We start from the raw sequence: 226,632 nt of genomic DNA, 5'->3' as shown, positions 1-226,632 counted from the left end.
ACTAATTTTCAGGGGAACCCTGAACCCTTCAGTCGGGATGGGGCGTTTTTTTAATTTGATACTGCCCCATTTTTACCACGCCAATATGGTCTGCCATCAGCTGTGCTTCGTGTTCGCTGTGGGTAACCAGCAGTGCCGTTTGCCCGGCAGCGCGCAAAATATCCCGCACCTCGTTGCCAAGACGCTCACGCGTGCGCTTATCAAGGCTGGAGAAAGGTTCATCGAGCAACAGAATTTCTGGATGCGGAGCCAGCGCCCGTGCCAGCGCGATACGCTGTTGCTGCCCGCCAGAAAGCTCATGAGGGTAATGGTTAGCATGACTGTGCAATTCCACCATTTTCAACAGCTCCGTCACTCTGGCCTGTTGCGCTTCACGCGGCATACGTCGTAAACCGAAGGCAACGTTTTGTTGTGCTGTCAGATGGGGAAATAAGGCGTATTCCTGAAAAACCATGCCGACATGACGTTTTTCCGGTGGCAGATGAACGCCGGGGCCAGCGATACGCCGCTCTGAGACATAGATCTCTCCACACTGCAGTCGTTCAAAACCGGCAACTGCACGCAGCACCGTTGTTTTCCCACAGCCTGAAGCGCCAAGCAGACAGGCAATTTCCCCTTTGCGTACCGACATTGAGAATCCGCTCAGGACCGGTTGCTGGCTGTTGCCGTAGGCAACGTGCACGTCCTGGAGTCGTAATGCGATTTCTGACATTGTTGCTCTCTTAACCACGGCGAGTCATCTGGTGACGCACCAACAATATAACGGGCAATGTACCTGCTAAAACAATCAGGAGCGCGGCGATCGCACCTTCTTCATAGGTTCCACGGGCAGCTTCTGCATACAGCAGAGTGGCAAGCGTTTCGAAATTTACCGGGCGCAACAGCAGCGTGGTTGGCAGTTCTTTCATCGCATCGGCAAAAACCAGCAATGCGCTGCTCACTAATGCCGGACGCAGTAACGGAAAGTGAACGCGGGCAAACGTTCCGGCACCGTTTTCGCCGAGCAAGCGTGAAGCCTGTTCGAGTGACGGCGGGATGCGGCCCAGACCGGAGTCCAGCGCGCCGATGGCAATTGCCTGGAAACGCATCGCGCAGCAAATGACCAATAAAATACCGGCAGACATCAGCGGTAACCCGCGAATATCCAGTAAGTCGGCCAGCCAACGATCGACAGCCATCGCCGGGGGCAAAAAACCAATCGCCAGAATCGTTCCGGGCACCGCATAACCGAGGGAGGCCAGACGCATCACACCGCGGCGAAAGCCTGGCATCGCGTTGTCTGCAGCGCTATGGCGTGCGCTCCAGGCTACCAGCAAGCTGACGCAAATCACCACCAGCGTGGTGCCTGCTGCCAGCAAGAGCGTATTTTGTAATGCTGAAAGCAACGAGGCGGACAGTGGGCTCGTGTCCCCTAAGCGTTTGGCGCTTTCCCACATCAAAAAGAGAACCGGGGCCACAAAGCCCAATATAACGGGTAGCGAAATGACAGCGCCAAGTAGCCAGCCGCGCCAGCCGTGCACGCGAGTGGGTTGGATTTCCCGCAGGCTGCGGCTGCTGAATCCTTGCTTTCTGCGTCCGTAAAATTCCAGCGTCAGAATGAAGAAGATAAACATCAGCATCATGCAGGCGATTTGTGCGGCGGCGGATAAATCAGAGCGAGAGATCCACGTGGTGTAGACGGTAACGGTTAACGTTTGTACGCCGAGGAACTCCGATGCACCAATATCGTTGAGCGTTTCCAGCAGTGCCAGGCTGATGCCGACAGCCAGTGCCGGGCGCGCCATTGGCAGGGCGACCCGGAAGAACGTCCCGGCAGCGCTGCATCCCAGCGTGCGGGCAGCCTCCAGTAAATGAGCCGGTTGACTGATAAAGGTGGCACGGGTTGTTAGATAGACGTAAGGATAGAGCACTAAACCGAGCAAAATAATCGCGCCGGAAAGCGAACGCAAATCCGGTAGCCGGAACTGTCGTGGACTGTCAAAGCCCAGCAGGAAGCGGATAAAGGTTTGCAGAGGGCCGATCGGATGCAGCAGATCGAGCCAGGCAAAGGCGACGATGTAAGTTGGCATCGCCAGCGGCAGCAGCAACGCCCAACTGAGGATCTTACGTCCAGGAAAGTCCCATGCTGTGACGGCCCAGGCGCTGCCTACGCCAATCACGCCAACCAACATGGCAACACCGGCTAACAGCAGCACGGTATTTTTTAATGCTGCAGGTAGCACAAACGTAATAAGATTGTCCCAGTGCGATAAATCCGACTGGGTAGCTTGCCAGATAAGCGCAATGATGGGAGTCAGAACGCCAAGCGCAATGCAAAGCGCCCCAAGGTGTAACGGCGTTAATAATGACTGCGGCCCGGAAACCAGGCCGCGTAAAGTCGGAAACTGCAGAAGTTTATTGATCGAATCCAACTTTATCTACCAACAGACTTGCTTGTTTACGGTATTTCACGATTTCGGTTAACGGAATTTTATCGACATCAATCTCACCAATTGTGGCGTTGATCACTGGATCGAGTGTGACACCTTTCAGTACCGGGTATTCGAAGTTCGCTTTCGCGTACTGCTGCTGGGCAGGTGCGGAAACCAGATATTCCATTAGCTTAACGGCATCGGCTTTATTGGGGGCATAGCGTGCTACTGCAGCGCCGCTGATATTGACGTGCGTACCGCCATTTTCAAAGGTTGGCTTGACGACTTTAATTGCATCGCCCCACTGACGTGCATCGCTGCCTTCTTTGGCGTTTTTCATATGGCCGACGTAATAGGAGTTCGCCAGGCCAATATCGCAAATACCCCCGAGGATATCGCGGGCAACGTCACGGTCGCCGCCAGTCGCCTTACGTGCCAGATTCGCTTTCACGCCACGCAGCCATTCTTCCGTTTTGGCTTCGCCGTGATGTGCGATCATGGCGGCAATCAATGCAGTGTTATACGGGTGTTGTCCGGCACGGATACAGACTTTACCTTTGTACTCAGGGTTGGCGAGTTGCTCGTAATGCCAGTTATCGATTGACATTGACTTCTCGGCGTACAACACACGCGCACGCATTGACAGCGCAAACCACTGGTTATCTGCGCCGCGGAGATTGGCCGGAATAGCCGCTTTCAGTGCTTCTGATTCTACGGGTTGTGTCACACCCGCTTCGACTAAATCGATAAGGTTCCCGGCGTCAACGGTCATCAGCAGGTCGGCAGGGGAGTTTTTACCTTCCGCTTTAACACGCTCAAGCATGCCGTCCTTGATATAGACCGTGCTGACTTTTATACCGCTGGTTTTCGTCCAGCTATCAAGCAGGGGCTGAATCAGGCCCGGTTCACGGGTGGTATACAGCGTTAACGCATCCTGGGCGAAAGCCGGCAGGCTGACAGAGAGAACCAGAGCAGAAGCAAGCGTGATACGGCGCAGTCCAGTGCGAGGCAGAGCATTCATCGTTTATATCCCAGCGTAATTGGAACGTACAGTGACCCGAGCAGGGGCTCATTTTTTTGCCTGCGTACAATAAATGATAATCACTAGCAATTACAATCATTGCAAAGTGTAAATAATTTACATTTACATAACTTTAATCAATGGTGTGAAGTGGCCTGTCCCTGTAATGGATAAGAAATTTAGCATCCATGAATACACTGGGTTGCCGGTTGCCTGGCGTTACCAGACGCAATCACTTAAGCCCGCGTAATAAACGAGACAAAGTGATTAAGCACCCGGCTGACCTCGCGGCTTTTTAGCCATATCATCATGGTGTTCACTTTACCTATCTGTGGCGTAATCGTATGACTGCGGATAGGGAAGTTATTCTCATACTGTCTGACAACGTTCTCCGGCAACAGCGCAATCCCCATCCCGGCACTCACACAGCCAAGGATCGCCTGAAAAGAGCCAAATTCCAGAGGATCGGCGCAATCGACCCCCTGTAGGCACAGCCATTCTCCCAGGCGGGAGCGATAGTTGCACCCTTTAACAAAGACCAGCGGCCTTGTCACCTGGAGGTCAGCGCCAGTAATGACATTCTGGTGCTCTGCCGTCGTTACCAGTACCAGCGTTTCCTGACATAACACGTGTGATTGCAGGGGCGAATTTTCCATATGCAGTCCCGGATGATCGGCAACGAATGCGATTTCCAGTTCATTGTTCAGAATGTGTTGCACCAGCGTCTCAGTAGGGGCGGTTTTCAGGTTTAACTCAATGGAAGGCATTTCGCGGTGGAAATTCGCCAGTATCGAAGGGAGGCGTACCGCTGCGGTCGTTTCCATTGCACCAATACGCAATGGCCCCGCCACTTTTGTGCCCAGCATCGACAATTCCGCTTCCTCTAACAACGCCAGAATTTTGTTGGCGTAGCGCAGAAGCAGCTCGCCCTCAGGGGTAATGTAGAGTCGATTTTTCTCGCGCACAAACAGAGAGACATCAAGGCTGGCTTCCAGCTGTTTAAGGCGGGTTGTGACATTCGAAGAAACGCAGTGCAGACTACGTGCAGCAGCGGATATGGAGCCCGTTTCCGCCACCGTTTTAAACAAGTTCAGAGAGGTACTGTTCATAGAAGCATTACTCAAAGTGAATGTTTTCGTCATTTTTATTAACTTTTTATCATCATTTTCTTGTGTAAGATAACAATCAAACCTAATTCGTCTTCTGAGGCCAAAATATGGATCTCGATCACAGTGCTGTTGGCCTCCGTCCGTTGCGTACTGCTGTATTTGGTATGATCGTCTTGACCTTAGGAATGGGCATTGGGCGCTTTTTATATACACCTATGCTCCCGCTTATGCTTCATGAAGGACTGTTTACCTTTTCACAATTATCGATAATTGCCAGTGCCAACTACGCAGGTTACCTTGTTGGCAGCCTCCTTTTCTCTTTTGGTATTTTTAGCGCGGTCAATAAGTTAAGAGTGTCGCTGCTGGCCTCAGCACTACTTACCGTCATGCTGATTTTTTTGATGGCAAAAGTGACTCAGCCAGAAATTATTTTGTTAATCAGGTTCCTTGCAGGTGTGGCAAGCGCGGGAATGATGATATTTGGTTCAATGCTGGTCCTTCAGCATACCCATAACCCTTTTGTTATCGCCTCTTTGTTTTCGGGCGTAGGAATGGGTATTTTTATCGGCAATGAATATGTCATTGCTGGTGTATCCTACGCCTTAAATTCACATGTGTTGTGGATTGGCGCAGCCATCATTTCAGCGATACTTTTCGTCATACTGACGATGCTATTGCCGAAAGATAAACATATGATCTCCCCAGTAAAAGCTGTCGCAGGCGCGGAGTCGGATATCCAGTGGTGGAATTTAGCCTTACTGTATGGCCTGGCGGGGTTCGGTTATATCATTGTCGCCACGTATTTGCCGTTAATGGCCACTGGGGTTGGCAATACTTTTTTAGCCGACCATATCTGGTCTATTGTCGGTCTTGCCGTTATTCCTGGATGCTATGGCTGGCTCTGGGCTGCCCGCAAATGGAATATATTATCCTGCCTGAGCGTTAACTTAATTGTGCAAGCAAGCTGCGTAGTCATGGCCATATTTATTAACTCGCCACTGCTGCTAACCATTAGCTGTATTGGATTTGGTGGCACATTTATGGGTACCAGCTCGTTAGTCATGCCGCTGGCCAGAAAAATAAGCGCGCCCCAAAAGATTAATCTCCTTGGTCTCGTTACGCTGACATATGGGGTGGGGCAGATCCTTGGCCCATTAGTCGTCAGTGTCTTCCAGAGTAATAAAAATGGAATGACCTATTCCATATTGTTGGGTGCAGTCTCGTTATTTATCGCAGCAGCGATTAGTTATTTGCAATACAATAAAGTTAAATATTCTGGTTATTCTGGAAAACAATGATAATAGTCTGTTTCAGCTAATAACATTAATAGTTATTGCGGCAGAACCCGTTTTCAAAAGCACTATGACTCTGTTCTGCTGCTTAACGGGTTTGCGCTCTTCTGGCTGTGCGCATTTCCCATAATTATCTGGTTTACAGGAGTTTCTATGCCCTATGTAAATCCCCCTGAGACCGATCCCGCCTATTCTGCTACTATTATTATGTCTTAGTAATGTGATCCACTCGTCTGATTGCCTGCTCAATTACACCCATGTTTATCTCGAGTTCAGGTTAATTAATATGGAAAATATATTGAATGCGGTTAGAAAGTGTATTGGTATCCGATGGTGCATTCGTGTTATAAACGATTAATGTGTTTGATATTTATTTAATCCATAAAACGTATGCTCTGTTGGAACAATAGATCACACCATAAAATACTATCATTTTCTATTGATAAGTTCAGGCTGTTTAGCCATATATTTGGCAAAAAAACGGAGTGCATACGAATATATGAGAATTCTGAGTGCTGTTCAGAGTCAACCTGCTGAATAAGAGAATCCAATCTTCTTGATATAATGTTTTGAATTTATAAATGGAAATTATATGAATATAAAACTACAGTTAAAGGTAATGTCGTTCCTGCAATTCTTTTTGTGGGGAAGCTGGTTGAATACTTTTGGTTCTTATTTATTTATTACACTGGGGTTTAAAGGTGAAGATATTGGTGCGGTTTATAGTACACTTGGTATTGCCGCACTGATAACATCCCCTCTGTTGGGGATCGTTGCGGATAAATGGATCAGTGCTAAATGGATTTATGCAGCTTGTCATTTTTTTGGCGCGGTGACGTTATTTATTGCCGCATCTGTTGATACCCCTTCTTCCATGTTTATTGTCATTTTGTTGAACTCGCTGGTTTACATGCCGACGCTGGGGCTGAGTAACACGATTTCCTACTATCGCATTCAGAATGCGGGTATGGATATTGTGGCGGATTTCCCCCCGATCCGTATCTGGGGAACCATTGGCTTTATTGTTGCCATGTGGGCTGTAAGCCTGGCGGGTTTTGAACTGAGCCACATTCAGTTATATATCGGTGCTGTGGCTTCACTGGCCTTGAGCCTGTTCACGCTTACACTGCCGCTGGTTCCTGTCGCTAAGTCTAACAAGGCGTACGGATTGGTTGATATGTTGGGGCTGCGCGCATTTGCTCTTTTCAAAAATAAGAGAATGGCCATTTTCTTTATTTTTTCCATGTTGCTTGGTGCGGAATTACAGATTACCGGCATGTTTGGTAATACATACCTGCACAGTTTTGAGAAAATCCCAGAATTTGCCAGCAGCTTTGTGGTAACTCATGCGTCTATTCTGTTGTCCATTTCACAAATTTCGGAAGTGTGCTTCATCCTGGCCATTCCTTTTTTCCTGAAACGCTTTGGGATTAAAAATGTCATGTTAATGAGCATGATTGCGTGGATGCTGCGCTTCGGTTTATTTGCTTATGGCGATCCCTCCGTGGGCGGAACAATTCTATTAATTCTTTCTATGGTTGTTTACGGATGTGCATTCGATTTTTTCAATATTTCTGGCTCTGTGTTTGTTGAAAAAGAGGTTGATGCTTCCATTCGCAATAGTGCTCAGGGGGTATTCTTGATGATGGCTAATGGATTCGGTTGTATTATTGGCGGATTTGTAAGTGGTAAAGTGGTCGATCATCTGACCGTCGCGGGTAGTCCTGAATGGTCAACTATCTGGCTGGTATTTGCAGGATATTCACTGGTTCTCGCGGTCGTGTTTATGATGATATTCAAGTATAAACACAATAATTCCAGTACGGCGACAGATAGCTATGCATGATGATATCTTTATCGGCTTCAAGTTGCAGGGTAATTAACTACACCGCTGTTCGGCTCCTTCAGAGTCAGAATAAGCGTGATTTAAAAATGCCTGCGGTGTTTTATCCCGCAACTTGAAATATGCCGGGAATATAACGCAAAATTAATTATTCATATAAAAAGAGGGTATTATGGCGAATCAATTATATAATCAGTGCAGAGTATATTGCGCGCCCTGGCGACTGGACGCATTAAATTTAAATGACACTATTGATCGATGGATTGACGATGGTCTGCTCCCACCACTGGCGCATACGCTTCTGCCATACAGAGATGATGCCGGTTCATCAAGTGAAGAAGAAATCTTTGTCCGTGATGTAGCCAATATGGACAACTGCGTTGGTATGATAGGGTATTTTGATGGTGGTACCTATGATTCAGGTTGTGCCTGGGAGGTGGGTTATGCATGGGCCCTGGGATTGCCCGTTCACCTGATTACGACTGACTTTCTTCTGTGGGCAGCGGGTGATTCCGAAGAGTTTTATCCCATAAGCAAACTGATGAATTATGTCGCTAAAGTTGTTTCAGTATTCGACACAGACACAAGTATCACAAATTACCGTGAGCAAACAACTGATATCCTTAATCGTGCGTTACATACTTTCCAGCATAATTTAATTGCGGATTTTGGGGGCGAAATTCCTCCAGCACTACCATTAACACCGTTGCCGATTGAGTATGATTATTATCTTGACCCCAATTTTATGTATACAGAACCTTCGCGAGGGTTGCTGGAGAATATTAAAAATGCAATTACCACCGCAGGGAAAACATATATTATCGGCGATAATATAAATGATATTGCTGCAGATATTGATAATTTAAGAAAAAGCAGGCAGGCTGTTTTTTATTCTGATGTCTTTGAGCCAGACGTAGATTCAGGCATTATGAATGGCATTGCTTACGCACTAAAAAAACAATCTATCATTTACTGTAGTAAACAGCAGCGCTACCATTCAGGGCTGGGCACTGATTATCTGAATCTGATGGTTACCTATTCAGCAACAATGACGCATTCATTTGCAGAACTTGAATCGTTGATTAAAAGTGGTGCAATAGTTTAATTATTATATTTAACATGAAATTTGGTTGAACCGTCATCAATATCATCATTTTTGAACAGGTCATGTTGATTGACGGTTTATTCTCTCCGAGCAGTACGACTGCCCACAAGTTAAAAACACGACCTGACATTGCAGAATGATGATGCCCGGATGGGCAAACGATAGCAATGCTCTTAGCGCTAAACTGGATGGCGCTGCTGAGGATGCCGGACTGAGTAATAATTATCCCATCATACAGTATCTGCTCCGAATTATGATTTATTCAACAGTACTGGTTATCTAACCAGGAAACTCATGAATGAATCTACCAAATTGATAAAGTCAAAATGAGAAAATGAATGAATAATCAATCTCGCGCAAAATCTCATCAACTCAGTCGTGATGAATTACAGAACATATTAGCCGTTGCCCGCGGAGATGCGCCAGCAGATTATATGATTGATAACGTTACGGTTCTCGACCTGATTAACGGCGGAATGCTCCCCGGCCCGATAGTCATCAGCGGCAAGAGCATTGCAGGCATCGGCCCTGCCTATCAGGACGCCCCTGCTCGTCAGCGTATCGATGCCGGGCATGCCGTGGCGGTTCCCGGTTTCATTGATGCCCATCTGCACATTGAATCCAGCATGATGACGCCCGTGACCTTTGAAACCGCCACGCTGCCGCGCGGCCTGACCACCCTGATTTGCGATCCGCATGAAATAGTCAACGTGATGGGTGAGGAGGGGCTGCGTTGGTTTATCCGCTGTGCAGAACAGGCGCGGCAAAACCAGTTTATTCAGGTTAGTTCCTGCGTGCCGGCGCTGGCGGGCAGCGATATCAACGGCGCGGAATTTCCGCTGGCGCAAATGCTACCCTGGCGTGACCACCCGCTGGTAACGGGGCTGGCGGAGATGATGGATTTCCCCGGCGTGGTGCGTGGCGACGACGCAATTCTCGATAAGCTGGATGCCTTCCGCCATTTGACGCTGGACGGCCACTGCCCATCGCTTTCCGGCAAGGCGCTGAACGCCTATATCGCCGCCGGTGTCGAAAACTGCCACGAGACGCACACCTTCGCTGAAGGGCGGGAAAAACTGAGCGCGGGAATGGCGCTGATGATCCGTGAAGGTTCCGCCGCCCGTAACCTCGACGCGCTGGCTCCGCTAATCAACGAACTGAACAGCCCGCAGTGTATGCTCTGCACGGATGATCGCAATCCGTGGGAGATCGCCCATGAAGGCCACATTGACGCGCTGATCCGCCGCCTGATCAATCAGCATCATCTGCCGGTGCATCTGGCCTATCGTGTCGCCACCTGGTCACCTGCGCGCCACTTTGGCTTAAAACATCTGGGGCTGATCGCCCCCGGCAAGCAGGCGGATATTGTGCTGTTAAGCGACCTAAACCAGGTGGAAGTCCGCCAGGTGCTGGTGAAAGGCCTGCCGGTCAACGCTGCCGAACTGGCCGCCGGAGAGGCCGAACGCCAGCGCCGTAGCCTGCCGCCAGAGGGTAACACTATTCGCCGCCAGCCAGTCAGCGCCGCCGATTTGACGATACCGCTGGAGACCGACGCCCGCTACCGGACTATCGAAATCATCCCTAATGAGTTGATTACCCACAAGCGGGAGAGCGTCTGGCTCGGTGATCGCTTCGATAGCGACGATATCTGCTTTATCGCCGTACTGGAGCGTTACGGGCAGCAGACGTCGCCAGCGCTGGGACTGCTCGCTGGTTTTGGCCTGCGTAAAGGCGCGCTGGCGGCCACCGTCAGCCATGACAGCCACAACATTGTGGTCATCGGCCACGATGCACGGGAGATGGCTCGTGCAGTCAATCAGGTGATCGCCAACGGTGGCGGCCTGTGCGTGGCGCTGGACGGTCAGGTCGCCGCACATCTGCCGTTGCCCATCTGCGGGCTGATGAGCCAGACGCCCGCTGCCGAACTGGCGCAGCAAATAGACGTGTTAAAAGCCGCCTGCCGACGCTGCGGCGTGATGCTGGACGAACCCTTTATTCAGATGGCGTTTCTTTCGCTGCCGGTCATCCCGGCACTGAAACTCACCAGCAAAGGCTTGTTTGACGGTGATGCGTTTACCTTCACCGATATACAGGTAAAAGTGCCTTCCTGAAGCAAAACCGGACGGTGCAATGCCGCCCGGTTTTGCTACCGAAGTGCACTCACTGGTATTCGTTCATTTTGTCAGATCGTAACCGGATATTTTCTGCCAACTGATATCCGCGTTCCTTCTATGGTAGAACAGACCAGGGCGCTGCAAGGTTCGCCACTTACCCTGAGACCAGCCCCGTCCGTTCCGCTATTATTGTGTTAGTAGTAAGAACCAACCAGCCTGATAGCCAGCTCAACGTTAGCAGGCATGGAGGCATCGTAACCGTACATATGACCATATTGCGGGCGCAGTGCTTCGGTGACGCGATTGATGATTGCATCACGCTGTGCGCGAGCAAATTCAGCGTGGTTGTTAGCAGTTTTATTCATGAATTTTCCGAATGCTTCTTCTTTTCGTGCTTTAAGGGTTGCTGCGCGTAAATCACTCAGAAAGCGATGCTGAAACTGGAAATCGTCGCGCGAGCCTACATTGCCATGTCCTCCGACAAAATAGTTCCAGTCGAGCGCTTCCACCTGCCGTAAGTTGGCATCGTGATAAACCGCGGTATCCGATACAGCAAAGCCCATCATTGGTAATTGATCGGGGTTAAGCAGATCTGGGCTGTGAACGACTTTTTCTTCTTTTAGCAACCATGCTGAATGATCGTCAGTGTGCGCAGCCTTTAAGAAACGGTGTAGTTCAACCGTCAGGTTTTCAAATGTGAATCGATCATCCGCGTTTTTCAGTACCCGATTTGCCACTGGTAATCGACTGTCCATAAAACGCATTTTTTCAGTGGTGGCCTCGCTGGCAACGATCTGCAATTTCACTCCTGTCTTTTGCGCTTCCTCAACCCAGAATGGACTGTCACCGATATGATCAACGTGGTAATGCGAGTAAATCAGCGTCGTCACTGGCAGCGTTGTAACATCGCGGATAGCCTGAAGTAGGAACTTCCCCCGTCCCTCCGGGGCATCGAACAGCAATACCCCCTTATCGCCAACATAAAAGGTGGTGGAATAGAAATAGCGCTGAACGTAATACGTCCGCTCGCCTATTTTCTGCAATATATAAGGCTGTTCCATATTTCTCTGATGGAGGTTATCAATCTTATTTCCGACGGGCAGCGTAATGTTAGCGGAGGGAGTCATGTAATGTGCATTAACGGTAGAGACCGCGGGGGTAGGGGCCTGTGCCAGTACACTGGCAGATGTTAGCGCTGTCACGATGAAAAATACCGGGCGAATTGTATTCATATTAAATCCTTTTTAATTTTCATGTTTTCATTTTTTGTAGTGATGTTTGCTGTAACTGGTAAATAATAGATGAGAGGCGAGTGGATATTAATGAAAATAAATTGAATAATTGCTTCAAAAATGCTGATTTTTATTGGGTGGATTTATATCTTCAGATACCCCATACTCTTTTATGGAGTTTTCAATAATGTCATTTATTCACATTAATTATATATAAAAGGAATGTTTTATATGGAAAATGTATTTGTGGTTTATTATTCAGGTTATGGTCACACCCAGTTAGTCGCGGAAAAAGTGGCTGAGGGTGCAAAGGCTGGGTTGATTGCCGTTGATTCTGAGGGGAATATTACCGAGCAGGATTGGGAAAAGCTTGATGCTGCAGATGCGATCATTTTAGGCTCACCAACTTACATGGGCGGCGCACCGTGGCAGTTCAAAAAGTTCGCTGATGCCAGTTCAAAAGCCTGGTTCACCCGTAAATGGCAGGATAAAGTTTTTGGTGGATTCACTAACAGCGCCAGCCTGAATGGTGACAAGCAGGTCACTCTGATTTATTTACAAACGCTTGCTTCACAGCACGGTGGCATCTGGGTGAGCCTGGGCCAGGCTCCGGCAAATGCGTTGGCTTCCACCCGTGATGATATCAATAATCTTGGTGGATCTGTTGGCCTGCTGGTGCAGTCACCTTCCGACGCTGGTGCAGATAAAATCCCGGCAGGCGATTTGCAAACGGCTTATCATTACGGTGAACGTGTGGCTGCGATTGCCGCGCGCATGAAGTAAAGTTTTTATCTTAGCCGGTGGTAGCTTATTAAAAATTACTCAGGCTAAATATTTAAGACATGGTATTCGTTTTAATAGTCAGTGCTAAAGGGTTCAAATTTTTGTGAACCCTTTTCATATTAGAATGCTGGACTTCGTTCTCCGCCTCCCACAAAACTCATAATATGTAATCAAGTACTGACCAGGGTTAAAAAGGGGTATCACTGCCGATATAGCAGGCCATTTTTTCGGGTAAAGAACTGTTCGAGCTCTGACAGCAGTGCATCCATCAAAGGTTGCCAGTTTTGTGCCGGGTAGGTTTTGCCCAGTGGTTGCCACTTTGAGACCCACAGCCGATGAAAGATTACATTTTCTCGTATTCAGTTCGGGCAATGACTTCATCCTGAATTGGCTTGCCAATTTCACATCAGTACTGCGCGTCGCGCAGCGTTCTGGAATCCACAATGTTGTACTGAATATAACCCGCAGTAATGCGGTGAAATGCTGTGTTTTCAGCGTGGTGACGGGCAGATGACCGATGGCCGGAAAGATATGATTTTCCATGCTGGTGAGAATACGCGCGGCATAATCAGCCGACTACTTTTTGTTGATTTTATGCCAGCCCCGCGCGACAGCTTTAAAACACTTTTCCGTTGACGCGGCGGCTTTTCAGTCAAGCGCTGTTGTGCAGGATTGATATTCTGCGCCAGTAATTTGCGGATATCGTCACGTTTCTGTTTTGCCTCAGCAAGCGAGATGAGCGGATAAGCGCCGAGACTGACGCGGGATTCTTTGCCACTGAAACGATATTTGAGATACCAGATACGCGAGCTGCCCGGATTGACCAGCAGATACAGACCGTGTGAATCGGAGAGCTTTACAGGACGAGACGAGGGTTTTAAGTTGCGGATTTTAGAATCGTTTAAAGACGTTTGGAGGTCACTCCAGAGTCGAACCAATCTGACTCCAAATCTGACCACCAAATTAACCGTATGCGGAGGGAAAACTAAAAACGCATCGGGAAAGATTTTCACGCTAACTTATTGAAACCTAATCATACAGGTATTTATAAGCACGCCTGAAAACAGGAATTTGGCTCCTCTGACTGGACTCGAACCAGTGACATACGGATTAACAGTCCGCCGTTCTACCGACTGAACTACAGAGGAATCGTGTGAACGGGGCGAATATTAGCGATGCCTGTCTGTATTGTCAAAGCCTGAATGGATATTTGCGATCGTTTGCTGAAATATTCTTCATTTCGTCGCTTATTCAGACGCAGACGATTGTTTTATATACTTTTCACGTTCAGGACGTGGATATTTCCACAGCCAACGACCTGTGACCATTCGCCAGTAAAATAACGCGGCCCGTACTGCCCAGTCGAAGAACATCCCCATCCAGACGCCAACGACACCCCATCCTAATACGATCCCGAGGGTGTAGCCGGCAACAACACGACAGCCCCACATCCCCAACATGGAGACCCACATAGCGAAACGGGCGTCACGTGCACCTTTAAATCCAGCAGGAAGAACCCATGATGCTGCCCATATCGGCATAAATGCCGCGTTCAGCCAAATCAGGATGACAATGACCTCTTTTACATCCTGATCGTGGGTATAAAACGAAGCCATCACGCCTGCAAACGGGGCGGTTAGCCAGGCGATGGCGGTTAATCCGATTGTGGAGAGCCAGAATACATGCCGCAACTGGATTTCCGCCTGAGCAATCTGTCCATTTCCCAGACGTCTGCCGGTAATGATGGTAGACGCGGAACCTAAAGCGTTTCCCGGCAGGTTGATCAGTGCCGCTATCGAAAAGGCAATGAAGTTACCGGCAATTACGCTGGTACCCATACCTGAAACAAACATCTGCGTAAGTAACTTGCCACCGTTAAACAGGACTGACTCTATACTGGCAGGAATACCAATCCCCATGACTTCCCAGATGATGGCAAGATTCAGCGGTTTAAAATAGCTCTTCAGGGGAATGCGCAGCGCTGGGTTAAATCCAATCATCAGCACCCATATAATGGCGATGGCACCAATGTAACGTGAAATCGTCAACCCCAGACCTGCGCCGACGAATCCCAGCCCTTGCCAGGAAAAAATGCCGTAGATCAGGATGCTACTGATGATAATGTTCAGGATGTTCATACCACCGTTAATCAATAACGGTATTTTGGTATTTCCGGCACCGCGCAGTGCGCCGCTGCCAATTAACGCAATTGCTGCAGCGGGGTAGCTGAGCACTGTTAATTCCAGATAGGTTAGCGCCAGCGCTTTTACATCAGGGGTGGCTTCTCCTGCAACGACATCAATAATCTGCTCACCGAAATAGTGAATCACCGCCGCCAGTACGACAGCAAATATTGTCATGATCACCAGTGATTGTCTGGCTGCGGCTCTGGCGCGTCGACGATCGCGCTTTCCGAGACTAAAAGCAACCACCACCGTCGTGCCAAGGTCGATGGCGGCGAAAAATGCCATGATGACCATGTTGAAGCTGTCGGCAAGCCCGACGCCTGCCATAGCTTCTTTACCCAACCAGCTCACCAGGAAGGTGCTCAGTACTCCCATCAAGAGTACACAGGTGTTTTCCAGAAAAATGGGGACAGCAAGCGGGGTAATTTCGCGCCAAAAGAGAACTTTATAACGCTTGCGTTTGGCATACCAGGGCGTGCGGGATGCGACCTGGCGTAAGGCTGCGGAGACGTTCAAAGTGGACCTTAATGAAAAAAGTTGAAACCTCATTTCAAATGATGAGGGAGAATCAAAAAAGCTGCAAAGTTTTTTCCATTTAAAATGTCTGTAAATGCAACAAACTGTCGAGAGAAGCACCAATTGATCCCCAATGTAGGAATTGGGGTTTGACAAATGTTTTTTCGCCGCTAAGATAAGCCTCCACAACGATTCCTCTGTAGTTCAGTCGGTAGAACGGCGGACTGTTAATCCGTATGTCACTGGTTCGAGTCCAGTCAGAGGAGCCAAATTTAGAGAAGCCCGCTTAAGGAAACTTAAGCGGGCTTTTTGCTTTTTAGCTTTTCGGTAAATCCACCTGACATGCAGGTGGATGCTTTACAGACTGGGTATTATCAGAACTGGTAGCTGGCGGTGAGGCTGACGTTACGCGGCTCACCATAGACGATAGAACCGTCGATATTGGTGTCGTAGGTTTTATCGAACAGGTTATTGAGGTTACCCTGCACAGAGAAGTTTTTCGTCACCTGATAGCGGGTGAACAGATCTACAAGGGCGTAGCTTCCCTGTTCCGCGCGGAATGTGCCATAAGGCGTGACCGTATCACTATACACTCGATTCTGCCAGTTAACTCCGCCCCCCACGGTCAGTGCCGGCAGGGCAGGCAGGTTATAACGGGTGAACAGTTTTACTGTAGTACGCGGCAGGTTCGGATTGACGGCATTGCCGTCGTTGTCATCCGCAACGTACCGCGTTGCGCCGAAAGTCATCTGCCAGTTATCCGTGATCGCACCGTTCACTTCGAATTCAACGCCTTTGCTGACCGTTCCATCCATCGCTTTAAAGGCCGTATCCCCATTGCTACCGGCGATTGGTACGCCGGTTGATTGCGCCACGTTATCCTGCTCAATGCGGAATACGGCGAGGGTGGTGGTTAAACGGCTGTTCATCCAGTCTGATTTCAGACCAACTTCGTAGTTGTTGCCGGTAATAGGGGAGAGATATTTACCGGAACTGTCGCGTTTGTTCTGCGGCTGGAAGATAGAGGTATAGCTGGCGTAAGTGGACCAGTTATCATCGATGTCATACACCAGACCCGCATAGGGCGTGGTGTGGTTTTGTTCCATGCTGTAGGCCAGGGTGTCGATACGCCAGTTGGTATAGCGCGCGCCGACGATCAAATGCAATGGGTCGGCGAGCGAAATACGCGTTGCGGCGTAGAGTGATTTCATGTGCGTGGTGTCGTCCTGGGCCAATGACTGTGGGCTCCAGTTGGTTTCCGGGAAGTTACCGTCGTAGGTATAGAAGCTACCTATTTCGTTGGGGAAGACGTTTGCCCACGAGCTCTCATAACGGTTATTTTGCTTGCTGTAACTGCCACCCAGCATCAGGTTATGCTGACGACCAAACAGGTCGTAGCCACCATCGGCAAAAAGATCGACGGCATCGATTTTACGCTTGCCGCTGTTCCAGCCTGTTCCACCAACGTAATCATAGCCCGGTCCATAGTTGCCATAGGGACCAATCAGTGTGCCGTCATCTTTATTAACGTAAGCGTCGACGTACATCATCTTACTGTCGAACTTGACCTCGGAGTGGGTGGCATTCAGGGTTGTTTGCCAGGTATCCGCGAAACGCTGCTTGAGTGTCACGAAGACTTTGTTGATGTCTTTGTCATTGTAGGTCCAGTCCGGCGCGGTGCTGCGCGAGCGGTCGTAGCTGTTTTTGCTGCCATCGGTATTCCAGCGCGGCAACCCGCCCCAGGTTGGACTGTTGATATCAATACGCTGGTATTCGTAACCTGCCGACAGGCTGGTGGTGTCGCCCAGATCGGCATCGACAATCCCCGAGAAAAACATTTTTTCATTGTTATAACGGTCAAGCCAGGAATCGTTATTTTGATAACCCGCCACGATGCGGGCGCGCACGTTACCGTCTGCCGTCAATGGGCTTTGCAAATCGGTCACATAGCGCTGTTTATTCCAACTACCGTATTCCGCAGATACATTCCCGGTGAACTCGCGGCTGGTGGCATGCTTACGGATCATGTTAATAGATGCCGAAGGATTCCCCGTGCCGGTCATTAACCCGTTTGCACCACGAACCACTTCTACACGTTCAAACAAGGCCGTGTCAGAAAGGGCATCGCCGAGGTTCCAACGGGATTCAAAATAGGTCGGGATCCCATCGACCATGTAGTTATCGATCTGGAATCCGCGAGAGAAATAGCTGCTGCGGTCAGAGTCCGCCTGGCTTTTGCTGATCCCCAGTGTGTTGTCCATCACATCACCCAGTGTCTGGAGTTGCTGATCTTCCATACGCTGTTGGCTGACGATGCTGACCGATTGCGGGATATCTCGCTGTGTCATCTGCATTTTTGTACCTGCAGATGTCGATTTAACGTTGTAATCCTGCTCATCACTGGATGTGGCGGAGGCTGAACCATCAACGATCACGGTCTCTTCTGCGGAGGCGGCGAGGCTGGTACAAGGCAATAGCGCAGCCGTAATACAGGCTGCCAGGAGGGATGGGACAATGGCAGAACGATGCTGTTCGTCCCTGTCGTGTGTTGTGAAAGACATCAGAAAGTCCTTGATAATTATTAATATTAAGTTCGAATCACGTGAGTGCGTAATGAACCCTTTGGCTGTTAATTATTTTTTCTTCATGAGAATGCAAATGCGAAATATACGCATTCATATTCAATGTGTAAACAAATGCTACGCATAAATGAAATATTGTTTCAGTACTATGTCTGAGCGATAGCGCCGGGAAATGGTTATAAGAACAGCACTGGCAGGGCTTTTTGCTTAAAAAATCGAGGGTTAAAGTTGAAAGAGCGTGAGTAACTCGCTCATACTCTATACTCGCAGAGTCACCCGGCGTAGCATGGCACAACGCATGGGCTCTTAATGAAAAAGGAAAACGTCGTGGCAGAAGAAACTATATTCAGCAAAATTATTCGTCGTGAAATTCCGTCGGACATCGTATACCAGGATGAGCTGGTCACTGCGTTTCGTGATATTTCACCTCAGGCGCCAACGCATATTCTGATCATCCCGAACGTTTTAATCCCAACCGTCAACGATGTGACGGCAGAGCATGAGCAGGCGCTGGGACGTATGATCACAGTGGCGGCGAAAATCGCTGAGCAGGAAGGCATTGCCGAAGATGGATACCGTTTGATTATGAATACCAACCGTCACGGTGGTCAGGAGGTGTATCACATTCATATGCATCTGCTGGGTGGACGTGCGCTTGGTCCAATGCTCGCGCATAAAGGTCTTTAATAATGACCAGAGGATGCATTGCGCTTACGTTGGGTCTGCTGTTGCTGGCTGGCTGCCGTTCACACCCGGAAATTCCGGTCAGTGATGAACAGTCTCTGGTGATGGAATCAACAGTACTGGCGGCGGGTATCACTGCAGAGCCGCCTGAGTTAACAACGTCTGATATTCAGGCCTCAGCATCCTCGCGACTCTACAACGAAAGACAAGAACCTGTCACCGTTCATTATCGGTTTTACTGGTATGACGCCAGAGGGCTGGAGATGCATCCTCTGGAAGCGCCGCGCAGCGTGACTATCCCGGCTCGTTCGTCGGTAACGCTGTACGGCAGCGCCAATTATCTGGGGGCGCACAAGGTTAGGCTTTATCTTTATCTGTAAGGGGTGAATCTTGAAGATCAAAATGAATCGCTACGCACTGATTGCCGCGCTGGCGATGTTTCTCTCTGGTTGTGTGGCTCAACGTGAGCCAGCGCCGGTAGAGGAAGTGAAGCCGGTGCCGGAACAACCCGTGCAGCCGCAACAGCCAGTTCCGGTTGTACCCACAGTGCCAACCATACCGCAGCAGCCGGGGCCGATTGAACACGAGGACCAAACGGCGCAGCCAACCCCACGTCAGCGTCATTATGACTGGAACGGGGCAATGCAGCCGATGGTCGGCAAAATGCTGCAAGCTGAGGGGGTGAAAGCTGGGGGCGTACTGCTGGTTGATAGCGTGAATAACCGTACCAACGGCTCGTTAAACGCGGGTGATGCCACCGAGACTTTGCGAAATGCACTGGCGAATAATGGTAAATTTACCCTGGTTTCTGCGCAGCAGTTGGCAGTAGCCAAGCAGCAGTTGGGCCTGTCGCCGAACGATAGCCTGGGAACACGCAGTAAAGCGATTGGTATTGCCCGTAACGTTGGCGCTCAGTATGTGCTCTATTCCAGCGCTTCCGGTAACGTCAATTCACCTGCGCTGCAAATGCAATTAATGCTGGTACAAACTGGCGAGATAATCTGGTCAGGTAAAGGTGCCGTTCAGCAACAATAACAGGCTGACGCGCGATGAAGTTTTGTCGCGCTATTTCTCGCAGTATCATCCCGTCGTCTCCAGCCAAAGTGGTTTGAGCGGCGGGAGCTGCATCATCGAACATCAAGCCCACCGTTTAGTGCTGCGCTGTCATCACGATCCCTACGCGCCAGAATCGCATTTCTTACGCCACTATCATGCGTTAAAGCACTTGCCAGAAAGTCTTGCGCCGCGTCCTCGCTTTTATACGCGCGGATGGATGGCCGTCGACTTTTTTCACGGTAAGGTAGAATCCAGATTACCGGACGCCGACGAACTCGCTGGCTTATTGTATCATCTGCACCAGCAGCCCCGATTCGGCTGGCGAATCAGCCTGCTGCCGCTACTCGAGCAGTACTGGCAGTGTAGCGATCCGGCGCGTCGTACGCCGTGCTGGTTGCGCGCCCTGAAGCGGCTTAGAAAAAGCGGTGAGCCTCGACCTTTGCGCCAGGGGCCGCTGCATATGGATATCCACGGCGACAACATCGTACGTACAGACTCAGGGCTGCGGCTGATTGACTGGGAATATGCCGGCGACGGTGATATCGCGCTGGAGCTGGCGGCGGTATGGGTCAGCGATGAGTCCCAGCACCAACGGCTGATTAGCGCCTACGCCCAACGCGCGCATATTGAGCAAGACGCGCTCTGGCGACAGGTCAGGCGATGGCAACCCTGGATAATGATGCTGAAGGCGGGGTGGTTTGAGTATCGCTGGCAACAAACCGGCGACCGACAATTTATCAGGCTGGCCGATGAAACCTGGCGGCAGCTAACAATGAAAGGATAAGGAGAGCAGTGTGGGCCCAGTAATGTTGGATGTCGAAGGGTATGAGCTGGACGCTGAAGAGCGTGAGATTCTGGCACATCCACTGGTAGGCGGGTTGATCCTCTTTACCCGAAATTATCATGACCCGGAACAGTTGCGTGAATTAGTGCGTCAGATCCGCGCGGCATCGCGTAATCATCTGGTGGTGGCGGTAGATCAGGAAGGCGGCAGGGTGCAGCGTTTTCGCGAAGGTTTTACCCGTCTGCCTGCGGCGCAATCTTTTGCTGCACTGCATGGGCTGGAAGAGGGAGGCAAGCTGGCAGAGGACGCCGGATGGCTGATGGCCAGTGAAATGATCGCGATGGATATTGATATTAGCTTCGCGCCCGTTCTGGATGTGGGACATATCAGTGCTGCGATTGGTGAACGTTCTTATCATGCCGAACCCGCGCAAGCGTTGGCGATGGCAACCCGCTTTATTGATGGCATGCATGCGGCCGGAATGAAAACTACCGGTAAACACTTCCCCGGACATGGTGCAGTGACGGCGGATTCGCATAAAGAAACGCCAACCGATCCGCGTCCGGAAGCCGAGATCCGCGCGAAAGATATGTCGGTATTCCAGACGTTAATCACTGAAAACAAACTGGATGCCATTATGCCGGCGCACGTCATTTACAGCGATGTAGACCCGCGACCCGCGAGCGGCTCACCCCACTGGCTGAAAACAGTACTGCGCCAGGAGCTCGGTTTCGATGGCGTGATTTTCTCCGACGATTTGTCGATGGAAGGCGCAGCAATTATGGGGAGCTACGCAGAGCGCGGACAGGCATCGCTGGATGCAGGTTGCGATATGATCCTGGTCTGCAATAATCGTAAGGGTGCGGTCAGTGTTTTAGATAATCTGTCGCCGATCAATGCAGAACGTGTTACACGTTTGTATCATAAAGGTTCATTTTCACGTCAGGAACTGATGGACTCGGCTCGCTGGAAGACAGTAAGCGCCCAGCTCAACCAGCTTCATGAGCGTTGGCAGGAAGAGAAAGCAGGTCATTAACGCAAGTTTGGCGAGGATGCGATGATTATCTATTTACACGGTTTTGACTCTAACAGTCCGGGCAACCACGAGAAAGTATTGCAACTGCAATTTATTGACCCGGATGTCAGGCTGATTAGCTACAGTACGCGGCATCCTAAACATGATATGCAGCATCTGCTGAAAGAAGTGGACAAAATGTTGCAGCTTAATGTGGATGATCGACCGTTGATTTGCGGCGTTGGGCTGGGGGGGTATTGGGCTGAACGGATTGGTTTCCTGTGTGATATTCGTCAGGTGGTGTTTAACCCTAACCTGTTCCCGTATGAGAATATGGACGGGAAAATCGACAGGCCGGAAGAGTATGCTGATATCGCCACAAAATGTGTGACCAACTTCCGCGAGAAAAATCGCGATCGCTGCCTGGTTATTCTGTCACGCCATGATGAAGCCTTGAATAGCCAGCGTTCGTCGGAGGAGCTGCATCATTACTATGAAATTGTATGGGATGAAGAACAAACGCATAAATTCAAAAACATCTCCCCGCATTTGCAGCGAATCAAAGCGTTCAAGATGTTAGGTTAATCTTTACTGAGCGTTTAAAAAGCCAGCCTCCGGGCTGGTTTTTTTATTCTTAAAGTCTGGGTTGTCTATCTTTTCAGCATCAAAACTTGATACACATCAATTTTGGTATGACCAATGCACCGTTCGTGTTATTCTCACTCTCGAGGAACATTTTCATTATCGTAACTTGTTGTTAATTAAAGGCTATATGCATAACTTTTAATTAACAATTGGTTAATAAATTTGAGGGGGTCACGTTGACTACACCATTGAAAAGGATCGTGATTGTCGGCGGCGGTGCTGGCGGACTGGAAATGGCGACGCAGTTGGGTAAAAAACTGGGTCGTAAGAAAAAGGCAAAAATCACGCTGGTAGACAGAAACCACAGCCACCTGTGGAAACCGTTGCTGCACGAAGTGGCAACAGGATCGCTGGATGAAGGTGTTGATGCGCTGAGCTATCTGGCGCATGCCCGAAACCACGGATTCCAGTTCCAGCTGGGTTCGGTGATGGATATCGATCGTGAAGCGAAAACCATCACGATTGCTGAGCTGCGAGACGAGAAAGGCGATCTGCTGGTCCCTGAGCGTAAAGTGCCATATGACACGCTGGTGATGGCACTGGGCAGTACGTCCAACGATTTCAACACGCCGGGCGTCAAAGAGAACTGTATTTTCCTCGATAACCCGCACCAGGCGCGTCGCTTCCACCAGGAAATGCTGAATCTGTTCCTGAAATATTCCGCAAACCTGGGCGCGAATGGCAAAGTGAATATCGCTATCGTCGGCGGCGGTGCGACGGGGGTTGAACTCTCCGCTGAGCTGCACAATGCGGTAAAACAGTTGCACAGCTATGGTTATAAAGGGCTGACCAACGAAGCGCTGAACGTCACATTGGTGGAAGCTGGTGAGCGTATTCTGCCTGCGTTGCCGCCGCGTATTTCCAGCGCCGCGCATAACGAGTTAACCAAACTGGGCGTACGTGTACTGACTCAGACGATGGTAACCAGCGCTGACGAAGGTGGGTTGCATACCAAAGATGGCGAGTACATCAAAGCTGATCTGATGGTGTGGGCAGCAGGTATCAAAGCGCCAGACTTTATGAAAGAGATTGGTGGTCTGGAAACCAACCGTATCAACCAGCTGGTGGTTGAACCAACCCTGCAGACGTCGCGTGATCCGGACATCTATGCGATTGGTGACTGTGCTTCCTGCGCGCGTCCGGAAGGGGGGGTTGTGCCGCCGCGTGCCCAGGCTGCGCACCAGATGGCATCCTGCGCGATGAACAACATTCTGGCACAGATGAACGGTAAACCGCTAAAAGCGTATCAGTATAAAGATCACGGTTCTCTGGTTTCTCTCTCCAACTTCTCTACCGTGGGCAGTCTGATGGGGAACCTGACGCGTGGCTCAATGATGGTGGAAGGGCGTATTGCGCGCTTTGTCTACATTTCACTGTACCGTATGCACCAGATTGCGCTGCATGGTTACTTCAAAACCGGCCTGATGATGTTGGTTGGCAGCATTAACCGCGTGATTCGTCCGCGTCTTAAACTGCACTAATACTGGCCTATAATGCCGGATGGAATGCTTCATCCGGCACTTTCTTTCAGAGTTCTCTGAATCATGCTGCTTTACTCCTTCTCTCCGCGATTTTCATCCGTAATCTGATTGGCATTATTTACCTCCTGTTGCAAAGTTGTTGCTAATAGCAAAAAAGGAGGAAGTCCCGTGAATAAATCAATGTTGGCGGGTATAGGGATTGGCGTAGCTGCTGCGCTGGGTGTGGCAGCGGTGGCCAGTCTAAACGTTTTTGAGCGTGGCCCACAGTTTGCACAAGTCGTCTCTGCAACACCGATTAAAGAAACGGTAAAAACACCGCGCCAGAAATGTCGTAACGTGACGGTTACTCACCGTAAACCCGTACAGGATGAAAACCGTATTGCCGGTTCCGTGCTGGGTGCGGTTGCCGGGGGCGTAATTGGTCATCAGTTTGGTGGTGGGCGCGGCAAAGACATTGCGACCGTTGCCGGTGCGTTAGGTGGCGGTTATGCCGGTAACCAGATTCAGGGGTCAATGCAGGAAAATGATACGTACACCACCACACAACAACGTTGTAAAACGGTCTATGACAAATCAGAAAAAATGCTGGGCTACGACGTAACGTATAAAATTGGCGATCAGCAGGGCAAAATCCGTATGGATAAAGATCCCGGTACGCAAATTCCGCTGGATAACAACGGCCAGTTGGTTCTGAATAACAAGGCGTAAAATAGCGTTATCCTGAACATTAGCCCCCCATCGCTCAGGCTGGGGGGCTTTTTTTATTAGAAGGTTAAGGCATAGTTCAAACCAAAGGTGCGACCCCGACCTTTGTATTCATACAAGGATGGACTGCCATAAGTCGGGCTGTAGAGTAACGGTGCACGCTGTCCCCAAAGGGTGGTGTACTCTTCATTCAGCAGGTTCTCAACGCTAAAGGTCAGTTTACCCAGCGGGAGCTGATAGCTGCCGATAAAGTCCATCGTATTGTACCCATCCAGCTTGTTGCCACTGGCGTCGCTCAGGTCAAATGTCTGTTGACTCTGTACTCGCAGCGACCACGGTTCCGGCGCCCAGCCAACCCATGCTGTTGCTTTAGACGGCGAAGCCAGAGTGACATCCCATTTTTGCCATTTACCGTTTTGCTTCACTTCCGATTTAATGATGTTGAAGTTACTTCCCAGGCTCCAGTCCGTATCAGCAATGAAATAATCCACCGCGCCTTCAAGGCCATAAATCCGGCGATCGTCGGGCTGTACGTTAATGGTCATATCGTTGCGGTTAACGACGATCGATTTATCAGATATGGAATAGTAAGCGGCGAGCTGTGTACGCAGGTTATCGCCGGTGTAGCGCCACCCCAGTTCGTAAGAGTTAACTTTAATGCCTTCCAGACGTGAATCCGCTACGTTAACACTGCGCTGGAGCTGATAATGATCGCCAACCAGCGAGTAGGTACCGTTGCCGTAGTATTTTCCAGGGTCGGGAAGTTCCACACCTTGAGAGAAGTTGAACCAGGTCTGCTGGCGATCGGTCAGGTGTGCGAGGATGCCCGCGTTAAACAGGAAGTTATCATAGTCTGTTTTGCCACCCGGGATACTATCAGCAGAGTTCGCCAGACCCGTTGCGATGCCTTGTTGCTGCGTATAGCCGACAAAATCATCAACGCGGTTTTCAGTCCACTGGTAGCGGATACCGCCGCTGAGCGTAAAGATGTCATTAATGTCGTAGCTGTTTTGCAGGAAAGGCGCAAAGTTGGTGATGCTGTAACCGGGATAGCGCCCGGTGGTGTAGGCCGTTCGGTTATCCATACCGCCAGAGGGGAGGGAATAAGCCAGATCGAAGAATTCTTGATTGGAATCGAATGTTTCGTGATCGGCGTCGATACCCCATGTCAGTTCCCAGTTTTCCATCAGCTGGCTGTTGAGGGTGATTTTGGCACCAAACTGGTCAGTATCCTGTTGTGATGCGGAGAAACTGGTGACCTTACCTTTGCTCAGCGTAGGGAAGGGATAGAATTTAAGTGATTCGTCACGGTAATAGATCTGGCTGACCAGATTCTGGCCGAAGAAATTAGCATCGGAATATTGCAGGCTGATCAGATGCCGTTCCGTGCCGGGGATACGGTCGGAATTGAGACCGCTGCTGGTATTAGCGTTGCCGGTTCCCGTCACGGCAGACATGTTCTTGCCGAGATCCAGTCCGTAGTCGTCATCGCCCTGGCTTTTGTAGTACTGCGTAACCAGCTGCAGCTGGCGGTTGTCATCAAGCTCAATCGTCCCGGTACCCATCAGATCCAGACGATCGGAATGCTGCAGACCGGTTTGGGTATTATCGAGCATTAAGGCGTCGTGGTTGGCATCATACCACCCCCCAAACCGTTGATAAGCGACAGACATGCGTCCGGATGCGCGGTCGGTTCCTCCGCTAACTGCGGCGGCAACACGTTCGTCATGATCGTTACTGTTGTTGAACCCGCTTTTGCTGCCCAGCTCGAGTTCGACTTCACGCTCAGGCTGACCTTTTTTGGTGACGATGTTGATCAAACCACCGGTACTTCCGCCGCCATACAGCGATGTTGCCCCGGAGATAACTTCAATGTGTGCAATATTAAACGGATCAATGGAGTCGAGCTGGCGGCTGTCGGTGCGGGAAGAGTTGAGACGAACACCGTCAATAAGCACCACGATGGCACGACCACGCATGTTCATCCCGTAGTTGGTTCGTCCCTGGCTGCTGACGTCGATTCCGGGGATCAACTGAGCAAGAACATCCTTAAACTCTTTCCCCCCCTGAACCTGCTGTTCAATCTCGCTTCCTTCGATAACCCAGGTCGTTTGCGCCATCTCTGCCACGGTGCGTTGGCTCCGGTTTGCGCTGACAATGAGATTATCTTCCTCAGCTGCAATAGCCGGCAGAGTTAAAGATAACAGGAGAGGATTGAGCACCCAGAGACGCTTATGCATTTGTGTTCCTTTTAAAAAAGTCGGTCTGTTTTTGTTAGGGCGGTAGAGAAACCGATGGTTACATTGTGTAACAGGCGTTAAAACAAATGCGAATATTGATGATAATAATTTTTGTTATCAACATATTTTACAAAAAATGATCGGATAAGATGATGAAAACAATGAAAAATGTGTGGGTAATGTGCGGAAATTCTACCGGGAGCAGCATAAGCTCCCGGTGATGACATTAAGACGTGAGTCGTGTGGAAAGGGTTAATCTTTAATCAGTTCAGGCCACAATCGTAACGTGGTGTGCGCGATCTGCATCAATTTTTCGAATGTGGCTCCTTCGCGGGCGCTGATCGACATACCCTGCAAAACACAGTTCAGATATTCAGCCAACTTTTGTACATCGCAGTGTGCCGGTATTTCACCCTTTTCCTGTCGTTGATGCAGAAACTGAGCCAGCGTCTGCTCCTGCATGGCGTGACGGGATTTAACCGTGTGCGCAATGTCCCGGGAGGAGGCGGCCAGCGTAGCGGATGTGTTAATCATAAAACATCCCGCAGGCGTGTCTTTACTGGTGAAGCAGGTCGCTATTGCGGTGAAATAGTCCCCGAGTGCAGATTCGAGGCTTTTTTCTTCACAAAAAAGTTGGGCTTCGTGTTTTGCCGCGAATCGACTGATATAGCGGTCCAGCACGGCACGAAACAGTCCTTCCTTATTGGTGAACTCCGCATACAGCGTAGGCGCTTTTGCCCCGGTTGCTTCTACGAGATCGGCGAGCGATGTCGCTTCATATCCGTGCTGCCAGAAGAGTGTCATGGCCTTATCAAGCGCGGCTTCCCTGTCGAACACTTTTGGTCGGCCACGGCTTTTTTTTACACAACTTGTCGTTTCAGTTGTCATGGTGCCGTTGTACCTGGTTGGGTTTATTGAATAACCATTATAAAAATAATCGCGCAGACACTCCAGTGCATTCACCCTAAAAATAATTTAATGCTATTAATATGAAAAATAAGGCCTTTGTGCTTTAAATAACAATCGTTATAAAAAAAATATTGACGTGTGACCTGGATCACATCTATGATTTACCTATCGATCGTTAAGTTAATCGCTTACGGCACACATTCATCTGCTAAAGGTAACTATCATGAAAAACGTAAAAACTCTTTTTGTCGCTGCTGTCCTGAGCTCACTTTCATTTGCAAGCTTTGCCGCTGTTGAAGTTCAGGCTACACCGGCAGGCCAACAGAAAGTCGGTATTATCTCTGCCAACGCCGGGACTAACTTAGGTTCTCTGGAAGATCAACTGGCGCAAAAAGCGGATGAGATGGGTGCGAAGTCATTCCGTATTACTTCTGTTACCGGTCCTAACACTCTTCACGGGACGGCAGTTATCTACAAATAAGTTGTAAACCCTCGCTATGCCACTGCGAATTCAATAAAAAATCCCCGCGGGAACAAACCGGCGGGGGTTTTTTTATGACCTGAATTTACAGCGTTTGTTCAGGAACATCGTGGTGGCGTGTCACGTCTACAGGCATACCTGAACGTAGCTCCATTGCATGCTCCATCACAACTGCGTCTGTTTGTGCCGCATTTTTAAAGTTCTGCATTGATGAATTCAACACGATTGGCAGTAACTGCGGGTCGTCATTAATCTTTACTGACAGCGGTTGGTGTACTTCAACCAGGCGCATACCGTTAGGTTCAACGGAGGCTTTAATCGGCGTGTTGATGATGTTCACTTTGGTTCCCGGCGTAACCTGACGGAATAAGGTTTCAATATCACCGTCACGCAGGCGAATACACCCGGAACTGACACGCATACCGATGCCAAAATCCGCGTTGGTTCCATGCAGCAAATACACACCGCCGTAAGCAGCTAAGCGGATAGCATGATGCCCCATCGGGTTATCCGGCCCGGCAGGTACTACGGCAGGGAGGTCGATACCATTGGCTTTATACCGTGCGCGGATATTCGCCGTTGGTGTCCAGGTCGGGTTGGCACGCTTATCAGAGATGGTGGTGACCATTGTTGGCGTCAGGGTGTCGCCGCCTAACTGGCCAATGCCAATGGGATACACGGTCACCGATTTTGTCCCTGGCTGGTAATAGTAAAGACGCAGTTCGGCGAGGTTAATGACAATCCCTTCGCGTGGGGCATCTGGCAGCAGAGTTTGCAATGGGATGGTTAAAACACTGCCCGGGCGAGGTACGTATGGATCGACGCCGGGGTTAGCCTGCAGCAGCGCTAAAAAGCCGACGTTGTATTTTTTCGCAATGGCTTCCAGCGATCCGCCGTTGTTTTCGACAACGTGAGTGGCATTTTCACCCACCAGTTTGCTGCCAGGCGGCGGGAGCGGCCAGGTATTCGCTTGAGCCGGAAGCGCTAACGCGACGGTCGCCGCGAGTGTAAAAAGCGTTAGCCAGCGAGAGAGTTGTTTCTTGTTTAACATCACCATAAATCCATTGTTTTTACGTGGTTTTTATAATGTAAAAGTAAACAGGAATTATGGCGGTTTGCTGTGTCGGGAAGTGCAGGGAAGTGCAAAGAGTTTGTAAATTCATCGGCCGGGCAAGCACCGTGCTCACCCGGCCGGAACGCTACGCTACGGCGTTTTCTTCAAGTTGACGCATAAACTGACGTACCCAGTCGATACGGGTTTTACGCTCGCTCAAATCTTGCATGAACTTCAGCCGGGTTGGGCCATCCAGACGGAAGTGTTGGGGTTGCTTTTGCAGTAAGCCAATCAGCCACACCGGGTTGACGTGGTTCTTCTCGGCAAACTCAATCGTCCCGCCTTTTTCATTGCCTTCGAGTTTTCTGATGCCCAGTTTTTGCGCTTGCTGGCGCAAACGGGCAATATCCAGCAGCGTACGGGCCGGGTCAGGCAACAAACCAAAACGGTCTATCAGCTCGACCTTAATTTCTTCCAGCTCGTTTTCGCCTTTCGCACTGGCAATCCGCTTGTAGAACGACAGTCGCGTATTCACATCGGGGATGTAGTCATCTGGCAGTAGCGAAGGCATCCGCAGCTCGACTTCAGTTTGCTGGTTGGTGAGATCTTCTAGCGACGGTTCGCGTCCCTCTTTTAGCGCATCAACCGCGTTCTCCAGCAGTTCCATGTACAGTGAGAAGCCGATGGTTTCCATCGAACCGCTCTGATCTTCACCCAGCAGTTCCCCCGCGCCGCGAATCTCGAGGTCGTGAGTGGCCAGCGCAAAACCTGCCCCCAAATCTTCCAGTGATGCAATTGCCTCAAGGCGTTTTTGTGCATCGGTGGTCATTGCTTTCGGATGCGGCGTCAACAGCCACGCATAGGCCTGATGGTGCGAACGTCCCACGCGGCCGCGTAGCTGGTGTAATTGCGCCAAACCGAAGTGGTCGGCACGTTCAATGATGATGGTGTTCGCGGTGGGAATGTCGATCCCGGTTTCGATGATGGTGGTACACACCAGCACGTTGAAGCGCTGATGGTGGAAATCGTTCATCACGCGTTCCAGCTCGCGTTCGCGCATTTGCCCGTGTCCAATCCCGATACGCGCTTCCGGTACCAGCTCTGCCAGCCTGTCAGCGGTTTTCTGGATGTTTTCAACATCGTTGAACAGATAGTAGACCTGCCCGCCGCGCAGCACTTCACGCAGGATAGCCTCGCGAACCACCAAATTGTCATACTCGCGCACAAAGGTTTTGACGGCCAGACGACGCGCTGGCGGTGTGGCGATAATTGACAGATCGCGCATGCCACTCATCGCCATATTGAGCGTGCGCGGGATCGGGGTTGCGGTCAGCGTCAGAATATCGACATCGGCGCGCATTGCTTTAATTCGCTCTTTGTGACGGACACCGAAGCGGTGCTCTTCATCGACGATTAGCAGCCCCAGGTCTTTTAGCTTCACATCGCTTTGCAGCAGTTTGTGCGTGCCGATGAGAATATCGATTTTACCTTCGGCAACCTGCTCCAGAATCTGCGCTTGCTCTTTGGCGCTACGAAAACGGGACAGCATCTCAATGCGTACCGGCCAGTTGGCAAAGCGGTCACGGAAGTTGTCGAAGTGCTGCTGGGCGAGCAGGGTGGTCGGCACTAAAACGGCCACCTGTTTGTGGTTCTCGACGGCGAGAAATGCGGCGCGCATCGCCACTTCGGTTTTGCCGAAGCCGACGTCACCACACACCAGACGGTCCATGGCCAGCGGCTGACACATATCGCTGAGCACCGCGTTGATCGCCTGTGCCTGGTCGGGCGTGGTTTCAAACGGGAAGCTGTCGCAAAATAGCTGGTACTGCTCACGGTCATGCTTAAAGGCAAAACCTTCTTTCGCCGCGCGCTGGGCATAAATATCCAGCAACTCCGCCGCGACATCACGCACCTTCTCGGCGGCTTTCTGCCGGGCGCGTGACCAGGCATCGCCGCCAAGTTTATGCAGCGGCGCATTCTCTTCCGCGCCACCGGCGTAGCGGCTGATCAGATGCAACGACGACACCGGCACATACAGTTTGGCGTCGTTGGCGTAGGTGAGCATCAGGTATTCACCGGTGATGCCGCCGGCTTCCAGCGTGGTCATCCCGGCATAGCGACCCACGCCGTGCTCAAGGTGCACAACGGGCTGCCCCGGATGCAGCTCCGCGAGGTTTCGGATCAATGTATCCGGGTTAATCGTGCGGCGGGAATCCTGGCGGCGGCGAGCCACACGTTCACCAAGGAGATCGCTTTCGCAAATCAGTGCCAGGTTGCGTTTGGTATCAATGAAACCATGTTCTGCCGCACCAATCATCAGATAACGACCGCTGTCGGCGGCTTCATCAAGGCGTAAAATACGTTTAGGCGCGACTTTGATGCGAGCCAGAAGCTCGCCGAGTGCTTCACGGCGACCTTCACTCTCTACCGAGAAAATGACCGGGCCGCTGAAGGTTTCCAGGAATTTACGCAGCGCATCCAGCGGCGATTTCTGTTGCGCTTGTACGGCGATGTCCGGCAGCTTCTGGAATCCCAGATTAGTGTTTGCCGCTTTGTTTGCCAGACTTTCGGTTTTGAGCTGGACGCGAGGCCAATGTTTAAGCTCGGAAAACAGTTCGTCAACCCGCAGCCACAGCGATTCTGGCGGCAGCAGTGGGCGCATCGGATCGACACCCCGGTTCTCAAAACGTGACAGTGTATCCGCCTGGAAACGCTCTGCGCTGGTTTCAATATCACCGGTATTCACTAACAGCGTATTGGCAGGGAAGTAACTGAACAGCGGTGGCAGCGGCTCACTGAAAAACAGCGGTTGCCAGTATTCAATCCCGGCAGGTAACGTGCCTTTACTGACCTGCTGATAAATATGTTCGGCGTCGCGTTTAACTTCAAAGGTGTCGCGCCACTGACTGCGGAACAGCTCAATGGCTGTTTTATCGGTTGGAAATTCGTGGGCAGGCAGCAAATTAATGGCATCGACTTCTTCCAGCGTGCGCTGAGTGTCAGTATCAAACAGGCGCAGGCTGTCGATTTCATCATCAAAGAAATCCAGGCGATAAGGCAATTCGCTGCCCATCGGAAACAGATCCAACAACGCGCCACGCGTGGCGTATTCACCGTGTTCCATGACCTGATCAACATGGCGATAACCGGCGCTGTCCAGTTGCTCACGCAGGGCATCACGCGACAGGCGCTGACCCTTTTTCATCACCAGTGCATGGCCGTGTAGATAGCTGTGCGGACAGACGCGCTGCATCAACGTGTTGACCGGTACGATCAGCACACCGCGTTGCATCGCAGGCAGTTGATACAACGTGGAGAGTCGCGAGGAGATAATTTCCTGATGTGGGGAAAAACTGTCATAGGGCAGCGTTTCCCAGTCAGCCAGATTCATCACCATCTGGTCGGTAAACTGACGAATTTCATCATGCAGACGCAAGGCATTTTGCATGTCCGGCGCGATAAGCACCACTGGTCCCGGATGGTGTTCGGCGATTTCTGCGACCAGCGTCGCGCAGGCGGCACCGGTAAGTTCACCCAACTGGCGCTGATCGCCAGCTTTTGCTGGAAGCGTGTAACGATGTTGTTCAGGCATTCGGTTGTCAGGATCTCGTTTGGATATACGTCTGATAAGCAATGTTCTTTATTATCCGTGATCGTTTCTCATAAGCAAATTGATTCGCCCCCGGATGGGGGCAAAAAGCGCGTAAGGTTTAGCGGGGAACGGTGGAGAAAGACGGCGGGGAGAAGAGCAGGTCGGCAACGGTTTTTTGTGAAATTTTTCGAACCATTAGTCCGACCAGCGTACACAACAGTAAGCAGGCGAACGGATACACCAGTAGCAGGGCCAGCTCTACGTTTGCGGACCAGGCGGTATGATTGAGTTTGGGAAGCAGCATTAAACTTATCAGTTCCACCAGAATTCGGTGGGTAGTGTAGATGGCGATGGTATTGGCACCAATCACGCTTAACGGACTGGACGTGCGCATACCAAAGCGGAGCTCAAATTGATAAAACAGCTTCATGATCAGCACAATGGAAAGAAGAGAAAGCAATAGTGAGACATTTGCCAGCCACGCGACGGCGGCGACGATTGTGCTAACCAGAAAAAGCACAGAATGGCGGCGCAGGGGAACATCTTTGATCCACATCATCAGCGTTGTGCCAAACCAAGCGCCGAGGCTGTAGTATGGCAGATTACGTATTACGCTGTTCAGCCCCCACCATGGGGTCGGGAAAAAGTTGATTGCCACACTCAGGAATGCAAACAGCACCAGTAGCGGCAAGGCCCAGCGGCTGAAGATCTTACACAGGACAAAATAGACAATCAGCGCATACAGATACCACAGACTGGTACTGGCGGTCAGCATCCCGTGGGTAAAACCTGCGATCGAACCAGCATAAGCGGCGTTGGCAGCATGGCTCAGATCGCGCTGTGGGGCCAGCCAGTTATTGAGCGTCACTAACGCCAGCCATTGCACCACACCCCAGAGTATCAGCACCCAGGCAATACTCCAGATCCGTTTATCCACGCAGGTGGTCCACGGGACGCTATCAATGTAGCGACGGATCAGATATCCCGAAATAAAGAAAAATACCGGCATGCGAAACGGCGCCAGGTACAAATTGAGGTAAATCCAGCATTTGCTCAGCAGCTCTGAAAGCGGATGCTGAAAGGTAGTGAGATGGGGATAAAAGGTAATGACTGAGTGGTAAATGACCACCAGACAGATACATAACCCTTTGATTTGATTAATCCATAACTCTTTTTTATTCATTGCAGTGGCGTATCCATATTGTGTGAGATAGCTTGCCATCCTGCAAAACCCTGCGTTCACTGTAATGCGTAACCGTCTGCTTTTTATTTTTTTAAGATAAAGATCAGGAAAATGGATGAGGGCAAAGTGGAAACTTTAGCGAATTGATTTGGTTATACTTTTCAGAACAATGCTGACGAACACTTACGGTTCAGTCATTTACCCATCCCGCTTTCGCTTATATACTCGTGACTTTGCTAACAGCAACCAGACGGATTTCATGTACCAACCTGTCGCTCTATTCATTGGCCTGCGTTATATGCGTGGGCGTGCAGCAGATCGCTTCGGTCGTTTCGTTTCCTGGCTCTCTACCATTGGCATTACTCTTGGGGTAATGGCGCTGGTCACAGTATTGTCGGTGATGAACGGTTTCGAACGCGAGCTGCAAAATAACATCCTTGGTCTGATGCCTCAGGCTATTCTCTCGGCTGAGCAAGGCTCTCTTAACCCGCAGCAGTTGCCGGAAAAAGCCGTGGTATTGAACGGCGTCAACCGTGTTGCGCCGCTAACAACGGGCGATGTGGTCCTGCAGAGCGCGCGTAGCGTGGCGGTAGGGGTGATGCTGGGCATCGACCCGGCGCAAAAAGATCCGTTAACGCCGTATCTGGTCAATGTGAAGCAAACAGATCTCGAACCGGGTAAGTATAATGTCATCCTCGGTGAGCAGCTTGCCGGACAGTTAGGTGTGAACCGCGGCGATCAAATTCGCGTGATGGTGCCTTCTGCCAGTCAGTTTACGCCAATGGGACGCTTACCGAGCCAGCGTCTGTTTACGGTGATTGGCACTTTTGCCGCCAATAGTGAAGTTGATGGTTATCAGATGTTGACCAACATCCAGGATGCGTCACGTCTGATGCGTTATCCGGCAGGCAATATCACCGGCTGGCGTCTGTGGCTAAATGAACCGCTCAAGGTTGATTCGCTGAGTCAACAAACGTTGCCGCAAGGCACCAAATGGCAGGACTGGCGCGAGCGTAAAGGTGAGCTGTTCCAGGCTGTGCGGATGGAAAAAAACATGATGGGGCTGTTGCTGAGCCTGATCGTAGCGGTAGCGGCGTTTAATATTATTACCTCGCTGGGTTTGATGGTAATGGAGAAGCAAGGGGAAGTGGCGATTTTACAAACGCAGGGGCTCACGCCGCGGCAAATAATGATGGTGTTTATGGTTCAGGGGGCCAGTGCCGGAATTATCGGCGCGCTGCTGGGCGCTGTGCTGGGCGCGTTGCTTGCCAGCCAACTGAACAACCTGATGCCGATTATCGGCGTGCTGCTGGACGGTGCCGCGTTGCCTGTCGCTATTGAGCCGTTGCAGGTGATCGTCATTGCACTGGTGGCAATGGCCATCGCGCTGCTGTCTACGCTTTATCCTTCCTGGCGCGCTGCCGCCACTCAACCCGCTGAGGCTTTACGTTATGAATAAGATCCTGTTGCAATGCGACAACCTGTGCAAACGCTATCAGGAAGGCACGGTGCAGACTGATGTTCTGCACGATGTCAGTTTTTGCGTCGGCGAGGGTGAGATGATGGCGATTGTCGGCAGCTCAGGCTCCGGCAAAAGTACATTGCTTCATCTGCTCGGCGGGCTGGATACACCGACTTCCGGCGATGTCATTTTTAGCGGTCAGCCGATGAGCAAACTCTCGTCAGCGGCGAAAGCGGAACTGCGTAATCAGAAGCTCGGATTCATTTACCAGTTCCACCATTTGTTGCCAGACTTTACCGCGCTGGAAAACGTGGCGATGCCGCTACTGATTGGTAAGAAGAAGCCGGCTGAAATTACCGAGCGCGCACGTGACATGCTGAAAGCGGTTGGGCTGGATCACCGTGCCAGCCACCGTCCGTCCGAACTGTCAGGCGGCGAGCGTCAACGTGTGGCGATTGCCCGTGCGCTGGTGAATAACCCGCGTCTGGTGTTGGCAGATGAGCCAACAGGTAATCTTGATGCGCGTAACGCGGACAGTATTTTTGAGTTACTGGGTGAGCTGAACCGTTCTCAGGGCACAGCATTTCTGGTTGTGACGCACGATCTGCAACTGGCGAAGCGCATGAGCCGCCAGCTTGAAATGCGCGATGGTCGCCTGACGGCCGAACTGAGCCTGATGGGAGCAGAGTAATGGCTTCGCCTTTATCGTTATTGATTGGGTTACGTTTTAGCCGTGGTCGGCGGCGCGGCGGCATGGTGTCGCTGATTTCCGTGATTTCTACCGTCGGCATTGCGTTGGGCGTGGCGGTGTTGATCGTCGGTCTAAGCGCGATGAACGGATTTGAGCGAGAGCTGAACAACCGTATTCTGGCCGTGGTTCCGCACGGTGAGATTGAAGCCGTAAATCAGCCGTGGAACAACTGGCAGGAAGCACTCGATAAAGTTCAGAAAGTGCCTGGTATTGCCGCTGCGGCGCCTTATATCAACTTTACCGGGCTGGTGGAGAGTGGGGCGAATCTACGTGCAGTACAGGTGAAGGGCGTTGATCCGCAGCAGGAACAACGCTTGAGCGCGTTGCCATCCTTCGTGCAGAACCATGCCTGGGATAATTTCAAAGCCGGTGAGCAGCAGATAATCATTGGCAAGGGTATTGCCGACGCGCTGAAGGTGAAGCAGGGGGATTGGGTGTCAATTATGATCCCTAACGCCAGTGCGGATCATAAGTTACAGCAGCCTAAACGCGTGCGTTTGCACGTTACCGGTATTCTGCAACTGAGCGGTCAGCTCGATCACAGCTTTGCCATGATCCCAATGGAAGATGCGCAGCAGTACCTGGATATGGGCTCCAGCGTTTCCGGGATTGCCCTGAAGGTCAACGATGTCTTTAACGCCAATAAGTTGGTCAGAGACGCTGGTGAAGTGACCAACAACTATGTCTATATTAAGAGCTGGATCGGTACTTACGGCTATATGTATCGCGATATCCAGATGATTCGCGCCATTATGTATCTGGCGATGGTGCTGGTGATTGGTGTGGCCTGCTTTAATATCGTTTCCACGTTAGTGATGGCGGTAAAAGACAAAAGCGGCGATATTGCGGTATTAAGGACGCTGGGGGCGAAAGACGGGCTGATCCGCGCCATCTTCGTCTGGTATGGACTGCTGGCGGGTCTGTTCGGTAGCCTGATAGGTGTGGTTATTGGCGTTGTTGTTTCTCTGCAGCTCACACCGATCATCAATGGTATTGAGGCGCTTATCGGCCATCAGTTCCTCTCGGGCGATATTTATTTTATTGACTTCCTGCCATCTGAATTGCACTGGCTGGATGTGATTTACGTGTTGGTGACAGCATTGTTGCTGAGTCTTTTGGCTAGTTGGTATCCGGCGCGTCGCGCCAGCAATATTGACCCTGCAAGAGTACTTAGCGGCCAATAACAACAAGATATACACCAGGCATTCATGCTGTCCCAAGGCGGCAAGCCCGATAATCACCAGACGCATAAACAACGATGTGACTGGGCGTGAGGGTGCAACCAACGCAGAGGCAGCATGAAGGAAGACGTGTATCAAGGAGCGGTGATGTATTACGGGTTTGACATTGGCGGGACAAAAATTGCGTTAGGCGTCTTCGATAATCACCGTCGTTTGCAGTGGGAGAAACGTGTCCCTACGCCGCGTGACAGTTATGACGCTTTCCTTGATGCTGTGTGCGCTCTGGTGACGGAGGCGGACCAGCGCTTTGGCGTTAAGGGTTCAGTAGGGATTGGTATTCCTGGCATGCCTGAGACCGAAGACGGCACGCTGTACGCGGCTAACGTTCCTGCTGCCAGTGGCAAACCGCTGCGGGCCGATCTCAGCGCACGACTGGATCGTGATGTGCGTCTGGATAATGATGCCAACTGTTTTGCACTCTCCGAAGCCTGGGACGATGGGTTCACCCAGTATCCGTTAGTGATGGGCTTAATCCTCGGCACCGGTGTCGGTGGTGGCCTGGTGCTTAACGGAAAGTCTATCACCGGACGTAGCTATATTACCGGCGAGTTCGGTCATATCCGTTTGCCTGTTGATGCGTTGACGTTGATGGGATTTGATTTCCCACTGCGTCGTTGCGGATGTGGTCAACTGGGCTGCATCGAAAGCTATCTTTCCGGTGGCGGATTTGCATGGTTGTACCAGCATTACTACCATCAACCTCTGGATGCCCGTGAAATTATCGCCCTCTGGGAGCAAGGCGATGAGCATGCGCGTGCACATGTAGAGCGTTATCTGGATTTGCTGGCCGTTTGCCTGGGGAATATCCTGACTATCGTCGATCCAGATTTAGTGGTGATTGGCGGTGGCTTGTCGAACTTTACCGCTATTACGACGCAGTTGGCGGGCAGGCTGCCACGTCATTTGCTGCCCGTTGCCCGTGTGCCGCGTATTGAGCAGGCACGACACGGTGATGCGGGTGGGATGCGCGGAGCCGCTTTCCTACATCTTACCGATTAATACAAAGAGGTTGTTATGCTGTCGCGTCGGGGTCATCGATTAAGCCGTTTTCGTAAAAATAAACGCCATTTGCGCGATCGCCTGCGTCAACGGATCTTTTTCAGAGACAGAGTGGTGCCTGAGTTGGTGGAAAAACCAAGGGTGTTAGTTCTGACTGGCGCGGGGATTTCCGCTGAGTCAGGGATTCGTACCTTCCGTGCTGCGGATGGTCTTTGGGAAGAACATCGGGTTGAGGATGTGGCAACGCCGGAAGGATTTAGCCGTAATCCTGGGCTGGTTCAGTCATTTTATAACGCCCGCCGCCACCAGTTACAGCAACCCGAAATTCAACCAAATGCGGCGCATATTGCGTTAGCAAAACTCGAAGCCGAGTTGGGTGATCGCTTTCTACTGGTAACGCAAAATATCGATAATCTGCACGAACGTGCGGGAAGTCAGAACGTTATCCACATGCACGGCGAGCTTCTTAAGGTTCGCTGTTCGCAAAGCGGGCAGATTTTAGACTGGACAGGGGACGTCACGCCAGAAGACAAATGCCATTGCTGCCAGTTCCCAGCCCCTCTGCGACCGCACGTTGTCTGGTTTGGCGAAATGCCTCTGGGAATGGATGAAATTTATATGGCACTGGCGATGGCAGATGTTTTCATTGCCATTGGCACGTCAGGGCATGTTTATCCGGCCGCGGGTTTTGTCCACGAAGCGCGTCTGCATGGGGCGCATACGGTGGAGTTAAATCTTGAGCCAAGCCAGGTGGGTAGCGAGTTTGAAGAAAAGTATTACGGTCCGGCAAGCCAGGTGGTGCCTGAGTTTGTAGAGAAGTTATTGAAAGGTCTGTGAGCACGGATGGCGTAGGCCCGATAAGCGCAGCGCCATCGGGCAGTGATGATGCGCCGGATGCGACGCTGGCGCGTCTTATCCGGCCTACGAGGAAGGCAATTAACGTCCTGCTTTTAGCTTCTGATAATACTCTTCATAGATGGCGCTGGCGGAACCGACATCGTTCTGCCATTCCCCTTTGTTGATGGTTTCTGCATCCGGATACAGGGTTTTATCGTTAGCCACTTCCGGACTTAAAAGCTTACGTGCCGCCAGGTTTGGCGTCGGGTAACCGATGGTTTCCGCGACTTCTTTCGCGACATCCGGGCGCAGCAGGAAGTTAATTAGCTTCAGCGCACCTTCTTTGTTTTTGGCATTTGCCGGAATAGACAGGCTATCCATCCAGAAAATACCCCCTTCTTTCGGCCAGACGACTTCCAGCGGTGTACCCGCCTGACGCGCCACGAATGCAGAGCCGTTCCACACCATCCCCAGATTAACTTCGCCTTCCATATACGGATTAGCCGGGTTATCGGAGTTGAAGGCTGCAACGTTAGGCATTAGCTTCTTGAGTTCGTTATACGCGGCTTCAATCTCTTTCGGGTCGGTGGTATTCCCGGAGTATCCCAGCTTGCGTAGCGCCATCTGGAATACTTCGCGGGCATCATCCGTTAACAGCAGGCTGCCTTTGTATTCCGGTTTCCACAGGTCAGCCCAGCTGGTCACGGTTTTTGGATCAATAGCGTCACTGTTAATACCAATGGCCGTCGCACCCCAGATATAAGGAATTGAGTAGTCGTTGTTCGGGTCAAACGGTTTATTGAGCATTTCCGGATCGAGGTTGTGGAAGTTGGTTAACTTCGACTTATCGATCTTTTGGATCATGCCTTCCTTGCGCATTTTGTCGACGTAATAGGTGGAAGGCACCACCAGATCGTACGCACCGTCTTTGTAGGTTTTGAGCTTGGCGTACATGGTCTCATTCGACTCGTAGGTCGAATAGATAACCTTGATCCCGGTCTCTTTAGTGAACTGTTCCAGTAGCCCTGGCGGAACGTATTCGGTCCAGTTATAGAAATAAAGCGTGTTGTTATCATCAGCGTGAGCGGCGCTCATGCCCAGTGCCAGAGCACCCGCCGCGAGCAGGTGGCGTGACCATTTTTTCATTTAACGTCCCCTGAATGAAAGGCCTCAACGGCCCTTGGTTTTATCACGTGCAATAAGCTGGCTGGCGATCACCATAACCAGCGACAGAACCAACAAAATGGTTGCCAGTGCGTTCACTTCTGGTGATACACCGACTTTAACCATTGAGTAGATTTTTAATGGCAAAATTTCATAGCCCGGCCCGGTAACGAAGGACGAAACGACAACATCATCCATCGACAGCGTAAAGCTCAGTAACCAACCGGCAGCCACCGCAGGCATGGCCAGTGGCAGAATGATTTTGCGTAGAATAGTCACTTCACTGGCACCCAGGTCTTTTGCTGCTTCAAGCATACGTACGTCAAAGCCTTTCAAACGTGAGTAGACCGTTACTACCACAAAAGGCAGGCAGAACGTGATATGTGAAAACAGCAGCGACCAGAAGCCCAACTGAATGCCAATCAGCATAAACAGCACCAGCAGCGAAATTGCCATCACGATATCCGGCGACATCATCACCACGAACAGCATGCCACTGACGAACGGTTTACCGCGAAAACGGTAGCGATATAAGGCGACCGCAGTCAGTGAACCGATCAGTGTGGCAAAGGTCGCGGAGAGCACGGCCATCGTCAGTGAGTGCTGTGCCGCCTGAAGCAAACTGTCGTTGTTCATCAGCAGGCCGTACCATTTGGTGGTAAAGCCTTGCCAGTTAATGCCGAAGCGCGAGCTGTTAAAGGAGTTCACAATCAAAATGATGATTGGAATATACAGGTACGCGTAGATAGCGGTCATAAAACCGCCGCGAAGCAGTCGACCGATCATTCGAGTTCCACCTTCTTGTTCAGAAGGCAGGATGCTTTCAGAGCATTGAAAATAATCAACTTTTTCTCTTCTCCAAAATCTCTCCAAAACTTCCCACCAAAACAGACAACCAAAAATAAGCGGCCATCACTAAGGCCGCGAATTTTACAACAATTTTCCAGGTGATCGGGAAAAAATGCCCATTTAAATGACCAGCCTTACCCATTCCTGACCGCGAGTGTCGTTATAGCGATCTGTTGTTGCCTACACTTGATGGCCTGGTAGTGTTTTGGTATCAATGCCTTGTGCGCGATATAGTCGCTCGGATACAGGCAATGTTCAGTTTCCACATGCTTTTGTTGGCACACCATATCTGGTTGTACCGTCAGATATTTCTTCAGGTACTGAAGGGGTGAATACTGTCGGGTGGGAGTTATCAAATAGCACGGCAGCAGGAGCCAGAATTCTTTCTGCAGACTCTAAATCTTCGGTGATCGCTACCACCCTTTCTTGTATCGCAATTGGTAAGGGGGTTGTATGAAGTATTGCGCGTTGAATGACGGATTTTATGGCGACAACACTCCCGATGACAAAATCCCGGGGAGTTTTGTGCATATCAGCGATGACGAAGGCCAGAGAATTTTAGACAGCCAAATTAATGGTCGGATTCAGTCCGATGATAATGGTTTTCCTGTTCTGGTGCCGTACCCGGAATTAACAAAAGATGAGCAACAGGAACGCGCCGGGCAGAAACGACAGACACTGAAATCAGTCGCTGATACAGAAATTTCATAGCGGCAGGATGCCGTTGATACGGGTTGATACGACAAAACCTGTCTGGCCCGCGACTCCAGAAAAATAGTACAGACGAATTAAGAGGTGTCGACTCACATAAAATCACGGGTTTTATTCATTTACCAACCAAAACTCAGCCTCTCCAAACATTTCCTGGACTGTCCGGCTTATCTGACCTTTCTCATGCTTGCTGGCGTCAGTGTTGATCGCTGGTGGTATTCAGCATAGATACTAAAAATGGCGCTGTATATGCGCCATTTTACTATCTCATTGATGGTATCAGCGGGTTGTCCCCAAAGGGATTTCCGGATCCGGTTGGTGAGTAATCCTGTTACGTAGATCTCGTCGAATAATTTCGATGGACCAGAACCAGATTAAATGACCAAAAATTTCGGATACATTCTCATACCATGGAAGGTCAGCGAGAGGAGGGGTCAGTCCCATGAGAGGGAAGGAAATCATATGTACGAAAAGCTGGGCTAATGCACCAGCCAACAACCCCTGCCAGAGTTTAATTTTGGGAAAAACTTCTGCAACTACACAGTAGCCTACGGCGAACACAATAGAAAAAATGATGTGTGTTACACCAACCCAGTTAAACACATGCCCGGCAAAGGTGTAGACCGCTGCGTTAGGATCTGCAAGTCCCATCCAGTCTCGCAGAAAAATATATGGAGGGTTCAGAAAATTGCGGGAGCAATCAATTTGTCCCGCCGCTCGGATTAATGATTCCGGAACACATGCGGTAGTAAACATATCAGACGGGCTACGGGGCGGCAAAGGTACTTCAGCCCCCCATTTAACGAATGCTGATACGATACCGGCGATTAACCCGATAAAAGCAGCCAGGCCATAACGTCTGCGGTTAGGTGGGGTTTGTTCAAATATATTCATATTTCATCCATTGAATTTCATTACATTAACGTAATCACTAAGTAGTATTCATAAAAAACAATGAATGTAAAGAATTGTATGTGGCTGTATGTTCTGCTCATGAGTTAGTAACAGGGATCCCTAAAATGATTGGAAGCTATCAGGTTACTTTCTCCTTATTTTGCAGGGTGATATCATCCTAATACCTTCCTTCTATAAGGATTATAGGATGAGTATCATTTATGTTGTTGTTTTAACTTATGTAAAGCCGCTAGAGGAAGTTGACGCTCAAATTCCAGCGCATGTTGAGTGGCTTAAGAAAGGCTATGCAGATGGTGTCTTTTTGGCATCAGGAAGAAGAGTTCCTCGTAATGGAGGGGTCATACTTGCGAAATGCGACAGCCTTGAATCATTAGAAGAGCGCCTCAGCCAGGATCCATTCCAAAAGTTGAATATCGCTAAAGTCGACATAATTCCCTTCGAGGCCAGTATGAAAGCTCAGTTTTTGGAAAATATGCTCTGACAGAATCGTTCTTCAGTTCGCTGAAAAAAGAACGTATCAGAAAACGCATCTATAAAGCCTGGGCGCTGGCCCGGGCGGATATCTTCGATCACGTTGAACTGTTCAATAATCGATCGCGGCGCCACAGCTATCTCGGCGGTGTCAGTCCATGATATCCGATGATGGCTTTATCTCAGGGAGCAATTTTTGAAGATCAGCAAGGTGGTATTAGCGAGTGTAGTGATGTTAACAGGCTGTGTGGTCGCTGATATGGATTCCTCAAATTACGACTATGTCCCCTGGGTCCAGGTATTCCAGAAACCGGAGGCATCTGGCTTAACCAATGTTACACAGCGTAAAGTTGATCTGTATAGCTGCGGTGTTAACCCAAGGGCAAACCTTGACGGCAATAACTGGAGTCTGAATGGCATAGAGCCTGGAGAGACAATTGAGAGTTTTAATGCCCGGAGCAATCACATCCTGAGTTGCATGGAGGGAAAGGGATATAAAGTGTATGGATTTGCTGAGTGCGGCCCGAAAAAGTCCCCGACAGGGCTTTGTCCTAATTAACCTGAACAGGGATGCTGAGTTGACACATTTTTACTAAACCTAAATATTGGGGTTGGCATGCAGTTTACTTGAGGGTAAAAAGCATGCCAAAAAGTATGTTATCTTATTGAATAATATTAATTAACTGTCTATGTCGCTAACCTTCTTGTTCAACAAGCGGGAAGCGCGCCAGTAGATCAGCAGCATCAGCCCCATGACGATGGTCAGGGTAATACTGGTGGCGGCTCCAAACGGCCAGTCGCGGATGTTCAGGAATTGCACTTTAATCACATTACCAATCAGCAGGTTTTTCGCGCCGCCCATTAGGTCGGATACGTAAAACAACCCCATGGCTGGCAGCATCACCAGCAAACATCCGGCAATAATTCCCGGCATTGTCAGCGGAATAATAATGCGGGTGAAGGTCTGAAGTTTGCTGGCACCCAAATCGCGCGCAGCTTCGAGTAACGGTTTATCCAGTTTCTCAATACTGGAGTAGAGCGGCATCACCATAAATGGCAGCAGGATATACACCAGGCCAATAATGACCGCGCTGGGGGTAAACATAATGCGAATGGGCGTATCAATCACGCCGAGCCACAACAGAAACTCGTTGAGATAGCCTTTGGTACTGAGGAAAATTTTGAGACCGTAGATGCGAATAAGCGAGTTGGTCCAGAACGGAACAATCAGCAGGAACAGCAGCAGTGGACGCACTTTCTCCGGCAGTTTGACTAAAAACCAGGCAAACGGATAGCCGAGTACCAGGCAGGCGAGTGTGGCAATCAGCGCCATATTGAGGGAGTGAACCAGCACCTCAAAATAGAGCGGATCGAGCAGGCGAGCATAGTTTTCCAGCGTAAAGACCATTTTGACGAAATTAGCGTCGTCGCGGGTCAAAAAGCTGGTGCCGATGATCATCAGGTTGGGCAGAAAGACAAACAACACAAGCCAACCGACAATGGTGACGATCACCACACTCTGGAATTTACTTGTGTTCTTCATCAGCCAGTACGACCTCCCAGCTTTCTACCCAGTTAATCGCCATTTTCTGGTCGAGCGAGTGGTCAAAGTCAGGATCGTCTTCGTTGAAGAATTCGCTGACCATTACCATCTTGCCATTTTCCAGTTCCACAACCGACTCCAGCGTCATGCCTTTATAGTTACGTTCACGCACGTAACCGATAAGTCCTTCAATATGATTATCGTCGTTGATTTCATCCACGCGCAGATCTTCCGGGCGTAACAGAACGTGCAGTTTCTGCCCGGGAACTACCGCGAAGTTGACGTAAATATTGCACTCGCGGCCTTCAACGTTAGCACGAACACGCTGTTCGTCCAGACGTTCAATGACCGTCGCGTTAAACATATTGATCTCGCCGATGAATCCGGCGACGAACAGATTCTTCGGTTCTTCGTAGATTTCTCGCGGTGTGCCATCCTGCTCAATTTTGCCATCACGCATGACCACAATGCGGTCTGACATTGTCAGTGCTTCTTCCTGATCGTGGGTGACAAAAACAAAAGTGATACCGAGTTTACGCTGTAACGCTTTCAGTTCGTTCTGCATCTGCTTACGCAGTTTATAGTCCAGCGCAGAGAGAGACTCATCCAGCAGAAGCAAACGCGGTTTATTGACCACCGCACGGGCAATCGCCACGCGCTGCTGTTGGCCACCGGAGAGTTGATGTGGTTTTCGCTGAGCGAACTCTTCCAGTTGCACCATGCGCAGGGCTTCAGTAACGCGAGGAGGAATATCGGCTGCAGGGGTTTTCTGCATGCGTAAACCAAAGGCCACATTCTCAAACACGGTCATGTGGGGGAATAACGCATAGCTTTGGAAGACGGTGTTCACGTAGCGGTTTTCCGCAGGAACGTGAGTGATGTCCTGGTTGTCCAACATAATATGACCGGAATCAACCGTTTCCAGACCGGCAATCAGGCGAAGAACGGTTGTTTTACCGCAGCCAGAGGGGCCAAGCAGCGTGAGAAATTCGCCATTGTTGATGGTCAAATCCAGGCTGGAAATCACCTCTTTGCCATCGAAACTCTTGCGAATTCCCGCTAATTGCACCAGTGGAGAAAGCGAACGCGGTTGTTTATTCAATTTTTTACTCTGTCCCATGTAAACGCAACGGATGGCTGACCGATGCGGGGTTTGTGGTTAACCACCTTGATGACTCTTAATGAGGGCGGTTATTCTACGGCAAACCATTGTAATCGCCAATCCTTGTTGCGAATTACTGACTTAACCCTATAGTCAGAGGGGATGTCAGGGAGAAATATTCTCACTTGCGGGGATAAAAGTGACCTGACGCAATATTTGTCTTTTGTTGCTTATTGATAATGTTGTCACAAAAAGTGAGGGTGACTGCATGGATAAACTACTTGAGCGTTTTTTACACTACGTGTCGCTGGACACCCAATCAAAATCGGGCGTGCGGCAGGTACCCAGCACCGAAGGACAATGGAAGTTATTACAACTGCTCAAACAACAGCTCGAAGAGATGGGGCTGGTTAACATTTCACTGAGCGAAAAGGGGACGCTGATGGCAACGTTGCCCGCTAACGTTGCAGGCAATATTCCCGCGATCGGCTTTATTTCCCATGTGGATACCTCACCGGATTTCAGCGGTAAAAACGTTAATCCACAAATCGTTGAAAACTACCGCGGCGGCGATATTGCGTTAGGCATTGGTGATGAAGTTCTGTCGCCGGTGATGTTCCCGGTGCTGCATCAACTTCTGGGTCAAACGTTGATCACCACAGACGGTAAAACGCTGCTGGGCGCGGATGATAAAGCCGGTGTGGCGGAAATTATGACCGCGCTGGCTGTGCTTATTCAAAAAGACATTCCGCACGGTGATATCCGCGTGGCCTTCACGCCGGACGAAGAAGTCGGTAAAGGCGCAAAGCACTTCGACGTTGCAGCATTCGATGCGCAGTGGGCCTACACCGTTGACGGCGGTGGCGTAGGTGAGCTGGAGTTTGAAAACTTCAACGCCGCATCGGTCAATATCAAAATTGTCGGCAACAATGTGCATCCCGGTACTGCAAAAGGAGTGATGGTGAATGCGCTGTCGCTGGCTGCCCGTATTCATGCGGAGGTTCCGGCAGATGAAAGCCCCGAAGCGACGGAAGGCTACGAAGGTTTTTACCATCTGGCAAGCATGAAAGGTACGGTCGATCGGGCTGATATGCACTACATTATCCGCGATTTTGACCGTAAGCAGTTTGAAGCGCGTAAACGCAAAATTATGGATATCGCCAAAAAGGTCGGCAAAGGGTTACATCCGGACTGCTATATCGAGCTGGTGATTGAAGACAGCTACTACAATATGCGTGAAAAAGTGATCGAGCATCCGCATGTGCTGGATATCGCTCAGCAGGCAATGCGTGATTGTGACATTGAGCCGGATCTTAAACCCATTCGTGGTGGCACCGACGGCGCGCAACTGTCGTTCATGGGATTACCTTGCCCGAATCTGTTCACCGGTGGCTATAACTATCATGGCAAACATGAGTTTGTAACCCTGGAGGGAATGGAAAAAGCGGTGCAGGTGATTGTGCGTATTGCGGAATTGACGGCGAAACAGTAGCCGCTTTTGCCGGTAGATGCCGGATGGCGCTTCGCTTATCCGGCCTACAAATATCGTATCCCGTAGGCCGGATAAGCGAAGCGCCATCCGGCGCACTCTCAATAGGTTACCCTTCGAAGAACCAGTATCCGCTATTCACCAGTGCGGCAAGCATGGCGAGGAAAGACGGGTCTTCCAGCGCATCCTCAAAGTTTTCCGCCGTCAGCACAATATGGCTGGCCAGCGCATCCAGCGCCGGACGGTGCGGGGAGTCAATTTTCTCACCATTTACATAAACGTCATCGCCAATGCGCAGTACGCGCAACCCACCCAGACGGACCAGGACATCGCCTTGCTTCAGGGCATCATAGATTTCGTCAGGCTGATAAGGCGGCTCAGGCGGAGCAACGTCCAGTTCATGACGCGACTGAGAGATAAACTCGCCAAACCACTGTTTAAAATGCTCCGGCTGGTTAATGAGCCCCAGCATCATTTCGCGCAGCTTGTCCATTTCCTGTGGCAGCACGTCTGCTGGATGGTCGCGTGGCGGTAGATCTGGATCGCTGTAGTACGTGCTACCCAGTTCGCGTTGCAGAACGTAATCAGCAAATCCGCTGATCAACTCCCGGGTATTCGGTGCGCGGAAACCTACCGAGTAATTCATTGCGTTTTCCAACGCGTAGCCTTCGTGCGGGAATCCAGGTGGAATATACAAAATATCGCCGGGTTCCAGCTCTTCATCGATAATGGCTTCAAACGGGTCGACCTGAAGGAGGTCCGGGTGAGGACAGTGTTGTTTCAACTGCAGTTTTTCACCTACGCGCCAGCGACGGCGACCGGTTCCCTGTATGATGAACACATCATACTGATCCAGATGTGGGCCAACACCGCCGCCGGGGACGGAGAAGGAGATCATCAGATCGTCGATACGCCAGTCCGGCAGTTCGCGGAATGGGCGCATCAGCGCGGCGGTTGGCTCGTGCCAGTGATTGACCGCCTGCACAAGAAGCGACCAGTTGTTCTCGCCGAGATGGTCATAGCTTTCAAAGGGACCGTGGCTAACCTGCCATTTACCATCCTGGTGGCTGACGAGTCGGCTGTCGACTTCGCTTTCCATTGCCAGTCCAGCCAGTTCGTCAGGAGAGAGTGGGTCAATAAAATTGTTAAACCCGCGTTTTAAGACCACCGGGCGCTTCTGCCAGTGGCGTTCAAGAAAATCGGGCCAGTTAAGTGTGAGTTGGTATTCCATAATGAGCATCCCGCAGGCTGGTATCTGCAACCGATTATAACGGATACTTAACCTCAAGCGTGAAGTCAGTACATATTTATTACATATAAAGATTACTCGTCTTTTTGTCCCGGATGTTGGCGGGCGAAAACAACTTCCATGCGCGCTCCGCCCAGCAGACTGTCGCCAGCGATAATCTGCCCGTCATATTGCTCGGTGATCTCACGTGCGACGGCCAGGCCCACACCTTGCCCGGGGCGTAAGGTATCCACGCGCTGACCGCGGTCGAACACCACTTCACGTTTACTGTGTGGAATACCGGGGCCGTCATCTTCTACCACAATGTGCAGATGATCTTCTGTTAATTGCGCTGAGATCTCGACAAATTCCAGGCAATATTTACAGGCGTTATCCAGGACGTTACCCAGCACTTCGACGAAATCGTTCTGTTCACCCACAAAGCTTATCTCAGGCGAAATGTCGAGATTAATGTTAACCCCTTTACGCTGGTACACCTTGTTTAATGCAGAGGTCAGTTTATCCAGCAACGGTGCAACCGGATGCAATTCCCGGCTGAGAAGGGCGCTACTGCCGCGCATGCTGGCACGATGCAGATAATAGCCAATTTGCTGTGAAATACGGCTAATTTGCTCCAGCATGACGGGTTCAGCATCGCTTACGCTCATTTTCTCATTACGCATTGAGCGTAGCGTGCTTTGCAATACGGCCAACGGTGTCTTCAGGCTGTGGGTGAGATCCGTTAACGTGGTGCGGTATTTATCGTAGCGCTCACGTTCGCTCTTTAATAAGCGGTTGAGGTTGCGCACCAGACTGGTGAGTTCACGCGTGGTGGCAGGATTAAGCATCTCGCGATGATGTTCTTCAAGCTCACGGACTTCGCGCGCCAGTGATTCGATAGGTCGCAGGCTCCACCAGGCCGCCACCCATAACAGCGGAATGACCAGCAACAGATTGGCGACCAGCACATATATAAACCAGCTCCAGACCATATATGAGCGTTTGAGCTCAATAGGAATGGTATCAACAACCACAATGGTCAGTTGTGGCATCCTGGCGGTGGCAGGGTAGATGTTCACCGCCACGGAGTGGGTCATTTCAGCGTTATCGTCATCTTCTCTGACTTCTCTTAGCTTCTGTTGCGCCGAATGATCTTCGCGCAGCAATGTGCTGGTGGCGTCGACATTGGCTTCAATCTCATGAAAACCATTTGTCTTTAGCCAGTCTGGGTGAATACGTTGTACCAGCCAGGGAACGTCGCGTTGGGCCCAGAGCAGTTTACCGTTTTCATTATAAATCAGCGACATTGTAGGGCTTTGCATATCGAGATTTTCAGGTAGCTCGACATTGATTTTGCCGTTTTCCCATTTGGCTAGTGTATAGAACAGATTACTTTCGCCACGCAGCAGACGAAATGTTGTTTTATCAAAGCTGACGCTATAGCCAACCAAAGCCACCATGCCATAAGCCAGAGAGAGGACCAGTACAACGCCTGCGGTTGCCAGCAAAAAGCGCAGCCGCAGCGATAACGGGAAAAAATGACGCAGTAATTTATTCATTAGCGCAGTTCAAAAAGATAACCCTGCCCACGTACGGTGGTGATCACTTCATGCGGATATTGCGCCTGAATTTTTTTACGCAGACGTCCCATCAGGACATCAATGGTGTGACTTTCACGCAGTTCGGCATCCGGGTAGAGCTGTAACATAAGCGAATCTTTACTAACGACTTTGCCGCTATTACGGATCAGCGTTTCCATAATGGTGTATTCGAAAGCCGTAAGTTTGATCACTTCATCGTTCACGGACAGTTCGCGGCGAGAAAGGTCCACCTGAAATGGCGGAAGCGAGATTATCTGCGAGGCCAGGCCACTATTGCGGCGCATCAATGCCTGCATTCTTGCAACCACTTCTTCAATGTGAAACGGTTTGGTGACGTAATCATCTGCACCGGCACTGAGCACTTCCACTTTGTCCTGCCAGCCTTCACGGGCAGTTAATACCAGAATGGGCAATGAAACGTCATTACTGCGCCAGCGGCGGATCAGTGATAGTCCGTCTTCATCGGGGAGCCCTAAATCGACGATCGCAATATCCGGCAGGTGTTCATTAAGAAAATAGTCTGCTTCCTTTGCATCTTCTGCATCATCCACCTGGTGGCCTAAATCCTGGAGCTGAACCTTAAGGTGGTGGCGTAATAATGCATTATCCTCAACAACCAGCACGCGCATCATTGTTTCTCCCTAAATTCATGGTACGAATAGTTTAACGCTGATTATGTAGATTGAAAGCAGCGCTATGAAATTAAATAACTTTTTTCATGCTCCCTCGCCCGTGGGGGCGTCCTGGGGGCAGTGCTGTTGGCATCTGATTGTTCAGCATGTTGACCTGATCCTGGTTCATGTCGCCAATCCACTTGGAGTAAACCTCGTACACCATTCGCGCATCTTCATGCCCCATCTGACTCGCTATGAATGACGGGTTAGCTCCGGCCATCAACGTCCAGCAGGCATAGGTATGCCGTGACTGATAAGGATTCCTTTCGCGGATATTGGCAAGTTTAGTTCCTCGCTTCCAGCCATAGGCAATCGAGTTCTTGGAAAAGTAACTGCCTTTCTTTGACGAATATGCTGTCGGTGAAAAAACGAAGCGAAGAGATTGCTGCTCAGTTTTACCGATCTCGCGATGGTGAAATCGAATTTCTTGCTTCGGATTAGCGCCGGTGATTTCGTATTGTTCCTTCAGTGCATCCAGAACAGGCCTAAGCAACGTTATTGTCCTTATTCCGGCATCTGTCTTAGGAGGTACAAATACTCGCTTATTCGTCAAACTTCTGGATACGTGGATTTCACCTTTTACCAAATCAATATCTTCCCATGCCAGGGCGCATATCTCGCCCGGCCTCATCCCCGTATGTACGGCAACAATGATGATTAATGCCTGGCTACGGGGAAGGGCGGCTATCAGTGCCTGGTACTCATGAAGTAAAAGTGGGTCGGGATCATTTTTAGATAACTTGAGCCGCGACACTCCTTCATAAGGAGCATGCAATATAAACTGGCTTCGGTTTGCGAGCTTAAGCATTTCTGATAAAACTGCCATCTGTTTATTGACTGTTGAGGGCGCGCGGCCTTGCCGGGCCAGATTCGGCATCGCCGGGTTAATAATTGTCCCGGTCAATAACTCCTTTCGGTAATGCAAAATATCGGCATGCTCAATATCTACCAGACGGGTATTTTCTCCGATTACACGCTGTAACGTATTTACGACCGAAGTAAGCGATAGCAGCGTTGCACCAGATACCTCTAAGGCTTTGGTGTCTGTAAAAAAATCACTCAACTCTTTAAACGTGGTGATTTTTTTGGTTGTGATGAACTTATTAAGCGCTTTGGATTCCGGGAAGCGTTCCGCATAGTCGAACTTACCGAGCTGTATTTCGCTTGTGATGAGTGCGCGAAGATTTCCAGCTTTTTTGATGTTGCTGCTGGTCACCGTCCAGCCCCGAAGGACTTCGCGGCAACGTTTGCCGCGATAGGTAAATGTGATCCGTATTTTTCCATTATGCAGCTCGACGCCGGTTGGAAAGTCCATCATGCTTCCTGTACTAATTGGTTAATCTTTGGATAGTTGTACCAAAGCAGACCTTTAGAATTGTCAGTTTCCCCGAGAGCTGTCAGATGTTTGAAATGCACGCCTTCGATCCACAAATTCAATCGATAACTTTTAATTTGTCTCTCGGTTAGCCCCGTTCTTTCACTAAGACGAGTTTCAACTATCCACTCTTCATTAAAAATTAGCTGCGCCATGCTTACCTCACAGGCCGCAAGCCGAGTATAAACAGGCCTGCCGCCTTACACTGATAATTCAATATCAACTCACCTGTCCAGGCAGCGCGCGCAATCTACGCATACCTGTCATTGCTGTGGCCACGTAGCTCGCCTTACGGTTAACCACCTCAACCCATACCTTCACGCCTTCAACTCTCACCGTGTATGTCTCCTTCATCTTGCTGCGCCCGTAGTCACCATAGCGTTCGTGATGAGTGGCCAGCGCGATGTCGCATGCCTGACGCGCTAACGGGGATTGCTGATTGCCTCGGTTAATTAGTCGCATGGTCGCCCCCATCGATACGCTTAAACTCAATAACCCAGACCCAAGGGTTAGCATTCCAGCTTTCTTCGCCGTAGATGGATGCCCACAGCCAGGAAAATACTTCGCGAGCATCATGGCTTGCATCACCGAAATATTGATCCCCCTGATTTATGCAATACCGGCCAGTGGCAGGTAGCTTAACCAGTCCTTCACGCGCAGCATCGTTCGGGCTGATTGACTGGAGGCGCTGCACTCCAACGTTAGTAATCTCCAGCAGAATGCGGCTGGCCCAACGCGGCATATGGATCGACGGCCGCCAACCGTGACGGAGATTATCGTCAAGATCACAGTATTCAGGTTTGGCACCGCCATCAGCGGAATATTCGCAGTATTGCGGCGTTTCGAACTTTTCAGGATGGGCTCGGTATTCTTCGAATAACTCCTCAGGAACAAGCGGCCCCTGGAACGTCTCTCGCACCCAGATGCGATCGCCAACTTCTCCATAAGGACAACCGAACACTTTTGAGCGGGCCTTCAGGCCGCACGCATCGGACTGCGACCAAAAATACTTCCCGTTATCTCTGCCATTTTTGGAGTCAATCACTCGGCGTAATCCCAGCTCTGAATGCTCTGGCTGAATCGCCATGATCCGACGCGTCTGCGTCTTCCGGCCGTCGAGAATGGCGCGCACCATCTCCCCGTTAAAAATCATGCCGCGCTCAATCATTCCAGGCCTCCAGCTCGTTCTCGATCTCTTCGTCTATCTCTTCGTTGTTGGCTTCTTCGTCCAGGTAGTCACGCGCTTCTTTGAGGTACTGCTCCCGGCGTTCGTCATACCAGGCTGAGAACTCAGGCGACCAGCCAATAGTCGTGCCGTCATAGTCAAATTTGGCGTTGTTCTCAGCCATGCTCTCAACCATGTTGTAAGCAGTGGTGAGCGCCGCTTCGCGGATATACCCGCGCAGATCACGCTTGCGCCAGTACGGATTCACCTTTGAATCGCAGAGAGGTTTAAACTCGACTTCCCAACGGCGGATGCAACGTGCATTTAATGATTTACTCATCTCGTTACCGGGAGGGCGAACCCTCCCGCCTCCCTTAGCCCACGTATTCCGGTTTCATATCTGCCATGGTGATGCTGAACTGATCGTGCAGTTCATCGCCCAGGTGACGTTTCGCAGTTGCAAGAACTCGCTCAACTTCCCCGAAACGCGCTGCTGCATCGGGGTCATCCGGAGACGGTAGGGAGTTGATTGCGGCCTCAACCTTGTTGCGTGAATCAACCAGGTAATAACGTTTCACCGCTTTGTTCTTCAGCTCAGTGAACAGGGCTGAACCGAGTGTGGCCTTCGCGCTTTCGATATCAGCACGCAGTACTTTGGCGCTATCAACATCCTGAGCAGCATCGATGCGTTCGCGAAAATCATCGGCAAGAGACCCAATATTTACCGACGATTCCTGTGCGCTTTGCGTGGTTGTGACGGTGTCACCAGAAATATCAGCCAGGTTAACGTGCTTCGGTGCCGGGTTAATCTCTTTCTCAGTACGCGGCTCAACTTCATCTGGGCTGTAGACGCCGAGGATGACTTCAGGGCAGTACAAGCGTGCCCAATACTTGACTGCCAGATAAGCGATCTGCTGTTTTGGCGCTGTTTTCCACAATGGAGAGTTACGTGTGGTGATATCTGCCAGGTAGATTGGCTCGCCCCAGGTGATTTCTTCTTCTCCGCGCAGTACGGCGCCAACCCGGATAAACAGACCTAATTCATCACGACCGTCTTTTTTCCCGGCGATCTTCTCCCAGTCACCGCCGTACTCGTAATGGAAGCGGCCAATAATGGCGCTGGAACTGGAAATCACTGCGTTAACCAGTTGCGCTTCGTAACCCAGAACGCCATTCACCAGGTGCGTTTTCTGGGCAACCGCATATGGGTTCATTCCCCACTGCATGGCCTGCATGACGATAGCCATACAGTCGGCGGGCTTCCCCGCCAGGTGTTTGGGGACGGTGACGGCAGACTGCGCCATCAATTCAGCGAAAGAGGTAAGCTGGCCGAGCGCCTGCACGTTGAATACAGCGTTGCTGGCGGAAATGGTGTTAGGAGCCTGCTCAGTCGTAATGATGTTGGTATTTTGCATGGTCAAATCCTCCCTTAAGCCAGACGCAGCGCTTCAAGGCGGCGCAGGTCGAAATCGTTCAGTTCGTCGGTGTAATCAGCGGTGATTGGTGCTGGCCACTCGCCAGTGTCAAAACCGGTAGCGATAGCGCGCATCGCCTTGCGGTACTCGAGCATGCCCAGCTCCAGCAGTTCGGCGGATGCCTCGATGATGGCGATCCAGTGGTAGTTCTCGTCCTTGTTGACGAAAATCCAGAAGAACTGGTCCAGCGCTGCGGTCTCGCAATACATGGCCGCGCTCAGGTGGTAGTCACGGTCGATGATTTCGCGGTGCAGTTTGGCGCGCAGGCCTTCCTGCTTAATGTTCCACATGCTGATGGTTTTCAGGTCGGCACCGATGCGCACCCCGTCCAGGTCGATTTCCAGATCTGGGCGCACACGGACTTCCAGCCCGGTTTCGTCGTCGAACCCGAAATAACTCACCTCAACAGCGCGACTCGGGTGCTGGAGCAGCATCCCGGCGGTTGGGTGCTGGAGCAGGGCTTTTTGAATGGCCAGTGCAGTGCTCAGTTGCTGGCGGGTGACCAGTACTTTTCCTTGAGGATTCTCGCGCCACGCATCCAACAGTTCGTCGGCGAAGACGGCATCAGGATTAACAGACTTAACGGTCTGAATCAGATCTGCTTTGGTACCGGAAACTTTCAGGGGTTGAGGCTTCTGCACTTCCTTTGCAACCAGATCAGGATTAATCACCGCCAGTTGCTCGAGCAGTGCGTCACGACTACCGCTGGTTCTCACCTGTGGTGGCAGGGTGGCGTTGTACTCTTTGATGCAGGCTTTCATCGCCGCTGCGGTCTGTTTCTGGTCTGCTTCGATACGCTGGAACCCAACAGGCAGCGACATGTAACTCTGACCTGTTTCTTCCAGCGATGCGCCGAGCGGCACCTGCTGCGGCAGGGCGGCGTTGTGTTTTTCCAGCAACACTTTGATATCGTCGGCTGACAGCTGCGCCGGCAGGCTGGCGTTATACTCATCGATAAACGTGCGGATCGTTGCCGTTGTGGTGAATGCACCTTCTGGAATAACCGGTTCAACGCTGAATTCTGCGTCTAATTGTTCGGGTTGTAGCGCCAGCGCATGCACCAGGTTGCCCATATCCAGAACCGGAGAGCGATCTTTCGTGATGGTCTTCTCGACGTGGCGCGCATTGAAGTACATCAGCGACACACGTGCGTCTTTCACCTGGGTAGAGCTGATACCGTTGGCTGCGTGATAAACATCGTTCGGAATACCTTCGTAGCGGCCGGGCTCGAAGTAATCGGGGTACACAACAGCTGGTTCGTCAGATTGCGCTTCTGGCTCGGTTTGGTTTACAGAATCGCTATTTTGGGCGACAGAATCCGTATTCTGGTTTACATCGGCTTGCTGGTCGGTATGTGGCTCTTCACCAGTTTCCAGACTGCTTTCGCCTGACTGCACTTCATCACCAGCCTGTTTTTCATCACTGACAGTTTCTTCCATCTGCACATCGCGGGTGGTTTCCTCTTTAACTGGTGAGCGGTCATCTGTATATGTTTGTTGATCACCTATCAGGCCTTCAATGGAGAATACGCCGTTGCCCATGTTGGCGATTTGTGGTTGTTCCGCAGCTGTTTTCTGCTCTGCTACGACCTGCTCATTAATCTCATTTTCCCAGCTGACGTCCGGCGCATGACCAGCATCAGCCAGCGTTTCTTCAGTTGGGTACTGGTGGTCGGCTTCAGTCAGGTTCTTATTGATGTAACGGCTCAGCAGTTCCGGGAAATGGTGAGTATTTTCTTCTGCACTGCGAATAAGCGCGAAAATAGCGGCACGGGAATAATCCAGGATGCCAGCGCGTTTGCGTAGGGCGGCGGACCATTCTCTGAACGGACTTTCTTTCTTGCTGACAATCTCTTTAGCGCGACGGTAGACCCCACCAGGAATATCGTAGATATTGAAATCCATTGGCAGGGTGGCCAGCGCAATTTCAACATCCAAAGTATCCAGAGTGTGGACGTAGTCGTTATTGCGATCGGTTTTATTTCCACCGCCAGCATTGGTTTTGACGTCAGTGCGTTGAATCTGCGCAACGCGGTTGCCTTTCTGCCATTCTTTGACCAGCAGGCCGCGATCGATGTAATCAGTGTTGAACCAGATCCTGATGAACCGCATAACAAGAGACAGTTCAGTCCGTTTCCCTTCGACCGGGAAGACGGTTTTCAGAGCGGCTACAACCCGAGAGATGTCAATCTCAGCAGCATTCTTGAAAAACTCCACGTTTTCAGCAGCAAGCAGCAGATTCTGGACGTAGCTGTTATCCACATCCAGCTCGAGTCCCTGAATAATTTTCTTTTGCTCAGCATCGATGTGATAAGCGTATTCATCGGAGATGAACTGAGCCAAGATACGCTGGCGCAAGGATAAGGTGGCGACAGTGATCAACTGCGGCTGCTCTGCCTGCAGGGATTGTTCTTTGGTACCGACTTCACCATCAACGATGCCATCTTTGGCCTGGCCGTTCTCGTCAATCTGGCTGACATCATCAACAGTGAGATCTTGACCCGTTGTAATGTCAGCATTGCTGCTGGTTTCAGTTTTGAGCAACTGCAACTTACCACTGCGCCAGTCTTCTACCAGTTGATTGCGGTCACCGGCATCGGTGTTCACCCAGTCAGACATGAATGCAGCGATCAATCTTGGTTCGTGCTCTTCGTCTGGAGCGAAAATGTCCTGAACCGCCTGAATCATTTTCCACTCAGCATTCAGGCTGAGTTTGGCCGTTTCGGGGGCATCGTTCTTTGCCACAAGCAGGTTCTGGAGATAGGTATTGCTTTCGTCCAGTGACATTTCGCTGGCAGCCAGCTGCTGCTCTTTAGTGATATGAGTCTGGTATTTATCGTTCATCAGATGGACGGCAAAGCGGACGGCTGAGGTGCGGTTTTCTAACGATACATTCTCGTCAGAAGTCGCTACTTCATCGGTAGTTTTCACATCGGTAGGGATAGTGGTGTCAACGTCGCCAGCGGCTTTTGGCAGCCAGGTGTGCCCATCGTCCTGAAGTTCGTAACGATCACACCAGGTGAAATCAACTTCACCTTCTTCCGGCAGGCCGTCAACAACCGGAAAATCAGTGCGAATCGGCCTAGCGTAGTCCTTACCACGGCCCGTTTCGATGCCTGCATCTTCCAGAGCAACATCCAGCTGCAGGTTAGCGCGAGCCTCGGTTTTGGCAGTGAACCAGACCACTGCATCTTGCTTTCCGGATTTCTGAGTGGCTTTAACCACATAAAAGAATTCCATGTGAGATCCTCATTTTTGGGTGTTAGAATCCCCGGACCATTGATAGCGCCCATTGGGTTAACTTTGGTTTTAATGTTGTTTCCGGTGTAACTTTGGTCGGTGGCACCGGACGTAGATCCCGCCTTGCGCGGGTTTTACGTTAGCCTTCGTGAGCCATCTGGTCGTGCGAAGCGCAACGTCTTGAGCAATACACTTTCTCTTTGCGCGCCAGCAGTGAGCCGTTGCGATAGAGAAGGGTGCTTTTGATTACTTCTTCCGGTTTAACTGGCTTGCCGCAATAACCGCATTTGGTTGAGTTACACATCAGGATTTCCCTTCTGCGCAAGCAGGTAACAGAAACGACGAATATTCACTTCTACCCAGTTCAGTTTTACGGCCCGCTGCCGGGTTGGCCTTCTGGCAAAATCAATCATATTGATCTCCTTGTTATGCCTGTCTTTTATCCACTTCAGGCTCGGTGGTATGCTGGTAGTTCTCACACAGCCAGCAAGGAATAACTATGAAATCAATAACTAAGCCATGTCCTATTTGTGGTGAAGATGCTTTGTCTTTTAACCAGACAAATCAGTTGGTTAACATCAAAGTAAAACCACCAACTATTCGTGAAGTTCCATCAGTGGTTTACGTTTGCGATACACACGGATGGTTTTCACTTTCAGAGCAGATAAACAGCCTCGTTACATCAAATGACGACCCGGCGGCTAAACAAAAATTGTCAGTTATCGTTAAAGAGCGATATGTGCCGGAGCAGGATCAGCCGTTAGCCCTGAAACCTATTGAGTCGCTCGCATAAAATCCTTTCGACTCTCACTGCGATACCCCAGGCGGTACATTTTCGCGTAGGCTTTGCCGCGTGGAATTCCGCCTGTTTTGTTGAATCGCTGCTGTGCGCGGCGATGGTGTTTTGCTTCTGGGCTGTTTGGTCCTTTCCCGCCATTCAACCGCGAACTTGGGAGTTGCATTAGCTTTTGGCGTGAATCGAATTTACGTGCCCAGCACGCCCCAAATCCGTACATCCCCGTTTTCTTCGTATTACCTTTCATCTCAATCCCCTTGTTTGCCCTTGTCGCCAGGCCAGCGGAACATTTCAAACCTACTGCGCGTTAATCTCACCACCTCATTCCGGTCTTCGTATGCCCCGGATGGCTACTTCGTGGGCGTCCTGCCTGGGTGGTTGTGTTAATGGAGTAATTAAACACAATGTTTATTTGCGTGTCAACATAATGAGTGTTTTTGTATAAACAAAAAGTTTAGTTGGTTGCACGCGTTGGCACGAGTAGTATGTTTTGTGGTCTATTTTGTGGTTGTAAAAACATCAATAAGGGTGGGCTATGGAAAAATTCTACGTGGGTTACAACGATGTATGTCAGGCGGTAGGTAGAGCGACGCTGAATCTGATATCACATGGAGACGCGCCAACTACTGAGGCGATCATTTCAATGCTTGAGTCGCTGGGGGATATTGAGCAGAACGATTTTTGGCGACAGGTGTTCAGGTTTGCTGCTGAGGAAGTGCGAAAAGGGTAGGCAATAAAAAACCCGGCGCAGTGGCCGGATTATTTACTATTCTGAGGTGCAGGTGCAGGTGCAGGTGCAGGTGCAGGTGCAGGTTGTATTATCTCGACAGGTTTTAGATAAGATTGCACTTGGGGCAACGCGAGAATTACGGCAAGCAATGCTAAAATGGCACCAACCATCCACTGAAGAGTGGCTGATGTCGTCTTTAAACCATCGATCTGCCCTTTTAATCCTTCGATTTGTCCTTTTAGGCCAGTAAACTCACCATTAACCCCTGAAATCTGAGCTTTAATTTCCGACATAGAGGTATTCATTGCAGAAAACTGCTGCGCTTGAAAGGCCCTAAATTCAGCCATTTCACGCCGCATCTCGGCGGCCACTACATCCACCTCTGCTTTGTTCTGAGCAAACTTGGCGTCAAGTTCTTCCCTTGAGATACCCACAGCATCTACCTCAGCATCTTCGCCTTTAACAATGGTTTGACTTTTAGATAATGGATTCGTTCTACTTTTCCCCATTTTTGTTAAAATCGGGTTTTTCGGTCGAATATTTACCACATCCGCTTTTTCATGATATGCGGGCATGTGAAATGCGTCAACTTTGACGTCAGGCGACGAGGTTTTGCGAATTGAGGCTCCATCCACTTAAATTAATCCTGCTTTTTAAGTTCGCGCTCAAAGGGTTCAATGAGGCCCGGATCCATAACAGGAGCATTAAGTATTGCTTGAGCCATGTTTTTTGCCATAGACATTGGTAGAGTGACTGAACTAGTAGCCTCAAGAAACATATTCACCCCAGCTTCAGTATTCGTTTCATCAGGAATGTTCAAGTTGTCGACTACATGTCTACAAAAAGTAATGTGGCAATAGGCATTATCTCCGACATTCATTCCAGTAGTTATAAAAACATCCGCAAATCCAGCGTTGTAGTCTTTAGATTTTTTGATTTCTGGCATATCTCACTGCTCCTTCATTTTAAGATGAAATTGTCTTGCATTATTCCATATCACCCTTAATCCGCCGTCCCATATACTTGGCGTACAGTTCATCGAGTTCTTTCAATCGTAGAGATACGATCCGCAACATGTTCTGTTGTTCTTCTTCGTTTGGGAGTTGATTATAGAGCTCCAACAGTCTCCGTTCGTCGTGTCTCAAACCGTCCTTAGCATCCACGTCCTGACCTAGAACCCACTCAAGACTTACGCCTAGCGCATCGGCAAGTTTTATTGCTGAGCTTTTTCCTATCGCTCCTCTGACAAACCAGTTGTTGACTGATTGTGCGCTCACACCACAGATTCTCGCTATATCCGCTTTGGATATGCGCTTCTTCTCGATGATTTCATTTAACCGCCGAACCTGCGGGTTATCTGTTTGGTGTGTGTTTTTTCTCATATATCAAGATTCTAAACTAAAAGTTTATCGCCTCAACATTCATAATGTTGACTTGAGTATAAACATAATGTTTAATTTGGTTCGTTATTACTTGGAGCCAAATATGAAAGCACTTGATAAAGCAATATGCATCGTAGGGGGTGCAACCCGTTTAGCAGAAAAGCTCAATGTATCCCCAATGACAGTCAGTCACTGGCGTCACCGTGATAATGGATTCGTACCGGCTAACCGTGTCATTCCTATTTTCAATGCTACAGGTGTAACTCCACATGAGTTACGCCCTGATTTGTACCTCAACCCTACGGATGGGTTACCAGTTCAGGAAGCGAGGGCATAACCATGCAGTCACTATCACTTCATCAAAATACCGGATATCAACCGGCTGCGATGATAAATCGCAATCAACCTGTCTCGGTAGATAAACATGACCAGATCCGCGATGCCGTTCGTGCGTGGGCGGGTGTCGATGGTCAGGATGTCGTTTCTGCTCTGATCGTCGAAGAGTACCAGGCGCAAGGGGGAGACGAGATCACTTTCCCTGATGACCTCAGCCGACAGCGTCAGAAGCTTTTCCGCTTCCTGGACAACCATTTCAACAGTGAAAGATACCGCGAGAATGTCCGCCAACTGACTCCGGCAATTCTTGCTGTTCTGCCGCTCAAGTACCGCAACCGTCTGCTACCAGAAGACAACGTTATGGCCCGCCTGGCAAGGCTGGAGAAAGAAACCAGCGAAGCGAAGATTGCTGTCGCAATGGATGCGCCACGTCATCAGAAGCTGAAAGAGTTGAGCGAGGGGATCGTGGAGATGTATCGCGTTGACCCTGGGTTAACCGGTCCGCTGATGGAGATGGTGCAGATGATGCTGGGGGCTATATGACGGGTTCAAAAAAAGGTAAAGGCCGGACCGCGCCAACGGAACCGACCTTCAGTGTAACTCCAGGCAGAATTACGAGGTCATTATGACAAACGCATGTACAAAACACCAGGCGAAAGGAGCATAGCTATGTCGAATGTTGCTTACGCCGATTTTGCGGCGCGTACCGCCGTCAGGAGCAACCGGATGGAGAACCAGAAGACCGGATTCATCCCGTTGTACCGGAGTGTACTGAAGAAGCCCTGGGCTAAAGATGTCTTCCTGCGCACGCTATGGGAGAACCTTCTGTTGGGCGCCGCCCGCCAGCCCTACACGGCAAACTTTAAAGGCCGGCAGTGGCCATTACAAACCGGACAACTGGTGACCACGTCGGCAGATCTCGGGCTGAAATTATGCGACCGAAATGGGGAGCCAACCAGCCGTCATGCAGTGGATCGAATGCTGTCTCTTTTCGTGAAAGAAGGGATGATTTCAACCGCTGGCGAGAAGAGAAAAGGCACTGTAATTACCATCACAAATTTCGCGTATTACGCTCAAAAAATGGACTACTTACCCGCGCATAACGCCGCGCATAACAGCGAGCATAACCCCGCGCATAACGAACCCAGCAACGGCGAGGCTTCGGGAGTGGATGCCGAGCATAACCCCGAGCATAAGGGCGCGCTTAAGCCCGAGAATCATGAACAAGAAGTAATATTAAATACTAACGTATTTAATGTACGTCAGAGAATTTCAAAAGTTGTTCCTGATGCAGCTGTCCAGACTCCGAAAGGTGATAAGTGGGGGACATCTGACGATCTCCGTTGTGCAGAGTGGATGCTGGCGCTGCGCGACATCACCAAACCATCCCTGAAAAAACCGAATATGGCTGGCTGGGCGAATGATATACGCCTGATGCGCCAACTGGACGGACGCACCCACAAAGAGATTTGTGAGCTGTTCCGATGGGCCTGTAAAGACTCGTTCTGGTACAAAAATATTCTCTCCCCCGCAAAGCTCCGCGCCAAGTGGGACACGTTAACCCTTCACAGCGAAGACACTACCCGTAAGCCACGCACAGATGTCAGCGCAAACAAATCCGAAACTGGCCCGCACTGGAACAGTCCTGAAGCATGGGAGAAATTTTTATGACCCCGGATCTTTATCGTGCAATTCAGAATCGCGACAGCGAAATGCTATCACGCATGGCTGGAGATTCTTACGACGGACGCAAGGTTGTTAACGCTGACGCTGAAAAGCTGGTGGATATGCTTTTTGAAAACCTCATGCAGGTATTCCCGGCATCCACTCAGACGAACCTACGTACTGACGCTGATATTCGCGTTGCAAAGCAGCAATGGATCGCGGCTTTTGCTGAGTCAGGCATCACCTCCCGTGAGCAACTTTCCGCCGGGATGCAGAAAGCCCGATCCAGCCAGTCACCGTTCTGGCCGTCGCCGGGTCAGTTTATTTCGTGGTGCCGTGAGGGGAGTGGTGCGCTGGGGGTCAGTGTGGACGACATCATGAGCGAATACTGGCGCTGGCGGAAACTTGTTTTTCGCTATCCGACCAGTGAGCAGTTCCCATGGAAGGATAAAAACCCGCTGTATTACCACGTCTGCCTGGAACTGCGCCGTCGTGGAACAGAGGGACAGCTCAGCGAGAAGGAACTTATCCGAGCAGCTGGTGACATCCTGCATGACTGGGAAAAGCGAGCGTTGTCCGGTAAGCCGGTACCGCCAATCCGTCGCGCACTTGCCGCGCCGAAAGCAGCTACTGGCCCAACGCCTGCAGAGATGCTGATGGCTCAGTACAAACAACGCAAAAACGCCGGTCTGGTCTAATGGGGGAAATCACTATGGCAAGCAAATCACTGTGGGCAATTGTCGATTTTCTTCGGGTTAACCACAGCATCACGCCGCGTCAGGTTCAGAACCTGCTGGGATGCGACTGCAAGAAGGCACACAACCTGCTGCTTCACCTGGCACGCAGAGCTGTAGTAATCCGCACTGGCGAGCCGCATCACCCGGTCTATTCGCTGCAACCCGGCGGGGAGCTGAATATCAAGCAGCTCAAATCGAGCGTGCGAAAAAACATGGTCACATCAGTATGCCGCACAAGTCCGGCTATGCAGCGTGTACTGGCGTTTTACGGGAGGGTATCAGCATGAAACCAACCTACGAAGAACTGACAGTACAGCTCGCTAATGCCGAGAGCAAGTGCAGGGAGCTGGCGGCGGAGAATGTGGAGTTGAAGTCCGATCGCGACACCTTAGCTCGGTACTGGATTGAAGACGGTGGGGATGAAGAGTGCGCGATGTCTTATTGCGAACAAACCCCAGCGACCGACGCTTTCCTGGCTGAAGTGCGGGCGCATGGTGTGGAGCGTTACGCAGAGCAACTGAAATCAGAGGCTGACCGTGCAGAAGAAACCGGTTGGGAAGATGCTGCGAAATTTCTGCGCTCAGAATCTGAAAAAGTATTGGCGTTCGCCGCCCAACTTCGCAAAGGAGCCGCGCTATGAGCACTGGAATCCAATCACTGATTGATGCAGGCGCGTTGTTCGTCTCTAACCATTCGGGCGGAAAAGACAGCCAGGCGATGTTGATCAAGTTGCTTGATGTTATCCCCGCGCGCCAGCTCGTCGTTGTGCATGCATCGCTTGGCACAGTTGAATGGCCCGGTGCGTTCGAGTTGGCACGCGACCAGGCGAAGGCCGCATGTCTGCCGTTCATCGTTGCGCGGGCCAGCAAAACCTTGTTCGAGATGGTAGAGCGTCGCTTCGAAAACCGCCCAGAAGTTCCAAGCTGGCCGTCTGCCAGCACCCGACAATGCACCAGTGACCTGAAGCGTGGACCCATCCAACGCGAGGTTCGCAGGTATGCAAAGGCCAATGGATTTAAAACTATCGTTAACTGCCTCGGCCTGCGCGCCCAGGAATCAACCGGGCGAGCTAAGCGCAAGGCATTGAGCAAGATGGGGATAAGCAATTCGGTGAATACCTGGTTCGAATGGTTGCCGATACATGAACTCTTAACCGGAGAGGTGTTCGCCACGATTCGCAATGCGGGGCAGCATCCGCACTATGCCTATGCGCTGGGGAATGAACGGCTGAGCTGTGTTTTTTGCATTATGGCGAGTCGTAACGATCTGCAGAACGGTGCCAGGAACCATCCTGAACTGCTTGAGAAATACGCGGCTCTTGAGAAACGGACTGGCTACACAATGCATATGAATCGCATACCTATTCGCGAGTTGGCCGCTGATGATGAAAAACAGGAGCGTGCAGCATGACAACTAACAAACTACCTGAATGGCGCAAGGCGCTAAACGAGGCAGTAGAAAACTATCAATCCACACGCGCCTGGTATGAAGAAAATCAGGACAGCCCATCAGCCGAGCAGGATATGGACGCGGCGGCGGGTGAGATTGAAAAGTTGATAAAACAGTATGGGGTGCTCATCGTCTTAAATTTGCTGGATGAGATAGACGAGCTACAGGAACGCCGCAAGGCTGATAGCGAGCCAGTGGGGTGGACTGACGAAGAAGAGCTGCGTGACGTTGAAAAGGACGGTTGCGGCTACTTGTTTAAAGCTAACCCCATCTCACCAAATTCTGACCCTCGGCGCGTAATTAAGTTATATCGCCACGCGCAGCCAGTACAGGAACGCGAACAAATACGCCGTGAGCATGCAGTATGGTCACAGGCTACTTTCGGCGATGTCGGTCCAGTTGGTCCGCTGAAGCACCTTTCCAAAGAAGCGCTCGAGGCTGCTGCTGAACCAGGCGACCTTAGCGAATGGGCTGACATGCAATTCCTGTTATGGGATGCGCAACGTCATGCTGGTATCAGTGACAAGCAGATTACCCTGGCGATGGAAGAAAAGTTGGCGGTGAATATGGCGCGCCATTGGCCGGAGCCGAAAGACGGAGAACCACGGCTGCACATCAAAGCGGATCAACAGCAGGAGCACAAGTGATGGGTCAGCTACTGCAATAGGCCACCAACAGAGTTATCGAGATGGAAAACCTCCCGCTGGCTGATGTTCCTGAAACCGTCAGGCCAGCGGAAGTCAGCATATGTTTAAGCTATTAAGCTTCAATACAACGTGATGGCAGCAATATTCGCTATGTAATTGCAAATATTTCGAAAGTGATTCTTGTTCTTCCACTCCAATAGCACATAATCCTACACCATCCAGATAATAAGAATACTTATCGTTCCTATTCAGTTTTTTGTGACACTCAAAGATTAAATCAGATACACTTTCGGCAGATAAATTAATAGCTGGAAACATTTTGCAAGGGCGCATACGAACTAATCACATAGCCGCATGGCTGGCGCTGATTGCTGTCGCCATGCTGTTCGTTGCACCGGCCATCTCCAGAACGATAGCCCACCGGACAGGTTGTCAGCACATCACGCATGCTATGCCAGGGACCATGTCAGGGATACACCATGACATGGCGATGTCTGCGGTCTGTGAACCGTCTTCGCTGATGGATCAGCAGATGATGTCTGGTAAGGCAATGTCTCCGATGGAAGAGATTGCCTGTGGTTATTGTCAGCTACTTGTACAACTGCCGTTTATCCAGTTTGCGCTTGTAGTTTTGTTGTGGTTACTCCTGCTTTTTGTCCTTCGCTTCTCATTAATTCCGCTTAACTGCGTCACGCTCTTTCAACCCTGGGCACCACAGCGTGCTCGTGCCCCGCCTGCTGTATTTCAGTCTTCGTTTTAAACAACAAAACAGTAAGTCAGTAACGTCATGCTCATTTTTTAAGGGCAGATTTTGTTACGCCTGAAAAACAGTAAGGTACTTTATGAAACCCCATTATTTTGTACGTACGCCACTTGCTTCTCTTGTCCTGCTGGCGTTGATGTCAGACGCTACTTTTGCAGAAGAAAAGCACGACCATTCTCAGATTGAGAATGATTCTGTGATGATTGTAACTGCGCCAGTTTCCACTCCGCTCGAAATTGTTACCTCGCCCAAAATACCCCGTCAGCCAGTTCCGGCAAGCGACGGCTCGGATTATCTGAAAACTATTCCTGGGTTCTCACAGATACGTAACGGTGGAACCAACGGTGATCCTGTGTTTCGTGGCATGTTTGGCTCTCGTCTGAGAATTCTGACTGATAATGGTGAAATGCTTGGTGCTTGTCCGGCACGCATGGATGCACCAAGCTCCTATATTTCTCCTGAAAGCTTTGATGTATTAACTCTGATAAAAGGCCCACAAACGGTGCTCTGGGGGCCTGGAAACTCGGCGGGAACTATCCGTTTTGATCGTGAACAACCACGCTTTGAAAAGGCGGGGGGGCAGGGTACTGCCAGTCTTCTTGCTGCGTCAAACAATCGCTGGGATGAAAATGCTGATGTCAGTCTGGGCGGTGAGGAGGGATATCTTCGCCTCATTGGCAATAAGTCACGTTCGGATGACTACAAGGATGGAAATGGAGACCGCGTGCCCTCCAGATGGGATAAGTGGAATGGCGATATGGCTATAGGCTGGACACCAGACAAAGACACACTTCTCGAGCTTACTGCAGGTAAAGGCGATGGTGAAGCACGCTATGCTGGTCGCGGTATGGATGGTTCGCAGTTTAAGAGGGAAAGCTTAGGAATGCGCTTTGAAAAATCCGGTATTGGCGAGGTATTCGATAAGTTTGAGGCGAATGTATATTACAACTATGCAGATCATATTATGGATAACTATTCCCTGCGCTCTCCGGGCAGTAGTATGTCGGGGGGGATGTCAGGTGATGAGATGGGAGATGCTATGGGTTCCTCAATGGACTCAGCAATGGACTCAGACTCTTCGATGAATATGAGTATGCCAATGGCGATGGAGGTTGACCGTCGCACTGTTGGTGGAAGAATGATGGGAACCTTCCTTTTCTCAGATTTTGAGCTTCGCAGTGGTGCAGATACACAACTTAGTACACACCGTAATAAAATTGATGATCGCTGGAATAAAGACGCCCGTTTCCACGATTACGGTCTTTTCAGCGAACTGACCTGGAGTGTAACAGAGCAGAACAAGGTGAAGGGGGGCGCACGTCTCGATCGCGTTCTGGTTGATAATTACACTGATGTGGGTTCAGCAAAACGGACTGATACATTACCGGCCGGTTTTGTTCGCTTCGAACATAATATGGCTGACATACCGGTTATGTTTTATGCAGGTATAGGCTACACGGAGCGTTTCCCCGACTACTGGGAGCTTTTTTCGCCGACTTATGGGCCTGGAGGTTCTGGTGATGCCTTCGATAAACTCAAAACGGAAAAAACAACTCAGATTGATATAGGCGCTCAGTACAACGGTGAACGTATAAACACTTGGATATCCGCTTATATTGGTCGTGTAAATGATTTTATTCTGTTCCGCTATGATCCTGATAATGCATCTATCAGCCAGGTTGATAACGTCAATGCAACCATTATGGGGGGAGAGGCAGGTATTGCGTATAAATGGTCAGACTCATGGAAAACGGATGCCAGCCTTGCTTATTCCTGGGGCGAAAATACATCCAACCATCAGCCTTTACCACAGATGCCACCGCTTGAAGTCCGTCTGGGGCTGACCTGGGAGCAGGGCGACTGGAGCAGTGCTGGCCTTTTGCGTCTTGTTAGCAGTCAGAACCGTGTTGCTATTAACGAAGGAAACGTCGTTGGTAAAGATTTTAATAGTAGTCCTGGTTTTGCTGTGTTTTCGGCGAATGCTGCATACAAAGTTAATAAGTACGTTAAAATTAGCGCCGGCGTTGATAACTTGTTTGACAAAACGTACAGCGAACACCTGAATCTTGCTGGAAACAGTAGTTTCGGTTATTCAGCAAACACATCAGTTAATGAATCCGGCAGAACCTTTTGGGGTAAAATTAATATCACTTTTTAATGACATTTTTGCATGGCAGTAAAAGTGCAACTTATTTTTTTGCTTGATAACTATATGTACTGCTCCAGCGTTTATCGGAGCAGTATAGTATTGACTAGGACTTCCGTAGTGTGAAGTATGCGAAAGACTAGTCGGTAGCCTGTTGCGGTATAGTGGTTTCGCCGCTCTTTGCTGAAGCTCTGGTGCGTGCTAATTTGCCGGAGCTTTGTCAGCAGAAACAAATAGCGGCTTAATAAAACATTGCTAATTCAAACTGCTACGGCGAGTTTTCTTTTTTGCTTCATCAATCCCTGCTACGATCTCCTATCTTTTACTGATGGGGATAGGGATATGAAGAAAGTTCTTGTTGTTTTATTGGTGTCACTTTTCTCACTGACAGCAACGGCAGCAAACAAGCCATGCTCAGGTAAGAAAGGCGGAATATCGCATTGCTCGGGTGAAAAGTTTGTTTGTAATGATGGCTCTATCAGCAAGTCTAAGAAGGTTTGTCAGAAATAGTTGCCTAAAAATGGCACTCACCATCAAAATTAAACCCGCTATTGCGGGTTTTTCACTCTCTAACGGATACGTTATTTTTATGCATTAAGAGCGATTAGTAGGATGCTGCTGGGGAGAACATGGATTCAAAAAACGACGACGAAGAACGCATAGAATTTGAAAAATTCATCATTGAAAGGTTTGGTGATACAGTTGATCTTCGCAGGGCGAAACATGGCAACAACGGATATATTTCATGGGAAGCGGCGGTTGCTTGGGTTGTCTGGCAGGAGCGCTCATAGCACCATGAAACAACGTCTACCTCTAGCGGGCGCTGATTTATTATGGCGCTGCCCGGAGCGTCCCGTCATTCACTATGGACTCCCACTTGGCAACGTCGTTTTAGAATTTGATTTTGGTCCGCTATGAGCGAAAAGCAGCCCTTGGGGATTACCCCGCAGCGTAAACCAACCACTAATTTCTTTATCTAAAGGTCCATTCGCATCCCCAACTTTCGTTCAGATTTTACTATTCTCATATACTGGACTATGTACTTTCCTGTATCCGGGACATATTGACATTAAACATACCTACCGGTATGTTTCATGAATGACTATTAATAATAAACGTAAAAAACAGCCCGAAATCGTAAGGGCAACCTTGCTCAGATGTGCGAAAACTCTGGCAGTCAGAAGCGGTCTGTCCGCTATCAGCGTACAGGCGGTATGCGATCAGGCTGGTGTAACAAAAGGGGCTTTTTTCCATCATTTTGAGAATAAGGACGCGCTGCTGAAGTGCGTCTTTGAACAGATGATCACAGATTATTCAGGAGAAATTGACCGGCTTATATCTGCCGACCCCTGTGAGAAAGGTGCATTTACTCGAGCCTATCTGGAGCAGGGGTTCGCAACCCTGAAAAATGCCGGTCTTATGACCTTATGGAAATCAGCCATGGATGATGAATACATCCGTTTCCGCTGGCGTGATTGGTATCAGGGAATGCTTGAAAAACGCGGCGACCTCGACGACAACCCACAACTTACCCTGGTGAGACTGGCCGCTGATGGTTTATGCCTTAGCCTTAGCATGCAGATAGCGCAAGGAGATCCGGATAATCTCATTGCTAAGCTGCGCCAGATGGCGTCCTTACCCTAGAACCAACTTTATTCAATCCAGGAGCAACATATGACCCATCCATTTCTTATTATCGGGGGATACGGCAAAGTGGGTTCCCATCTTGTGTCTATACTCAACCAGTTTCTGCCGGAACTGCCTGTTGTGATCGCTGGACGAAATGCGCATAAAGCCAGTGAAGCGGCATCCCGCTTCAGCAATGCGACCGGCATCGCCGTTGATACACAACGTGCTGACCTGGGGTTAGATTCACAGGCTCAGTTCAGCGGTATTGCCTTGTTGACCAATGATTTATCCACTCACCCTGCAGAATACGCTATTAGTCAGGGCATACCGTACACTAGCATTGCCACTCAACTGAACCACATCGCACCAAAACTTGCATTGTACCTGAATCACCTTTCGACCTGTCGCGTTCTCATTCAGGATACCAGCTTTGCCGGGGCGCTAATTTCTGCAGGAATTTTCTGCACTAAAGATTTCAGGTCCGTGGAACAAATCAGGGTGGGCGTGTTGATGGATGAAAATGACCTTGGTGGCCCTGCCAGCATGGCTGATTTTGATGATTTTTCCCAGAAAGAGGCGGGTCTGGTGCTGGAACGCTCGCAGTGGAAGGTACCCCGTAACGGCGATGAGCAGCGGAAATATATCCTGAATGATGGTTCAAGTTTTATTGCTTCAAGCCTGCCAGGATTTGATGCCGCAGAATTGGCTCAGATGACGAAAGCACATTCCGTCAGGGTCGATCTGGTTGTCGGTCAGTCTCCTGGAAGCCTGAAGGGTGATAATCCGTCGGTAGAAATCCTGTATGAGATTGACGGTATCCTTGTCAACGGCCAACATGAGAGCATGTCATTTCAATTGACCCATCCGAAGGGCCAGTCTTATCTGACGGCAGTCGGAGTAGCCGCAGGTATTGAGTCAATGCTGATGAATGCCGAAAAGACAGGGCTGTATCTGACTTCGCAAAAGATCAATCCAGAACTGATGATTGAACGGCTTGAACGAACCGGGGCAAGACTACAGCCAAGGGTATAGCTTCTTTTCGCTAAAATTCATGCTATCGGAAACTAAAGCTGCAGGTTCATTTCAATAACATCCCCTGTAAGTCTCCGCTCATCACAGGGGTAATATCGACTGGAACGTCCGCTTCTGGCACCATGGGGACCTTCGCAAACAGGACACCCTCGATTTCACCAAAACGGTCAAGCTTCACCTCTTTAATAGAAATATGGGGCTACTACCCATCGTGTTGCTCCCTGGCTCATTAATAAATCAACATTATAGGTCCGCAGAAGTCATGGAATGACCGGTGTTACTGGGATATTTACACATACACCGTTACCCCAACCCTATGATAGTCAGAGCTGTTAATACCTGTTAAGGCATAATGGATACACTCGCGGATAATCCTGCCACTAACTCAATGCCTGCAGGCATGGTATCTAACTGGATGCGCACCGGTACGCGTTGAGCCAGCCGAACCCAGCTAAAGGTGGGATTGACATCCGGCAGCCCAAGTCCGCCTGTCTCATCGTTGCTGTCACCAATTCCCCGCCCGATACTCTCCACATGGCCTATGAGCAGCGAATCAAAACCCATCAGTGAAATCTGCGCGGTTTTCCCGACGCGGATATGACGCAGTTTAGTCTCTTCAAAATAGCCCACCACCCAGAAACTGTGCGCATCGACAATGGCGACTTTTGTCTCTCCCGCGGTGGCATAGTCACCGGGCCGAAGACGGAGATGTGTGACATAGCCGTCCACCGGTGATCTCACGGTGGCATGCGCTAAATTAAGCTGCGCCAGTTCCAGCGCGGTCAGTGCGCCCTGATAATTGGCCGCCGCGATGCTTGCCGCACTGCCTGTTTGCTGGATGTCCTCACTGGATATCACCCCTTTGATCAGCGCCCGTCGCCTTGCCGCATCCTGCCGCATGAGCATCTCATGACGTTTTGCCTCAACGTCAGCCTGTGAACTCAGCACGGCCAGCTTCAGCCAGTGGGGATCGATGGCATAGAGAATATCTCCACGGTTAACCCACTGGTTATCGCGGACCGCCACGCGACTCACCGGCCCGGAAACATCCGGTGCAATCTGCACCACATCCGCACGCACCCGCCCGTCGCGTGTCCAGGGTGTTTGCGCATACTGTTTCCAGAAAATAAATGCCACGAGTATCGCCACCGCAACGGCACTTAACGTCAGTGCATAGCGACCCAATAAAGAGAGTAAAGATTTCATGCAAATAACTCCAGAGTGGTCAGGCCCTGCAAAAGCAGGAAACAACTAATGATAAAAGTCGAAAAATCAATCAACGGGCGAAAGGGCAAACGTCGGTAAAGCCTGCTGAAAGAGAAAATTAATAAGAGTGATAGCGTACAGATCAGCGCGATGAGCACAGTCATCAGCAGACCGGGGAAAAAAACACCCCCGATATTGATGTCATTTATCATTTGTGGATTCCTCGTCCTGCGTTCGTAACGCGCAGTGCAAATCAACCAGTTTGTCGACTAACTGGCGCGATGGTTTATCAGTGGCGGGTAAGTATTGAACGGTTATCTCCGCAATGCGCTCGCGCAAGGCTTCAGTCTCCGTAGAGCGGGTAAGGTCATAAAGGATGGCGTTGATGCCACAGCCTGAGGGCATGTCGCAGCGGCGAAGATGCATCACACCGAGGCCAATGCGCAGAAAGTGCATCAGGTGAACAAGTGCCCGAGCGGATGATGGCCTGCTACGCGGTATGCGTGGCAGCAGCAAGGCAGCTCGATCAATCATCAGATTGGTCCAGTGCGTTTCATCTCCTTTAAATACGCCGTTCACGCTCCGGCGGATATCACGCTGACAAAGTTTCAGCAGGCGGTTTATCGCCGCGTCGGCTTGCACGGTTTGCAGCAGGCTCATGCTAAAGACCGCAAAACCGGTCGCGAAAAATAGCGCGATGGCGGTGTTAGCCGCATCGGCGAAGTTGCCGCTGTAATGCGCACCCAACTCGCACAATACAGGTAGCGTCAACGTTATTCCCATCGCCATAAACGTGGTGGGCGGCCGTGCCTGGAGTGACCCGGCAAGCAGGTAGACCGGAGCAAGCACGGCAACCAGTACGGGAAAATCGCTGACCTGGGGAAGCAGGGCAAAACTATAGATGAGACTTATCAATACGCCCCAGAAGGAGCCGATAATGTATTTCACAATATGGGGTGCAGGCGTGTCGAAACTTCCAAACAGCGTGCAACAAACCCCAAGAATGGAAACCGCTGTACCGCCATCTGACCATGCTGAGTCGATCCATATCAGACAGCCGCTCAGGATGATGGCAAACGCGCCCAGTGCCGTCCGGATTGCACTCAGGGGATCGCGATGAAAAATATATCCTTTCGCCGCGCTATCTTCCGCCCGTATGGTCTCGGGTTCCGCGTGAAATATAGCCTGCGAAAGGCGCTCACACTGGTGAATAAGACTAATCAACTCCGCTATGTAGCCTAAGAAGTTCACCCCCAGCGCGTCCTCAAAGGTCAGTGATTGCACCGCACGCTTCTGTAGTAACCGGATGCTACGTTTTTGTAGGGCTTCAGCAGTGCTTTTGTGTTTCCCGACATTGTCGCAGGTGAGCCAGGCCTGAACATCATTCAGCAGCGTCTGTATATCGGCGGGCATATCAGCGATCACCTGCAAGCGATCGCGTAATTCGCCGTTCACGATGGCTAATCGCGCCAGCCTGTCATGGAGTGCTTTTCTGGCCTGTCGGGCCGGAACTGAAAGGGCAAAATCATACGGGATGTGGTGGCTGATGCCCTGCAGGAATTGCAGTGCAAGCGCGAGTTGCAAGGGGGCTGAAACCTTATCAGACTTGCCCGCCAGAGTATCGGCAGCATGCTGTCGTGCCGCGTGTAGCGTCTGCGTCAATTTGCTGTTGAACAGGCCTGATATCCGACTTGGCAGAATGTACCGGTGGATCAGCGCGGCGCAGACGATACCGATCGTTATCTCCTGCAACCGGATGATAGCAATGTTAAACACCGAGCCTGGGTCGGATACGGCGGGAAAGCCAATCAGGCTTGCGGTGTAACCGGCCAGTACAAAGGCATAGGCGCGGGGAGTACGGTCAAGCAGGGATAACCAGAGGCAGAAGGCTATCCAGCCTGTCAGCATCACGCTGCATAAAATCGGCATATTCACAAACGTAGGCACGATCAATACCGTTGCCCCTGCGCCCGCCACGGTGCCGACCAGGCGATAGAGACACCGGCTCAGCGAAGCGCCCACCGAGGTTTGCGAAACAATATAGACGGTGATGATGGCCCAGGAGGGCCGTTCTAGGCCAATCGATAGGGCGATATAATAGGCGAGCATCGCAGCGGCAAAACTCCTGAGGGAATAGAGCAGGGCATGGGCGTCACTCAGTAGCATGGGAGTGATTATGCTGCCTGACCAGCGGCGTATCGCGTGCCAAAAAGGGACGTGTTGGGGGATGATTGTATTCATGCCGAGAATTATTCCCGGTTTGCAAACGTCACTAAATACTCTATTCTGTCAAAAAATACCTAAATGTTGCCAATAACATGACATCCCGACTTGCCAATACCTTGTTTGATCCCGACAGCACGTCGAGCCCGGCAGTCGCTCGTCATATCGATTTCGTCGATTACGCAGCCGAAGTGCCGGTTCATACGCACCGTAAAGGGCAGTTGATTATTGCACTGTATGGGGCGGTAATTTGTCGTGCGGAAAACGATATCTGGATTGTGCCACCCGATTGCGCGGTGTGGATCCCCGGCGGCGTTCCTCATAGCGCCAAAGCGACCTGGAATGCGCACCTTAACTATCTGTTTATTGAACCAGGCACTGCCGCATTGCCGGAAAAATGCTGCACGCTGGCCATTTCACCGCTGATTAAAGAGTTAGTTGATCGTTTAACGAATGAAGGCGTTGATTACGCGCCACAGAGTCATGTTGGCAGGCTAACCAGAGTGACACTTGATGAACTCGTGACCATGCCACAGCAGAAATTGAGCCTGCCGGTCTCTGCGAACCCTAAAATTCGTGCTATGGCCGATGCGTTAGTCAGCAATCCAGACGACCGGAGCACATTCAAAGTCTGGGCAAAACGACTGGCACTCAGCGAACGCTCGTTAGCGCGCTTAATGCTGCGTGAAACCGGTCTGACCTTCGGTCGCTGGCGTCAGCAACTGCACTTGATTATTGCCCTGCGGGAGCTGGCAAGTGGGGTGTCAGTACAAAATGTGGCAGCAAACCTGGGGTATGAGTCGGTTAACGCATTTATCACCATGTTCAGAAAAACCATGGGCAGTACGCCAGCGCACTATTTTTCTGTTCGCAAAACGGCGGATTCATAGACTTGATAAAGTGTGAGGCTCTTGATTTACGCGTGGGCAAGATGCGGGCAAGCTTACTGAGTTGAACGTCTGCTATGAGCGAAGAGCGGATGTTCACAATTAGATCGCCATTGACATAGCTAACTTGCTGCGTGTTAATCAGCGGGGAAGTGGGTTAGTTGAAAAAACGCACGTCTATCCATCAAACAATGCAGTTGCCTTTCATGAGAGAATAGTCATTATATTCCTCCAAGTAAGAAGGTTTTCTTTATGACTGATTCTGAATGCACATCAATTGGGCTGCTCCTTTTTCCGTCTCTAACTCAGCTTGACCTTACCGGCCCTTATGAAGTATTCGTAAGAGCGCCAAACACAAAAGTTCATCTCATCTGGAAAAGCTTGGATCTGGTTGTTTCTGAGCGTGGTATGGCTATACAGCCCACAACCACATTCGAAACATGCCCCGAACTGGATATAATTTGTGTGCCTGGTGGGCCTGGTCAAATAAATCTGATGGATGACGAAGAAGTCCTCTCATTTATCCGCACTCAAAGTAAACAAGCAAAGTTGGTGACTTCGGTCTGTACTGGGTCGCTTGTTCTGGGCGCGGCAGGGCTTCTGGAGGGTTATAAAGCAACAACACACTGGGCATCTCTAGAGCAGCTCGCATTATTAGGTGCGGAACCGATAAATGAACGCGTAGTTCGTGACCGCAACCGTATAACCGGCGCAGGCGTGACTTCAGGTATAGATTTTGCTCTCAACGTCGTGTCAGAAATGTATGGAAGTGATATCGCTCAGAATATTCAGCTGCATATGGAATATGACCCCGCGCCTCCCTTCACATGTGGCTCCCCCCGCACAGCTTCTGAAGAGCAGTTAAAAAAAGTAAAAGAACAGGCTGCACCATTAATTGAAAAGAGACTGCAAGCTACTTTAAAAGCAGCAGCCAGATTTCAGAAATAAGTGCATAGCGGAAATTCTCTCTTCACACTATCAACGTCCGCTCCTGGCACAGAGCGGACGATATCACTGAGCTGAAGGTCCGCTGAGAGCGAGAAGCGGACACTCATGATTTTGACTTATATATATTTTCCTACATTGATTTTTTAGGAAAACAATTATTTAGTTAGTCACACTCCGCCAGTCAATTCTGCGATTAGTGGTTCATAAGGTGCGCCAGCTTGTAGCGCATTCCAGATTTCTAAAATTTTATCACGATTTCTCCCCAACCAACTCGAAACATCGCTATCATATTTCTTAGGTAAATCACCCTCTATGCGGTCTCCTGATTGTATGGCATAGCTGGCAGCATGTGATTGTTTTCCATAGTCAATATGAATATGGGGAAGTTGATGTCCTTTTTCTTGATATATTTTTATCTTCATGTTCTGTCTCTTCACCAAGAGAATTTCCATGAATCCGCCGCCACTAGAGCGCCTTTTCTCAGTCAGTAGATCCTTCTGAGCAAAGAGTCTTTGTAATTCGTAAAATTCTTCATCTAAATTCATATATCACCCATTAAATTTCAGTTAGTAGTTATTAAACTTAACTCTTTATTGCTAGGCTTTTCCTAGTCCGCTATTGGCACTAACCAGTCCTTTGCTGATTGAAAAAGACGAATGAAAGCTGGATAACGCTTTACCTCATGGGGGCACTGTTGCTCATTGATGAGGCGTTAGTGAGGGCGAATCTTACAGGATTGTGCCGCGGAAAGAATAAAACAGTGCTAATTCAACCCGCTACGGCGGGTTTTCTTTTTTTACTACTGACAGAAATTTAACAATTTGTGCTCTTAAGCCGTTGATCATTTTCGTGCGTAGGTATACTGTATAAAAACACAGTATATGCAGTGGAGGCCATTATGAAAGTTGAATTAACCATTGATCGCATGAAAGAACTTCCTAAAGGCGCGGTACCAGCACTGGAGAAAGAATTGCTTAAGCGCCTGAATGATCACTATGACAATTGCAGGCTCACAATCCGCCGTGCCGGGTCAGATGGGTTAAGTGTTTTAGGCGGTGACAAGGACGATAAAAAGAAAATTGAATCAATCCTCCAGGATACCTGGGAAAGCGCTGACGACTGGTTTTACTGAACTTGGGTTAGCCGGCGCGCAGATAACAGAATACCGAAAATGTGTATCCCTTTGATGCTGTTGCCGACAATTTTTAACCGCGTCTGTGTCGATTGAAGGGAGAAAAATAAGTGAATAATTCAGCATTGCAGGCATCAGATGATCATTGGTACGACCTTGTCAGACGCTCTGATGGTTGTGTTATGTTTAGCTTTCCTTCATCTGGCAGGCATCTGATTTATCGCGTTAATGGGATGGTATCAATGCGGCCTTTGCTCGATGATGAAGAAGTCTTTACTCCCAATGGTTTTGTGCAATTTATCCGCCGCCTCGGCTACCGGGTAACTCCACCTTCTGATAATATGAAATCAACGGTCTGAACAACCGTAACCTACTGCGCCACGGAGAGAAACCATGGCGCACGAACTACAACTCATCAAGCAGTCATCAGGAATTCTGATCCCCGCTACGCCGGAGACCAGTGATATTCTGCAATCAAAAATAAAACTCGGTGCCGTGCTGGTAGCCGAATTTCGTCAGGTGAGGAATCCCGCATTCCATCGCCGTTTCTTTGCGCTCCTGAATCTCGGGTTTGAATACTGGGAACCTACTGGAGGGGCGATATCTTCCAACGAACGTAAATTGGTGACCGGGTACGCTAAATTCCTCGCTTCGTTCGGGGGAAGTGAGGCCGCTCTTTTGGATGCTGCAGAACAGTATCTGGACCGTATCGCCGATAAGCGAGCAGGTAGCATTAGCATCTGCAAATCCTATGATGCTTATCGCGCCTGGGTGATCGTCGAGTCTGGTCACTATGACGCTATTCAGCTTCCTGACGAAACACTTCGCAAACATCCCCGCAGCATTGCCTTCGCCAACATGGACGAAACCGAGTTCCAGCAACTGTACAAAGCCGCGCTTGATGTTCTGTGGCGCTGGGTATTGTCCCGGGCATTCAAGACTCAGCGAGAAGCGGAAAACGCCGCATCGCAGCTTATGAGCTTTGCGGGGTGATGGCGATGAAATATTCCTGGTTCCACCATCACGAATGCACAACCGAGCAGGCCGACGAACTGGTGGCAAGTTACCGCCGTCGTGGCGCCACGGTAGAGCGCAGCCTGAATCGCGACAATATCACCTGGACTATCAGCGTGCAGTTGCCGGAAAGCGAGAAAGCGCCACGCCCAAGTAAGGTCTGGCAAAACAGGGCGTGGGGGTGAGTATGGCTAAGCTACCTCGTCGCAAGTGTGCCAACAAAGAATGCCGGAAGTGGTTCCACCCGGTGCGCGACACGCAGACTGTCTGCGGTTATGAGTGCGCCAGCGCGGTTGGAAAAGAGCAGACCAGAAAGGTCAGGGAGGCGGCACAACGCAAGGAGTCTGCCAAACAGCGTGCTGCCGAGAAAAAAGAGCGCGCAGCCTGGCGCCAGCGCAAAGCAGCAGTTAAACCGCTGAAGCACTGGGTTGACCTGACGCAGCGCGCTGTAAACGACATTTGCCGCGAGACCGAGTTGGCGGAGGGGCGGGGCTGTATTTCCTGCGGAACTAAAACGGCGTTCGCCTGGCATGCTGGCCATTATCGGACTACGGCCGCCGCCGGGCATCTGCGCTTCACTCGCTTCAACATCCATCTTCAGTGTGACGTCTGCAACGTCCACAAATCCGGGAATATCGAAGCATACCGGGCTGCGCTGGTGGAGCGTTATGGTGAAGAGCCGGTACTGGCGCTCGAGAATAATAACACCCCGCATCGCTGGACCGTCGAAGAACTGAAGGAAATCAGACTAACCGCGCTGGCCGACTTACGCGCACTGAAAAAGCAGGAGGCAGCGTGACATACGACCTTATCTACTGTGATCCACCGTGGGAATACGGAAACAGAATCAGCAACGGTGCGGCCTGTAATCATTACAACACCATGAGCATGGAAGAACTTAAACGCCTTCCTGTCTGGTCACTTACTGCTGAAAACGCTGTTCTTGCGATGTGGTACACCGGAACCCATAACCGCGAGGCTGTAGAACTGGCTGAATCATGGGGATTCCGGGTAAGAACGATGAAGGGCTTTACGTGGGTGAAGTTGAATCAGAACGCTGCTGATCGCTTCAATAAGGCTTTGAGCACTGGAGAGCTGGTGGACTTCAACGATCTGCTTGAAATGCTGGACCGTGAAACCCGCATGAACGGTGGCAACCATATCCGCAGCAACACCGAGGATGTGCTGATTGCTACCAGAGGAACTGGCTTACAACGCGCCAGCGCAGCAGTAAAACAGGTTGTGCATACCTGCCTTGGCGAACACAGCGCAAAGCCGTGGGAAGTCAGGAACCGACTGGAACAATTATACGGTGATGTGAAAAGAATCGAAATATTCGCTCGGGAAGAGTGGAACGGATGGGACCGCTGGGGAAACGAATGCAACAACAGCATTGAAATGATTACGGGCCAGATAAAAGAGGTGAACCATGCAGCGTAATATTCAAATGGTAATGGAGCGCTGGGGCGCTTGGGCAGCAAATAACAGTGAAGACGTTACATGGGCTCATATTGCGGCTGGCTTTAAAGGGCTCATACCTGCAAAGACTAAATCCCGTGTTCAATGTTGTGATGATGATGCAATGGTTATCTGTGGTTGTATGGCCCGACTGAACAAAGGCAATAGCGAGCTTCATGATTTGCTGGTGGATTACTATCTTTTCGGGATGACATTTATGTCGCTGGCAAAAAAACATAACTGCTCTGATGGTCATATAGGGAAAAAACTACAGAAAGGTGAGGGAATAATTGAAGGCATGTTAATGATGCTCGAAGTGAAGCTTGAAATGGATATTGACGTGACATTTATCCCCGAAGGAAAAATTGTTGCGGCTGCATAAAAATAGTTTACGTACGTAAAAATATGAATAAGCTGTTAAGAGTGGTCACTTCGACACACAGCTTAACAATGGAAGCCCTGCCAGAAATGGCGGGGTTTTTGCTTTGCTACTGTTGTTCGGAATACACTTCCCCCAGAACAGGTAAGTAATAAAAACACCTCTTTGTGAGTTGTCGCAAGTAACGCGGCCGTATTAACTGCCAGAATTGCGGAGGTTTGAACTCACACGGAGGTAAAATGAAAAAATTAATGCTTTTTCTGATCATCCTGTCCACTCTGATTCTCCAGACACGATTTTCTTATGCGGAGCAAGTATCCTGCGATTCTGCCATTCATGATGCAAATCGCGAATTGTCATTGAAAAATATGGGAACCATCCAGGACGTTAAATCTCTGGTTACTCTCCTGAGAGATATTAATAGATATACTATCCCTAATAATTACGTGACTCGTGATATGGCCATCAAACAGGGTTGGAGCGGGAATCCGAATGACTCTTTGTGGGCTGTATGGACATTAAATAAAAAATACCTTCTAGATGAGGTGCACAATGGGAAGCTCAAACCTGAGGGGCGATGGTTTGCTGCGAATCTGGATGCTATCAGAGGATACCCGTCCACCAAATATCTCATATATAACCCTCAATCCAGCGCCCGTTATGTGTCTACAGATGGACTTAAAACCCTCATTGAATTAAGCCCTTGTAGGGACTAACGACGACTGAACACCAGCAGTCTCACCTAAACTCAATTGCGATAAAGCCTCGTATCTCACGGGGCTTTTTTATTTCAGGCTCACGGGAATCATCCGCTACGTGCTTTGTTGATAAATCCAGCCCGTGAAGTCTGACCCTTTCAAACACAGCCTCCGAAAAACGCGAGGTAAGAGACCATGAGAATGAACGATCACTCAGGGAACATTTTCACGCAGTTTTTTGCGTGGGTTGGAACCCTCGCGGCAGCATTGGGTTTTACCACACAGGATATGGTTTACATGTTCTTTGGCGCTGTCGGTTTGCTTATTTCTCTGATTTCTTATGTGAATGGACGAATTGATGCCCGGCGTAAACGCAAAGAAGACGAAAAGCGCACAGCCATGATCCGCGATTACCTGGATGGCATCAGTGATAAACCCATTGCTGAACGTCCGGCGGCTGTAAGTGTTGTTGCCGACGCGCTTACCAAGGCTGGTGAATGATGAATACTGCATTAAGAAAATATGTGTGGTCCGCAGTAGGTGGTGGGGCAATTGCAATATCTTCTGCGCTGATTACTGGCCCAACTGGCAATGATGGTCTTGAAGGTGTGAGCTATCAGCCTTATCGCGATGTAGTCGGCGTCTGGACTGTATGCTGGGGCCATACGGGAAAGGATATTGTTCTCGGCAAGACCTACACCAAAGCTGAGTGCCAGGCGCTGCTTGATAAAGACCTGAATATTGTCGCCCGACAGATTAACCCATATATCAACGCTCCGATCCCAGAAACGATGAGAGGTGCGCTGTACTCATTTGCGTATAACGTAGGCGCGGGAAACTTTAAGACTTCAACGCTCCTGTACAAAATCAACCAGGGCGATATCAAAGGTGCATGCGAACAGTTAAGGCGCTGGACATATGCCGGTGGTAAGCAGTGGAAAGGATTAATCACCCGGCGTGAGATTGAGCGTGAGGTTTGCCTGTGGGGCGAAAAACCAATAAAGCTGGATGATGGATTTGGACCGCTTAACCCTGGCATTCCGGTGTCAGTGCCGGGGGTATTCTGATGAGCCTGCGCTCTCAACTTATTGTCGTTGCATTGCTGGTGGTCGCCGCATTCATCGCCGGTAGCGTATGGAGCAGCCGCGGTTGGGAAAAAAAGTGGGCGGAACGTGACAGCGCGGAATCATCGCAAACAGCGAACGCGCAGACCGCAGCCCGCATGATTGAACAAGGGCGCATAATTGCCCGTGATGAGGCTGTGAAAGATGCACAAGCGAAAGCCGCTAAATCTGCTGCCACTGCTGCTGGCTTGTCTGCCACTGTTAGCCAGTTGCGCACCGAAGCAACTAAACTCGCTACCCGCCTGGACGCCGCAAAGCACACCGCAGATCTTGCCGCTACCGTCAGAAGCAAAACAGCCGGAGCCGACGCCAGAATGCTCGCCGACATGCTCGGAAGCCTTGCGGAAGAAGCTCGATATTATGCTGAACGATCTGACGAAAGCTACCGCGCCGGAATGACGTGTGAGCGGATTTACGAATCAGTGAGACTGTCGAATAACCAATAGGTGATTCATGCTGCTAGTTTTCATCCTCTTGTCGATATGGCTCTGTCGGCAACTTGAGGAACGCCGCTGGCCTTCGGTCGGCTTTAATGTCTCATCGCAGATGCTCGAAACTGAGCATCCGGCACGCAGTAAAGGGCTGCGTTGAGATAAGAGCCTAATCATTACAGAAGCTCTTCGCTGAGGGGCTTCGATAATGCTTTTAGTAAGGTTTATGCTGACTTACACTTCAGTGTTTATAACTGTTGATAAGGATGCTTATGTTGTATTTTCTCGTTTGGGAGATTTACTCCGCTGACTGGATTTTGGTGAATAAAGGCAATCACTTCCTTCGATTAGAAGAAGGACAGGATATAGACTCTCAGGTTCTATTAACTGAGATGGACATTGCGGAAGCAAACAATGTCAGTCGTCGCCAATGTGTTGTCACTTCAATCCAGGCGATTCAAAAATTAGAGGTGTAACTTTACCCTCATTAAGCCACTGGCAAGCGCTGGTGGCTGTTTTATTGCCATCAGCATGGAAAGCGTAATGGCGGAATCAAATCACTTATCGATAGAGCCGGCCAATTGCCTTGATGGCTGCGATTTTAATCTCCAGATCATCACTTTGACTTAGTTTATGTAGTTCTTGTGAAATGTTATCCGCCTGGCACCTACCTTCGCCTAACGCATAGATTGCAGCAAGTTTGATGTCCTTAGACGGGGTCATCATCTGAAACAGTAACATGTTAGCTATCGGGTGTGGCATGCCCATAATTTTTCCTTTTCATGAAATAACAATGATACCCACCGACAAGCCGGAAATGTGCAGCCGCAAGTACCCCATCGGTTCAACTTACTAATATCCTGCAATTCAAAGGCAAAAACTAGAGGACGTTATGGCAAAACCGGACTGGGAGGCTATCGAGATACGGTGCGCGTACCCTGCGAGGGAAGGCCTCCAACGAATTTGAATCAATTATATGATCCCAAGTTGTGGTTAAGGTAAAGAGAGAATGACACTTGAGTATTCAAAGTGTCACTGTTCTGTATCAACGGTCGTCAAACACCGAGAATGGCTACAACTGCTGGTAGTAGTGTTAATACTGCGCCAATGATGATTTTGGGACGGGTGGTTATTTTAAGGTTGGATGCTCCAGCCTGCAAAGATGTAATTGCTAACGCTAAAAGAACAATAGATAACTGAGGGTTGCTGTCTACAGCTATACATGAAAACACTATCGCTACGAGATAAATAATGAATGACACAACGAATACAAACACCCGAAGCCCATAGTGCTCAGGTAGAAAGTCATCTCTAAAATTCATATTTTTTCACCATCACGGATATGCATATGGCACTCACCGACAAACAAGAAATGTTCTGTCGCGAGTACCTCATCGATTTGAATGCCACACAAGCGGCTATTCGGGCGGGGTACAGCGTTAAAACCGCCCGTAAGACTGGCAGTGAAAACCTCACAAAACCAGACATTCAGGATCGCATTGGCGAGCTGAAGTCACAACGCTGTGAATTGGTAGGTATCGACGCTGCATATGTGCTCCGTCGCTTAGTTGAGATCGACCAGATGGACGTTCTGGACATTCTAAACGACGACGGTAGCCTGAGGCCGATCAGTTCGTGGCCAAAAGCCTGGCGAACGTCGCTAACCGGCCTGGACATCAGCACCACGATTCAGAACTTTGACGAGGAAACGGCGGAGACCATTCTCAAAAAGGTTAAGTGGCCGGATAAGGTCAAGAACCTTGAACTGCTCGGCAAGCACATTAAGGTGCAGGCATTCAAAGAACAGGTTGAGCAGAAGGTCTCGGCAACCCACAGCATCATGCCGGTCCCGTCCTGCGATAACGTAGATGACTGGGAAAAGGCAGCACAGAAACAGCAAGGTGAGGTATTAGGTGGATGAATTACAAAGCCGTCTGGAAACCTCTGCCGGGATCGCAATCGCTCTCCCTGAGTTGCCCGTGTAACGAAATCCTCTATGAAGGTACGCGTGGTCCGGGTAAAACTGCTGCGCAGCTGGCGCGCTTTCGTCGCCTGGTTGGCTTGGGCTATGGCTCGTTCTGGCGTGGCGTCATTTTTGATACCGAGTATAAAAACCTCACCGACATCATTACCCAGTCAAAGCGTATGTATCGCCTGTTTAACGACGGTGCACGCTATCTGGCGTCAGCATCTGAACTGCGCTGGGTATGGCCGACCGGCGAAGAACTGCTCTTTCGATTCGGGAAAGAAGAGAGTGACTACTGGGACTACCACGGTCAGGAGTTCCCGTTCATCGGATTCAACGAGCTGACCAAGCAGCAGTCGGCAGAGTTTTACGAAATGATGTTCTCCTGCCGACGCTCATCGTTCCGGCCAGAGAACTACCCGTTGGCTGGTGGCAACCTGTTGAAGCCGATACCCCTGGAAACATTCAGCACGACTAACCCGTTCGGCATCGGCCACACATGGGTGAAGAAGCGCTTCATTGAGCCAGCGCCCCGCGGCACCATCATTCGTGAAACGCAGAAGGTGTTTAACCCGCAAACAGAGCGCGAAGAGGATGTGACGCTTACCCGCGTGGCGATACACGGTTCGTTCAAAGAAAACCCGTATCTGGATCCGCAGTACATCGCAACGCTGATGGCGATTAAAGACCCGAACCGGCGAAAAGCATGGGTTGAGGGTTCCTGGGACGTTACCAGCGGCGGGCGCTTTGACCACCTGTGGAATGCGTCACTGCACGTTATCAAGCCGTTCCGTATACCGGATAGCTGGACCGTTGACCGTTCACATGACTGGGGTGAATCAAAGCCGTTCTCTAATCTCTGGTGGGCTCGCACGGATGGCGCTGTCGCGACGCTGCCTGATGGACGTCAATTCTGCCCGCCCGCCGGGTCTCTGATTCTGATTGGCGAGTGGTACGGTTGCCCGCCTGACGAACTGAATAAAGGGCTGAACATGTCATCTACCAACGTCGCAAAAGGCGTCGCGTGGATTGATAAGCGGCTAACAGGCCAGGAAGTTGACGAACCTGACGAGATAAAACTCGATGGTGTCACTCAGGGACAACTCAATATTATGCCGGGTATCTGCAAAAAGGTTGTACCCGGCCCGGCCGATAGCGCGATCTACAATACTGGCGATGATGAACTCTCTATCGCTCAGAAAATGGAAGTGCAGGGCGTCAAATGGGTTGAGGCCAACAAAAAACCCGGTTCTCGCGTTAATGGTGTCGCGTTGTTCGCCGACATGCTGGAGGCGGTTGTTGAAGGCAAAAAACTGGAATCCGGGATACCAGAAAAACCCGCGTTTTATGTTTTTGATTACTGCCGTGGCTGGATAAGCCGTATTCCTGTGCTCGTCCGCGACAGCAAAAATCCTGATGACGTTGACACGCAGCAGGAAGATCACGACTGGGACGGAACTCGTTATGAAGTTCTGCATTCACCGCCGAAGAAAGTCGGCAAAGTCACCAAACTTCGGATGTAAACCATGCCAGATATTTCGACACCCAACCTCGACTATAACGACATGGTTGAGGCGTGGGACATTAACGATGCTCTGATGGGCGGCACGCTGGAAATGCGCCGGCAGGGCGAAGCCTACCTACCTCGCTGGCCGCGCGAGGATAAAGAGGACTATAAGAAACGCCTGTCTGTTGCGACGCTGCTCCCGGCCTACGAAGAAAGCATTAAGCAAAATACCGGGCGTGTATTTGCTGAGCCAACCGTGTTAAGCGAAAAAACGCCGGAAAAAATCAAAAATTATGCCGAAAACATCGATATGGAAGGCAGTCGCCTTGATGTCTGGGCGCAGCAATTCTTCAGCCTGGCATTTCAGTACGGTCTTGCCCATGCGCTGGTGGATTATCCACGTACCAACGCTGAAGAAATTCGCACAAAAGCAGATGAACAGGCTGCTGGTGGTCGCCCATATGTAACGATGCTGAACCCTCGCCAGGTGATTGGGTGGAAATCAAAGGTTGTCAGCGGAAAGGTTGTGCTCACTGAGTTGCGCGTAAAAGAAGTCATTGTTGTGGATGGTGACGACTTCGGGCAAACCAAAGTTGAGCAGATCCGCCACATCATGCCGCGTAAAGTGGAAATCTGGCGCCGTAACAAAGGTGATGGTGGGGAATCCACATGGACTCTTTACGAAGATTGGGAAACCAGCCGTGACGACATTACCCTTGTAACGCTCTACACCAAAAAAACCGGGTTTATGCGCGGTTCTCCACCACTGCTGAATCTGGCATTGCTGAACATCAAGCACTGGCAAAGCCAGAGTGAGCAGGACAACATTCTTCATGTTGTGCGTGTGCCGCTTCTGTCTGTTTTTGGCCTGGAAGACGATCAGGAACTGGTCATTGGCTCATCCAGCGCTACTAAATTCAGTGACCGCGCAAAACAGGGTATGGAATACACCGAGCATACCGGCGCCGCCATCGAGTCAGGTGAAACATCACTGGAAAATCTGGAAAACCAGATGCGCCAGGCGGGCGCGAAGCTGCTGCGTGCAGAAAACACATCAACAAAATCTGACGACCAGACGCATGAAGAGCATATGCAGGAAAACTCGCCGCTGTACACCATGGCGAGTTCGCTGGAGGATGCACTTGATAACATTCTGCAAATCATGGCCGAGTGGATTGGTGAAAGTGATGGCGGCAATGTTGATGTGCGTACAGAGCTGGATGTTTCTGCTCAGACGTTCGATTCATCTGCTGCTATGGCCGTTCAGTCCCTGCGACAGGGTGGTGACATTCGCCAGGTTGATGCTGTTCGCGTGCTCCAGGCGCTTAAATTCATCGACCCTGACGCGAAGCCGGATGATGTGATCGACGAGCTGAAAAACCAGCAGGTAACACTGATGGGTGGTAACGATGGCAACGGTTAACGATCAACTGCGTGACGAGTCCATAGCACACGCTATCTGGATTAGTCGTTACAGTACCGGCGTTGCCAGTCGAATGGTGAAACTGCTCAACGAAAGTGATGCTGAACTGACGGCGCGCCTGCTGGTGGCGATGGATGGCATAGAGCTGAATAGCTTTACTGTCACACGTCTTGAAGCACTGCTGGCGAGTGTGCGGGAAATTAACCGCACTGCGATAAACGGCATGTTTTCCAGCCTGTCTACTGAACTGAATGACCTGGCACAACATGAGGCTGGGTATCAGTTGAGTCTCTTTGATGCGCTGTTGCCGGAGTTCGTGACCGACGTTCATCCGTTGGTTGGTATTTCTCCAGACGCTGTTTATGCTGCGGCGTTGGCACAGCCATTTCAGGGTCGATTGCTTAGCGAGTGGGCATCAAACCTCGAAGCGGATCGCCTCAACCGCATCAGTAACGCAGTGCGACAGGGCTTTTTGCTGGGAGATACAAACGAGCAGATAGCGCGCAAGGTTCGCGGCCACGCCAATCGTGGCTATCAGGATGGCGCATTGCAACTGAGTCGCGCCAATGCCGCCAGTATCGCGAAAACGGCGGTGGGGCATCTTGCGGCGACGGCGCGTAACAGCTTTGCTGACGCCAATAATGACCTGATGAAGGGTAAGCAGTGGCTTTCCACCCTGGACAACCGAACGACGCAGATGTGCAGGATTCGTGACCGCCTTAAGTACACGCTGGATAACAAGCCGATTGGTCACAAAATCCCGTATCTACAAGGGCCTGGAAAAATTCATTTCTGCTGCCGTTCCACTGAAACCTTCATCCTCAAATCAGCGAAAGAGTTGGGTATCGATGTGCGCGATATCCCGCCAGCGGAACGCGCCAGCATGGATGGTGTTGTGCCCGGCGATACCAACTATCAGGAATGGTTCTCGCGTCAGTCGTTCGATCGCCAGAAGCAAATCGTTGGCGAGAAGCGCGCCCGGTTGATTCGTGATGGTGGCATGTCTCCTGATGAGTTCTACACCGACAAAGGCGAATGGCTGACGTTGGCGCAGTTGCGTGAACGTGACGCGCAGGCGTTCAGGGATGCAGGGCTTTAATCTTCAATAAATCACAACAGGCTGCCTCCGGGCGGCCTTTTTTATGGCCGCAATCCGGATGGTGAGCGGTGCAACGGTCGGATGACCAAATCAAAGGTAACAACATGAAACTGAAGACAGTAGAAGTAAACGGTAAGCACTACGCAGAAGTCGATGCTAACGGTCTGCCGGTTTACGTGCATGACGACGGGAAAGAAATTGGCTTCGATGCTGCTCAGGCTGTCAGCAAAATCTCGTCGCTGAATGGCGAGGCTAAATCCCATCGCGAAGCCAAAGAAACTGCCGAAGCCAGCCTGGCTAAATTTGCCAAAATTGGTGACCCGACGAAGGCACTCGAAGCGCTGGATATGATGACCAAAATTGACCAGAAAAAACTGATCGACGCGGGTGCCGTTGACCAGGTGAAAGCGGATATCACCAAAGCGTTTCAGACTCAGCTCGATGAAGCCACTCTGCGCGCGACCACCCTCGAAGGCCAGCTCTATCAGGAAATGATCGGCGGCCGGTTCTCTGGCTCAAAATTCATCGCAGACAAAGTCGCAATCCCGTCCGACATGCTCCAGGCCCGCTTTGGTCAGTCGTTCAAAGTTGAGGATGGCAAAGTTGTTGCGTATGACGGCTCTGGCAACAAAATTTACTCCCGCTCTAAGCCGGGTGAGCTGGCGGCCTTTGATGAGGCGCTGGAATTTCTGGTGGAGCAGTACCCGCAAAAAGACCACATCCTGAAGGCCAGCGGTAATCAGGGTACTGGTTCGCGCCAAACACAGCATGCTTCCGGGCAGAAGACAATGAAACGTGACTCGTTCACCAGTCTGAGTCCGGCAGATCAGCAATCCACCCTCAAAGACGGTATCACCATCGTCGATTAATTTTTTGCCAGTCGTCGGATGGCGGCTGGTGCCAGAGCTGGATAGCTCAACCAACCCTATATTTAAATCTCCAAGGAATCCATACACATGGCTAACACACTTACCGGGTTGATCCCGACTATCTTTACGGCTCTGGATACCGTTTCTCGCGAGCAGGTCGGTCTTATTCCTGCCGTATCGCGCAATGCAAAAGCTGATGCGGCGGCGAAAGGGCAAACTGTCAGTGCGCCGGTGGCACCGCCAGCGGAAACGGTTGATATCGAACCTGGCGCTACTGCGCCGAATGACGGTGATCAGACAATCGGCAACGTTGATGTCAAAATCACCAAATCCAAAATGGCCCCGGTTAAATGGAATGGAGAAGAGCAACTGGCACTGGGGCCAGCTGGCACCTACAACACTATTCTGGCGGATCAGTTCACCCAAGCCTTTCGTGCGCTGGCAAATGAGATGGATGCAGATCTCGCAGCTTTGTATTACGCCTCATCGCGGGCAGTTGGTACTGCTGGAACAGCGCCATTCGGTATTGCATCCGATCTGTCTGATGCAGCGAATGCACGCCAGGTACTGTCAGACAATGGCGCCCCGACCACTAATTTACAAATGGTGCTGGGTTCTTCTGCTGTTGCTAATCTCCGCGGTAAACAGGCCGTGCTGTTCAAGGTAAACGAGTCCGGCACTGATGCGCTTCTGCGTGAAGGTGTGATTGGTCGCCTGGAAGGTTTCAACATCCACGAATCAGCGCATGTTAAGAAACGCGCTGCATCTCCGGCTACGGGGTACCTAGTGAATGGAGCTAAAGCTGAAGGCGATATCCTGATTGCGATTGATACCGGTACAGGCGCTTTCGCAGCAGGTGACATTGTGACGTTCGACGAGGATAGCAATAAATACCTGGTTGCTGCCGCGACTGCCACGACTATCACCCTGGCCGCTCCGGGATTACGTCAGACGCTGGCCGATAATACCGCTATTACTGCTGGTGGCTCCTACACCGCGAATATGGCATTTGATCGCAACGCCTTCCTTCTGGCATCCCGAACCCCGGCAATGCCGAAGGGCGGCGACACCGCGGATGACGTGATGAACGCTACCGACCCGGTATCTGGTATTACTTACCAGGTCGCGCTGTACCGTCAGTACCGACAGGTGCGTTACGAAGTCGGTTTGTCCTGGGGCGTCGCAGCAATTAAACCAGAACATTCTGTTGTGTTGCTGGGTTAACCACCATGGGGCTTCGGCCCCTTTCTTAATGGAGGACAAATGGCCGGATTAACTAAAGAGCAGCGCGTTCAGCGTGCTGCAGAAAAGCTTACCGCTAAACGGACTACGCAAAACAATTCTGAGCAGCAGGAGCAGGGTGTTCAGTTGGTTGCTATGTTCACTGACTTCCCGGCATTCCCCGGCGCGCCTACCACCGCAGATGTGCATCCTGACGAAGTAGAAAACTGGAAGGCGGCAGGCTGGCGCGTAGAGGAGTGATTCATGATCACCTACATCACAGTGGCGGACGTTGATCAGATACTCGGTGCCGACTGGACTAATCCCAGTAAAAAATCAAAATCGGTACTGATGGCTAACACCTGGATGAATGGCCTCAACCTGAAAATGCCCTGCGATAACAGGACTCACGAAGTCATTATTCCTGATGATGTTAAGCAGGCTGGCGCATATGCGGCGCAGGCGGCAGCAAATGGCGGGCTGTATCAGCAGAAAACAAACTCTGGTTCTTTGCTGAGCAATTCCGTTGATGCCGACGGCGTGAGCGTATCAAAGACATTCGCTGAACTTGCGGTTAATAGCACTGCGCTTCTTGATTCCGATCTGCAACTGGCGCTGGCGATGCTCAAGCCATATGGCGTCAATCAGTCCCAAATAAGGCTGGTGAGGGGGTAACGTGAGAAACATCATCAATCCTGGCATCCATTATGCCGGTGATGGCCGTGGGCGTCGCGATGTGTTCGTGAACGGGCACCAGATAAACCATGTCGTTTATGCGAATAAGAGAAAGGGGATTGTCGAATTCGCTCCGCATCCACTCCGGGCAAAACGAAATGGCGAGGTGTATACGCGAAAATTACGTGGTGTAGTCACTGTTGAGTTCCGGCAATGCAATGGTGTCCATCATGGGCATTCGTGACGAGCTTCAGACCGAAATCGCCGCAGCGTTCGATGACGATCTTGCCGACGCCGTTAACAACTTTACCGGCTCTTACGTCATCCAAACCGGATGGGACCCGGTAACGGAAACAGGCGGTGAAACCACCGTGACCTATACCGGGCGCGGTGTGCTGTTGCGGTACAAACTAAACCGTATCGATGGCGTCAATATCCTGCACGGCGACCTGAAATTAACCGCGCTGACAAATGAAGTTACCGACGAACCGAAAGTCGATCACATCATCACTGCACCAGACCTGATTACCGGCGAACAGCAGCGCTACAAGGTCATTACGGCAGGAACCGATCCGGCGAAAGCAACATATTCCATTCAGTTGCGGAGGGCGTGACATGGCTAAGGCCTGGAGTCTTGACCCAGCATTATTCGCTGACAAGGTGGAAGAGGATGTCGGAAAACTGCAACGTGTTATAGCCATTCAGTTGCTCAATGAGATCGTTATTCGGTCACCGGTCGGTAACCCTGAAATATGGGCTATCAATAGCATGCAGGTTCAGCAGCGCGACCGGGTTAATGATATCAATGAAGCCCTTCGGAGCAGTGACCGGTTCGGGACCACTGACAAAAACGGTAACCGTCGGATTAAACGAGGCAATAAAGTCAGTCTAGCCGATGCTGAGTACAGCAGTAATGCTGGGAAATTCGGCCCCCAGCGCGTACGCAAGCTAAGGCGCGGACAGGGGGAAATTTATCGACCACTAGGCTATCGCGCGGGGACTTTCCGGGCATCGCATTTTGTTAGCATTGGCTCTCCAAGCAATTACGTGCCAAGCGAGCCAGATCCGAATGGTGCAAACACTATAAATAACGGGACGTCGACAATTCTTGCGGCGCCAAGTTATTCGGTCATCTACATCCAGTCAAACCTTCCTTATTCCGTACCGCTTGAAAACGGGCACTCAAAGCAGGCACCGGCAGGCGTTTATGCGGTTTCATTTAATGGTGTAACACAGGCCTACAAATGACCCTCACAGAAATTCGTAACGCTGTCATCACCCGAATGACGGCGCAGACGGCTATTGCCTCTGATGCTGTGGATTATCCCAACGGACCCGTATTTGACCCAAGTGGTCGTGATATCTGGGCTCGCTTTACCAATATTTCCGGACTGGCCGGCGCGAATGAAATCGGTGCTGGCCCCGTCGTTCAGCGCACCGGGGTGCTGATTATTCAGATCTTCGTCCCTGTTGGCTCTGGCACCATCCTCATCACTCAAACAGCAGACAAACTCCGTGAGCTTTTTGAATTTCAGGATGATGGAAAACTCAGTTATTTCGCCGTATCCGCTGTTCCCGCTGGCGAAACGGATGGCTGGTCTCAGTTCAATCTACAAATCCCTTACCGCGCTCTGTAGCGCTTAACTTCGATGGAGGTGACCGCATGTCGAGCGGCGCTAAGGTACTCTCGGCCTTTATCCGGGAGACGACTCCAGGAATTACGCCTGCAGGCGTCTGGAATCTTTTCAAACGTACAAGCTGGGGCGTTGGTCCATCCCAGAATACCAACGACAACGACGAGATCGGCGGCACCCGAATGGCGCAGGGTGCTACGCTGGGAACGGTCGATGTTGGCGGCGATGTCGGGGCAAAATTCCGCTACGGCCAGCATGATGACTTTCTGGCTTCGTGTTTTGGCGCGGAGTGGGCGGGCAACGTGCTGACGATGGGGAATGACCGTATCTCTTTCTCACTTGCGACATACGCTTCGGATGTTGGTATTGCCTCTATCGTTCGTGGCGCGCAAGTAAGTGTGTTCCAGTTGGAAGTTCCTAACGACGGTGACGTTACCGCGACAGTCACATTCGCGGGGCTGGGTTGGGACTCAAAAGCAGATGATACGAGTTACATCAGCGGCACTCCTGCGGATAATGCTGGCGAACTGCGTTACTCGTTCAAAGAGGTCACAGCAATCAACCTGAACGGGATCGACGGTGGTGATGGTTTCTGTATCGATACCTTCAACATCCAGTTCGACAATAACGTCCAGACGCAGCGCTGTATCGGCACCGGTTCACCGTTTGCCGGGGCCAATATCCCGACCACCTTTACGCCTTCAGGTTCGATCACTTTGTCGTGGTCAAAAGCCGCGTGGGAGGTCTGGAGCAAAACGCTTACCGGCGCAACCGTGCCATTCAGTTTCACGCTGGCGAATGACGAAGGTCAGTACAGTTTCACTTTCCCGAAAGTGCAGGTCGCTGGCGACTGGCCGGATGGCGGTAATACCGACATTATCCAGGTTCAACTGGATATCACTGCGGCCGACGAGTCACCGACCATTACCCGCGCTGTTACCGTCCCAGCCACGGCAATCAGCGTAACGCCAGCAACTTCATCAGGTGATGTCGGTACTTCCGTCACGCTGACAGCGAACCTTACCCCGGCTGGTGCGACTGATGCTGTGCAGTGGGAGTCATCAGATCCGACGGTTGCAACGGTGGTATCGACAGGCCAAAAAACCTGCCAAGTAGACAGAGTCGGCGACGGCACCGCAACGATAACCGGAAAAGTGCGAGGCTTCACCGCCACCGCTGAGATTACCGTTACTGAGCCATAAAATTTTCCTTGCCCGTTCCGCTCTGCATGGCGGCGCGGGCATTTTTATGCAGGAGTTTTTAATGATCATCTTAACCCCACGAATTGATATTGGCGGCGAGCGCTGGTTTACACCGCTGAAAGATCTGAAACCCATTGAAGGGCTGAAATTGCTCGTCAGCAGCATTGATAACGACCAGTATCGCTCGCGTAATGCGCTTATACGCCGTCACATTGAAAAAATGGATGCCAGTTACCAGGTGGGAACCAGTGAATTTAACCTTTCAGCTGTCGGGGAAATTGACTCTGCAGACGATCTGCTGATCGACAACTGCGCGCGATACCTGCTGAAAGACTGGAAGGGCGTCGGTGAGCGTGTAGATGGCGAAGAGGTTCCGATTGAATACACGCCGGAACGCGGTGCCGCACTTCTGAAACAGGAACCGGCGATTTACTGGCAAATTCTGGCTGAAGCCGCCAGCATCGCCCAGGGCAAAGAGCAGCAAAAGCAGGAAACCGTAAAAAAGCCTTAGAGGCCCAGAAGTGGATTAATGAATTTGGGGGAGAGCAGGGCGAAAAAGCCAAATGGCGAAGGAAAAAATTAAAACTCCCGCCAGTTCCAGAGCCTGAAATTGACGGAGTAACGGTGGAAATCCTCAACGGTTACGCCATGATATCGCGTGGCAGGCAATATGCTGGCATGGCTGGCGTCCCGCTTCCGTTTTCCCTGGGTGATATTGAGCGCTATCTGGACTCTCGTTCTATTGTGATTGATCGCACTGAGTTTGAAGCCGCCATACTTGCCCTCGATGATGCCTGGCGGGATGAGTGGGTTGCGGAACGGAAGCGGAAGGAAAACGCCAAATAGCTGTGTCGTTGCCTCTTTCTCCCCCTGTGCTAACCTGTGTGCAAATGTTAATGATGGGGATAGGGATGTGAAAAAAATTTTGGTAGTCGGGCTTAGTTTAATGTCATTGATGGGCTGTGATGACAAGTTTCAACTATCAAAGTTAGCTCCACCTAAAGATCCACCTTCTATTGCTGAGATGATAGACACAGGGAAAGAAGAAATGGCGTCAGAATGTAAAAAAGGCGATGTTTCTTTTAACTGCGAATTCCTCACTGGCGATCTGACCGGGACAGGTAAGTGGCATCACACTAAGCTGTATCTCCATAAAAGCGGGCGTGTAGATATGATTGTTGACGGTAATGCCTATTATCAAAGCGATATCAGCAATAGCAGCTTTGCCGGTCAGGAGACTACTTCTTTCACGATGAAAGGCGCTAGTGGAGATCGCGGCGAAGTAAGTCTCGTGAGATCCAATGAAGGAAAATCCTTAAATTTTGAGGCCTATAACAAAGATAATAAACGATTTGTTATGGGTGGGGTTAAGTTGCAGTAGCCCACTCAGGTGGGCTAGGGGTTGGGTTGGTCGAAATCTGAGCTCACCATTCAGAGGGCGCGAGATATTACAGCAATTTATGGTGTAGTGCATTGTAATCAGGATATGTTTTTTGTGCAAAAAGTGCTATTTGTGCGCATTGGTACAGATTGAAACGCATTGGAACGTATTGCGACTTTGTACGAACATGTTGTGATTCTATGATTACCTTAGAGGTAATTTCGGCAAAAATGCCGCTAACTTGCAAACTGGTCATTGCGAACATCGTCGAACGTGGGGCTATCTTGACCAAATGAAGATTGCTTAAAAGTTATAGCTGGCTATAGAATCAGTGTAGATTTCCGCTTTGATTAATGATTTAGAGGTTCAACTATGTTCTGCGAAGAAAGAGTAGCTCAGATAGCTGCCTATCTACTTTCGAAAGAAGGTGGACGCATGGCATATCTGAAGCTCATGAAATTAATGTACCTATCTGATCGTGTTTCAATGGACCGCTTCGGTGAACCATTAACAGGTGATCTGATGGTGGCTATGCCTCATGGGCCTGTCTTGTCACGTTCCTTGGACTTGATGAAAGGAGCTGCTAGAGGAGATGAAGGCTGGAACAACTGGATCACAGATGCTGATCATTACGATCTTCAATTGCAGGAACGCGAAATTCAGCGTGATGATCTTGATGAGCTTAGTGATGCAGACCTTTCTGTTTTAGACTGCGTTTATCAAGATTTCGGGCACATGGGAAAATGGCAAATTCGAGATTATACCCATGATCATTGTGCCGAATGGTGTGACCCGAAAGGCGGTGCCTTTACAATTAATCCTGAAAGTGTGTTTCGTGCGCTAGGAAAGCCGGAGGAACAGGTTAGACATTTAGCGGACAGAATGAGAGAATTCTCAGAACTTGATAGGATAGCCAGTGGGTTGAAATGACAGTGGATTTTTCCCCAGTTCAAAAAGGTACAATACTCCTTCTTTCTGGCTCGAAGGAGCATATCTTTTTTATCTGTAACGATCCGGTCTACTACCCCAAGATGGTGAAAGAAACTTTTCTTGCTGTAAATCTTACTTCAATCACTGATGCTTTTGAGACTGACCCTTCCTGTGTTCTGGATGTAGGCGACCACCCATTTATAAGACATCCCAGCTATGTTTTTTATCGACGAGCTGAGATTTTTGGTGCTGAAACCGTAATTCATGGCGTAACTTCTGGGGATATTCGAGTACATCAGCCGTGTGAAGTAAGTACCTTCCAGCGCATCCTGACTGGATTCGAAATATCTCCACATGTAAAACCAGTGATAAAAAATTACTATCAGAAATATTGTGTTCCCTCTGCGGCAAATGATGCTGCATAATCTGTCTCTGACACGATCACCCTTAATATATTGCTATTAATCAATACATTAATAATTTTGATGAACCCGCTTAACTGCGGGTTTTTTATTACCTGATGCCGAAAGGCGGGAGACAGTTATGGATTTAGAACAACGAGTTGAGGCTCTTGAGCTTAATGTAAAAGAATTGGAAAGCCGGGTAAGCAATAAAGATAAGCAACTTTCCCGACTTGAACAAATTCTACGAAATCGAATTGATGAGTTTAGTGCCTATATTGATACTACTGCTCTAAGCGCTCGTGAAACTTCGCGATAGCTACCTTTTCGAGTTCCTCAATGGTTGCCTTTCTGATATCCAGTTCACCTGGGTCAAAGGAAATTTGTACAAACCCTACTGGCGTATTGAGACCAACCGTTACATTGCAATTTCCTGGCCTTCCAGGGTCTGATTGCCAGTCAATATCTCTGATAGATGTGATGGAAAATTTTCCCATTAGTAATTTCCTTTTTCAGAGGTAATCAGCCATCCCTCCTTACCAGAGTTCGTCAGAGTCCCATCGCTGACGGGCTGAGCTTACACATTAACCAGGGTTATCAGTTAGCAACATCCTGATATTCAAACAGTAGCCGCCACCGTGCGGTTTTTTTTGCCCGGAGATCTCAATGTCAGAACAGACATCCCGCCTCGCCATCATTATCGACAGTACCGGCGCTGAGAAAAACGCAGAAAATCTGACGACAGCCCTCAGTGGTCTGACTGAATGGGGCATGAAAGCTGCGGCCAGTGCAGGGAAGGTGAAAAAAACCACAGAGGAAGAATCAGCAGCATTGTCGGAACTGCTTGACCGCATTGACCCGGTTAATGCTGCGCTGAATAAGTTGGATAAACAGCAGCAACAACTCGCAAAATTCAAGTCGAAAGATATGCTGGACGATGAGGACTTTGATGTCTATTCGAAAAAAATCGATGAGGCACGTAACCGTCTCACCGGATTTTCAGACCAGTTGAAAAATACTGGGATGTCAGCAAAGCAGACGGCTTTTGCCATGCGACTTGTCCCGATGCAAATGACCGATATCGTCACAAGCTTAGCTGCAGGGCAACCACCATTGATGGTTCTGTTACAACAAGGGGGCCAGCTTAAGGATATGTTTGGCGGTATTATTCCTGCACTAAAAGGCGTTAGCACTTACGTCATGGGGTTGGTAAACCCATTCACAGTGGCTGCCGCGTCGGTTGGCTTGCTCACTTACGCTATCTATCAGAACCGACAAGAAATCGATGCTGCGACAAAAATCGCAACAACGTCCCTCGGAGCTAACGGCGATGCTGCCGAACGACTTGCCCTCAACATGGTTGCAATCTCCGACAAGACCGGTCAGGCGATTGATGAAGTCGGCAGCATGTTTATTACGACCAACGATGGCGCTAGTGAGGCAATTAATAAATTAATCGATGTTGGTTACAGTTATGACTCTGCCAGAAAAGAGGTAGACAAATATAAGGAATCTGGGAATTTCACTGCGCTTAACGCAGAAATTGACAGGCATCGTCGTGAGATACTCAAAATAGGCGACGCATGGACTGATGCAGCCATCAAAGAAAAACACAGATACACAGGTGCTAACTTGGGCCGTCAAAATCCCGCCCTTGGTGGTGCTATTGACTACGGTTTGAAGTTCATCGAGCAAGGCATTGACCTGCAAAAGACGATGAACCAGTTAAGGATTGAAGGCAATGAACATGTCCGCGCCACCATAGAGAACATCAACAAAGAATACCTTTCTGTTGATCGTGTGGCCTCTGCTGAAAAACGACTCTCAGATGCCAGAACGATGGCAAAGGAAATCTCTGCATCTGGTGATGCTGAAGCAATTTCCAACTCTAACAAGTTGATCGCTGCTCGTGAAAAGGAATTAAAACAGGCTAAAGAGCAGGCATCTAAAACCCCAAAAACACCAAAAGGTAAAGCCGTTACTGAAGATGCAGGGCAACGTATGATTGATCAGCTCAACCAGCAAAACGCCCTGCTGGTTACTCAGGCTGAAGCAACAAACAAACTGTCTTCTTCTGAACAGGAACTCATCAAATGGCGTCAACAGCTTTCCACTCTGGAAACACGATCACCATCCCAATTAACTACCGCACAAAAATCGCTACTGCTTCGTAAAGACGAAATTACTTCATTGATGGAGCGCAATGCCCAACAGGAGAAAAACAACCGGCTGATGAAGGAGGCGACGGAGCTTGCATCATACCGCAGTACGTTAGAGCGAGGTCTGGAAAACTTGCGGGCCAGCTATGCCGTTCAGGATTCAGGCTTCGGTATGGGCGAGAAGGAACAGAAGCGGATGCAGGATCTGCTTCAACTGGACCAGAAGTATAACGCTCAGCGCCAGCAGCTTGACCGTGACTATGCAGACAAATCCAAAGGGATGAGCGAGGAAACATACAACGCTAAAGCCCTGATGCTTACTGATGCCCTGAATCGTGAAAAGGAAATTATGCTGCAACATTATGCCAGTCTCGATGCAATGAATAATGACTGGCAGGGAGGAATTGAGCAGGGTTTCAGGAACTGGATGGATACTGCGTCCACCTATTCAACACAGATGTCTGGCGTTGTTCAGGGAGCGATGAGTGGTCTTGTCGATACGATGGCCGACGGGTTGAGCGGTAGTAAAGCGGACTGGAATGAGTGGTCTATGAGTGTTCTGAAGTCCCTTCAAAAAGTGTTACTGAACGCGATGATCGTAAACGGTATCAAATCAATGCAAGGCGCAGGTATTTGGGGCTCGTTATTTGGTTCAGCGAACAGCGGTGGCTCAACTCCTTCCGGAGCCTATGGCAGTGCATCAAGTGGGCTGGATTTCTTCAAACAAAATGCTAAAGGTGGGGTTTATAACTCTCCATCACTTAGCGCATATTCTGGCGGTGTATTTGATTCACCAAAGCTTTTTGCCTTCGCTAAAGGCGCTGGTGTATTTGGTGAAGCTGGACCGGAAGCAATCATGCCTCTTGCCAGAACGCCTGACGGGAATCTGGGGGTCAGGATGATGGGAGAGCAGGGGGGCGGTTTCTCTGGCGACATAATCGTTCAGCAAACGATTCATGTTTCAGGAAATGGCGACGCTGCATTGAATCGTGCAATGGAAGAAGCTGCCAGAAAAGGGGCCAATGACGGTGCCAGACAGGCCCGACAGGAAATGCTTCAGGATTTTCAGAGCCGTGGGCAGGGGCGGAGATTACTAGGAGTTTAACAAATGGCTGATGTATTAGAGTGGCCAGGTCCACGCCCTTCATCCCTCAACTGGTATCTCGAGTCTAATACCAAAACATTCAGATCTCCATTCAATGGCTCATCTCAGGTGGCGCGCTTTCCGGGGGCCCGGTGGAAATGTACTGTCGGCTATGACGTTCTGGATGACGCTCAGTCCAGAAAAATTGAGGCAGTGCTGGCATCACTGGACGGAGAATATGGGCGTGTAAAAATTCGCGACTGGGGGCGTGATGGTGGCTCTACTGCCGCTACAGTGTTAGTGGCGGATGCAAATCAAACAGGAAACACCCTTTCAACTAAAGGCTGGACGGCTAATGCAATGGTGATGAGAGCCGGCGACTATCTGACCGTGAATTCTGAACTGAAAAAAGTTACTCAGGATGTATTCAGCAATTCAAGCGGTGTCGCTGTCATTCCAATTGCTCCAATGCTGCGGTCATCTCCAGCGGCAAATAGTACGGTAGAAGTGCGAGAACCCTGGGGGGTTTTCAAGCTTTCAGATAACCAGCAAGGTGCATTTGACCGTAAACCGGGTGGAATAACATCAATGACAATTGAGTTTGAGGAGGCATTTTAATGCTGTATTCCCCGTTTTCTGACTCGATGGTGGACTGGTTATCCCGTGACAGGGTGACGGTTGCAATCGCTGCCAATATTCAGTTTGAATCCGGCACCGTCTATGTGCATTCCGGTACCGGGACGCTGGTTCTCGGCGGCTATGTTTATTACGGCATGGGCCGCATGGGCTCCGTTGATGATGCCAGTGAAACCAGCACAACCAGCCCGACGCAGGTCAAAATGACCCTTTCCGGTCTGGATATGGCTCTCTTTGCCACCACGCTGAATGAGCGCTGTGTGGGCAGAAATGCCGAAATCTATCTGGTGGCTATGGATGATAACGGCGTTGTCCAGGTTGCTGATCTCCTGTTCAAAGGGCGGGTATCCAGTACGGGGGCGACCGCTGGCGGGACAAACGCCCTGCAGTACACCCTCAGTAATATTTTTGAAGACTGGCAGCGGCCTTTCCCCGATCGCTATACCGATGAATCGCAGCAGGCCGCTTATCCCGGCGACCGCATATTCCGGTATGTGGCACAGATGTCTGAACGTTCGATTTACTGGGGCAGTAAAAAAGATGCGCCAGGATTTACCTATAAGTGAGGCAACATGAAGCATCCGGACTGGCATAACAGATTAATCACCGTAATAAGGGCCGCTGAAAAGCGGCCTTTTTTATGGGGTAGTCATGACTGCTGCCTGTTCGCGGCGGACTGCGCTCAGGCCATGTGCGGCGAGGATTTAGCGGCGGGCTGGCGCGGAGCCTACGACAGCGAACATGGGGCAAAAAAGGCGATATTGCGCGGTGGCGGTTCGCTTGAAAAGGTGCTGGCCCGGTATCTCGATGAAGTACCGGTGAAGCTGGCGCAGCGTGGGGATATTGCCGTTGTTGAAAATGCGGGATCGCGGTGTGCCGGGGTGGTGTATTCCGGCGTTGTATGGGTACCTGGTGAAAATGGTCTTGTCAGTCTGCGGGTTAAGCCGCTGAGTGTCTGGAGGGTGCGTTAATGCCTGCTGCTATTCCTATTATTGCGACCGTTGCTGCAGGTGCCGCCGCCTCATATCAGTATTACGGGATCGCAATGGCTATCACCGTGGCCGCCCAGGTGGCAACTCAGGCGCTGACCAAAAAGCCATCACTGGATTCCTACCGTGACACATCGGAACGTAAACAGGTCCTTCGTGCCGCCGCCAGTGCCAAAACGGTTGTTTATGGTCACACCACGACAGCGGGAACATTGTTCTTTTCTGAAGAGCAGGCTGGTGAACAGGATGATGGCGAAATGCTGCATCTGGCCATTGCGCTGGCGGGTCACTCATTATCCAGCACTGGAACCGTCTGGCTGGGTGACGAACCGATCAGCAGTTTTCCGGAGCATGCATCTTTTGAGCTGCACACCAATCGGCAGACCGTAGATCCATATATGCTGGCAAACTGTCCGTCATGGAAAGAAGACATGATCGGAAAGGGGATCACGTGGCTGCGCGTGTCCCTCAAATTCAGTGCAGAAAAATTCCCGTCAGGTATCCCGAATATCAAGGTCGAAAAGTACGGGCGTGCCGTTTATGACCCGCGTACCGGGTTGACGGGTTACAGCAACAATGCGGCGCTGGTTATCCTGGATTATTACCGCAATTACCTGAAAGTGCCTGACGCCGATATTCTCTGGGAACAGTTTCAGGAAGCAGCGAACATCTGTGATGAGGATGTGATTACTGGCAGTAATACCGTTGAGAAGCGTTACACGATTAACGGAGAGTTCGATCTCAGTGAAAACAAAGTCAGTATTCTGGAAGGAATGCTGGCGGCATGCGCTGGGGATGTAACGTATACCGCGGGCAAACATGGTCTTCTGGTCGGGGCTTATTACGGACCCGCTACCGAAGTGATCACTGAAAGCCAGCTGGCCGGTGATATCGAAATCATGCCAGAGGTCTCTCAGGCGGAACGCGTTAACACTATCAAGGGGACATTCGTCGATCCGCAGCAGGGCTATACCGAAGCGGATTTCCCCTCTGTGTCTGTCAGTGAATGGGTGACAGAAGACGGGGTGGAAATATCGCAGGATATGAAGCTGCGATTTGTGACTTCAGAATTTCAGGCCCAGCGCCTCGCTGATGTGAAGTTAAAGCGTACCCGCATCGCCAGGACGATGAACGTAACGTTAAATCTGAGCGGATACCGTTACCGGCCGGGAATGTATGTGAAGGTGAATTTTCCGTCTATCGGCATCGTGAACGTTGAGATGCGGGTAACGGACAGGAAGTTCGGCGTTCAGAACGGCGTGCAACTGACACTGAAGCAGGAAACAGCGGATGTATGGGGCGATGCCATCGGTAAACCGATTGAGCGACCGCCGTTTACTCAGTTGCCATCCGGCGGCGTGGCGCAGCCGCAGAGTCTGAAATATACCGTGGAGGAAATCGGGCAGGTCGTACAGGGCATTCTGTCCTGGCAGAACATTGGGCAGGTGGTCTACAACAAAGTGATCATTCGCCGTAATGGTCAGATGGTCATGTCCGTCCAGGTTCCGGGAACGTTCACGCGTCTTACCGGATTACCGAAAAATACCTACACAGCACACGTTATTGCTGTAAACCAGATGGGGGCTGAATCCCCGGAGGCCTATCTGGAATTCAGTATAGAAGCCCCGCCACCACCTTCTCATGTTGATATTGAGCAGGGCTTCTTTGCCATCACGCTGATCCCGCGTCTGGCGGCGATCACTAATGTTTCCACGCAGTTCGATTTCTGGACATCGGGCGAAACTCAATTGCCTGGGACGTCAACTGAAATAGTTGAAGGTAACGCCAGTCGCGAGGGAATGGGAACCACCTGGACCAGCAGTCAGCTACAGGTGGGGCATACCTATTACTGGTACATCAGGACAATTAACGCCTTTGGTGCATCAGGCTTTATCGAAGTGCCGGCGCTGTGCTCTATGGACACCGGTAGTCTCATTGATCTCATTGACGATTCTGTCCAGAAATCAGAGGCCTTCCAGAATATTAAAGAGGGGGTGGATACAAACCTTGAAGGCATAATGGAAAACGCCCTCGCCAATCACGGCACGGTACAGCGTCAGTTTGAGCAGTACGGTGAAGTCAAAGCCGAAGTCATGACGGTGACCACCACGGTTGCAAATCTGGATGGTGCATTCGCTGAACTGGCCGATTATGTTCAGGCGCAGATCGGTCCTGAAGGTGAGCTGATGGCTGCTGTTAACCAGAAGATGACAGCCGAGGTTAAAAGCGATGGCACTGCGAAAGCATCATACACCCTGAACCTTGGCATTGTCAGAAACGGTGTGAAATATAACACCGGGTTTGGCATGTCCATTGAGCCATCAGGGAGCAGTTATAAATCCACGGTGGTTTTTGCTGCTGACCAGTTCGGTATTTACTCCGGAAGTGATCCGGGAAATTACACTGCTGCGTTCTTTGTCTATAACGGACAGGTATTTATCCGTGATGCTTTAATTCAGGATGGCAGTATCACCAATGCAAAGATTGGCAATTATATCAGGTCCACCTCTTTCGTTTCAGGTCCTTCAGGGGCCGGGTGGAATATCGATAAAAATGGTAACTGTGAATTTCATGGTCAGTTTTATGCGAACAGTGGTCAGTTTGCATTTAACGGTACGAATAACACCGTCGTTATCAACGGTAATGGACTAACCGTCAATTTGTCTGGCGGTGGACGGGTTGTCGTCGGGAGGTGGTCATAATGCCGGAAGGTATTCTGATTGATTACAACGATGGCCGTCCGGTGATGGCAATTACTGCGGGGCTGCGGGCCCCCAGTTTTTGCACATCGTTCTCGGGCTGGTCATCCCAGCCAATGCAGTACCCGGTATACACGCCACTGGTTCCAGGCTCTCAGGTTATTGTGATACCCACCAATCCTGTCTACACCTACTCATTTGCTGAATTTGATGTCGCCATTATGACGGGGGTCACCCGGAACGGGGACTCCGGGGTCATCATTGGCGCAGAGACAATCGGGGGTAAATCCCTTACTCCGGACTGGTCCGGCTACGTTATGGAACTGCTGCCTGCAGCGACTTATAACGAAGGGTTACTGGTTGCGAACTCTACCGATTTCACCGCCATATCTAATCAGGCTGCGCTGATGACCTGCGCCTGGTCCGGGCGCATCACGGTTAACGGCAGTGCTGCGCTTCCGGTGAGCGGCATTCCCTTTGGGAAATGGGATAACCCGAATGTATCGGTGGGGTTTGATGGCGGCAATATTATCGTTCGCGACATCTCGTACACAGGGCGGGACGACGTGGCCGGAACGGCGACCATAGACCTGGTGATATTCAATCAGACTGCACCTGTCGGCGGTGATGGCATCACGATGACCAACGCCGCAGGTCAGGTCACGTTCTCCACGCTGAAACGCCCCTTTGTATATGACCGACAAATCCAGATAACCGATGCATTCCAGGATATTGGCGGCGGGTTCTGCCAGATAGTTTATACCGGCGCACAGGTCCGTATGGACGGCGGTTACGGGAACCTTCGTATAAAAGGTGTTGTGATGTCGGGCGGCAGCGTCAGGTCTGCCTATAACCGGGTTTTTGGTAATTACTTCAGCAATGGATGGGATATGACCCGTAACAGAAATATCACCATGCCCATTCTCGTTATCCCGAACATGTACTGAGGAAAATCTATGTCAGCAGGAACACTCACCCTGACGAATAATTCTGCCCAGGTATCAGGGGCGGGGACTTCATTTACTACCGAATTGGCAGCCGGCGATTTTGTTGTTGCCACTGTAGGCGGCATTCCGTATACGCTCCCGGTCAAAACAATCGAAAGCAATACAGGACTGACGCTGGTCAGTAACTATACCGGACCTAATCAGTCGGGAGCTGCATGGTCAGCGGTTCCTCGGGTGGCGCTGAATATGGTGACCGCCGCGCTGGTGACACAGAGTGCTGAGGCGCTTCGCGGCCTGAATTACGACAAGCTGAACTGGCAGCAGGTATTCAGCGGTACCGGAACAATTACCGTCAGATTACCTGACGGTACCAGCTTTTCCGGACCAGCCTGGAACAGCATCGCGGGCCTGGTGGATAAGAAAGCTGACAAAACGGACCTGGATAAAAAGGCAGATAAGACGGCTCTTGATGATTACGCTAAAAAAGGTGCTAACAGTGACATCACCAGCCTCAGCGGGTTAACAACGCCTTTAAGTGTCACTCAGGGTGGTACGGGGGGCAACAGTCCCGAGTCAGCCCGCCAGAGTCTGTCTGCCACGACAAACCGACAGTTAACAGACGGTAGCGGCGGTAGCTGGTATGCCGCGTTTACATCCAGACGAGACTTTGCCATGTTCAGCTGGGGAGATACGAGCAACATCGGTCCCTGGGATGCGCCGGCAAAGTACAGTACCGTCAATTTCTTCCCGTCAACAGCAGACAATATTGGAACAGCGCTGGCCAGTAGCTGGGGTTCAGATAATGAATATTATCTGAACTCAAAGCGATCCGATAAAACGTCTTATGAGCAGTGGAAAGGCTGGTCAAGACTATGGCATTCAAGAAACACAACCGTAGATTCTAACGGCTTCATCAAGCGATCATCCCCGGTAGTTAAGGTTTTCTCAGATGGACAATATGAAACCAATGAGGAATCAGAAGGGTGTGTTGTTACACGCCTGTCTGCAGGGGAATACCTGATAAGTGGGTGTACAGGTCTGAATGCTGATGCGGCGTGGGGCGGGGTTGATGGTGGTTTTGAAATACCTGTTGATCGCAATAAGCAGCCACGTATCTGGCTGGATTACACGGTTAATGCTGACGGAACGGTGCTGATAAAAACCTATCACCGGGTTCACGCATCATCGCCATCATTTGCTCAGAACAGAATAGGAAACACAGATGAACACGGTGTGTTTACAGAAACGGTGACCGATGGCGAGCCAGTAGACATACCGACAGATGCGTTTGTCTCAGTGCGTGTGCAGATGCCATCAGACAGTATCTGGAACAGGAGTAATGACGATGCGATGACGGCAATGAAAAAAAACTGAACTGGAGCTTGAGCAAATTCAGCAGGAGCCTCAGCAATAGGTAGTTGCCGCAGCGCGTCGTATGCAATGACGTCACTGCGGCATATTGTCCCTTAATCTGACACCAGCCACATATCAGCCTCTTCAAACATTTCCTGAACAGTCCAGCTTATCCGTTCTTTCTCATGCTTGCTGGCGTCAGTGTTGATCGCCGGCAGCGTCATCATCGGTTTAACCCGGACATCAGCATCGGGGAAAATCCGGTGAACCCTCTTGCTAAGTTCGTCCAGAATGATGTCTTTTGCACCCTTCAGCCCATCAAAATTAAATTATAAGGCTCAAAAAATAAGTGTATTATTATCTATAAAGGCTAAAGAACTGATAAAATTATCATGATGGATGATTTTTCTAAGTGGGAAATTAAGAATTCTCAAACCATTCATTAAATGGATGTCACATTTTTGCATTGCTGTGTCAATGATTATTTGTTCAATATTACTTAATGCATAATTACGACATTTCTCTCTATTTATTTTGTTGTCTAGCTCCATGCTGGCAACCATTTCACCAGTAGTATTTCCTCCTCTGGACTTGAGGGTCCTTAATCTCAACTCGCCATCACGTAATTCTTTACTTAGGAGTCTGACTCTATTTGATAATTCCATGACATCCGGAGCTATCTGAAGTGCGTCAAGAAGGTGATTAATCTTTATATGGATATCAACCAAATAGTGCTCAAGTTGTTTGATTGCATTCTTACCTGAAAAACTATCCTGCAAAAAATCCATATTTGCTAACAATACACCGACAAGAACCTGGTCAGTAAAGTCTCGCCTAATTGGAGGCGTGCTGCAACGATGGAGTCTCCTCATTGGACAGACGTAATATCCCATTCCTTTGTTATCTATCCCTGTCATGATTATCGAACACCCACACGAACTGCAACGAAGAATAGAACGAAATAAATTAATTAAATAAGGATTGTCATATGTTTTATCACGTCCAAATGGAGTTAATCTAATTTCTTGCACATCTTGAAATATTTTATATGAGATAATGCGCGGGTAATAATTATCTATATTTTTCACGCCTTTAGACATTGTTCTGTATGATGGGCAATATGTACCAGTTACAGCTTTGTTTCCAAGGATTTTTTCTATCGTCGATGGATTCCATACTCCTGGGTTTCCTGTCAGAGTTTGAGTTTTCTTATCATTAAGAATTTTTGTAATTCCATTAAGTGAATGGCCTTTTAAACGCAGTTTAAAAATATATTTAATAGTCTTGGCATGTTGAGGCAAAACTTCAAAACCCCCTCCATCTTCTGTTGCTTTTAACCATCGGGGACATGATCGTGTTAAAAGCTTTCCATTCTTTTCCGCATCCTCTCTTTTTTTCTGCCAGACAGACCGCATACGCTTAGACTTTATCTCACTCTCCTCGTTAGCTCGTTGTGCAATCAAAATAGCTTTAATTAGAACATAAGGATCATCCAGTGATTCCTCATTGTAATGCATCCGATCCGATAAGGTTACAACTTCAACTCCCGCTTTTAAAATATGCCGTAGCCGTTCAGTAGAGTCACCTATTTTTTCTCTTGATAGTCGGTCAAGACTCTCAACCAGCAAAACAGTACCTTTTTTGATGAAACCATGTTCGATTGCATCAAGAAAGTCTGATAGAGCGCCACGAAGAGCATTTATTCCATTAAAAGCGCTGAGCCCCAAGTCTTGGTAAGTCAGATTATCTAACTCATATTCAGGGTTTTGGGCTATCCATTCATCAATTAGCTGATTCTGACGTCGGAGAGAATCACCATATTGCTGAATTGGCGCGGAGAATCGAATATATGCAATGGCTTCTTTTTCATATCATAGCTCCTCTGGAATCTGAAAAGATACTCTCACTCCATAGACGTGAGTAATGTGAGCGCGCTCAATTTTTGAACACTATGATAAACTGCAAAGCGCATGGATGTAGAAGCGTAGTAGTGTTATAGCTTGTAGGGAAAATAGATAATTTCATGTTTCTATGAATGTTAGTGACAAAATTTCCGCAGCTCGCGTCCAGCAGGTATTCTCTCACTGTCGCTTCGCGCATCAACGTATAGTTTCTATTAACTACGGTCCTTGATTCCCAGCATTCCCAACGGCACGCGTCACGGCATGCCATATAAATTTATTAGCCGGTACAGCACCGTCGGATGCAATTTTCGATGCTTCTTTCCCTCCAACATCCTGCCTCATCCATTCACGAGCTGCATCTGGCGATAGTACCAGCGGTCGCCTGTCGTGAATATCTACCAGCCCTTTGTCGGCCGCAGCTGTCACTATAAGGAAACCTTCTGCTTCATCTCCACGTTCGAAAGGTGTGCTACCGATCGCTGCCATAAATATTGGCTGACCGTCTGCTCGGTGAATAAAGTATGGTTGTTTCTTGTCGCCTTCCATTTTCCACTCAAACCATCCATCTGCAAAGCAAATTGCGCGGCCATGCCGCCAGAGTGGTTTAAACATTCTGCTGGTGGCCGCAGTTTCAGACCGTGCATTAATGAGAGGCAGTTTATCCCACCAACCGGGGGCGTACCCCCAGATGACTGGATCAAGATGCAACTGCTCATCACGTTCGCTAAGAAGCAGAACTTTTGTTCCTGGCGCTACGTTGAATCTTCCGATGGGTTCTGGATCGTATGGAATGTCGCATTCTGATTCATCAGCGAGAAAGGTGAGGTAGTCTTCATGTGAAAAGCGTCCACACATAGAAACTTCCCGTTAACTGTCAGACTGAAAGTATAGGATATTGGTTAGTACGAGAGGATTTGAACCTCCACACTACGAATATTCCATTATGCCTTGCTACCTTTTTGAGGCTGCTAAATGGTCGATAGACCACTACCTATCGTTACTTTTTTGGGGGCAAATTTGGGGGCAAAAATCAGTTAGGGGCATGATTTGGGGCGATGAAATGACTCATATTGCCCGTGATTGTCTAAATTCATTTTTTATTAACTGATTGATTTTATGATAATTAACTGTATTTACTGAATTTTCAAAATCAATTTTATAGTCTAACGCTGATTATGTGGTAGTGGGGATAAACATTTAATAAACCGGGGGAAGGGATGTTAATGTGGCGATAAAAAGCCGGAATCGCTTACGCTTATCCGGCTTCTGTTCAGCATCTGGCGGAGTGCTGATTACTTCAGTTCATCAACCATGGTGATGGCGCGACCAATGTAGTTGGCCGGTGTCATCGCTTTCAGGCGGGTTTTCTCGTCTTCCGGCAGGGCCAGACCGTCGATAAACTGCTTCATGCCTTCAGCGTCAACGCGCTTGCCACGGGTCAGTTCTTTCAGTTTCTCGTACGGTTTTTCAATGCCATAGCGACGCATTACGGTTTGAATCGGCTCAGCCAGAACTTCCCAGTTGTGATCCAGTTCATCCAGCAGGTGATCGCGGTTTACTTCCAGTTTGCTAACCCCCTTCAACGTAGACTGATAGGCGATCAGCGCATAGCCGATACCCACACCCAGGTTACGCAGAACGGTTGAGTCTGTCAGGTCACGCTGCCAGCGGGAAACCGGCAGTTTGCTCGCCAGGTGCTGCAGAACCGCATTGGACAGACCCAGATTACCTTCGGAGTTTTCGAAGTCGATCGGGTTAACTTTATGCGGCATGGTCGAAGAACCGATTTCACCCGCGACAGTTTTCTGCTTGAAGTGACCCAATGCAATGTAACCCCAGACGTCGCGATCGAAATCGATCAGAATGGTGTTAAAGCGGGCGATGCAATCAAACAGCTCGGCAATGTAGTCGTGCGGCTCAATCTGCGTGGTGTAGGGGTTCCACTGGATGCCCAGCGAGGTGACGAACTCTTCGCTAAACTGATGCCAGTCAACTTCCGGGTAAGCAGCGATGTGGGCGTTATAGTTACCCACTGCACCGTTGATTTTACCGAGGATTTCAACCTGGTTGAGCTGGCGATACTGACGTTCCATGCGGTACGCCACGTTTGCCATCTCTTTGCCCATTGTTGATGGGGTGGCAGGTTGGCCGTGAGTACGGGAGAGCAGAGGAATATCGCGATATTCAACTGAAAGCGCGGTGATGCCATCAATCAGTTGACGCCAGTACGGCAGTACCACTTCGTCACGTGCGGTTTTCAGCATCAGCGCGTGAGACAGGTTGTTGATGTCTTCTGAGGTGCATGCGAAGTGGATAAACTCGGAAACGGCGTGCAGTTCCGGGATATCCGCCACTTTTTCTTTCAGGAAATACTCAACTGCCTTCACGTCATGGTTGGTCGTACGCTCAATGGTTTTGATACGCGCAGCATCTTCTTCATTGAAGTTAGCGACGATCGCATCAAGGTAACCGATTGCGTCGGCAGCAAAAGCAGGAACTTCCTTGATCGCTGCGTGCGCGGCCAGTTTTTGCAGCCAGCGTACTTCAACCTGTACACGGAATTTCAGCAAACCGTATTCGCTGAAAATCCCGCGCAGCGCGCTGACTTTATCGCCGTAGCGTCCATCGACAGGGGAAACGGCGGTCAGTGAGGATAATTCCATAGATCACAACTCCGGGGTTAAATGAGCAAGAATTTGTTTTGCCTGAGTCGTCAGGCGATTACGAGAAAACATGAGTTGCAGACGGCCTCCACCAACCTGATGCCAGAGCACGGCAGCGCGAATGCCAGCCAGCAGCGAAGCGCGAACCTTAGCCTGAACCTGCGGGCTCTGGAGAATGGCCGGAGAACCCGTAACCTGAATACGCGGGCCGAGTGGGCTGATGACGTCAACATAAATGCCTGCCATCGCACTCATCAGCGTTTCTGACTGCAAATCAAAATGGTCCAGTTGGCGCTGCAAGCCGTTGATACGGTCTCCCAGCGTGTCCATAGCGCCTTTGGCGGCTGAAAGCTTACGCTCCAGCACCATCAGGCTTAATGTATAGCGGGTAAGTTCCGCGTTCAGCCCCTGACGACTGCTGGCGTTGAGCACGCCGAGCAGTGTTTCCAGGCCGAGACGCAGGTTGGCCTCGCTGCCGCCAAACACACCCAGCGTAGAGCTGGGATTCATGTCAATGACGCTGTTCAGTGAAACGTGTAATGCATCGGCATCACAATGCCCCTGGTGCGCCAGTTCTTGCACCAGGCGTGCCGACTGACAAATGCCTGCCAGGGCGAGGGTGATGTCATAATAATTCTTTGCCACGTTCACTGCTTCCTTGTATCAAATGTGTAAATAATTATACCGGCAGAGGCAGACGCTGCTCGATAATGCCGCCGCCGAGGCACACTTCACCGTTGTAAAAGACCGCCGACTGACCCGGTGTTACCGCCGCGACGGGTTCGTCAAAACTCACTTCAATACGTTCAGCATCCAGCGCTTTAACGGTGCACGGAATGTCGGTTTGACGATAGCGGGTTTTCACTGTGCAGCGCATGGTGCCGGTGAACGGTTGACGGTCGACCCAATGTAATTGCTGTGCAATCAGGCCAACGGACATCAGGCGCGGGTGTTCATGACCCTGAGCCACAACCAGAATGTTGTTCTCGACGTCTTTATCCACGACATACCATGGATCTTCGGTACCTTCTTTTGTTCCGCCAATACCCAGACCTTTACGCTGACCCAGGGTGTGATACATCAGCCCCTGATGCTGGCCAATTTCTTCACCGTCAACGGTAATGATCTTGCCGGGTTGTGCCGGCAGGTAACGACCGAGGAACTCGCGGAATTTACGTTCGCCGATAAAGCAAATACCGGTGGAGTCTTTTTTCTTCGCAGTAACCAGACCCAGATCTTCGGCAATTTTACGGACCTGTGGTTTTTCCAGTTCACCTACCGGAAACAGGCTTTGTGCGATCTGCTCATGACCGAGGGTATAGAGGAAGTAGCTCTGGTCTTTGTTACCATCGAGTCCCCGCAGCAGGCGGCTTTTGCCGTCCACATCCGCGCGACGCACGTAGTGGCCAGTAGCAATGTAATCGGCACCTAAATCTTCAGCGGCAAATTCGAGGAAGGCTTTAAACTTAATTTCTTTGTTGCACAGAATATCCGGGTTCGGCGTACGACCCGCTTTGTACTCTTCAAGGAACAGTTCAAAGACGTTGTCCCAGTATTCTGCGGCAAAGTTGACGGTATGTAGCTCAATGCCGAGTTTGTCACAGACAGCCTGCGCATCCGCAAGGTCGGCGGCCGCTGTGCAATATTCCTCGCCATCGTCCTCTTCCCAGTTCTTCATGAACAGGCCTTCTACCTGATAACCCTGTTGTTGCAACAGCCAGGCAGAAACGGAGGAATCGACACCGCCGGACATGCCGACGATCACTTTTTTTGGGCTTTCAGACATAGGAATACTCACGACATTGAACTTCAAGGCGGCATATTCTAGCACGCAGCCCCTTACTTGACACCCTCTGTAAACGGCCAGTTAAATTCACCGATCATCGCCAGCGGGTAGCGTTGTCCGCTCTGATAGCAGCGAATACTCTCGGCAACCAACGGTGAGCGCAGGTTTGGCGCGCAGAGAACCTCTTCTGCGCTGACCCAGCGACAGCAGTCTATATCGCTGTCATGAGGTTCGGTAGCGCACATATTGGCAAGCTCGATAGAAAACAGAAAACGTAAAAAGGGCGTTTTGTCTGGGGCAATCCATTGATGCATTCGAATGAAATGCTGTGGCTGCGCGTGGATACCTGTCTCTTCCCATAGCTCGCGAGCGGCGGCCTGCACCAGGGTTTCATCGGCTTCCAGGTGCCCGGCGGGTTGATTCCACAACGCTTTGCCGTTGATGGTTTCCTCAACGACTAAAAACTTATCTTCTGCATGCACAATGCAGGCAACGGTGACGTGCGGTTTAAACATACCTGTTCCTTATACAGTTGCATCCCGCCATTGACCATTAGCGAGATTGTCCAGCGTGTAATTCCCCATCGCATAACGAATTAACCGCAGTGTAGGAAAGCCGACGTGTGCTGTCATGCGACGTACCTGACGATTGCGGCCTTCATATAAGGTGACTTTCAGCCAGGTGGTAGGGATATTTTTCCGCTCCCGAATAGGTGGGTTTCTCGGCCACAGCCATGCGGGTTCCTCTGTTACTTCAATACCTGCGGGCAGTGTGGGGCCGTCGTTCAGCGTTACGCCGGTGCGCAGAGCGTCCAGCGCTTCGGGTGTTGGCTCGCCTTCCACCTGAACATAATAGATTTTCCCCGTACGTTTGCCGGGTTGCGTCAAGCGGGCCTGCAGCGCACCGTCATTGGTCAGCACTAAAAGCCCTTCACTGTCGCGGTCAAGTCGGCCCGCAGCATAGATTCCCGGCACGGGAATAAAATCTTTTAACGTTTTGCGTCCTGCTTCGTCAGTAAATTGTGGCAAAACATCGTAGGGTTTATTGAACAAAACCACGCGTTTTGGCTGGTTTTCTTTACGCTGCCTGGTGACTTGTCGTGAGCTGAATCGCTCAACCCGGTGATTTCTAAAAGAAGTTTTTTGCATGGTATTTTCAGATTATATCAATTGCCGCATTATAGCCTAAGAACGAGTGTCTTTCATGGCGGCGAACATTAGGGTAGTATTGACATGCTCATTACAAAACATTAACAAAAAGTTGCTCTAACGCATTCGTGCAGCAGGACGCAAACGCACATGCAGCGCGATGACAGACGAGCAGAACCAGAAGCGCTCGAAGGAGAGGTGAATGGAAAGCAAAGTAGTTGTTCCGGCGGAAGGTAAGAAGATCACCCTGCAAAACGGCAAACTCAACGTTCCTGAAAATCCGATTATCCCGTTCATTGAAGGCGACGGTATCGGCGTTGATGTAACCCCACCGATGATCAAAGTTGTCGATGCTGCTGTCGAGAAAGCCTATAAAGGCGAGCGTAAAATCTCCTGGATGGAAATCTACACCGGTGAGAAATCCACCCAGGTTTATGGCCAGGACGTCTGGCTGCCTGCTGAAACCCTTGATCTTATTCGTGAATATCGTGTTGCCATCAAAGGCCCACTGACCACCCCAGTTGGCGGCGGTATTCGCTCTCTGAACGTTGCACTGCGTCAGGAACTTGATCTGTACGTTTGCCTGCGTCCGGTTCGTTATTACCAGGGCTCCCCAAGCCCGGTTAAACATCCTGAACTGACCGATATGGTCATCTTCCGTGAAAACTCAGAAGACATCTATGCGGGTATTGAGTGGAAAGCTGACTCCGCTGATGCTGAGAAAGTGATTAAATTCCTGCGCGAAGAGATGGGCGTGAAGAAAATCCGCTTCCCGGAACATTGCGGTATCGGTATCAAGCCGTGTTCCGAAGAAGGGACCAAGCGTCTGGTTCGTGCAGCGATTGAGTACGCCATCGCTAACGATCGTGATTCTGTTACCCTGGTTCATAAAGGTAACATTATGAAATTCACCGAAGGCGCGTTCAAAGACTGGGGTTACCAGTTGGCGCGTGAAGAATTCGGTGGTGAACTGATCGATGGCGGTCCGTGGGTTAAAATCAAGAACCCGAAAACCGGTAAAGAGATCGTGGTTAAGGACGTTATCGCCGATGCGTTCCTGCAACAGATCCTGCTGCGTCCCGCTGAGTACGACGTTATCGCTTGTATGAACCTGAACGGTGACTACATTTCTGATGCTCTGGCAGCACAGGTTGGTGGTATTGGTATCGCACCGGGTGCCAACATCGGTGACGAATGTGCGCTGTTCGAAGCAACCCACGGTACTGCACCGAAGTACGCAGGCCAGGATAAAGTGAACCCAGGTTCCATCATTCTGTCTGCAGAAATGATGCTGCGCCACATGGGTTGGGTAGAAGCGGCTGACCTGATCGTTAAAGGTATGAGCGGTGCGATCAACGCGAAAACCGTAACCTATGACTTTGAACGTCTGATGGACGGCGCTAAGCTGCTGAAATGTTCAGAGTTTGGTGACGCGATCATCGAAAACATGTAATCCAGATTCTGGGTTGTGTGAGAACGGGAGCCGGGTGGTTCCCGTTTTTTTTAATGAAATTCGATGGCGATTAATACAGCTATAAACCTGCCGCGGCTCGAAGCGAATATAGGGTTTACCACCCCAGATTTGTATTTTATACCCTCATGGTATTTGTGATTAGTGTTGGCGAACACAAATTGATATTTACGCCTGGCCTGTGCTGTAAGTTCAATGGGGCGGTTCTTGCCAGGATATCTCTACCCAGCAAGCAATCATATTTTTTATGGATGAGCAGAAAAAACAGATCCTGGTGATTCATTGCGCGGCACACATTCGATGAGGGGGCGAAGCCTCGGTTGGAAAAATAATATCCTGCCGTTGCTCGAAAAAATAGACCTTTATATTTATGTGTGTTTATTTTTACCGCCTGAACAGGCGGCTTATTTTTTGTACGGTAGTAGCGAAATTTACTGTGTCTCAAATAACAGTAATGGCCTTTTTTAAACAATACCAAAAAATAAAATTATGTTAACTCTTTGATTTTAATGAATTAAAAGATGAGTGAGCTTGCATTATCAATAATCGCTGGGCTGCATGTGTAAATAGCATAATAACTAAATTATAATTCTCTTACATTCGATAGATTGGTGAGGTTAGAATGCGGTTAACTGTCATGCTGTTAAGCTTTGTCGTCACTACCCAGGTCTGGGCTGGTGAACTTTCCAAGCCTGTCGGTAAAGTCCTTTTAACAGTGTCCGGTAATATAGAAAATACCAATGAAGACGGGAAAGCTGTTTTTGATATCACCAGTCTCGAGAATCTGGGCGCGATAAGTTTCCAGACCTCCTCACCCTGGTATAATGGACGCACTACCTTTACGGGTATCTCACTGCAAAAGCTCATGGATTATGTCGGGGCAAAAGGTTCTGTTGTTAAGGTCACTGCGCTCAATGACTACACCACCGTTATCCCGCTCAGTGATTTCAAGAAATATAATGTTATTCTTGCTCTAAAAATCAACGGAGAATATATGCGCATCCGTGATAAAGGCCCACTATTCATCGTGTATCCCTATGACAGCATTCCTGAACTGAATAATCAGATTTTTTATTCAAGGTCAGCATGGCAGGTCAGCTCAATGAAAATTGAGTAGGGGTTCAGAGGACCATCATGAACAGAATACTGGCTGGCATTATATTTTTCCTTTTTATATCTACCGGATATATATCTTTCCTTGTGCACGAAAGACAACAAGAGTTACAGAAACTGACGCACTACACCGACTCATGGTCTGCTGTTCAAATGGTATCAGAATATTACCGATTTGAATCGTGGCTTGGTCTCTACATTAGTGATGATACGATAACGCTTGATGCTGTGCGCCTGCGTCTCGATATTATGCTCAGCCAGAGCGGTTTAATAAAGGAAGGTGATTTAGGACATTATATAGAGAGCAATCAAGCGCATTATGAACTGGCTATACAGTTTCAAAAAATGCTTAATTATCTGGATGTTCATCTTGAGAAAATGAACCGTTCAGAACTCAAGGCATATTTGAAAGAAATGCATACGCTTGATGCACCGCTAGCCCGTCTTTCATCCGGTGCGTTAGATAAAGATGTTAGCTCGGTTAATAATACTAATACTAATATTCAAACCCTGTACTATATTTATTCAGCTACTTCAGTATTGCTTATAATATTGAGTGCGATACTGGGGATTCTGATTTTTTTTCAGAACAGAAACATTTTGAGAGCACATCTCCAGGTTAAGTGCCTTGCTGAGGAACTTCAGGAATCTAAAGAAAAACTGCAGATCCAGAATGCAAAACTGGAGTATGACGTCTATCACGACTCTCTCACCGAGATGAATAATCGCCAGTTATTCTGGGGGGATTTAAATAAAATCATCGAGATGGCAGAGAAAAACAATGACTCTGTGACGGTGATGTTGTTTGATTTAGATCGATTCAAAGAGGTAAATGATACGTATGGTCATGATGCCGGTGATATGTTATTACGCCAGATATCCCATCGTTTGATTTCTATGAGCCAGGGTTCAGACACGCTATATCGTTTAGGCGGCGATGAGTTTGCGTTTCTTTCGAGCGGTCTGACAGAGAGTCGTGCCGTTTCCCGAGCCCAAAAAATATGTGATTTTATCAACCAACCCTACACTATTTATAACGCAATTATAAATATAACAACGTGTGTTGGTATTGTTATCTCAGAAACTGAACGTCGTTCCGACTATCTTTATAAATTTGCCGATCTGGCGCTTTATGAAGCGAAAAATGAAGGCTCGGGTAAAATAAAAGTCTTCCGGCAGCGGATGTTAGAAAAGCTGCAAGAAAGCAGAACGCTTGAGCATGATATGGCAATGGCCATAGTGAATAAAGAGTTCGTGGTTTATTATCAGCCTATTGTCGATTCTTTCAGCCAGGAAATTTACAGCTATGAAGCCCTTATTCGTTGGATACATCCGCTAAAAGGACTTCTGTCGCCGGATAGTTTTATTCCTGTTGCTGAAAAAACAGGAATGATTAACGAGATGGGAAAATCAGTGCTTGAAATTGCTTGCAGGGAAGCGGCTTCCTGGGCGGTACCGGTTAAAATTTCAGTCAATGTTTCACCTGTCCAGCTAAGCAGCAAGGCCTTTGCCGGAATCGTGCTGTCCATTCTGAAAGAAACCGGACTTCCGGCAGACCGTCTCGAGCTGGAAGTGACGGAATCCTCTCTCTTTACGGAGAGCAATACGCCGATGAATACGCTTAACAAGCTCAGAGCCCTGGGAGTAAAAATCTCCATCGATGATTTTGGTACCGGATACTCTTCTCTTTCGCGACTAAGTCGGCTTGCCTTCGATAAAATCAAAATAGATAAGTCCTTTGTGCATTCGATATCTACACAGGAAGACGCCCTTAATATCATCAGGCTTATCACTGGTATGGCGAAATCGCTGAACATGAAAGCTGTTGCAGAAGGTGTCGAAACAGAGGAACAGCTGGCGAGCCTTCAGGCTCTGGGCTGCGACTTCGCGCAAGGGTATCTGTTTGGTAAACCGCAGCCGGGTATCAATGGGAAAATCAGAAACGGTTAAATAACGCCCGTTCCTCGTGCCCTGGTGATACGCTAAATCAGCGTAACGACAACGCACTTGCCAGCGCTAAGACGTTGGCAATTGCCGCTTTCGCTTGCGGACTGTTTTTCCAGCATGTCGAGCCGACCATTGACGCCGCTTGCTGGGTAATATCGTCGACAGTAGAGTTTTTAAGATCGGCAAGCGAGTGGAAACCAAGTTGCTCAAGCCGCTCGATGACTTTGGGGCCAACGCCTTTTAATGACAGAAGTGCCTGACGCTCAGTGGTTGAAAAGGGCATTGTCTCTCCTTACGTATGCGCAATACTGACAATCCGCTTACGAATACATGCTGATAGCGGCCAGGCTATCAGTTATAGCCTGGCCAACAGAGGTAAGCAAAACTAGAACTGGTAGTTTAAGGATACCCAGTAGTTACGGCCCGGGTTGACGTATCCGGTCGTGGATTGTGCAGTCTGATAGTAGTCGCCCGCATAAGTACTATTGCGGCCGACCTGATACAGCGTGACGTCACTAAAGTCTTTATCCAGCACGTTGTTCACCGCCGTATTCAGCGTCAGTTCTTTGGTCAGTTTATAAGACATCCCCATGTCCAGAACGGTCCAGGCTTTTAAATTTGCACCTTTGTCGTCATACACCGCCTTTTGGACGGCGCTGAGGTTGTCGTAATTCTCCGTATAGCGTGGAGCCTTACCGCGGTAGCGAGCGCTCAGCCAGGCGTTCATATCTTCCGTTGCCTGCCAGTTCAGACGGGCGTTCGCCATGTGTTTCGGGGTATAACTCAGTGGCGCGCCTTTATTCTCGCCATCTTTTTGCTTGCTCTGGGTATAGGTGTAATTGAGAGATAAACTCAGCGAGTCCGACCACAGTGGGAATGTGCTGGCAAACTCGATACCATCGGTTCTTGCTTTACCGCTGTTGGTGTAGCTGTTGGTATTATCATCGATAGAATACGAAACGATTTTATTTTTGTATTCAGTATAGAAACCCGTGACGTTGGCGTTCAGCCCAGCGTCATTCTCATAGTAAAGCCCGGTTTCGTAACTGGTACTTTCTTCAGGTTTAAGGTTCGGGTTCCCGACGGTATTGACGGTTCCCTGTGCCGTTACGCCGCTGATGCCGTTATGAAGTTGGCTGAGCGATGGCGCTTTATAACCCGTTGTGACACCACCTTTGAGGGTCCACTCATCGGATACGTCCCAGACCATATAGGCACGTGGGCTGAGGTGCCCGCCAAAGACGTCGTTATGTTCATAGCGTGTCCCCACGGTTAAGGCCAGAGAATCGAGGATATGCCATTCATCTTCAGCATAGGCCGACCATGTTTTCTGGTGGAATGTCTCTCCGGTATTGGCCAGCACGACACCGTCCTTCATGCGGGCATCCCAGTATTCCCCCCCGAGAGTCAACAGGTGCGAGTCACCTAACGGCGTCAGCAGCATGGAATCCAGAATAACGTTGGTGTTCTTCAGTTCACGCGCGTCGCCAGCCCGGCTCGCGTTCTCTGGTGTCAGTGCCGAGGAGACCAACTGGCGGCCTTTGTTCTCGGTTTCATTCCAGCCCACAGAGGACTTCCAGGTGCCAAATGTTAATGCGGTATCGTGGCCGAGCGTCACTTTGTTACGTTCATAACGCAGCGTCTTATCATATCCGCCGGTCAGATTGCCAAGCTGTCCATCATCGTTATCGTAGCGTTGTCTGGCGGAATCGAGATCCAGCCACAACGTATTGCTGTCGCTGGTTTTCCAGTCCAGGCGAGTGCCGATATTGTAATTCTCAGATTCCGTAGGATATGGCACGCGGGTGGAAGAGGTATCACTCAGCGAAGTGACACTGGAGCCTTGACGCTGCGTGGTACTGCCGCGAACCTGCATATCCAGTACACCGGCGATCAATGGGCCGCTTGACCAGAAGTTGGCGACCGTACTGTTACCCCATTTATTACTTTCTTGCAGGTTAACACCGGTATTAATGGACGTGCTCCATTTATCGGTGCTCTTTTTGGTGATGATATTGACGACGCCGCCAATGGCATCGGAACCGTATAACGTCGACATCGGACCGCGGATCACTTCAATATGGTCGATTGCTGCCAGTGGAGGCATAAAGCTGGTATTCATGGCCGAAAAGCCGTTCGGTGTCACGTCGCTGCTTCCATTTTGACGGATACCGTCAATCAAGAGCAGGGTATAGCTGGCGGGCATACCACGGATGCTAATTTCCAGACCGCCGGTTTTACCCGTGCTGCTTTCGACATCCACACCCTCCACAGAACGCAGAGCTTCACCTAAATCGTTATATTTATTGGTTTGTAACTCTTGCTGTGAAATAACGGAAACGCTGGCAGCCGCGTTGGTGATCTTTTTTTCGTAACCAGAAGCGGTTACTACCATCACGTCTTCAGCGAAGACAAAGGGGCTGGTAAACCCTATACAGGACAGAACGACAGAGGCAACAGGTTTTAAACGCATAGTCAAACTTCCTTTGTTAAAAATTCAAAGGCAGTAAGATAATTGATGAAAATGATAATACAAATAATTATCATTATATATTTACATAACTTGTCACTTACTGTGTCTTTCTTTAATAAATATACATAAATTGTCATGAATTTGAGGTGGGTAAAAACCGAAGCTGGTGAATAGTTTTCCCTGCAACTATTGCTTCTTATTTAATATAAAGCTGAATAAATACGGTGATTTTGCTTAGCCACTTCAGCGAAGTGAACGTGAAAGCGCCGGGTATTAGAAAGTCGTATGATGTTTTTTAAAAATCGTCATACTTTTCTGCGCTGTATCATTTTTTTCGGCATTACTGTCCGCCATAATCCCTTCCCCAGGAGACCGTCTAACGTAAATTGTTCGTTAAACGCGATAAAAATAACGTAAATCTGGATAAGAGAATGATTAAAGGCAAGCTGGCACTGCTGACGTGCGCACTGACTCTCGCATTAACCTCGCCACTCCTCGCTGCGCAAAATGCAGACAAAGGCCAGACGCTAAAACTGGCCATTGGGCCCGAGCCGACGGAGGGATTTGACCCGATGTTGGGCTGGAGTCATGGCAGCTATCTGCTGTTGCATGCACCGGTGTTAAAGCAAAATGCGGATATGAGCTGGGGAAACCTGCTGACGGAAAAAGTGGTGACCAGTGCCGACGGCAAAACCTGGACGCTGACGCTTAAGCCCGATCTCAAATTCTCTGATGGTTCGCCGCTAACGGCAGAAGATGTGGTCTTCACCTATAACAAAGCCGCAAAAAGTGGTGGAAAAATTGACATGGGGAATTTCACCCATGCCCGCGTGATAGATAACCGCACGGCAGAAATTACGCTCAGCCATCCGCAGAGCACTTTTGTGAACGTGCTCGGTTCGTTAGGTATTGTTCCGGCAAAACAATATGACGAAAAAACATTTGCCAAAAATCCGATTGGCGCAGGTCCTTACCGCCTGGTGAGCTTTCAACCGGGGCAGCAACTGATCGTGGAAGCAAACCCGTGGTATGCCGGTAAGAAGAATGATTTCAACCGGCTAGTGTTTGTATTCCTCGATGAGGATAACGCATACGCCGCAGCACGTAGTGGCCAACTGGGACTGGTACGTATTGCGCCGTCGATGGCGGTAGCACCCACACAGCAGAATTTAAAACTGTGGGTTCGAGACAGTGTAGAAAACCGCGGTATTGTTTTCCCAATGGTTCCGGCTGGGAAGAAAGATGCTAATGGTTATCCGGTTGGGAACGATATTACAGCCGATATAGCTATCAGGCGTGCGATCAACTACGCCATTGACCGTAAGCAGCTTGCCGGGCAGGTTATGGAAGGTCATGCGATCCCCGCGTATAGCGCGGTTCAGGGGTTGCCATGGCAGGGGACTTCGGTGGCATTCAAAGATGGCGACGCTGAAAAAGCCCGGACGATTCTGGATCAGGCCGGCTGGAAGGTGGGCAAAGACGGAGTACGGGTGAAAGACGGTAAAGAGGCGCGTCTGACGTTGTGGTATGCCAGCGGCGACAGTACCCGTCGTGATTTAGCCGAGGCTGTGCGCGCCATGCTGGAGCCGGTAGGCATTGCAGTGTCGCTGCAGTCGGGTAGCTGGGAAACCGTTGAACGTCATATGCATGCTAATCCTACGCTGTTCGGCTGGGGGAGTCTGGATCCGATGGAGCTTTTCCATCACTACAGTGGGCAGGCGGCAGGTGTGGAGTATTACAACCCGGGCTACTACAGCAATCCGGTGGTCGAGCAACATCTCAAGCAGGCCATTGATGCACCAGACTGGCAAAAAGCGTTGCCTTTCTGGCAACAGGTTGAGTGGGATGGTAAACAAGGTGCAGGCGTAGAAGGGGATGCCGCATGGGCATGGCTGCTGAATATTCAGCACACCTATCTGGCGAATCCGTGCATTGATCTGGGCAAAGGTGCACCGGAAATTCACGGCAGCTGGTCATTGCTCAACAATCTTGATGAATGGACCTGGACCTGCCGTTGATGAAGTCTGTTTTAGGCCATGTATTACGGCTGATAGTGTTGTTAGTGCTGGTCGCGGCTGGCACTTTCATCTTGCTCAGCTTTTCACCGGTTGATCCAATCCGTGCCTATATTGGCAACGATTTGCTGCATGTTCCGCCGGAGCAATATGCACGTATTGCTGCGCGTTGGGGTCTGGATCAACCACTGTGGGAGCGTTTTTTCCACTGGTTCTTCCGCGTGCTACAGGGCGACCTTGGTTACTCGATGTTGTTTAATGCCCCTGTCGCCAGCGTGATTCAGGAGCGGTTTGCGACCTCGTTTGCGCTGCTGAGCGGAGCGTGGTTGGTTTCCGGTATATTGGGAACGACAATGGGGTTTGTTGCCGGCCGCTACCTGAACCGTTGGCCGGATAAGGCCATTTGCCGACTTAGCTATCTGCTTTCTTCCTTACCGACCTTTTGGATTGGCATGCTGCTGTTGGCGGTATTTGCGGTGCGCTGGCCGCTGTTCCCGGTCTGTTGTGCGTGGGAACCGGGAAATAACAGCGATATGGCAACGCTGACTGAACGTCTGCGCCATCTGGTTCTCCCTGTTTGCGCACTTAGCCTGCTGGGGCTGGGGCAAATTACGTTGCACACGCGGGAAAGTATCGCCAGCGTGATGAAAAGCGAATTTGTCCGCTTTGCGCGTTCGCAGGGTGACAAGGGGTGGTCTCTGTTGCGTCACCAGGTTCTGCGACACGCCATCACGCCAGCGCTATGTCTACAGTTTGCCTCGTTGGGCGAACTGTTGGGCGGTGCGTTGCTGGCTGAAAAAGTTTTTGCCTATCCGGGGCTGGGGCAGGCTACCATCGATGCCGGATTACGCGGTGACCTGCCGTTACTGATGGGGATTGTCTTGTTCAGTACCGTGTTGGTGTTTATTGGTAACTCTCTCTCGGCCTGGTTTGTCCATGTTTTGAATCGTGCGCTGGAGCGACCTGATGCTCTATAACCCGACGCCGACGCTTGTTCGTCTTCTGCTGTCCGTGAGCGGCCTGTTATTTATTGCAGTATATGGCGCGGCCACGCTGGATAATCCGTTGACCGTGAATCTTCTTGCTCGTCATCTTCCGCCTGATTCGCTGTACTGGTTTGGTACCGACAATCTGGGGCGCGACCTGTGGGTTCGTTGCTTTCAGGGGGCGCTAACCAGCCTGCAAATCGGCATTGGCGCGGCGCTGTGCAGCGGATTCATTGCGTTACTGATGGCGGCGACTTCCCGTTTGCATCCACGCCTGGATGTCGCCATGCGTCTGATCACCGATGCGATGTTGTCCATGCCGCACCTTCTGCTGCTGATTTTGATCTGTTTTACGTTGGGCGGTGGGAAAAGCGGGGTGATTATGGCGGTTGCGCTCACACACTGGCCGCGGCTGGCATTGATTTTACGTGCTGAAGCGGAACGCGTTGCCCACAGTGATTACCTGACACTCACCTGGCGACTGGGACATGGCCACTTTTACTGCTGGCGGCATCACTATTTACCTGCGCTATTGCCCCAGTGGTTAACGGGAACGTTGCTGATGTTCCCTCATGCGGTTTTGCACAGTGCAGCGTTAAGTTTCCTTGGCTTCGGGCTGGCACCCCACGAACCTTCGCTGGGACTGTTGCTGGCAGATGCGCTGCGGTTTATCAGTCATGGCGACTGGTGGCTGGTGCTGTTTCCAGGGCTGATGCTATTTCTCCTTGTGATGCTATTTGATCAACTTGCCCGGGCGGTACATCGTTTATGGTTGAGGGGTGATACATGTTGAGTTTGCGGCAGATGTCGCTGGAAGTGGCGCGTTATCGCTGGTACGGCGCAAAAAAATGGTCCTCGTTGCTGCAGGATGTTTCCTTTGATGTTGCGCCGGGCCAGATGGTGGCGTTAGTGGGGGGGAGCGGTGAGGGTAAGAGCCTGCTACTGCAATGCTTACTCGATCTGTTGCCGGAAAATTTGCGCTTTCATGGCAATATCACCCTTGATGGAAAAATGCTGGATAACAATGACATCAGGGCATGCCGTGGCAATACGTTTAGTTATGTTCCGCAAGGTGTGCAGGCGCTGAATCCGCTGCTGTCTATTGAAAAGCATTTACGAAGAGCCAGCCAGCTTTCCGGTCAGGCGTGGAATGCAGGGCAAATTGAACGCTTGCTCGAACGTCATCATCTGGAAACAACCGTGTTAGAGGCTTTCCCGCGTCAGCTTTCGGGAGGAATGGCCAAACGCATTCTGGCGTGTCATGCCGCGCTCAGTCAGGCTCGTTATATCCTTGCTGATGAGATTACCGCCTGGCTTGATGCGCCTCTGGCAAATCAACTGCTGGAACAGCTACGCGGCCTGTGCGAGCGGGGCGCGGGCGTTTTATGGGTGACACATGATCTCACTCTGGCTGCACGTCACGCAGATCGCATTGTCGCGCTGCATCAAGGAACGGTGTCGGATAATGTCAGTCGGGAACAGCTTTTGCGCGGTGAAATTAGTGAACACCTGCAACGGCAATGGCGAGCGCTGCCCGAAAGAAATCAACTTTTTGGAGAGCGTTATGCTGTGCTGTCGTGATGTGTTCATTCGTCAGGGAGGTAAAATACTGTGGCAAAATCTCTCGTTCTCGTTGTCACCAGGGGAGCGCATTGGGATTTGTGCACCCAGTGGAACCGGAAAAACAACGCTGGGACGTGTGCTTGCGGGGTGGCAAAAGCCGACATCCGGCGACGTTCTGGTTGATGGCCAACCGTTGCCGCGCCATCAATATTGCCCGGTGCAGCTCGTACCACAGCATCCGGAATTAACCTTTAACCCCAGGCGGAGTACCGGTGATGCGGTTCATGATGCCTGGCGGCCAGATACAGAAACGCTTGCCCGACTGCATATTAAGCCGGAGTGGTTAACGCGTCGTCCCGGACAACTTTCGGGCGGTGAGCTGGCGCGAATTGCCATCCTGCGGGCGCTCGACCCGCGTACGCGTTTTCTGATTGCCGATGAAATAACTGCGCAGCTCGATCCCTCTATCCAACGGGATATCTGGGCGCTGCTGCTTGAAGAATGTCAGCGTCGGCCATTGGCTATGCTGATTATCAGCCATCAGCAGGCCCTGCTTGATCAGCTTTGTTCCAGCAAACTCATTGTAGCGTAAAATGAGACAAGGGCTTGCAGCTGGTCTATTGATTTAATTGGTACGTTATATTATAACATTCCACTCGCAAATGATTTGAGGGTGAAATTTTGGCTATTTGTATTAAAAAATTGACAATAGCTCTGGGAATGCTTTTAGTCAGTGGTGCGGTTATGGCGCACGGTCATCATTCCCATGGTGCTCCGATGAGTGAAGCAGAACAAAAGGCGTCGGAAGGGGTGTTTGATGATAACCAGGTGCAAAACAGGGCGCTGACCGACTGGGATGGCATGTGGCAGTCGGTCTATCCGTATCTGGTGAGTGGCGAACTGGATCCGGTATTCAAAAAGAAAGCGGAGAAAGACAAGAGCAAAACGGCAGAGCAGGTTAAAGCCTATTACCGTAAGGGCTACGCGACCGATGTTGACACTATTGGTATTGAAAACGGCGTAATGGAGTTTCATACCGGTAAAAAGGTGGCATCGTGTAAGTATGATTATGCCGGATATAAAATTTTGAACTATACGTCAGGCAAGAAAGGTGTGCGTTATCTGTTCGAGTGTAAAGACGCTGGCAGCGACGCGCCGAAATACGTGCAATTCAGCGATCACATTATCGCGCCACGTAAGTCGAGCCACTTCCATATCTTTATGGGGAATACCTCACAGGCGGCCCTGCTTGAAGAGATGGATAACTGGCCAACCTATTACCCTTATCAGCTCAAGGGAGAAGAGGTGGTGGATGAAATGTTGCACCATTAATCCCGACTGAAACTGTCCGATGAAACCCGCCGATGTTGGCGGGTTTCTGTGTATTACACTGACAGGAACATTATTTCCCGGATGTCAGCGTGTTGTAGCTGGTCATCAGGTTGCGATAGTCAGGAATATGGTTGGAGAACAACGTTCCCAGCCCTTCAATATCGTTGCGCCAGTCACGGTGTAATTCACAGGCCAGACCGAACCATGTCATTAATTGTACGCCAGCAGATGACATACGATTCCACGCGGAATCACGGGTCAGCGGATTAAACGTACCGGATGCATCAGTGACCACAAACACGTCGAAACCGGCTTCAATGGCAGAAAGCGCAGGGAATGCGACGCAGACTTCGGTCACCACCCCGGCAATAATTAGCTGCTTTTTGCCTGTCGCTTTGATCGCGTTAACAAAATCTTCGTTATCCCAGGCATTAATCTGGCCAGGACGTGCGATATAAGGGGCATCCGGGAACAGTTCTTTCAGCTCCGGAACCAATGGACCGTTAGGTCCCGTTTCAAAGCTGGTGGTCAGAATCGTCGGGAGTTTGAAATATTTCGCCAGATCGCCTAATGCCAGAACGTTGTTTTTAAACTTGTCTGGATCGATGTCACGGACCAGTGAAAGTAAACCCGTTTGGTGATCGACCAGTAGTACGGCAGCCTGATCTTTATCAAGACGCTTATAAGCAATAGTCATTTTTCTTTCTCCATATGATGAGAGGGTGCCTTGCGGGCTGAATCTACTGATAAACATTAGTGGCTAAACGGGGCATTGGGTAGGCGCAAAAGTGGGTTTCATCGTTGCATATCTGGAACGAATAATGATGTTGCAACCGGACTGAAACAGAATGCTATATTCTAAAGCTTCTCTTTCCATCCCCTGACGCATTCGTTAGCATATTGTCTCGCAGCAAGTGCATGTGTTTTTTCAGGAAGAGGTTAACGTGTTCGCAGAGTATGGAGTTCTGAATTACTGGACGTATCTGGTGGGTGCTATTTTTATTGTGCTGGTACCGGGGCCAAATACGATATTTGTGCTGAAGAACAGCGTCGGTCGTGGAGTGAAGGGCGGTTATTTGGCAGCAAGCGGTGTGTTTATCGGTGATGCCGTCTTGATGTTTCTGGCCTATGCTGGCGTAGCTGCGCTTATCAAAACAACACCGGTATTGTTCAATATCGTTCGTTATCTCGGCGCGTTTTATCTGCTGTATCTCGGTGCGAAGATCCTGTATGCCACACTGAAATCGAAAGCCAACGACGCTGCACCAGAAGAAGTTCCGTTTGGCGCGATTTTCAAACGTGCATTAATTTTGAGTCTGACGAATCCTAAAGCCATTCTGTTTTATGTGTCGTTTTTCGTACAGTTTATTGATGTCAACGCGACTCACTCAGGATTGTCGTTCTTTATTCTGGCGATGACGCTTGAAATAGTGAGCTTTTTCTACCTGAGCTTCCTTATTTTCTCCGGTGCGTTTGTGACACAGTATATTCGTACGAAGAAAAAACTGGCTAAAGTTGGGAATTCCCTCATTGGCTTGATCTTTGTCGGTTTTGCCGCACGTTTGGCGACGCTTCAGTCGTAACGCTATTGGCCCGCTGTTGACGGCGGGCTTTCAGTATAAAGCTGTTCCCTTCATTGAAAAATGGGATTGTTATAACCAATAAATGGTATTTTAAATATATATTTTGAGGCGTACCCTGTTCACAGCAGCGATTTAATAAGACTCGCTGGTTGTCGACTGGAAAAGGGAAGAAAAATGCTTCAAATTCCACAGAATCATATTCATACACGCTCAACGCCGTTCTGGAACAAAGAAACTGCACCTGCCGGAATTTTCGAACGCCACCTTGATAAAGGTACCCGTGCCGGGGTTTATCCTCGACTTTCGGTTATGCAGGGGGCGGTCAAATATCTCGGATACGCAGATGAACACAGCCCGGAGCCAGTAGAGGTGATGATTATCGAAGCCGGTCAGTTCGGCGTTTTTCCGCCGGAAAAATGGCATAACATCGAAGTAATGACCGACGACACCTACTTTAATATCGACTTTTTCGTGGCGCCCGAAGTGTTGATGGAGAGCGCAAATCAACGAAAAGTTGTGCGTACCGGCAAGGAGTAAATCATGAGTAAAGCAACCTACACCGTTACAGTCACCAATAACAGCAATGGCGTGTCTGTCGATTATGAAACTGAAACGCCGATGACGCTGTTGATCCCGGATGTGGCCGCTGAAGTGGTTAAAGATCTGGTCAATACGGTGCGTTCATACGATACCGAGAATGAGCATGAAGTCTGTGGCTGGTAGGTATTAGTCTCTGCTACTGATTGAATGTATTCGTTTTTGATTTATAAACCTCTCTGCGTTTTGCTGGCGCAGCGAGGTTTTTTTATCTGTAAGAATCAGGGAAATATCCGGAAAAAGATTTCTTAAGAAAACCTTAAGGTCTTCGCATCGATTGCTAATAGTGGATTATTGACAGAGGTTATGATCGTGGAACTGTCACAATACAGAACCTCGCTTATGAAACTGAACACCCGACTTACATTACCCACTTTCATTCTTGGGCTAGTCATCGTAGCGATCCCGTTTACCGCGAACTGGAATGTACCTTTGCTCAACGGTACTGTCGTCAGATGGATTGAGAATGGTCAGGCGCTATGGCTGCTCTTTGGTGCGGTTTTTACTCTCAGCTACATCCGGCCTTTATCACGTCCCGAAGGTGAGAAGCAATTTTGGCTTTGGGCGGCTGTGTGGTGGCTGGTGTTGCTGGGGCGCAGCACCAGTTGGGGCCGTGATTATTTTCCGGAACACCCTAAACTTCTGTTCAGAACTATCTCAGTGGTATTGATTGCCATGATTATTCTGCCGGTACTGATATCGAAGCGCTTACGCCAGGATATTGCCCGTCGCTTACGCAATGAACCGCTGCCGCTATGGCTGTTAGCGATCACCACCTGTGCATTTTTGATCTCCGATACGGTAGAGCATCATCGTCTGTTGGCCCCAATCTTTTTGCACAATGCCCAGTACGGCGATCTCATTGAAGAACTGTACGAACTTCCGTTTATGGCGGGGTTGTTCCTGATGAATCTCGGTTTTATGCAGCGGGATAAGCAGGTGGAATCAGCTTCCATTCGCTTTAGTGAACCACAGTTGGAGAAGTAACGAGAAAATGCCTGAGTCTGGAAAGCCAGACTCAGGCGGCTTGGGCGATGACTTACTCAATGGCCTCGCACAGGCGTGATTTCATGTCGCTATACGTTTGTGCGGCATACTTCTCTGCCCATCCCTGATCGCTAATGTGCTCAATATTTACGGCGCAATATTTGGTTTCCGGCGTTTTCGAAATAGGATCGAGATTATCCTGGGTTAACTCGTTACACGCGCCAATCCACCATTGATAGGTCATATACACCGTTCCGGTATTGATGCGCTCGGAGACATCTGCTCGACTGATGACCTTACCGCGTCGCGAACTGACCCATACCAGGTCACGATGACGAATACCTAATTTTTCTGCATCATGAGTATTGATTTGCACATACCCAGGCTCATCTGCCAGGGCCTGCAATGCTGCGCAGTTGCCGGTCATTGAGCGGCACGAATAGTGGCCGACTTCGCGCACAGTGCATAACACCATTGGGTACTTTTCATCAGGTACTTCTGCAGGAGCACGCCACTGTGCGGCAAACAATTTACCTTTGCCATTGGCGGTATCAAACTGGCTGTCTGTATACAGATACGGCGTACCTGGGTGATCAAGCTCCGGACATGGCCACTGAACGTGGCCCATGTCACCCATTTTTTCGTAAGTCACGCCGTAGAAGAGCGGGCATAGCTCGCGCATCTCATCCCAGATTTGCTGGTTACTTTGGTACTGCATCGGATAGCCCATTGCGGTGGCCAGCAGACTGATGATTTCCCAGTCGCGTTTGACATCCCCCGTAGGTTCAATCGCCTTTTCAAACCGCTGGAATCCGCGATCGGCGCAGGTAAAGACGCCGCCGTGTTCGCCCCACGATGTTGCGGGCAGGAGAACGTCAGCCATTTCTGCCGTCTTGGTCATGAAGATGTCTTGTACCACGATAAAATCGAGCGCGTTAAAGCCTTCACGGACCAGACCCAGATCGGCCTCGGTTTGCAGCGGATCTTCACCCATGATGTAGTAGGCTTTGACTTTACCTTCGATTGCCAGATGGGGGACTTCGGTGATCCGGGTGCCGACCTTATCATCCATCAGATTTACGTCAATACCCCAGGCGTTGGCAAACTTCTCTCTCACGGCGAAATCGGTCACGTCCTGATACCCAGGGAACTGGTTAGGCAGCACCCCCATATCGCACGCGCCCTGCACGTTATTTTGCCCACGCACTGGCCCAACGCCGACGTTAGGGCGTCCCAGATTGCCGGTCAGCAACGCCAGGCTCGACAAACCACGAACCACGTCAACGGCCTGGCCAAACTGGGTGACGCCCATTCCCCACATCACGGTTGCCGATGGCGCTGCGGCAAATGTACGCATCGCCTGACGAACCTGCTGTGCGGGAACACCCGTTAAATGTTCAACGGCTTCAGGCGCATAGTCCTTCACGGTTTCCCAGTATGTTTCCAGTCCTTCCGCATGCTTTTGTACATACTCGCGATCGTAGAGCTGCTCTTCGATGAGGACATGGCCAAAGGCGTTAACCAGTGCCATATTACAACCGTTTTTTAACTGCAAATGTTGGTCAGCGATACGAGCAGTTTCAATACGACGTGGGTCGCAGACAATGATTTTTGCGCCGTTCTGGCGAGCTTTAATTACCCGGCGAGCCACGATCGGGTGCGAGTCGGCGCAGTTATAGCCAAAGATCAGCAGGCATTTTGAGTTTTCAATGTCGCTAATTGAGTTACTCATTGCACCATTGCCCAGCGTTTCCTGCAGCCCGGCAACGGAAGGGCCGTGGCAGACACGGGCGCAGCAATCGACATTGTTGGTGTTGAGTACGCCACGCGCGAATTTTTGCATCACGTAGTTGGTCTCATTCCCTGTTCCACGTGAAGACCCGGTGGTCATTATGGCGCGGGGGCCATAGGTATTTTTGATTTCAGATAAGCGTTTTGCGGTGTAACGAATGGCTTCATCCCAGCTAACGGGAGTGAATTTCCCACCTTTTTCATAGCGGATCATTGGTCGGGTCAGACGGGGAGTCAGAAGACGAGTGTCGTTCAGAAAGTCCCAACCATAGTAGCCTTTCAGGCATAACTGATTTTGGTTTGTTACACCCTCTGCGGCTTCGGCGCGGATGATTTTGTTATTTTCAACAACAAGCTTGAGCTTGCACCCGGCCCCACAGTATGGGCATACACTGGTGATTTTTTTCATCAATAACAGACCTGTTAAATGCTGAAATAGCGCGAATTGTAAACGGAGCCACGCGATACGCATCGTGGACTACGATTTGTCATAGTGACGGGCTGTTTAAGCATAAAGTGTGCCAGAAGTGAAAAACCAGCAATTACAGGGGCTGAGGGGGAGTGAGTAGACCTGAATGACTGACGATTCGACATTAATGACGAGCTACGTCAGGGAAAATGCCGCCATCAAATGGTTTAACCTTATGAAAGATCAGAAAAAGATGAAAATAACAGGTGATGCTGATCACAAATTTTAATTTTTCAGCGCTATGCTATGCTTTTATACAACGAGTGAATCGTTAACTCAAAAACATAGGTGAGGGATATTATGGGCATTATTTCATGGGTGATTTTCGGTCTTATCGCTGGGATTTTGGCAAAATGGATTATGCCAGGTAAAGATGGCGGCGGATTCTTTATGACCATTATCTTAGGGGTTGTTGGTGCGGTAGTGGGTGGCTGGATCAGTACCTTCTTTGGTTTTGGTAAAGTCGATGGTTTCAACTTTGGCAGTTTTGTCGTAGCCGTTATTGGTGCAATTGTGGTGTTGTTTATCTACAGAAAAATCAAAAGCTAAGAAAACATACTGACAATAAAGGCCACTGATATGTGGCCTTCTTCTCAGATTACCACCAACCCAGTTCTGTTCCCAGAACGACGATGACAGCCACGCCGATCATAATAAGCGTTGTTTTTTTCATCGTTATGCTCCTGGTGAGGCGTATCCGCCAATAAAGAACCAGGACAGGAAAACGACAGCGGAAATGAAAATAATAACGGGGAAAATAATACCGAGTCGCATACGCTTATCTGCCAGAATAATTTAAAGATGATTAAGCATAACAGGGCTTAATGTACGACAAAAGCGGTTTTATCCTGGCGTTTCTTATCCTGATACATCGCACTGTCTGCAAGATGAAGCGCACAGTTGACGTCTGTCTCCAGCGGGTCTATTTCCACAATGCCCAGGCTGACTCCCGGATAATACAGACAGATCTCACCCAGGTCATAGTCACCGCAAATTAGCTGCTGTAAGTGGTTTTTCACGCTTTGCAAGCGAACATACGGCGGCATTTCGTTTTCCATTGACAGGCTGGCGACTAAAAATTCGTCACCGCCCAGACGACCAAGAATATCATTCTCACTGCATCCACGGCGTAAACGCTGGCCAATTTGGATCAAAAACTGGTCACCGACTTCGTGGCCAAAACGATCGTTGATCAGTTTGAAATCATCTAAATCAATATAGGCGACAATAATTTTGTGCCTCAGGTGGCGTGCCAGCGAGAAGAGGGTTTCGATATTTTCAAAGATTGCCCGACGGTTAGGTAGCCCGGTCAGAACGTCAGTGTAGGAGTGGGCGATCAGCGCAGCATTCGCTTCACGTAATTGAGCAACCAGCGATTCTTTCTGAATAGACTGCGCTATCAGACCCGCGAACAGATGCAGTACCTGCTCACCTCGTTCGCTTAGCGGTTGTTGCTGACGACTGGTGGCGCAGAGGGTGCCATAGAACGTGCCATCTGGCAGGTGGACTGGAGTACTCAGAAAGGTTGTGATCTCCAGTGCGCGTGCGGCGGTACATTCTGGCCAACGCGCGGGAACGTTATCGCTATACAGACAGTTTGCGTCTATTGCGCGCTTGCAGAGTGTCTCATCCCACGGCACCGACAGCCCTTCGGGGAGCTGCATTTGCTTACTATTACGCGCATACAGAATATGCTGCAGGCGCGCATCTAAATCGACCTTAGTAAGATAGGTCGACTCCATCTCAGTGACTACCTCCAGCATCTCCAGAAGTTGCCGAACCAGACTCTCAACAGACTGCTCTGTGGCTAATGATTGTGAGACTCGGGCAAGGATCATGTCTGACATGAGAGGCAAATACTCCAGAATGCTGATAAGTCCTGTATTGCCCGCATAATAGAACATCGGAGAGAAAGATGAAACACGCTATCCGGGTCAAAATGTAGACATGGGATTGAAACTCGTCAGTAAAACATGGAGATAGGTGGGGAGTCGGGGTACTCTTCCTGCGTAACGTTTTTAACAGGAGTGAATATGAAACTTGCCTCTATTGTTGTGCCCGGCATTTTGGTGCTGGCGGGGTGTTCCACATCACCTGAAGCACCAGTACCACCGAAAATTGGCATGGCGAACCCGGCATCCGTATATTGTGAGCAAAAGGGCGGTGTGCTGGTTGCGGTGCAGACACCGCAAGGCGTAAGGTCGGATTGCAAACTACCCGGCGGCGAAGTTATTGATGAATGGGCGCTTTGGCGCAGAGATCATCCGGCAACGGGCAAATAACCCGCTGTCACAATTGACGTAACCACTCAGCCAGAACCAGCGCATGGTTTTGCTGCGTATCCTTCGCTGCATACAGCAGCGTTAACGGCTGTTGCCGGGCAATGTCCGCGAGTCGCTTGCCTTCCTGCTGTTGCTGGGCAAGTTCTGCGCGGTATTGCTCGGCGAAATGGGCAAAATCGATGATATCTGCGTGGAATGCCTTACGTAAATCAGATGAGGGCGTCAGCGCTTTATCCCATTCATTGAAAACAAGATCGGTTTTTTTCACCCCGCGCGGCCACAGCCTGTCGACCAGAACACGATAGCCATCACTTTTTTCTGCCGGGTCATACACGCGTTTACACTGAATATTCATCTCTTAATCCGCTCCGCTAAGCCACTGAACTCGTCTTCATTACGGTTAAATAAGATCGTAAAACGTGACTATTATAGCATTTTGGCCACATAGACTCTCAATTTAAGGGATTGTGGTAACAACAAAAAATCGGTAGGCTGAGGCTCCTTATGTTGTCCCTCATTGTCTGGACATAAGGAAAGTTAATGGAAATTTCCCCAGTTAAAGATACGCTTCGCATTGCGCTGGTGGGCGATTACAGCCCCGATATTGTGGCGCACCAGGCTATTCCCCTTGCCATCGATGATGCTGCTGCCGTTCTGGAATTAGTGGCTGATTATGACTGGCTCACCACATCTGATATTAGTAGTGGCGAAGATTTAGTCGGCTATGATGCCATCTGGGTGGTCCCTGGCAGTCCTTACCAGCACCCGGAAGGCGCGCTGACGGCAATACGTTACGCACGCGAAAACAGCATTCCATTTTTGGGCACTTGTGGCGGTTTTCAGCATGCTATTCTCGAGTATGCTCGCAATGTGCTGGGCTGGCGTGATGCTGCGCATGCGGAAACAGAGACCACGGGTCGTATGGTGATTGCACCGCTGACCTGCTCGTTGGTCGAAAAGACGGATGATATTGAACTGCGCGCGAATACGCTGATCGCCAGAGCCTACGGACGGGATGTCATTACAGAGGGGTATCACTGTAACTATGGCGTGTCGGAAGCTTTTGCCGCTGAGCTTGAAAGCGGCGATCTGCGAGTGACGGGTTGGGATGACGCTGGTGATGTTCGCGCTATTGAACTGGTGACACATCCGTTTTATGTCGGGACGCTTTTTCAGCACGAACGAGGGGCACTGGCAGGAAAGCCTGTACCGCTCGTCCAGGCACTGCTGCGCGCGGCCAGAGGATAACAACTGGGCAGGTTGCTTATTCGCCTGCCCGGTGTATTACCTGCTGGCGATCTCTTTCTCGCGTCCTGAACAGACGCCAAACACGGCCATGATGAGGGCTAGCAGCGCGACGCCAACCAGAGGGATCTGCCAGCTATCGTTAAGATCGTGAATTTTCCCCATCATCGGCGGCCCACATGCGGCCAGTAAATATCCGACAGATTGCGCCATGCCTGATAGCGCGGCAGCCTGGTGTGCTGAGCTTGCACGTAGCCCGATGAAGGTGAGGCCGAGGATCATCGTGGCACCGGAGCCAAAGCCAAACAGCACGGTCCACAGTGCCGCCTGCTCGGGCATAACTGCAAACCCTGCAGCGCCAACAGCGCACATTAACGAGACCAGTGCGGCGATAGTACGCTGATCTTTAAACCGATACAGAACGAGGGGGATCAGTAGCCCGGGCGCTGCGGTCGCCAGTTGCAGTAAACCATGCAGCGACCCCGCCTGTGCCTCACTGTAGCCGTGACTGATCATAATGGCGGGTAACCAGCCGATAATGACATAATAGATGAGTGAGTTGATGCCCAAAAACAGCGTGACCTGCCAGGCGAGACTGGAGCGCCAGATTGCGCGGGAGTGCAACGCTCGCGAATTACTGAGGCTGGCATTGGCCGTCTGGCGCCACTGAGGTAACCAGATCAATAACGCCAGCAGTGGAAAGATCATTAACATCATTAGCGCGCCGCGCCAGCCAAAGCCATTTAACGCCAGCGGCACGACCATTGCCGAACCCAGCGCTGCTGCAGCGCCCATCGTTAACGAATACGCCCCGGTGAGCTTTGCCACATGCTGTGAAAAATCACGCTTAATGAGTCCCGGCAAAAGGACATTTCCTAGCGCGATGCCACAGCCAATGACTGCTGTCCCACCAAACAAGGCTCCGGATGAGGGGAGTGAACGTATAGCAATACCCACACAGATCAGCAGCATGGCGGCTAACAGGCTGCGCTCAATGCCCCAACGGCGAGCGACGGTTGCCGCCAAAGGCGACACCAGCGCAAAAGCAAGCAGTGGTAATGTGGTCAGGAGTCCCGTCTGGGCGGTGGTCAGACCGTAGTCAGTGCGAATCGCGTCCAGCAGCGGGGCTGCGCCGGTAAACGTAACGCGTAGTGTGGTCGCGATCATCAGGATACCCGCAATTAACAGCGCACTGTTTTTACCACGGGAAGAAGGGGAGTTAGTCATTTTTTTCTCATATCGTCAGGCGAGGCGTTACCTTAGCGTTTTTACTCTGTGGATGAATCAAGCTAAAATGACAGTTTATCGCTAAAATCGGACATTCTTATGTTTGGGCTGAGGCTGGACGGGTATCAACCCGATCTTTACCACGATGCCGCCGTGGCTTTTTGTATTCAGGCTCAGGAAGATGAGCTTTTCAGCCCACTGCATCAACACCGCAAAGGTCAGTTAATCCTGGCGTTGCATGGTGCAATTACCTGTGAAGTGGAGAACGCCATGTGGATGGTGCCGCCGCAATATGCGGTGTGGATACCTGGTGAAATTCCGCACAGTAACCACGTTACCGTTGGCGCGCAGTTGTGCTTTTTATTCATTGAACCTCACGCAGTGGTGATGCCGGATCGGTGTTGTACGCTGAAAATAGCGCCATTATGCCGGGAACTTATTCTTGCGTTGGCGAGCAAAACGGATGCCCAGCTCTGTGAACCAGCCACCCAGAGGTTAACGCAGGTATTGTTTGACGAACTCCCACAGCAGCCACAGGAGCAAATGCAGTTACCGGTATCCGATCACCCGAAAATTCGCAAGATGGTGGCGACGATGGCGCGGGAACCTGCACAATGGCAAACACTGGGGCAGTGGGCCAACGTGTTTGCGATGAGTGAGCGTAACCTTGCCCGCCTGGTCGTCAAAGAGACGGGGCTAAGTTTTCGCCGCTGGCGCCATCAGCTACAGCTGATCCTGGCGCTGCAGGCACTGATCGACGGGCACAATGTACAACAGGTCGCTCAAATGCTCGGTTACGATTCTACGACCGCGTTTATCACCATGTTCAAAAAAGGTCTGGGTCAAACACCAGGTCGCTATCTGGCGGGGTTGACTACTGCTTCCCAACAATCAGCGACACCAGACCTGCCGCAATAAGCGGACCCACCGGCACGCCGCGAAAGAGGGCAACGCCCAATACTGTGCCCACCAGTAAACCAGCGACGAGTTGAGGTTGGCTGCCCATCAGCGTGACGCCGCGCCCGCCAAGCCAGGAGACAACAACGCCGACGACGATAGCGACCAGCGACTTCCAGTTTACAAAGGAGTGAATAAGCGTAGAGGGGGGCAGCGTGCCGCTGGCGATGGGAGCCATGACGCCGATCGTCAGAATAATAATCCCAACGGTAAGCCCCTGCTTTTCAATCCACGGGAAGAATGTATTCAGCGGAGTAACACGGACGATTATCAGCACCAGAATTGAAACGGCGACAGTGGTGTTGTGGCTGACAAAGCCCAGAGCTGCCAGTCCAAGCAGGATCAGCAGTGTGACATCAAACATCGTAGTTTCCTTGCCAAAAGAAAAAATAAGCCTGCTTACTGTACGCGTAAACGCGTGACGGAACAGGCTTTTTTTAATGATTATGATTTTTTTTGGGCGAACGCATAATATCGCGTTTTGATACTGATATTACCGGCCTGCTATTGTGCGCGATGGAATGGGACTAATTCAGGTTGCGCAATGCGCAAATAATCTTGAGTGTCCATGATCACGGACTTTTCCAGCAGTCCGGCATTGAACGCAATTTCATTAAAGCGCTCAAACAACAGCGGATCGGCAACCAGCCTGAGTTTTGGATGGAAACTAAACGGTGGGATAGCACCAAATACGCAGCCGGTCAGTTCATCCACTTCAGCCGGGCTGGCAAGTGATGCGCGTAAACCGCCGATATGTCCTGCAAGCTGGTTCAGGTCAGCCTGTTGGTCAGCCGGGAGAATGGCCAACACATGCTGATTAACGCCGTTGCCTTTGACCTTACAGACCAGGGCTTTTGCTCCCTGGCCGAGCGCGGTACCACGAATTGCAGAAACAGCCTCACATTTGCCAACGGCTTCATGGCTTACCACGCGGTACGTTGCGCCTTGCTCTGACAACAACGAAATTAAACGCTGATGCGTTGCGTTACCTTTGTTCACTTCCGTCATGACTTACTTTACTCCTGGTACAACAATGAAAATCCTGCAGAAAAATAATCACGCACCGGCGCGTTTTTTCTGTTTGTTCAGATAGAGCTGTGCATCAGATGCTTTGTAAGCATCATCAATAGTGTCGTTCGGCTGCATATTATAAACCCCGGCGGAGAAGCTGATGGATATATCATGCGCAATAATTTGTAAGTTATAGCGAATTCTCTCCAGCAGGCGGGGCGTTAAATCACTGGGATGGTCGATGAGGATGATACAAAACTCATCGCCGCCGAGGCGGATTGCGTAATCGCTTTTGCGAATGGAGCTTTGAATGGCTTTGGCCAGATGGGTGATAATCCGGTCGCCTTCTTTATGCCCTAACGTATCATTGATGACTTTCAACTTATCGCAGTCGATGGCGATAAAGGTGACGAGAGTGCCCGTATTGACCAACTGCTGCAAACGTTGTTCGAGCGTCGGGGTTAAAACTTTCCGATTGTAGAGTCCGGTCATGGCGTCACTGATATTTTCGCGCGTGACGTTGTGATACAAACGAAAATGCGTTCTGACCAAATTCAACAGCAGAATTGTTGCCAGCAGATAGAAAGCGAAGATTTTCCAGGACGAGACAATAAAATACATTAAATCAAGCGATAAAGTGATGCGTATACCGCCTGGAATGTCCTTCTCGTAGTGAACATAGTGAAACAGGTTAGTCTCACTTTGGTGAACGAGAATCTCTTTACCGGAGCTGGTATCTGAGAGCGTAACGTTAAGATAGCGCCATACCAGAGGCCGGTCGCTGGTATAAAAGATATTCTTTAAATTCTCTTTGTTGATATCCACCATTACTACACCTTTTAACTTACCGGTATAGTAGACCGGTGTTAAAAAGCTCATCACCTTTTTCCCGGTCAGGTTATCCTGATAAATACTGGAGATCACCGTGCGCCCCGTGAAAATAGCGTCAATATCATTCTGGTCAATGCCGAGGGTACCTTTTTGCAAAAACGTCCAGTTATGTATCGCAAATTGGCGCGAGTCGATCCGGTCATAGAAATAGACGTAGTTATTTTTGAGGTCGACGTAATATCGTAATTTATACTCCAGCGTACCTAATCCCTGACCGTAGTCTTTCTGCTCACGATTAGCGCTTACCGCCTTATCAAAAGAGGGCAGCAGGAATATGTCTTCAAGTTGTTCGCTACATTTCGTTGAGGTGGTTTGCAGCGTCCCGTGCAATGGCGGGTAGTTATGCTCTGTGAGATTGAGTCCATGAGTGCCGTTAACGCTGTCGAAAGCGTTGCAAAGCGCTTTTTGTTGTTCGACAGACGCGGGTTCCTGAGGGGATGAAAATGTGCGCATCAGATGGGCGGCAATACTTTGATTAGTATACTTATCATAAAGAAACGATGAGTCGGCTTTCTCATTGATATAGCGCATGTACGCATTCATTGCTTTATCGCTGGCAATGAGCTCATAAACCAAAAAAGAAGACGTCAAAACAATTACGCTAACGGAGATAAAGAGCCTGAGCGCTTTATGATGCAATTTCATAATGATTTACAGCCCTGTAAGTCTGATACTTCAGTCTATCACACGGTATACCTCCTCTCTAACGCTACGGGGAAGGACATTTTGTAATAAAAAACATTCGTACTCTTCACCTTTAACGCTTAATGTTGTATTTATAATACAACTTATAGAAAAGGAGACAGGCAGATGAGCACGACTGAAAAAGCGGGCCATACGTTCTTAGCCAGCCTGGGAAAAACCCGTCTGCGTCCGGGGGGCGTTGAAGCAACAGAGTGGTTGTTCAGCCAGTCACAGCTGACGCCCGACAGCCAGGTGCTGGAAGTGGCCTGTAATATGGCCACCACGGCAATAGAGATAGCGCAACGCTTTGGTTGTACGGTCTACGCTATCGATATGGATAAAACCGCGCTGTCAAATGCCAGAAATAATGTGGCAGCAAATGGACTGGAAAATCACATTCATGTGATGGCGGCGAATGCCAGTACCCTACCTTTTGCGGATAACAGCTTCGATGTGGTGATTAACGAGGCCATGCTGACAATGTATGCCGATAAAGCGAAGGCGAAATTAATTGCCGAATATTATCGCGTGTTGAAACCCGGCGGTCGTCTGTTAACCCACGACATTATGTTCACCACACAAAAACTGGATGCGAGCGAGCAGGGCAAGCTTGTGGAGGTGGTGAAATCAAACGTGAGTCCGATGACCAGACAAGGCTGGCGTGAGTTATTTCTCAACTGCGGTTTTGAACAGGTCATGCAGCATAATGGCGCTATGTCGCTGATGTCGCCACGAGGATTAATTCGTGATGAGGGGGTTACAGGGGCGATTAAAATTATGTTTAACGGTTTACGCACTTACGAAAATCGCCGTCGATTCCTGAAAATGTTTCGCTTCTTCCGTTCGCAACGCCATCAGCTAAACTACATTGCCTGCTGCTCTGTTAAGGGAAAATAAAAACAGGATGGGGCACTATTTATAAAATCAGTCAGCACATCTACGCGCTGACTGATTTGTTTAGGTTAATTATTACTGGTCGTACTTTGCTTATGAAACAGTTCGCGAAATACCGGGTAAATATCATCCTGGTCGCGGATATGCTGCATCGCAAAATTATCAAAGGTAGATTGCAGATGCTCATACTCACGCCACAGGGTCTGGTGTGCGCGCCGGGTGATTTCAATATAGCTATAATATCGCACCACCGGCAGCAGTTTTTTCGCCAGAATCTCATGACACAACGGTGAATCATCTGCCCAGTTATCGCCATCCGATGCCTGAGCGGCATAGATGTTCCATTGCGCCGGGTCGTAGCGCTCTTTTACCACTTCATCCATTAGCTTCAGCGCGCTGGAGACAATGGTTCCCCCGGTTTCCTGAGAGTAGAAGAACTCGTGCTCATCCACCTCTTTCGCCTGGGTATGGTGACGAATATAAACCACTTCCACGTTTTTGTAGGTCCGGCTCAGGAACAGATACAGCAGGATATAAAAACGCTTAGCCATATCTTTGGTCGACTGATCCATTGAGCCGGAAACGTCCATCAGACAGAACATCACCGCCTGGCTGGAAGGATCGGGTCGTTTTTCATAATTCTTGTAGCGCAAATCAAAAGTATCTATAAACGGTACGCGTTCGATTTTTGCCCGTAATTCAGCAATTTCTTTGCGTAATCGCTCTTCTTCCAGCAACTGCGCAGGTTCACTTTTGGCGATGGTTTCCAGATCGGCCTCAAGCGCATGCAGTTCACGACGTTTACCCGCCGTCATTGCTGTGCGACGCGCCAGTGAGTTTTGCAAGGAGCGCACCACGCTGATGTTGGCTGGCACACCGTTGGAGGTAAATCCTGCACGGTGCGTTTTAAACTCCGTTAGCTGACGCTGCTGATTCTGCTTCAGGTTAGGCAGCGCTAAATCTTCGAACAGCAGATCAAGATATTCATCTTTAGATATCTGAAAGACGAACTCATCCTGACCCTCTCCATCCTGACTGGCCTGGCCTTGTCCGCTTCCTGAACCGCCGCCGCCCCCCTGCGGACGTTCGATACGGTCATTCTGGACAAAATGATCGTTACCCGGATGGACGCGATGACGCAGGCCACCGCGCCCCTGATGAAACATCGGTTCGCTAATATCATCGGTCGGAATAGAGACAGATTCGCCGCTATCTACATCGGTCACCGAACGCTTGTTAATGGCCTCGGAGATCGACTGTTTAATTTGCGATTTATAACGGCGCAAGAAGCGTTGGCGGTTTACCGTGCTCTTGTTCTTGCCGTTAAGACGCCGGTCAATAAACCAGGTCATATGCCCCCCGTACTGCCAACTGTTCGCCATGTCTGTAAGTGCCGGATGGCGCTGGCGCTATCCGGTCTACGGAACATTATTTTGCAAGCCCGGTAAGCGCATGCGCCACCGGGCACTTATGTTAAGACGATTTACGTACGCGCAAATACCATTCGCACAGTAAACGCACCTGTTTACGCGTATAGCCTTTTTCCATCATACGGTCGACAAAATCGTCGTGCTTTTTCTGCTCGTCAGTCGAGGTTTTAGCGTTAAACGAAATGACCGGCAGCAACTCTTCGGTATTCGAGAACATTTTCTTCTCAATAACCGTGCGCAGTTTTTCGTAACTGGTCCAGTTTGGATTACGACCGCTGTTGTTTGCTCTGGCGCGCAGAACAAAGTTGACGATCTCATTACGGAAATCTTTCGGGTTACTGATACCCGCCGGTTTCTCAATTTTCTCCAGTTCTGAGTTCAGCGACTCACGGTCAAACAGCTGACCGGTATCCGGGTCGCGATACTCCTGATCCTGAATCCAGAAATCCGCATAGGTGACATAACGGTCGAAAATGTTCTGTCCGTATTCAGAGTAGGACTCGAGGTAAGCCGTCTGGATCTCTTTGCCAATAAACTCGGCGTATTTCGGGATCAAATAGCCTTTCAGGAACTCGAGATAACGTTCGGCCTGCTCCTGCGGGAATTGCTCGCGTTCGATTTGCTGCTCAAGCACATAGAACAGATGCACGGGGTTGGCCGCGACTTCGGCATGGTCAAAGTTGAACACGCGGGAGAGGATCTTGAATGCGAAACGTGTGGACAGACCGTTCATCCCCTCATCAACTCCGGCGTAATCCCGGTACTCCTGATACGATTTTGCTTTAGGATCGGTATCTTTCAAGCTTTCGCCGTCATAAACGCGCATCTTCGAATATATACTCGAGTTTTCAGGTTCTTTCAGACGTGAAAGAATAGTGAAGCGAGAGAGCGTTTCCAGTGTGCCCGGTGCGCAAGGCGCATGGGTCAACTCACTGTGGTTAAGCAGTTTTTCGTAGATCTTGATCTCTTCAGATATACGTAAGCAATACGGAACCTTCACGATGTATACACGGTCGAGGAAGGCTTCGTTATTTTTGTTGTTGCGGAACGTCACCCATTCAGATTCGTTCGAGTGGGCGAGAATAATTCCGTTAAACGGCAGGGCAGAGATACCTTCTGTCCCGTTGTAGTTTCCTTCCTGGGTTGCAGTCAGCAGAGGATGCAGCACTTTAATCGGTGCTTTAAACATCTCTACAAATTCCATAATCCCCTGGTTGGAGCGGCACAGCGCACCTGAGTAGCCATAGGCGTCAGGATCGTTCTGTGCATGGTGTTCGAGTTTACGAATATCCACTTTCCCGACCAGAGCGGAAATGTCCTGGTTGTTTTCATCACCAGGCTCCGTTTTAGCGATGGCGATTTGCTCCAGAATAGACGGCCAGACTTTGACGACGCGGAATTTAGTAATGTCCCCGCCGAAATCATGCAAACGCTTCGCAGCCCACGGCGACATGATTGTGCCGAGATAGCGACGCGGAACCCCATACTCTTTTTCCAGGATCTGTGCATCTTCCTGCGGATTAAACAGGCATAACGGATGATCGTTAACCGGGCTACGTTCACCATTGGCGCTGAGGACATAAATGGGCACTCTTTGCATCAGCGATTTCAGTCGCTCTGCAAGCGATGATTTTCCCCCTCCCACCGGCCCCAGCAGATAGAGGATCTGCTTCTTCTCTTCCAGCCCCTGAGCCGCATGTTTCAGATAAGAAACAATCTGTTCAATCGCGTCTTCCATGCCGTAAAACTCTTCAAAAGCGGGATAACGTGCAATCACCCGATTCGAAAAGAGTCGAGAAAGTCGAGGTTCGTGGGCAGTGTCAACCATGACAGGCTCACCAATAGCCATTAATAGCCGCTCTGCCGCGTTGGCATAAGCACTGCGATCTTGCCGACAAGTGGTAAGAAACTCCTGCAGCGTGAACTCTTCGTCCTTGGCAGCTTCATAACGCTGGCGATAGTGATCGAATATATTCATGGTATGCCGTCCTTTCGTTTTTTAGCACATGTTAAGAGCCGTTCATATGAATAGTAGAGGCCCCTGAAGAGGTAAACTGAACGACGTCGCTGCTGAAGAAATAAGCAACTCTCATGCCATTTCGATGGTCAGGAGATCAACGTATTCGGTGATACACCTTCTAAATTTAAGCGTAGATGGCATTTGCAAAATTTGCCTGTACGCGCAAATGAATTTCAATGGCATATCAATAACTCATCAGCAAAAAAAGCACATGTTATGTAAAGAAATGGGGCTGAATTCATGTGCTGTTCACCGCACTGCAAACAAAATGCCATCACTCATTGAGAAATTAGGGGGTTACATTGGGCAGGTAATACGTAAAATAGTTGGGCTGAAGCGTATTGGCGGTTACACTTTCGTCGCTAAACATTTGAATAAGGAATTATGGATTGTGACCAAACTCAAACTTCTGGCACTTGGCGTGCTTATTGCCACGTCCGCGAGCGTCGCGCAAGCAGAAAGCAACCTGACGCTGGGCGCAGGCGTTGGTGTGGTTGAACACCCTTACAAAAACTACGATAGTGACGTTTACCCGGTCCCTGTTGTGACCTATGAAAGCGACAACTTCTGGTTCCGTGGTCTGGGCGGCGGTTACTACCTGTGGAATGACAATGCAGATAAATTATCTGTGATGGCGTACTGGTCGCCACTGTACTTCAAGCCTGGCGACAGCGACGATAGCCGTCTGCGCAATCTCGATAAGCGTAAGAGCACCATGATGGCCGGGCTTTCTTACGTGCATAACACACAATATGGTTTCCTGCGTACCAGCCTCGCGGGAGACGCACTGGATAACAGTAATGGTATCGTATGGGATCTGGCATGGCTGTACCGTTATACCAACGGGGGCCTGACGCTGACACCGGGGATTGGTGTTGAGTGGAACAGTGAAAACCAGAACCAGTACTACTATGGTGTATCGCACCACGAATCGTCCCGCAGTGGTTTACGCAGCTACGATCCTGAAAGCAGCTGGAACCCGTACCTTGAACTCAGCGCCAACTATAATTTCTTAGGCGACTGGAGCGTGTACGGTACTGCGCGTTACACCCGTTTGTCTGATGAAGTGACAGACAGCCCGATGGTAGACAAATCCTGGACGGCTCTGATCTCAACGGGTATCACCTATAAGTTCTGATGCATTTCCAATGCTGAACATGAGCCCGTGTTATGGACTGAACCCATTATGCGGGCTTTTTTGCCTGACGGGAATGAATGTTGATCTTAAGCATGAGAATTCACGATTTTTGCTGATTCTGCCTTATGCGATGCTGCAACGAATAATTAACGTGTTTTACCTGGTGTAGTTACCAAAAAGGAACGGATGATTTAATTAATCAGATATCGATTTGCTTACAGAATAAGAAATACAGGTATCCCATCACCAATCATCGTTAGCGGCTAACAAAAGTCACTACGGCAATATACTGAAAATGCACTGTTTTGTTATGACTCCTGGACCTCAATCAACCTTGCAAGGCGTATTGCAAATATCTGACAACTATTTTCATCGTCTAATTTAACCATGAAAGCCATCTTTCATGTGAAAAGTAAAAAACAAAACGGTTAATTTTTATTTTGCATTCTTTAGGTAATTATCTGAAAAAATTTAAATTGACATTAAATATTCTATTGCAGATATTACTCAAACTTAAAAAGTAGTGAGAGTAATTCTTCCTTGCAGAAATATCATCTGCGATGAAGGTTTTTGAGTATAAACCTGGTATAGATAATGAAAAAGTTAATCATGATAGTTGTGATGGGCGGGGTTCTGGCGGGTTGTTCTACCGAGGCTTCTCGCATGAATGACTGTGAGAACAAGGGCGTCAGTCGGGACGCATGCTACGTTGCTGAGCAGAATCGTCAGGCTACAATCAATGCTGCAGCGGAAAAACAGGCTATGGAAAATGCACAAAGCCTGTACAGCACAAATGACGCTAATTCCAGCCATCATCATAGTCATAATAAATATTAAGGTTTTCCTCATGAAAAAATTAATTATTATCGCTGCGCTGGTGGCATCAACTATTGCACCTGCTCATGCTATTAGCGAGGCTTACCGCCGTCAGTTACAGCATGATCATAAAACCATGGTTAGTGAAGTGAATGCTCCGGTTAACGGCAGTACGGTAAAACCCATACATGTGAAGAAACTGGGGGTTGATTTTAAACGTGGTGCCGATGGCATTGCCTACATAAATGGTAGCCCGGCAGCAAATGATGAAAATAATGCAGAGGCGCAAACCTATAGTGCAGGCTTGATTTCGGTTATTGTATATAAGAACGGAAAAATAAATGCCATGAAAGAAGGTAAATATTTAGGCCGTTTAAAATAATCTCTGCACAGCTAAAACGTTATCTGTCTAAGTCCGGGAATAAATACTGTGCCCGGGCTTTTTATTGCATCTGATTAACGACGAACCCTCCAAACGAGGATGGTGCAATTTGTGCACCATCACAGGACACATCACCCGTGTTTTGCTTTACTGTGGTGCATGTACTCAGGGGGGAACTATGACAGTAAAACAGGTGATGTTTACGGAGCAGGTTTCACTTCCTGCTATAGGGCAGGGAACATGGGGCATGGGGGAGAATCCCTGCCGTCGTCGTGATGAAGTCTCGGCGTTGCAGGCTGGCCTGGATCTGGGACTGCGTCTGATTGATACGGCTGAAATGTATGCTGATGGTGCAGCGGAAGAGATTGTTGGCGAAGCATTAGCGGGACAGCGCGATGGTGCATTTTTGGTTTCAAAAGTTTATCCGTGGAATGCCGGAGGCCAGAAAGCGATTGCTGCCTGTGAAGGCAGTCTGCGCCGGCTGAAAACCGACTATCTGGATCTCTATTTGCTGCACTGGACGGGGGACTTTACTTATGAAGAAACCGTCAGCGCCATGGAAAAACTCATCGCTCAGGGGAAAATTCGTCGGTGGGGTGTTTCGAATCTCGATTATGACGAGATGCAGGCGCTATGGCAGGTTGCAGGTGGACAACAATGCGCCACTAACCAGGTGCTATATCATTTAGCGTCGCGCGGCATTGAATATGACTTGCTGCCATGGTGTCAGCAACAGCAGATGCCGGTTATGGCCTATAGCCCGTTGGCACAGGCAGGACGGCTGCGCCGTGGTCTGCTCACTCATTCGGTGATTAGCGATATTGCACGTGCACACGATGCCAGTACCGCCCAGATCTTGCTGGCGTGGGTTATTCGTCAACCGGGCGTGATCGCGATTCCAAAAGCGGCAAGCGTAGCGCATGTCGAACAAAATGCCGCCGCGCTGAATATCACGCTCTCGGTTGATGAACTGAAGTTGTTAAATGAGGCATATCCGGCGCCAAAAGGTAAAACGGCGCTGGATATGGCCTGATTTGCCTGATGGCGCTGCGCTTATCAGGCCTACGGCTACGAGCGGTTTGTAGGCCGGATAAGGCGTTAGCCGCATCCGGCATGATGCGCAGAGTTGTCTTAGCGTTTAGCCACACGAATAGTCTGCGCGAGGCGAGATGGTTTTTCTTCGGTGGTTTTCTGCGGAGCGGTCGCGTAAGCCGTTTCTACACAAACAAACGTTTTGTAACCGTCATCCGGCATGTCGCCCATACTGACGGACAGCGCCGGGCCCGGGTTCCAGCCGACAACGTTCAGATGGTGGTGGTGCACGACATCGATATTGCGATTCAACGCATCATCATGAATCACGCTGCACGCTTCCGGATTCAGATAGACACGATCGGTACGATCCGGGAAGGTCTGGATACCATCGGCCAGCACATCTTCTTTGGCATCGTTCACTTTATCGATCAGACGGTCGCCAAGACCACTGACTTTCACTGCGGCAATATCACCCACGTTGAAGTAGGTATGCAGTGCGGAGGTGGTTTCAAACTCACCGTGGGCTTCCAGCTCGATTTCACAGGTAGCACCGACTTTAAAGCGGGCAAGCAGGGTAAAGTCGTGCGGCCATAGCTGACGCGTTTCAGCGTTGCTTTGCAGCTCAAACGTCAGAACCACGCCGTTGTCATCTTCGTTGTGTGCCTTCAGCGTCCAGGGCAGGTTACGGGCAAAACCATGCGAAGGCAGGCCCTGCTGGGCAGCTGGACCAAACCAAGGCCAGCAAATTGGTACTCCGCCCCGCAGCGCTACGCCGGTTTTAAACGGGGTATTGTTGCTTAACCACAGGACTTCCTCTTCACCGTTTGGTTTCCAGGAAAGAAGATGTGCGCCCTGCAGCGCGAAAGAAGCTTTAACCTGTGGGTGATCGACAACAAGAACCTCAAGTTCATCAAGCTGACGGCGGGAGAGGACAGGGGTAAGCTGTTCAATGACCGGGAGAGCGAAAATTTTGTTAATCATGATGCAATCCTTGGTATGTAAATATTTTGGTCATAAAAAAAGGCGACCGAAGTCGCCTTTTTGGATCAGATACTCATCTCAACTTATTTGGAGATGTGAGCAATCAGGTCCAGAACTTTGTTGGAGTAGCCGGTTTCGTTGTCGTACCAGGAAACCAGTTTCACGAAGTTGTCGTTCAGTGCGATACCTGCTTTAGCATCGAACACGGAAGTGCAAACTTCACCGTTGAAATCGGTAGATACGACGTCGTCTTCGGTGTAACCCAGAACGCCTTTCATCGGGCCTTCGGAAGCAGCTTTGATTGCTTTCTTAATTTCTTCATAAGAAGCAGCTTTTTCCAGACGAACGGTCAGGTCAACAACGGATACGTTCGGGGTCGGAACGCGGAACGCCATACCAGTCAGTTTGCCATTCAGTTCTGGCAGTACTTTACCTACAGCTTTAGCAGCACCGGTAGAGGACGGGATGATGTTCTGGGATGCACCGCGGCCGCCGCGCCAGTCTTTGTGAGACGGGCCATCAACGGTTTTCTGAGTAGCGGTGGTCGCGTGAACAGTCGTCATCAGACCTTCGATGATGCCGAAGTTGTCGTTGATAACTTTAGCCAGCGGAGCCAGGCAGTTAGTGGTGCAGGAAGCGTTAGAAACGATGTCCTGACCTTCGTATTTGTCAAAGTTAGCGCCTTTAACAAACATCGGCGTGTTGTCTTTGGAAGGACCAGTCAGAACAACTTTTTTCGCGCCAGCAGTGATGTGCTTACGAGCGGTTTCATCTGTCAGGAACAGGCCAGTAGCTTCAGCTACTACGTCAACACCAACTTCGTCCCATTTCAGGTTAGCCGGATCACGTTCAGCGGTAACACGGATTTTTTTACCGTTTACGATCAGATGACCGTCTTTCACTTCAACGGTACCGTTGAAACGGCCGTGAGTGGAGTCATATTTCAGCATGTAAGCCATGTAGTCAGCGTCTAACAGGTCGTTGATTGCAACGATCTCGATGTCAGAACGTTCTTGAGCAGCACGGAAAACAATGCGACCGATACGGCCAAAACCGTTGATACCTACTTTGATAGTCATATATTCCACCAGCTATTTGTTAGTGAATAAAAGGTTGCCTGTAAAATTACAAAAACCTTACGCAGCGTCAAGCGGAATCGTGTCAATCATTGCGACAAATCAAACTGCTGCTTAAGCTTTGCGCAACTGACTCGCCTCACTCTTCCTTTGGGCTTGAAACCACATGGGGGCGGCGGCCCGAATTTTAAAGGGCAATCAAGATAAAAACGTGATATCGATCACGATTACTGGGCTGCCATTTCGCACGGATCAAGTTTAGAACAAAAGTTCGCACTACGGTGTTAATGTTTTGTTAGAATCTGTCTCGCGATGTGAGTTTAGATAAAGCGAGATGTGAGCAAATGGCTAAGCAACCTTCCCCAGAAGAACTGAAAAAAAATTTGTCCGAAATGCAGTTTTACGTGACACAAAATCATGGGACAGAACCGCCATTTACCGGGCGTTTGCTGCACAATAAGCGTGATGGCATCTACCATTGTCTGATCTGCGATAATCCCTTGTTTCGTTCAGAGACAAAATACGATTCTGGCTGCGGCTGGCCCAGCTTTTACGAGCCGGTGAGCGAAGAGGCTATCCGTTACATAAAAGATACGTCTCACGGCATGCAGCGCATTGAAATCCGCTGTGGAAACTGTGATGCGCATCTGGGACATGTCTTTCCGGATGGGCCTCAGCCCACAGGCGAGCGTTACTGCGTTAATTCAGCGTCATTGAACTTTACAGACGGCGAAAACGGTGAGCAAACGAAAGGCTGAAGAAACGATTCAGCTAATTATTCTACGGAGAGTGGATTTAACATGAATCTTGATGAGATGATCAACAGCATGACGCCGGAAGTTTATCAGCGCTTATCGACTGCCGTTGAACTGGGAAAATGGCCGGATGGCGTCGCGCTGACCGCAGAACAAAAAGAGAACAGTTTGCAACTGGTGATGTTATGGCAGGCACGTAACAACACGAATGCACAACACATGACTATTGATACCAACGGTGAGATGGTGATGAAGAGTAAGCAGCAACTAAAAGTGGAGTTTGGCATTACGCCCGAACCGATTGCGACGTTTAAATCCTGATTAACCTGGCCCGGCAAACATTGGTGTCGGGCCCGCAGTTGCTGTTATTTCTTGTTCATCATCGCTTTAAGGTCGGCAAACGGATTGTATTTCGCCTCGCCAACGTCTTTCTGCGCATCTTCCCCCGCCACTACGGTAGAACCATACTGATCCACCTCAGTGTATTTCGAATGCTCATGATCGTGGCAGTACAGGCACAACATCTCCCAGTTGCTACCATCTTCCGGGTTATTGGAATGGTCGTGATCAATATGGTGTACGGTTAATTCGCGCAGATTTGAGTACACAAACTCGCGGGAACAACGTCCACAGACCCAGGGAAAGAGCTTAAGCGCCTTTTCCCGATAACCGACTTCCAGACGGGCGTAATTTTTAGGGATGAAAGCCATACCAGCTCATGCCTCCAGTAGAAGATGAAAAGCTGCGCCAGAGAATGGCGCAGCGCAATGGGCTAATCATAACCTATTGTGGCAAGCGTTGGGATCAGTGTTTGATACCTAACGAATCGGCCAACTGCTTCGCCAACTGGTTTTTATCATCCGCACCATACTCCCAGAACATAGCGCCTCCCAGCCCCTTGCTCTTGATGTAGTCAGCCTTAATCGCTACCGAGCGCGGGTTTTCATAGGAGAGGGCAAAGAGTGCTTTTCCATCTGCAGACTGCACCGATAGCCACGGCACTTTTGCTTCATCATCCCAGTGCTGGCTAAAGCGCTTCTGCGGATCGTTGATCAACTTCGCCACAATATCGTTGTACTTCACATAGGTATCTTTGCTCAGATCGACGCCCAATGATTTGAACAATTCAATTTGCGCAGGCTCGAAATAGGGCTGAGTGGCTGGATTTTTCTGCGCGTCAGGTTTGCTCCAGTCAATGCCAGGTTCAACGGCGCGCTTCGGAACGCGTCCATAAAAACCGATGCCCAGGTTCATCTGACTCGCTTTTAGCCCAGCGGCGAGATAGTTGTTGACGACAAAATCGGCGCTGTACTTATCCGCCGCGGCGACCGTTGGCCATTGCGTCGAACCGTACAGATTCGAGTTGAAATACTGAGTACCGTAGGCCATGTCATAGGTCATCAGATTGATGTAATCGAGCGATGGCGCAATGGCTCTCACATCCACCCAACTTTTCGGACTTTCCGCATTTGCACCCACGGCGATGGTTAGCAGTTTTTTATGACCCAACGCGGCACGCAGTTCCGTTAACAGCGCGGTGAAGTTCGCGCGGTCGGCTGGTTGGCTTTCAACCAGTCCCCATGCGCCGTTGACCGGATATTCCCAGTCGAGGTCGATGCCATCCAGGCCATATTTCGCAATTATCTCCTGAGCAGACTGAATAAACACCGCGCGCGATTCTTTCGTTGCTGCAGCGCCGGAGAATCCGCGTGCGCCCCAGCCGCCGACGGAAAGCAGAACTTTGAGGTTCGGATTCTGTTTACGTAGCTGTGGAATTTTCAGCAAATCATCCTGTACTTTCTGTGAAAGCCAAATTTGATGGAGCTTGCTGACATCTTTTAAGGCGTCATTGGCCTCGTCTTTTTCATTGTTATAGACAAGGCCAAATGAGTAGTTGAGATGGGTTATCTGACGAACATCCAGTTTATTGATATCGCCGCCAGAACCGGCAGTGACGTCGCCACCGCCATTGAAGTAGCCAACAGACATCAGCGCACTGGCGGAAACAACGCTCGCGCAGAGCAGGGGTAATGCTGCCAACAAAGGCAAAAGTTTCATCGGTGTTCCTCTTTGACATTTAAACAAGCAGACACGCCACGGAAATGGCGTGGCGAAAAAACAGCACTTGCAGGTTAACAGTTTCATAACAGGAAAAATGCGAAGGGGTTCACGCCATGCTGGCGAAGCGGCAAAGCAGTTTGGGTCGGTGTTATCGGTTGGGGCATACACCACCAAATGGGGATGCGAGTCCCTTTTTTGGCCTACAGATTTGCATGAATGCGCGAATCTGTAGGCCGGATGAGGCGTTTTAAAGTTAGCGCTGGGTTTCCAGCCAGTCATCAAGTGTATACAGCGTTGCGCCTGCCGCTGCCATGTCCATAAAGGCGTTTGCACTGTCCTGGGGTTGAATATTGACGCCACGGCAGCCGTCGGTAATAACGCTGACGGTATAACCCAAATCGAGCGCATCCAGAACGGTAAATTTGACGCAATAATCAGTTGCCAGCCCCATGATGAGGAGGTCGGTAACATGATGTTGCTGAAGCCACGCATTCAGCGTAGTAGCCTGACGGCGACCGTTATCAAAAAACGCACTGTAACTGTCGACCAGCGGATTTTCGCCCTTGGTAAAGGTTTGAGTTATCGCTCGCTGGTTCAGCAGAGGATGCAGGGCGGCCCCATCACTGTGTTGTACGCAATGATCGGGCCAGAAGGTTTGCGCCAGGCCATCGAGGTGTCCCTGGCTGTAGGTCGCGACCTGATGCTGGCTGGCAAAGCTGCCGTGATGAGCCGGGTGCCAGTCCATGCTGGCAACGACCGTGTCACCGCGTACGGCGCACCAGTCAATCAGACGGTTGGCAATATCGATTGTGCTGTCGCCTTGCGGAACGGCAAGCGCGCCACCGGCACAAAAGTCATTTTGTAAATCGACCAACAGTAAGGCTCGGGCCATGGGCATAAACTCCTTTATTCGTCCGGGGTGAGTTCGCCGCGCAGATTTTGCGTCATTGCTTCACGAATGGTCTGCGTATCCAGTCCCTGACTCAGTAAATAGTGCAATTTGGTGAGCGTGGCTTCGACCGTCATATCCGCGCCGCCAATCACGCCAGCATGCGCCAGGGCATTCCCTGTCGCATAGCCACCCATGTTGACCTTGCCAGACATGCACTGGGTCAGGTTCACCACCACGATGCCACGCGAGCTCGCATCTTTAAGTTCTTGCAGAAACTCTTTATTTTGCGGCGCATTACCCACGCCGTAGGAACGCAAAATTAGCGCTTTTACCGGCTGGCGCAGGAAGTTACGCACCACGTCAGCGGAGATGCCGGGGTAAATGGTGACCACGCCGATAGGTTGCGGGGTAATGGGGTGAACAATCAGAGCGCCGGCGCCATGTGGCGCTGGCGGTGTCCCCAGGCGACGAATGTGGATCCCCGCTTCCAGCAGCGGCGCAAGGTTTGGTGAGGCAAAGGCGTCAAAACCATCGGCGTGCGCTTTAGTGGTACGATTGCCGCGAAACAGTCGATTGTTGAAAAACAGCGTCACTTCATTAATCGGGTAATTTGCCGCCACGTACAGCGCATTGAGCAGGTTGATTTGCCCGTCTGAGCGTAACTCGGCTAGCGGTATTTGTGACCCTGTCACAATTACGGGTTTGCCCAGATTTTCCAGCATAAAAGAGAGCGCCGAAGCCGTAAATGCCATGGTGTCGGTGCCGTGCAGAATAACAAAACCATCGTAATCGTCGTAGTGCGCTTTAATGTCTTCCGCAATATGCTGCCAGTCTTCCGGCGTCATATCGGAGGAATCCATCAGCGGGGCGTATTCATGGATGGTGAAGTCTGGCATCTCCGGACGGTGGAATTCAGGCATCAATGCCAGCTGGCGCTGCAGGTGACCGGAAACGGGAATATAACCCTGTTCTGAGCGCTGCATACCAATGGTACCGCCGGTATAGGCAACGTAAATTGATTTTTTCTGCATGACTTTTCTTCTGTCTCAAAGAAAACCCCTCTTCATCCCGAAGAGGGGTCAATAGTTAGCGAACGTTGGCGCAGGTCAGGCAAAACGCATAGCGGTTTTGCGGATCGTTGAATGCGGCCAGCTTATCGCTTTCGGCTTTTACTGCACTGGCCGCAGAGGCCAGCGGTGGTGGGAGCATGGCCTGAATGGCTTCTGGCAGCATGGCGCGAACGGAGCCTGACATGCTGTCCATGACCATATCTACGAAGGTGGGTTCGTCCTGATAATACTCAATGTGCCATTGTTTCAGTTTTGCCAGTTCTGCAGCTTTCGCGACGGCATCATCGAAATCACCGAGGCTGTCTACCAGACCGTTGGCCTTCGCATCCTGCCCGGTCCAGACGTGGCCCTGCGCGATTTTGTCAATCTGCTCCGGTGTCGTCTTACGTGCATCCGCAACCAGCGTGATAAAGCGCTTGTAGCCGTTCTCAATGCTCAGTTGCATCATCTGCTGCACTTCCGGCGGTAACGCTTTGGTGATCGAGATATCCGCCAGTGGGGAGGTTGCTACGCCGTCAGTATGTACGCCGATAGAGTCCAGGCTGTTTTCAACGGTATTGATCACACCAAAGATGCCGATTGAACCGGTCAACGTGCTGGGGTTTGCCACAATGTAGCTGGCAGGCGTAGAGATCCAGTAACCCCCGGACGCCGCCATGCCGCCCATGGAGACAACAACCGGTTTACCCGCCGCTTTTGCCGCAGCCAGCTCAGAACGGATCACTTCCGAGGCGCTGACGCTGCCGCCTGGGCTATTCACGCGCAGGACAATGGCTTTCACTTTCGGATCAAGACGCGCTTCGCGGATTTGTGCGGCAGTGGTGTCGCCGCCCACATTCCCAGGGGTTTCTTCACCGTCCATAATCGCGCCATTGGCGAAGATAACGCCAATGCTGTCGCCGGTGTCAGCCGGGGTTTTCAGCGTGTAATCGTAGTAGCTGACAGAGCGGTAGTTTTTATCCGCTTTGCTCCAGCCAAACTGTTTGGTCAGCATTTTTTCAACTTCAGCGCTGGAGGCGAGTGCATCCACCAGTTTGTTGTCGAGGGCATATTTCGCGGTATCACCATCGACTTTCGTCAAACCGTCCAGCATGGCCTGCGCGCCTGGGAACACCTGTTGCGCAGGAATTTGGCGGTTGGCGGCGACCGTGTCGAGATAGTTCTGCCACAGTTCGCCGATCCAGCGGCTGTCGGCTTCACGCGCGGCAGGAGACATATCATCGCGGATAAATGGCTCTACGGCAGACTTATAGGTACCGACGCGGAACACGTGCGTGGAAACTTTCAGCTTGTCGAGCAGGGATTTGTAGTACAGGCCGTTGGTGGCAAAGCCGTGCAGATCAACGGAACCTTGCGGAGAGAGGTAAATTTTGTTGGCAAAACTGGCGAGATAATACTGCCCCTGGCTGAAGTTATCGCCCACGGCAAAGACCGGTTTACCGCTGTCGCGGAACTCGCGTAGCGCTTTGCCGATATACTGCATGGACGGCTGATCGGCTCCGGCAAAGTTTTTCAGATCCATCACGATGCCCGTGATGTTGCGGTCATCTTTCGCCTGGCGAATGGTATTCACGATATCAAACAGGGAGTTTTCCTGCAGACGATCGGAACTGGCGCCAAACAGCTGACGACCAATCACGCTTAAGCGACTGGTGCTCGAGGGCTTATCAACAATCACGCCTGAGATATCCAGCAGCAGTGCGCCTCGCTCAGCATGTTCACTGGTGTTGCTGCTACTGACCTGCATCCAGATGCCCACGCCAACCAGTACCAAAAAGATGAAGAACAGGTTAAGCACAAATTCACGGACAAAATTGAGTAATCGCCATGTCCATTTAAAAAATCCGGCAATAAATCGCCACAGGGTTCGCATGTATTCTCCCTACCGATTAACAACACGCCACCCGAAATTCCGGAGAAAGGCGTTAAGATGAGGCTATCGTAATGACCCGACAGGCACTTGTCAGCAGGAATCGCCGCCTGTGCTGTAACAAAATCCGCTCACGTGTTAATTTTGTGAACAAATTTCATTGTTGGAGTTAAGCAAATGGATGCACTCGAATTACTTATCACCCGTCGCAGCGCCTCTCGTCTTGTCGAGCCGGCCCCGGCCGGAGAGCAACTGCAAAATATTCTGCGCGCCGGTATGCGTGCGCCAGACCACAAATCGCTACAACCGTGGCAATTTTTTGTGATTGAAGGTGAAGGGCGCGAACGTTTTAGCGCCGTACTTGAGAAAGGCGCGATTGCCGCAGGTAGCGATGAAAAAGCTCAGGAAAAAGCGCGCAGCGCACCGTTTCGCGCGCCGTTGATTATTACCGTGGTGGCGAAATGTGAAGAAAGCGACAAGGTCCCGATGTGGGAACAAGAAATGTCTGCCGGTTGTGCCGTAATGGCCATGCAGATGGCGGCAGTTGCTCAGGGCTTTGGCGGTATCTGGCGCAGCGGCGCATTAACCGAAAGTACGGTCGTACGCGACGCGTTTGACTGTCGCCCACAGGATAAAATCGTCGGATTTCTCTATCTGGGCACACCGCAGCTCAAAGCCTCCACGACGATTAACCTTGCCGATCCGAGCGCATTCGTCCGTTATTTCTGATAACAACGGCAAAACTGTCTGGATTATGAGCAAAGAGACCCGAATTCAGACAGTCACTCTTACCACATCATGGAATGAGCGCTACCATATCCGCATTGCAATGACAGGAGATGTCCATGAGCGAGCAAGCTATTCGTTTAACGCAATACAGCCACGGAGCCGGTTGCGGTTGTAAAATTTCCCCCAAAGTACTGGAAACCATCCTGCACAGTGAGCAGGCGAAGTTTGTTGATCCGAACTTACTGGTGGGTAATGAAACCCGCGATGACGCGGCGGTATACGATCTGGGGAACGGCACCAGCGTAATCAGCACCACCGATTTCTTTATGCCGATTGTCGATAATCCGTTTGATTTTGGGCGTATTGCCGCCACTAACGCCATCAGCGATATTTTCGCCATGGGCGGCAAACCGATTATGGCAATTGCTATTCTTGGCTGGCCGCTTGATAAGCTGGCGCCGGAAATCGCCCGCGAAGTCACCGAAGGTGGGCGCTTTGCCTGTCGTCAGGCGGGTATCGCGCTGGCGGGTGGTCACTCTATTGATGCCCCTGAGCCTATCTTTGGTCTTGCGGTAACCGGCGTCGTGCCGACCGAACGTGTGAAGAAAAACAGTACCGCCGAGGCGGGATGCAAACTGTTCCTGACCAAGCCGCTGGGGATTGGCGTTCTGACGACAGCAGAGAAAAAATCGCTGCTGAAGGACGAACACAAAGGACTGGCGACGGAAGTGATGTGCCAGATGAACATTGCCGGCGCGGCATTCGCCGATATCGACGGCGTGAAAGCCATGACCGACGTTACCGGTTTTGGTCTGCTGGGGCATCTGAGTGAGATGTGTCAGGGTGCCGGCATTCAGGCGCAGATCGTCTACCAGGATATTCCTAAGCTTCCCGGTGTTGAAGAGTACATTGCACAGGGCGCAGTGCCGGGTGGCACCCAGCGTAACTTTGCCAGCTACGGACACCTGATGGGTGAAATGCCGCAGTCGGTACGCGATCTGCTCTGCGATCCGCAAACCTCCGGCGGTCTGCTGCTGGCGGTAACGCCGGAAGCTGAGGCTGAAGTGAAAGCGGCTGCGGCGCAGTTTGGCATCGAGCTCACCGCGATTGGTGAGTTAGTGGAAGCTCGTGGCGGTCGCGCCATGGTTGAGATCCGTTAACTCGATGCGGTTGTTTATTGCCGAAAAACCGAGTCTGGCGCGCGCTATTGCCGATGTGCTGCCGAAGCCGCATCGCAAAGGTGACGGCTTTATTGAATGCGGAAACGGACAAGTGGTGACCTGGTGTATTGGTCACTTGCTTGAGCAGGCGCAGCCAGACGCCTACGACAGTCGTTATGCTCGCTGGAGTCTGGTCGATCTGCCGATTGTCCCGGAAAAGTGGCAACTGCAGCCGCGTCCCTCGGTGACCAAACAGCTCAACGTCATTAAGCGCTTTTTGCATGAGGCCAGTGAAGTCATTCACGCCGGTGACCCCGATCGTGAGGGGCAACTGCTGGTGGATGAAGTGCTGGATTACCTGCAACTGGCGCCTGAAAAGCGTCAGCAGGTGCAACGTTGCCTGATTAACGACCTCAACCCGCAGGCCGTGGAGCGGGCTATTGAGCGTCTGCGCGCCAACAGTGAATTTATTCCGCTGTGCGTCTCGGCGCTGGCGCGGGCGCGTGCCGACTGGCTGTACGGCATCAATATGACGCGCGCTTACACCATTCTTGGGCGTAATGCGGGCTATCAGGGCGTACTTTCGGTCGGGCGTGTACAGACGCCAGTGCTCGGCCTGGTGGTGCGTCGCGATGAAGAGATTGAAAACTTTGTCGCCAAAGACTTCTTTGAGGTAAAGGCGCATATCGTGACGCCAACTGATGAGCGTTTTACCGCTATCTGGCAGCCGAGCGAAGCGTGTGAGCCGTACCAGGATGAAGAAGGGCGCTTGCTGAATCGTACGCTGGCTGAACACGTGGTAAACCGCATTAACGGTCAGCCGGCGATAGTCACCAGCTATAACGATAAACGGGAATCAGAATCCGCGCCGCTGCCGTTTTCGCTATCGGCGTTGCAGATTGAAGCGGCGAAACGCTTTGGCTTAAGCGCACAAAACGTTCTGGATATCTGCCAGAAGCTGTATGAAACCCACAAATTGATTACCTATCCGCGTTCGGATAGCCGTTATCTCCCGGAAGAACACTTTGCCGGACGTCACGCGGTGTTGAACGCGATTAGCGTCCATGCGCCGGATCTGCTCCCGCAACCGGCGGTCAATCCCGATACGCGAAACCGCTGTTGGGACGATAAAAAAGTGGATGCGCACCATGCCATCATTCCTACCGCGCGCAGTTCATCCATCAACCTGAATGATAACGAAGCGAAAATCTACAACCTGATTGCCCGTCAGTATCTGATGCAATTTTGCGCGGATGCGATATTCAGGAAGTGCGTTATTGAGCTGGACATCGCCAAAGGCAAGTTTGTCGCCAAAGCGCGTTTTCTGGCGGAAGCCGGATGGCGCACGCTGCTTGGCAACAAAGAGCGTGACGAAGATAACGACGGGACGCCGTTGCCGGTGGTGGCAAAAGATGACGAGCTGCTGTGCGAAAAAGGCGAAGTGGTTGAACGTCAGACCCAACCGCCACGACACTTTACCGATGCCACGCTGCTGTCAGCAATGACCGGGATTGCGCGTTTTGTGCAAGATAAAGATCTGAAAAAGATCCTGCGCGCAACGGATGGCCTGGGAACGGAAGCGACGCGCGCCGGGATTATCGAGCTGCTGTTTAAACGCGGATTTCTGGTGAAAAAAGGGCGTTATATCCATTCCACCGATGCCGGAAAAGCGCTGTTTCACTCACTGCCTGAAATGGCGACGCGTCCGGATATGACCGCGCACTGGGAATCTATCCTGACCCAAATCAGTGAAAAGCAGTGTCGTTATCAGGATTTCATGCAGCCGCTGGTGGGAACGCTATATCAGCTTATCGATCAGGCGCGCAGCACGCCGGTACGACGCTTCCGTGGCATTGCCGCTCCGGGCGGTAGTAGTGGTGAGAAGAAAAAGGGCGCGCCGCGTAAACGTACGGCGAAAAAAAGCCCGCCATCCGAAGAGGCAGGCGTGTAGTTTGTAGGCCTGATAAGCGTAGCGCCATCAGGCTTTGCCGGATAAGGCACGTGTGCCGCATCCGGCGTACGGGATGAATTAAATTACACCCTGGCCCAGCATCGCGTCGGCAACTTTCACAAAGCCCGCGATGTTGGCGCCGCGCACATAGTTGGTTTGTTTGCTTTCACCGCCGTACTCGACGCAGGCATGGTGAATATCCAGCATGATGTGGTGCAGACGCGCATCCACTTTCTCCGCTTTCCAGCCCAGACGCGCGGCATTCTGCGCCATTTCCAGACCTGATGTGGCGACACCACCCGCGTTAGCGGCTTTGCCTGGCGCAAAAAGTACGCCCGCTTCGAGGAACAGGTCGGTGGCTTCGATGGTCGTTGGCATGTTCGCGCCTTCAGCCACGGCCTTGACGCCGTTGGCGATAAGCATTTGCGCGGCTTCCACATCGAGTTCGTTCTGCGTGGCACACGGCAGGGCGATATCAACCGGAACAGACCAGGGTTGTTTACCTTCCAGATAAGTCAGACCAAACTCACGGGCGTAATCCGCCACGCGACCGTCGCGGCTGTCTTTAATCGCGCACAGACGCGCCAGTTTTTCTTTGGTAAATCCACTTTCATCAACCACGGTACCGCTGGAATCGGAGGCGGTAACCACCCGCGCACCAAACTCCATTGCCTTCTCAATCGCGAATTGTGCAACGTTACCGGAGCCAGAAACCGCTACGCGCATGCCCTCAAAGCCCAGACCATGGCGTTTGAGCATCGCTTCGGTGAAATACACCAGACCGTAGCCGGTTGCTTCCGGGCGAATCAGGCTGCCACCGAAAGAAAGGCCTTTTCCGGTGAAGACGCAGGCGCTGTTATTGGAGAGTTTTTTCATCATCCCGGCCATAAAGCCGACCTCACGACCGCCCACGCCGATATCACCCGCAGGAACGTCGGTATCGGGCCCTAAATGGCGGAACAGTTCCGTCATCAGCGCCTGACAAAAACGCATGATTTCGCCTTCGCTTTTCCCTTTCGGATCAAAGTCGCTGCCGCCTTTACCACCGCCCATAGGCAGCGTGGTGAGTGCGTTTTTAAAGGTCTGCTCGAAGCCGAGGAACTTCAGGATCGACAGGTTCACGGAAGGGTGGAAACGCATGCCGCCTTTGTACGGGCCAATCGCGGAGCTGAACTGTACGCGCCACGCACGGTTAACCTGTACCTGATTGCGATCGTCGAGCCAGACCACGCGGAACTGGATCACGCGCTCGGGTTCAACCAGACGCTCCAGCAAGGACATTTGACGATAGCGCGGGTTTTGCTCAAGAAACGGCCACAGTGTCGTCATTACCTCACGAACGGCTTGCGCGAACTCGGTCTGATTCGGGTCGCGCTTTTGTACATGGTTGAGAAACGACTCCAGAGAACATGTCTGATCCATAGATATAAGAACCTCTTATGTATTGATATGGTTATATTTTTGATATTTGTGTTAAGTGTTTTGCAGTTTTTGACTATACCATCAGCAGTGTGACGAGACGCAAGAAAAAATTAATCCCGCTAAGTAAATTAATATCGCGGCGTTGCTCATAACCAAAAACGATGATGGAGGAACTAAAGTTTCTGCCGGTTTATACCGTTATACTGAGCATAGATGTCAGTTAAAAAGGAAAGAATATGCGCCGTTTAATCATGGCAGGTGCGTTGGTGATGTTATCCAACGGGGTACTGGCAAATCAGCTTTATCGTCCGGATGTGCAAGTGAATGTGCCGCCGGAAGTGTTCAGCTCCAGCGGTCAGCGGGCGCAACCCTGTAGTCAGTGCTGCATTTATCAGGATCAAAACTATTCAGAAGGAGCGGTGGTGAAAGCCGATGGCGTGCTGCTACAGTGCCAGCGCGATGAGAAAACGATCAGCACAAATCCGCTGGTCTGGCGTCGCGTAAAAGAATAAACGCTTCCAGTAGTGGGATATCGGCAGGCGCCAGCGGATAACGCAGCGCCTCTTCGGGTGAGCACCAGACCAAATCCTGATGCTCATGGGCGTAAAGACAGCGCTGATAAGCCGGCACGTGCCAGGCATGCAGATGTATTAATCGGCCTGACACTTCACGTTGATGACTGGCGATATAATTCCCAACGATAGCCTCGATACCCAATTCCTCACGTAATTCACGGACCAGCGCCTGTGGTTGGTTCTCTCCAGGTTCAACCTTACCACCAGCAAATTCCCACATGCCTGATTGATCCGCATGCTGCGGACGTTGAGCCAGCAAAATTTTGCCATCACGTTCAATAATAGCGGCGACCACGTCGAGGGTTTTCATTATATTCATCAAGATCTAACGACAGAAAATGACATACTATCGTTATCTTTGTTTTATCTAAAGTATTCAGGAGCAACCGTTGAACGATCCTCAGTCGTGGGTAAAACCGTTAACGCGTATCCCTTCCAGTTTAAAACCGCTTGTTGCTACGCAGAAAAAGCATTATGGCGATGTGCTGCATCCCACGCGCTGGTGGGGTCGGATGCCATTTCTGTTCTGGCTGGTAGCGCTGTTTGTTGGCTTCCTGGAGCGTAAAAGGGCGCGTTTAACGCCGGTGATGCGTGCTTTGTTGATGACCCGCGTTTCTCAGGTGTGCCATTGCGCCTTTTGCGTGGATGCCAATAGCTTACGTCTGGCTGAACGCTGTGGCGCACTGGATAAAGTATTGCAGGTTGCCGCCTGGCAAGAATCGACGCTGTTCAGTGAGGAAGAACGTGTGGCACTGGCTTATGCGGATGCCGTTACCGCCACGCCGCCTCGGGTTGATGAGGCATTAAAGGCGCAAATGAAGCTGCATTTTACCGAGGACGCCATTACTGAAATGACCGCGTTGATTGCGTTTCAAAATCTCTCGGCGCGTTTTAATGCCGCTCTCGATATTCCTTCCCAGGGGTTGTGCGACAGCTTTAAAGGACGCCCGCATGCTTGATCGTCATCTTCATCCGCGCTTAAAACCGCTTTTGCATCGCTGCGTGGGCATTATTGATAAGCCTGCGATTACCCCGGACGGGCTTACGCTGGTCGGTTTTGCCATTGGCGTGTTGGCCTTGCCATTTCTGGCGTTAGGCTGGTATCTGGCGGCGCTGGCGGCCATTGTGATTAATCGACTGTTTGATGGACTGGACGGTGCGCTGGCGCGGCGCAGGGGGCTTACTGATGCCGGCGGGTTTCTCGATATCTCGCTCGACTTTCTTTTTTACGCCTTAGTACCGTTTGGTTTTATTCTGGCCGCACCGGAGCTGAATGCGCTGGCCGGGAGCTGGCTGTTGTTTGCCTTTATCGGAACGGGGAGCAGTTTTCTCGCCTTTGCCGCGCTGGCGGCGAAACATCAAATTGATAACCCGGGCTACGCGCATAAATCGTTTTATTATCTGGGGGGGCTGACCGAAGGTACCGAGACGATTTTGTTGTTTGTGTTGGGGTGTCTGTTTCCGGAATATTTTGCCGTGATGGCGTGGGTCTTTGGCGCGCTGTGCTGGATGACGACATTTAACCGGATCTGGAGCGGATACCTGACACTGAAAGCGGTTCAGCGTCAGGCGTAGCGTATTGCGTTGCCGGATTGCGCTTATCCGGCAATAATGACAGCCTTACTTACTGGATTCTGGACCCCGTTCACCGCTGGCGACCGGGTTTTTTGGATTGCTGCTCCACTCATACCAGCCGCCGTCGTAGACGGAGACGTTTTCCCAGCCCATTGCGCGGGCGTACATAAAGGTTTCTGAGGCGCGCCAGCCGGTACCGCAATAGAAAGAGACCTGCTGATTCGGCAGAATGTTCCATTGCTTCCACATGGCGGCGATGTCATCCGCGCTGCGCATCGTGCCATCCGGATTATGGAAATCTTCCATGTGGGTGGAGTCACTTCCTGCATGGCCCCAACGAGCGCCAGCGATTTCACCTTTTGGCTTAATGTAGCTATAGCCGCTGGTGGTACCGACAAATTCCGGCCATGAACGAATGCTCACTAAAGACGCATCCTGGCGATGCAGCAGGCCGCGAGCCTGTTCCATATCCAGCATCAGTTGCGGCTGGGCAGGAATGGTCACGCCGAAATCAGGTTCTGGTTTCACCGATGGCGCAGTGCCGCGTTCAACCGGTAAACCTGCGTCGGACCAGGTTTGCCAGCCACCGTCGAGCAGGCGAACATCTTTTACGCCTGCATACAACATAATTTGCGCCACGCGCGCGGCGGCATAGACATCGCGGCCATATAAAATCACCGTGGTGTCATGGCGGATGCCATGTTTCGCCAGCATCGCTTTGAGCTGCGCATCGGACACTTTGTTCCACAGCGGTTCGCTTTCCACTTCGTTGGTATCAATGTAGCCCGCACCTGGGATGTGGCTCAGCAGATACAACTTCGGCGCGCCCCAGGCGGCCTCAATCACTTTCCAGTCACCCGCCGGCTTAGCGGTTACGTTTTTACCCTGCTGCAGGTCGTGTAGCCACTGCGGGTACACCAGCTGTTCGAAGTGCGGCAGACTTTGCAGGCGGGCAGGGTTCTGTAGCGCATCGCTAAGGGTCGAAATATGGTTAAAACCCACTTTTTGCAGGCGGGCTTTGACGGCTTTCACATCGCTGTCGTTGCCATACAGTGCCACTGGCGCATCGGTTTTTAACTGATGTGCCTGAACCCAGGCGGTAAGTTGTTCATCGTTCATCTTGTCGAGCCAGGCGGCAGACAGATTTAGTGCGGAGGGCTCGTGCCCGGAAGGGCCATTGAGCGACTGAGGCCAGCCGTTATAAAAAGCGCTCTGACGGGTATCGATTGCCGCACCTTGCTTTTGCTGTAACTGGTCGAGGGTGAGCGTCTGTGCTGTTTCAGCAGCCCAGGAAGAAGCGCAAGCGAGCCCTAAAGCCAGTGCCAGCGCGGTCATTTGAGAAACACGTTTCATCGAATAGCCCGACGTTGAAAAAAAGAGGACGACATTTTGTGCCGCCAGTTAAGTAAAATCCTTGCGTTAACGCAGCATAACGCCACATTCACGCCCAGGAATTCATTTGTACTACCCGGCCTGCCGGGGGGACGTCTTGCGTATCGTGGGTGACTTGCACCACAGGGATCCCCAACTTCCGCACTTCGGTGAAAACCCACTGGCGGAAGGTATCCCGCAGTGACGCATCCAGGCGACTGAAGGGTTCATCCAGCAGCAAAGCCTGCGGTTGTGCCAGCAAGGCGCGAAGCAGGGCGATGCGTGAGCGTTGCCCCCCGGACAGCGATGCCGGGTCGCGATGATAAAAGCCCGACAGGTCCGCGCGCTCAAGGGCATGTTCCACTTCATCGCGTCTCGCCGTGCCTTTCAGGTCAGCGGGAAGCGCCAGCGATAAATTTTGCCCAACACTGAAATGATCAAACAGCAGGGCATCCTGGAACAGAATACCAATCTGGCGCTGCGCGGTAGGTAATGTGTCAATGCGCCGTTCGTTGAGCCATAGTTGACCGGATGCACGAAATTGAGCGGAGAGCGCACCAATCATCCACGAAAAGAGTGAAGACTTGCCGCTTCCCGAAGGCCCCATAATAGTGACAATGTCACCTTTATTGACCTGAAGGTTGACGCCCGTCAGCAGGGGAGTTGAACCCTGGTACAGGGAAACATCTTGCACTATGAGCATTAGCGGAGTCCTTGTCGAAAGCGGCCAATCCAGGCGGAAAGCGAGGCTGCGAGTGCGAAAACAACCAACGGTAACAGCAATTGCCATAGCGCCTGTGCCGCCAGAATAGCGGTGCTGCCACCGCTGCTTAATGCTACGGCTTCGGTCGTGAGTGTGGGATAACGACCTGCGCCTAACCATAATGTTGGCATGTACTGGGCAATACTGACCGAAAATCCTACCGCGAAGGCAATCAGTGCCGGGCGCAGAATCAATGGGCATTTTATCTGCCAGAAGATACGGGTTTGTGTCCAACCCAGCGTTTGCGCAATCACAATAAGGCGCGAGTCAATACGCTGCCAGGCAGGTTTAAGCACAAACAGCATCCACGGTGTTACCCACAATAAATGCCCCCAGACCACCGTGATGAACAGGCCATCCTGTTCAGCCTTTAGCGCTAGTGTATATTGCCCGGTGACCAGCGGTAACGCAGGTAAAATAATGGGCAACCAGACCCAACGATGTCCGGTTTGCGGCCCCCATTCCAGCCATATCAATAGTGTGACCAGTGCAAGTGTACTGGCCAGAACCCCCATTTGCAGGCTGTTGAACAGCGCATCTCTGTTCAGCGATGAGTATTCCGCCATCAGGAGCAGAACAACTGCGCACACAACGCCGCTGATGGGCAGAAGTTGTATCAGCGATCGTCCGGCTGTACAGGATGAGAGCTGCAGGCGTACACCACTGATTGTCGGAATTGTGCGTCGCCAGCCGCGCCAGAGCAGATAGCCCACCAGCGCAAAAATGACCAGTAACAGCACCAGCAGCAAACTGGCGAGCGCGCCTTTTGTCTGCTGGTCGGCGTCGCCCTGGCTTAACCATTGCCAGCTCAACACAGCAAGTGTTGGCGGGTTGCCGGGGCCAAGGACGATCGCGACATCCACGACGGAGAGCGACCACGCGACAATCGCCAGCATAACTTTCCCTAGCGCTGGCGCGATAGAGGGCAGTACCAACCAGTTCAGACACTGCAACCGGCTGTAACCCAGAGAGTCCAGCACGATGACCTGTTGCGACAACTGCTTTTCACTCAATAAAGCGGAAAGGATCCAGAGCAAAAAAGCGCTTTCTTTCACCGCCAATGTGATGCCCAGACCTACACCGTAGTGGTCCAACAGTGGGCTGAGAAACGGCAATATACGGTAGAGCATGCCGCCCTCGGCGAAAAGTAACAGTGTGCTGGTGGCAAAAGCAACGTGCGGAACCGCCAGTAGCCAGGGGAGGCGAGTACAAAGCCGTGCCCATCTGGCGCCGGGCCAGAATGCAAGGACGGTCAGCAGGGCGATACTGAGCGCGCCAGTGGCTGCCAGCGTGACAGAAACCAACGTCGCCAGTAACGCTTGCAGAAGTTGGGGATCGGCAAACAGCGCCAGCCAGTGTGCAATAGAAAGCGCGGGTACAATTAGCGTAAAAGCCGCAGGGACCAGCGGCAAATAGATTGCCGCCATTAAGGCCCAGAGCAGCAGAATTAATGCGTACCGTAACGGCGTAGCCATTCTTGTTCCAGTGCATTTACCCAGGCTGCGTGTGGCTCAGGCAGTACAGCGGGGAGTCCCTTCGGGATACGAGCCAGTAGCGCTTCCCGCTGTTCGACAGGTAATTTTTGTGGATCAAGCACCGAAGGATCTCCCCAGACGCTCGGGTCAGCTTTGCGCAGTTGCGCTTCAGGTGAGAGCAGGAAGTTTGCCACGATTTTCGCCCCGGCACTGGCACGCGCATTAGCGGGAAGGGTGACAAAATGCACATTGCCCAGCATGCCCTGAGAGAAGCCAAAACTATAGCTATTTTTTGGTAACTCGCCGCGGGCGATTTTTTGCTGTGCATGCGCGGGGTTAAAGGTTAACGATATCCGCAGCGTGCCGCTATTCAGCAGGGCGTCCATCCGGGCAGGCGTAGGGGGAAAGTCTTTCCCTTCGCGCCACAGTACGGGATGTAATGCATCAAGATACTGCCACAATGGGGCAGTCACCTCGGCGAACGTGGCTGTATCGGGAGCGTTTTTCAGTGCTTGTGGTTTAGCGGTGAGCGTAATCAGCAACTGTTCGAGAAAAGCGGTACCGGTAAAGTCGGGTGGGCGTGGATAGGTTACCGTGCCGGGATGCGCTCGCGCAAATTCCAGCAGTGCCTGCGCAGAGCGAGGGGGGGGTTCAGTGATATCCCGATTGGCGATAAAGGTTAACTGCGCGCCACCCCACGGAGATTCGGCGCCCTCTGTTGGAATGGCGAAGTCTTCAGTCACCGGTTGTTGGGTATCCACGTAGCGCCAGTTGGGCAAGATTTGCGCCCACTGCGTTTGCAGCAGGCCAGCGTCTTTCAGCGTGCGAAAATTCTCGCCATTGACCCACAGGAGATCAACCGAACCGCCAGCTTTACGCCCTGATGCCGCTTCGGTCTGGATGCGTTTTACCGCGTCGGCGGCATCCGCCAGACGGACAATTTTCAGGTTAATGGCGTAGTGTGTTTTCATCTCGGCGCTAACCCAGTCGAGATACTGATTAACGGCGTTATCGCCTCCCCAGGCGTTAAACCACACCGTCTGACCCCGGGCATCGTTTTTGATTTGCTGCCAGTTATCGCTCTGCGCAAAGGCCGCCAGCGGAGAGAGCAGCAAACCCAGGCACAATAAACAGTAACGCATAGTATCTCCAGTCGTTTATGGAGGCTTCAGGAATGCTTCCTGTGCCGCTCAAGATAAAGGCCTCTTGCCACTGAAATCACTACACTCAGGGCAAACAGAATAAACAACCCGGTCACGAACCAATATGTGCCGCCGGTCAGCAGGCTACCCGCCCATGAGTAAACGATAGTGGCAGGCAACTGGCCAATACCGGTGGCGATGAAAAAATGACGAAAGCGGATGGACGTCAGGCCGGCGGCGTAACTGACCGGATCGAATGGAACGAAAGGTAACAGGCGGCAGACCAGAATGGTGTGCTTGCCATAGCGCTCGAAAAAAGCGTCCATATTTTTCAGCACCGTTTTACCGGTTAATCTTTCCACCGCGCCGCGACCCAAAACGCGGGCAATAAAAAAGCAGAGTGCTGCACCCGCCATCGCACTGGTCCAGGAGAGAACTCCTCCCCAGAATGCGCCGAACAATGAGGCATTCGCAAAGGTGATCAGGAAGGCGGGAAGCGGGGCGATGATCGCCTGTAAGATCATCAGGAAGAATGATACGACCGCGGCCTGAGGCCCCCAGGAACGAATGAAATTTTCAAGAGCATGCTGATCAAGCGTGGTAAACGCAGCCAGGCTCTGCGTGAGAAAGTCTCTCACATCGGGCAGCCATGCCCATGCCATCAACGCGACTACCAACAGGGCAATGAACCCAGCCCGGCAACACTTTCTGAACTGCGTTTTATTCAGCGTTCTCATTTACCGGCAAGCTCTCGATCTGCAGAGGGGTCGACATGTTTATATCGGGCCCAGGCTTTTGCCGCCTGCACGAGGGCAAACAAGGCAATGCCTGCAATACTGAGTTTAACGATAAACGTCCAGGTGATGCCTTCGCTGGCGAGTTCGTGTGACATCAGCGTATAGATAAAGATACCTGGTAACGTGGTAATAGCTGAAATCAGAGTAAATGACCAGAACGGAATGGCAGTCAGTCCGTAAGCATAGTTTTGAATATTATAAGGAAACAGTGGAACGAGGCGGGTCAGGATCAGAAAGTCGATACCGCTATGGGCAATCCCTTTTTCGATCGCCTGAAATGTCGCCGTATGCCCGACGTGTTTCAGTAGTAATTCCCGCCCAAGCCAACGTGCCAGTAAAAATGACAATGCCGAGGAAACGGTTGCTGCCAGTAAAGAGATGAGCGTGCCAACCAGTGGGCCGAAAAGGATACCGCCGACAATCACCAGAATGCTGCCGGGTATCAGGCACAGCGCCGCAACGATAAATAGCAGAATATAAAGCGCGTAGCCGAACAGCCCGCTTTGGCGGATGACATCTTGCAAATGATGGAGATTGGTTATCAGGTCAGACAGACCAAAATAGTGGAAAACCCCAGCCAGGACGCAGAATAGCACTGCCACAATCAGCAGTCGGTATTCTGCCTTATGCGAACTTCTTTTGCATGGGGGCCTCCTGTAAATCCGTGGGCAATGATGCGTTTTCACCAGCGAAAAGTGCGCGCGAAGATATATTAAAATCCCGGTCGCAACAATGTATTACCGTCGCTTTATTGATTTTGCACAGAATATACTGACTCTCCAGGCGAGGCCCGGAGAGCGAAAAAAAGCAGATGATTAGACGCGGAATTTTGCCCACACTGGCGCGTGGTCGGACGGTTTTTCCATGCTACGGATCTCATAGTCGATACCCGTTTCTTCGCAGCGTTCCGCCAGCGGATTGGTTGCCAGCAGCAGATCAATACGCAGACCACGGTTATCGTCGAAGCCTTTCGAGCGGTAATCAAACCACGAGAACTGGTCGTTTTTATCAGGATGCGCGTGACGATAGGTGTCCACCAGCCCCCAACCTAACAGACGTTCCATCCACTCGCGCTCTTCTGGCAGGAAGGAGCATTTCCCGGTGCGCAGCCAGCGTTTGCGATTCTCTTCACCGATGCCGATATCCAGGTCGGTTGGGCTGATATTCATATCACCCATGATCAGCACCGGATTATCGCGTTTCAGCTCCGTCTCAAGATAGTTTTGTAAATTCTGATAGAACGCCGCTTTCGCCGGGAATTTGGTTTCATGGTCACGGCTTTCGCCCTGCGGGAAATAGCCGTTGATGACGGTGACGCTGCCCAACGGGGACGGAATTTCCGCCATGATGATACGACGCTGCGCCTCTTCGCCATCGTCAGGGAAGCCACGACGCACCGCAATCGGCGTTTCTTTCGTTAACAACGCGACGCCGTAATGACCTTTCTGGCCGTGATAAAAGACGTTATAACCGAGTTTAGCCACCTCTTCGAGAGGGAACATATCGTCGTGGACTTTTGTCTCCTGTAAGCCAATCACATCCGGTTGATGTTTTTCGACAATGGCTGCCAGTTGATGAGGACGGGCACGCAGGCCGTTGATATTAAAAGAGACAAATTTCATAGTCGCTGCCACTTTGTAAGGTGAATAGTGCAAGGATGGTAGCAGAATTTCCACGAGCTGACTGCTTCTTGTCACCTGATTCCAACAATGATTGCTAATGGTGTTAACGATGGAGCAAAAACTGCACCGTTTTGGCGCGAAGCGCGTCGCTATGGGGCAATAATTTCCGATAAATTTCGTATACGATCACAATTCCAGAATTATATTTGGCGACTGAATAAAATTGCGGTTTTTCCTCTATTTAGTCATCTGATACGCAAACATATTCACTTTATATGCGCATATAGTGAATATTGCTGTGTTGTAACTTGTTGATATTCCGTTCTCTGACCCCGTTTATGCACTTTTTTCGCTGGCTGGCACGAACCCTGCAATCTACATTTACACCGCAAACACTATATTTATTAACATATAAATAACCTTTTATTTACCGTTGAGGTCGCTATGTCTCTGTCAGTTACGCGTGATAATTTTGATGAATGGATGATGCCTGTCTATGCCCCGGCGCCTTTTATTCCGGTGCGTGGTGAAGGTTCACGTCTGTGGGATCAACAGGGTAAAGAGTATATCGATTTCGCGGGAGGCATTGCGGTAAACGCACTGGGGCATGCACATCCGGCATTGCGTGAGGCATTAAACGATCAGGCCAGCAAATTCTGGCATACCGGTAACGGTTACACCAACGAACCGGTATTGCGTCTGGCGAAGAAGCTTATCGACGCGACGTTTGCCGAGCGGGTCTTCTTCTGCAACTCCGGCGCAGAGGCCAACGAAGCCGCGCTAAAGCTGGCGCGTAAATTTGCCCACGATCGGTTTGGCAGCCAGAAAAGTGGCATTGTGGCATTTAAAAATGCTTTCCACGGTCGCACGCTGTTTACCGTCAGTGCCGGGGGGCAGCCCGCCTATTCACAGGATTTTGCACCACTACCGCCGGATATTCGCCACGCGGTGTATAACGATCTCGATTCTGCCAGTCAACTGATTGATGACACCACCTGTGCGGTCATCGTCGAGCCTGTACAGGGCGAAGGCGGTGTGGTGCCGGCAACCACCGCGTTTTTACAGGGGCTGCGTGAATTATGCGATCGTCATAATGCACTGCTGATTTTTGATGAGGTTCAGACCGGAGTTGGCCGTACTGGCGAGCTGTATGCCTATATGCATTACGGCGTTACGCCGGACCTGCTGACTACCGCAAAGGCGCTGGGCGGCGGTTTCCCTATCGGCGCACTGCTGGCGACAGAGCATTGCGCCAGTGTGATGACGGTGGGTACGCACGGCACAACGTACGGCGGAAATCCATTAGCCACTGCCGTGGCGGGAAAGCTGCTGGAAATTGTTAACACGCCGGAAGTGCTTAACGGAGTGAAGCAGCGACACGACTGGTTTGTGGAACGTATTAACGCCATTAACGAACGTTTTGGCCTGTTTAGCGAGATTCGAGGGCTGGGACTGCTGATCGGCTGCGTGCTGAATGCGGAATTTGCCGGGAAAGCGAAACTCATCTCGCAAGAAGCGGCCATCGCCGGGGTGATGGTACTGATTGCCGGTGCGAATGTGGTGCGTTTCGCGCCAGCGCTAAACGTCAGCCAGGAAGAGGTGGCAACCGGGCTGGATCGTTTTGCGCTGGCCTGCGAACGCATTAAAGCAGGAGGTTCATCATGATGGTGATCCGTCCCATTGAACACGAGGATATCACCGCGTTAATGCAGCTTGCCGGTAAGACTGGCGGTGGGTTGACGTCATTACCCGCAAATGAAGCCACGTTGGCGGCGCGTATTGATCGTTCGTTGAAAACCTGGCGAGGCGAGTTGCCTAAAAGCGAGCAGGGCTACGTTTTTGTCTTGGAAGACAGCGCCACCGGAACCGTGGCGGGGATTTGTGCTATTGAAGTGGCGGTAGGGCTTAACGATCCCTGGTATAACTACCGTGTTGGTACGCTGGTTCATGCTTCGAAAGAGTTGAATGTCTATAACGCATTGCCAACGCTGTTTCTCAGTAACGATCACACTGGAAGCAGTGAGCTTTGCACTCTGTTTCTCGATCCGGACTGGCGTAAAGAAGGTAACGGTTACTTGCTGTCGAAGTCGCGTTTTATGTTTATGGCGGCGTTTCGTGACCGTTTTAACGAAAAAGTCGTTGCAGAGATGCGGGGTGTCATTGATGAACACGGTTATTCACCATTCTGGCAAAGCCTTGGCAAGCGCTTTTTCTCAATGGAATTCAGCCGCGCAGATTTTCTCTGTGGCACCGGACAAAAAGCCTTTATTGCTGAGCTGATGCCTAAACACCCTATTTACACTCACTTCCTGTCGGAAGAGGCACAAAGCGTGATTGGCGAAGTGCATCCGCAAACAGCGCCAGCCCGAGCGGTGCTGGAGAAAGAAGGATTTCGCTACCGCAACTATATCGATATTTTCGACGGCGGGCCGACGCTGGAATGCGATATCGACCGGGTACGTGCTATCCGCAAAAGTCGACTGGTGGAAGTGGCTGAAGGTCAGCCTGCGTCGGGCGAATATCCTGCCTGCCTGGTTGCTAATGAAAATTACCAAAACTTCCGCGTCATGTTAGTGCGTGCCGACCCGAATACCCAACGACTGGTGCTGACGGCAGCGCAACTGGACGCCCTGAAATGCCACGCGGGTGACCATGTACGTTTTGTGCGTCTTTGTGCAGAGGAGAAAGCAGCATGACATTATGGATAAACGGTGACTGGGTGACCGGGCTGGGCGCACGTCGGGTGAAAACGAACCCGGTGAGCGGGGACGTGCTGTGGCAAGGCAATGATGCCGATGCGACTCAGGTCGCACTGGCATGCAAGGCGGCGCGGACAGCCTTTCCGGGCTGGGCGAAACAGGCTTTTGCCGCCCGCCTGGACATTGTCGAGAAATTCGCGACGCTGCTGGAGAGTAATAAAGCAGAACTGACGGCGATCATTGCACGGGAAACCGGCAAGCCGCGCTGGGAAGCTGCAACCGAGCTGACGGCGATGATCAATAAAATTGCCATCTCAGTGAAGGCGTATCACATCCGTACCGGGGAACAGCATAACGCGCTGCCAGATGGCGCTGCGACGTTACGTCATCGCCCACACGGTGTTCTGGCCGTGTTTGGCCCGTATAACTTCCCCGGTCATTTACCTAATGGTCATATCGTTCCGGCGCTGTTGGCTGGCAATACGCTGATTTTCAAGCCCAGCGAGCTGACGCCGTGGACCGGTGAGGCGGTTACCAAACTGTGGGAACAGGCGGGATTACCGCCGGGCGTATTGAACCTGGTACAGGGTGGGCGCGAAACAGGACAGGCATTGAGTGCGCTGGAAGATCTTGATGGCCTGCTGTTTACCGGTAGCGCAAATACGGGTTATCAGTTACATCGTCAGCTATCTGGCCAGCCGGAAAAGATCCTCGCGCTGGAGATGGGAGGGAACAACCCGCTGATTATCGAGAACCCCGAAGATATTGATGCGGCGGTACATCTGACTATTCAGTCAGCGTTTGTTACAGCCGGGCAACGGTGTACCTGTGCCCGTCGTCTGCTGGTTAAAAAAGGGGCGCAGGGCGATGCGTTTCTGGCGCGGCTGGTGGATGTCAGCCAGCGTTTGATGCCCGGCAACTGGGATGCACAACCGCAGCCGTTTATTGGCGGGCTTATTTCTGAACAGGCCGCGCAACATGTTTGTGACGCCTGGAAACGCCTTGAAGCGCAGGGAGGACGAACCCTGCTGGCACCACGCCAGGTACAAGCGGGGACTTCACTGTTGACCCCTGGCATTATTGAGCTAACCGGCGTGGCGAATGTCGCGGATGAAGAGGTCTTCGGCCCGCTGCTCGGTGTCTGGCGTTATGACAGCTTTGATGATGCGATTCGCATGGCCAACAATACCCGCTTTGGTTTGTCGTGCGGACTGGTTTCACCGGATCGCAATCAGTTTGACCAATTGCTACTGGAAGCTCGTGCGGGCATCGTCAACTGGAATAAGCCGCTAACCGGCGCGGCAAGCACTGCGCCGTTTGGTGGGATTGGTGCCTCAGGCAACCATCGCGCCAGTGCGTGGTATGCCGCAGATTATTGCGCCTGGCCGATGGCGAGCCTGGAATCTCCGACCCTGACGCTGCCGACAGCGCTTAGCCCAGGACTCGATTTTTCATGCGAGGATAAGCCATGAAAGCGCGCGAAGTAAATTTCGACGGTCTGGTGGGACTGACACACCATTATGCGGGGTTGTCATTTGGCAATGAGGCCTCAACCCGACACCGTTTTCAGGTCTCGAATCCCCGTCTGGCGGCGAAACAGGGCTTATTGAAGATGAAGGCGTTGGCCGATGCCGGATTCCCGCAGGCGGTGATCCCACCTCACGAGCGCCCCTATATTCCCGTGCTGCGCCAGTTGGGATTTAGCGGCAGTGACGAACAGGTACTGGAAAAGGTGGCACGTCAGGCACCTCACTGGCTTTCCAGTGCCAGTTCCGCTTCGCCGATGTGGGTGGCGAATGCGGCAACGGTCTGTCCTTCGGCAGATTCGCTGGACGGGAAAGTGCATCTGGCGGTAGCGAATCTGAATAACAAGTTTCACCGTTCGCTGGAGGCTCCGACCACAGAAGCGTTGCTAAGCGCGATTTTCCGTGATGAGAGCCGCTTTACGGTTCATAGTGCATTGCCACAGGTTGCGTTACTGGGTGATGAAGGCGCGGCAAACCATAACCGTCTCGGTGGTGATTATGGTGATCCCGGCGTACAGGTGTTTGTCTATGGTCGTGAAGAGGGCAACGGCGCGCATCCGAAGCATTATCCGGCGAGGCAATCACGTGAGGCCAGCGAGGCTGTTGCGCGCCTGAATCAGGTGAACCCTCATCAGATTATCTTTGCTCAACAAAACCCGGATGTTATCGATCTTGGTGTGTTTCATAACGATGTTATTGCGGTATCAAATCGTCAGGTGCTGTTTTGTCATGAATTGGCGTTTGCCAACCAGCAGGCTTTGTTACAGCAGTTGCATAGCCAGGTGGCGGGATTTACGGCGCTGGAAGTTCCCCTGGCGGAAGTGTCAGTGCAGGATGCCGTGGCAACATATCTGTTTAACAGCCAGCTACTCAGTCGTGATGACGGTTCAATGATGTTGGTCTTGCCGCAGGAATGCCGGGAGCATGCAGGGGTATGGCATTATTTAAACCGTCTGCTTGAAGATGACAACCCGATTGACGATCTACGGGTATTCGATCTGCGCGAAAGCATGTCCAACGGTGGTGGCCCGGCGTGTCTGCGCCTTCGGGTCGTGTTAACCCCACAGGAGCAACAGGCGGTGAACCCGGCGGTTCTCATGAACGATGCGCTGTTTAACACGCTGAATAACTGGGTTGATCGTTACTATCGCGATCGCCTTACCGCCGCCGATCTTGCCGACCCGCAGTTGCTGCGCGAAGGGCGTGAAGCATTGGATACGTTGACACAATTACTCAACCTCGGTTCGGTGTATCCCTTCCAGCAGGAGCGTGCACGCCATGGATAATTTCCTTGCGCTGACGCTTGCGGGGGATTCGCCAGATGCCACCCGGGGGAAAGCTCATGGTTTTGACTGGCAATGGATTGGGCATGGCATGCTGGAGCTGACGCCGGTTGTTCCGGTTGAGCGTTCGCTGGTTTTGTCTGCAGGCATTCATGGTAATGAAACCGCACCAGTAGAAATACTGGATACATTGTTGTCCGGATTGTTTAGCGGCACGCTGCCGCTGACATGGCGGCTATTGCTGATCCTGGGCAATCCGCAGGCGTTAGCTGCGGGCAAACGCTATTGTCATAGCGATCTGAACCGTATGTTTGGTGGCCGCTGGCAGCTCTTCGATGAGAGCGGTGAAACACGGCGTGCCCGCGAGCTTGAGCTGAGTCTGGAAGATTTTTACGCGCGGGCAAAGGTACCTGTTCGCTGGCATCTCGATCTCCACACGGCTATTCGCGGGTCACGTCATTTGCGTTTTGGCGTGCTACCGCAGCGTGATGTGGCATGGGATGAGGCGTTTCTTCACTGGTTGGGGGATGCGGGGCTGGAGGCTCTGGTTTTCCACCAGGCGCCAGGCGGAACGTTTACCCATTTTAGTGGAGAGCATTTTGGTGCGTTGGCCTGCACGCTGGAGCTGGGCAAGGCGCTGCCGTTTGGGCAAAACAACCTGTCACAGTTTGCTCACACTGCGCAGGCGCTGGCAATGTTGTTGACAGGCAGACCCGTAGCGGCAGTTGAAACACCGCCGCTACGCTATCGCGTGGTGGCGCAAATTACACGGCGCAGCGACGATTTCATTCTCTACATGGACAACCAGACGCTGAACTTTACCGCATTTAAAGAGGGAACCGTGCTGGCTCAGGATGGTGATGAACGTTTTATCGTCACCCATAACGTTGAATATGTTCTCTTTCCTAATCCAAATGTGGCCTGTGGTTTACGCGCGGGACTGATGCTGGAAAGGTTGTAAAAGATATATCCGCCCTTGGGTTAATCTCTAAGGGCTTATTTTTGCGTGCTGTTTGTATTTATTACGGATTATTCCTGGTAAGCTGCTTTCTTAATAACCAGAGTTCAGGTATAGTTCTTCATAATCCTTTCAAAATCATTATGTTGTAATTTTTTATTTCAACTCTCCGCAATTTATTCTTTTTTTCTTCATAATTGATGAAAGTTTGTTTTTTACACTTTCATTGTTTTACCGTTGCTCTGATTAATTGACGCTTAAGCCGGTAAAGTTAATCCCGTCAACACGACATCACATTGCATAAGCATCGCATGAATGTCGTAAGAATAACTGAAAGGAAGGATAGAAATTATGCGTAAATTGACTGCTCTGTTTGTTGCCTCTACCCTGGCGCTGGGCGCTGCAAACCTGGCTCATGCCGCTGATGCTACCACAGCAGCTCCGGCAGATGCCAAACCGATGATGCACCACAACGGTAAGTTTGCCCCGCATCATGACATGATGTTTAAAGACCTGAACCTGACCGATGCACAGAAGCAGCAGATCCGCGACATCATGAAAGGTCAGCGCGATCAGATGAAACGTCCTCCGCTGGAAGAACGTCGTGCAATGCACGATATCATCGCCAGCGATAGCTTCGATAAAGCGAAAGCTGAAGCGCAGATTGCGAAAATGGAAGAGCAGCGCAAAGCTAACATGCTGGCGCATATGGAAACGCAGAACAAAATTTACAACATTCTGACCCCGGAACAGAAAAAGCAGTTTAATGCCAATTTTGAGAAGCGTCTGACAGAACGAGCTGAACAGAAAGGTAAAATGCCACAGGCTGCCGAATAATCGGTAGGCGTCTATACTCAATCATTCACGCTGTGTCGGAGCAGATTGCCCCGGACAGCGTGAAAAAAAACTCAAGACCGCCGGCCTTGTCCACAACACGTTTAACGATGTGGGCAGGATCGGCGGTTTTTTCTTTCCTACCTATTGCACAGCGCTTCGGACACGTTATGCTCCTGAGGCCCGCGAAAATACCACCTGGATCAGCGCGTTAAACTTTTTAGCAAAACGCCATGGTCATCGCTAAGGCAAATCAACTCTGCTGCCGATAACAACGAACAGGGTGAATGATAACAATGATGATTTGGCTGCCTGATGACGGCATGTCGGCGCACAGTGCCTTTCTGGAGGGATGATGGAGTACTTTGATATCCGCAAAATGCCGGTTAATCTCTGGCGTAATGGTGCGGGAGAAACGCGTGAAATATGTTGTTTTCCGCCAGCAACGCGCGACTTTCACTGGCGGGCGAGTATTGCCTCCATTGCTGCGAACGGCGAATTTTCACTCTTCCCCGGAGTTGAGCGCGTTATTACGCTGCTCGAAGGGGGAGAAGTCACGCTGGAAGGCGCTAACACGCTACCGCATATCCTAAAACAGCATCAGCCTTTTACTTTCGCCGGCGACCGCGTGGTAAAAGCGAAGCTGACGGCAGGGCAGATGTCGATGGATTTTAATATCATGACCCGTCGGGATGTTTGCCAGGCTAAAGTTCGTGTGGCTGACCGGACGTTTACGACCTTTGGTTCGCGTGGCGGCGTGGTATTTGTTATTAGCGGAGCCTGGCAACTGGGGGATAAGTTGCTGACGGCTGACCAGGGGGCGTGCTGGCATGACGGTAAGCATACGTTGCGACTGTTGGAGCGCGAGGGGAAGTTGTTGTTTAGTGAGATTAACTGGAAGCCAGGTTTTTCGCCTGATTCGGTGCAATGACGTCGTTTGAGCCGGATAAACCATTTTGTGGTTATCCGGCACGGGTAAATCAGCGAATTACGATTTTTTCCAGAAGTCGTCAAACACCGTAATCGGTGGGCGACGTTTGTGTTCCGTCTTCACGTACCAGCCTTCAATTTTCTTCGCAACGTCGGCATCCAACGTTTTTCCTTCCAGATAATCGTCAATGTTGTCGTAGGTAACGCCTAATGCGGCTTCATCTGGCAGAGAGGGACGATCGTCTTCGAGGTCGGCGGTTGGCGCTTTCTTGTATAAATGCTCAGGGCAACCCAATGCTGCAAGAAGCTGCTTACCCTGACGCTTGTTGAGGCGGAATATTGGGTTAATGTCAGTACCGCCATCGCCATATTTGGTAAAGAATCCGGTAATGGCCTCTGCGGCGTGATCGGTACCCACGACAACACCGCTGGTCATTCCGGCGATACTGTATTGTGCCTTCATACGCTCGCGGGCTTTTTCATTGCCGCGCACAAAATCGCTCAGTTCAATACCTGCTTCACGCAATGCCTGCTCGCTGGCTAATACCGCGCCTTTGATGTTGACGGTGAGTACACGGTCAGGTTGTATGAACGCTATCGCGTCCTGACAGTCCTGTTCATCGGCCTGCACACCATAAGGCAGGCGCACGGCAATAAACTGCAAAGCATCGTTACCCGTTTCCACACGTAACTCGGAAATCGCCATTTGGCATAACTTTCCGGCCAGGGTTGAGTCCTGCCCGCCGCTAATCCCTAACACCAGTGATTTAAGGAAAGGGTAGGTTTTGAGGTACGATTTCAGAAAATCCACGCTGCGGCGAATTTCCTCTTCTGCATTAATATGTGGCTTGGCGCCAAGTGCCCGGATTATCTCTTGCTGCAGAGTCATTTAACCCCCTGTGAAAAATGAAATGATCAAAAATAACGATGTGTTAAAGCTAACGCGTTGACGTCCAAACGACAAGGGATGCAGCCGGATATAACATCATTTTGTTTTGATAGAATTTTCTGAAATGACCCGAGTAGCAACTGACAGCTTGAAAAATGCGTTGTTGTGCTCCAGGCTTATATAACACGCTGAAAAACAAGAGGACGGAATATGAACAAGAATCTAACAGGAATTCTGAGTGCAGCGGCGGTATTGACTATGCTGGCAGGCTGTACGGCTTACGATCGTACCAAAGACCAATTTGTGCAGCCCGTGGTGAAAGATGTGAAGAAAGGGATGAGCCGGGCGCAAGTGGCGCAGATTGCCGGCAAGCCCTCATCTGAAGTCAGCATGATCCATGCGCGTGGTACATGTCAGACCTACATCCTGGGTCAACGAGATGGTAAAGCAGAGACCTATTTTGTTGCATTAGATGATACTGGGCACGTGATTAATTCCGGCTACCAGACCTGTGCGGAGTACGACACCGACCCGCAGGCAGTGAAGAAGTAACAACTGTTTATTGCCTGAGCACTCTGACGAACCGGCCGCTGTGCCGGTTTTTTTGTGCCATGCGATCTTATTTATTGTCGCGAATTATTTGCCCGAAGTGTGAGGGGTGTCATAACCACAGGTCAAGGAGAGACAATTTAGTTAGTCAAGGAAATACCATCCACCGGTGCAATCCCGTATACTCATTTCAGCCACCTAAAAAAGTAATTTAGCTGACGCAAGTTACCCAGAGCATGGATGCAGGTTATGGCTTGCGGAGTGTCTGGTACACAGATAATCGCACATGAGGATCGTTTTAATGGAAAAGAAACACATTTATCTGTTTTGTTCTGCGGGCATGTCGACTTCTTTGTTGGTCTCGAAGATGCGTGCTCAGGCTGAAAAATACGAAGTGCCGGTTATCATTGAAGCGTTTCCCGAAACGCTGGCCGGAGAAAAAGGCCCAGTAGCCGATGTTGTGTTATTAGGTCCACAGATTGCTTATATGTTGCCCGAAATTCAGCGTTTGTTACCCAACAAACCTGTAGAAGTGATTGACTCGCTGTTGTATGGCAAAGTCGATGGTTTAGGCGTGCTTAAGGCTGCAGTTGCAGCAATTAAAAAAGCCGCAGCAAATTAATTATTTTAAATTTTCCCGTCAAAGAGTTATTTCATTAACATTCACCGCAATCGTTAATTGCGGTATTTAAGGGTATTTTTCTATGAGTAACGCTATTGCTTCACTTGAAAAGGTACTCCTTCCTTTTGCTGTAAAAATTGGAAAGCAGCCACACGTTAATGCAATCAAAAACGGTTTTATTCGTTTAATGCCGTTAACCCTCGCAGGGGCTATGTTTGTATTAATCAATAACGTTTTCCTGAGCTTTGGGGAGGGGTCGTTTTTTTATTCCATGGGCATTCGACTTGATGCTTCAACTATTGAAACACTAAATAGTTTAAAAGGCATTGGTGGGAACGTCTATAACGGTACGCTGGGTATTATGTCATTGATGGCGCCATTCTTTATCGGTATGGCGTTGGCGGAAGAACGCAAAGTCGATGCGCTGGCTGCTGGTTTATTATCTGTCGCCGCATTTATGACAGTCACACCATACAGCGTGGGAGAAGCCTATGCCGTGGGTGCTAACTGGCTGGGCGGTGCGAACATTATTTCCGGTATTATTATCGGCCTGGTGGTCGCGGAAATGTTCACCTTCGTCGTGCATCGTAATTGGGTTATTAAATTACCTGATAGCGTTCCGGCCTCTGTTTCTCGCTCCTTCTCTGCACTGATTCCTGGCTTCATTATCCTCTCTATTATGGGGATCATCGCCTGGGCGTTGAACACCTGGGGAACGAACTTCCACCAGATCATCATGGATTCCATTTCGACTCCGCTGGCGTCACTGGGTAGCGTGGTGGGTTGGGCGTACGTGATTTTTGTTCCGCTGTTGTGGTTCTTTGGTATTCACGGTTCTTTGGCACTGACTGCACTGGACAGCGGTATCATGACCCCCTGGGCGCTGGAAAACATCTCTATCTACCAACAGTTTGGTTCCGTAGACGCGGCACTGGAAGCCGGTAAGACGTTCCACGTCTGGGCGAAGCCGATGCTGGACTCCTATATTTTCCTGGGAGGGAGTGGGGCAACGCTGGGTCTGATTATTGCTATCTTCCTGGCTTCTCGACGCGCTGATTATCGTCAGGTAGCAAAACTGGCACTGCCATCAGGTCTGTTCCAGATTAACGAACCCATTCTGTTCGGTCTGCCGATTATCATGAACCCGGTTATGTTTATTCCATTCATCCTGGTTCAGCCGATTCTGGCAGCGATTACCCTGGCCGCTTATTACACAGGCATTATTCCACCGATTACCAACATTGCACCGTGGACTATGCCAACCGGGTTGGGCGCATTCTTTAACACCAACGGTAGCGTCGCTGCTCTGCTGGTCGCGTTGTTTAACCTTGGTATCGCAACGCTGGTGTACCTGCCATTCGTGGTCGTCGCCAACAAAGCTCAGAACGTAATTGATAAAGAAGAAAGCGAAGAAGATATCGCTAACGCATTGAAATTCTAAATTTAATCCGGCATGGCTATGCGGCCATGCCGGACTGAACCAGAGGAAAAGAGTATGTTAGATATCGAAAATATCGTCGACACGCAGTCAGAAGCAGAAGAGCTTGAAGAAGTGGTGATGGGGCTCATCATCAACTCGGGTCAGGCACGTAGTCTGGCGTACGGCGCGCTCAAATTGGCCAAACAGGGTGATTTTGAGTCAGCGAAGACCATGATGGAACAGTCTCGCATGGCGCTGAACGAAGCACACCTTGTCCAGACCAAACTGATTGAAGGCGATCAGGGTGAAGGTAAAATGAAAGTCAGCCTGGTGCTGGTCCATGCGCAGGACCACCTGATGACGTCGATGCTGGCACGTGAACTGGTGGCAGAACTGATTGAGCTTCACGAGAAGCTGAAATAGCGAGGAGTGTATAATGCAGCTACAGATTAACGCACCGGAAATCAAAACCGTCTATGAGCAGCAGCTTTTTAATGGCAAAAATTTTCATGTGTTCATCTATAACAAAACTGAGAGCATCAGTGGGCTGCATCAGCATGATTACTACGAATTTACCCTTGTATTAACTGGACGTTACTATCAGGAAATCAACGGTAAGCGTGTACTGCTTGAGCGCGGAGACTTTGTCTTTATCCCGTTGGGATCGCACCACCAAAGTTTCTATGATTTCGGCGCGACGCGAATTCTTAACGTTGGTATCAGTAAACGTTTTTTTGAACAACACTACCACCCGTTGCTGCCATTTTGTTTCGTTGCATCGCAGGTGTATCGGGCGAACAGCTCGTTCCTTACCTACATCGAAACGGTTATAGCATCACTGAATTTTCGTGAAAGCGGACTGGATGAATTTGTAGAAGTGGTCACCTTCTATATTATTAATCGGTTACGCCATCACCGGGAAGAGCAGGTGCTGGATGATATTCCACAGTGGCTTAAAACTACAGTGGAAAGCATGCATGACAAAAGGCAGTTCAGCGAAAATGCGCTGGAAAATATGGTACACCTGTCCGCGAAATCCCAGGAGTATCTGACCCGTGCAACTCAGCGTTATTACAGTAAAACGCCAATGCAGATTATTAATGAAATCCGCATTAATTTTGCTAAAAAACAGCTGGAAATGACTAACTATTCTGTAACTGATATTGCCTATGAGTCTGGTTACAGTAGTCCGAGCCTGTTTATTAAAACGTTTAAAAAGCTGACGTCGTTTACACCTAATAGCTACCGTAAGAAATTAACTGAATTTAATCAGTAAATATTATTTGCCAATAAACCATTTTTTATCGCTTGCCCAAAATAGCGTCGGGACAGCCACGCTATACCTGACGAATGGGTTGAGCATAATACGTGTCAGTGTTTTTACACTGAAGGGAGAAATTATGAGCCAGAAATTAAAAGTCGTCACTATCGGTGGCGGGAGCAGCTACACCCCTGAATTACTTGAAGGCTTTATTAAGCGTTATCATGAATTACCGGTCTCTGAATTGTGGCTGGTGGATGTCGACGGCGGTAAAGAGAAGCTGGACATTATTTTTGACCTCTGCCAGCGCATGATTGATAAAGCTGGCGTCCCGATGAAAGTGTATAAAACGCTGGATCGCCGCGAAGCGCTGAAAGATGCTGATTTCGTTACTACCCAGTTGCGGGTTGGGCAACTGCAAGCCCGTGAAAAGGATGAACGCATTCCGCTGAGCCACGGGTATCTGGGGCAGGAAACCAACGGCGCTGGTGGGCTGTTCAAAGGCCTGCGTACTATTCCGGTTATCTTTGATATTGTGAAAGATGTGGAAGAACTGTGCCCGAATGCGTGGGTGATCAACTTCACTAACCCAGCCGGGATGGTGACTGAGGCGGTTTATCGCCATACGAATTTCAAGAAATTCATCGGCGTATGTAATATTCCGATCGGTATGAAAATGTTCATCAGCGACGTGCTGGCGCTGAAAGAGAGTGATGACTTATCCATCGACCTGTTTGGTCTGAACCATATGGTCTTCATTAAGGATGTTCTGGTCAACGGTGTGTCACGCTTTGATGAACTGCTGGACGGCGTTGCGTCGGGTCAGTTGAAAGCCTCTGGGGTGAAGAACATCTTCGATCTGCCGTTCAGTGAAGGGCTGATTCGTTCACTGAGACTGCTGCCGTGCTCGTATTTGTTGTACTACTTCAAGCCAAAAGAGATGCTGGCGATTGAAATGGGCGAATACTATAAGGGCGGCGCGCGCGCTCAGGTGGTACAAAAAGTTGAGAAGCAACTGTTTGATCTGTATAAAAATCCTGAGTTGAATATTAAGCCGAAAGAGCTGGAACAGCGTGGCGGGGCTTATTACTCTGATGCCGCGTGTGAAGTCATCAATGCTATCTACAACGACAAACAGACCGAACATTACGTCAACATTCCTCATCATGGCCATGTTGATAATATTCCTGCGGACTGGGCCGTTGAGATGACCTGCACGCTGGGGCGCAATGGTGCAACTCCGCACCCACGTATCACCCATTTCGATGAAAAGGTCCTGGGCCTTATCTATACCATTAAAGGTTTTGAAGTGGCGGCGAGCAATGCGGCGCTGAGCGGCGAGTTGAATGATGTACTGTTGGCGTTAAACCTGAGTCCACTGGTGCATTCAGACACTGATGCTGAAATTCTGGCGCGTGAGCTGATCCTGGCGCATGAAAAATGGTTGCCAAATTTCGCCGGGTGCATCGAGAAACTCAAAAGCGAACAACACTAACTGAGGTCGGTTATGGAACGCGTACTGATTGTGAATGCGGATGATTTTGGCCTGAGCAAAGGACAAAACTACGGCATTGTTGAAGCCTGTCGTAATGGTGTTGTCACCTCGACAACGGCGCTGGTTAACGGCGCGGCAATTGACCATGCGGTACAGCTGAGTCGCGACATACCTGAACTTGCCGTCGGAATGCACTTTGTTCTGACGCTGGGCAGGCCGTTGACGGCAATGCCAGGCCTTACTCGTGAAGGGGTGCTCGGGAAATGGATCTGGCAGATGGCTGAGGAAGACTCTCTGCCGCTGGATGAAATTTCACAGGAACTGGCCGCGCAGTATCAGCGTTTTATTGACCTGTTCGGGCGGGAGCCAACGCATCTGGATAGCCATCACCATGTGCATATGTTCCCGCGGCTCTTCCCTATAGTGGCCGGGTTTGCTGCCCAAAAGGGGATTGCGTTACGGATCGATCGTCAGACGGTATTTCAGGCGTCTGACTTTCCACAAACGTTACGGACTTCCCAGGGATTCAGCAGCGAGTTTTATGGCGAAGCGATTTCCGAAGCGTTGTTCTTGCAGATGCTTGACGCGTCAGCAGACCGGGGAGAGTCCTCGCTGGAAGTGATGTGTCATCCGGCGTTTATCGATGACATCATTCGACAAAGTGCCTACTGTTACCCCCGTTTAACTGAGCTTGACGTACTGACGTCTTCGTCACTGAAATATGCTATTGCGGAGCGCGGTTATCGTCTTGGCAGTTTTCTGAACGTTTAATTCCTGAGTTGGCGGCGCGTCGGTGCGCCGCATTTTTTTGTCTGCGTCATTGATGTTTGCTGCAACCTCTCTGTCCCCCCCATTATCGCCACCCACTTCACGAATTCACTGTTTTTGCACCGTCCAGGGGTAAAATCAGCTAAGATAGCGTTTTTCAGATTTTTAGAATTTGTCTTTAGTGAAGCAACTGATTATGAAACCTCTTCGCCAACAAAATCGTCCGGTTATCAGCTATGTTCCTCGCGTGGAGCCCGCTCCGCCAGAGCATGCGGTGAAAATGGATGCGTTTCGTGACGTATGGATACTGCGCGGAAAATATGTCGCTTTTGTCTTAATGGGGGAGGCGTTTCAGCGTTCGCCTGCATTTACGGTTCCGGAGTCCGCCCAGCGCTGGGCTAACCAGATTCGCCAGGAAAACGAACTGATCGATTAATCGGATAAAAAAAACCGCCGGAGCATAACTCACCGGCGGTTTTTTGTTTTGCGCAGACAGGCTGTTAGCGATGCGCCAGTTCGGCGTGATCGTCGCTGTCCAGAATCGTTTTATCGGTCTGTTTCAGCCATTGGCTGGTAAGCGTACCAGCGGTCATGGAACCGCTAACGTTCAATGCGGTACGGCCCATATCAATCAGCGGTTCAACAGAGATCAACAGAGCAACCAGTGTGACCGGCAGACCCATGGCAGGCAGTACGATCAGTGCCGCGAAGGTCGCGCCGCCGCCCACACCCGCAACCCCTGCGGAACTGACGGTCACGATACCCACCAGCGTGGCAATCCACATTGGGTCCAGCGGGTTAATGCCGACAGTTGGTGCCACCATCACGGCCAGCATCGCCGGGTACAGACCCGCACAACCGTTTTGACCAATCGTTGCACCAAAAGAGGCGGCAAAGCTGGCGATGGACTCAGGGACGCCCAGACGGCGGGTTTGCGCTTCAACGTTCAGTGGAATAGAGGCGGCACTGGAACGGCTGGTGAAGGCGAAAGTCAGTACCGGCCAGACTTTGCGGAAGTATTTCAGTGGGCTAACGCCGTTAATACCCAGCAGGATACCGTGTACGACGAACATAATGCCCAGGCCGAGATATGAGGCAACGACGAAGCTACCCAGCTTAATGATGTCCTGCAGGTTGGAACCGGCAACAACTTTGGTCATCAGCGCCAGAACACCATACGGCGTCAACTGCATCACCAGACGAACCAGCTTCATCACCCAGCTCTGCAGGGTATCGATAGCCGTTAATACGCGCTCGCCTTTCGGCGCATCATCTTTCAGCAGTTTAAGTGCCGCAACGCCGAGGAATGCAGCAAAGATGACCACGCTGATAATCGACGTCGGGTTAGCACCGGTCAGATCGGCAAACGGGTTTTTCGGGATAAACGACAGCACCAGCTGCGGCACGCTGAGGTCAGCCACTTTGCCAACATAGTTGGTTTCAATAGCGTTCAGACGTGCAGTCTCGGCACCACCTTGCACCAGGCCTTCGGCGGTCAGACCGAACAGGTTGGTTACCAGAACCCCGACCAGTGCGGCAATCAACGTGGTAAACAGCAGCGTGCCGATGGTCAGGAAGCTGATTTTACCTAACTGAGAGGCGTTGTGCAGACGCGCAACGGCGCTGAGAATAGACGCAAATACCAGCGGCATGACAATCATCTGCAGCAACTGGACATAACCGTTGCCGACAATGTTGAACCACTGTACGGAATCTTTAAGAACCTGGCTGTCGGAGCCATAAATGGTATGCAGGGCGAGGCCAAACACCACACCCATGACCAGACCGACCAGTACTTTTTTGGCCAGACTCCACTGTTTGTGGCGGGCTTGCGCCAGCACGAACAGCAGTACTACGAACACGATAATGTTCGCGATTAATGGAAAGTTCATCCCCGTTCTCCTGATCTTATTATGCGTATCACCATGCAATGGCGATTCTGTTGGCGCAAGATTAGCAGAACTGTGACTTGCCTCTTATATTCAAATGGAATTGTTTATACCTAAAATGACATTTTGGCCGATTTATTAGTCAACCTGGTGCGTTATAAAACGATTAAACTGCATCTGTAGTGTGTTAATCATCTGCGATGACCAGCGTACCGCGCTGTTCTCTTGTACGGTCTGCGGCATCCAGATTGCCCACGCGAACAGTGCCATGCACAGGAACCGTTCCAGTTGGTTGCCTTTTTGCGGCACGAGGATGGGCAGACGAAAACGCCAGCGGCAGGGCCAAAGCAGGGGAACGCCTGCCGGAGTCAGCATGTCGGCCAGAATGTGACTGAGATAACCGAGAACCATACCTTGTAAGGCATCAGCCGGGATTATCCAGCTATCAGGGACTTTCAGGTAAAACGTGGTCAGTAGGGCAAAAACTGCCAGCAGGCTATGCGTAAATCCGCGATGACCAAATGCCCTGGCAATGGGTTTAGATATCCACTTCAGACGTTGTCCCAGCAGGGATTTGGGATGATCAATATCCGGCAGCAGGCACGTTAGAATGGCTGAAGGAACAATATGCCACCAGTCACCCTGCGCAAGAATGGGCGTTAGCTCGGCATTCTTGGCAAATACTGCACAGGCAATAGAAAAAAGGAGATGGCCTTCCGCCGTCATGATAAAACCCAATGAACTGTCAATTCATACAGTATAGGGGTTTTATACAGTAGGCGGAAGAGGTGACGTTGTAACCCTTTGTCACAAATGCACGATTAACGCGCCAACCAACCGCCGTCTACGGCCAGCGTATAGCCATGAATATAGTCAGAGGCAGCGCTGGCGAGAAAAACGACCGGGCCTTTCAGGTCATCCGGTGTGCCCCAGCGTCCGGCGGGAATACGATCGACAATTTGCTGATTACGCGTACTGTCTTCGCGCAACTGCTGCGTATTGTTTGTCGCCATATAACCAGGTGCGATGGCATTGACATTAATTCCCTGAGCCGCCCACTCATTAGCCAGTAAGCGGGTGATTCCAAGCACGCCACTTTTTGATGCGGTGTAGGACGGCACGCGGATCCCCCCCTGGAAAGAGAGCATTGAGGCAATGTTAATGATTTTTCCGCCGTTACCCTGAACCAGAAACTGGCGCGCCACCGCCTGCGACAGAAAGAAAACGGATTTGAGATTCAGATTCATTACGTCATCCCAGTCTTTTTCACTAAAATCCAGCGCGTCCTGGCGACGAATCGTACCTGCATTGTTGACCAGAATATCGATCCGACCAAATGCCGCCACAGTTTGCGTCACTATGCTGGATAGCGCCTCCTGTTGGCTGAGGTCGGCCTGGATAGCCATAAAACGCCGACCAACTGCGGTGATTTTTCCCTCGGTGTCATACGGGATTTTGCGGTTTACGCCAACCACGTCACATCCGGCTTCAGCCAGCGCCAGGGCCATACCTTGTCCAAGCCCGGTATCACAACCAGTGACGATTGCGACTTTACCCTCAAGACGAAACGCGTCCAGAACCATGTACACCTCAGCTATTTTTACTGTTAATGCCTTGCAATAGGAGAAGAATAGAAGAGGTTAAATAAAAATACAATTAAAATGAAACTGTGTTTTAAAAATATTGAGAAGGCAAGGAAATGGGCAATATGGTCATTGCCCGGCGGGAGATTAACCGTGCAGATGCCCGGCAGTGAGCTCAGTCAACGAGGCCAGTTTGACGTCGGCAAGTACAAATCGGGGATCATCCTGATTTTCATGCGCGGGGACAACAATTGAGCGCATTCGCGCTGCTTTCGACGCAATCATCCCGTTCACAGAATCTTCCAGTGCGACACAAGATAACGGGGATATGCCCAGCTTCTGGGCACAATCGAGGTAAACCTGCGGGTGCGGTTTGCTGTAAGGTAATTTTTCTGCCGAGGCCAGCGCGTCAAAGCTATCGCGCAGATCAAACATGGTCAGCACTTTTTCCAGCATATGCAGCGGCGAAGCGGATGCCAGTCCTACTTTGATTCCCTGAGATTTGCACAACGCCACGGCTTCACGCACGCCTGGCAGCAGAGGTTTCGTTTCTTCAACCAGCGCAATTGCGCGGGTGATGATGTGCTCGGTGACTTCCTGACGTGAAGGACCGCTCCACGGTTGCTGCGCAAACCACAAATCAACCACCATGTCGATGCGTAAGCCAAGGGTATCGGGAAGTTCATGGCGGCGGGAGATATCAACGCCTAAACTTGCTATCACATCCAGTTCGGCCTGATCCCAGAGCGGTTCTGAATCAACCAGTAATCCATCCATATCGAAAATTGCAGCAAGAATTTGACGCGGGGTTGACATTACAACCTCTCCTTTACGGTGATAAAAGGGATTAAGAGCCAGTCTGTACAGGCTCTGAGCGTTCATTATGGCTAATTCAACAGTATACAGCCTTTAAAGATCAGGCGAAAACGGTTATCAACGGGTAAACTTAGGCCAAAATGACACGTCTTTATCAAGGGGAACTCATGACGTATCAACAAGCTGGACGCATTGCTGTCTTGAAAAGGTTGCTGGGATGGGGGATTTTCATCCCGACGCTGATTTCAACACTGGTTTCAGTACTGAAGTTTATGTACGCGCACAGCGAAAAGCAGGAAGGGATTAATGCGGTAATGCTCGATTTTGCCCACGTGATGATCGACATGATGCGGGTGAATACGCCGTTTCTTAACCTGTTTTGGTATAACTCGCCGACACCGGATTTTCAGACTGGACTGAATCTTGTTTTTTGGTTGATTTTTATTCTGATTTTTATCGGTCTGGCGCTGCAGGATTCAGGCGCCAGAATGAGCCGCCAGGCGCGTTTTTTACGCGAGGGCGTTCAGGATCAATTGATTCTGGAACAGGCAAAAGGCAGTGAGGGGTTAACGCGCGAGCAGCTTGAGTCACGTATCGTGGTTCCGCACCATACGATCTTTTTACAAATTTTCCCGCTCTATATTTTGCCGGTGATCGTTATCGTGATCGGCTACTTCTTCTTTTCATTGTTGGGCTTTTTGTAAGTGCTGCACGATCAGGCCTGTCGCATTGTAAAACGTCAGGCCTGATAAGCGTGCTAAGCCGCCAGTAATCTGTCCAGCGCCTTCTGCGCCACAACCAAATGCTGCCCCCCAAACAGAATTGCTCGATTCAGCAGCGTATAGAGCTGGTAGACAGGCTGCCTGTCGAGAAAATCTAGTGGTAACGGCGAGACAGACTGATAACCGTCATAAATCTGCGGCGGCTGATCGGTATGTAACGGCAACATTGCCAGATCGCACTCTCTGTCACCCCAGTAACAGGCCGGGTCAAAGATGTAGGGGCCATCCGGTCCAAGTGCACAGTTTGCCGACCACAAATCGCCGTGCAGGAGAGAAGGCTGTGGCTGATGGGAGGAGAGCCGTTGCTGAACATGATCGACAATGGCGTCAATATTGCCAAACGCGATTCCTTTTTCCGCCGCAAGTTCCAGTTGCCAGCCGATACGTTGCTCGGCGAAGAAGGTTGACCAGCGACGCTGCCAGGCATTGGGTTGTGGCGTAGTGGAGAGCGCATTATCGAAGTCGAGGCCGAACTGTGGCTGATCGCTCCATTCATGCAAATGTGCAAGTTGTTGCCCGAGAATAAACGCGTTGTGGGCATCAAGCGGGCGGGGAGGGAGAAAGTCCATGACCAGAAAACTGTAGTCTCTGTCTGCACCCACTGCCCAGACTTTGGGGACAGAGACGGTTTGGCTCCGGGAAAGCAGTTCTAACTGGTCTGCCTCCGCCGCAAAGCCAGACAACAGCTCTCTTTCATCACATTTGACGAAAAAATCGCGCCCCGCATAGCGTAAATGCCATGCGGCGTGAATCTCTCCGCCGGGCAGTTCATTACGCAGTTCGATTTCGCCTTCACCTAATTGCTCGCTTAAAAGACGACTGATAGCCTGCCACATGATGTCTCTCCCCATGTTGTCTGCCAGATCATAAGGTTAGCGCAAGAATGCGGTAAAAAAACACGAACTGACGCACACCATGGACGCGTCATCGCTGGAAAGGCACTTATTGTATGTCGTTCTTCCACACCTCCCTGAGACATTGCGACTTTCGGTTTAACATGATTCACTTCTTTGTAATCACGTGATTTTTTATCATAGACGCATAATACGCATGCCGACAGTTTTGTGGGTAAATCCCCCTTATGCCTGCTAAGGGGGATGGTGTCATCATCGGGCAAGATACGAATATATTTTTTGCGTATCGTCCAACGCGCACAGCCGCGTACCCTGATTCAGCGTTGCTGCGCTACCCGCAGCGACGCCAAAACGCACAATCTCTTCGAACGGGGCATTTTCTGCCAGTTTCAACGTCATTGCGCCGACCATACTGTCGCCTGCGCCAACGGTACTTTGGCTTTTCACCGGCGGAGGGACGACCTGGACGCACGTTTCTTGATTGACGGCCAATGCCCCTTGTGGTCCAAGAGAGACCACAACGCGAAGCGCTTTGCCGCTTTGTACAATCTCCTGTGCCGCTTTGCGGACGTCATCAGGCTGTGTGAGTTCGCGTTTCACCAGTGCACTCAATTCTTTGAGGTTGGGTTTTACCAGTTCGATACCGCCGATGGCTAATGCCGCCGTCAGCGCTTCGCCAGAACTATCGACAATGCAGCGAATGCCCTGTTTTTGTGCGGTGGTGATGAGCCGTGTCAATTTTTCTATCTGCACACCGGGCGGCAAACTGCCGCTAATGACCAGTATCGCACCCGATTCAATTTCCAGTACCTGCTCCTGCAGTTGGTTGAATTCGTCATCAGTCAGTGCGGCACCGGGCATGACAAAACGATACTGCTCGCCGCTGGATTCGACGTGGACATGGAGATTTTGTCGGGTCCAGTCTTTGGCCTCGATAGTCGAGACGGGAACATTTTCGTCAGCAAGTAAAGAAACTAAGTGCTCGCCGGTCGCACCACCGACCGGAAAGATGGCCGTTGCAGTTCCGCCAAGATGTGCAATGGCACGGGCGACGTTGATGCCTCCACCGCCAGGTTCAAAAACCGGTGAGGTACAGCGAAGTTTACCTTCGGGGTAGATTTGTGGGGTGATTGTTGCGCTATCGAGAGAGGGCGCAAGTGTTAACGTATAGATACGTACCATCTTTACCTCCTGTTAGGCTGATCCCAGTCTGGCACTTAACGCCACGAAAGTGAAGTAATTAACAACATGATTTCTCGCAGCTTTATTTAAAATTCTCGTGCCAAAGATATATAAATAAAATAAAGGATTAGGAACGCTCTTATTCAAAAAATGAAATAAGAATTTATTGCTATGTTATTCGAGTCTTTTTATAATTTGTTACCTTTCAAGGGTCTTTTGTCGTTGATCCATATGAAAGTTTCCGAGACCGTTATGGTCTCTTTTTTTGTTGTACGGACTCTTTATAAATGAAGCTTTTGAAGACAGTGCCCGCAGCAGTATTGCTGACGGGGTGCGTGTTTGCGTCAATGCATGCCGCCGCCGATGATTCCGTTTTTACTGTCATGGATGACCCTTCCAGCGCGAAAAAACCCTTTGAAGGTAATCTGAACGCGGGATACCTTGCCCAGTCAGGCAACACAAAAAGTTCTTCTTTAACCGCCGACACCACCATGACCTGGTATGGTCAATCCACGGCGTGGTCTCTGTGGGGAAATGCCAGCAACACTTCCTCAAATGATGAGCGTTCATCTGAGAAATATGCTGTAGGTGGTCGTAGTCGTTACAACATGACTGACTTTGACTATCTCTTTGGTCAGGCCAGTTGGTTAACAGACCGTTATAACGGATACCGTGAGCGTGACGTGCTAACGGCCGGTTATGGTCGCCAGTTTCTTAATGGACCGGTGCACAGTTTCCGCTTTGAATTCGGTCCTGGTGTACGTTATGACGAGCACACTGATGGCACCACTGAAACGCAACCGTTAGGTTATGCGTCCGGGGCTTATGTGTGGCAGATGACGGACAACACTAAGTTTACGCAGGGTGTGTCGGTATTTGGTGCCGATGATACAACGCTGAATTCTGAAACGGCTTTGAATGTTGCTATCAACGAACACTTTGGATTGAAGGTTGCGTACAACGTGACCTGGAACTCCGAACCGCCGGCAACCGCGCCGGAGCATACCGATCGTCGTACGACTGTTTCACTCGGCTATCGGATGTAATGACAAACCGGGTCAAATAATTGGCCCGGCTTTTATCTATTAACGTTAAGTTTATTTAATAGTTAATCTGTGTTTTATTTTTAATGCTTATCGATAACGCGCTATTTTTCAGACGAATTCGATATAATTGATAAATACAACGGAACCAGAAAAGCGGCCAGTATTTTAACCCCAGATCATCGCTGCCCAACGCAGCATCAGCATTGCCGCACAAATAACCAGCAGGATCACCACCATCTTCCAGTGTTTCTTCGCAAAGCGGTTTGTTGGCATTGTTTTTTCCTGCTCCGGTGAAATGACTATCTACAAGTGTAACAAAGACGTCAGGGTGTCAGTGAATTGATTTACATCATAGAGTGCACGTTGATTGTTGCTTTGATCGCATCCTAATGCCGTGTACACTGTCAAACGGTGTTATCAAAAAGCGGGTGTAGGTCCAGTGTAGCCATTCAGGCAACCAGTGACATATTTCGCAGAGTGAAGCGGGAATCAGCCCAGACCTTTTTGATAATTTTAAATATTGAATCTTTGTATGTGCTCTTACGTGTGGGGCACCACTGCAAATAAGGATATAACATGCCTGTTATTACTCTTCCTGATGGCAGTCAACGCCATTACGACCACGCTGTAAGCCCCATGGATGTTGCGCTGGACATCGGTCCAGGTCTGGCGAAAGCGACTATTGCTGGCCGTGTTAACGGTGAGCTGGTCGATGCTTCCGATCTGATTGAACATGATGCGAAACTCTCCATCATCACCGCGAAGGATGAAGAAGGTCTGGAGATCATTCGTCACTCTTGTGCGCACCTGTTAGGGCATGCGATCAAACAACTTTGGCCGAACACCAAAATGGCGATCGGACCGGTTGTTGACAACGGTTTTTACTACGATATCGATCTTGACCGTACGTTAACCCAGGAAGATGTCGACGCGCTCGAGAAGCGGATGCACGAGCTCGCTGAGAAAAACTACGATGTCATTAAGAAGAAAGTCAGCTGGTACGAAGCGCGCGAAACCTTCGTGAAGCGTGGCGAGACCTATAAAGTCTCTATTCTTGATGAAAACATTGCCCATGATGACAAACCTGGCCTGTACCATCATGAAGAATATGTCGATATGTGCCGTGGTCCGCACGTGCCGAACATGCGTTTCTGCCATCACTTCAAACTGATGAAGACCGCAGGGGCATACTGGCGTGGCGACAGCAATAATAAGATGCTGCAGCGTATTTATGGTACTGCATGGGCAGATAAAAAAGCCCTGAATGCCTACCTGCAACGCCTGGAAGAAGCGGCCAAACGTGACCACCGTAAAATCGGTAAGCAGCTTGACCTGTATCATATGCAGGAAGAAGCACCGGGTATGGTGTTCTGGCATAACGATGGCTGGACTATCTTCCGCGAGTTGGAAGTTTTTGTTCGCTCGAAACTGAAAGAATATCAGTATCAGGAAGTTAAAGGTCCGTTCATGATGGACCGCGTGCTGTGGGAAAAAACAGGTCACTGGGACAACTACAAAGATGCAATGTTCACGACCTCCTCTGAGAACCGTGAGTACTGCATTAAGCCCATGAACTGCCCAGGCCACGTGCAGATCTTTAACCAGGGTCTGAAATCCTATCGCGATCTGCCGTTGCGTATGGCTGAATTTGGTAGCTGTCACCGTAACGAGCCGTCAGGTGCGCTGCACGGTCTGATGCGTGTACGTGGCTTTACCCAGGATGATGCACATATCTTCTGTACTGAAGAGCAGATCCGTGATGAAGTTAACGCCTGCATTCGTATGGTCTACGATATGTACAGCACTTTTGGCTTCGAGAAAATCGTCGTCAAACTGTCCACTCGCCCCGAAAAACGTATCGGCAGCGATGAAATGTGGGATCGTGCTGAAGCAGACCTGGCCGTTGCGTTGGAAGAAAATAACATCCCGTTTGAGTTCCAACTGGGTGAGGGCGCGTTCTACGGTCCGAAAATTGAATTTACCCTGTATGACTGCCTCGATCGTGCATGGCAGTGCGGTACTGTACAGCTGGACTTCTCCCTGCCGTCCCGTTTAAGCGCCTCTTATGTTGGCGAAAACAACGAACGTCAGGTGCCGGTTATGATTCACCGCGCAATTCTTGGGTCTATGGAACGTTTCATCGGTATCCTGACTGAAGAGTTCGCTGGCTTCTTCCCGACCTGGCTTGCGCCGGTTCAGGTTGTGGTTATGAACATCACCGATTCTCAGTCTGAATACGTTAACGAATTAACGCAGAAACTACAAAATGCGGGTATTCGTGTAAAAGCAGACTTGAGAAATGAGAAGATAGGCTTTAAAATCCGCGAGCACACTTTACGTCGTGTCCCTTACATGTTGGTCTGTGGCGACAAAGAGGTAGAAGCAGGCAAAGTTGCCGTGCGCACCCGTCGTGGCAAAGACTTGGGCAGCCTGGACGTAAATGAAGTGATTGAGAAGCTGCAACAAGAGATTCGCAGCCGCAGTCTTCAACAACTGGAGGAATAAGGTATTAAAGGCGGAAAACGAGTTCAAACGGCACGTCCGAATCGTATCAATGGCGAGATTCGCGCCCTGGAAGTTCGCTTAACAGGTCTGGAAGGCGAAGCTTTGGGTATTGTGAGTCTGAGAGAAGCGATCGAAAAGGCTGAAGAAGCTGGAGTAGATTTAGTTGAAATCAGCCCTAACGCCGAACCGCCAGTTTGTCGTATTATGGACTACGGCAAGTTCCTTTATGAAAAGAGTAAGTCTTCTAAGGAACAGAAGAAAAAGCAAAAAGTTATCCAGGTTAAGGAAATTAAATTCCGTCCTGGTACCGACGATGGCGATTACCAGGTAAAACTCCGCAGCCTGGTACGCTTTCTGGAAGATGGCGATAAGGCTAAGATCACGCTGCGTTTTCGCGGTCGTGAGATGGCCCACCAACAGATCGGCATGGAAGTGCTCAACCGCGTCCGTGACGATCTGAGTGAACTGGCAGTAGTCGAATCCTTCCCAACGAAGATCGAAGGCCGTCAGATGATCATGGTGCTCGCTCCTAAGAAGAAACAGTAAGGCCTTCAAGTAGCAATGTCTGTGGAGCCTGCGGGTACCACAGGCGTTGTTCGCCTACGTTTCGTTTATTAACAATGCGAAGTGGAAGTTATTAAAATGCCAAAAATTAAGACCGTACGCGGTGCTGCTAAGCGTTTCAAAAAAACCGGTGGTGGTGGATTTAAGCGTAAGCACGCAAACCTGCGTCATATTCTGACCAAAAAATCTACTAAGCGTAAACGTCACCTGCGTCCAAAAGGCCTCGTGTCTAAAGGCGATCTGGGTCTGGTTATCGCGTGCCTGCCGTACGCATAAGCCGTTAACGTTTAATTCATTTTTTTACTAAGAATATAGATACAGGAGAGCACATATGGCTCGCGTAAAACGTGGTGTAGTTGCCCGTGCACGTCACAAGAAAATTTTGAAACAAGCTAAAGGCTACTACGGTGCGCGTTCTCGCGTATACCGCGTTGCCTTCCAGGCTGTTATCAAAGCTGGTCAGTACGCTTATCGTGACCGTCGTCAGAAAAAGCGTCAGTTCCGTCAACTGTGGATTGCGCGTATCAACGCAGCAGCACGTCAGAACGGTATTTCTTACAGCAAATTCATCAACGGCCTGAAAAAAGCCTCTGTTGAAATCGACCGTAAGATCCTGGCTGACATCGCAGTATTCGACAAAGTAGCGTTCACCGCTCTGGTCGAAAAAGCGAAAGCAGCTCTGGCATAAGCCGGTGAAAAGAGGGAGCCTGGCTCCCTCTCTTTTATTTGTAGTGCAATCAATTGGTTGACAATTTATTCGTAAGCCTTTTCAATAAAGGTTGTCCGGTTTTTACCACACAAGGTAACGCAAGCATGAATGCTGCTATTTTCCGCTTCTTCTTTTACTTTAGCACCTGAACTCAGGAGGCTTGCGCGTGAAAGAAGAAACGGAAAACAGCGCCTAAAAGCCTCCCTGGTGGAGGCTTTTTTTATACGCGTCATCCTTCAGGTTGTCTCTGTGTTGGCTGCATTCGCTCACCCCAGTCACGTACTGATGTACGTTCCTGAGGGTTTGCTCTTTTGCCGCCGTGACACAACTTGAATGATTTTGCGTATATACGAGCGACTAGTGAATATCGCAACATAACGAGGAAAACCATGTCACATCTCGCAGAGCTGGTTGCCAGTGCAACGGCTGCCATTAACCAGGCTTCAGATGTTGCCGCGTTAGACAATGTCCGCGTCGAATATTTGGGCAAGAAAGGGCACCTGACCCTTCAGATGACAACCTTGCGCGAGCTGCCACCAGAAGAGCGCCCGGCAGCAGGTGCGGTAATCAACGAAGCCAAAGAGCAGGTACAGCAAGCGCTAAACGCGCGTAAGGCCGAATTAGAAAGTGCCGCGCTGAACGCGCGCCTGGCTGAAGAAACTATCGATATCTCCCTGCCGGGACGCCGTATCGAAAATGGTGGGCTGCACCCGGTAACACGTACTATCGACCGTATTGAAAGTTTCTTCGGTGAGCTGGGCTTTACCGTGGCGACCGGTCCGGAAATCGAAGATGACTATCACAACTTCGATGCGCTGAACATTCCAGGCCATCACCCGGCGCGCGCTGACCACGACACTTTCTGGTTTGATGCAACGCGTCTGCTGCGCACACAGACCTCCGGCGTGCAGATCCGCACCATGAAAGAAAAACAGCCGCCGATCCGCATCATTGCGCCGGGCCGTGTATATCGTAATGACTACGATCAGACGCACACTCCGATGTTCCATCAGATGGAAGGGCTGATCGTTGATACCAATATCAACTTCACCAATCTGAAAGGTACGCTGCACGATTTCCTGCGTAACTTCTTTGAAGAAGATCTGCAGGTTCGTTTCCGTCCTTCTTACTTCCCGTTCACTGAACCTTCTGCAGAAGTTGACGTCATGGGTAAAAACGGAAAATGGCTGGAAGTACTGGGCTGCGGTATGGTTCACCCGAACGTGCTGCGTAACGTCGGTATCGATCCGGAAATCTACTCTGGTTTTGCCTTCGGCATGGGAATGGAGCGTCTGACCATGTTGCGTTATGGCGTTACCGATCTGCGTTCTTTCTTCGAAAACGATCTGCGTTTCCTCAAACAGTTTAAATAAAGGCAGGGTAATACAATGAAATTCAGTGAACTGTGGTTACGCGAATGGGTTAACCCAGCAATTGATAGCGATGCGCTGTCAAACCAAATTACGATGGCGGGCCTGGAAGTTGACGGTGTGGAAGCCGTTGCCGGCGCGTTCAACGGTGTTGTGGTGGGCGAGGTGGTTGAGTGTGCTCAGCACCCGAACGCTGACAAACTGCGCGTCACCAAAGTGAATGTCGGCGGCGATCGTCTGCTGGATATTGTCTGTGGTGCACCGAACTGCCGCCAGGGACTGAAAGTGGCTGTGGCAACCGTTGGTGCCGTTCTGCCGGGTGATTTTAAAATCAAAGCGGCTAAGCTTCGCGGTGAGCCGTCCGAGGGGATGCTGTGCTCGTTTTCCGAGCTGGGCATTTCCGACGATCATAGCGGTATTATCGAACTGCCGGCCGATGCGCCAATTGGCACCGATATCCGTGAATATCTGAAGCTTGACGATAACACTATCGAAATCAGCGTCACCCCGAACCGTGCCGACTGCTTAGGCATTATCGGTGTTGCGCGCGATGTGGCTGTGCTGAACAAAGCTCCGCTGATTGAACCGGAAATCACCCCGGTAGCGGCGACCATTAACGATGTGCTGCCTATTCAGGTTGATGCTGCTGACGCGTGCCCACGCTATTTGGGCCGCGTGGTGAAAGGTATCAACGTGAAAGCGCCAACGCCACTGTGGATGAAAGAGAAACTACGCCGGTGCGGTATTCGCTCCATTGATGCAGTGGTTGACGTGACGAACTATGTGCTGCTCGAACTGGGCCAGCCGATGCACGCATTCGACAAAGACCGCATTGAAGGCGGAATTGTCGTGCGTATGGCAAAAGAAGGGGAAACCCTGGTTCTGCTCGACGGCAGTGAGGCAAAACTGAGTGCGGATACGCTGGTGATTGCTGACCACAACAAAGCGCTGGCCATGGGGGGGATCTTTGGTGGTGAGCACTCTGGTGTGAATGATGAAACGCAAAACGTCCTGCTGGAATGCGCGTTCTTCAGCCCGCTGTCCATTACCGGTCGCGCACGTCGTCACGGTCTGCACACCGATGCGTCTCACCGTTATGAGCGTGGTGTCGATCCTGCTCTGCAACATAAAGCCATGGAACGCGCTACGCGCCTGCTGATTGATATCTGCGGTGGCGAAGCGGGGCCAATCATTGACGTGACGCACGAAGCGACGTTGCCGAAGCGTGCCACTATTACACTGCGTCGTAGCAAACTGGATCGTCTGATCGGGCATCATATTGCGGATGAGCAGGTGAGCGATATTCTGCGTCGCCTGGGTTGTGATGTGACGGAAGGGCAAGATGAGTGGAAAGCGGTAGCACCGAGCTGGCGTTTCGATATGGAGATCGAAGAAGACCTGGTCGAAGAAGTCGCCCGCGTGTACGGCTATGACAATATCCCGAATACCCCAATTCAGGCAGGACTTATCATGGGTGAGCATCGTGAAGCGGACCTCTCGCTGAAACGTGTTAAAACCATGCTGAATGACAAAGGCTACCAGGAAGTTATTACCTACAGCTTTGTTGATCCTAAAGTCCAGTCGCTGCTGCATCCAGGTGAAGAAGCGCTGCTGCTGCCAAGCCCAATCTCTATCGATATGTCAGCAATGCGTCTGTCTCTGTGGACCGGCTTGCTGTCTACAGTAGTGTATAACCAAAACCGTCAGCAAAACCGTGTGCGTATTTTCGAAACGGGTTTGCGTTTTGTCCCGGATACGCAGGCTAACCTCGGGATCCGTCAGGATCTGATGCTGGCGGGCGTGATCTGCGGCAACCGTCATGATGAACACTGGAATCTGGCGAAAGAGACGGTTGATTTCTATGATCTGAAGGGCGATCTGGAAGCGGTTCTCGACCTGACCGGCAAACTGGCGGACATCCAGTTCAAAGCTGAAGCGAATCCAGCCCTGCATCCGGGGCAGTCTGCAGCGATTTATCTGAAAGGTGAACGTATTGGTTTCATTGGGGTTGTTCATCCTGAACTGGAACGTAAACTGGATCTGAACGGTCGCACTCTGGTGTTCGAACTGGAGTGGAATAAGCTCGCAGACCGCGTGGTGCCTCAGGCGCGTGAAGTTTCTCGCTTCCCGGCGAACCGCCGTGACATCGCTGTTGTTGTGGCAGAAAACGTTCCCGCAGCGGATATTTTATCCGAATGTAAGAAAGTTGGCGTAAATCAGGTAGTTGGCGTAAACTTGTTTGACGTGTACCGCGGTAAGGGTGTTGCGGATGGTTATAAGAGCCTCGCTATCAGCCTGATCCTTCAGGATACCAGCCGTACACTTGAAGAAGAGGAGATTGCCGCTACCGTCGCCAAATGTGTAGAGGCATTAAAAGAGCGATTCCAGGCATCATTGAGGGATTGAACCTATGGCGCTTACAAAAGCTGAAATGTCAGAATATCTGTTTGATAAGCTTGGGCTTAGCAAGCGGGATGCCAAAGAACTGGTCGAGCTGTTTTTCGAAGAGATCCGTCGTGCTCTGGAAAATGGTGAGCAGGTAAAACTCTCTGGTTTTGGTAACTTCGATCTGCGTGATAAGAATCAACGTCCGGGACGTAACCCGAAAACGGGCGAAGATATTCCCATTACAGCACGGCGCGTGGTGACCTTCAGACCCGGACAGAAGTTAAAAAGCCGGGTTGAAAACGCAACGCCCAAAGAAGAGTGATTTAACGATACGCAAACTATGACGCGTATAACTAAAAAGGCCGCTCTGCGGCCTTTTTCCTTTTCACTACTGAATCAGCACCGTAGAATCTCCCCATCTTTTTTCAGCAGAATGGAAAACATGCTGACTTTCGCCCATCAACAGCAGCGACGAAACGTGCGCTGGATACTGTTTCTGTCAGTGCTGATGCTGCTGGCAACAATGATAAGTTTATGCGCAGGAGAACAGTGGATTGCTCCCGGCGATTGGTTTAGCGCTCGCGGCGATCTGTTCGTCTGGCAAATTCGACTTCCCCGTACACTTGCCGTATTGCTGGTAGGCGCCGCACTGGCCCTGGCTGGCGCGGTGATGCAGGCGCTGTTTGAAAACCCGCTCGCGGAGCCTGGCTTACTCGGCGTGTCTAATGGCGCGGGGGTAGGGCTAATTGCGGCTGTGCTGTTGGGGCAAGGGCAATTTCCCGGCTGGACATTGGGCCTATGCGCCATTGCTGGCGCGCTGATTATCACCCTCATTCTTCTTCGTTTTGCCCGTCGACATTTATCGACCAGTCGTTTGCTGTTGGCCGGCGTGGCGCTGGGGATTATCTGCAGCGCTCTGATGACCTGGGCTATCTATTTTTCCTCCTCTTTTGATCTTCGACAGTTGATGTACTGGATGATGGGGGGCTTCAGTGGCGTAGACTGGCATCAGGCCTGGCTCATGGTCGCGTTGCTCCCCGTATTGCTGTGGATTTGTTGCCAGTCACAGCCGATGAATATGCTGGCGCTGGGGGAAACCTCCGCGCGCCAACTGGGGCTGCCCTTATGGTTCTGGCGCAATCTACTGGTGGTTGCCACAGGATGGATGGTTGGCGTAAGTGTTGCGCTGGCAGGGGCAATTGGTTTTATCGGGCTGGTAATCCCCCATATTCTGCGACTGTGTGGATTAACCGATCACCGCGTTTTACTCCCCGGGTGTGCGTTGGCGGGGGCAATTGCGTTACTGTTTGCTGATGTCGTCGCACGTCTGGTACTGGCATCGGCTGAATTACCCATTGGCGTGGTGACGGCCACGATGGGCGCACCGGTATTTATCTGGTTATTGTTAAAAGCTGCGCGCTAGAAAGTGCAGGTTCGGTCTATGCTTAAAAGCTGAACAGGGTCATTCCACTATTCACCTGTTGTTCTGGAGATGCTATGCAAAACACGCTTTTTAATACGGAAGTGACAACCATCGACGGCGAGGCGACCTCATTGCAGGCGTATGCCGGAAATGTACTGTTAATTGTCAACGTAGCCTCAAAATGTGGGTTAACGCCGCAGTATGAGCAACTGGAAAACCTGCAGAAAGCCTGGCATGGGCAGGGGTTCACCGTTCTGGGATTCCCCTGCAACCAGTTTCTGGGGCAGGAGCCTGGCAGTGAAGACGAGATTAAGACGTATTGCAGCACAACCTGGGGCGTTACCTTCCCGATGTTCAGTAAGATTGATGTCAATGGCGAAGCCCGCCATCCGTTGTATCAGAAGCTGATTGATGCGGCACCTACTGCGGTTGCACCTGCAGATAGCGGATTTTATGCGCGTATGGCGAGTAAAGGCCGGGCTCCGCTCTACCCGGACGATATTCTGTGGAACTTCGAGAAGTTCTTGGTCGGTAGGGATGGACAGGTGCTGCAGCGTTATTCACCTGATATGACGCCTGAGAACCCGATTCTTGTACATGCTATAAAGACTGCATTGGCCAACTAATGTCCCGATTAATGCTGCTACAGGATGTTGCGGAATCGACCCGACTCGGCCCGCTATCTGGTGAAATTAAAGCAGGAGAGATCCTGCATTTAGTGGGCCCCAACGGCGCGGGGAAAAGTACGTTATTGGCGCGAATGGCGGGACTGACCACCGGCGAGGGGAGCATCACCTTTGGTGATACACCGCTCGGTGACTGGCCGGCAGCGAAGCTGGCGCAATATCGGGCTTATCTTGCGCAACAGCAAAATCCGCCATTTGCTATGCCGGTCTGGCATTTTCTGACGCTACATCAGCCTGATAAAGCGCGAACAGACCTGCTGCAGGAGGTGGCTGATGCGCTTGGGCTGAGAGATAAACTAGGACGTGGTGTTAATCAGCTTTCAGGGGGGGAATGGCAACGTGTGCGTTTGGCGGCCGTCATCCTGCAAATGAGTCCGCAGTCTAATCCGCATGGGCAGCTTTTGTTGCTGGATGAGCCGATGAATAGTCTGGACGTGGCGCAACAAAACGCGCTGGACAGATTGTTGAGCCAGCTGTGTCTGCAGGGAATCGCCATTGTGATGAGCAGTCATGATCTTAACCATACGTTACGCCATGCGCACAAGGTGTGGTTGCTCAAGCGCGGAAAGCTACTGGCGAGCGGTGCGCGTGATGGGGTGCTGACGCCAGCCAATCTGTCGTTGGCCTACGGTGTAAATTTCCGTCGCCTGGATATTGAAGGCCACAGAATGCTCATATCAACCACTTAAGTTAAATGGGTTCTTGAAAATCACATAATTTCCACGCTAAATTGACACAAAAATAAAAATCAGAGGATTCGTCCTGAATGCGCTTTTGGCTCCTTTTCATCACAGCATTGTTTTTGGCGGGGTGCAGCAGCCATCGTGCTCCTGCGCCGAATGCCCGACTGTCAGACTCTATCGCCGTTATCGCGGGTCTTAACGATCAGTTGCAAACCTGGCATGGCACTCCCTATCGCTATGGCGGCATGAGCCGTAGCGGGGTGGATTGTTCGGGATTTGTGTTGATGACAATGCGTGACCAATTCGATCTGCAATTACCGCGCGACACGCGTACTCAATCAAAGATTGGTACTGAGATCGATAAAGATGATTTGCTACCCGGCGATCTGGTTTTCTTTAAAACGGGTTCCGGTGAAAGTGGTCTGCATGTCGGAATTTACGATACCAATAATCAATTTATCCATGCTTCAACCAGTCGTGGAGTGATGCGTTCTTCGCTGGATAACGTCTACTGGCGTAAAAACTTTTGGCAGGCGCGCCGAATTTAATCATTACGGGTGACGGGATTGGCTCGCAGCTTTTTCGTCATCCACATTTTAAATGTCAACTTTCACTTCTGCTGTTTGTTGGTCTATAACCCTGAACATTAAGAGCGTATCTTGCTAAAAATATGATTTATTCCGAGATATTAAAAAGTGCAAGGCTGGATATTCGTTTATAATCAGGATAAGCTAAAAAAAAAGGATTCGATTTACTGGCTAAAAAGGGAAAAATGAAAGGGCCTCTATTTGTATCAGCAGCAACGTATTTTTCCATCCTTTGCTACAGGATGCCGGATTACACCCATGCAGAGGGGCTGGCACAATGATTGTTTCACTGGATTATCTTTATCATTCAGAGTTCTCTTTTCTTCCTGCACGAAGTGAAAAAGGTGACCTTGAGTACGTCGATATTGTTACAAACTTTGTCAGCCCGGATGGTAACGTACGCATGCCAACAGAGCTGGTTATGCCCCGGATGTCAGACGAAGAGCAATGCCGCTTATTTGCCGAGAAGCTGGAATTAATCGAAACGTGCCAACACTTTTTTATTCAACGCAAAATTCCGGCCTGGATTAATTTAACGCCAGCGGTCGCTAATACTTTATTATCAGACGCTGAATATGCTTCACGTGTTGAACGATTTTCATTTATTGAACTGACGATTAATGAAAGTTATCCAGAGTTAAACAGTGGCAAAGAAAATCCCACACTGGCGGCTCTGGCTGCGCGATTCCCATTAATACTGACAAACTACGGTGCCGGGGGCATATCCACGCGGGCAATTTTTGATGGTCTTTTTAAACGGGTCGTGCTGGATAAAAACTTTGTTCAACAACGGATTACACATATTTCGTTTGAGCCGTTTATGCGGGCTATTCTGGCGCAATTATCTCCCTGCTGCGAATCAATCATCATTAGCGGTATTGATACACAAGAGATGCTGACGCGGGTATTACCTTTGGGATTCAGCGCGATGCAAGGGGGACTGTGGCCGGCGGTATCACCGGCAAAGATTATTTCACTGGTAAAATGATAACCCTTTTATTTGCTGGTGTTTAACAGGCTATTAACAGTCTACACTAGAGACAGGAGGCTCTATGACCCTGTCTTTTACTACTCGCTGGCGTGATGAATTACCAGCAACCTATACCGCTCTTTCGCCCACCCCTCTGAAAAACGCGCGCATCATCTGGCATAACGATGCTCTGGCTGCGCATCTGGGTATTCCAGCTGCACTGTTTGATGTTTCTGGTGGGGCAGGCGTATGGGGGGGCGAATCGCTATTACCTGGGATGTCGCCTTTGGCACAAGTCTACAGCGGGCATCAGTTCGGTGTCTGGGCTGGGCAGCTCGGCGATGGACGAGGGATTCTGCTGGGTGAGCAATTGCTTGCAGATGGCACAACCCTTGACTGGCATCTGAAAGGCGCTGGATTAACGCCTTATTCCCGCATGGGGGATGGGCGCGCTGTGCTGCGCTCGACGATTAGAGAGAGTCTGGCCAGTGAAGCCATGCATTATTTGGGGATACCTACAACCCGGGTCTTGTCGATTGTCACCAGTGAGACTCCGGTGCAGCGAGAGACCACTGAAGCAGGCGCGATGCTCATTCGCGTGGCACAAAGCCATATGCGTTTTGGTCATTTTGAGCACTTTTATTATCGTCGTGAACCGGAAAAAGTACGGCAGCTTGCTGACTTTGCGATCCGTCATTACTGGCCACAATGGCAGGAAGAGGCGGATAAGTATCAGTTGTGGTTTACGGATGTTGTTACGCGCACCGCGACGTTAATGGCCGACTGGCAAGCCGTAGGCTTTGCGCATGGGGTGATGAACACGGACAACATGTCGATTCTTGGCCTGACAATGGATTATGGTCCCTTCGGTTTCCTTGATGATTACGTGCCAGATTTTATCTGCAATCACTCCGATCATCAGGGGCGCTATAGTTTTGATAATCAGCCTGCTGCGGCTTTGTGGAACCTACAACGTCTGGCGCAGACGCTGTCGCCATTCATCCCGGTTGATGTGCTCAATGCTGCGCTGGACGGTTATCAACAGGCCTTGCTAACCCGCTATGGGCAACGAATGCGGCAAAAACTGGGTTTCTTTAGTGAGCAGAAAAACGATAACGAAATCCTTAGCGAACTGTTTAGCCTGATGGCGCGGGAAGGTAGCGACTACACGCGAACATTCCGCATGCTCAGCCAGACAGAGCAACACAGCACCTTGTCCCCACTACGCGATGAGTTTATTGACCGCGCGGCATTTGACGACTGGTTCACTCGTTACCGCACGCGCCTGCAACAAGACAATGTGGCTGACGTTGTCAGACAAGCGCAGATGAAGACGGCAAATCCGGCTATGGTGCTACGTAACTGGCTGGCGCAGCGGGCAATAAGCCAGGCAGAGCAGGGTGATTATACCGAACTACATCGGTTACACGCTGCGTTACGTACGCCGTTTATCGATCGGGATGATGATTATATCAGCCGTCCACCTGACTGGGGTAAACGGCTGGAGGTAAGTTGTTCCAGCTAAGGTGCCAGAAACACCTGCGGGGATGCGTTGGCCGGATGCTGACCAACGTGTACCTGAGCACCGTACCAGTGCTGCAGGTCATCGGCCTGTAACACAGCCTCCGGCGTTCCCTGCGACACCAGCCTACCGTTGTGCAGCAGCACTATTCTGTCTGCCCACAATGCGGCGAGGTTCAGATCGTGAAGCACAATACACACATGTAGCTCTTGTGAAGCGGTGAGCGTCTTCAGCAGGCGCAACAAATGCTGCTGGTGATAAAGATCCAGCGCAGAAGTAGGCTCATCAAGGAATAACCAGCCGCGAGGCGCACCGTCGCACCAAAGTTGCGCCAGCGCACGGGCCAACTGTACGCGCTGTTGCTCGCCGCCGGAAAGCGCAGCGTATTGCCGACCCGTCAACGGTGTGCATCCGGTCATTTCCATCACCTGAGCGATGAGTCGCGGCTCCGGGCGCTGGGTCCAGGGCGCACGGCCCATCGCGATGACGGCCTCTATCGGCCAGTCAAATCCCAGCTGTGTTTGCTGGCGCATCACTGCCCGATGCCGCGACAGGGTCTGGGTAGACCATTCATCCAGCGGTTTGCCTGCCAGCACGCAGCGTCCGCTCGTCGGTTGCAGAAAGCCGGTCAACAGACGTAGCAGGGTGGATTTTCCTGCACCATTCGGCCCGATTAACGCGACCAGTTCACCTTTAGCGAGTTTGAGCGATACGTCGTCAATTACTGAGCGATCAGCAAGGCGATAGTGAAGTCCTTCGGTAATAAAATGTTCAGCCATGCGCTCCTCGCTGACGAAAAATAAGCCATAAAAACCATGGCGCACCGAGAATACTGGTCAGCAGACCAACGGGCATTTCCGCAGGCGCAACTGCGGTGCGGGCGAGAGTGTCGGCAATCAGTAGTAAAAATGCGCCAGCCAGAACAGAACCGGGGATCACGGCCCGATGGTCTGATCCGAGCCACATACGCATTAAATGTGGAACAACCAAACCGATGAACCCAATGACTCCGCTGACCGCTACAGCAGCGGCCACGAGTAATGCGCTGCACAACAACAAAATACGTTGGATCATCCGAACATCAACGCCGAGATAATGCGCCTCCTCCTCACCCAGTTGTAGCAGGTTCAGCGCCGGAGCCAGACGCCAGATGATCAGCACCGTCGGGATAGTCAGTGACGTGACAGCCAGTAGCGTGGACCACTGCGCGGCTCCCAGACTTCCCATCCCCCACAACGACAACTGTCGCAATTGCGCATCATTACTGACCCACGACAAAACGCCAACCGCCGCTCCGCAGAGCGCATTAATAGCAATACCGACCAGTAACAGACGTGAGAGCGAACCGTCGCGCTGTTGGCTGAGGATAAAAATCACCACGGTGGCAGCCAGTGCACCGAGAAATGCCGCCATCATTGGCGCATACAGCATGAGTAACGCGGGTAATGAGACTGGTAACACCACCCACAGGGCGACGGCGCAGGCCGCACCGCTGCTAATACCCAGTAGCCCTGGGTCGGCAAGCGGGTTGCGAAACAATCCCTGCATTACGCAACCTGCCAGTGCCAGTGAGCCGCCGATCACCAGCGCCAGCAAAACGCGAGGTAGCCGAATGGTGAGCCAGATTTGACGTAGTGCCTCATCGCCATCACGCCAGAGCAGACTTACCGGCAGGCGCAATGCGCCAAAACCGGTAGCCAGAACCGTCAGTACAACCAACATCAATGCCAACATCCACAACGAACAGGTGATCCGCCGGGACATCAGGGCAATTGCTCCGCTTTGGCGCGTAGCTGCAAAATGGCCTGTGGCGTACGAACGCTAAAGCCCAGTAATGCCATATCATCAATCTGCAGTACCTGCTTATTGCGCCCGGCAGGCGTTTGCGCAAGTCCCGGTAGCGCCCACAGGTTATCTTCGCCACCCATCGCCTTAACGCCATCTTGTGAAATCACGATGAGATCGGGCTGGCTGGCAATGACGCCTTCTTGTGATAACGGCTGGTAGCGGCTAAAACCCTGCATTGCGTTACGTAAGCCGGCTGCGCGAATAGCGGCATCAGCGCCCGTTTCCTGCCCTGCGGCCATTGCGCTCATTCCACCATGATTGAGAATAAACAGAACGCGTTTGTTAAGTCCGGATGACGGCAATGCTGCCAGTTCCTGACGTAAGCGGGTGCGCAGCGTTTCGCCCTCATCCTCCCGATGGGTTGCTTCGGCGATGACGCGGATTTTTTCATCAATCACGTTGAGATCGTTGCTTGCCGGGATCGTGACAACCCTGACATGGCTCTGCTCAACCTGTTTTAGCGCCAGAGAAGGCTGCGCTTGTGCGCTGGCTAGCACCAGCGTAGGGCGGGTAGCCAGGATACCTTCGGCGTTGAGTTGGCGCAAATAGCCCACGTCTGGCAATGCGGTTGCCGCTTCCGGCCACTGGCTGGTGCTGTCACGTGCCACGAGGGATGATTGCGCATCCAGCGCATACACAATTTCGGTGACGTCGCCACCGAGAGCCACAACGCGTTCTTCGTCAGCAGCCAGCGCTGCGATGGGCAGCAGCGCAATCAGGACCAGCAGTTTTTTCATGCGGCCAGTCCTTTTGGCGTTAAGGCATCGATCTGCGCTCGCCATTGCGTCTGCTCCGGTTCACCTTCCGTACGCTGTCCATAAAGCTGGGCAATTTGCGTGCCATCTGCGGCAAACAACTCCAGGCTGGTGACGTGACCATCGGCGGTCGGTTTGCGCGTTACCCACGTTTCGGCTACGCGCTCTTCCAGCAGATGCAGGGTAAAGGTCGGGTTGAAAATATTCAGCCAGCCTTTCATCGGCACCAGTTTTTCTATCACGCCGGTAAAGATCTGCACGCAGCCGCGATTACCCACGAAGACCATAATTTCATTGCCATCCTGGCGTGCGGTGTCGAGTAGCTGCGCCAGTGCGCTATTAGAAACTTTACAGGCCAGATCGTCGCCCACCAGATTGAATGCCTGTTGGCGGGTAAGATCGTGGCGTTTCAGCAGACCGAAAAACTGGTGTACATCGGTCATCGCTCGCCACTCTTGATCAACGGTCTGCGCATCGGCCGTGATGAGGGCTGGCGCAGAAGTGTTGGTAGGTTGCAGTACCAGTGGCGGGTTTTCAGCGAAGATGAAACGGGTCAGCAACGCAGCCCATTCCTCAACGAGGGTATTTTGTGTGGCATAGACTTTCAGCAGCGCATCCCCTTGATGGTCAAAGAACTGAATGCTCTGACGCTCGCCGTGGGCTGTGGTCTCACTGATATGAAAGGCGCTTGCCCACTGATTAAGGAACAGGCGCAGGTCGAGGGCGCGCGGATTAAGAACCAGTCCGGCATGACCGTTCAGGTGCTGATTGGTAAAAGCGCCAACCTGTTCATGCACCGCATATTCGTTGCGGCAAATGCATTTGGTTTCGCCTACGGCTTCCAGTGCGCCGAGGATTTCGCGGACTTCGCCACGTAAGCGCCAGGCGTCATGGCCGACGCGCGCAAAGGTCAGTTCGGCTTCGCTAATATTCATCAATCCTGCAATGTCGCGTGCGTATTTGCCGGGATTTTCATTCTTCAGTTCCAGCCAGCGTGTGTAATGATTCATTGTCTCTTCCTTCCAGATTGCTACCCCGGCGAACCGGGGAAAAGTGATTACCACTGATAACTCACGAAAATTTTGCCATTGCGACCATCCTGCGGAATGCCCTGCGGCGACCAGTACTCTTTGTCGAAGGCGTTGCCCAGTACCAGCGTGGTGGTCATACCTTTCAGCGCTTGTTGACCCTGATAGCTCACGTAGAAATCGTTTACCGCATAGCCGGGCTGTTTAGCGTAGCTGCTGCTGATATGCGTGGAGCGGTCAGCAAATGTCCCGATCCAGCCCACGGAGAATCCGCTGTGTGCCACGGGTATGTTCAGTTTGCTGGTGACGATATCCGGGTTAATGCTGGAAATGTATTCGCCGGTGTCGGTATCTTTGCCTCGTGTACGGTTGTAGGCCATGTCTAAACTGAACAGATCGGCGGAGTACTTCGCCATCACGTCCCAGCCCCAGATTTTGGCGTTGGGGACGTTATAGGACATGGTTGTCGCGGCGGCAAAATCGACGCTGGTGGAGATGTAATCTTTCGCTTTGGTGTCGAAATAACTGGCTTTAAATTCGAGCGCATCGCTCGCCATCAGCAGATCGTCGAAGCGCAGGCCAAATCCGTATTCCTGCGTTTCGTTGGTTTCCGGACGCAGGTTAGGGTTGGGTACCCAATAGTTAGTGTAAAAACGGCCGATGGAGAAGTGTTTTGCATCGTTATACATCTCGCCCATGGTCGGCGCACGGAAGGCCTGAGCGTATGAACCGAACAGCATCAGCCAGTCGGCCGGCGTGACGGTCATTCCTGCGCGGGACGACCATTTGTCGGCATCGACATCCGCGTAACCATCGCTGCTACCGCGATATGAGTCATAGCGTGTACCACCCAGCAATGTTACTGGCAGATCTCGCAGGGTGATTTCATCCTGTAGCCAGCCGGAGCTGAAATCAATTTTTGCCTCAGGGAAGCCGGTCGTCGCGCCACCGGGGCGTTGTTCCTGGCGATAGTACTCACCACCGTAAGTTAACAGGTGAGAAGCAAAGGAGTCGCTAAACAACCGGCTGCGATTATCAATTTTTCCGCCTTTGGTCGTTTGTTTGCGAAACTCATTAGTCGCATCCGGATTCTGGGCATTAATGCGCGCCTCGGACCAGTATATGCGAGCATCAGCGTTCAGCCAGTCATTGTCCGCAGGGGCGAGCGTGTAGGTCAACTGTGCGTCTCGCTGGATCGTTGAGCGATCGGTCATCGGGTTGCTGGTGGCATCTGCCGCGCTGGTTTGTGGGTTCTTAGGTTCACGGGCGTCATTGTTGTAGTAGCGCAACGAGCCTGCCAGCGTCTGGGCGCTGTCAATTTTCCAACTGCCTTTCGCCAGCATATTGTTGATCGCTTCATCGTTTGGCGCTGTAGTACCGTCGCTCTGGCGCAAATCACCGCGATCGCGACTCGACCATGCAAGCAGTCCGTCCAGCGTATCGGTGCGCCCAAATGCGCTGGCGCCCATACCGAGGCTGTGATCGCCGGTTGCCGCAGTACCGAACACGCGGTAACCGCTGTTTTGTCCGGCTTCCAGCAGATCTTTGGCATCCGCAGTGTCATAGGCGATCACGCCGCCCAGCGCGCCGCTGCCATACAGCAGAGCAGAAGGGCCGCGCACGACTTCGATGCGTTTGATTAGCGCCGGGTCGAGGAAGGTACTGTTCAGGTGTCCGGTGTCGGTTCCCTGACGTACGCCGTCTACCAGCACCAGAACGCCGCGGCGGTCATAGCCGCGCAGATTAACGTCCTGACCGTTGGTTCGTCCCGTACCGTCAAGGGTAAGTCCAGGCACTTTACGTAACAGATCTGCCGCTGAGCTGGCAGTCTGGTTTTCCGGCGCAGTGGCATCAATCACGCTGACCATCATCGGCGCTTCAAAGGCACTGCGGGCATTGCCGGTGGCGGTGACGGTCATATCTTCGACCGCCGCATATGCGAAAGTGGGCAGGCTACTGACAATCGCCAGCGCCAATAGCGAGGGACGCAGGGATGCAGTGTGCAGGTATGGCATAGCAACTCTCCATTAGGAAATCGAAAAGCGCTGGCTGCCTGGGTATCACCTGGGTGGCTGGCGAAAGGTGTTGTTTATTTGGTCAGAATGAGTTTTCCGGCTTGGGTCTGGCGCAGCAAGTAGTGCTGACCATCATGTTCTATGATCACTCGTCCTTCATTTCCCAGCAGGCTTTTACTGTCAATCCGACGTTCGTCAGGCGTGACAGAAGGGTGTGTTTTTTCTTTTGCAGGCGTTGCTGTAGTGTTATCCATACGTGACATAGTGTTTAAAAATAACAATCAATGTAACAATGATAATCATTATCAATAAACTGAGAATTTGCATCAAGCCTTTTTGTGAAATAATTGTGACGGGATCAAATTTGCGGGATTGCGCTGCATTAAAAAAGCCCGGTCACATTACGCTGACCGGGCCTGGATGGGCACGAACCGTAGGTCGGGTCAGGCGAAACCGCCGCCCGGGCATGATTTTAGAATCGACTGTCTACCGCCGCGGCGAGTTTTTCGACCAGCAGTTCCGTATCTTCCCAGTTCAGGCAGGGATCGGTGATTGACTGACCATAAACCAGTGGCTGGCCGCTGACGATTTTTTGCGTACCTTCGCGTAAGAAACTTTCCGCCATGATCCCGGCTATTGCCGTCGAACCATTGCGAATCTGCTGACAGACGTCATCGCACACTTCTAACTGACGGCGATGTTGCTTCTGGCAATTGCCATGGCTGAAATCCACCACCAGATGCTCCGGCAGAGAGAATTCGTGCAGCGTATCGCAGGCAGCGGCAATATCTTCGGCAGAGTAGTTCGGCTTTTTACCACCGCGCATGATGATATGACCATAAGGGTTGCCGCTGGTCTGATAGATAGTCATCTGCCCGGTTTTATCCGGTGAGAGGAACATGTGGCTGGCGCGTGACGCGCGAATAGCATCGACGGCGATACGTGTATTGCCATCTGTCCCGTTTTTGAACCCGACAGGGCAGGAGAGCGCGGAAGCCATTTCACGGTGAATTTGGCTCTCTGTGGTGCGTGCGCCAATTGCGCCCCAACTGATCAGATCAGCAATAAACTGACCTGTCACCATATCGAGGAATTCAGTGGCCGTCGGTACACCCAGTTCGTTGACCTGTAACAGCAGTTTACGTGCCAGCTCAATACCATGATTTACACGATAGCTGCCATTCAAATCCGGGTCGGAAATGAGGCCTTTCCAGCCCACGACGGTACGCGGTTTTTCAAAATAGGTACGCATCACGATTTCCAGACGTGCCTGGTGTTTAGTGCGCAGTGCCTGCAAACGCGTGGCGTATTCCATGGCGGCATCGAGATCGTGAATCGAGCATGGTCCAACGATGACCAGCAAGCGAGGATCTTCACCATTCAAGATTTTTTCTATCCGACGTCGGGAATCCGTAACATGGCGGGCGACGGAGGACGAAACAGGATGCCGTTGCGCAAGCTCTGCTGGAGTGACCAGGTTGTCAATACGCGCAGTACGGAGTTCATCGGTTCTGTTCATTACTTATCTCAGAAATTTGTTGCTTCAACGGCAGGACTACCGGGAAGTGATGTACATCACAATATCACACTCATCCTGCCTGGTGGCGAGCATAATAACAAAAAATCGAACCAATGCACTAGCATTCTAGTACATACGGCGATTCAGCCCCATGATGTCGAGGATCTTGGTGGCAATTTCTTCTACTGAATAATTGGTACTGTTCAACCACGGAATTTGATTTTTCCGGTACAGCGCCTCTACTTCGGCAACTTCCATTCGGCACTGGCGCAGCGAAGCGTAGCGACTGTTTTCACGGCGCTCTTCGCGGATCGCCGCCAGGCGCTCAGGGTCGATGGTCAGGCCGAATAATTTATGCTGCAACGGCTTCAGAGAGGCGGGCAGCACCAGATTATCCATATCATCGGCAATAAAGGGGTAGTTAGCGGCCCGGATACCAAACTGCATTGCCAGGTATAAGCTGGTAGGCGTTTTTCCGCAGCGGGAAACGCCAAGCAGGATCACCTGCGCCTGATCAAGGTTGCGCAACGAGATACCGTCGTCATGCGCGAGGGTATAATCAATGGCGGCAATACGCGCATCGTACTTGTTGAGGTTGCCAGGATTCAGGCCGTGCGTGCGATGCGCGATCGGTGTGGGGTCGAGTTTCATCTCATGTTGCAGCGGGGCGACCAGTGCCTGGACGATGTCCTGGCAAAAACCCTCACTTTGTAAAATGATCGAGCGAATTTCCGGCAATACGATGGAGTAGAACACCAGAGGACGCACACCCGTTTGTTGATAAATGGCATCAATCTGGTCTTTAACCGCACGAGCACGGCTCTCATTTTCCACAAACGGCAGCGTAATGCTGCTGATCGTGACCGGAAATTGTGACATTACCGCGTGACCCAATACCTCTGCGGTGATGGCTGTGCCATCAGAAATATAAAATACATGACGATCAACAGCATTATCCATTTTGCGCATCCTGGGGGCAGACATAATTCTCTGAAAGCATAAATTAAAATTCGTCAGAAGCGAATATTGCTGCATCACTTTTATAAAGTGAAACAGTATTTTTATATTTAATGAAAAGTACATTTCATTTTTCGGAACAAATGTTTATACCGACTGATTTTGTGGTGATCCCGTGCCGTTCGCGGGTTTGCGCAAATGCGGAAAGAATCTGAAAAAATAAAAAATAAAGTTGCTTGAACGATTCACCGTTTTTTTCGCTGGAGTAAATATGCCAAGATAATTACGCAAAATTGAGTTTCCTAACCTCGTTCATATATAAGGATTGTTCGATGTCCAACAATGGCTCGTCACCGCTGGTGCTTTGGTATAACCAACTCGGCATGAATGATGTAGACAGAGTTGGGGGCAAAAATGCCTCCCTGGGTGAAATGATTACTAACCTTTCAGGTATGGGCGTATCCGTACCGAATGGTTTTGCAACGACCGCCGATGCGTTTAACCAGTTTCTGGACCAAAGCGGCGTAAACCAGCGCATTTATGAGCTGCTGGATAAAACGGATATTGACGATGTCACCGAGCTTGCAAAAGCCGGCGCGCAGATCCGCCAGTGGATTATCGACACTCCTTTCCAGCCTGAACTGGAAAATGCCGTCCGCGATGCCTACGCGCAGCTGTCAGCGGACGATGCCAATGCTTCTTTTGCCGTGCGTTCCTCCGCTACCGCAGAAGATATGCCAGATGCGTCATTCGCGGGCCAGCAGGAAACTTTCCTCAACGTCCAGGGGTTTGATGCGGTACTGGTCGCTGTCAAACACGTATTTGCCTCGCTGTTTAACGATCGTGCGATTTCTTATCGTGTCCATCAGGGCTATGACCATCGTGGTGTGGCGCTCTCTGCGGGTGTGCAGCGGATGGTGCGCTCTGACCTGGCGTCTTCCGGCGTCATGTTCTCCATTGATACCGAATCCGGCTTCGATCAGGTGGTGTTTATCACCTCCGCGTGGGGGCTGGGTGAGATGGTGGTGCAGGGGGCAGTGAACCCGGATGAATTCTACGTGCACAAACCGACCCTGGCGGCCAACCGTCCGTCAATCGTGCGTCGTACAATGGGCTCTAAGAAAATCCGCATGGTTTATGCGCCGACTCAGGAGCATGGCAAGCAGGTTACCATTGAAGACGTTCCGCAGGCGCAACGTGACATTTTCTCACTGAGCAACGAGGAAGTGCAGGAGCTGGCGAAGCAGGCGGTGCAAATCGAGAAGCACTACGGTCGTCCGATGGACATCGAATGGGCTAAAGACGGTCATACCGGCAAGCTGTTCATTGTACAGGCTCGTCCGGAAACCGTACGTTCTCGCGGCCAGGTGATGGAGCGTTATACGCTGCATGCGCAGGGTAAAATTATTGCTGAAGGTCGCGCCATCGGTCACCGCATCGGGGCTGGCCCGGTAAAAGTCATTCATGACATCAGCGAAATGAACCGTATCGAGCCAGGCGATGTGCTGGTTACCGACATGACCGACCCGGACTGGGAACCGATCATGAAAAAAGCGGCGGCGATCGTCACCAACCGCGGCGGTCGTACCTGTCATGCGGCGATTATTGCCCGTGAACTGGGAATTCCGGCGGTTGTTGGCTGTGGCGATGCGACCGAACGCATGAAAGACGGCGAGAAAGTCACAGTCTCCTGTGCGGAAGGCGACACCGGCTACGTGTATGCCGACATGCTGGACTTCAGCGTGAAGAGCTCCAGCGTGGAAACCATGCCGGATCTGCCGTTGAAGGTGATGATGAACGTCGGTAACCCGGATCGTGCTTTTGACTTCGCTTGTCTGCCAAACGAAGGTGTCGGCCTGGCGCGTCTCGAATTTATTATCAACCGTATGATTGGCGTGCACCCACGTGCACTGCTGGAATTCGATGATCAAACGCCGGAACTGCAAAACGAAATCCGCGCGATGATGAAAGGGTTTGATTCACCGCGTGAATTCTACGTGGGTCGTCTGACGGAAGGGATTGCGACGCTGGGTGCGGCGTTTTATCCAAAGCGCGTCATCGTGCGCATGTCGGACTTTAAGTCCAACGAATATGCCAACCTCGTCGGCGGTGAGCGTTATGAACCGCATGAAGAGAACCCGATGTTGGGCTTCCGTGGTGCGGGGCGCTATGTTGCGGATAGCTTCCGTGACTGTTTTGCGCTGGAATGTGATGCCGTAAAACGCGTCCGTAACGACATGGGGCTGACTAACGTGGAAGTAATGGTACCGTTTGTTCGTACCGTTGCCCAGGCGAAAGCGGTCGTGGAAGAGCTGGCACGTCAGGGGCTGAAGCGCGGCGAGAACGGGCTGAAGGTAATCATGATGTGTGAGATCCCATCCAACGCCTTGCTGGCTGAACAGTTCCTCGAATATTTCGACGGCTTCTCTATCGGGTCTAACGACATGACACAGCTGGCGTTGGGGCTGGACCGTGACTCTGGTGTGGTTTCTGAACTGTTTGATGAGCGTAACGACGCGGTGAAAGCGCTGCTGTCGATGGCGATTCGTGCAGCCAAGAAACAGGGCAAATACGTGGGTATTTGCGGTCAGGGCCCATCTGACCATGAAGACTTTGCGGCCTGGCTGATGGAAGAGGGGATCGACAGCCTGTCGCTGAACCCGGACACTGTCGTACAGACCTGGCTAAGTCTGGCTGAACTGAACAAGTAACATCATGCCTTATCCGGCCTATTCAACGTAGGCCGGATAAGATGCGCTAGCGTCGCCATCCGGCACTTTATCCTGCAACACTCTCCGCGCTCAAACGCTGAATAATATCCTGACGCAGTTGGTATTTTTGTACTTTACCGGACGCTGTGCGCGGTAATTTCTCCACAATCACAATGTGCTCAGGGTATTTGTACTTTGCCACCCGCTTGCGACTAAAAAAGGCTACCACTGACTCCAGTGACAGCGAATGGTGCGGCGGTTTTAGCACCACATAGGCACATGACCTTTCACCTAAGCGTACGTCTGGCATCGCGACAACGCAGGCATCGTGAATGCGGGGGTGCTGCAATAAAATATCCTCAACTTCGCGGCTGCTGATGTTTTCTCCACCGCGGACAATGATATCTTTTTTCCGTCCGGTGATTTTGATGTACCCCGCATCGTCCATCCGGCACAAATCGCCGCTGTAATACCAGCCGTCATTATCCAGCGCACGGGCGGTGAGTTCAGGTTCATCAAGGTAGCCCATAAAAACATTGGGCCCGCGGGATGCCTCTTCTCCTTCCATACCCGCAGGCAACGTGTTACGTGCCTCATCGACGACTTTAATTTCCACGCCGGCTGCGGCATATCCGTCGGTGTTCATCATGCGGGAAAGCGAATCATCCAGATTGACCACCGCGTGCGGCGAGCTTTCTGTTGAGCCATAGACGCTTAAAAGTTTAATGCCGAGCTGCTGACAATCGCGGGCTATTTTTTTCGGAATAGTGGTGCCGCCGCATAAGAAAAAGCGTAACGACGAGAGATCGTAGGGATGTTTTTCCACGCTACACAGCATGTCATAGACGAACGGTGTGGCGCCGAGTACGCAGGTACAGCGCTGTTGTACCAGCAATTCGAGACAGGCGGCTGGGGTGAAAATATCTAACAATACGCTGCGTGCGCCAATTAAAAACGGTGCGGTCACGCCATGTAAAAAACCGGTAGCATGGCCAAGTGGCGCGGGCATTAAAAATACATCCAGCCAGGTGAGATTAAGACGGGCACAATAGGCGCGTTCACTGGCCAGGATGTTGTTGTGGGTCAGCATTACCCCTTTGGGCATCCCCTCTGTTCCGGAGGTAAACAGCACCGCAGCCAGCTCATCGGCATGCACACTAATTGGCCGGGTTAATGGTGGTGATAAAAGAAGCTGGCTGAGTGGCAATGAGTCTGTCGCGGGTGCCAGCTTATCGACGGCAACAATCTGTTGCAGATGCGGCAGCTGGTTTTGCAAGGGCAGGATCAGATCTACCGGCCGGGTTTGTTTAAACAGCGTAGGTGCGAAAAATATCTTTGCCTGGCATTTGTTCAGTACCCATACCAGCTCGGCTTCGCGCCAGGCAGGAAGTAGTGGTACGGAAACCACCCCGGTTTTCAGACAGGCCAGGTAGATAAGGGTAAATTCACACCAGCCGGGCAGTTGAAAGGCGACGCGGTCACCTGGCTGGATTCCGCAGGCTAACAACCAGGTCGCCAGACGGCTGGCCGCACTGTCGAGCGCGGCGTAGGTGTATGAATCGCCGTGATTATCGACCACAGCGATTTTATCCGGCATCGCATGGGCGGTTTGGCTCCAGTAATCACCCAGCGATGCATCCCCCCAAAACCCTTGTTGTCGATAAGCTTCCCGACGTTCGGCATTAAACGTTAATGTGACACTCATGAGTTATTCCCTGGATAATTTCGGTACACGTCCTGCCGGATAACAGAAGTGCTGTCTCCGGCGTACAACAGGCGATACGTGTTAGCCGTAACGGAAATCCACACCAAATGTTCCAGCCGGGTATTCCCATTGTTCGAGGATAGTGGAACCGCACAGCACCCGGCAGGTACCACATTCCAGGCAGCCTGCGGAATCAAAATGAATATTTCCACTTTCGTCCTGTTTATACAGTCCAGCGGGGCAGGCATTCAGCAGTTTGCGAAATTCTGTCATGTCAGGATGTTCGGCAAGGATGATGTGCGGATGCCCCTCATCGACATTGAATTTGTTAACGCCCAGTTTGACGTCAACATTTACGGTGTTGTCCTGACTCATAGTGCGGTTGCTCCCTTGATGCCGTCTTTCAGTAAATTTATCAGCCCAATCTGCTTCGCGTGGGATAAAATGGTCTTGCGAATTGGCTGGTTTGGGCTGCCATCAACGGTGAACATATCGCTCATGATATCGGCCACCATACGGGGATACTGGGTGAACAGGCGTGGGTTTTCCATTAGCGCGGGGATCTTACGGAAATGCTGTAAATCACGCATCACACAACCCTGTGCAAGGGTGCGTTTGTAGTCCATCAGGCTGTTGGCTGAATAATCCTGGCGTTCTTTTGCCGCAATGGCCGTCTGTGCTGCGGCTTCTGCGGAGGCTATCGCCAAATCCATGCCACGCACGGTGTAGCCCAGGTTCAGACAAAAACCCGCGGCATCGCCGACGATCATCACCCCGTCATCAACCAGCTTCGGTACCATCGCCAGGCCGCCTTCCGGCACCATGTGCGCGGAATACTCCAGCAATTCACCGTCGGCGATCAGTGGGCGAATAGTGGGGTGCTGTTTAAAATCTTCCAGCATTTGCGGAATGCTTTTTGTCGCATGCCCGATATCGCCCAGACCACATACCAGTCCCAGAGAAACGGAGTCTTTGTTGGTGTACAGGAAACCTCCGCCCATCAGGCCATTAGATGGCGAACCGGCAAACAACCAGGCGGCACCTTCATTTCCTGATAGATTAAAACGATCTGCAATGACTGCTGGCGGCAGGCCGATCAGTTCTTTCACGCCAACGGCATAATGATGTGCTGAAGAGGGCGGTACCATTCCCAGTGAACGTCCCAGCATGGAATTGACACCATCAGCAAGGATAACGATATTGGCCTCCAGGATATCGTCACCCGCCTGCACGCCAGTGACTTTGTTGCCTTCCCGGATCAGGGAATCGACGCGAACGCCCGGAATAAACTGAGCCCCGGCCTGTTCAGCTTTTTCCATCAACCAGGGATCGAGTCTGTTGCGCAATACGGTATAGGAGTCCTGCGCTGGGGTATTTTCTTTTTCACGATGGAAATCGAGGGTGACAGCACTTTCTTCAGTCAGGAAAGAGATTTTTTCGCGGGTCACTTTCCGTTCGACAGGGGCCTCCTCTGCAAAGCCGGGCATAATGTGCTCCAGGCTATGCGTGTAGAGTCGTCCTCCGGTCATGTTTTTGCTGCCAGCACTGTTTCCGCGCTCAATAACCAGCACGTCCAGCCCAGCCTGGGCCATCACGTAACCTGCTACCGCACCCGCCACGCCAGCACCGACCACAATGGCATCAAATTTTTCATCTGACATGTTCTTTGCTCCTTTCCCGCCGCGAATGCAGCGGGATATGTGCGTTAAATGTGGCCGTTAGCGACTGAGCTGTTCGATAAGGGTCGGGACGACTTTGTAAATGTCACCAACCAGACCGTAATCGGCGTAGTTGAAGATCGGGGCTTTTTTATCTTTATTGATGGCGACGATGATCTTCGCGCCGTTCCCGCCGACCATATGTTGAATTTGCCCTGAGATGCCCAGTGTCAGGTACAAATCTGATTTCAATAGCACCCCGGAAACGCCAATATAGCGTTCGCGCTCCATCCAGTTTTCACCTTCGGCAATAGGGCGTGAACAACCCACTTCGGCACCCAGAACGGCGGCAAGATTGCGTACCATCTGCAGATCGCTCTCGGCCACCAGGCCACGACCGACGCCAACCACACGTTTAGCTTTGCTGAGATCCACGCTGCTGAGGGATTTGGCCCGACGTTCCTGGCAAACAATCTCATGAAGTGGCGTGATATACGGTGCTGAGACGACAGGGCAAGTGTGCGCAGGATGGGCTTCTACTGGTTCAAACATGCCAGGGGCAAGCGTGATAATCGCCAGCGCGCTATTCAGTTTTTCTTTACCGAATGCCAGGCCGCCATACATACGGTGTTCTGCAAACAGCGCACCTGCATCGAGAGTGACCGATGTGGCGTCGTTTACCATCGCCGCATTGAGTTGCATGCTTAACCGCGCGCCCAGTGATTTTGCGCGTTTAGACGCAGGCATCAGCAACAGGCCGGTGTGCGCTTGCAGTAAGGCTGAGACAGTCTCGGCGTAGTTTTCAACACGCTGCAGTCCACTGGCGTGTTCGAGCACGATGATGTCATCGGCACCCAGCGCTTTCAGCTGATCGGCCTGTTCGTTGCCCTGCACAATAAGGTGTACCTGCTCGCCCCACTGGCGGGCACCGGTCATTAATTCCGCATAGCGTTCTACGTTATCGCTAAACACCCATACGTTGGCTAATTTACTCATGATGATTGTTCTCCGTTGGGCTTAGTTCAGGGCTTTTTTCAGATGTTCGGCCAGTTCGGCAATGGCTTCTGCTGAGTCATTTTCCAGAATGATGTGCTTACGTTCGGTCTGTGGTGGAACGCTAAGGCTGACTAATTCCGCCAGCGGTGACGCTGGCGTCCAGCCAATATCGCTGGCCTGCCAGTGGGTGACGGTTTTCTTGCCGGCACCAAGAATGGCTTTCATTGACGGAATCCGCGGTGTATTGATATCTGAGGTTACGCACAGCACGGCGGGGAGCGGCAGTTCAATCACTTCAACTTCGTCTTCCAGTGTACGTTCAACCACAATGCGCTCGCCGTTACGTTGGATGTGGCTTACCGCGTTAATCACGGGAAGCTGCAGGAGCTCACCAACCAGTAAACCGACCTGTTGTGCGTAGACATCGCCGGACCCTTCCCCGAACAGCATCAGATCGAATTCAATTTTTTTAGCCGCACAAGCCAGTGCCTGGGCGGTATCGCGCGGCAGCGCGTGCTCCAGCTGTGGATCCTGCACCATAAACAGGCTATCCGGACCGCGGGACAGCACGTCTTTACGTACTTTAGAGTTTTGCAACAAGGAGCCGCCCACCGTTAAGGCGACAATCTCATCGCCTTCAGCGGTAAGTTGTGTGGCGGCTTCAATCGCATTCAGATCAAATTGACTGATTTTGGCATCGGCCCGATCAAAGTTAAGCGAGCGCTCTGGGGTAACAACAATGTCCTGTTCTTCAGGCACCAACTTAAAGCAGGTTATTATTTTCATGGCATCTCCAGTGAGTCACGTTCGGATAATGACGGTGCGCGTCATTATCGGCAGTAGGGAAAATTTGACTGAAAATAGTGTGCGGCAGAGTGGAGCCTGTTTTCGACGGGGCAATCTGTTTTCATTCCCAACAATCTTGCAGAAAAATATGCAACGGAGATGCGGGGGTTCTAAGCGAGGGGTAAAGATTGTGTACGCGAGATTACACAGTGAAAACAGTAAATGAGGGTGTGATTGAGAAACGCATCCTATTTTTAAGCGATATTTGCCCGCATTTGTTTCTGATATGTAAATTGTTAATGTTGAATTAATAACATTTATTCTTTTCAATTAGGATAAAACGTAAATAACGCATGCTAACAGCGTTCTTGAGCAAGAAGTGTCATCTTGCAGATGACGCAAATAATTTTGTTTCGCTTGGACAGAATATCGTTGTATAACGTGGTTAATCGTTATCATTTAACACTATTAATTTTCCGCATATTTACCATCTAAAGGTGGAGGCTGTCATGTATCAACGATGTTTTGATAATGCCATGGAAACCCTTTTTGAGCAGGGGAAGACCCCCAGATTTTCGCGATTCGTCATCAGTGATGATCCTAACTGGGAGTCTGGTCACCATGTTCATGACAATGAAACAGAGCTTATCTATGTCAAAAAAGGTGTCGCGCGATTAATCATTGATTCTTCACTGTACGTCGCTCACGCCGGGGATATTGTGGTGATAGAACAAGGGCGGTTACATACCGTCGCCTCGGATAGCAGCGCGCCTGCCACGACCTACACCTGTGCACTGGATGGTTTTCGTTTCAATGGTTGGCAGGACAATCAGTTGTTGCAGTTACATTCGTGTCCGGTCATCAGCGTCAGCCAGGGAAAGGAGGTTATTAAGAGTATTTTTAATGAACTGAGTATTATGATACCGCAGTGTAAAAATAATCTGTCATCCTCTGCCTATGATGCCTTTGCCTACGCATTAACCGTCTTGTATTACGAAAACTTTAAAAATGCTTATCGTTCGGAGCAGGGGTATATTAAAAAAGACGTGTTAATTAAAGATGTTCTGGTGTATTTGAATAACAACTTTCGCGAAAAAATCACACTTGATCAGTTGTCTAAAAAATTTCGAGCCAGTGTGAGTTATATCTGTCACGAATTCACTAAAGAATATCGTATTTCGCCGATTAATTATGTTATTCAACGGCGGATGACGGAGGCAAAATTTTCGCTGACGAATACGGAAGCGTCGTTAGCGGAAATCTCGTGGCGGGTAGGGTATGAAAATGTTGATCACTTTGCCAAACTCTTTCAGCGACACGTAGGCTGTACTCCCAGCGATTATCGTAAGCAGTTTAAAAATAATCTGACTGAGCAGGACTGCCTGCAGCCGGAAGTCTGATTTTCTGGCGTAAGTCCGGATAGCGTTTATCCG

The 226,632-nt window shown here is 50.7% G+C and carries 236 protein-coding genes, 2 tRNA genes, 7 pseudogenes and 1 other annotated feature (1 of these 246 only partly in view); of the genes and pseudogenes, 143 read left to right on the top strand and 102 right to left on the bottom strand.

Going from position 1 to position 226,632, the window contains the following annotated elements; genetic code table 11:
* A protein-coding gene (gene ldtA, locus I6L54_RS16080) for a L,D-transpeptidase (protein ID WP_005123027.1) crosses the window boundary here: on the top strand, positions 1 to 5 show its 3' portion. 925 nt of this gene lie to the left of the window's left edge; only the last 5 of its 930 coding nucleotides appear in the window; its start codon lies beyond the left edge, outside the window; the stop codon is at positions 3 to 5.
* A gap of 23 nt (positions 6 to 28) precedes the next feature.
* Here the strand turns inward: ldtA and I6L54_RS16075 are convergent, their stop codons facing one another.
* From I6L54_RS16075 to I6L54_RS16060, 4 genes are all read right to left on the bottom strand, one after another.
* A complete protein-coding gene (locus I6L54_RS16075) occupies positions 29 to 712 on the bottom strand; it encodes an ABC transporter ATP-binding protein (RefSeq protein WP_005123026.1) in 684 nt (227 codons plus the stop codon).
* Between the two features lie 10 nt (positions 713 to 722).
* Entirely contained in the window at positions 723 to 2,411 is a 1,689-nt protein-coding gene (locus tag I6L54_RS16070; RefSeq protein ID WP_005123025.1) for an ABC transporter permease, read from the bottom strand.
* Positions 2,395 to 3,432, bottom strand: a complete 1,038-nt coding sequence (locus tag I6L54_RS16065) for an extracellular solute-binding protein (protein ID WP_040231947.1) — start codon at positions 3,430 to 3,432, stop codon at positions 2,395 to 2,397. Before I6L54_RS16065 ends, I6L54_RS16070 begins: the two co-directional genes overlap by 17 nt.
* Before the next feature lie 236 nt (positions 3,433 to 3,668).
* Entirely contained in the window at positions 3,669 to 4,541 is an 873-nt protein-coding gene (locus I6L54_RS16060) for a LysR substrate-binding domain-containing protein (protein WP_040232001.1), read from the bottom strand.
* 107 nt (positions 4,542 to 4,648) lie between these two features.
* On the opposite strand from I6L54_RS16060, the gene I6L54_RS16055 reads away from it, so the two are divergent.
* The 4 genes from I6L54_RS16055 to adeD all read left to right on the top strand — a co-directional run bounded on the left by I6L54_RS16055 (position 4,649) and on the right by adeD (position 10,892).
* Entirely contained in the window at positions 4,649 to 5,839 is a 1,191-nt protein-coding gene (locus I6L54_RS16055) for an MFS transporter (protein WP_040231948.1), read from the top strand.
* 586 nt (positions 5,840 to 6,425) lie between these two features.
* Positions 6,426 to 7,679, top strand: coding sequence for a nucleoside permease (locus I6L54_RS16050; RefSeq protein ID WP_005123019.1), 1,254 nt, complete (start codon positions 6,426 to 6,428; stop codon positions 7,677 to 7,679).
* 169 nt (positions 7,680 to 7,848) lie between these two features.
* Positions 7,849 to 8,781 carry a nucleoside 2-deoxyribosyltransferase gene (locus tag I6L54_RS16045; protein ID WP_040231949.1) on the top strand — a complete coding sequence of 311 codons (933 nt, stop codon included), beginning with the start codon at positions 7,849 to 7,851 and terminating at the stop codon, positions 8,779 to 8,781.
* 338 nt (positions 8,782 to 9,119) lie between these two features.
* Complete coding sequence (gene adeD / locus I6L54_RS16040; protein ID WP_040231951.1) at positions 9,120 to 10,892, top strand: adenine deaminase; 1,773 nt, start codon at positions 9,120 to 9,122, stop codon at positions 10,890 to 10,892.
* A gap of 197 nt (positions 10,893 to 11,089) precedes the next feature.
* Here the strand turns inward: adeD and I6L54_RS16035 are convergent, their stop codons facing one another.
* A complete protein-coding gene (locus I6L54_RS16035) occupies positions 11,090 to 12,127 on the bottom strand; it encodes an MBL fold metallo-hydrolase (protein ID WP_005121111.1) in 1,038 nt (345 codons plus the stop codon).
* Positions 12,128 to 12,358: 231 nt separating this feature from the next.
* Between I6L54_RS16035 and I6L54_RS16030 the strand changes: the two genes are divergently transcribed.
* Positions 12,359 to 12,910 (top strand): flavodoxin family protein, encoded by a 552-nt coding sequence (locus I6L54_RS16030; protein ID WP_005121110.1) that lies wholly within the window; start codon positions 12,359 to 12,361, stop codon positions 12,908 to 12,910.
* Positions 12,911 to 13,366: 456 nt separating this feature from the next.
* Here I6L54_RS16030 and I6L54_RS16025 read toward each other — a convergent pair.
* From I6L54_RS16025 to I6L54_RS24630, 4 genes and pseudogenes are all read right to left on the bottom strand, one after another.
* Positions 13,367 to 13,848, bottom strand: a pseudogene (locus tag I6L54_RS16025) (tyrosine-type recombinase/integrase); the annotation flags it as partial.
* 134 nt (positions 13,849 to 13,982) lie between these two features.
* Positions 13,983 to 14,058: transfer RNA gene (locus tag I6L54_RS16020), tRNA-Asn, on the bottom strand.
* 99 nt (positions 14,059 to 14,157) lie between these two features.
* On the bottom strand, positions 14,158 to 15,645 hold the full coding sequence (locus I6L54_RS16015; protein ID WP_280643724.1) for an EmmdR/YeeO family multidrug/toxin efflux MATE transporter: 1,488 nt from the start codon (positions 15,643 to 15,645) through the stop codon (positions 14,158 to 14,160).
* A 46-nt stretch (positions 15,646 to 15,691) separates the two neighbouring features.
* On the bottom strand, positions 15,692 to 15,799 hold the full coding sequence (locus I6L54_RS24630) for a DUF5951 family protein (protein WP_353622658.1): 108 nt from the start codon (positions 15,797 to 15,799) through the stop codon (positions 15,692 to 15,694).
* Positions 15,800 to 15,805: 6 nt separating this feature from the next.
* Here I6L54_RS24630 and I6L54_RS16010 point away from each other — a divergent pair.
* A tRNA-Asn gene (locus I6L54_RS16010) sits at positions 15,806 to 15,881 on the top strand.
* Between the two features lie 105 nt (positions 15,882 to 15,986).
* Here the strand turns inward: I6L54_RS16010 and fhuE are convergent.
* Positions 15,987 to 18,173, bottom strand: coding sequence for a ferric-rhodotorulic acid/ferric-coprogen receptor FhuE (gene fhuE / locus I6L54_RS16005; RefSeq protein ID WP_040231952.1), 2,187 nt, complete (start codon positions 18,171 to 18,173; stop codon positions 15,987 to 15,989).
* 348 nt (positions 18,174 to 18,521) lie between these two features.
* Between fhuE and hinT the strand changes: the two genes are divergently transcribed.
* From hinT to I6L54_RS15965, 8 genes are all read left to right on the top strand, one after another.
* Complete coding sequence (gene hinT / locus I6L54_RS16000) at positions 18,522 to 18,881, top strand: purine nucleoside phosphoramidase (RefSeq protein WP_005121105.1); 360 nt, start codon at positions 18,522 to 18,524, stop codon at positions 18,879 to 18,881.
* A gap of 2 nt (positions 18,882 to 18,883) precedes the next feature.
* A complete protein-coding gene (locus I6L54_RS15995) occupies positions 18,884 to 19,258 on the top strand; it encodes a YcfL family putative periplasmic lipoprotein (RefSeq protein WP_040231953.1) in 375 nt (124 codons plus the stop codon).
* A 22-nt stretch (positions 19,259 to 19,280) separates the two neighbouring features.
* Positions 19,281 to 19,913: a penicillin-binding protein activator LpoB gene (gene lpoB / locus I6L54_RS15990; protein WP_040232002.1), complete on the top strand. Its 633-nt coding sequence runs from the start codon at positions 19,281 to 19,283 to the stop codon at positions 19,911 to 19,913.
* Positions 19,894 to 20,718: a thiamine kinase gene (gene thiK, locus I6L54_RS15985; RefSeq protein ID WP_040231954.1), complete on the top strand. Its 825-nt coding sequence runs from the start codon at positions 19,894 to 19,896 to the stop codon at positions 20,716 to 20,718. The genes lpoB and thiK overlap by 20 nt, the downstream gene beginning before the upstream one ends.
* Before the next feature lie 10 nt (positions 20,719 to 20,728).
* Positions 20,729 to 21,754, top strand: a complete 1,026-nt coding sequence (gene nagZ / locus I6L54_RS15980; protein WP_005121101.1) for a beta-N-acetylhexosaminidase — start codon at positions 20,729 to 20,731, stop codon at positions 21,752 to 21,754.
* Positions 21,755 to 21,775: 21 nt separating this feature from the next.
* Positions 21,776 to 22,318 carry an alpha/beta hydrolase YcfP gene (gene ycfP, locus I6L54_RS15975; RefSeq protein WP_040231955.1) on the top strand — a complete coding sequence of 181 codons (543 nt, stop codon included), beginning with the start codon at positions 21,776 to 21,778 and terminating at the stop codon, positions 22,316 to 22,318.
* Between the two features lie 236 nt (positions 22,319 to 22,554).
* Positions 22,555 to 23,859 (top strand): NADH-quinone dehydrogenase, encoded by a 1,305-nt coding sequence (ndh, locus tag I6L54_RS15970; RefSeq protein WP_040231957.1) that lies wholly within the window; start codon positions 22,555 to 22,557, stop codon positions 23,857 to 23,859.
* Positions 23,860 to 24,027: 168 nt separating this feature from the next.
* A complete protein-coding gene (locus I6L54_RS15965; protein ID WP_005121097.1) occupies positions 24,028 to 24,567 on the top strand; it encodes a glycine zipper 2TM domain-containing protein in 540 nt (179 codons plus the stop codon).
* Positions 24,568 to 24,623: 56 nt separating this feature from the next.
* Here the strand turns inward: I6L54_RS15965 and I6L54_RS15960 are convergent, their stop codons facing one another.
* Together I6L54_RS15960 and comR are read right to left on the bottom strand one after the other, a co-directional pair.
* Positions 24,624 to 26,804 carry a TonB-dependent siderophore receptor gene (locus I6L54_RS15960; protein ID WP_040231959.1) on the bottom strand — a complete coding sequence of 727 codons (2,181 nt, stop codon included), beginning with the start codon at positions 26,802 to 26,804 and terminating at the stop codon, positions 24,624 to 24,626.
* A gap of 252 nt (positions 26,805 to 27,056) precedes the next feature.
* Positions 27,057 to 27,692 carry a TetR family copper-responsive transcriptional repressor ComR gene (gene comR, locus I6L54_RS15955; protein ID WP_040231960.1) on the bottom strand — a complete coding sequence of 212 codons (636 nt, stop codon included), beginning with the start codon at positions 27,690 to 27,692 and terminating at the stop codon, positions 27,057 to 27,059.
* 244 nt (positions 27,693 to 27,936) lie between these two features.
* Here comR and bhsA point away from each other — a divergent pair, with 244 nt between their 5' ends.
* A complete protein-coding gene (bhsA, locus tag I6L54_RS15950) occupies positions 27,937 to 28,194 on the top strand; it encodes a multiple stress resistance protein BhsA (RefSeq protein WP_040231961.1) in 258 nt (85 codons plus the stop codon).
* A gap of 85 nt (positions 28,195 to 28,279) precedes the next feature.
* Here the strand turns inward: bhsA and ldtC are convergent, their stop codons facing one another.
* The 3 genes from ldtC to I6L54_RS15935 all read right to left on the bottom strand — a co-directional run bounded on the left by ldtC (position 28,280) and on the right by I6L54_RS15935 (position 34,023).
* Positions 28,280 to 29,245: a L,D-transpeptidase LdtC gene (ldtC, locus tag I6L54_RS15945; RefSeq protein ID WP_040231963.1), complete on the bottom strand. Its 966-nt coding sequence runs from the start codon at positions 29,243 to 29,245 to the stop codon at positions 28,280 to 28,282.
* Between the two features lie 148 nt (positions 29,246 to 29,393).
* The gene (gene mfd / locus I6L54_RS15940; protein WP_040231965.1) at positions 29,394 to 32,840 is read right to left on the bottom strand and encodes a transcription-repair coupling factor; all 3,447 of its coding nucleotides are present in this window, start codon (positions 32,838 to 32,840) and stop codon (positions 29,394 to 29,396) included.
* Positions 32,841 to 32,958: 118 nt separating this feature from the next.
* Positions 32,959 to 34,023, bottom strand: coding sequence for an acyltransferase family protein (locus I6L54_RS15935; RefSeq protein WP_040231967.1), 1,065 nt, complete (start codon positions 34,021 to 34,023; stop codon positions 32,959 to 32,961).
* Positions 34,024 to 34,282: 259 nt separating this feature from the next.
* Here I6L54_RS15935 and lolC point away from each other — a divergent pair, with 259 nt between their 5' ends.
* From lolC to cobB, 5 genes are all read left to right on the top strand, one after another.
* Positions 34,283 to 35,482, top strand: coding sequence for a lipoprotein-releasing ABC transporter permease subunit LolC (gene lolC, locus I6L54_RS15930; protein WP_040231968.1), 1,200 nt, complete (start codon positions 34,283 to 34,285; stop codon positions 35,480 to 35,482).
* On the top strand, positions 35,475 to 36,176 hold the full coding sequence (gene lolD / locus I6L54_RS15925) for a lipoprotein-releasing ABC transporter ATP-binding protein LolD (protein WP_003832278.1): 702 nt from the start codon (positions 35,475 to 35,477) through the stop codon (positions 36,174 to 36,176). The genes lolC and lolD overlap by 8 nt, the downstream gene beginning before the upstream one ends.
* A complete protein-coding gene (lolE, locus tag I6L54_RS15920) occupies positions 36,176 to 37,420 on the top strand; it encodes a lipoprotein-releasing ABC transporter permease subunit LolE (RefSeq protein WP_005121085.1) in 1,245 nt (414 codons plus the stop codon). The genes lolD and lolE overlap by 1 nt, the downstream gene beginning before the upstream one ends.
* 144 nt (positions 37,421 to 37,564) lie before the next feature.
* Positions 37,565 to 38,476 (top strand): N-acetylglucosamine kinase, encoded by a 912-nt coding sequence (gene nagK, locus I6L54_RS15915; protein ID WP_040231969.1) that lies wholly within the window; start codon positions 37,565 to 37,567, stop codon positions 38,474 to 38,476.
* A gap of 15 nt (positions 38,477 to 38,491) precedes the next feature.
* Positions 38,492 to 39,313, top strand: coding sequence for a Sir2 family NAD+-dependent deacetylase (gene cobB / locus I6L54_RS15910; RefSeq protein WP_040231971.1), 822 nt, complete (start codon positions 38,492 to 38,494; stop codon positions 39,311 to 39,313).
* 99 nt (positions 39,314 to 39,412) lie between these two features.
* On the opposite strand, the gene potD is transcribed toward cobB, so the two are convergent.
* The 3 genes and pseudogenes from potD to I6L54_RS24370 form a co-directional block, all read right to left on the bottom strand.
* The gene (gene potD / locus I6L54_RS15905) at positions 39,413 to 40,459 is read right to left on the bottom strand and encodes a spermidine/putrescine ABC transporter substrate-binding protein PotD (protein ID WP_005121082.1); all 1,047 of its coding nucleotides are present in this window, start codon (positions 40,457 to 40,459) and stop codon (positions 39,413 to 39,415) included.
* A gap of 24 nt (positions 40,460 to 40,483) precedes the next feature.
* Complete coding sequence (potC, locus tag I6L54_RS15900; RefSeq protein ID WP_003030794.1) at positions 40,484 to 41,263, bottom strand: spermidine/putrescine ABC transporter permease PotC; 780 nt, start codon at positions 41,261 to 41,263, stop codon at positions 40,484 to 40,486.
* A gap of 243 nt (positions 41,264 to 41,506) precedes the next feature.
* A pseudogene (locus I6L54_RS24370) lies at positions 41,507 to 41,572 on the bottom strand (hypothetical protein); the annotation flags it as partial.
* Positions 41,573 to 41,779: 207 nt separating this feature from the next.
* Here I6L54_RS24370 and I6L54_RS15895 point away from each other — a divergent pair.
* Complete coding sequence (locus tag I6L54_RS15895) at positions 41,780 to 42,037, top strand: tail fiber assembly protein (protein ID WP_040231973.1); 258 nt, start codon at positions 41,780 to 41,782, stop codon at positions 42,035 to 42,037.
* Between the two features lie 111 nt (positions 42,038 to 42,148).
* Here I6L54_RS15895 and I6L54_RS15890 read toward each other — a convergent pair.
* Both I6L54_RS15890 and I6L54_RS15885 read right to left on the bottom strand, forming a co-directional pair.
* Positions 42,149 to 42,250, bottom strand: a pseudogene (locus I6L54_RS15890) (DinI-like family protein); the annotation flags it as partial.
* Between the two features lie 66 nt (positions 42,251 to 42,316).
* On the bottom strand, positions 42,317 to 42,931 hold the full coding sequence (locus I6L54_RS15885; protein ID WP_040231974.1) for a YagU family protein: 615 nt from the start codon (positions 42,929 to 42,931) through the stop codon (positions 42,317 to 42,319).
* 208 nt (positions 42,932 to 43,139) lie between these two features.
* Between I6L54_RS15885 and I6L54_RS15880 the strand changes: the two genes are divergently transcribed.
* Both I6L54_RS15880 and I6L54_RS15875 read left to right on the top strand, forming a co-directional pair.
* Positions 43,140 to 43,433 (top strand): YciI family protein, encoded by a 294-nt coding sequence (locus tag I6L54_RS15880; protein ID WP_040231976.1) that lies wholly within the window; start codon positions 43,140 to 43,142, stop codon positions 43,431 to 43,433.
* Positions 43,427 to 43,585, top strand: a pseudogene (locus I6L54_RS15875) (IS3 family transposase); the annotation flags it as partial. The gene I6L54_RS15880 and the pseudogene I6L54_RS15875, both read left to right, overlap by 7 nt.
* A 517-nt stretch (positions 43,586 to 44,102) precedes the next feature.
* On the opposite strand, the gene potB reads toward I6L54_RS15875, so the two are convergent.
* Complete coding sequence (gene potB / locus I6L54_RS15870) at positions 44,103 to 44,966, bottom strand: spermidine/putrescine ABC transporter permease PotB (RefSeq protein WP_040231977.1); 864 nt, start codon at positions 44,964 to 44,966, stop codon at positions 44,103 to 44,105.
* A complete protein-coding gene (gene potA, locus I6L54_RS15865; RefSeq protein WP_040231979.1) occupies positions 44,950 to 46,086 on the bottom strand; it encodes a spermidine/putrescine ABC transporter ATP-binding protein PotA in 1,137 nt (378 codons plus the stop codon). Before potA ends, potB begins: the two co-directional genes overlap by 17 nt.
* 250 nt (positions 46,087 to 46,336) lie before the next feature.
* Between potA and pepT the strand changes: the two genes are divergently transcribed.
* Complete coding sequence (gene pepT, locus I6L54_RS15860) at positions 46,337 to 47,560, top strand: peptidase T (protein ID WP_040231981.1); 1,224 nt, start codon at positions 46,337 to 46,339, stop codon at positions 47,558 to 47,560.
* Between the two features lie 106 nt (positions 47,561 to 47,666).
* Here pepT and roxA read toward each other — a convergent pair whose 3' ends face one another.
* From roxA to I6L54_RS24625, 12 genes and pseudogenes are all read right to left on the bottom strand, one after another.
* Positions 47,667 to 48,788: a [50S ribosomal protein L16]-arginine 3-hydroxylase gene (gene roxA, locus I6L54_RS15855; RefSeq protein ID WP_005121076.1), complete on the bottom strand. Its 1,122-nt coding sequence runs from the start codon at positions 48,786 to 48,788 to the stop codon at positions 47,667 to 47,669.
* 92 nt (positions 48,789 to 48,880) lie between these two features.
* Positions 48,881 to 50,344 carry a two-component system sensor histidine kinase PhoQ gene (gene phoQ / locus I6L54_RS15850; protein WP_040231982.1) on the bottom strand — a complete coding sequence of 488 codons (1,464 nt, stop codon included), beginning with the start codon at positions 50,342 to 50,344 and terminating at the stop codon, positions 48,881 to 48,883.
* Positions 50,344 to 51,015 carry a two-component system response regulator PhoP gene (phoP, locus tag I6L54_RS15845; protein WP_005121074.1) on the bottom strand — a complete coding sequence of 224 codons (672 nt, stop codon included), beginning with the start codon at positions 51,013 to 51,015 and terminating at the stop codon, positions 50,344 to 50,346. Before phoP ends, phoQ begins: the two co-directional genes overlap by 1 nt.
* Positions 51,016 to 51,088: 73 nt before the next feature.
* Complete coding sequence (locus I6L54_RS15840; RefSeq protein ID WP_040231983.1) at positions 51,089 to 52,375, bottom strand: site-specific integrase; 1,287 nt, start codon at positions 52,373 to 52,375, stop codon at positions 51,089 to 51,091.
* Positions 52,375 to 52,590, bottom strand: coding sequence for an excisionase family protein (gene xisR, locus I6L54_RS15835; protein ID WP_040231984.1), 216 nt, complete (start codon positions 52,588 to 52,590; stop codon positions 52,375 to 52,377). The genes I6L54_RS15840 and xisR overlap by 1 nt, the downstream gene beginning before the upstream one ends.
* Before the next feature lie 64 nt (positions 52,591 to 52,654).
* On the bottom strand, positions 52,655 to 52,897 hold the full coding sequence (locus I6L54_RS15830; RefSeq protein WP_005121071.1) for a DUF4060 family protein: 243 nt from the start codon (positions 52,895 to 52,897) through the stop codon (positions 52,655 to 52,657).
* Positions 52,884 to 53,603, bottom strand: coding sequence for an ASCH domain-containing protein (locus I6L54_RS15825; RefSeq protein ID WP_040231987.1), 720 nt, complete (start codon positions 53,601 to 53,603; stop codon positions 52,884 to 52,886). The genes I6L54_RS15830 and I6L54_RS15825 overlap by 14 nt, the downstream gene beginning before the upstream one ends.
* A complete protein-coding gene (locus I6L54_RS15820) occupies positions 53,596 to 53,940 on the bottom strand; it encodes a hypothetical protein (protein WP_040231988.1) in 345 nt (114 codons plus the stop codon). Before I6L54_RS15820 ends, I6L54_RS15825 begins: the two co-directional genes overlap by 8 nt.
* Positions 53,941 to 53,974: 34 nt before the next feature.
* Positions 53,975 to 55,015, bottom strand: coding sequence for a RecT family recombinase (locus I6L54_RS15815; protein ID WP_040231990.1), 1,041 nt, complete (start codon positions 55,013 to 55,015; stop codon positions 53,975 to 53,977).
* Between the two features lie 14 nt (positions 55,016 to 55,029).
* Complete coding sequence (locus I6L54_RS15810; protein WP_217124624.1) at positions 55,030 to 58,314, bottom strand: RecE family exodeoxyribonuclease; 3,285 nt, start codon at positions 58,312 to 58,314, stop codon at positions 55,030 to 55,032.
* Between the two features lie 139 nt (positions 58,315 to 58,453).
* Positions 58,454 to 58,618: a YdaE family protein gene (locus tag I6L54_RS15805; protein ID WP_040233536.1), complete on the bottom strand. Its 165-nt coding sequence runs from the start codon at positions 58,616 to 58,618 to the stop codon at positions 58,454 to 58,456.
* Positions 58,611 to 58,730, bottom strand: a pseudogene (locus tag I6L54_RS24625) (hypothetical protein); the annotation flags it as partial. The pseudogene I6L54_RS24625 and the gene I6L54_RS15805, both read right to left, overlap by 8 nt.
* An 83-nt stretch (positions 58,731 to 58,813) precedes the next feature.
* Here I6L54_RS24625 and I6L54_RS15800 point away from each other — a divergent pair.
* Together I6L54_RS15800 and I6L54_RS15795 are read left to right on the top strand one after the other, a co-directional pair.
* The gene (locus I6L54_RS15800) at positions 58,814 to 59,107 is read left to right on the top strand and encodes a hypothetical protein (RefSeq protein WP_137378473.1); all 294 of its coding nucleotides are present in this window, start codon (positions 58,814 to 58,816) and stop codon (positions 59,105 to 59,107) included.
* Between the two features lie 538 nt (positions 59,108 to 59,645).
* Positions 59,646 to 59,840 (top strand): hypothetical protein, encoded by a 195-nt coding sequence (locus I6L54_RS15795; protein ID WP_032238386.1) that lies wholly within the window; start codon positions 59,646 to 59,648, stop codon positions 59,838 to 59,840.
* A gap of 29 nt (positions 59,841 to 59,869) precedes the next feature.
* On the opposite strand, the gene I6L54_RS15790 is transcribed toward I6L54_RS15795, so the two are convergent.
* Genes I6L54_RS15790 through I6L54_RS15780 form a run of 3 tightly spaced genes read right to left on the bottom strand, consistent with a single transcriptional unit; the run spans position 59,870 to position 61,222 of the window.
* Positions 59,870 to 60,475 (bottom strand): hypothetical protein, encoded by a 606-nt coding sequence (locus I6L54_RS15790; protein WP_052463787.1) that lies wholly within the window; start codon positions 60,473 to 60,475, stop codon positions 59,870 to 59,872.
* 5 nt (positions 60,476 to 60,480) lie between these two features.
* Positions 60,481 to 60,786 (bottom strand): hypothetical protein, encoded by a 306-nt coding sequence (locus I6L54_RS15785; protein ID WP_040233541.1) that lies wholly within the window; start codon positions 60,784 to 60,786, stop codon positions 60,481 to 60,483.
* A gap of 40 nt (positions 60,787 to 60,826) precedes the next feature.
* Entirely contained in the window at positions 60,827 to 61,222 is a 396-nt protein-coding gene (locus I6L54_RS15780) for a helix-turn-helix domain-containing protein (RefSeq protein WP_040233543.1), read from the bottom strand.
* 103 nt (positions 61,223 to 61,325) lie between these two features.
* On the opposite strand from I6L54_RS15780, the gene I6L54_RS15775 reads away from it, so the two are divergent.
* The 14 genes and pseudogenes from I6L54_RS15775 to I6L54_RS15715 all read left to right on the top strand — a co-directional run bounded on the left by I6L54_RS15775 (position 61,326) and on the right by I6L54_RS15715 (position 71,626).
* Positions 61,326 to 61,559, top strand: a complete 234-nt coding sequence (locus I6L54_RS15775) for a transcriptional regulator (protein WP_071692470.1) — start codon at positions 61,326 to 61,328, stop codon at positions 61,557 to 61,559.
* A 2-nt stretch (positions 61,560 to 61,561) separates the two neighbouring features.
* On the top strand, positions 61,562 to 62,101 hold the full coding sequence (locus tag I6L54_RS15770) for a toxin YdaT domain-containing protein (protein WP_040233546.1): 540 nt from the start codon (positions 61,562 to 61,564) through the stop codon (positions 62,099 to 62,101).
* A 126-nt stretch (positions 62,102 to 62,227) separates the two neighbouring features.
* Positions 62,228 to 63,229: a phage replication protein O gene (locus I6L54_RS15765; RefSeq protein ID WP_082031759.1), complete on the top strand. Its 1,002-nt coding sequence runs from the start codon at positions 62,228 to 62,230 to the stop codon at positions 63,227 to 63,229.
* Entirely contained in the window at positions 63,226 to 63,921 is a 696-nt protein-coding gene (locus I6L54_RS15760) for a replication protein P (RefSeq protein ID WP_040233547.1), read from the top strand. Before I6L54_RS15765 ends, I6L54_RS15760 begins: the two co-directional genes overlap by 4 nt.
* Positions 63,922 to 63,935: 14 nt before the next feature.
* Entirely contained in the window at positions 63,936 to 64,247 is a 312-nt protein-coding gene (locus I6L54_RS15755; RefSeq protein WP_040233880.1) for a hypothetical protein, read from the top strand.
* Complete coding sequence (locus I6L54_RS15750) at positions 64,244 to 64,600, top strand: hypothetical protein (protein WP_209442490.1); 357 nt, start codon at positions 64,244 to 64,246, stop codon at positions 64,598 to 64,600. The genes I6L54_RS15755 and I6L54_RS15750 overlap by 4 nt, the downstream gene beginning before the upstream one ends.
* Positions 64,597 to 65,370, top strand: coding sequence for a phosphoadenosine phosphosulfate reductase domain-containing protein (locus tag I6L54_RS15745; protein ID WP_040233549.1), 774 nt, complete (start codon positions 64,597 to 64,599; stop codon positions 65,368 to 65,370). The genes I6L54_RS15750 and I6L54_RS15745 overlap by 4 nt, the downstream gene beginning before the upstream one ends.
* Positions 65,367 to 66,029, top strand: a pseudogene (locus I6L54_RS24620) (DUF550 domain-containing protein); the annotation flags it as partial. The gene I6L54_RS15745 and the pseudogene I6L54_RS24620, both read left to right, overlap by 4 nt.
* A 346-nt stretch (positions 66,030 to 66,375) precedes the next feature.
* Positions 66,376 to 66,816, top strand: a complete 441-nt coding sequence (locus I6L54_RS15735) for a DUF2946 domain-containing protein (protein WP_040233551.1) — start codon at positions 66,376 to 66,378, stop codon at positions 66,814 to 66,816.
* 82 nt (positions 66,817 to 66,898) lie between these two features.
* Positions 66,899 to 68,977, top strand: a complete 2,079-nt coding sequence (locus I6L54_RS15730; protein WP_040233553.1) for a TonB-dependent copper receptor — start codon at positions 66,899 to 66,901, stop codon at positions 68,975 to 68,977.
* A 330-nt stretch (positions 68,978 to 69,307) separates the two neighbouring features.
* On the top strand, positions 69,308 to 69,475 hold the full coding sequence (locus I6L54_RS24360) for a YdcA family protein (RefSeq protein WP_071524449.1): 168 nt from the start codon (positions 69,308 to 69,310) through the stop codon (positions 69,473 to 69,475).
* Between the two features lie 119 nt (positions 69,476 to 69,594).
* Entirely contained in the window at positions 69,595 to 69,756 is a 162-nt protein-coding gene (locus I6L54_RS15725; protein WP_156135324.1) for a hypothetical protein, read from the top strand.
* A 307-nt stretch (positions 69,757 to 70,063) separates the two neighbouring features.
* A complete protein-coding gene (locus I6L54_RS15720; protein WP_040233554.1) occupies positions 70,064 to 70,609 on the top strand; it encodes a TetR/AcrR family transcriptional regulator in 546 nt (181 codons plus the stop codon).
* Positions 70,610 to 70,639: 30 nt separating this feature from the next.
* Complete coding sequence (locus I6L54_RS15715) at positions 70,640 to 71,626, top strand: hypothetical protein (RefSeq protein WP_040233556.1); 987 nt, start codon at positions 70,640 to 70,642, stop codon at positions 71,624 to 71,626.
* A gap of 342 nt (positions 71,627 to 71,968) precedes the next feature.
* Here the strand turns inward: I6L54_RS15715 and I6L54_RS15710 are convergent, their stop codons facing one another.
* From I6L54_RS15710 to I6L54_RS15700, 3 genes are read right to left on the bottom strand one after another with little or no spacing between them, the layout of a single operon-like run.
* Positions 71,969 to 72,832: an HlyD family secretion protein gene (locus tag I6L54_RS15710; RefSeq protein ID WP_005121043.1), complete on the bottom strand. Its 864-nt coding sequence runs from the start codon at positions 72,830 to 72,832 to the stop codon at positions 71,969 to 71,971.
* Complete coding sequence (locus I6L54_RS15705) at positions 72,829 to 73,044, bottom strand: DUF1656 domain-containing protein (protein WP_040233557.1); 216 nt, start codon at positions 73,042 to 73,044, stop codon at positions 72,829 to 72,831. The genes I6L54_RS15710 and I6L54_RS15705 overlap by 4 nt, the downstream gene beginning before the upstream one ends.
* Positions 73,034 to 74,998: an FUSC family protein gene (locus tag I6L54_RS15700; RefSeq protein WP_233605489.1), complete on the bottom strand. Its 1,965-nt coding sequence runs from the start codon at positions 74,996 to 74,998 to the stop codon at positions 73,034 to 73,036. The genes I6L54_RS15705 and I6L54_RS15700 overlap by 11 nt, the downstream gene beginning before the upstream one ends.
* 152 nt (positions 74,999 to 75,150) lie before the next feature.
* Between I6L54_RS15700 and I6L54_RS15695 the strand changes: the two genes are divergently transcribed.
* The gene (locus I6L54_RS15695) at positions 75,151 to 75,945 is read left to right on the top strand and encodes an AraC family transcriptional regulator (RefSeq protein WP_005121040.1); all 795 of its coding nucleotides are present in this window, start codon (positions 75,151 to 75,153) and stop codon (positions 75,943 to 75,945) included.
* A gap of 249 nt (positions 75,946 to 76,194) precedes the next feature.
* Positions 76,195 to 76,890 carry a DJ-1/PfpI family protein gene (locus tag I6L54_RS15690; protein WP_040233560.1) on the top strand — a complete coding sequence of 232 codons (696 nt, stop codon included), beginning with the start codon at positions 76,195 to 76,197 and terminating at the stop codon, positions 76,888 to 76,890.
* 167 nt (positions 76,891 to 77,057) lie between these two features.
* Here I6L54_RS15690 and I6L54_RS15685 read toward each other — a convergent pair whose 3' ends face one another.
* Positions 77,058 to 77,435: a DUF4160 domain-containing protein gene (locus I6L54_RS15685; RefSeq protein ID WP_021534235.1), complete on the bottom strand. Its 378-nt coding sequence runs from the start codon at positions 77,433 to 77,435 to the stop codon at positions 77,058 to 77,060.
* Between the two features lie 353 nt (positions 77,436 to 77,788).
* On the opposite strand from I6L54_RS15685, the gene I6L54_RS15680 reads away from it, so the two are divergent.
* The 12 genes from I6L54_RS15680 to I6L54_RS15625 all read left to right on the top strand — a co-directional run bounded on the left by I6L54_RS15680 (position 77,789) and on the right by I6L54_RS15625 (position 83,602).
* Positions 77,789 to 78,022 carry a DinI family protein gene (locus I6L54_RS15680; RefSeq protein WP_040233562.1) on the top strand — a complete coding sequence of 78 codons (234 nt, stop codon included), beginning with the start codon at positions 77,789 to 77,791 and terminating at the stop codon, positions 78,020 to 78,022.
* Positions 78,023 to 78,132: 110 nt separating this feature from the next.
* Entirely contained in the window at positions 78,133 to 78,381 is a 249-nt protein-coding gene (locus I6L54_RS15675; RefSeq protein WP_072041507.1) for a hypothetical protein, read from the top strand.
* Positions 78,382 to 78,415: 34 nt separating this feature from the next.
* Complete coding sequence (locus I6L54_RS15670; RefSeq protein WP_040233564.1) at positions 78,416 to 79,015, top strand: DUF1367 family protein; 600 nt, start codon at positions 78,416 to 78,418, stop codon at positions 79,013 to 79,015.
* Complete coding sequence (locus I6L54_RS15665; protein WP_040233565.1) at positions 79,015 to 79,221, top strand: hypothetical protein; 207 nt, start codon at positions 79,015 to 79,017, stop codon at positions 79,219 to 79,221. The genes I6L54_RS15670 and I6L54_RS15665 overlap by 1 nt, the downstream gene beginning before the upstream one ends.
* A gap of 2 nt (positions 79,222 to 79,223) precedes the next feature.
* Positions 79,224 to 79,835: a recombination protein NinG gene (locus I6L54_RS15660; protein WP_040233566.1), complete on the top strand. Its 612-nt coding sequence runs from the start codon at positions 79,224 to 79,226 to the stop codon at positions 79,833 to 79,835.
* Positions 79,832 to 80,476 carry an MT-A70 family methyltransferase gene (locus I6L54_RS15655; RefSeq protein ID WP_040233568.1) on the top strand — a complete coding sequence of 215 codons (645 nt, stop codon included), beginning with the start codon at positions 79,832 to 79,834 and terminating at the stop codon, positions 80,474 to 80,476. The genes I6L54_RS15660 and I6L54_RS15655 overlap by 4 nt, the downstream gene beginning before the upstream one ends.
* Positions 80,466 to 80,876 (top strand): antiterminator Q family protein, encoded by a 411-nt coding sequence (locus I6L54_RS15650; RefSeq protein ID WP_052463790.1) that lies wholly within the window; start codon positions 80,466 to 80,468, stop codon positions 80,874 to 80,876. The genes I6L54_RS15655 and I6L54_RS15650 overlap by 11 nt, the downstream gene beginning before the upstream one ends.
* Positions 80,877 to 81,112: 236 nt before the next feature.
* Entirely contained in the window at positions 81,113 to 81,589 is a 477-nt protein-coding gene (locus I6L54_RS15645; protein ID WP_040233570.1) for a hypothetical protein, read from the top strand.
* Positions 81,590 to 81,766: 177 nt separating this feature from the next.
* Positions 81,767 to 82,072 (top strand): hypothetical protein, encoded by a 306-nt coding sequence (locus I6L54_RS15640; RefSeq protein ID WP_012132741.1) that lies wholly within the window; start codon positions 81,767 to 81,769, stop codon positions 82,070 to 82,072.
* Entirely contained in the window at positions 82,072 to 82,638 is a 567-nt protein-coding gene (locus I6L54_RS15635; protein WP_040233886.1) for a lysozyme, read from the top strand. Before I6L54_RS15640 ends, I6L54_RS15635 begins: the two co-directional genes overlap by 1 nt.
* Complete coding sequence (locus I6L54_RS15630) at positions 82,638 to 83,141, top strand: DUF2514 domain-containing protein (RefSeq protein ID WP_040233573.1); 504 nt, start codon at positions 82,638 to 82,640, stop codon at positions 83,139 to 83,141. Before I6L54_RS15635 ends, I6L54_RS15630 begins: the two co-directional genes overlap by 1 nt.
* Positions 83,142 to 83,398: 257 nt before the next feature.
* On the top strand, positions 83,399 to 83,602 hold the full coding sequence (locus I6L54_RS15625) for a hypothetical protein (RefSeq protein ID WP_040233576.1): 204 nt from the start codon (positions 83,399 to 83,401) through the stop codon (positions 83,600 to 83,602).
* Between the two features lie 85 nt (positions 83,603 to 83,687).
* Here the strand turns inward: I6L54_RS15625 and I6L54_RS15620 are convergent, their stop codons facing one another.
* Both I6L54_RS15620 and I6L54_RS15615 read right to left on the bottom strand, forming a co-directional pair.
* Entirely contained in the window at positions 83,688 to 83,894 is a 207-nt protein-coding gene (locus I6L54_RS15620) for a HEAT repeat domain-containing protein (protein WP_040233578.1), read from the bottom strand.
* Between the two features lie 287 nt (positions 83,895 to 84,181).
* Entirely contained in the window at positions 84,182 to 84,448 is a 267-nt protein-coding gene (locus tag I6L54_RS15615) for a hypothetical protein (protein WP_040233579.1), read from the bottom strand.
* Between the two features lie 26 nt (positions 84,449 to 84,474).
* Here I6L54_RS15615 and I6L54_RS15610 point away from each other — a divergent pair, with 26 nt between their 5' ends.
* From I6L54_RS15610 to I6L54_RS15490, 25 genes are all read left to right on the top strand, one after another.
* Entirely contained in the window at positions 84,475 to 85,047 is a 573-nt protein-coding gene (locus tag I6L54_RS15610) for a terminase small subunit (RefSeq protein WP_040233580.1), read from the top strand.
* Positions 85,044 to 86,615: a terminase large subunit domain-containing protein gene (locus I6L54_RS15605; protein WP_040233582.1), complete on the top strand. Its 1,572-nt coding sequence runs from the start codon at positions 85,044 to 85,046 to the stop codon at positions 86,613 to 86,615. Before I6L54_RS15610 ends, I6L54_RS15605 begins: the two co-directional genes overlap by 4 nt.
* 3 nt (positions 86,616 to 86,618) lie before the next feature.
* The gene (locus I6L54_RS15600) at positions 86,619 to 88,022 is read left to right on the top strand and encodes a DUF4055 domain-containing protein (protein WP_005121021.1); all 1,404 of its coding nucleotides are present in this window, start codon (positions 86,619 to 86,621) and stop codon (positions 88,020 to 88,022) included.
* Positions 88,009 to 89,121, top strand: a complete 1,113-nt coding sequence (locus I6L54_RS15595) for a phage minor head protein (protein ID WP_040233584.1) — start codon at positions 88,009 to 88,011, stop codon at positions 89,119 to 89,121. Before I6L54_RS15600 ends, I6L54_RS15595 begins: the two co-directional genes overlap by 14 nt.
* A 104-nt stretch (positions 89,122 to 89,225) precedes the next feature.
* Positions 89,226 to 89,990, top strand: coding sequence for a DUF6651 domain-containing protein (locus tag I6L54_RS15590; RefSeq protein ID WP_005121019.1), 765 nt, complete (start codon positions 89,226 to 89,228; stop codon positions 89,988 to 89,990).
* An 87-nt stretch (positions 89,991 to 90,077) separates the two neighbouring features.
* Positions 90,078 to 91,214: a major capsid protein gene (locus I6L54_RS15585; RefSeq protein ID WP_040233586.1), complete on the top strand. Its 1,137-nt coding sequence runs from the start codon at positions 90,078 to 90,080 to the stop codon at positions 91,212 to 91,214.
* Positions 91,215 to 91,253: 39 nt separating this feature from the next.
* Complete coding sequence (locus tag I6L54_RS15580; protein WP_005121017.1) at positions 91,254 to 91,472, top strand: hypothetical protein; 219 nt, start codon at positions 91,254 to 91,256, stop codon at positions 91,470 to 91,472.
* Positions 91,473 to 91,475: 3 nt separating this feature from the next.
* On the top strand, positions 91,476 to 91,886 hold the full coding sequence (locus I6L54_RS15575) for a hypothetical protein (RefSeq protein ID WP_005121016.1): 411 nt from the start codon (positions 91,476 to 91,478) through the stop codon (positions 91,884 to 91,886).
* A 230-nt stretch (positions 91,887 to 92,116) separates the two neighbouring features.
* Positions 92,117 to 92,500, top strand: a complete 384-nt coding sequence (locus I6L54_RS15570; RefSeq protein WP_040233587.1) for a hypothetical protein — start codon at positions 92,117 to 92,119, stop codon at positions 92,498 to 92,500.
* Position 92,501: 1 nt separating this feature from the next.
* Positions 92,502 to 93,134: a hypothetical protein gene (locus tag I6L54_RS15565; protein ID WP_040233589.1), complete on the top strand. Its 633-nt coding sequence runs from the start codon at positions 92,502 to 92,504 to the stop codon at positions 93,132 to 93,134.
* Positions 93,131 to 93,523 (top strand): phage tail terminator-like protein, encoded by a 393-nt coding sequence (locus tag I6L54_RS15560; protein ID WP_005121013.1) that lies wholly within the window; start codon positions 93,131 to 93,133, stop codon positions 93,521 to 93,523. Before I6L54_RS15565 ends, I6L54_RS15560 begins: the two co-directional genes overlap by 4 nt.
* A 26-nt stretch (positions 93,524 to 93,549) precedes the next feature.
* Positions 93,550 to 94,722, top strand: coding sequence for a phage tail tube protein (locus I6L54_RS15555; protein WP_040233592.1), 1,173 nt, complete (start codon positions 93,550 to 93,552; stop codon positions 94,720 to 94,722).
* Positions 94,723 to 94,783: 61 nt separating this feature from the next.
* Positions 94,784 to 95,233 (top strand): phage-derived protein YdaY family protein, encoded by a 450-nt coding sequence (locus I6L54_RS15550; RefSeq protein ID WP_040233594.1) that lies wholly within the window; start codon positions 94,784 to 94,786, stop codon positions 95,231 to 95,233.
* Between the two features lie 113 nt (positions 95,234 to 95,346).
* Positions 95,347 to 95,568, top strand: a complete 222-nt coding sequence (locus tag I6L54_RS15545) for a hypothetical protein (protein ID WP_233605540.1) — start codon at positions 95,347 to 95,349, stop codon at positions 95,566 to 95,568.
* A gap of 67 nt (positions 95,569 to 95,635) precedes the next feature.
* Positions 95,636 to 96,103, top strand: coding sequence for a hypothetical protein (locus I6L54_RS15540; RefSeq protein ID WP_137378436.1), 468 nt, complete (start codon positions 95,636 to 95,638; stop codon positions 96,101 to 96,103).
* Between the two features lie 435 nt (positions 96,104 to 96,538).
* Positions 96,539 to 97,033 carry a Panacea domain-containing protein gene (locus I6L54_RS15535; protein WP_167335602.1) on the top strand — a complete coding sequence of 165 codons (495 nt, stop codon included), beginning with the start codon at positions 96,539 to 96,541 and terminating at the stop codon, positions 97,031 to 97,033.
* On the top strand, positions 97,030 to 97,458 hold the full coding sequence (locus I6L54_RS15530; protein WP_072041508.1) for a hypothetical protein: 429 nt from the start codon (positions 97,030 to 97,032) through the stop codon (positions 97,456 to 97,458). Before I6L54_RS15535 ends, I6L54_RS15530 begins: the two co-directional genes overlap by 4 nt.
* A 118-nt stretch (positions 97,459 to 97,576) precedes the next feature.
* Complete coding sequence (locus I6L54_RS15525; RefSeq protein WP_156135325.1) at positions 97,577 to 97,753, top strand: hypothetical protein; 177 nt, start codon at positions 97,577 to 97,579, stop codon at positions 97,751 to 97,753.
* Between the two features lie 347 nt (positions 97,754 to 98,100).
* Positions 98,101 to 100,698 carry a phage tail tape measure protein gene (locus tag I6L54_RS15520; protein ID WP_052463791.1) on the top strand — a complete coding sequence of 866 codons (2,598 nt, stop codon included), beginning with the start codon at positions 98,101 to 98,103 and terminating at the stop codon, positions 100,696 to 100,698.
* A 3-nt stretch (positions 100,699 to 100,701) separates the two neighbouring features.
* Positions 100,702 to 101,295, top strand: a complete 594-nt coding sequence (locus I6L54_RS15515; protein WP_040233602.1) for a hypothetical protein — start codon at positions 100,702 to 100,704, stop codon at positions 101,293 to 101,295.
* Positions 101,295 to 101,879: a DUF2163 domain-containing protein gene (locus tag I6L54_RS15510; RefSeq protein WP_005121005.1), complete on the top strand. Its 585-nt coding sequence runs from the start codon at positions 101,295 to 101,297 to the stop codon at positions 101,877 to 101,879. The genes I6L54_RS15515 and I6L54_RS15510 overlap by 1 nt, the downstream gene beginning before the upstream one ends.
* 6 nt (positions 101,880 to 101,885) lie before the next feature.
* The gene (locus I6L54_RS15505) at positions 101,886 to 102,284 is read left to right on the top strand and encodes a DUF6950 family protein (RefSeq protein WP_040233606.1); all 399 of its coding nucleotides are present in this window, start codon (positions 101,886 to 101,888) and stop codon (positions 102,282 to 102,284) included.
* Complete coding sequence (locus tag I6L54_RS15500) at positions 102,284 to 105,004, top strand: phage tail tip fiber protein (RefSeq protein WP_040233607.1); 2,721 nt, start codon at positions 102,284 to 102,286, stop codon at positions 105,002 to 105,004. The genes I6L54_RS15505 and I6L54_RS15500 overlap by 1 nt, the downstream gene beginning before the upstream one ends.
* Positions 105,004 to 105,948, top strand: coding sequence for a DUF6453 family protein (locus tag I6L54_RS15495; RefSeq protein ID WP_040233609.1), 945 nt, complete (start codon positions 105,004 to 105,006; stop codon positions 105,946 to 105,948). The genes I6L54_RS15500 and I6L54_RS15495 overlap by 1 nt, the downstream gene beginning before the upstream one ends.
* Before the next feature lie 9 nt (positions 105,949 to 105,957).
* A complete protein-coding gene (locus I6L54_RS15490) occupies positions 105,958 to 107,322 on the top strand; it encodes a phage tail fiber protein (RefSeq protein ID WP_052463792.1) in 1,365 nt (454 codons plus the stop codon).
* 92 nt (positions 107,323 to 107,414) lie between these two features.
* Here I6L54_RS15490 and I6L54_RS15485 read toward each other — a convergent pair whose 3' ends face one another.
* The 8 genes from I6L54_RS15485 to rluE all read right to left on the bottom strand — a co-directional run bounded on the left by I6L54_RS15485 (position 107,415) and on the right by rluE (position 114,802).
* Entirely contained in the window at positions 107,415 to 107,615 is a 201-nt protein-coding gene (locus I6L54_RS15485) for a DinI-like family protein (RefSeq protein WP_052463793.1), read from the bottom strand.
* Positions 107,616 to 107,639: 24 nt separating this feature from the next.
* Positions 107,640 to 109,130: a recombinase family protein gene (locus tag I6L54_RS15480; protein WP_343216779.1), complete on the bottom strand. Its 1,491-nt coding sequence runs from the start codon at positions 109,128 to 109,130 to the stop codon at positions 107,640 to 107,642.
* A 291-nt stretch (positions 109,131 to 109,421) separates the two neighbouring features.
* Positions 109,422 to 110,060, bottom strand: a complete 639-nt coding sequence (locus tag I6L54_RS15475; RefSeq protein WP_040233611.1) for an SOS response-associated peptidase — start codon at positions 110,058 to 110,060, stop codon at positions 109,422 to 109,424.
* Between the two features lie 437 nt (positions 110,061 to 110,497).
* Positions 110,498 to 111,868 (bottom strand): adenylosuccinate lyase, encoded by a 1,371-nt coding sequence (gene purB / locus I6L54_RS15470; protein ID WP_005120992.1) that lies wholly within the window; start codon positions 111,866 to 111,868, stop codon positions 110,498 to 110,500.
* Between the two features lie 3 nt (positions 111,869 to 111,871).
* Entirely contained in the window at positions 111,872 to 112,513 is a 642-nt protein-coding gene (gene hflD, locus I6L54_RS15465; protein ID WP_005120991.1) for a high frequency lysogenization protein HflD, read from the bottom strand.
* 34 nt (positions 112,514 to 112,547) lie between these two features.
* Positions 112,548 to 113,654 (bottom strand): tRNA 2-thiouridine(34) synthase MnmA, encoded by a 1,107-nt coding sequence (mnmA, locus tag I6L54_RS15460; RefSeq protein ID WP_005120990.1) that lies wholly within the window; start codon positions 113,652 to 113,654, stop codon positions 112,548 to 112,550.
* 53 nt (positions 113,655 to 113,707) lie between these two features.
* Positions 113,708 to 114,169 (bottom strand): NUDIX hydrolase, encoded by a 462-nt coding sequence (locus I6L54_RS15455; RefSeq protein ID WP_005120989.1) that lies wholly within the window; start codon positions 114,167 to 114,169, stop codon positions 113,708 to 113,710.
* Positions 114,170 to 114,178: 9 nt separating this feature from the next.
* Positions 114,179 to 114,802 (bottom strand): 23S rRNA pseudouridine(2457) synthase RluE, encoded by a 624-nt coding sequence (gene rluE, locus I6L54_RS15450; protein ID WP_040233613.1) that lies wholly within the window; start codon positions 114,800 to 114,802, stop codon positions 114,179 to 114,181.
* Positions 114,803 to 115,004: 202 nt separating this feature from the next.
* On the opposite strand from rluE, the gene icd reads away from it, so the two are divergent.
* The 3 genes from icd to I6L54_RS15435 all read left to right on the top strand — a co-directional run bounded on the left by icd (position 115,005) and on the right by I6L54_RS15435 (position 119,336).
* Entirely contained in the window at positions 115,005 to 116,255 is a 1,251-nt protein-coding gene (gene icd, locus I6L54_RS15445; RefSeq protein ID WP_005120987.1) for an NADP-dependent isocitrate dehydrogenase, read from the top strand.
* A 640-nt stretch (positions 116,256 to 116,895) separates the two neighbouring features.
* On the top strand, positions 116,896 to 117,390 hold the full coding sequence (locus I6L54_RS15440; protein WP_040233614.1) for a putative pterin-binding protein: 495 nt from the start codon (positions 116,896 to 116,898) through the stop codon (positions 117,388 to 117,390).
* 17 nt (positions 117,391 to 117,407) lie between these two features.
* The gene (locus I6L54_RS15435) at positions 117,408 to 119,336 is read left to right on the top strand and encodes a putative bifunctional diguanylate cyclase/phosphodiesterase (protein ID WP_040233615.1); all 1,929 of its coding nucleotides are present in this window, start codon (positions 117,408 to 117,410) and stop codon (positions 119,334 to 119,336) included.
* A gap of 37 nt (positions 119,337 to 119,373) precedes the next feature.
* On the opposite strand, the gene I6L54_RS15430 is transcribed toward I6L54_RS15435, so the two are convergent.
* Entirely contained in the window at positions 119,374 to 119,616 is a 243-nt protein-coding gene (locus I6L54_RS15430; RefSeq protein ID WP_040233617.1) for a helix-hairpin-helix domain-containing protein, read from the bottom strand.
* 102 nt (positions 119,617 to 119,718) lie between these two features.
* On the bottom strand, positions 119,719 to 121,806 hold the full coding sequence (locus tag I6L54_RS15425; RefSeq protein ID WP_005120392.1) for a TonB-dependent receptor: 2,088 nt from the start codon (positions 121,804 to 121,806) through the stop codon (positions 119,719 to 119,721).
* 431 nt (positions 121,807 to 122,237) lie between these two features.
* Between I6L54_RS15425 and I6L54_RS15420 the strand changes: the two genes are divergently transcribed.
* From I6L54_RS15420 to zinT, 6 genes are all read left to right on the top strand, one after another.
* Positions 122,238 to 123,824, top strand: coding sequence for an ABC transporter substrate-binding protein (locus tag I6L54_RS15420; protein ID WP_040233619.1), 1,587 nt, complete (start codon positions 122,238 to 122,240; stop codon positions 123,822 to 123,824).
* On the top strand, positions 123,824 to 124,798 hold the full coding sequence (locus I6L54_RS15415) for an ABC transporter permease (RefSeq protein WP_040233892.1): 975 nt from the start codon (positions 123,824 to 123,826) through the stop codon (positions 124,796 to 124,798). The genes I6L54_RS15420 and I6L54_RS15415 overlap by 1 nt, the downstream gene beginning before the upstream one ends.
* Entirely contained in the window at positions 124,788 to 125,600 is an 813-nt protein-coding gene (locus tag I6L54_RS15410; protein WP_040233621.1) for an ABC transporter permease, read from the top strand. The genes I6L54_RS15415 and I6L54_RS15410 overlap by 11 nt, the downstream gene beginning before the upstream one ends.
* On the top strand, positions 125,594 to 126,388 hold the full coding sequence (locus I6L54_RS15405) for an ATP-binding cassette domain-containing protein (protein WP_005120382.1): 795 nt from the start codon (positions 125,594 to 125,596) through the stop codon (positions 126,386 to 126,388). The genes I6L54_RS15410 and I6L54_RS15405 overlap by 7 nt, the downstream gene beginning before the upstream one ends.
* Positions 126,372 to 126,962, top strand: coding sequence for an ATP-binding cassette domain-containing protein (locus I6L54_RS15400; protein ID WP_040233622.1), 591 nt, complete (start codon positions 126,372 to 126,374; stop codon positions 126,960 to 126,962). The genes I6L54_RS15405 and I6L54_RS15400 overlap by 17 nt, the downstream gene beginning before the upstream one ends.
* A gap of 128 nt (positions 126,963 to 127,090) precedes the next feature.
* Positions 127,091 to 127,702 (top strand): metal-binding protein ZinT, encoded by a 612-nt coding sequence (gene zinT, locus I6L54_RS15395; RefSeq protein WP_233614741.1) that lies wholly within the window; start codon positions 127,091 to 127,093, stop codon positions 127,700 to 127,702.
* Between the two features lie 70 nt (positions 127,703 to 127,772).
* On the opposite strand, the gene ycaC is transcribed toward zinT, so the two are convergent.
* A complete protein-coding gene (gene ycaC / locus I6L54_RS15390; protein WP_005120379.1) occupies positions 127,773 to 128,399 on the bottom strand; it encodes an isochorismate family cysteine hydrolase YcaC in 627 nt (208 codons plus the stop codon).
* A gap of 247 nt (positions 128,400 to 128,646) precedes the next feature.
* Between ycaC and leuE the strand changes: the two genes are divergently transcribed.
* From leuE to I6L54_RS15370, 4 genes are all read left to right on the top strand, one after another.
* Positions 128,647 to 129,285 (top strand): leucine efflux protein LeuE, encoded by a 639-nt coding sequence (gene leuE / locus I6L54_RS15385; protein ID WP_005120378.1) that lies wholly within the window; start codon positions 128,647 to 128,649, stop codon positions 129,283 to 129,285.
* A 174-nt stretch (positions 129,286 to 129,459) separates the two neighbouring features.
* Positions 129,460 to 129,822: a DUF1971 domain-containing protein YeaR gene (yeaR, locus tag I6L54_RS15380; protein WP_005120376.1), complete on the top strand. Its 363-nt coding sequence runs from the start codon at positions 129,460 to 129,462 to the stop codon at positions 129,820 to 129,822.
* 3 nt (positions 129,823 to 129,825) lie between these two features.
* Entirely contained in the window at positions 129,826 to 130,008 is a 183-nt protein-coding gene (locus I6L54_RS15375; protein WP_005120375.1) for a DUF1869 domain-containing protein, read from the top strand.
* A 216-nt stretch (positions 130,009 to 130,224) separates the two neighbouring features.
* Positions 130,225 to 130,869, top strand: a complete 645-nt coding sequence (locus tag I6L54_RS15370) for a hypothetical protein (RefSeq protein ID WP_040233628.1) — start codon at positions 130,225 to 130,227, stop codon at positions 130,867 to 130,869.
* Between the two features lie 52 nt (positions 130,870 to 130,921).
* Here the strand turns inward: I6L54_RS15370 and fdhF are convergent, their stop codons facing one another.
* On the bottom strand, positions 130,922 to 133,069 hold the full coding sequence (gene fdhF, locus I6L54_RS15365; protein WP_040233894.1) for a formate dehydrogenase subunit alpha: 2,148 nt from the start codon (positions 133,067 to 133,069) through the stop codon (positions 130,922 to 130,924).
* A gap of 360 nt (positions 133,070 to 133,429) precedes the next feature.
* On the opposite strand from fdhF, the gene I6L54_RS15360 reads away from it, so the two are divergent.
* A complete protein-coding gene (locus I6L54_RS15360; protein ID WP_005120370.1) occupies positions 133,430 to 133,678 on the top strand; it encodes a GlsB/YeaQ/YmgE family stress response membrane protein in 249 nt (82 codons plus the stop codon).
* Positions 133,679 to 133,727: 49 nt separating this feature from the next.
* Here I6L54_RS15360 and I6L54_RS15355 read toward each other — a convergent pair whose 3' ends face one another.
* The 3 genes from I6L54_RS15355 to I6L54_RS15345 are packed head-to-tail and all read right to left on the bottom strand — an operon-like array spanning position 133,728 to position 134,976.
* A complete protein-coding gene (locus tag I6L54_RS15355; RefSeq protein WP_137378469.1) occupies positions 133,728 to 133,802 on the bottom strand; it encodes a hypothetical protein in 75 nt (24 codons plus the stop codon).
* A 2-nt stretch (positions 133,803 to 133,804) separates the two neighbouring features.
* Positions 133,805 to 133,903, bottom strand: coding sequence for a YoaK family small membrane protein (locus tag I6L54_RS15350; RefSeq protein ID WP_086523648.1), 99 nt, complete (start codon positions 133,901 to 133,903; stop codon positions 133,805 to 133,807).
* Between the two features lie 47 nt (positions 133,904 to 133,950).
* The gene (locus tag I6L54_RS15345; RefSeq protein ID WP_040233631.1) at positions 133,951 to 134,976 is read right to left on the bottom strand and encodes a sensor domain-containing diguanylate cyclase; all 1,026 of its coding nucleotides are present in this window, start codon (positions 134,974 to 134,976) and stop codon (positions 133,951 to 133,953) included.
* Positions 134,977 to 135,162: 186 nt separating this feature from the next.
* On the opposite strand from I6L54_RS15345, the gene I6L54_RS15340 reads away from it, so the two are divergent.
* Positions 135,163 to 135,411: a putative hemolysin gene (locus I6L54_RS15340; protein ID WP_005120367.1), complete on the top strand. Its 249-nt coding sequence runs from the start codon at positions 135,163 to 135,165 to the stop codon at positions 135,409 to 135,411.
* 7 nt (positions 135,412 to 135,418) lie between these two features.
* Here the strand turns inward: I6L54_RS15340 and I6L54_RS15335 are convergent, their stop codons facing one another.
* Positions 135,419 to 135,766: a DUF488 domain-containing protein gene (locus tag I6L54_RS15335; protein ID WP_005120366.1), complete on the bottom strand. Its 348-nt coding sequence runs from the start codon at positions 135,764 to 135,766 to the stop codon at positions 135,419 to 135,421.
* Between the two features lie 185 nt (positions 135,767 to 135,951).
* Between I6L54_RS15335 and I6L54_RS15330 the strand changes: the two genes are divergently transcribed.
* A complete protein-coding gene (locus I6L54_RS15330) occupies positions 135,952 to 136,659 on the top strand; it encodes a CTP synthase C-terminal region-related (seleno)protein (protein ID WP_040233632.1) in 708 nt (235 codons plus the stop codon).
* 36 nt (positions 136,660 to 136,695) lie between these two features.
* Here I6L54_RS15330 and I6L54_RS15325 read toward each other — a convergent pair whose 3' ends face one another.
* Positions 136,696 to 137,883, bottom strand: a complete 1,188-nt coding sequence (locus I6L54_RS15325) for a CynX/NimT family MFS transporter (protein ID WP_040233634.1) — start codon at positions 137,881 to 137,883, stop codon at positions 136,696 to 136,698.
* 99 nt (positions 137,884 to 137,982) lie between these two features.
* Here I6L54_RS15325 and I6L54_RS15320 point away from each other — a divergent pair.
* Positions 137,983 to 138,775 (top strand): annotated as a pseudogene (locus tag I6L54_RS15320) (AraC family transcriptional regulator); the annotation flags it as partial.
* On the opposite strand, the gene I6L54_RS15315 reads toward I6L54_RS15320, so the two are convergent.
* The 3 genes from I6L54_RS15315 to dgcJ all read right to left on the bottom strand — a co-directional run bounded on the left by I6L54_RS15315 (position 138,758) and on the right by dgcJ (position 141,387).
* A complete protein-coding gene (locus tag I6L54_RS15315; RefSeq protein WP_005120361.1) occupies positions 138,758 to 139,204 on the bottom strand; it encodes a DUF441 domain-containing protein in 447 nt (148 codons plus the stop codon). The pseudogene I6L54_RS15320 and the gene I6L54_RS15315 overlap by 18 nt on opposite strands.
* Positions 139,205 to 139,344: 140 nt before the next feature.
* On the bottom strand, positions 139,345 to 139,848 hold the full coding sequence (locus I6L54_RS15310) for a YbaK/prolyl-tRNA synthetase associated domain-containing protein (RefSeq protein ID WP_040233638.1): 504 nt from the start codon (positions 139,846 to 139,848) through the stop codon (positions 139,345 to 139,347).
* 48 nt (positions 139,849 to 139,896) lie between these two features.
* Complete coding sequence (gene dgcJ / locus I6L54_RS15305; protein ID WP_040233640.1) at positions 139,897 to 141,387, bottom strand: diguanylate cyclase DgcJ; 1,491 nt, start codon at positions 141,385 to 141,387, stop codon at positions 139,897 to 139,899.
* Between the two features lie 165 nt (positions 141,388 to 141,552).
* Between dgcJ and I6L54_RS15300 the strand changes: the two genes are divergently transcribed.
* Positions 141,553 to 142,323, top strand: a complete 771-nt coding sequence (locus tag I6L54_RS15300; RefSeq protein ID WP_005120358.1) for a class I SAM-dependent methyltransferase — start codon at positions 141,553 to 141,555, stop codon at positions 142,321 to 142,323.
* 65 nt (positions 142,324 to 142,388) lie between these two features.
* Here the strand turns inward: I6L54_RS15300 and I6L54_RS15295 are convergent, their stop codons facing one another.
* Together I6L54_RS15295 and yeaG are read right to left on the bottom strand one after the other, a co-directional pair.
* On the bottom strand, positions 142,389 to 143,672 hold the full coding sequence (locus tag I6L54_RS15295; protein WP_040233642.1) for a YeaH/YhbH family protein: 1,284 nt from the start codon (positions 143,670 to 143,672) through the stop codon (positions 142,389 to 142,391).
* Between the two features lie 121 nt (positions 143,673 to 143,793).
* Positions 143,794 to 145,728: a protein kinase YeaG gene (yeaG, locus tag I6L54_RS15290; protein ID WP_005120355.1), complete on the bottom strand. Its 1,935-nt coding sequence runs from the start codon at positions 145,726 to 145,728 to the stop codon at positions 143,794 to 143,796.
* Between the two features lie 433 nt (positions 145,729 to 146,161).
* Between yeaG and I6L54_RS15285 the strand changes: the two genes are divergently transcribed.
* The 4 genes from I6L54_RS15285 to I6L54_RS15270 all read left to right on the top strand — a co-directional run bounded on the left by I6L54_RS15285 (position 146,162) and on the right by I6L54_RS15270 (position 149,139).
* Positions 146,162 to 146,908, top strand: a complete 747-nt coding sequence (locus I6L54_RS15285; protein ID WP_005120354.1) for a MipA/OmpV family protein — start codon at positions 146,162 to 146,164, stop codon at positions 146,906 to 146,908.
* 594 nt (positions 146,909 to 147,502) lie between these two features.
* Positions 147,503 to 147,745, top strand: coding sequence for a hypothetical protein (locus I6L54_RS15280; protein ID WP_040233644.1), 243 nt, complete (start codon positions 147,503 to 147,505; stop codon positions 147,743 to 147,745).
* Positions 147,746 to 147,755: 10 nt separating this feature from the next.
* Positions 147,756 to 148,106 carry a hypothetical protein gene (locus I6L54_RS15275; protein ID WP_040233645.1) on the top strand — a complete coding sequence of 117 codons (351 nt, stop codon included), beginning with the start codon at positions 147,756 to 147,758 and terminating at the stop codon, positions 148,104 to 148,106.
* A 178-nt stretch (positions 148,107 to 148,284) separates the two neighbouring features.
* On the top strand, positions 148,285 to 149,139 hold the full coding sequence (locus tag I6L54_RS15270; RefSeq protein WP_040233647.1) for an aldo/keto reductase: 855 nt from the start codon (positions 148,285 to 148,287) through the stop codon (positions 149,137 to 149,139).
* Between the two features lie 98 nt (positions 149,140 to 149,237).
* Here I6L54_RS15270 and I6L54_RS15265 read toward each other — a convergent pair whose 3' ends face one another.
* Entirely contained in the window at positions 149,238 to 150,122 is an 885-nt protein-coding gene (locus I6L54_RS15265; protein WP_040233649.1) for a D-hexose-6-phosphate mutarotase, read from the bottom strand.
* Positions 150,123 to 150,205: 83 nt separating this feature from the next.
* Positions 150,206 to 151,201 (bottom strand): glyceraldehyde-3-phosphate dehydrogenase, encoded by a 996-nt coding sequence (gene gapA / locus I6L54_RS15260; protein ID WP_003030697.1) that lies wholly within the window; start codon positions 151,199 to 151,201, stop codon positions 150,206 to 150,208.
* A 341-nt stretch (positions 151,202 to 151,542) separates the two neighbouring features.
* On the opposite strand from gapA, the gene msrB reads away from it, so the two are divergent.
* Positions 151,543 to 151,956 (top strand): peptide-methionine (R)-S-oxide reductase MsrB, encoded by a 414-nt coding sequence (gene msrB, locus I6L54_RS15255; RefSeq protein WP_040233651.1) that lies wholly within the window; start codon positions 151,543 to 151,545, stop codon positions 151,954 to 151,956.
* Positions 151,957 to 151,998: 42 nt separating this feature from the next.
* Complete coding sequence (locus I6L54_RS15250) at positions 151,999 to 152,274, top strand: YeaC family protein (RefSeq protein ID WP_005121124.1); 276 nt, start codon at positions 151,999 to 152,001, stop codon at positions 152,272 to 152,274.
* Between the two features lie 44 nt (positions 152,275 to 152,318).
* On the opposite strand, the gene yajD is transcribed toward I6L54_RS15250, so the two are convergent.
* The 5 genes from yajD to sppA all read right to left on the bottom strand — a co-directional run bounded on the left by yajD (position 152,319) and on the right by sppA (position 157,849).
* On the bottom strand, positions 152,319 to 152,663 hold the full coding sequence (gene yajD / locus I6L54_RS15245; protein ID WP_003030690.1) for an HNH nuclease YajD: 345 nt from the start codon (positions 152,661 to 152,663) through the stop codon (positions 152,319 to 152,321).
* 94 nt (positions 152,664 to 152,757) lie between these two features.
* Positions 152,758 to 154,011, bottom strand: a complete 1,254-nt coding sequence (chiD, locus tag I6L54_RS15240; protein ID WP_040233653.1) for a chitinase ChiD — start codon at positions 154,009 to 154,011, stop codon at positions 152,758 to 152,760.
* A 256-nt stretch (positions 154,012 to 154,267) separates the two neighbouring features.
* Positions 154,268 to 154,906, bottom strand: coding sequence for a bifunctional nicotinamidase/pyrazinamidase (pncA, locus tag I6L54_RS15235; RefSeq protein ID WP_040233655.1), 639 nt, complete (start codon positions 154,904 to 154,906; stop codon positions 154,268 to 154,270).
* 14 nt (positions 154,907 to 154,920) lie between these two features.
* Positions 154,921 to 155,937, bottom strand: a complete 1,017-nt coding sequence (gene ansA / locus I6L54_RS15230) for an asparaginase (protein ID WP_005121120.1) — start codon at positions 155,935 to 155,937, stop codon at positions 154,921 to 154,923.
* A 55-nt stretch (positions 155,938 to 155,992) separates the two neighbouring features.
* Complete coding sequence (gene sppA, locus I6L54_RS15225; protein ID WP_040233657.1) at positions 155,993 to 157,849, bottom strand: signal peptide peptidase SppA; 1,857 nt, start codon at positions 157,847 to 157,849, stop codon at positions 155,993 to 155,995.
* 174 nt (positions 157,850 to 158,023) lie between these two features.
* Between sppA and I6L54_RS15220 the strand changes: the two genes are divergently transcribed.
* The 3 genes from I6L54_RS15220 to I6L54_RS15210 all read left to right on the top strand — a co-directional run bounded on the left by I6L54_RS15220 (position 158,024) and on the right by I6L54_RS15210 (position 161,686).
* Positions 158,024 to 158,575: an NAD(P)H nitroreductase gene (locus tag I6L54_RS15220; RefSeq protein WP_005121118.1), complete on the top strand. Its 552-nt coding sequence runs from the start codon at positions 158,024 to 158,026 to the stop codon at positions 158,573 to 158,575.
* A gap of 116 nt (positions 158,576 to 158,691) precedes the next feature.
* Positions 158,692 to 159,735, top strand: coding sequence for a selenide, water dikinase SelD (gene selD / locus I6L54_RS15215; protein WP_005121117.1), 1,044 nt, complete (start codon positions 158,692 to 158,694; stop codon positions 159,733 to 159,735).
* A 4-nt stretch (positions 159,736 to 159,739) separates the two neighbouring features.
* The gene (locus I6L54_RS15210) at positions 159,740 to 161,686 is read left to right on the top strand and encodes a DNA topoisomerase III (RefSeq protein ID WP_040233658.1); all 1,947 of its coding nucleotides are present in this window, start codon (positions 159,740 to 159,742) and stop codon (positions 161,684 to 161,686) included.
* 78 nt (positions 161,687 to 161,764) lie between these two features.
* Here the strand turns inward: I6L54_RS15210 and gdhA are convergent, their stop codons facing one another.
* The gene (gene gdhA, locus I6L54_RS15205; protein WP_040233659.1) at positions 161,765 to 163,108 is read right to left on the bottom strand and encodes an NADP-specific glutamate dehydrogenase; all 1,344 of its coding nucleotides are present in this window, start codon (positions 163,106 to 163,108) and stop codon (positions 161,765 to 161,767) included.
* 236 nt (positions 163,109 to 163,344) lie between these two features.
* Between gdhA and I6L54_RS15200 the strand changes: the two genes are divergently transcribed.
* A complete protein-coding gene (locus tag I6L54_RS15200) occupies positions 163,345 to 163,620 on the top strand; it encodes a YnjH family protein (RefSeq protein WP_005120823.1) in 276 nt (91 codons plus the stop codon).
* On the opposite strand, the gene I6L54_RS15195 is transcribed toward I6L54_RS15200, so the two are convergent.
* Positions 163,580 to 163,993: a pyrimidine (deoxy)nucleoside triphosphate diphosphatase gene (locus tag I6L54_RS15195; RefSeq protein WP_040233662.1), complete on the bottom strand. Its 414-nt coding sequence runs from the start codon at positions 163,991 to 163,993 to the stop codon at positions 163,580 to 163,582. The two genes, I6L54_RS15200 and I6L54_RS15195, sit on opposite strands and share 41 nt — an antisense overlap.
* Positions 163,994 to 164,072: 79 nt before the next feature.
* Between I6L54_RS15195 and I6L54_RS15190 the strand changes: the two genes are divergently transcribed.
* Together I6L54_RS15190 and I6L54_RS15185 are read left to right on the top strand one after the other, a co-directional pair.
* Positions 164,073 to 164,642, top strand: a complete 570-nt coding sequence (locus I6L54_RS15190) for a carboxymuconolactone decarboxylase family protein (RefSeq protein ID WP_005120821.1) — start codon at positions 164,073 to 164,075, stop codon at positions 164,640 to 164,642.
* Positions 164,635 to 165,258 carry a CDP-alcohol phosphatidyltransferase family protein gene (locus I6L54_RS15185; protein WP_040233664.1) on the top strand — a complete coding sequence of 208 codons (624 nt, stop codon included), beginning with the start codon at positions 164,635 to 164,637 and terminating at the stop codon, positions 165,256 to 165,258. Before I6L54_RS15190 ends, I6L54_RS15185 begins: the two co-directional genes overlap by 8 nt.
* 45 nt (positions 165,259 to 165,303) lie before the next feature.
* Here I6L54_RS15185 and I6L54_RS15180 read toward each other — a convergent pair whose 3' ends face one another.
* From I6L54_RS15180 to xthA, 7 genes are all read right to left on the bottom strand, one after another.
* The gene (locus tag I6L54_RS15180) at positions 165,304 to 166,611 is read right to left on the bottom strand and encodes a sulfurtransferase (RefSeq protein ID WP_040233666.1); all 1,308 of its coding nucleotides are present in this window, start codon (positions 166,609 to 166,611) and stop codon (positions 165,304 to 165,306) included.
* A gap of 88 nt (positions 166,612 to 166,699) precedes the next feature.
* The gene (locus tag I6L54_RS15175; RefSeq protein ID WP_040233668.1) at positions 166,700 to 167,332 is read right to left on the bottom strand and encodes an ATP-binding cassette domain-containing protein; all 633 of its coding nucleotides are present in this window, start codon (positions 167,330 to 167,332) and stop codon (positions 166,700 to 166,702) included.
* Positions 167,332 to 168,867, bottom strand: a complete 1,536-nt coding sequence (locus tag I6L54_RS15170) for an ABC transporter permease family protein (RefSeq protein ID WP_005120815.1) — start codon at positions 168,865 to 168,867, stop codon at positions 167,332 to 167,334. The genes I6L54_RS15175 and I6L54_RS15170 overlap by 1 nt, the downstream gene beginning before the upstream one ends.
* The gene (locus I6L54_RS15165) at positions 168,840 to 170,009 is read right to left on the bottom strand and encodes an ABC transporter substrate-binding protein (protein ID WP_040233669.1); all 1,170 of its coding nucleotides are present in this window, start codon (positions 170,007 to 170,009) and stop codon (positions 168,840 to 168,842) included. Before I6L54_RS15165 ends, I6L54_RS15170 begins: the two co-directional genes overlap by 28 nt.
* A gap of 26 nt (positions 170,010 to 170,035) precedes the next feature.
* The gene (locus tag I6L54_RS15160; protein WP_040233671.1) at positions 170,036 to 170,746 is read right to left on the bottom strand and encodes a TVP38/TMEM64 family protein; all 711 of its coding nucleotides are present in this window, start codon (positions 170,744 to 170,746) and stop codon (positions 170,036 to 170,038) included.
* On the bottom strand, positions 170,743 to 171,402 hold the full coding sequence (locus I6L54_RS15155) for a TVP38/TMEM64 family protein (protein ID WP_005120812.1): 660 nt from the start codon (positions 171,400 to 171,402) through the stop codon (positions 170,743 to 170,745). The genes I6L54_RS15160 and I6L54_RS15155 overlap by 4 nt, the downstream gene beginning before the upstream one ends.
* A 219-nt stretch (positions 171,403 to 171,621) precedes the next feature.
* Positions 171,622 to 172,428, bottom strand: coding sequence for an exodeoxyribonuclease III (xthA, locus tag I6L54_RS15150; protein WP_005120811.1), 807 nt, complete (start codon positions 172,426 to 172,428; stop codon positions 171,622 to 171,624).
* A gap of 444 nt (positions 172,429 to 172,872) precedes the next feature.
* Here xthA and astC point away from each other — a divergent pair, with 444 nt between their 5' ends.
* The 7 genes from astC (at position 172,873) to ves (ending at position 180,659) form a co-directional block, all read left to right on the top strand.
* Positions 172,873 to 174,093, top strand: a complete 1,221-nt coding sequence (gene astC, locus I6L54_RS15145; protein ID WP_005120810.1) for a succinylornithine/acetylornithine transaminase — start codon at positions 172,873 to 172,875, stop codon at positions 174,091 to 174,093.
* Complete coding sequence (gene astA, locus I6L54_RS15140) at positions 174,090 to 175,124, top strand: arginine N-succinyltransferase (protein ID WP_005120809.1); 1,035 nt, start codon at positions 174,090 to 174,092, stop codon at positions 175,122 to 175,124. Before astC ends, astA begins: the two co-directional genes overlap by 4 nt.
* Positions 175,121 to 176,599 carry a succinylglutamate-semialdehyde dehydrogenase gene (gene astD, locus I6L54_RS15135; protein ID WP_040233673.1) on the top strand — a complete coding sequence of 493 codons (1,479 nt, stop codon included), beginning with the start codon at positions 175,121 to 175,123 and terminating at the stop codon, positions 176,597 to 176,599. Before astA ends, astD begins: the two co-directional genes overlap by 4 nt.
* The gene (astB, locus tag I6L54_RS15130) at positions 176,596 to 177,939 is read left to right on the top strand and encodes an N-succinylarginine dihydrolase (protein WP_040233675.1); all 1,344 of its coding nucleotides are present in this window, start codon (positions 176,596 to 176,598) and stop codon (positions 177,937 to 177,939) included. Before astD ends, astB begins: the two co-directional genes overlap by 4 nt.
* A complete protein-coding gene (gene astE, locus I6L54_RS15125; protein WP_040233677.1) occupies positions 177,932 to 178,897 on the top strand; it encodes a succinylglutamate desuccinylase in 966 nt (321 codons plus the stop codon). Before astB ends, astE begins: the two co-directional genes overlap by 8 nt.
* Positions 178,898 to 179,245: 348 nt before the next feature.
* Positions 179,246 to 179,731, top strand: coding sequence for an ATP-independent periplasmic protein-refolding chaperone Spy (spy, locus tag I6L54_RS15120; RefSeq protein ID WP_005120805.1), 486 nt, complete (start codon positions 179,246 to 179,248; stop codon positions 179,729 to 179,731).
* A 352-nt stretch (positions 179,732 to 180,083) separates the two neighbouring features.
* Positions 180,084 to 180,659 carry an environmental stress-induced protein Ves gene (gene ves / locus I6L54_RS15115; protein WP_005120804.1) on the top strand — a complete coding sequence of 192 codons (576 nt, stop codon included), beginning with the start codon at positions 180,084 to 180,086 and terminating at the stop codon, positions 180,657 to 180,659.
* A gap of 57 nt (positions 180,660 to 180,716) precedes the next feature.
* Here ves and nadE read toward each other — a convergent pair whose 3' ends face one another.
* Entirely contained in the window at positions 180,717 to 181,547 is an 831-nt protein-coding gene (nadE, locus tag I6L54_RS15110) for an NAD(+) synthase (protein ID WP_005120803.1), read from the bottom strand.
* Between the two features lie 210 nt (positions 181,548 to 181,757).
* Between nadE and osmE the strand changes: the two genes are divergently transcribed.
* From osmE to cedA, 8 genes are all read left to right on the top strand, one after another.
* Positions 181,758 to 182,099: an osmotically-inducible lipoprotein OsmE gene (gene osmE, locus I6L54_RS15105; protein ID WP_040233678.1), complete on the top strand. Its 342-nt coding sequence runs from the start codon at positions 181,758 to 181,760 to the stop codon at positions 182,097 to 182,099.
* 298 nt (positions 182,100 to 182,397) lie between these two features.
* Positions 182,398 to 182,718, top strand: coding sequence for a PTS N,N'-diacetylchitobiose transporter subunit IIB (gene chbB, locus I6L54_RS15100; protein ID WP_003832547.1), 321 nt, complete (start codon positions 182,398 to 182,400; stop codon positions 182,716 to 182,718).
* A gap of 82 nt (positions 182,719 to 182,800) precedes the next feature.
* Entirely contained in the window at positions 182,801 to 184,159 is a 1,359-nt protein-coding gene (chbC, locus tag I6L54_RS15095) for a PTS N,N'-diacetylchitobiose transporter subunit IIC (protein WP_040233680.1), read from the top strand.
* Between the two features lie 54 nt (positions 184,160 to 184,213).
* Complete coding sequence (gene chbA, locus I6L54_RS15090) at positions 184,214 to 184,561, top strand: PTS N,N'-diacetylchitobiose transporter subunit IIA (protein ID WP_005120800.1); 348 nt, start codon at positions 184,214 to 184,216, stop codon at positions 184,559 to 184,561.
* A 10-nt stretch (positions 184,562 to 184,571) separates the two neighbouring features.
* Entirely contained in the window at positions 184,572 to 185,414 is an 843-nt protein-coding gene (chbR, locus tag I6L54_RS15085; RefSeq protein ID WP_137378467.1) for a transcriptional regulator ChbR, read from the top strand.
* Positions 185,415 to 185,538: 124 nt separating this feature from the next.
* Complete coding sequence (locus I6L54_RS15080) at positions 185,539 to 186,894, top strand: 6-phospho-beta-glucosidase (protein ID WP_005120797.1); 1,356 nt, start codon at positions 185,539 to 185,541, stop codon at positions 186,892 to 186,894.
* A 12-nt stretch (positions 186,895 to 186,906) separates the two neighbouring features.
* The gene (gene chbG / locus I6L54_RS15075; RefSeq protein ID WP_040233681.1) at positions 186,907 to 187,665 is read left to right on the top strand and encodes a chitin disaccharide deacetylase; all 759 of its coding nucleotides are present in this window, start codon (positions 186,907 to 186,909) and stop codon (positions 187,663 to 187,665) included.
* Between the two features lie 190 nt (positions 187,666 to 187,855).
* A complete protein-coding gene (gene cedA / locus I6L54_RS15070; RefSeq protein ID WP_245163455.1) occupies positions 187,856 to 188,098 on the top strand; it encodes a cell division activator CedA in 243 nt (80 codons plus the stop codon).
* A gap of 64 nt (positions 188,099 to 188,162) precedes the next feature.
* Here cedA and tcyP read toward each other — a convergent pair whose 3' ends face one another.
* The 4 genes from tcyP to hxpB all read right to left on the bottom strand — a co-directional run bounded on the left by tcyP (position 188,163) and on the right by hxpB (position 191,950).
* Positions 188,163 to 189,554, bottom strand: a complete 1,392-nt coding sequence (tcyP, locus tag I6L54_RS15065; protein WP_005120792.1) for a cystine/sulfocysteine:cation symporter — start codon at positions 189,552 to 189,554, stop codon at positions 188,163 to 188,165.
* Between the two features lie 135 nt (positions 189,555 to 189,689).
* On the bottom strand, positions 189,690 to 190,289 hold the full coding sequence (locus tag I6L54_RS15060) for a metal-dependent hydrolase (protein ID WP_137378466.1): 600 nt from the start codon (positions 190,287 to 190,289) through the stop codon (positions 189,690 to 189,692).
* Positions 190,290 to 190,372: 83 nt separating this feature from the next.
* Positions 190,373 to 191,134 (bottom strand): 2-dehydro-3-deoxy-D-gluconate 5-dehydrogenase KduD, encoded by a 762-nt coding sequence (gene kduD / locus I6L54_RS15055; protein ID WP_040233686.1) that lies wholly within the window; start codon positions 191,132 to 191,134, stop codon positions 190,373 to 190,375.
* A gap of 147 nt (positions 191,135 to 191,281) precedes the next feature.
* Entirely contained in the window at positions 191,282 to 191,950 is a 669-nt protein-coding gene (hxpB, locus tag I6L54_RS15050; RefSeq protein WP_005120788.1) for a hexitol phosphatase HxpB, read from the bottom strand.
* Between the two features lie 167 nt (positions 191,951 to 192,117).
* Between hxpB and I6L54_RS15045 the strand changes: the two genes are divergently transcribed.
* Entirely contained in the window at positions 192,118 to 192,654 is a 537-nt protein-coding gene (locus tag I6L54_RS15045) for a YniB family protein (RefSeq protein ID WP_040233688.1), read from the top strand.
* Positions 192,655 to 192,707: 53 nt separating this feature from the next.
* Here I6L54_RS15045 and I6L54_RS15040 read toward each other — a convergent pair whose 3' ends face one another.
* The gene (locus tag I6L54_RS15040) at positions 192,708 to 193,568 is read right to left on the bottom strand and encodes a fructosamine kinase family protein (RefSeq protein WP_040233689.1); all 861 of its coding nucleotides are present in this window, start codon (positions 193,566 to 193,568) and stop codon (positions 192,708 to 192,710) included.
* Between the two features lie 270 nt (positions 193,569 to 193,838).
* Complete coding sequence (gene pfkB / locus I6L54_RS15035; RefSeq protein WP_040233693.1) at positions 193,839 to 194,768, bottom strand: 6-phosphofructokinase II; 930 nt, start codon at positions 194,766 to 194,768, stop codon at positions 193,839 to 193,841.
* A 287-nt stretch (positions 194,769 to 195,055) separates the two neighbouring features.
* Here pfkB and I6L54_RS15030 point away from each other — a divergent pair, with 287 nt between their 5' ends.
* Positions 195,056 to 195,814 (top strand): DUF481 domain-containing protein, encoded by a 759-nt coding sequence (locus I6L54_RS15030; protein WP_040233694.1) that lies wholly within the window; start codon positions 195,056 to 195,058, stop codon positions 195,812 to 195,814.
* 165 nt (positions 195,815 to 195,979) lie between these two features.
* Here I6L54_RS15030 and yniD read toward each other — a convergent pair whose 3' ends face one another.
* Positions 195,980 to 196,087, bottom strand: a complete 108-nt coding sequence (yniD, locus tag I6L54_RS15025; RefSeq protein WP_003030590.1) for a small membrane protein YniD — start codon at positions 196,085 to 196,087, stop codon at positions 195,980 to 195,982.
* Positions 196,088 to 196,390: 303 nt separating this feature from the next.
* On the opposite strand from yniD, the gene thrS reads away from it, so the two are divergent.
* From thrS to selO, 14 genes are all read left to right on the top strand, one after another.
* The gene (gene thrS, locus I6L54_RS15020) at positions 196,391 to 198,319 is read left to right on the top strand and encodes a threonine--tRNA ligase (RefSeq protein WP_040233697.1); all 1,929 of its coding nucleotides are present in this window, start codon (positions 196,391 to 196,393) and stop codon (positions 198,317 to 198,319) included.
* A gap of 3 nt (positions 198,320 to 198,322) precedes the next feature.
* The gene (gene infC / locus I6L54_RS15015) at positions 198,323 to 198,865 is read left to right on the top strand and encodes a translation initiation factor IF-3 (protein WP_048997935.1); all 543 of its coding nucleotides are present in this window, start codon (positions 198,323 to 198,325) and stop codon (positions 198,863 to 198,865) included.
* A gap of 96 nt (positions 198,866 to 198,961) precedes the next feature.
* Entirely contained in the window at positions 198,962 to 199,159 is a 198-nt protein-coding gene (rpmI, locus tag I6L54_RS15010) for a 50S ribosomal protein L35 (RefSeq protein ID WP_003030583.1), read from the top strand.
* A gap of 55 nt (positions 199,160 to 199,214) precedes the next feature.
* Positions 199,215 to 199,571 (top strand): 50S ribosomal protein L20, encoded by a 357-nt coding sequence (gene rplT, locus I6L54_RS15005; protein ID WP_003030578.1) that lies wholly within the window; start codon positions 199,215 to 199,217, stop codon positions 199,569 to 199,571.
* Positions 199,572 to 199,691: 120 nt separating this feature from the next.
* Positions 199,692 to 199,816: a sequence feature (Phe leader region), on the top strand.
* On the top strand, positions 199,697 to 199,741 hold the full coding sequence (gene pheM / locus I6L54_RS15000) for a pheST operon leader peptide PheM (protein WP_001386830.1): 45 nt from the start codon (positions 199,697 to 199,699) through the stop codon (positions 199,739 to 199,741). Its footprint overlaps the feature before it by 45 nt.
* Positions 199,817 to 199,981: 165 nt before the next feature.
* The gene (pheS, locus tag I6L54_RS14995) at positions 199,982 to 200,965 is read left to right on the top strand and encodes a phenylalanine--tRNA ligase subunit alpha (RefSeq protein ID WP_003832580.1); all 984 of its coding nucleotides are present in this window, start codon (positions 199,982 to 199,984) and stop codon (positions 200,963 to 200,965) included.
* Between the two features lie 15 nt (positions 200,966 to 200,980).
* Positions 200,981 to 203,368: a phenylalanine--tRNA ligase subunit beta gene (gene pheT / locus I6L54_RS14990; RefSeq protein ID WP_040233701.1), complete on the top strand. Its 2,388-nt coding sequence runs from the start codon at positions 200,981 to 200,983 to the stop codon at positions 203,366 to 203,368.
* 4 nt (positions 203,369 to 203,372) lie between these two features.
* The gene (gene ihfA, locus I6L54_RS14985; RefSeq protein ID WP_003030571.1) at positions 203,373 to 203,672 is read left to right on the top strand and encodes an integration host factor subunit alpha; all 300 of its coding nucleotides are present in this window, start codon (positions 203,373 to 203,375) and stop codon (positions 203,670 to 203,672) included.
* Between the two features lie 120 nt (positions 203,673 to 203,792).
* Positions 203,793 to 204,773 (top strand): vitamin B12 ABC transporter permease BtuC, encoded by a 981-nt coding sequence (gene btuC, locus I6L54_RS14980; RefSeq protein ID WP_040233703.1) that lies wholly within the window; start codon positions 203,793 to 203,795, stop codon positions 204,771 to 204,773.
* A gap of 74 nt (positions 204,774 to 204,847) precedes the next feature.
* Complete coding sequence (locus tag I6L54_RS14975) at positions 204,848 to 205,399, top strand: glutathione peroxidase (RefSeq protein ID WP_005120310.1); 552 nt, start codon at positions 204,848 to 204,850, stop codon at positions 205,397 to 205,399.
* A complete protein-coding gene (btuD, locus tag I6L54_RS14970; RefSeq protein WP_040233705.1) occupies positions 205,399 to 206,148 on the top strand; it encodes a vitamin B12 ABC transporter ATP-binding protein BtuD in 750 nt (249 codons plus the stop codon). Before I6L54_RS14975 ends, btuD begins: the two co-directional genes overlap by 1 nt.
* A 77-nt stretch (positions 206,149 to 206,225) precedes the next feature.
* The gene (locus I6L54_RS14965; protein WP_005120307.1) at positions 206,226 to 206,690 is read left to right on the top strand and encodes an NlpC/P60 family protein; all 465 of its coding nucleotides are present in this window, start codon (positions 206,226 to 206,228) and stop codon (positions 206,688 to 206,690) included.
* Positions 206,691 to 207,006: 316 nt separating this feature from the next.
* A complete protein-coding gene (locus I6L54_RS14960) occupies positions 207,007 to 207,717 on the top strand; it encodes an EAL domain-containing protein (protein ID WP_005120306.1) in 711 nt (236 codons plus the stop codon).
* A gap of 64 nt (positions 207,718 to 207,781) precedes the next feature.
* Positions 207,782 to 209,224, top strand: a complete 1,443-nt coding sequence (selO, locus tag I6L54_RS14955) for a protein adenylyltransferase SelO (protein ID WP_040233707.1) — start codon at positions 207,782 to 207,784, stop codon at positions 209,222 to 209,224.
* Here selO and I6L54_RS14950 read toward each other — a convergent pair.
* The 8 genes from I6L54_RS14950 to ppsR all read right to left on the bottom strand — a co-directional run bounded on the left by I6L54_RS14950 (position 209,221) and on the right by ppsR (position 217,346).
* Entirely contained in the window at positions 209,221 to 210,000 is a 780-nt protein-coding gene (locus I6L54_RS14950; RefSeq protein ID WP_040233710.1) for a heme ABC transporter ATP-binding protein, read from the bottom strand. The genes selO and I6L54_RS14950 overlap by 4 nt on opposite strands.
* A complete protein-coding gene (locus I6L54_RS14945) occupies positions 209,993 to 210,985 on the bottom strand; it encodes a FecCD family ABC transporter permease (RefSeq protein WP_040233711.1) in 993 nt (330 codons plus the stop codon). Before I6L54_RS14945 ends, I6L54_RS14950 begins: the two co-directional genes overlap by 8 nt.
* Positions 210,985 to 211,806 (bottom strand): heme/hemin ABC transporter substrate-binding protein, encoded by an 822-nt coding sequence (locus tag I6L54_RS14940; protein ID WP_005120300.1) that lies wholly within the window; start codon positions 211,804 to 211,806, stop codon positions 210,985 to 210,987. Before I6L54_RS14940 ends, I6L54_RS14945 begins: the two co-directional genes overlap by 1 nt.
* Positions 211,803 to 212,834 (bottom strand): hematinate-forming heme oxygenase ChuS, encoded by a 1,032-nt coding sequence (gene chuS, locus I6L54_RS14935; protein WP_005120297.1) that lies wholly within the window; start codon positions 212,832 to 212,834, stop codon positions 211,803 to 211,805. The genes I6L54_RS14940 and chuS overlap by 4 nt, the downstream gene beginning before the upstream one ends.
* Positions 212,835 to 212,881: 47 nt before the next feature.
* Positions 212,882 to 214,867 carry a TonB-dependent hemoglobin/transferrin/lactoferrin family receptor gene (locus tag I6L54_RS14930; protein WP_040233714.1) on the bottom strand — a complete coding sequence of 662 codons (1,986 nt, stop codon included), beginning with the start codon at positions 214,865 to 214,867 and terminating at the stop codon, positions 212,882 to 212,884.
* A gap of 74 nt (positions 214,868 to 214,941) precedes the next feature.
* Entirely contained in the window at positions 214,942 to 215,130 is a 189-nt protein-coding gene (gene hemP, locus I6L54_RS14925) for a hemin uptake protein HemP (RefSeq protein ID WP_040233716.1), read from the bottom strand.
* Between the two features lie 209 nt (positions 215,131 to 215,339).
* Positions 215,340 to 216,386: a 3-deoxy-7-phosphoheptulonate synthase AroH gene (gene aroH, locus I6L54_RS14920; protein ID WP_005120291.1), complete on the bottom strand. Its 1,047-nt coding sequence runs from the start codon at positions 216,384 to 216,386 to the stop codon at positions 215,340 to 215,342.
* Positions 216,387 to 216,512: 126 nt separating this feature from the next.
* A complete protein-coding gene (ppsR, locus tag I6L54_RS14915) occupies positions 216,513 to 217,346 on the bottom strand; it encodes a posphoenolpyruvate synthetase regulatory kinase/phosphorylase PpsR (RefSeq protein ID WP_003030553.1) in 834 nt (277 codons plus the stop codon).
* A 329-nt stretch (positions 217,347 to 217,675) separates the two neighbouring features.
* On the opposite strand from ppsR, the gene ppsA reads away from it, so the two are divergent.
* Complete coding sequence (ppsA, locus tag I6L54_RS14910; RefSeq protein ID WP_005120283.1) at positions 217,676 to 220,054, top strand: phosphoenolpyruvate synthase; 2,379 nt, start codon at positions 217,676 to 217,678, stop codon at positions 220,052 to 220,054.
* Positions 220,055 to 220,121: 67 nt separating this feature from the next.
* On the opposite strand, the gene fadK is transcribed toward ppsA, so the two are convergent.
* The 5 genes from fadK to I6L54_RS14885 form a co-directional block, all read right to left on the bottom strand.
* The gene (fadK, locus tag I6L54_RS14905; RefSeq protein ID WP_040233717.1) at positions 220,122 to 221,759 is read right to left on the bottom strand and encodes a medium-chain fatty-acid--CoA ligase; all 1,638 of its coding nucleotides are present in this window, start codon (positions 221,757 to 221,759) and stop codon (positions 220,122 to 220,124) included.
* A gap of 81 nt (positions 221,760 to 221,840) precedes the next feature.
* Positions 221,841 to 222,134 carry a ferredoxin family protein gene (locus I6L54_RS14900; protein WP_005120280.1) on the bottom strand — a complete coding sequence of 98 codons (294 nt, stop codon included), beginning with the start codon at positions 222,132 to 222,134 and terminating at the stop codon, positions 221,841 to 221,843.
* Positions 222,131 to 223,420, bottom strand: a complete 1,290-nt coding sequence (locus tag I6L54_RS14895; RefSeq protein WP_005120278.1) for an FAD-dependent oxidoreductase — start codon at positions 223,418 to 223,420, stop codon at positions 222,131 to 222,133. The genes I6L54_RS14900 and I6L54_RS14895 overlap by 4 nt, the downstream gene beginning before the upstream one ends.
* A gap of 57 nt (positions 223,421 to 223,477) precedes the next feature.
* The gene (locus I6L54_RS14890) at positions 223,478 to 224,413 is read right to left on the bottom strand and encodes an electron transfer flavoprotein subunit alpha (protein ID WP_005120276.1); all 936 of its coding nucleotides are present in this window, start codon (positions 224,411 to 224,413) and stop codon (positions 223,478 to 223,480) included.
* Positions 224,414 to 224,434: 21 nt separating this feature from the next.
* The gene (locus I6L54_RS14885; protein WP_040233719.1) at positions 224,435 to 225,199 is read right to left on the bottom strand and encodes an electron transfer flavoprotein; all 765 of its coding nucleotides are present in this window, start codon (positions 225,197 to 225,199) and stop codon (positions 224,435 to 224,437) included.
* 509 nt (positions 225,200 to 225,708) lie between these two features.
* Here I6L54_RS14885 and I6L54_RS14880 point away from each other — a divergent pair.
* Positions 225,709 to 226,599 (top strand): AraC family transcriptional regulator, encoded by an 891-nt coding sequence (locus I6L54_RS14880; RefSeq protein ID WP_005120270.1) that lies wholly within the window; start codon positions 225,709 to 225,711, stop codon positions 226,597 to 226,599.
* Positions 226,600 to 226,632 lie beyond the last annotated feature (33 nt).

Origin of the sequence: Citrobacter pasteurii (assembly GCF_019047765.1) — a bacterium.
GTDB lineage: Bacteria > Pseudomonadota > Gammaproteobacteria > Enterobacterales > Enterobacteriaceae > Citrobacter > Citrobacter pasteurii.
This window is presented reverse-complemented; position numbering and strand designations above follow the sequence as displayed.

Excerpts from the sequence above, each read along its gene's own strand:
- I6L54_RS16075 (WP_005123026.1), bottom strand. The coding sequence starts at position 712 with ATGTCAGAAATCGCATTACGACTCCAGGACGTGCACGTTGCCTACGGC.
- I6L54_RS16065 (WP_040231947.1), bottom strand. The coding sequence starts at position 3,432 with ATGAATGCTCTGCCTCGCACTGGACTGCGCCGTATCACGCTTGCTTCT.
- I6L54_RS16060 (WP_040232001.1), bottom strand. The coding sequence starts at position 4,541 with ATGAACAGTACCTCTCTGAACTTGTTTAAAACGGTGGCGGAAACGGGC.
- I6L54_RS16055 (WP_040231948.1), top strand. The coding sequence starts at position 4,649 with ATGGATCTCGATCACAGTGCTGTTGGCCTCCGTCCGTTGCGTACTGCT.
- I6L54_RS16050 (WP_005123019.1), top strand. The coding sequence starts at position 6,426 with ATGAATATAAAACTACAGTTAAAGGTAATGTCGTTCCTGCAATTCTTT.
- I6L54_RS16045 (WP_040231949.1), top strand. The coding sequence starts at position 7,849 with ATGGCGAATCAATTATATAATCAGTGCAGAGTATATTGCGCGCCCTGG.
- adeD (WP_040231951.1), top strand. The coding sequence starts at position 9,120 with ATGAATAATCAATCTCGCGCAAAATCTCATCAACTCAGTCGTGATGAA.
- I6L54_RS16035 (WP_005121111.1), bottom strand. The coding sequence starts at position 12,127 with ATGAATACAATTCGCCCGGTATTTTTCATCGTGACAGCGCTAACATCT.
- I6L54_RS16030 (WP_005121110.1), top strand. The coding sequence starts at position 12,359 with ATGGAAAATGTATTTGTGGTTTATTATTCAGGTTATGGTCACACCCAG.
- I6L54_RS16015 (WP_280643724.1), bottom strand. The coding sequence starts at position 15,645 with ATGAGGTTTCAACTTTTTTCATTAAGGTCCACTTTGAACGTCTCCGCA.
- fhuE (WP_040231952.1), bottom strand. The coding sequence starts at position 18,173 with ATGTCTTTCACAACACACGACAGGGACGAACAGCATCGTTCTGCCATT.
- I6L54_RS15995 (WP_040231953.1), top strand. The coding sequence starts at position 18,884 with ATGACCAGAGGATGCATTGCGCTTACGTTGGGTCTGCTGTTGCTGGCT.
- lpoB (WP_040232002.1), top strand. The coding sequence starts at position 19,281 with ATGAATCGCTACGCACTGATTGCCGCGCTGGCGATGTTTCTCTCTGGT.
- ycfP (WP_040231955.1), top strand. The coding sequence starts at position 21,776 with ATGATTATCTATTTACACGGTTTTGACTCTAACAGTCCGGGCAACCAC.
- I6L54_RS15960 (WP_040231959.1), bottom strand. The coding sequence starts at position 26,804 with ATGCATAAGCGTCTCTGGGTGCTCAATCCTCTCCTGTTATCTTTAACT.
- comR (WP_040231960.1), bottom strand. The coding sequence starts at position 27,692 with ATGACAACTGAAACGACAAGTTGTGTAAAAAAAAGCCGTGGCCGACCA.
- bhsA (WP_040231961.1), top strand. The coding sequence starts at position 27,937 with ATGAAAAACGTAAAAACTCTTTTTGTCGCTGCTGTCCTGAGCTCACTT.
- ldtC (WP_040231963.1), bottom strand. The coding sequence starts at position 29,245 with ATGTTAAACAAGAAACAACTCTCTCGCTGGCTAACGCTTTTTACACTC.
- mfd (WP_040231965.1), bottom strand. The coding sequence starts at position 32,840 with ATGCCTGAACAACATCGTTACACGCTTCCAGCAAAAGCTGGCGATCAG.
- I6L54_RS15935 (WP_040231967.1), bottom strand. The coding sequence starts at position 34,023 with ATGAATAAAAAAGAGTTATGGATTAATCAAATCAAAGGGTTATGTATC.
- lolC (WP_040231968.1), top strand. The coding sequence starts at position 34,283 with ATGTACCAACCTGTCGCTCTATTCATTGGCCTGCGTTATATGCGTGGG.
- lolD (WP_003832278.1), top strand. The coding sequence starts at position 35,475 with ATGAATAAGATCCTGTTGCAATGCGACAACCTGTGCAAACGCTATCAG.
- lolE (WP_005121085.1), top strand. The coding sequence starts at position 36,176 with ATGGCTTCGCCTTTATCGTTATTGATTGGGTTACGTTTTAGCCGTGGT.
- nagK (WP_040231969.1), top strand. The coding sequence starts at position 37,565 with ATGTATTACGGGTTTGACATTGGCGGGACAAAAATTGCGTTAGGCGTC.
- cobB (WP_040231971.1), top strand. The coding sequence starts at position 38,492 with ATGCTGTCGCGTCGGGGTCATCGATTAAGCCGTTTTCGTAAAAATAAA.
- potD (WP_005121082.1), bottom strand. The coding sequence starts at position 40,459 with ATGAAAAAATGGTCACGCCACCTGCTCGCGGCGGGTGCTCTGGCACTG.
- potC (WP_003030794.1), bottom strand. The coding sequence starts at position 41,263 with ATGATCGGTCGACTGCTTCGCGGCGGTTTTATGACCGCTATCTACGCG.
- I6L54_RS15895 (WP_040231973.1), top strand. The coding sequence starts at position 41,780 with ATGAAGTATTGCGCGTTGAATGACGGATTTTATGGCGACAACACTCCC.
- I6L54_RS15885 (WP_040231974.1), bottom strand. The coding sequence starts at position 42,931 with ATGAATATATTTGAACAAACCCCACCTAACCGCAGACGTTATGGCCTG.
- I6L54_RS15880 (WP_040231976.1), top strand. The coding sequence starts at position 43,140 with ATGAGTATCATTTATGTTGTTGTTTTAACTTATGTAAAGCCGCTAGAG.
- potB (WP_040231977.1), bottom strand. The coding sequence starts at position 44,966 with ATGAAGAACACAAGTAAATTCCAGAGTGTGGTGATCGTCACCATTGTC.
- potA (WP_040231979.1), bottom strand. The coding sequence starts at position 46,086 with ATGGGACAGAGTAAAAAATTGAATAAACAACCGCGTTCGCTTTCTCCA.
- pepT (WP_040231981.1), top strand. The coding sequence starts at position 46,337 with ATGGATAAACTACTTGAGCGTTTTTTACACTACGTGTCGCTGGACACC.
- roxA (WP_005121076.1), bottom strand. The coding sequence starts at position 48,788 with ATGGAATACCAACTCACACTTAACTGGCCCGATTTTCTTGAACGCCAC.
- phoQ (WP_040231982.1), bottom strand. The coding sequence starts at position 50,344 with ATGAATAAATTACTGCGTCATTTTTTCCCGTTATCGCTGCGGCTGCGC.
- phoP (WP_005121074.1), bottom strand. The coding sequence starts at position 51,015 with ATGCGCGTGCTGGTTGTTGAGGATAATGCATTATTACGCCACCACCTT.
- I6L54_RS15840 (WP_040231983.1), bottom strand. The coding sequence starts at position 52,375 with ATGGACTTTCCAACCGGCGTCGAGCTGCATAATGGAAAAATACGGATC.
- xisR (WP_040231984.1), bottom strand. The coding sequence starts at position 52,590 with ATGGCGCAGCTAATTTTTAATGAAGAGTGGATAGTTGAAACTCGTCTT.
- I6L54_RS15830 (WP_005121071.1), bottom strand. The coding sequence starts at position 52,897 with ATGCGACTAATTAACCGAGGCAATCAGCAATCCCCGTTAGCGCGTCAG.
- I6L54_RS15825 (WP_040231987.1), bottom strand. The coding sequence starts at position 53,603 with ATGATTGAGCGCGGCATGATTTTTAACGGGGAGATGGTGCGCGCCATT.
- I6L54_RS15820 (WP_040231988.1), bottom strand. The coding sequence starts at position 53,940 with ATGAGTAAATCATTAAATGCACGTTGCATCCGCCGTTGGGAAGTCGAG.
- I6L54_RS15815 (WP_040231990.1), bottom strand. The coding sequence starts at position 55,015 with ATGCAAAATACCAACATCATTACGACTGAGCAGGCTCCTAACACCATT.
- I6L54_RS15810 (WP_217124624.1), bottom strand. The coding sequence starts at position 58,314 with ATGGAATTCTTTTATGTGGTTAAAGCCACTCAGAAATCCGGAAAGCAA.
- I6L54_RS15805 (WP_040233536.1), bottom strand. The coding sequence starts at position 58,618 with ATGTGTAACTCAACCAAATGCGGTTATTGCGGCAAGCCAGTTAAACCG.
- I6L54_RS15800 (WP_137378473.1), top strand. The coding sequence starts at position 58,814 with ATGAAATCAATAACTAAGCCATGTCCTATTTGTGGTGAAGATGCTTTG.
- I6L54_RS15795 (WP_032238386.1), top strand. The coding sequence starts at position 59,646 with ATGGAAAAATTCTACGTGGGTTACAACGATGTATGTCAGGCGGTAGGT.
- I6L54_RS15785 (WP_040233541.1), bottom strand. The coding sequence starts at position 60,786 with ATGCCAGAAATCAAAAAATCTAAAGACTACAACGCTGGATTTGCGGAT.
- I6L54_RS15780 (WP_040233543.1), bottom strand. The coding sequence starts at position 61,222 with ATGAGAAAAAACACACACCAAACAGATAACCCGCAGGTTCGGCGGTTA.
- I6L54_RS15775 (WP_071692470.1), top strand. The coding sequence starts at position 61,326 with ATGAAAGCACTTGATAAAGCAATATGCATCGTAGGGGGTGCAACCCGT.
- I6L54_RS15770 (WP_040233546.1), top strand. The coding sequence starts at position 61,562 with ATGCAGTCACTATCACTTCATCAAAATACCGGATATCAACCGGCTGCG.
- I6L54_RS15765 (WP_082031759.1), top strand. The coding sequence starts at position 62,228 with ATGTCGAATGTTGCTTACGCCGATTTTGCGGCGCGTACCGCCGTCAGG.
- I6L54_RS15760 (WP_040233547.1), top strand. The coding sequence starts at position 63,226 with ATGACCCCGGATCTTTATCGTGCAATTCAGAATCGCGACAGCGAAATG.
- I6L54_RS15755 (WP_040233880.1), top strand. The coding sequence starts at position 63,936 with ATGGCAAGCAAATCACTGTGGGCAATTGTCGATTTTCTTCGGGTTAAC.
- I6L54_RS15750 (WP_209442490.1), top strand. The coding sequence starts at position 64,244 with ATGAAACCAACCTACGAAGAACTGACAGTACAGCTCGCTAATGCCGAG.
- I6L54_RS15745 (WP_040233549.1), top strand. The coding sequence starts at position 64,597 with ATGAGCACTGGAATCCAATCACTGATTGATGCAGGCGCGTTGTTCGTC.
- I6L54_RS15730 (WP_040233553.1), top strand. The coding sequence starts at position 66,899 with ATGAAACCCCATTATTTTGTACGTACGCCACTTGCTTCTCTTGTCCTG.
- I6L54_RS24360 (WP_071524449.1), top strand. The coding sequence starts at position 69,308 with ATGAAGAAAGTTCTTGTTGTTTTATTGGTGTCACTTTTCTCACTGACA.
- I6L54_RS15725 (WP_156135324.1), top strand. The coding sequence starts at position 69,595 with ATGGATTCAAAAAACGACGACGAAGAACGCATAGAATTTGAAAAATTC.
- I6L54_RS15720 (WP_040233554.1), top strand. The coding sequence starts at position 70,064 with ATGACTATTAATAATAAACGTAAAAAACAGCCCGAAATCGTAAGGGCA.
- I6L54_RS15715 (WP_040233556.1), top strand. The coding sequence starts at position 70,640 with ATGACCCATCCATTTCTTATTATCGGGGGATACGGCAAAGTGGGTTCC.
- I6L54_RS15710 (WP_005121043.1), bottom strand. The coding sequence starts at position 72,832 with ATGAAATCTTTACTCTCTTTATTGGGTCGCTATGCACTGACGTTAAGT.
- I6L54_RS15705 (WP_040233557.1), bottom strand. The coding sequence starts at position 73,044 with ATGATAAATGACATCAATATCGGGGGTGTTTTTTTCCCCGGTCTGCTG.
- I6L54_RS15700 (WP_233605489.1), bottom strand. The coding sequence starts at position 74,998 with ATGCTACTGAGTGACGCCCATGCCCTGCTCTATTCCCTCAGGAGTTTT.
- I6L54_RS15695 (WP_005121040.1), top strand. The coding sequence starts at position 75,151 with ATGACATCCCGACTTGCCAATACCTTGTTTGATCCCGACAGCACGTCG.
- I6L54_RS15690 (WP_040233560.1), top strand. The coding sequence starts at position 76,195 with ATGACTGATTCTGAATGCACATCAATTGGGCTGCTCCTTTTTCCGTCT.
- I6L54_RS15685 (WP_021534235.1), bottom strand. The coding sequence starts at position 77,435 with ATGAATTTAGATGAAGAATTTTACGAATTACAAAGACTCTTTGCTCAG.
- I6L54_RS15680 (WP_040233562.1), top strand. The coding sequence starts at position 77,789 with ATGAAAGTTGAATTAACCATTGATCGCATGAAAGAACTTCCTAAAGGC.
- I6L54_RS15670 (WP_040233564.1), top strand. The coding sequence starts at position 78,416 with ATGGCGCACGAACTACAACTCATCAAGCAGTCATCAGGAATTCTGATC.
- I6L54_RS15665 (WP_040233565.1), top strand. The coding sequence starts at position 79,015 with ATGGCGATGAAATATTCCTGGTTCCACCATCACGAATGCACAACCGAG.
- I6L54_RS15660 (WP_040233566.1), top strand. The coding sequence starts at position 79,224 with ATGGCTAAGCTACCTCGTCGCAAGTGTGCCAACAAAGAATGCCGGAAG.
- I6L54_RS15650 (WP_052463790.1), top strand. The coding sequence starts at position 80,466 with ATGCAGCGTAATATTCAAATGGTAATGGAGCGCTGGGGCGCTTGGGCA.
- I6L54_RS15645 (WP_040233570.1), top strand. The coding sequence starts at position 81,113 with ATGAAAAAATTAATGCTTTTTCTGATCATCCTGTCCACTCTGATTCTC.
- I6L54_RS15640 (WP_012132741.1), top strand. The coding sequence starts at position 81,767 with ATGAGAATGAACGATCACTCAGGGAACATTTTCACGCAGTTTTTTGCG.
- I6L54_RS15635 (WP_040233886.1), top strand. The coding sequence starts at position 82,072 with ATGAATACTGCATTAAGAAAATATGTGTGGTCCGCAGTAGGTGGTGGG.
- I6L54_RS15630 (WP_040233573.1), top strand. The coding sequence starts at position 82,638 with ATGAGCCTGCGCTCTCAACTTATTGTCGTTGCATTGCTGGTGGTCGCC.
- I6L54_RS15625 (WP_040233576.1), top strand. The coding sequence starts at position 83,399 with ATGTTGTATTTTCTCGTTTGGGAGATTTACTCCGCTGACTGGATTTTG.
- I6L54_RS15620 (WP_040233578.1), bottom strand. The coding sequence starts at position 83,894 with ATGGGCATGCCACACCCGATAGCTAACATGTTACTGTTTCAGATGATG.
- I6L54_RS15615 (WP_040233579.1), bottom strand. The coding sequence starts at position 84,448 with ATGAATTTTAGAGATGACTTTCTACCTGAGCACTATGGGCTTCGGGTG.
- I6L54_RS15610 (WP_040233580.1), top strand. The coding sequence starts at position 84,475 with ATGGCACTCACCGACAAACAAGAAATGTTCTGTCGCGAGTACCTCATC.
- I6L54_RS15605 (WP_040233582.1), top strand. The coding sequence starts at position 85,044 with ATGAATTACAAAGCCGTCTGGAAACCTCTGCCGGGATCGCAATCGCTC.
- I6L54_RS15600 (WP_005121021.1), top strand. The coding sequence starts at position 86,619 with ATGCCAGATATTTCGACACCCAACCTCGACTATAACGACATGGTTGAG.
- I6L54_RS15595 (WP_040233584.1), top strand. The coding sequence starts at position 88,009 with ATGGCAACGGTTAACGATCAACTGCGTGACGAGTCCATAGCACACGCT.
- I6L54_RS15590 (WP_005121019.1), top strand. The coding sequence starts at position 89,226 with ATGAAACTGAAGACAGTAGAAGTAAACGGTAAGCACTACGCAGAAGTC.
- I6L54_RS15585 (WP_040233586.1), top strand. The coding sequence starts at position 90,078 with ATGGCTAACACACTTACCGGGTTGATCCCGACTATCTTTACGGCTCTG.
- I6L54_RS15580 (WP_005121017.1), top strand. The coding sequence starts at position 91,254 with ATGGCCGGATTAACTAAAGAGCAGCGCGTTCAGCGTGCTGCAGAAAAG.
- I6L54_RS15575 (WP_005121016.1), top strand. The coding sequence starts at position 91,476 with ATGATCACCTACATCACAGTGGCGGACGTTGATCAGATACTCGGTGCC.
- I6L54_RS15570 (WP_040233587.1), top strand. The coding sequence starts at position 92,117 with ATGGGCATTCGTGACGAGCTTCAGACCGAAATCGCCGCAGCGTTCGAT.
- I6L54_RS15565 (WP_040233589.1), top strand. The coding sequence starts at position 92,502 with ATGGCTAAGGCCTGGAGTCTTGACCCAGCATTATTCGCTGACAAGGTG.
- I6L54_RS15560 (WP_005121013.1), top strand. The coding sequence starts at position 93,131 with ATGACCCTCACAGAAATTCGTAACGCTGTCATCACCCGAATGACGGCG.
- I6L54_RS15555 (WP_040233592.1), top strand. The coding sequence starts at position 93,550 with ATGTCGAGCGGCGCTAAGGTACTCTCGGCCTTTATCCGGGAGACGACT.
- I6L54_RS15550 (WP_040233594.1), top strand. The coding sequence starts at position 94,784 with ATGATCATCTTAACCCCACGAATTGATATTGGCGGCGAGCGCTGGTTT.
- I6L54_RS15535 (WP_167335602.1), top strand. The coding sequence starts at position 96,539 with ATGGCATATCTGAAGCTCATGAAATTAATGTACCTATCTGATCGTGTT.
- I6L54_RS15530 (WP_072041508.1), top strand. The coding sequence starts at position 97,030 with ATGACAGTGGATTTTTCCCCAGTTCAAAAAGGTACAATACTCCTTCTT.
- I6L54_RS15525 (WP_156135325.1), top strand. The coding sequence starts at position 97,577 with ATGGATTTAGAACAACGAGTTGAGGCTCTTGAGCTTAATGTAAAAGAA.
- I6L54_RS15520 (WP_052463791.1), top strand. The coding sequence starts at position 98,101 with ATGTCAGAACAGACATCCCGCCTCGCCATCATTATCGACAGTACCGGC.
- I6L54_RS15515 (WP_040233602.1), top strand. The coding sequence starts at position 100,702 with ATGGCTGATGTATTAGAGTGGCCAGGTCCACGCCCTTCATCCCTCAAC.
- I6L54_RS15510 (WP_005121005.1), top strand. The coding sequence starts at position 101,295 with ATGCTGTATTCCCCGTTTTCTGACTCGATGGTGGACTGGTTATCCCGT.
- I6L54_RS15505 (WP_040233606.1), top strand. The coding sequence starts at position 101,886 with ATGAAGCATCCGGACTGGCATAACAGATTAATCACCGTAATAAGGGCC.
- I6L54_RS15500 (WP_040233607.1), top strand. The coding sequence starts at position 102,284 with ATGCCTGCTGCTATTCCTATTATTGCGACCGTTGCTGCAGGTGCCGCC.
- I6L54_RS15495 (WP_040233609.1), top strand. The coding sequence starts at position 105,004 with ATGCCGGAAGGTATTCTGATTGATTACAACGATGGCCGTCCGGTGATG.
- I6L54_RS15490 (WP_052463792.1), top strand. The coding sequence starts at position 105,958 with ATGTCAGCAGGAACACTCACCCTGACGAATAATTCTGCCCAGGTATCA.
- I6L54_RS15475 (WP_040233611.1), bottom strand. The coding sequence starts at position 110,060 with ATGTGTGGACGCTTTTCACATGAAGACTACCTCACCTTTCTCGCTGAT.
- purB (WP_005120992.1), bottom strand. The coding sequence starts at position 111,868 with ATGGAATTATCCTCACTGACCGCCGTTTCCCCTGTCGATGGACGCTAC.
- mnmA (WP_005120990.1), bottom strand. The coding sequence starts at position 113,654 with ATGTCTGAAAGCCCAAAAAAAGTGATCGTCGGCATGTCCGGCGGTGTC.
- I6L54_RS15455 (WP_005120989.1), bottom strand. The coding sequence starts at position 114,169 with ATGTTTAAACCGCACGTCACCGTTGCCTGCATTGTGCATGCAGAAGAT.
- rluE (WP_040233613.1), bottom strand. The coding sequence starts at position 114,802 with ATGCAAAAAACTTCTTTTAGAAATCACCGGGTTGAGCGATTCAGCTCA.
- icd (WP_005120987.1), top strand. The coding sequence starts at position 115,005 with ATGGAAAGCAAAGTAGTTGTTCCGGCGGAAGGTAAGAAGATCACCCTG.
- I6L54_RS15440 (WP_040233614.1), top strand. The coding sequence starts at position 116,896 with ATGCGGTTAACTGTCATGCTGTTAAGCTTTGTCGTCACTACCCAGGTC.
- I6L54_RS15435 (WP_040233615.1), top strand. The coding sequence starts at position 117,408 with ATGAACAGAATACTGGCTGGCATTATATTTTTCCTTTTTATATCTACC.
- I6L54_RS15430 (WP_040233617.1), bottom strand. The coding sequence starts at position 119,616 with ATGCCCTTTTCAACCACTGAGCGTCAGGCACTTCTGTCATTAAAAGGC.
- I6L54_RS15425 (WP_005120392.1), bottom strand. The coding sequence starts at position 121,806 with ATGCGTTTAAAACCTGTTGCCTCTGTCGTTCTGTCCTGTATAGGGTTT.
- I6L54_RS15420 (WP_040233619.1), top strand. The coding sequence starts at position 122,238 with ATGATTAAAGGCAAGCTGGCACTGCTGACGTGCGCACTGACTCTCGCA.
- I6L54_RS15415 (WP_040233892.1), top strand. The coding sequence starts at position 123,824 with ATGAAGTCTGTTTTAGGCCATGTATTACGGCTGATAGTGTTGTTAGTG.
- I6L54_RS15410 (WP_040233621.1), top strand. The coding sequence starts at position 124,788 with ATGCTCTATAACCCGACGCCGACGCTTGTTCGTCTTCTGCTGTCCGTG.
- I6L54_RS15405 (WP_005120382.1), top strand. The coding sequence starts at position 125,594 with ATGTTGAGTTTGCGGCAGATGTCGCTGGAAGTGGCGCGTTATCGCTGG.
- I6L54_RS15400 (WP_040233622.1), top strand. The coding sequence starts at position 126,372 with ATGCTGTGCTGTCGTGATGTGTTCATTCGTCAGGGAGGTAAAATACTG.
- zinT (WP_233614741.1), top strand. The coding sequence starts at position 127,091 with ATGCTTTTAGTCAGTGGTGCGGTTATGGCGCACGGTCATCATTCCCAT.
- ycaC (WP_005120379.1), bottom strand. The coding sequence starts at position 128,399 with ATGACTATTGCTTATAAGCGTCTTGATAAAGATCAGGCTGCCGTACTA.
- yeaR (WP_005120376.1), top strand. The coding sequence starts at position 129,460 with ATGCTTCAAATTCCACAGAATCATATTCATACACGCTCAACGCCGTTC.
- I6L54_RS15375 (WP_005120375.1), top strand. The coding sequence starts at position 129,826 with ATGAGTAAAGCAACCTACACCGTTACAGTCACCAATAACAGCAATGGC.
- I6L54_RS15370 (WP_040233628.1), top strand. The coding sequence starts at position 130,225 with ATGAAACTGAACACCCGACTTACATTACCCACTTTCATTCTTGGGCTA.
- fdhF (WP_040233894.1), bottom strand. The coding sequence starts at position 133,069 with ATGAAAAAAATCACCAGTGTATGCCCATACTGTGGGGCCGGGTGCAAG.
- I6L54_RS15360 (WP_005120370.1), top strand. The coding sequence starts at position 133,430 with ATGGGCATTATTTCATGGGTGATTTTCGGTCTTATCGCTGGGATTTTG.
- I6L54_RS15350 (WP_086523648.1), bottom strand. The coding sequence starts at position 133,903 with ATGCGACTCGGTATTATTTTCCCCGTTATTATTTTCATTTCCGCTGTC.
- I6L54_RS15345 (WP_040233631.1), bottom strand. The coding sequence starts at position 134,976 with ATGTCAGACATGATCCTTGCCCGAGTCTCACAATCATTAGCCACAGAG.
- I6L54_RS15340 (WP_005120367.1), top strand. The coding sequence starts at position 135,163 with ATGAAACTTGCCTCTATTGTTGTGCCCGGCATTTTGGTGCTGGCGGGG.
- I6L54_RS15335 (WP_005120366.1), bottom strand. The coding sequence starts at position 135,766 with ATGAATATTCAGTGTAAACGCGTGTATGACCCGGCAGAAAAAAGTGAT.
- I6L54_RS15330 (WP_040233632.1), top strand. The coding sequence starts at position 135,952 with ATGGAAATTTCCCCAGTTAAAGATACGCTTCGCATTGCGCTGGTGGGC.
- I6L54_RS15325 (WP_040233634.1), bottom strand. The coding sequence starts at position 137,883 with ATGACTAACTCCCCTTCTTCCCGTGGTAAAAACAGTGCGCTGTTAATT.
- I6L54_RS15315 (WP_005120361.1), bottom strand. The coding sequence starts at position 139,204 with ATGTTTGATGTCACACTGCTGATCCTGCTTGGACTGGCAGCTCTGGGC.
- I6L54_RS15310 (WP_040233638.1), bottom strand. The coding sequence starts at position 139,848 with ATGACGGAAGTGAACAAAGGTAACGCAACGCATCAGCGTTTAATTTCG.
- dgcJ (WP_040233640.1), bottom strand. The coding sequence starts at position 141,387 with ATGAAATTGCATCATAAAGCGCTCAGGCTCTTTATCTCCGTTAGCGTA.
- I6L54_RS15300 (WP_005120358.1), top strand. The coding sequence starts at position 141,553 with ATGAGCACGACTGAAAAAGCGGGCCATACGTTCTTAGCCAGCCTGGGA.
- I6L54_RS15295 (WP_040233642.1), bottom strand. The coding sequence starts at position 143,672 with ATGACCTGGTTTATTGACCGGCGTCTTAACGGCAAGAACAAGAGCACG.
- yeaG (WP_005120355.1), bottom strand. The coding sequence starts at position 145,728 with ATGAATATATTCGATCACTATCGCCAGCGTTATGAAGCTGCCAAGGAC.
- I6L54_RS15280 (WP_040233644.1), top strand. The coding sequence starts at position 147,503 with ATGAAAAAGTTAATCATGATAGTTGTGATGGGCGGGGTTCTGGCGGGT.
- I6L54_RS15275 (WP_040233645.1), top strand. The coding sequence starts at position 147,756 with ATGAAAAAATTAATTATTATCGCTGCGCTGGTGGCATCAACTATTGCA.
- I6L54_RS15270 (WP_040233647.1), top strand. The coding sequence starts at position 148,285 with ATGACAGTAAAACAGGTGATGTTTACGGAGCAGGTTTCACTTCCTGCT.
- I6L54_RS15265 (WP_040233649.1), bottom strand. The coding sequence starts at position 150,122 with ATGATTAACAAAATTTTCGCTCTCCCGGTCATTGAACAGCTTACCCCT.
- gapA (WP_003030697.1), bottom strand. The coding sequence starts at position 151,201 with ATGACTATCAAAGTAGGTATCAACGGTTTTGGCCGTATCGGTCGCATT.
- msrB (WP_040233651.1), top strand. The coding sequence starts at position 151,543 with ATGGCTAAGCAACCTTCCCCAGAAGAACTGAAAAAAAATTTGTCCGAA.
- I6L54_RS15250 (WP_005121124.1), top strand. The coding sequence starts at position 151,999 with ATGAATCTTGATGAGATGATCAACAGCATGACGCCGGAAGTTTATCAG.
- yajD (WP_003030690.1), bottom strand. The coding sequence starts at position 152,663 with ATGGCTTTCATCCCTAAAAATTACGCCCGTCTGGAAGTCGGTTATCGG.
- chiD (WP_040233653.1), bottom strand. The coding sequence starts at position 154,011 with ATGAAACTTTTGCCTTTGTTGGCAGCATTACCCCTGCTCTGCGCGAGC.
- pncA (WP_040233655.1), bottom strand. The coding sequence starts at position 154,906 with ATGGCCCGAGCCTTACTGTTGGTCGATTTACAAAATGACTTTTGTGCC.
- ansA (WP_005121120.1), bottom strand. The coding sequence starts at position 155,937 with ATGCAGAAAAAATCAATTTACGTTGCCTATACCGGCGGTACCATTGGT.
- sppA (WP_040233657.1), bottom strand. The coding sequence starts at position 157,849 with ATGCGAACCCTGTGGCGATTTATTGCCGGATTTTTTAAATGGACATGG.
- I6L54_RS15220 (WP_005121118.1), top strand. The coding sequence starts at position 158,024 with ATGGATGCACTCGAATTACTTATCACCCGTCGCAGCGCCTCTCGTCTT.
- selD (WP_005121117.1), top strand. The coding sequence starts at position 158,692 with ATGAGCGAGCAAGCTATTCGTTTAACGCAATACAGCCACGGAGCCGGT.
- I6L54_RS15210 (WP_040233658.1), top strand. The coding sequence starts at position 159,740 with ATGCGGTTGTTTATTGCCGAAAAACCGAGTCTGGCGCGCGCTATTGCC.
- gdhA (WP_040233659.1), bottom strand. The coding sequence starts at position 163,108 with ATGGATCAGACATGTTCTCTGGAGTCGTTTCTCAACCATGTACAAAAG.
- I6L54_RS15200 (WP_005120823.1), top strand. The coding sequence starts at position 163,345 with ATGCGCCGTTTAATCATGGCAGGTGCGTTGGTGATGTTATCCAACGGG.
- I6L54_RS15195 (WP_040233662.1), bottom strand. The coding sequence starts at position 163,993 with ATGAAAACCCTCGACGTGGTCGCCGCTATTATTGAACGTGATGGCAAA.
- I6L54_RS15185 (WP_040233664.1), top strand. The coding sequence starts at position 164,635 with ATGCTTGATCGTCATCTTCATCCGCGCTTAAAACCGCTTTTGCATCGC.
- I6L54_RS15180 (WP_040233666.1), bottom strand. The coding sequence starts at position 166,611 with ATGAAACGTGTTTCTCAAATGACCGCGCTGGCACTGGCTTTAGGGCTC.
- I6L54_RS15175 (WP_040233668.1), bottom strand. The coding sequence starts at position 167,332 with ATGCTCATAGTGCAAGATGTTTCCCTGTACCAGGGTTCAACTCCCCTG.
- I6L54_RS15170 (WP_005120815.1), bottom strand. The coding sequence starts at position 168,867 with ATGGCTACGCCGTTACGGTACGCATTAATTCTGCTGCTCTGGGCCTTA.
- I6L54_RS15165 (WP_040233669.1), bottom strand. The coding sequence starts at position 170,009 with ATGCGTTACTGTTTATTGTGCCTGGGTTTGCTGCTCTCTCCGCTGGCG.
- I6L54_RS15160 (WP_040233671.1), bottom strand. The coding sequence starts at position 170,746 with ATGAGAACGCTGAATAAAACGCAGTTCAGAAAGTGTTGCCGGGCTGGG.
- xthA (WP_005120811.1), bottom strand. The coding sequence starts at position 172,428 with ATGAAATTTGTCTCTTTTAATATCAACGGCCTGCGTGCCCGTCCTCAT.
- astC (WP_005120810.1), top strand. The coding sequence starts at position 172,873 with ATGTCTCTGTCAGTTACGCGTGATAATTTTGATGAATGGATGATGCCT.
- astA (WP_005120809.1), top strand. The coding sequence starts at position 174,090 with ATGATGGTGATCCGTCCCATTGAACACGAGGATATCACCGCGTTAATG.
- astD (WP_040233673.1), top strand. The coding sequence starts at position 175,121 with ATGACATTATGGATAAACGGTGACTGGGTGACCGGGCTGGGCGCACGT.
- astB (WP_040233675.1), top strand. The coding sequence starts at position 176,596 with ATGAAAGCGCGCGAAGTAAATTTCGACGGTCTGGTGGGACTGACACAC.
- astE (WP_040233677.1), top strand. The coding sequence starts at position 177,932 with ATGGATAATTTCCTTGCGCTGACGCTTGCGGGGGATTCGCCAGATGCC.
- spy (WP_005120805.1), top strand. The coding sequence starts at position 179,246 with ATGCGTAAATTGACTGCTCTGTTTGTTGCCTCTACCCTGGCGCTGGGC.
- ves (WP_005120804.1), top strand. The coding sequence starts at position 180,084 with ATGGAGTACTTTGATATCCGCAAAATGCCGGTTAATCTCTGGCGTAAT.
- nadE (WP_005120803.1), bottom strand. The coding sequence starts at position 181,547 with ATGACTCTGCAGCAAGAGATAATCCGGGCACTTGGCGCCAAGCCACAT.
- osmE (WP_040233678.1), top strand. The coding sequence starts at position 181,758 with ATGAACAAGAATCTAACAGGAATTCTGAGTGCAGCGGCGGTATTGACT.
- chbB (WP_003832547.1), top strand. The coding sequence starts at position 182,398 with ATGGAAAAGAAACACATTTATCTGTTTTGTTCTGCGGGCATGTCGACT.
- chbC (WP_040233680.1), top strand. The coding sequence starts at position 182,801 with ATGAGTAACGCTATTGCTTCACTTGAAAAGGTACTCCTTCCTTTTGCT.
- chbA (WP_005120800.1), top strand. The coding sequence starts at position 184,214 with ATGTTAGATATCGAAAATATCGTCGACACGCAGTCAGAAGCAGAAGAG.
- I6L54_RS15080 (WP_005120797.1), top strand. The coding sequence starts at position 185,539 with ATGAGCCAGAAATTAAAAGTCGTCACTATCGGTGGCGGGAGCAGCTAC.
- chbG (WP_040233681.1), top strand. The coding sequence starts at position 186,907 with ATGGAACGCGTACTGATTGTGAATGCGGATGATTTTGGCCTGAGCAAA.
- tcyP (WP_005120792.1), bottom strand. The coding sequence starts at position 189,554 with ATGAACTTTCCATTAATCGCGAACATTATCGTGTTCGTAGTACTGCTG.
- kduD (WP_040233686.1), bottom strand. The coding sequence starts at position 191,134 with ATGGTTCTGGACGCGTTTCGTCTTGAGGGTAAAGTCGCAATCGTCACT.
- hxpB (WP_005120788.1), bottom strand. The coding sequence starts at position 191,950 with ATGTCAACCCCGCGTCAAATTCTTGCTGCAATTTTCGATATGGATGGA.
- I6L54_RS15045 (WP_040233688.1), top strand. The coding sequence starts at position 192,118 with ATGACGTATCAACAAGCTGGACGCATTGCTGTCTTGAAAAGGTTGCTG.
- I6L54_RS15040 (WP_040233689.1), bottom strand. The coding sequence starts at position 193,568 with ATGTGGCAGGCTATCAGTCGTCTTTTAAGCGAGCAATTAGGTGAAGGC.
- pfkB (WP_040233693.1), bottom strand. The coding sequence starts at position 194,768 with ATGGTACGTATCTATACGTTAACACTTGCGCCCTCTCTCGATAGCGCA.
- I6L54_RS15030 (WP_040233694.1), top strand. The coding sequence starts at position 195,056 with ATGAAGCTTTTGAAGACAGTGCCCGCAGCAGTATTGCTGACGGGGTGC.
- yniD (WP_003030590.1), bottom strand. The coding sequence starts at position 196,087 with ATGCCAACAAACCGCTTTGCGAAGAAACACTGGAAGATGGTGGTGATC.
- thrS (WP_040233697.1), top strand. The coding sequence starts at position 196,391 with ATGCCTGTTATTACTCTTCCTGATGGCAGTCAACGCCATTACGACCAC.
- rpmI (WP_003030583.1), top strand. The coding sequence starts at position 198,962 with ATGCCAAAAATTAAGACCGTACGCGGTGCTGCTAAGCGTTTCAAAAAA.
- rplT (WP_003030578.1), top strand. The coding sequence starts at position 199,215 with ATGGCTCGCGTAAAACGTGGTGTAGTTGCCCGTGCACGTCACAAGAAA.
- pheS (WP_003832580.1), top strand. The coding sequence starts at position 199,982 with ATGTCACATCTCGCAGAGCTGGTTGCCAGTGCAACGGCTGCCATTAAC.
- pheT (WP_040233701.1), top strand. The coding sequence starts at position 200,981 with ATGAAATTCAGTGAACTGTGGTTACGCGAATGGGTTAACCCAGCAATT.
- ihfA (WP_003030571.1), top strand. The coding sequence starts at position 203,373 with ATGGCGCTTACAAAAGCTGAAATGTCAGAATATCTGTTTGATAAGCTT.
- btuC (WP_040233703.1), top strand. The coding sequence starts at position 203,793 with ATGCTGACTTTCGCCCATCAACAGCAGCGACGAAACGTGCGCTGGATA.
- I6L54_RS14975 (WP_005120310.1), top strand. The coding sequence starts at position 204,848 with ATGCAAAACACGCTTTTTAATACGGAAGTGACAACCATCGACGGCGAG.
- btuD (WP_040233705.1), top strand. The coding sequence starts at position 205,399 with ATGTCCCGATTAATGCTGCTACAGGATGTTGCGGAATCGACCCGACTC.
- I6L54_RS14965 (WP_005120307.1), top strand. The coding sequence starts at position 206,226 with ATGCGCTTTTGGCTCCTTTTCATCACAGCATTGTTTTTGGCGGGGTGC.
- I6L54_RS14960 (WP_005120306.1), top strand. The coding sequence starts at position 207,007 with ATGATTGTTTCACTGGATTATCTTTATCATTCAGAGTTCTCTTTTCTT.
- selO (WP_040233707.1), top strand. The coding sequence starts at position 207,782 with ATGACCCTGTCTTTTACTACTCGCTGGCGTGATGAATTACCAGCAACC.
- I6L54_RS14950 (WP_040233710.1), bottom strand. The coding sequence starts at position 210,000 with ATGGCTGAACATTTTATTACCGAAGGACTTCACTATCGCCTTGCTGAT.
- I6L54_RS14945 (WP_040233711.1), bottom strand. The coding sequence starts at position 210,985 with ATGTCCCGGCGGATCACCTGTTCGTTGTGGATGTTGGCATTGATGTTG.
- I6L54_RS14940 (WP_005120300.1), bottom strand. The coding sequence starts at position 211,806 with ATGAAAAAACTGCTGGTCCTGATTGCGCTGCTGCCCATCGCAGCGCTG.
- chuS (WP_005120297.1), bottom strand. The coding sequence starts at position 212,834 with ATGAATCATTACACACGCTGGCTGGAACTGAAGAATGAAAATCCCGGC.
- I6L54_RS14930 (WP_040233714.1), bottom strand. The coding sequence starts at position 214,867 with ATGCCATACCTGCACACTGCATCCCTGCGTCCCTCGCTATTGGCGCTG.
- hemP (WP_040233716.1), bottom strand. The coding sequence starts at position 215,130 with ATGTCACGTATGGATAACACTACAGCAACGCCTGCAAAAGAAAAAACA.
- aroH (WP_005120291.1), bottom strand. The coding sequence starts at position 216,386 with ATGAACAGAACCGATGAACTCCGTACTGCGCGTATTGACAACCTGGTC.
- ppsR (WP_003030553.1), bottom strand. The coding sequence starts at position 217,346 with ATGGATAATGCTGTTGATCGTCATGTATTTTATATTTCTGATGGCACA.
- ppsA (WP_005120283.1), top strand. The coding sequence starts at position 217,676 with ATGTCCAACAATGGCTCGTCACCGCTGGTGCTTTGGTATAACCAACTC.
- fadK (WP_040233717.1), bottom strand. The coding sequence starts at position 221,759 with ATGAGTGTCACATTAACGTTTAATGCCGAACGTCGGGAAGCTTATCGA.
- I6L54_RS14900 (WP_005120280.1), bottom strand. The coding sequence starts at position 222,134 with ATGAGTCAGGACAACACCGTAAATGTTGACGTCAAACTGGGCGTTAAC.
- I6L54_RS14895 (WP_005120278.1), bottom strand. The coding sequence starts at position 223,420 with ATGTCAGATGAAAAATTTGATGCCATTGTGGTCGGTGCTGGCGTGGCG.
- I6L54_RS14890 (WP_005120276.1), bottom strand. The coding sequence starts at position 224,413 with ATGAGTAAATTAGCCAACGTATGGGTGTTTAGCGATAACGTAGAACGC.
- I6L54_RS14885 (WP_040233719.1), bottom strand. The coding sequence starts at position 225,199 with ATGAAAATAATAACCTGCTTTAAGTTGGTGCCTGAAGAACAGGACATT.
- I6L54_RS14880 (WP_005120270.1), top strand. The coding sequence starts at position 225,709 with ATGTATCAACGATGTTTTGATAATGCCATGGAAACCCTTTTTGAGCAG.